Annotated in this window: 198 protein-coding genes, 2 pseudogenes and 1 riboswitch (2 of these 201 cut by a window edge); of the genes and pseudogenes, 67 read left to right on the top strand and 133 right to left on the bottom strand. The window is 58.8% G+C overall.

Features of this window, described 5'->3' with window-relative positions:
- On the top strand, positions 1-25 hold the 3' end of the coding sequence (locus H7C19_RS15410; protein ID WP_185143534.1) for an MFS transporter. It extends 1,256 nt beyond the left edge of the window; the window shows 25 of its 1,281 coding nt (coding positions 1,257-1,281); the start codon falls outside the window, past its left edge; the stop codon is at positions 23-25.
- A gap of 150 nt (positions 26-175) precedes the next feature.
- Here H7C19_RS15410 and rlmN read toward each other — a convergent pair whose 3' ends face one another.
- The 4 genes from rlmN to H7C19_RS15390 form a co-directional block, all read right to left on the bottom strand.
- Positions 176-1,255, bottom strand: coding sequence for a dual-specificity RNA methyltransferase RlmN (gene rlmN / locus H7C19_RS15405; RefSeq protein WP_185143533.1), 1,080 nt, complete (start codon positions 1,253-1,255; stop codon positions 176-178).
- A 181-nt stretch (positions 1,256-1,436) separates the two neighbouring features.
- The gene (locus H7C19_RS15400) at positions 1,437-2,039 is read right to left on the bottom strand and encodes an acyl-CoA-like ligand-binding transcription factor (protein ID WP_313731676.1); all 603 of its coding nucleotides are present in this window, start codon (positions 2,037-2,039) and stop codon (positions 1,437-1,439) included.
- 14 nt (positions 2,040-2,053) lie between these two features.
- Positions 2,054-3,568 carry a DHA2 family efflux MFS transporter permease subunit gene (locus tag H7C19_RS15395; RefSeq protein WP_185143532.1) on the bottom strand — a complete coding sequence of 505 codons (1,515 nt, stop codon included), beginning with the start codon at positions 3,566-3,568 and terminating at the stop codon, positions 2,054-2,056.
- Positions 3,569-3,786: 218 nt separating this feature from the next.
- Positions 3,787-4,674 (bottom strand): LysR family transcriptional regulator, encoded by an 888-nt coding sequence (locus H7C19_RS15390; protein WP_185143531.1) that lies wholly within the window; start codon positions 4,672-4,674, stop codon positions 3,787-3,789.
- Positions 4,675-4,805: 131 nt separating this feature from the next.
- Between H7C19_RS15390 and H7C19_RS15385 the strand changes: the two genes are divergently transcribed.
- From H7C19_RS15385 to H7C19_RS15370, 4 genes are all read left to right on the top strand, one after another.
- The gene (locus H7C19_RS15385; protein ID WP_185143530.1) at positions 4,806-6,206 is read left to right on the top strand and encodes an MFS transporter; all 1,401 of its coding nucleotides are present in this window, start codon (positions 4,806-4,808) and stop codon (positions 6,204-6,206) included.
- Positions 6,203-7,117 (top strand): NADP-dependent oxidoreductase, encoded by a 915-nt coding sequence (locus H7C19_RS15380; RefSeq protein ID WP_185143529.1) that lies wholly within the window; start codon positions 6,203-6,205, stop codon positions 7,115-7,117. Before H7C19_RS15385 ends, H7C19_RS15380 begins: the two co-directional genes overlap by 4 nt.
- Positions 7,118-7,489: 372 nt before the next feature.
- Positions 7,490-8,365, top strand: a complete 876-nt coding sequence (locus H7C19_RS15375) for an AraC family transcriptional regulator (protein WP_185143528.1) — start codon at positions 7,490-7,492, stop codon at positions 8,363-8,365.
- Positions 8,366-8,947: 582 nt separating this feature from the next.
- Positions 8,948-11,704 carry an S-layer homology domain-containing protein gene (locus H7C19_RS15370; protein WP_185143527.1) on the top strand — a complete coding sequence of 919 codons (2,757 nt, stop codon included), beginning with the start codon at positions 8,948-8,950 and terminating at the stop codon, positions 11,702-11,704.
- A 92-nt stretch (positions 11,705-11,796) separates the two neighbouring features.
- Here H7C19_RS15370 and H7C19_RS15365 read toward each other — a convergent pair whose 3' ends face one another.
- The 4 genes from H7C19_RS15365 to H7C19_RS15350 all read right to left on the bottom strand — a co-directional run bounded on the left by H7C19_RS15365 (position 11,797) and on the right by H7C19_RS15350 (position 15,652).
- On the bottom strand, positions 11,797-12,534 hold the full coding sequence (locus H7C19_RS15365; protein WP_185143526.1) for a spermidine synthase: 738 nt from the start codon (positions 12,532-12,534) through the stop codon (positions 11,797-11,799).
- A gap of 133 nt (positions 12,535-12,667) precedes the next feature.
- A complete protein-coding gene (locus H7C19_RS15360; RefSeq protein WP_185143525.1) occupies positions 12,668-13,168 on the bottom strand; it encodes a DUF1854 domain-containing protein in 501 nt (166 codons plus the stop codon).
- A complete protein-coding gene (locus H7C19_RS15355) occupies positions 13,165-15,360 on the bottom strand; it encodes an ABC transporter transmembrane domain-containing protein (protein WP_185143524.1) in 2,196 nt (731 codons plus the stop codon). The genes H7C19_RS15360 and H7C19_RS15355 overlap by 4 nt, the downstream gene beginning before the upstream one ends.
- Complete coding sequence (locus H7C19_RS15350; protein WP_246469518.1) at positions 15,308-15,652, bottom strand: CD3324 family protein; 345 nt, start codon at positions 15,650-15,652, stop codon at positions 15,308-15,310. Before H7C19_RS15350 ends, H7C19_RS15355 begins: the two co-directional genes overlap by 53 nt.
- 691 nt (positions 15,653-16,343) lie before the next feature.
- Between H7C19_RS15350 and H7C19_RS15345 the strand changes: the two genes are divergently transcribed.
- Positions 16,344-17,675: a copper amine oxidase N-terminal domain-containing protein gene (locus tag H7C19_RS15345; RefSeq protein ID WP_185143523.1), complete on the top strand. Its 1,332-nt coding sequence runs from the start codon at positions 16,344-16,346 to the stop codon at positions 17,673-17,675.
- A 140-nt stretch (positions 17,676-17,815) separates the two neighbouring features.
- Here H7C19_RS15345 and H7C19_RS15340 read toward each other — a convergent pair whose 3' ends face one another.
- The 5 genes from H7C19_RS15340 to H7C19_RS15320 form a co-directional block, all read right to left on the bottom strand.
- On the bottom strand, positions 17,816-18,493 hold the full coding sequence (locus tag H7C19_RS15340) for a cupin domain-containing protein (protein ID WP_185143522.1): 678 nt from the start codon (positions 18,491-18,493) through the stop codon (positions 17,816-17,818).
- 132 nt (positions 18,494-18,625) lie between these two features.
- Positions 18,626-20,077 carry a stalk domain-containing protein gene (locus H7C19_RS15335; RefSeq protein WP_185143521.1) on the bottom strand — a complete coding sequence of 484 codons (1,452 nt, stop codon included), beginning with the start codon at positions 20,075-20,077 and terminating at the stop codon, positions 18,626-18,628.
- A gap of 103 nt (positions 20,078-20,180) precedes the next feature.
- On the bottom strand, positions 20,181-20,627 hold the full coding sequence (locus H7C19_RS15330) for a MarR family winged helix-turn-helix transcriptional regulator (protein WP_221469258.1): 447 nt from the start codon (positions 20,625-20,627) through the stop codon (positions 20,181-20,183).
- Complete coding sequence (locus H7C19_RS15325) at positions 20,596-21,072, bottom strand: EVE domain-containing protein (RefSeq protein ID WP_185143519.1); 477 nt, start codon at positions 21,070-21,072, stop codon at positions 20,596-20,598. Before H7C19_RS15325 ends, H7C19_RS15330 begins: the two co-directional genes overlap by 32 nt.
- Positions 21,062-21,502: an SRPBCC family protein gene (locus H7C19_RS15320; RefSeq protein ID WP_185143518.1), complete on the bottom strand. Its 441-nt coding sequence runs from the start codon at positions 21,500-21,502 to the stop codon at positions 21,062-21,064. The genes H7C19_RS15325 and H7C19_RS15320 overlap by 11 nt, the downstream gene beginning before the upstream one ends.
- A gap of 265 nt (positions 21,503-21,767) precedes the next feature.
- Between H7C19_RS15320 and H7C19_RS15315 the strand changes: the two genes are divergently transcribed.
- Positions 21,768-23,663 (top strand): ATP-binding protein, encoded by a 1,896-nt coding sequence (locus H7C19_RS15315; RefSeq protein ID WP_221469257.1) that lies wholly within the window; start codon positions 21,768-21,770, stop codon positions 23,661-23,663.
- On the opposite strand, the gene H7C19_RS15310 is transcribed toward H7C19_RS15315, so the two are convergent.
- Together H7C19_RS15310 and H7C19_RS15305 are read right to left on the bottom strand one after the other, a co-directional pair.
- The gene (locus tag H7C19_RS15310) at positions 23,640-23,876 is read right to left on the bottom strand and encodes an NHLP leader peptide family RiPP precursor (RefSeq protein WP_185143516.1); all 237 of its coding nucleotides are present in this window, start codon (positions 23,874-23,876) and stop codon (positions 23,640-23,642) included. The genes H7C19_RS15315 and H7C19_RS15310 overlap by 24 nt on opposite strands.
- Before the next feature lie 68 nt (positions 23,877-23,944).
- Positions 23,945-24,898, bottom strand: coding sequence for a hypothetical protein (locus H7C19_RS15305; RefSeq protein ID WP_185143515.1), 954 nt, complete (start codon positions 24,896-24,898; stop codon positions 23,945-23,947).
- A gap of 292 nt (positions 24,899-25,190) precedes the next feature.
- Here H7C19_RS15305 and H7C19_RS15300 point away from each other — a divergent pair, with 292 nt between their 5' ends.
- Positions 25,191-26,357: an epoxide hydrolase family protein gene (locus H7C19_RS15300; protein WP_185143514.1), complete on the top strand. Its 1,167-nt coding sequence runs from the start codon at positions 25,191-25,193 to the stop codon at positions 26,355-26,357.
- Between the two features lie 186 nt (positions 26,358-26,543).
- On the opposite strand, the gene H7C19_RS15295 is transcribed toward H7C19_RS15300, so the two are convergent.
- Entirely contained in the window at positions 26,544-27,284 is a 741-nt protein-coding gene (locus H7C19_RS15295) for a Bax inhibitor-1/YccA family protein (protein ID WP_185143513.1), read from the bottom strand.
- 177 nt (positions 27,285-27,461) lie between these two features.
- Between H7C19_RS15295 and H7C19_RS15290 the strand changes: the two genes are divergently transcribed.
- Positions 27,462-28,385 carry a helix-turn-helix transcriptional regulator gene (locus H7C19_RS15290; protein ID WP_185143512.1) on the top strand — a complete coding sequence of 308 codons (924 nt, stop codon included), beginning with the start codon at positions 27,462-27,464 and terminating at the stop codon, positions 28,383-28,385.
- 127 nt (positions 28,386-28,512) lie between these two features.
- On the opposite strand, the gene H7C19_RS15285 is transcribed toward H7C19_RS15290, so the two are convergent.
- Positions 28,513-29,100 carry an NAD(P)H-dependent oxidoreductase gene (locus tag H7C19_RS15285; RefSeq protein ID WP_185143511.1) on the bottom strand — a complete coding sequence of 196 codons (588 nt, stop codon included), beginning with the start codon at positions 29,098-29,100 and terminating at the stop codon, positions 28,513-28,515.
- Between the two features lie 119 nt (positions 29,101-29,219).
- Here H7C19_RS15285 and H7C19_RS15280 point away from each other — a divergent pair, with 119 nt between their 5' ends.
- Positions 29,220-29,675, top strand: coding sequence for a MarR family winged helix-turn-helix transcriptional regulator (locus H7C19_RS15280; protein ID WP_185143510.1), 456 nt, complete (start codon positions 29,220-29,222; stop codon positions 29,673-29,675).
- 26 nt (positions 29,676-29,701) lie between these two features.
- On the opposite strand, the gene H7C19_RS15275 is transcribed toward H7C19_RS15280, so the two are convergent.
- Both H7C19_RS15275 and H7C19_RS15270 read right to left on the bottom strand, forming a co-directional pair.
- Positions 29,702-30,721: a GNAT family N-acetyltransferase gene (locus H7C19_RS15275; RefSeq protein ID WP_185143509.1), complete on the bottom strand. Its 1,020-nt coding sequence runs from the start codon at positions 30,719-30,721 to the stop codon at positions 29,702-29,704.
- Positions 30,722-30,851: 130 nt separating this feature from the next.
- Positions 30,852-31,898: an NAD(P)/FAD-dependent oxidoreductase gene (locus H7C19_RS15270; RefSeq protein WP_185143508.1), complete on the bottom strand. Its 1,047-nt coding sequence runs from the start codon at positions 31,896-31,898 to the stop codon at positions 30,852-30,854.
- 528 nt (positions 31,899-32,426) lie between these two features.
- Here H7C19_RS15270 and H7C19_RS15265 point away from each other — a divergent pair.
- The 4 genes from H7C19_RS15265 to H7C19_RS15250 are packed head-to-tail and all read left to right on the top strand — an operon-like array spanning position 32,427 to position 36,219.
- On the top strand, positions 32,427-33,308 hold the full coding sequence (locus H7C19_RS15265; protein ID WP_185143507.1) for an ABC transporter ATP-binding protein: 882 nt from the start codon (positions 32,427-32,429) through the stop codon (positions 33,306-33,308).
- Complete coding sequence (locus H7C19_RS15260; RefSeq protein WP_185143506.1) at positions 33,226-34,194, top strand: iron-hydroxamate ABC transporter substrate-binding protein; 969 nt, start codon at positions 33,226-33,228, stop codon at positions 34,192-34,194. The genes H7C19_RS15265 and H7C19_RS15260 overlap by 83 nt, the downstream gene beginning before the upstream one ends.
- A gap of 7 nt (positions 34,195-34,201) precedes the next feature.
- A complete protein-coding gene (locus H7C19_RS15255) occupies positions 34,202-35,212 on the top strand; it encodes a FecCD family ABC transporter permease (RefSeq protein WP_185143505.1) in 1,011 nt (336 codons plus the stop codon).
- Complete coding sequence (locus tag H7C19_RS15250; protein WP_185143504.1) at positions 35,209-36,219, top strand: FecCD family ABC transporter permease; 1,011 nt, start codon at positions 35,209-35,211, stop codon at positions 36,217-36,219. The genes H7C19_RS15255 and H7C19_RS15250 overlap by 4 nt, the downstream gene beginning before the upstream one ends.
- Before the next feature lie 82 nt (positions 36,220-36,301).
- Here H7C19_RS15250 and H7C19_RS15245 read toward each other — a convergent pair whose 3' ends face one another.
- From H7C19_RS15245 to H7C19_RS15185, 13 genes are all read right to left on the bottom strand, one after another.
- Positions 36,302-37,045: an SDR family oxidoreductase gene (locus H7C19_RS15245; protein WP_185143563.1), complete on the bottom strand. Its 744-nt coding sequence runs from the start codon at positions 37,043-37,045 to the stop codon at positions 36,302-36,304.
- 168 nt (positions 37,046-37,213) lie between these two features.
- Positions 37,214-37,804, bottom strand: a complete 591-nt coding sequence (locus tag H7C19_RS15240; protein ID WP_185143503.1) for a TetR/AcrR family transcriptional regulator — start codon at positions 37,802-37,804, stop codon at positions 37,214-37,216.
- 137 nt (positions 37,805-37,941) lie between these two features.
- Entirely contained in the window at positions 37,942-39,486 is a 1,545-nt protein-coding gene (locus H7C19_RS15235) for a DEAD/DEAH box helicase (protein ID WP_185143502.1), read from the bottom strand.
- A 779-nt stretch (positions 39,487-40,265) separates the two neighbouring features.
- A complete protein-coding gene (locus H7C19_RS15230; protein WP_185143501.1) occupies positions 40,266-41,012 on the bottom strand; it encodes a hypothetical protein in 747 nt (248 codons plus the stop codon).
- 1 nt (position 41,013) lies between these two features.
- Positions 41,014-42,330, bottom strand: a complete 1,317-nt coding sequence (locus H7C19_RS15225; RefSeq protein ID WP_185143500.1) for an SPFH domain-containing protein — start codon at positions 42,328-42,330, stop codon at positions 41,014-41,016.
- A 45-nt stretch (positions 42,331-42,375) separates the two neighbouring features.
- Complete coding sequence (locus H7C19_RS15220) at positions 42,376-43,098, bottom strand: hypothetical protein (protein ID WP_185143499.1); 723 nt, start codon at positions 43,096-43,098, stop codon at positions 42,376-42,378.
- Between the two features lie 55 nt (positions 43,099-43,153).
- On the bottom strand, positions 43,154-43,849 hold the full coding sequence (locus H7C19_RS15215) for a hypothetical protein (RefSeq protein WP_221469253.1): 696 nt from the start codon (positions 43,847-43,849) through the stop codon (positions 43,154-43,156).
- A 77-nt stretch (positions 43,850-43,926) separates the two neighbouring features.
- On the bottom strand, positions 43,927-44,706 hold the full coding sequence (locus H7C19_RS15210; RefSeq protein WP_185143497.1) for a hypothetical protein: 780 nt from the start codon (positions 44,704-44,706) through the stop codon (positions 43,927-43,929).
- Between the two features lie 409 nt (positions 44,707-45,115).
- On the bottom strand, positions 45,116-45,640 hold the full coding sequence (locus H7C19_RS15205) for a 5' nucleotidase, NT5C type (RefSeq protein ID WP_185143496.1): 525 nt from the start codon (positions 45,638-45,640) through the stop codon (positions 45,116-45,118).
- 136 nt (positions 45,641-45,776) lie between these two features.
- On the bottom strand, positions 45,777-46,436 hold the full coding sequence (locus H7C19_RS15200) for a peroxiredoxin-like family protein (protein WP_185143495.1): 660 nt from the start codon (positions 46,434-46,436) through the stop codon (positions 45,777-45,779).
- A gap of 137 nt (positions 46,437-46,573) precedes the next feature.
- Positions 46,574-47,560 carry a helix-turn-helix transcriptional regulator gene (locus tag H7C19_RS15195; RefSeq protein WP_313731669.1) on the bottom strand — a complete coding sequence of 329 codons (987 nt, stop codon included), beginning with the start codon at positions 47,558-47,560 and terminating at the stop codon, positions 46,574-46,576.
- A 460-nt stretch (positions 47,561-48,020) separates the two neighbouring features.
- Complete coding sequence (locus H7C19_RS15190) at positions 48,021-49,085, bottom strand: DUF4037 domain-containing protein (protein ID WP_185143494.1); 1,065 nt, start codon at positions 49,083-49,085, stop codon at positions 48,021-48,023.
- A 32-nt stretch (positions 49,086-49,117) separates the two neighbouring features.
- The gene (locus tag H7C19_RS15185; protein ID WP_185143493.1) at positions 49,118-50,134 is read right to left on the bottom strand and encodes an SDR family oxidoreductase; all 1,017 of its coding nucleotides are present in this window, start codon (positions 50,132-50,134) and stop codon (positions 49,118-49,120) included.
- A gap of 199 nt (positions 50,135-50,333) precedes the next feature.
- Here H7C19_RS15185 and H7C19_RS15180 point away from each other — a divergent pair, with 199 nt between their 5' ends.
- The 6 genes from H7C19_RS15180 to mraY all read left to right on the top strand — a co-directional run bounded on the left by H7C19_RS15180 (position 50,334) and on the right by mraY (position 56,693).
- On the top strand, positions 50,334-51,302 hold the full coding sequence (locus H7C19_RS15180; protein WP_185143492.1) for a phosphatidylinositol-specific phospholipase C/glycerophosphodiester phosphodiesterase family protein: 969 nt from the start codon (positions 50,334-50,336) through the stop codon (positions 51,300-51,302).
- A gap of 5 nt (positions 51,303-51,307) precedes the next feature.
- Complete coding sequence (locus H7C19_RS15175) at positions 51,308-52,006, top strand: response regulator transcription factor (protein ID WP_185143491.1); 699 nt, start codon at positions 51,308-51,310, stop codon at positions 52,004-52,006.
- Positions 52,007-52,052: 46 nt separating this feature from the next.
- Positions 52,053-53,132, top strand: a complete 1,080-nt coding sequence (locus tag H7C19_RS15170) for a HAMP domain-containing sensor histidine kinase (RefSeq protein ID WP_185143561.1) — start codon at positions 52,053-52,055, stop codon at positions 53,130-53,132.
- A 120-nt stretch (positions 53,133-53,252) separates the two neighbouring features.
- Positions 53,253-54,317, top strand: a complete 1,065-nt coding sequence (locus tag H7C19_RS15165) for an LLM class flavin-dependent oxidoreductase (protein ID WP_185143490.1) — start codon at positions 53,253-53,255, stop codon at positions 54,315-54,317.
- A gap of 297 nt (positions 54,318-54,614) precedes the next feature.
- Positions 54,615-55,595, top strand: a complete 981-nt coding sequence (locus H7C19_RS15160) for a BadF/BadG/BcrA/BcrD ATPase family protein (protein ID WP_185143489.1) — start codon at positions 54,615-54,617, stop codon at positions 55,593-55,595.
- Between the two features lie 144 nt (positions 55,596-55,739).
- On the top strand, positions 55,740-56,693 hold the full coding sequence (gene mraY / locus H7C19_RS15155; RefSeq protein ID WP_185143488.1) for a phospho-N-acetylmuramoyl-pentapeptide-transferase: 954 nt from the start codon (positions 55,740-55,742) through the stop codon (positions 56,691-56,693).
- Here mraY and H7C19_RS35245 read toward each other — a convergent pair.
- Both H7C19_RS35245 and H7C19_RS35240 read right to left on the bottom strand, forming a co-directional pair.
- Positions 56,686-57,378: a His/Gly/Thr/Pro-type tRNA ligase C-terminal domain-containing protein gene (locus H7C19_RS35245; RefSeq protein ID WP_281384878.1), complete on the bottom strand. Its 693-nt coding sequence runs from the start codon at positions 57,376-57,378 to the stop codon at positions 56,686-56,688. The two genes, mraY and H7C19_RS35245, sit on opposite strands and share 8 nt — an antisense overlap.
- Positions 57,357-57,908 (bottom strand): YbaK/EbsC family protein, encoded by a 552-nt coding sequence (locus H7C19_RS35240; protein WP_281384870.1) that lies wholly within the window; start codon positions 57,906-57,908, stop codon positions 57,357-57,359. Before H7C19_RS35240 ends, H7C19_RS35245 begins: the two co-directional genes overlap by 22 nt.
- Before the next feature lie 509 nt (positions 57,909-58,417).
- On the opposite strand from H7C19_RS35240, the gene H7C19_RS34810 reads away from it, so the two are divergent.
- Entirely contained in the window at positions 58,418-64,267 is a 5,850-nt protein-coding gene (locus tag H7C19_RS34810; RefSeq protein WP_281384869.1) for an InlB B-repeat-containing protein, read from the top strand.
- Between the two features lie 683 nt (positions 64,268-64,950).
- Here H7C19_RS34810 and dnaN read toward each other — a convergent pair.
- From dnaN to H7C19_RS15070, 6 genes are all read right to left on the bottom strand, one after another.
- Positions 64,951-66,078, bottom strand: coding sequence for a DNA polymerase III subunit beta (dnaN, locus tag H7C19_RS15095; protein WP_185143487.1), 1,128 nt, complete (start codon positions 66,076-66,078; stop codon positions 64,951-64,953).
- Positions 66,079-66,103: 25 nt separating this feature from the next.
- Positions 66,104-66,349, bottom strand: coding sequence for a ribbon-helix-helix domain-containing protein (locus H7C19_RS15090; RefSeq protein WP_185143486.1), 246 nt, complete (start codon positions 66,347-66,349; stop codon positions 66,104-66,106).
- Between the two features lie 415 nt (positions 66,350-66,764).
- On the bottom strand, positions 66,765-67,106 hold the full coding sequence (locus tag H7C19_RS15085) for a DUF1801 domain-containing protein (RefSeq protein ID WP_185143485.1): 342 nt from the start codon (positions 67,104-67,106) through the stop codon (positions 66,765-66,767).
- Between the two features lie 39 nt (positions 67,107-67,145).
- Positions 67,146-67,544, bottom strand: coding sequence for a VOC family protein (locus tag H7C19_RS15080; protein ID WP_185143484.1), 399 nt, complete (start codon positions 67,542-67,544; stop codon positions 67,146-67,148).
- A gap of 132 nt (positions 67,545-67,676) precedes the next feature.
- The gene (locus tag H7C19_RS15075) at positions 67,677-68,960 is read right to left on the bottom strand and encodes an RNA polymerase sigma factor (protein ID WP_185143483.1); all 1,284 of its coding nucleotides are present in this window, start codon (positions 68,958-68,960) and stop codon (positions 67,677-67,679) included.
- Complete coding sequence (locus H7C19_RS15070) at positions 68,957-69,385, bottom strand: YciI family protein (protein WP_185143482.1); 429 nt, start codon at positions 69,383-69,385, stop codon at positions 68,957-68,959. Before H7C19_RS15070 ends, H7C19_RS15075 begins: the two co-directional genes overlap by 4 nt.
- Before the next feature lie 509 nt (positions 69,386-69,894).
- On the opposite strand from H7C19_RS15070, the gene H7C19_RS15065 reads away from it, so the two are divergent.
- Positions 69,895-70,281, top strand: coding sequence for a VOC family protein (locus tag H7C19_RS15065; protein WP_185143481.1), 387 nt, complete (start codon positions 69,895-69,897; stop codon positions 70,279-70,281).
- A gap of 193 nt (positions 70,282-70,474) precedes the next feature.
- On the opposite strand, the gene H7C19_RS15060 is transcribed toward H7C19_RS15065, so the two are convergent.
- Positions 70,475-71,662, bottom strand: coding sequence for an alpha/beta hydrolase family protein (locus H7C19_RS15060; RefSeq protein WP_313731664.1), 1,188 nt, complete (start codon positions 71,660-71,662; stop codon positions 70,475-70,477).
- On the opposite strand from H7C19_RS15060, the gene H7C19_RS34805 reads away from it, so the two are divergent.
- Complete coding sequence (locus H7C19_RS34805; protein WP_246469517.1) at positions 71,663-71,959, top strand: hypothetical protein; 297 nt, start codon at positions 71,663-71,665, stop codon at positions 71,957-71,959.
- Between the two features lie 128 nt (positions 71,960-72,087).
- Here the strand turns inward: H7C19_RS34805 and H7C19_RS15055 are convergent, their stop codons facing one another.
- On the bottom strand, positions 72,088-72,897 hold the full coding sequence (locus H7C19_RS15055; RefSeq protein ID WP_185143479.1) for a GNAT family N-acetyltransferase: 810 nt from the start codon (positions 72,895-72,897) through the stop codon (positions 72,088-72,090).
- A gap of 274 nt (positions 72,898-73,171) precedes the next feature.
- Between H7C19_RS15055 and H7C19_RS15050 the strand changes: the two genes are divergently transcribed.
- A complete protein-coding gene (locus H7C19_RS15050) occupies positions 73,172-74,077 on the top strand; it encodes an IolE/MocC family protein (protein ID WP_185143478.1) in 906 nt (301 codons plus the stop codon).
- Between the two features lie 78 nt (positions 74,078-74,155).
- On the opposite strand, the gene H7C19_RS15045 is transcribed toward H7C19_RS15050, so the two are convergent.
- The 4 genes from H7C19_RS15045 to H7C19_RS15030 all read right to left on the bottom strand — a co-directional run bounded on the left by H7C19_RS15045 (position 74,156) and on the right by H7C19_RS15030 (position 77,428).
- Positions 74,156-74,845 carry an ABC transporter permease gene (locus H7C19_RS15045; RefSeq protein WP_185143477.1) on the bottom strand — a complete coding sequence of 230 codons (690 nt, stop codon included), beginning with the start codon at positions 74,843-74,845 and terminating at the stop codon, positions 74,156-74,158.
- Positions 74,838-75,761 (bottom strand): ABC transporter ATP-binding protein, encoded by a 924-nt coding sequence (locus tag H7C19_RS15040; RefSeq protein WP_185143476.1) that lies wholly within the window; start codon positions 75,759-75,761, stop codon positions 74,838-74,840. Before H7C19_RS15040 ends, H7C19_RS15045 begins: the two co-directional genes overlap by 8 nt.
- 73 nt (positions 75,762-75,834) lie before the next feature.
- The gene (locus tag H7C19_RS15035) at positions 75,835-76,779 is read right to left on the bottom strand and encodes a sensor histidine kinase (RefSeq protein ID WP_185143475.1); all 945 of its coding nucleotides are present in this window, start codon (positions 76,777-76,779) and stop codon (positions 75,835-75,837) included.
- 1 nt (position 76,780) lies between these two features.
- Positions 76,781-77,428 carry a response regulator transcription factor gene (locus tag H7C19_RS15030; protein ID WP_376775365.1) on the bottom strand — a complete coding sequence of 216 codons (648 nt, stop codon included), beginning with the start codon at positions 77,426-77,428 and terminating at the stop codon, positions 76,781-76,783.
- Between the two features lie 324 nt (positions 77,429-77,752).
- On the opposite strand from H7C19_RS15030, the pseudogene H7C19_RS15025 reads away from it, so the two are divergent.
- Positions 77,753-78,101, top strand: a pseudogene (locus tag H7C19_RS15025) (DUF4260 domain-containing protein).
- Positions 78,102-78,174: 73 nt separating this feature from the next.
- On the opposite strand, the gene H7C19_RS15020 reads toward H7C19_RS15025, so the two are convergent.
- Positions 78,175-78,759 (bottom strand): DUF4062 domain-containing protein, encoded by a 585-nt coding sequence (locus H7C19_RS15020; protein WP_185143473.1) that lies wholly within the window; start codon positions 78,757-78,759, stop codon positions 78,175-78,177.
- 145 nt (positions 78,760-78,904) lie between these two features.
- Here H7C19_RS15020 and H7C19_RS15015 point away from each other — a divergent pair, with 145 nt between their 5' ends.
- On the top strand, positions 78,905-79,075 hold the full coding sequence (locus H7C19_RS15015; RefSeq protein WP_185143472.1) for an ABC transporter permease subunit: 171 nt from the start codon (positions 78,905-78,907) through the stop codon (positions 79,073-79,075).
- 530 nt (positions 79,076-79,605) lie between these two features.
- Here H7C19_RS15015 and H7C19_RS15010 read toward each other — a convergent pair.
- From H7C19_RS15010 to H7C19_RS14935, 16 genes are all read right to left on the bottom strand, one after another.
- Positions 79,606-80,898, bottom strand: a complete 1,293-nt coding sequence (locus H7C19_RS15010) for an alpha-L-fucosidase (protein ID WP_185143471.1) — start codon at positions 80,896-80,898, stop codon at positions 79,606-79,608.
- Complete coding sequence (locus H7C19_RS15005) at positions 80,895-81,878, bottom strand: ROK family protein (RefSeq protein WP_185143470.1); 984 nt, start codon at positions 81,876-81,878, stop codon at positions 80,895-80,897. Before H7C19_RS15005 ends, H7C19_RS15010 begins: the two co-directional genes overlap by 4 nt.
- A gap of 22 nt (positions 81,879-81,900) precedes the next feature.
- Positions 81,901-82,602, bottom strand: a complete 702-nt coding sequence (locus tag H7C19_RS15000) for a copper homeostasis protein CutC (protein WP_185143469.1) — start codon at positions 82,600-82,602, stop codon at positions 81,901-81,903.
- Positions 82,599-84,098: a leucyl aminopeptidase family protein gene (locus tag H7C19_RS14995; protein WP_246469516.1), complete on the bottom strand. Its 1,500-nt coding sequence runs from the start codon at positions 84,096-84,098 to the stop codon at positions 82,599-82,601. Before H7C19_RS14995 ends, H7C19_RS15000 begins: the two co-directional genes overlap by 4 nt.
- A gap of 46 nt (positions 84,099-84,144) precedes the next feature.
- Complete coding sequence (locus H7C19_RS14990) at positions 84,145-85,137, bottom strand: ABC transporter ATP-binding protein (RefSeq protein ID WP_185143468.1); 993 nt, start codon at positions 85,135-85,137, stop codon at positions 84,145-84,147.
- Positions 85,134-86,138 carry an ABC transporter ATP-binding protein gene (locus H7C19_RS14985; protein WP_185143467.1) on the bottom strand — a complete coding sequence of 335 codons (1,005 nt, stop codon included), beginning with the start codon at positions 86,136-86,138 and terminating at the stop codon, positions 85,134-85,136. Before H7C19_RS14985 ends, H7C19_RS14990 begins: the two co-directional genes overlap by 4 nt.
- Before the next feature lie 13 nt (positions 86,139-86,151).
- Positions 86,152-87,066, bottom strand: a complete 915-nt coding sequence (locus tag H7C19_RS14980) for an ABC transporter permease (RefSeq protein WP_185143466.1) — start codon at positions 87,064-87,066, stop codon at positions 86,152-86,154.
- A 40-nt stretch (positions 87,067-87,106) separates the two neighbouring features.
- Entirely contained in the window at positions 87,107-88,027 is a 921-nt protein-coding gene (locus H7C19_RS14975) for an ABC transporter permease subunit (protein ID WP_185143465.1), read from the bottom strand.
- A gap of 105 nt (positions 88,028-88,132) precedes the next feature.
- Positions 88,133-89,719: a glutathione ABC transporter substrate-binding protein gene (locus tag H7C19_RS14970; RefSeq protein ID WP_185143558.1), complete on the bottom strand. Its 1,587-nt coding sequence runs from the start codon at positions 89,717-89,719 to the stop codon at positions 88,133-88,135.
- A gap of 235 nt (positions 89,720-89,954) precedes the next feature.
- Positions 89,955-90,950, bottom strand: a complete 996-nt coding sequence (locus H7C19_RS14965; protein ID WP_185143464.1) for an asparaginase — start codon at positions 90,948-90,950, stop codon at positions 89,955-89,957.
- 27 nt (positions 90,951-90,977) lie between these two features.
- The gene (locus H7C19_RS14960; protein ID WP_221469251.1) at positions 90,978-92,141 is read right to left on the bottom strand and encodes an ROK family transcriptional regulator; all 1,164 of its coding nucleotides are present in this window, start codon (positions 92,139-92,141) and stop codon (positions 90,978-90,980) included.
- 472 nt (positions 92,142-92,613) lie between these two features.
- Positions 92,614-93,345, bottom strand: a complete 732-nt coding sequence (gene queE, locus H7C19_RS14955; RefSeq protein ID WP_185143462.1) for a 7-carboxy-7-deazaguanine synthase QueE — start codon at positions 93,343-93,345, stop codon at positions 92,614-92,616.
- Positions 93,342-93,782: a 6-carboxytetrahydropterin synthase QueD gene (gene queD / locus H7C19_RS14950; protein WP_185143461.1), complete on the bottom strand. Its 441-nt coding sequence runs from the start codon at positions 93,780-93,782 to the stop codon at positions 93,342-93,344. Before queD ends, queE begins: the two co-directional genes overlap by 4 nt.
- On the bottom strand, positions 93,779-94,444 hold the full coding sequence (gene queC, locus H7C19_RS14945; RefSeq protein WP_185143460.1) for a 7-cyano-7-deazaguanine synthase QueC: 666 nt from the start codon (positions 94,442-94,444) through the stop codon (positions 93,779-93,781). The genes queD and queC overlap by 4 nt, the downstream gene beginning before the upstream one ends.
- A 53-nt stretch (positions 94,445-94,497) precedes the next feature.
- A riboswitch (PreQ1 riboswitch) is annotated at positions 94,498-94,541 on the bottom strand.
- A gap of 200 nt (positions 94,542-94,741) precedes the next feature.
- Entirely contained in the window at positions 94,742-95,551 is an 810-nt protein-coding gene (locus H7C19_RS14940) for an ABC transporter permease subunit (RefSeq protein ID WP_185143459.1), read from the bottom strand.
- A complete protein-coding gene (locus tag H7C19_RS14935) occupies positions 95,548-96,435 on the bottom strand; it encodes an ABC transporter ATP-binding protein (RefSeq protein WP_185143458.1) in 888 nt (295 codons plus the stop codon). Before H7C19_RS14935 ends, H7C19_RS14940 begins: the two co-directional genes overlap by 4 nt.
- A 166-nt stretch (positions 96,436-96,601) precedes the next feature.
- Here H7C19_RS14935 and H7C19_RS14930 point away from each other — a divergent pair, with 166 nt between their 5' ends.
- Entirely contained in the window at positions 96,602-97,195 is a 594-nt protein-coding gene (locus tag H7C19_RS14930; protein WP_185143457.1) for a TetR/AcrR family transcriptional regulator, read from the top strand.
- Between the two features lie 127 nt (positions 97,196-97,322).
- On the opposite strand, the gene H7C19_RS14925 is transcribed toward H7C19_RS14930, so the two are convergent.
- From H7C19_RS14925 to H7C19_RS14870, 12 genes are all read right to left on the bottom strand, one after another.
- Positions 97,323-97,949 carry a LysE family translocator gene (locus H7C19_RS14925; RefSeq protein ID WP_185143456.1) on the bottom strand — a complete coding sequence of 209 codons (627 nt, stop codon included), beginning with the start codon at positions 97,947-97,949 and terminating at the stop codon, positions 97,323-97,325.
- Positions 97,950-98,263: 314 nt separating this feature from the next.
- Positions 98,264-99,214, bottom strand: coding sequence for a DUF1861 family protein (locus H7C19_RS14920; protein ID WP_185143455.1), 951 nt, complete (start codon positions 99,212-99,214; stop codon positions 98,264-98,266).
- A gap of 20 nt (positions 99,215-99,234) precedes the next feature.
- Positions 99,235-100,875: a hypothetical protein gene (locus tag H7C19_RS14915; RefSeq protein ID WP_185143454.1), complete on the bottom strand. Its 1,641-nt coding sequence runs from the start codon at positions 100,873-100,875 to the stop codon at positions 99,235-99,237.
- A 103-nt stretch (positions 100,876-100,978) separates the two neighbouring features.
- Positions 100,979-102,691, bottom strand: coding sequence for an extracellular solute-binding protein (locus tag H7C19_RS14910; RefSeq protein WP_185143453.1), 1,713 nt, complete (start codon positions 102,689-102,691; stop codon positions 100,979-100,981).
- Between the two features lie 56 nt (positions 102,692-102,747).
- Positions 102,748-103,629, bottom strand: a complete 882-nt coding sequence (locus H7C19_RS14905; RefSeq protein WP_246469515.1) for a carbohydrate ABC transporter permease — start codon at positions 103,627-103,629, stop codon at positions 102,748-102,750.
- A gap of 15 nt (positions 103,630-103,644) precedes the next feature.
- On the bottom strand, positions 103,645-104,577 hold the full coding sequence (locus H7C19_RS14900) for an ABC transporter permease (protein ID WP_185143452.1): 933 nt from the start codon (positions 104,575-104,577) through the stop codon (positions 103,645-103,647).
- Between the two features lie 211 nt (positions 104,578-104,788).
- Positions 104,789-105,826 carry a response regulator gene (locus H7C19_RS14895; protein ID WP_185143451.1) on the bottom strand — a complete coding sequence of 346 codons (1,038 nt, stop codon included), beginning with the start codon at positions 105,824-105,826 and terminating at the stop codon, positions 104,789-104,791.
- Positions 105,819-107,576, bottom strand: a complete 1,758-nt coding sequence (locus H7C19_RS14890) for a sensor histidine kinase (RefSeq protein WP_185143450.1) — start codon at positions 107,574-107,576, stop codon at positions 105,819-105,821. The genes H7C19_RS14895 and H7C19_RS14890 overlap by 8 nt, the downstream gene beginning before the upstream one ends.
- A gap of 356 nt (positions 107,577-107,932) precedes the next feature.
- Positions 107,933-108,706: a phosphonate ABC transporter, permease protein PhnE gene (gene phnE / locus H7C19_RS14885; protein WP_185143449.1), complete on the bottom strand. Its 774-nt coding sequence runs from the start codon at positions 108,704-108,706 to the stop codon at positions 107,933-107,935.
- Positions 108,703-109,500 carry a phosphonate ABC transporter, permease protein PhnE gene (phnE, locus tag H7C19_RS14880; RefSeq protein ID WP_185143448.1) on the bottom strand — a complete coding sequence of 266 codons (798 nt, stop codon included), beginning with the start codon at positions 109,498-109,500 and terminating at the stop codon, positions 108,703-108,705. The genes phnE (H7C19_RS14885) and phnE (H7C19_RS14880) overlap by 4 nt, the downstream gene beginning before the upstream one ends.
- A complete protein-coding gene (phnC, locus tag H7C19_RS14875) occupies positions 109,497-110,267 on the bottom strand; it encodes a phosphonate ABC transporter ATP-binding protein (RefSeq protein WP_185143447.1) in 771 nt (256 codons plus the stop codon). Before phnC ends, phnE (H7C19_RS14880) begins: the two co-directional genes overlap by 4 nt.
- A 136-nt stretch (positions 110,268-110,403) precedes the next feature.
- On the bottom strand, positions 110,404-111,396 hold the full coding sequence (locus H7C19_RS14870) for a phosphate/phosphite/phosphonate ABC transporter substrate-binding protein (protein WP_185143446.1): 993 nt from the start codon (positions 111,394-111,396) through the stop codon (positions 110,404-110,406).
- A 166-nt stretch (positions 111,397-111,562) separates the two neighbouring features.
- Between H7C19_RS14870 and H7C19_RS14865 the strand changes: the two genes are divergently transcribed.
- On the top strand, positions 111,563-113,152 hold the full coding sequence (locus H7C19_RS14865; protein ID WP_185143445.1) for a bifunctional metallophosphatase/5'-nucleotidase: 1,590 nt from the start codon (positions 111,563-111,565) through the stop codon (positions 113,150-113,152).
- A gap of 90 nt (positions 113,153-113,242) precedes the next feature.
- Here H7C19_RS14865 and H7C19_RS14860 read toward each other — a convergent pair whose 3' ends face one another.
- The 3 genes from H7C19_RS14860 to H7C19_RS14850 all read right to left on the bottom strand — a co-directional run bounded on the left by H7C19_RS14860 (position 113,243) and on the right by H7C19_RS14850 (position 115,562).
- Positions 113,243-113,710 carry a MarR family winged helix-turn-helix transcriptional regulator gene (locus H7C19_RS14860; RefSeq protein WP_185143444.1) on the bottom strand — a complete coding sequence of 156 codons (468 nt, stop codon included), beginning with the start codon at positions 113,708-113,710 and terminating at the stop codon, positions 113,243-113,245.
- A 120-nt stretch (positions 113,711-113,830) separates the two neighbouring features.
- Entirely contained in the window at positions 113,831-114,259 is a 429-nt protein-coding gene (locus tag H7C19_RS14855) for an ester cyclase (protein WP_246469514.1), read from the bottom strand.
- A 544-nt stretch (positions 114,260-114,803) separates the two neighbouring features.
- On the bottom strand, positions 114,804-115,562 hold the full coding sequence (locus H7C19_RS14850; RefSeq protein WP_185143442.1) for a helix-turn-helix transcriptional regulator: 759 nt from the start codon (positions 115,560-115,562) through the stop codon (positions 114,804-114,806).
- Between the two features lie 178 nt (positions 115,563-115,740).
- On the opposite strand from H7C19_RS14850, the gene H7C19_RS14845 reads away from it, so the two are divergent.
- The 8 genes from H7C19_RS14845 (at position 115,741) to H7C19_RS14810 (ending at position 125,330) form a co-directional block, all read left to right on the top strand.
- Positions 115,741-116,862, top strand: a complete 1,122-nt coding sequence (locus H7C19_RS14845) for a BMP family ABC transporter substrate-binding protein (RefSeq protein WP_185143441.1) — start codon at positions 115,741-115,743, stop codon at positions 116,860-116,862.
- A gap of 83 nt (positions 116,863-116,945) precedes the next feature.
- Positions 116,946-118,502, top strand: coding sequence for an ABC transporter ATP-binding protein (locus H7C19_RS14840; RefSeq protein ID WP_185143440.1), 1,557 nt, complete (start codon positions 116,946-116,948; stop codon positions 118,500-118,502).
- The gene (locus H7C19_RS14835) at positions 118,495-119,544 is read left to right on the top strand and encodes an ABC transporter permease (RefSeq protein ID WP_185143439.1); all 1,050 of its coding nucleotides are present in this window, start codon (positions 118,495-118,497) and stop codon (positions 119,542-119,544) included. Before H7C19_RS14840 ends, H7C19_RS14835 begins: the two co-directional genes overlap by 8 nt.
- A complete protein-coding gene (locus tag H7C19_RS14830; protein WP_185143438.1) occupies positions 119,537-120,490 on the top strand; it encodes an ABC transporter permease in 954 nt (317 codons plus the stop codon). Before H7C19_RS14835 ends, H7C19_RS14830 begins: the two co-directional genes overlap by 8 nt.
- 160 nt (positions 120,491-120,650) lie before the next feature.
- Complete coding sequence (locus H7C19_RS14825; RefSeq protein ID WP_185143437.1) at positions 120,651-121,562, top strand: nucleoside hydrolase; 912 nt, start codon at positions 120,651-120,653, stop codon at positions 121,560-121,562.
- A 143-nt stretch (positions 121,563-121,705) separates the two neighbouring features.
- Positions 121,706-122,548 (top strand): nucleoside hydrolase, encoded by an 843-nt coding sequence (locus H7C19_RS14820; RefSeq protein WP_246469513.1) that lies wholly within the window; start codon positions 121,706-121,708, stop codon positions 122,546-122,548.
- Positions 122,549-123,257: 709 nt separating this feature from the next.
- A complete protein-coding gene (locus H7C19_RS14815) occupies positions 123,258-124,628 on the top strand; it encodes an aldehyde dehydrogenase (RefSeq protein ID WP_185143436.1) in 1,371 nt (456 codons plus the stop codon).
- 30 nt (positions 124,629-124,658) lie between these two features.
- Entirely contained in the window at positions 124,659-125,330 is a 672-nt protein-coding gene (locus H7C19_RS14810) for a lysoplasmalogenase (RefSeq protein WP_313731658.1), read from the top strand.
- A gap of 19 nt (positions 125,331-125,349) precedes the next feature.
- Here the strand turns inward: H7C19_RS14810 and H7C19_RS14805 are convergent, their stop codons facing one another.
- Positions 125,350-125,652, bottom strand: coding sequence for a hypothetical protein (locus tag H7C19_RS14805; protein WP_185143435.1), 303 nt, complete (start codon positions 125,650-125,652; stop codon positions 125,350-125,352).
- Between the two features lie 153 nt (positions 125,653-125,805).
- On the opposite strand from H7C19_RS14805, the gene H7C19_RS14800 reads away from it, so the two are divergent.
- The 3 genes from H7C19_RS14800 to H7C19_RS14790 are packed head-to-tail and all read left to right on the top strand — an operon-like array spanning position 125,806 to position 127,233.
- Positions 125,806-126,603, top strand: coding sequence for a MerR family transcriptional regulator (locus tag H7C19_RS14800; RefSeq protein ID WP_185143434.1), 798 nt, complete (start codon positions 125,806-125,808; stop codon positions 126,601-126,603).
- Positions 126,572-126,922: a DMT family transporter gene (locus tag H7C19_RS14795; RefSeq protein WP_185143433.1), complete on the top strand. Its 351-nt coding sequence runs from the start codon at positions 126,572-126,574 to the stop codon at positions 126,920-126,922. Before H7C19_RS14800 ends, H7C19_RS14795 begins: the two co-directional genes overlap by 32 nt.
- Entirely contained in the window at positions 126,919-127,233 is a 315-nt protein-coding gene (locus H7C19_RS14790; protein WP_185143432.1) for a DMT family transporter, read from the top strand. Before H7C19_RS14795 ends, H7C19_RS14790 begins: the two co-directional genes overlap by 4 nt.
- Positions 127,234-127,320: 87 nt before the next feature.
- Here the strand turns inward: H7C19_RS14790 and H7C19_RS14785 are convergent, their stop codons facing one another.
- Positions 127,321-129,774 carry a bifunctional diguanylate cyclase/phosphodiesterase gene (locus H7C19_RS14785; protein ID WP_246469512.1) on the bottom strand — a complete coding sequence of 818 codons (2,454 nt, stop codon included), beginning with the start codon at positions 129,772-129,774 and terminating at the stop codon, positions 127,321-127,323.
- Between the two features lie 169 nt (positions 129,775-129,943).
- Positions 129,944-130,258, bottom strand: a complete 315-nt coding sequence (locus H7C19_RS14780) for a DUF5658 family protein (protein ID WP_246469527.1) — start codon at positions 130,256-130,258, stop codon at positions 129,944-129,946.
- A 450-nt stretch (positions 130,259-130,708) separates the two neighbouring features.
- Between H7C19_RS14780 and H7C19_RS14775 the strand changes: the two genes are divergently transcribed.
- Positions 130,709-132,907, top strand: a complete 2,199-nt coding sequence (locus tag H7C19_RS14775; RefSeq protein WP_185143429.1) for a putative Ig domain-containing protein — start codon at positions 130,709-130,711, stop codon at positions 132,905-132,907.
- A 468-nt stretch (positions 132,908-133,375) separates the two neighbouring features.
- Here H7C19_RS14775 and H7C19_RS14770 read toward each other — a convergent pair whose 3' ends face one another.
- The 10 genes from H7C19_RS14770 to H7C19_RS14725 all read right to left on the bottom strand — a co-directional run bounded on the left by H7C19_RS14770 (position 133,376) and on the right by H7C19_RS14725 (position 145,499).
- Positions 133,376-134,731, bottom strand: coding sequence for a hypothetical protein (locus H7C19_RS14770; protein WP_185143428.1), 1,356 nt, complete (start codon positions 134,729-134,731; stop codon positions 133,376-133,378).
- A gap of 98 nt (positions 134,732-134,829) precedes the next feature.
- Complete coding sequence (locus H7C19_RS14765; protein ID WP_185143427.1) at positions 134,830-135,654, bottom strand: inositol monophosphatase family protein; 825 nt, start codon at positions 135,652-135,654, stop codon at positions 134,830-134,832.
- 15 nt (positions 135,655-135,669) lie between these two features.
- Complete coding sequence (locus tag H7C19_RS14760; RefSeq protein ID WP_185143426.1) at positions 135,670-136,116, bottom strand: DMT family transporter; 447 nt, start codon at positions 136,114-136,116, stop codon at positions 135,670-135,672.
- A gap of 401 nt (positions 136,117-136,517) precedes the next feature.
- On the bottom strand, positions 136,518-137,468 hold the full coding sequence (locus H7C19_RS14755; RefSeq protein WP_185143425.1) for a ComEC/Rec2 family competence protein: 951 nt from the start codon (positions 137,466-137,468) through the stop codon (positions 136,518-136,520).
- Positions 137,465-138,565: an ABC transporter ATP-binding protein gene (locus H7C19_RS14750; protein WP_185143424.1), complete on the bottom strand. Its 1,101-nt coding sequence runs from the start codon at positions 138,563-138,565 to the stop codon at positions 137,465-137,467. Before H7C19_RS14750 ends, H7C19_RS14755 begins: the two co-directional genes overlap by 4 nt.
- Positions 138,562-140,205, bottom strand: a complete 1,644-nt coding sequence (locus tag H7C19_RS14745; protein ID WP_185143423.1) for an ABC transporter permease — start codon at positions 140,203-140,205, stop codon at positions 138,562-138,564. The genes H7C19_RS14750 and H7C19_RS14745 overlap by 4 nt, the downstream gene beginning before the upstream one ends.
- Positions 140,206-140,366: 161 nt before the next feature.
- Complete coding sequence (locus tag H7C19_RS14740; RefSeq protein ID WP_221469249.1) at positions 140,367-141,437, bottom strand: ABC transporter substrate-binding protein; 1,071 nt, start codon at positions 141,435-141,437, stop codon at positions 140,367-140,369.
- Positions 141,438-142,396: 959 nt separating this feature from the next.
- Positions 142,397-143,104: a GntR family transcriptional regulator gene (locus H7C19_RS35235; protein ID WP_185143421.1), complete on the bottom strand. Its 708-nt coding sequence runs from the start codon at positions 143,102-143,104 to the stop codon at positions 142,397-142,399.
- 142 nt (positions 143,105-143,246) lie between these two features.
- Positions 143,247-144,473: an MFS transporter gene (locus H7C19_RS14730; protein ID WP_185143420.1), complete on the bottom strand. Its 1,227-nt coding sequence runs from the start codon at positions 144,471-144,473 to the stop codon at positions 143,247-143,249.
- Between the two features lie 24 nt (positions 144,474-144,497).
- Entirely contained in the window at positions 144,498-145,499 is a 1,002-nt protein-coding gene (locus H7C19_RS14725) for an ROK family transcriptional regulator (protein ID WP_246469511.1), read from the bottom strand.
- A 265-nt stretch (positions 145,500-145,764) separates the two neighbouring features.
- On the opposite strand from H7C19_RS14725, the gene H7C19_RS14720 reads away from it, so the two are divergent.
- From H7C19_RS14720 to H7C19_RS14705, 4 genes are all read left to right on the top strand, one after another.
- Positions 145,765-146,826: a hypothetical protein gene (locus tag H7C19_RS14720; protein ID WP_185143418.1), complete on the top strand. Its 1,062-nt coding sequence runs from the start codon at positions 145,765-145,767 to the stop codon at positions 146,824-146,826.
- A 169-nt stretch (positions 146,827-146,995) separates the two neighbouring features.
- A complete protein-coding gene (locus tag H7C19_RS14715) occupies positions 146,996-151,519 on the top strand; it encodes a DUF2252 family protein (protein ID WP_185143417.1) in 4,524 nt (1,507 codons plus the stop codon).
- Positions 151,520-151,927: 408 nt separating this feature from the next.
- Positions 151,928-152,308 carry a VOC family protein gene (locus H7C19_RS14710; RefSeq protein WP_246469510.1) on the top strand — a complete coding sequence of 127 codons (381 nt, stop codon included), beginning with the start codon at positions 151,928-151,930 and terminating at the stop codon, positions 152,306-152,308.
- A gap of 201 nt (positions 152,309-152,509) precedes the next feature.
- Complete coding sequence (locus H7C19_RS14705; RefSeq protein WP_185143415.1) at positions 152,510-153,427, top strand: aldo/keto reductase; 918 nt, start codon at positions 152,510-152,512, stop codon at positions 153,425-153,427.
- A gap of 243 nt (positions 153,428-153,670) precedes the next feature.
- On the opposite strand, the gene H7C19_RS14700 is transcribed toward H7C19_RS14705, so the two are convergent.
- Positions 153,671-154,645 carry an iron-hydroxamate ABC transporter substrate-binding protein gene (locus H7C19_RS14700; protein WP_185143414.1) on the bottom strand — a complete coding sequence of 325 codons (975 nt, stop codon included), beginning with the start codon at positions 154,643-154,645 and terminating at the stop codon, positions 153,671-153,673.
- A gap of 205 nt (positions 154,646-154,850) precedes the next feature.
- Positions 154,851-155,009 (bottom strand): hypothetical protein, encoded by a 159-nt coding sequence (locus H7C19_RS14695; protein WP_185143413.1) that lies wholly within the window; start codon positions 155,007-155,009, stop codon positions 154,851-154,853.
- Between the two features lie 137 nt (positions 155,010-155,146).
- Between H7C19_RS14695 and H7C19_RS14690 the strand changes: the two genes are divergently transcribed.
- Entirely contained in the window at positions 155,147-155,557 is a 411-nt protein-coding gene (locus H7C19_RS14690; protein ID WP_185143412.1) for a YciI family protein, read from the top strand.
- A gap of 81 nt (positions 155,558-155,638) precedes the next feature.
- On the top strand, positions 155,639-156,208 hold the full coding sequence (locus tag H7C19_RS14685) for a dihydrofolate reductase family protein (RefSeq protein ID WP_185143411.1): 570 nt from the start codon (positions 155,639-155,641) through the stop codon (positions 156,206-156,208).
- Positions 156,209-156,329: 121 nt separating this feature from the next.
- Here the strand turns inward: H7C19_RS14685 and H7C19_RS14680 are convergent, their stop codons facing one another.
- The 3 genes from H7C19_RS14680 to H7C19_RS14670 form a co-directional block, all read right to left on the bottom strand.
- On the bottom strand, positions 156,330-157,742 hold the full coding sequence (locus tag H7C19_RS14680; RefSeq protein WP_185143410.1) for a polysaccharide deacetylase family protein: 1,413 nt from the start codon (positions 157,740-157,742) through the stop codon (positions 156,330-156,332).
- A 38-nt stretch (positions 157,743-157,780) separates the two neighbouring features.
- Positions 157,781-158,503, bottom strand: a complete 723-nt coding sequence (locus tag H7C19_RS14675; protein WP_185143409.1) for a hypothetical protein — start codon at positions 158,501-158,503, stop codon at positions 157,781-157,783.
- A gap of 285 nt (positions 158,504-158,788) precedes the next feature.
- Positions 158,789-159,733 (bottom strand): helix-turn-helix transcriptional regulator, encoded by a 945-nt coding sequence (locus H7C19_RS14670; RefSeq protein ID WP_185143408.1) that lies wholly within the window; start codon positions 159,731-159,733, stop codon positions 158,789-158,791.
- Positions 159,734-159,843: 110 nt separating this feature from the next.
- On the opposite strand from H7C19_RS14670, the gene H7C19_RS14665 reads away from it, so the two are divergent.
- Positions 159,844-161,028 carry an MFS transporter gene (locus H7C19_RS14665; RefSeq protein WP_185143407.1) on the top strand — a complete coding sequence of 395 codons (1,185 nt, stop codon included), beginning with the start codon at positions 159,844-159,846 and terminating at the stop codon, positions 161,026-161,028.
- A 205-nt stretch (positions 161,029-161,233) separates the two neighbouring features.
- Here H7C19_RS14665 and H7C19_RS14660 read toward each other — a convergent pair whose 3' ends face one another.
- From H7C19_RS14660 to H7C19_RS14650, 3 genes are all read right to left on the bottom strand, one after another.
- Positions 161,234-162,124, bottom strand: coding sequence for a DMT family transporter (locus tag H7C19_RS14660; RefSeq protein ID WP_185143406.1), 891 nt, complete (start codon positions 162,122-162,124; stop codon positions 161,234-161,236).
- A gap of 130 nt (positions 162,125-162,254) precedes the next feature.
- Positions 162,255-163,325, bottom strand: coding sequence for a sensor histidine kinase (locus H7C19_RS14655; protein WP_185143405.1), 1,071 nt, complete (start codon positions 163,323-163,325; stop codon positions 162,255-162,257).
- Complete coding sequence (locus tag H7C19_RS14650; RefSeq protein ID WP_185143404.1) at positions 163,322-164,017, bottom strand: response regulator transcription factor; 696 nt, start codon at positions 164,015-164,017, stop codon at positions 163,322-163,324. The genes H7C19_RS14655 and H7C19_RS14650 overlap by 4 nt, the downstream gene beginning before the upstream one ends.
- A gap of 206 nt (positions 164,018-164,223) precedes the next feature.
- On the opposite strand from H7C19_RS14650, the gene H7C19_RS35230 reads away from it, so the two are divergent.
- From H7C19_RS35230 to H7C19_RS14640, 3 genes are all read left to right on the top strand, one after another.
- Positions 164,224-164,355, top strand: coding sequence for a hypothetical protein (locus tag H7C19_RS35230; protein ID WP_281384866.1), 132 nt, complete (start codon positions 164,224-164,226; stop codon positions 164,353-164,355).
- On the top strand, positions 164,345-165,007 hold the full coding sequence (locus H7C19_RS14645) for a DUF2306 domain-containing protein (protein WP_185143403.1): 663 nt from the start codon (positions 164,345-164,347) through the stop codon (positions 165,005-165,007). The genes H7C19_RS35230 and H7C19_RS14645 overlap by 11 nt, the downstream gene beginning before the upstream one ends.
- A gap of 360 nt (positions 165,008-165,367) precedes the next feature.
- On the top strand, positions 165,368-168,076 hold the full coding sequence (locus tag H7C19_RS14640; protein ID WP_185143402.1) for a galactose-binding domain-containing protein: 2,709 nt from the start codon (positions 165,368-165,370) through the stop codon (positions 168,074-168,076).
- Between the two features lie 105 nt (positions 168,077-168,181).
- Here H7C19_RS14640 and H7C19_RS14635 read toward each other — a convergent pair whose 3' ends face one another.
- Positions 168,182-168,757, bottom strand: coding sequence for a GNAT family N-acetyltransferase (locus tag H7C19_RS14635; protein WP_185143401.1), 576 nt, complete (start codon positions 168,755-168,757; stop codon positions 168,182-168,184).
- A gap of 249 nt (positions 168,758-169,006) precedes the next feature.
- Here H7C19_RS14635 and H7C19_RS14630 point away from each other — a divergent pair, with 249 nt between their 5' ends.
- The 6 genes from H7C19_RS14630 (at position 169,007) to H7C19_RS14605 (ending at position 175,469) form a co-directional block, all read left to right on the top strand.
- The gene (locus H7C19_RS14630) at positions 169,007-169,378 is read left to right on the top strand and encodes a DUF6069 family protein (protein WP_185143400.1); all 372 of its coding nucleotides are present in this window, start codon (positions 169,007-169,009) and stop codon (positions 169,376-169,378) included.
- The gene (locus H7C19_RS14625; protein WP_185143399.1) at positions 169,378-171,120 is read left to right on the top strand and encodes a M20/M25/M40 family metallo-hydrolase; all 1,743 of its coding nucleotides are present in this window, start codon (positions 169,378-169,380) and stop codon (positions 171,118-171,120) included. Before H7C19_RS14630 ends, H7C19_RS14625 begins: the two co-directional genes overlap by 1 nt.
- A 70-nt stretch (positions 171,121-171,190) precedes the next feature.
- Entirely contained in the window at positions 171,191-172,288 is a 1,098-nt protein-coding gene (locus H7C19_RS14620) for a sensor histidine kinase (protein ID WP_185143398.1), read from the top strand.
- Positions 172,285-172,887, top strand: a complete 603-nt coding sequence (locus H7C19_RS14615) for a response regulator transcription factor (RefSeq protein WP_185143397.1) — start codon at positions 172,285-172,287, stop codon at positions 172,885-172,887. The genes H7C19_RS14620 and H7C19_RS14615 overlap by 4 nt, the downstream gene beginning before the upstream one ends.
- A 111-nt stretch (positions 172,888-172,998) precedes the next feature.
- On the top strand, positions 172,999-174,159 hold the full coding sequence (locus H7C19_RS14610; protein WP_185143396.1) for a glycosyltransferase family 4 protein: 1,161 nt from the start codon (positions 172,999-173,001) through the stop codon (positions 174,157-174,159).
- 224 nt (positions 174,160-174,383) lie between these two features.
- The gene (locus tag H7C19_RS14605; RefSeq protein WP_185143395.1) at positions 174,384-175,469 is read left to right on the top strand and encodes an acyltransferase; all 1,086 of its coding nucleotides are present in this window, start codon (positions 174,384-174,386) and stop codon (positions 175,467-175,469) included.
- A 122-nt stretch (positions 175,470-175,591) separates the two neighbouring features.
- Here the strand turns inward: H7C19_RS14605 and H7C19_RS14600 are convergent, their stop codons facing one another.
- Entirely contained in the window at positions 175,592-177,076 is a 1,485-nt protein-coding gene (locus tag H7C19_RS14600) for a protein adenylyltransferase SelO (protein ID WP_185143394.1), read from the bottom strand.
- Positions 177,077-177,173: 97 nt separating this feature from the next.
- Here H7C19_RS14600 and H7C19_RS35870 point away from each other — a divergent pair.
- Positions 177,174-177,302: pseudogene (locus tag H7C19_RS35870) on the top strand (L-dopachrome tautomerase-related protein); the annotation flags it as partial.
- Between the two features lie 60 nt (positions 177,303-177,362).
- On the opposite strand, the gene H7C19_RS14595 reads toward H7C19_RS35870, so the two are convergent.
- From H7C19_RS14595 to H7C19_RS14565, 7 genes are all read right to left on the bottom strand, one after another.
- Entirely contained in the window at positions 177,363-177,677 is a 315-nt protein-coding gene (locus H7C19_RS14595; RefSeq protein WP_185143393.1) for an antibiotic biosynthesis monooxygenase family protein, read from the bottom strand.
- Positions 177,678-177,908: 231 nt separating this feature from the next.
- On the bottom strand, positions 177,909-178,169 hold the full coding sequence (locus H7C19_RS14590; RefSeq protein ID WP_185143392.1) for an HPr family phosphocarrier protein: 261 nt from the start codon (positions 178,167-178,169) through the stop codon (positions 177,909-177,911).
- Positions 178,166-179,896, bottom strand: a complete 1,731-nt coding sequence (gene ptsP / locus H7C19_RS14585; protein ID WP_185143391.1) for a phosphoenolpyruvate--protein phosphotransferase — start codon at positions 179,894-179,896, stop codon at positions 178,166-178,168. Before ptsP ends, H7C19_RS14590 begins: the two co-directional genes overlap by 4 nt.
- 13 nt (positions 179,897-179,909) lie before the next feature.
- Positions 179,910-181,133, bottom strand: a complete 1,224-nt coding sequence (locus H7C19_RS14580) for a mannitol-1-phosphate 5-dehydrogenase (protein ID WP_185143390.1) — start codon at positions 181,131-181,133, stop codon at positions 179,910-179,912.
- A complete protein-coding gene (locus H7C19_RS14575) occupies positions 181,130-181,564 on the bottom strand; it encodes a PTS mannitol transporter subunit IIA (protein WP_185143389.1) in 435 nt (144 codons plus the stop codon). Before H7C19_RS14575 ends, H7C19_RS14580 begins: the two co-directional genes overlap by 4 nt.
- Positions 181,512-183,629: a BglG family transcription antiterminator gene (locus H7C19_RS14570; RefSeq protein WP_185143388.1), complete on the bottom strand. Its 2,118-nt coding sequence runs from the start codon at positions 183,627-183,629 to the stop codon at positions 181,512-181,514. The genes H7C19_RS14575 and H7C19_RS14570 overlap by 53 nt, the downstream gene beginning before the upstream one ends.
- Before the next feature lie 279 nt (positions 183,630-183,908).
- On the bottom strand, positions 183,909-185,354 hold the full coding sequence (locus tag H7C19_RS14565) for a PTS mannitol transporter subunit IIBC (protein WP_185143387.1): 1,446 nt from the start codon (positions 185,352-185,354) through the stop codon (positions 183,909-183,911).
- A gap of 328 nt (positions 185,355-185,682) precedes the next feature.
- Here H7C19_RS14565 and H7C19_RS14560 point away from each other — a divergent pair, with 328 nt between their 5' ends.
- The 4 genes from H7C19_RS14560 (at position 185,683) to H7C19_RS14545 (ending at position 190,576) form a co-directional block, all read left to right on the top strand.
- Positions 185,683-189,021: a DUF6359 domain-containing protein gene (locus H7C19_RS14560; protein ID WP_185143386.1), complete on the top strand. Its 3,339-nt coding sequence runs from the start codon at positions 185,683-185,685 to the stop codon at positions 189,019-189,021.
- A 330-nt stretch (positions 189,022-189,351) separates the two neighbouring features.
- Positions 189,352-189,687: a DUF1801 domain-containing protein gene (locus tag H7C19_RS14555; protein ID WP_185143385.1), complete on the top strand. Its 336-nt coding sequence runs from the start codon at positions 189,352-189,354 to the stop codon at positions 189,685-189,687.
- A gap of 30 nt (positions 189,688-189,717) precedes the next feature.
- Positions 189,718-190,038, top strand: coding sequence for an ArsR/SmtB family transcription factor (locus H7C19_RS14550; RefSeq protein WP_185143555.1), 321 nt, complete (start codon positions 189,718-189,720; stop codon positions 190,036-190,038).
- 34 nt (positions 190,039-190,072) lie between these two features.
- Complete coding sequence (locus tag H7C19_RS14545) at positions 190,073-190,576, top strand: SRPBCC family protein (protein WP_185143384.1); 504 nt, start codon at positions 190,073-190,075, stop codon at positions 190,574-190,576.
- A gap of 122 nt (positions 190,577-190,698) precedes the next feature.
- Here the strand turns inward: H7C19_RS14545 and H7C19_RS14540 are convergent, their stop codons facing one another.
- Complete coding sequence (locus H7C19_RS14540; RefSeq protein ID WP_221469247.1) at positions 190,699-192,768, bottom strand: S-layer homology domain-containing protein; 2,070 nt, start codon at positions 192,766-192,768, stop codon at positions 190,699-190,701.
- A gap of 349 nt (positions 192,769-193,117) precedes the next feature.
- The gene (locus tag H7C19_RS14535) at positions 193,118-195,721 is read right to left on the bottom strand and encodes an NB-ARC domain-containing protein (protein WP_185143382.1); all 2,604 of its coding nucleotides are present in this window, start codon (positions 195,719-195,721) and stop codon (positions 193,118-193,120) included.
- Between the two features lie 479 nt (positions 195,722-196,200).
- On the opposite strand from H7C19_RS14535, the gene H7C19_RS14530 reads away from it, so the two are divergent.
- A complete protein-coding gene (locus H7C19_RS14530) occupies positions 196,201-196,743 on the top strand; it encodes a GNAT family N-acetyltransferase (RefSeq protein ID WP_221469246.1) in 543 nt (180 codons plus the stop codon).
- A 19-nt stretch (positions 196,744-196,762) separates the two neighbouring features.
- On the opposite strand, the gene H7C19_RS14525 is transcribed toward H7C19_RS14530, so the two are convergent.
- The 3 genes from H7C19_RS14525 to H7C19_RS14515 all read right to left on the bottom strand — a co-directional run bounded on the left by H7C19_RS14525 (position 196,763) and on the right by H7C19_RS14515 (position 199,138).
- Positions 196,763-196,978 (bottom strand): VOC family protein, encoded by a 216-nt coding sequence (locus tag H7C19_RS14525; RefSeq protein ID WP_313731681.1) that lies wholly within the window; start codon positions 196,976-196,978, stop codon positions 196,763-196,765.
- Positions 196,979-197,078: 100 nt separating this feature from the next.
- Complete coding sequence (locus tag H7C19_RS14520) at positions 197,079-197,978, bottom strand: response regulator (protein ID WP_185143381.1); 900 nt, start codon at positions 197,976-197,978, stop codon at positions 197,079-197,081.
- Between the two features lie 2 nt (positions 197,979-197,980).
- Positions 197,981-199,138: an ATP-binding protein gene (locus tag H7C19_RS14515; RefSeq protein WP_246469509.1), complete on the bottom strand. Its 1,158-nt coding sequence runs from the start codon at positions 199,136-199,138 to the stop codon at positions 197,981-197,983.
- Here H7C19_RS14515 and H7C19_RS34790 point away from each other — a divergent pair.
- The gene (locus H7C19_RS34790) at positions 199,109-199,285 is read left to right on the top strand and encodes a hypothetical protein (RefSeq protein ID WP_246469508.1); all 177 of its coding nucleotides are present in this window, start codon (positions 199,109-199,111) and stop codon (positions 199,283-199,285) included. The two genes, H7C19_RS14515 and H7C19_RS34790, sit on opposite strands and share 30 nt — an antisense overlap.
- 237 nt (positions 199,286-199,522) lie before the next feature.
- Here H7C19_RS34790 and H7C19_RS14510 read toward each other — a convergent pair whose 3' ends face one another.
- From H7C19_RS14510 to H7C19_RS14495, 4 genes are all read right to left on the bottom strand, one after another.
- Positions 199,523-200,173, bottom strand: a complete 651-nt coding sequence (locus H7C19_RS14510) for an amino acid ABC transporter permease (RefSeq protein ID WP_185143379.1) — start codon at positions 200,171-200,173, stop codon at positions 199,523-199,525.
- A 13-nt stretch (positions 200,174-200,186) separates the two neighbouring features.
- Positions 200,187-200,840, bottom strand: coding sequence for an amino acid ABC transporter permease (locus H7C19_RS14505; RefSeq protein WP_185143378.1), 654 nt, complete (start codon positions 200,838-200,840; stop codon positions 200,187-200,189).
- Positions 200,841-200,912: 72 nt separating this feature from the next.
- Positions 200,913-201,788: a transporter substrate-binding domain-containing protein gene (locus tag H7C19_RS14500; protein ID WP_185143377.1), complete on the bottom strand. Its 876-nt coding sequence runs from the start codon at positions 201,786-201,788 to the stop codon at positions 200,913-200,915.
- A 19-nt stretch (positions 201,789-201,807) separates the two neighbouring features.
- Positions 201,808-202,539, bottom strand: coding sequence for an amino acid ABC transporter ATP-binding protein (locus H7C19_RS14495; RefSeq protein ID WP_185143376.1), 732 nt, complete (start codon positions 202,537-202,539; stop codon positions 201,808-201,810).
- Positions 202,540-202,937: 398 nt separating this feature from the next.
- Between H7C19_RS14495 and H7C19_RS14490 the strand changes: the two genes are divergently transcribed.
- Together H7C19_RS14490 and H7C19_RS14485 are read left to right on the top strand one after the other, a co-directional pair.
- Positions 202,938-203,327, top strand: coding sequence for a BlaI/MecI/CopY family transcriptional regulator (locus H7C19_RS14490; protein WP_185143375.1), 390 nt, complete (start codon positions 202,938-202,940; stop codon positions 203,325-203,327).
- The gene (locus H7C19_RS14485; protein WP_185143374.1) at positions 203,324-205,621 is read left to right on the top strand and encodes a M56 family metallopeptidase; all 2,298 of its coding nucleotides are present in this window, start codon (positions 203,324-203,326) and stop codon (positions 205,619-205,621) included. The genes H7C19_RS14490 and H7C19_RS14485 overlap by 4 nt, the downstream gene beginning before the upstream one ends.
- Positions 205,622-205,749: 128 nt before the next feature.
- On the opposite strand, the gene H7C19_RS14480 is transcribed toward H7C19_RS14485, so the two are convergent.
- The 6 genes from H7C19_RS14480 to H7C19_RS14455 form a co-directional block, all read right to left on the bottom strand.
- Positions 205,750-206,298 (bottom strand): hypothetical protein, encoded by a 549-nt coding sequence (locus tag H7C19_RS14480; RefSeq protein ID WP_185143373.1) that lies wholly within the window; start codon positions 206,296-206,298, stop codon positions 205,750-205,752.
- Between the two features lie 232 nt (positions 206,299-206,530).
- Positions 206,531-207,766, bottom strand: coding sequence for an MFS transporter (locus H7C19_RS14475; protein ID WP_185143372.1), 1,236 nt, complete (start codon positions 207,764-207,766; stop codon positions 206,531-206,533).
- A gap of 135 nt (positions 207,767-207,901) precedes the next feature.
- On the bottom strand, positions 207,902-210,064 hold the full coding sequence (locus H7C19_RS14470; protein ID WP_185143371.1) for an alpha-L-rhamnosidase C-terminal domain-containing protein: 2,163 nt from the start codon (positions 210,062-210,064) through the stop codon (positions 207,902-207,904).
- Between the two features lie 39 nt (positions 210,065-210,103).
- On the bottom strand, positions 210,104-210,919 hold the full coding sequence (locus H7C19_RS14465; protein WP_185143370.1) for a carbohydrate ABC transporter permease: 816 nt from the start codon (positions 210,917-210,919) through the stop codon (positions 210,104-210,106).
- 11 nt (positions 210,920-210,930) lie between these two features.
- Entirely contained in the window at positions 210,931-211,809 is an 879-nt protein-coding gene (locus tag H7C19_RS14460; RefSeq protein WP_185143369.1) for a carbohydrate ABC transporter permease, read from the bottom strand.
- An 86-nt stretch (positions 211,810-211,895) separates the two neighbouring features.
- Entirely contained in the window at positions 211,896-213,524 is a 1,629-nt protein-coding gene (locus H7C19_RS14455) for an ABC transporter substrate-binding protein (protein ID WP_185143368.1), read from the bottom strand.
- A gap of 370 nt (positions 213,525-213,894) precedes the next feature.
- On the opposite strand from H7C19_RS14455, the gene H7C19_RS14450 reads away from it, so the two are divergent.
- Positions 213,895-214,938: a LacI family DNA-binding transcriptional regulator gene (locus H7C19_RS14450; protein WP_185143367.1), complete on the top strand. Its 1,044-nt coding sequence runs from the start codon at positions 213,895-213,897 to the stop codon at positions 214,936-214,938.
- A 356-nt stretch (positions 214,939-215,294) separates the two neighbouring features.
- On the opposite strand, the gene H7C19_RS14445 is transcribed toward H7C19_RS14450, so the two are convergent.
- The 5 genes from H7C19_RS14445 to H7C19_RS14425 all read right to left on the bottom strand — a co-directional run bounded on the left by H7C19_RS14445 (position 215,295) and on the right by H7C19_RS14425 (position 223,007).
- A complete protein-coding gene (locus H7C19_RS14445) occupies positions 215,295-215,975 on the bottom strand; it encodes an ABC transporter permease (RefSeq protein WP_185143366.1) in 681 nt (226 codons plus the stop codon).
- 1 nt (position 215,976) lies between these two features.
- Positions 215,977-216,912: an ATP-binding cassette domain-containing protein gene (locus H7C19_RS14440; RefSeq protein WP_185143365.1), complete on the bottom strand. Its 936-nt coding sequence runs from the start codon at positions 216,910-216,912 to the stop codon at positions 215,977-215,979.
- 82 nt (positions 216,913-216,994) lie between these two features.
- The gene (locus H7C19_RS14435) at positions 216,995-217,927 is read right to left on the bottom strand and encodes a sensor histidine kinase (protein ID WP_185143364.1); all 933 of its coding nucleotides are present in this window, start codon (positions 217,925-217,927) and stop codon (positions 216,995-216,997) included.
- Complete coding sequence (locus H7C19_RS14430; RefSeq protein ID WP_281384864.1) at positions 217,924-218,613, bottom strand: response regulator transcription factor; 690 nt, start codon at positions 218,611-218,613, stop codon at positions 217,924-217,926. Before H7C19_RS14430 ends, H7C19_RS14435 begins: the two co-directional genes overlap by 4 nt.
- A gap of 221 nt (positions 218,614-218,834) precedes the next feature.
- Positions 218,835-223,007 (bottom strand): DUF8202 domain-containing protein, encoded by a 4,173-nt coding sequence (locus H7C19_RS14425; protein WP_185143363.1) that lies wholly within the window; start codon positions 223,005-223,007, stop codon positions 218,835-218,837.
- 205 nt (positions 223,008-223,212) lie between these two features.
- Here H7C19_RS14425 and H7C19_RS14420 point away from each other — a divergent pair, with 205 nt between their 5' ends.
- Positions 223,213-224,379 (top strand): response regulator, encoded by a 1,167-nt coding sequence (locus H7C19_RS14420; RefSeq protein WP_185143362.1) that lies wholly within the window; start codon positions 223,213-223,215, stop codon positions 224,377-224,379.
- Here the strand turns inward: H7C19_RS14420 and H7C19_RS14415 are convergent.
- From H7C19_RS14415 to H7C19_RS14395, 5 genes are all read right to left on the bottom strand, one after another.
- Positions 224,343-227,429: an ATP-binding protein gene (locus tag H7C19_RS14415; protein ID WP_185143361.1), complete on the bottom strand. Its 3,087-nt coding sequence runs from the start codon at positions 227,427-227,429 to the stop codon at positions 224,343-224,345. The two genes, H7C19_RS14420 and H7C19_RS14415, sit on opposite strands and share 37 nt — an antisense overlap.
- A gap of 73 nt (positions 227,430-227,502) precedes the next feature.
- Positions 227,503-228,582 (bottom strand): lactonase family protein, encoded by a 1,080-nt coding sequence (locus H7C19_RS14410; RefSeq protein ID WP_185143360.1) that lies wholly within the window; start codon positions 228,580-228,582, stop codon positions 227,503-227,505.
- Positions 228,583-228,805: 223 nt separating this feature from the next.
- Positions 228,806-229,663, bottom strand: a complete 858-nt coding sequence (locus H7C19_RS14405; RefSeq protein ID WP_185143359.1) for a COG4705 family protein — start codon at positions 229,661-229,663, stop codon at positions 228,806-228,808.
- 262 nt (positions 229,664-229,925) lie between these two features.
- A complete protein-coding gene (locus H7C19_RS14400; protein ID WP_185143358.1) occupies positions 229,926-230,378 on the bottom strand; it encodes a helix-turn-helix domain-containing protein in 453 nt (150 codons plus the stop codon).
- A gap of 252 nt (positions 230,379-230,630) precedes the next feature.
- A protein-coding gene (locus tag H7C19_RS14395) for an Ig-like domain-containing protein (RefSeq protein ID WP_185143357.1) crosses the window boundary here: on the bottom strand, positions 230,631-230,686 show its final stretch. It continues 3,424 nt past the right edge of the window; 56 of the gene's 3,480 nt are visible here — the last part of the coding sequence; its start codon lies off the right edge, out of view; its stop codon occupies positions 230,631-230,633.

Below are 230,686 nucleotides of genomic sequence, written 5' to 3'. Positions count from 1 at the left end.
GGCGCGTCAGCAGCTTCAAGCTTAAGCACGCCGCCATACGTGCCGGGGAACCGGATCTCCCCCGCCGTAGACGAACAGCCCGACCGCGCTAAGCGGCCGGGCTGCGTTCGCTTCCGTACGATTCTTCCGCATGCTGCGGCCGGTCGGTCCCCGGAGACGGAAAAGCCCGGCCGCTCTAGGCGGTCGGGCTGGCGGCTTCGGGACGGTTCATCTGCTTGCTGCGGAGCTGTCCGCAGGCGGCGTCGATATCCGCCCCGTGCTCCAAACGGACGCTGACGTTAATGCCTTGCTTTTTCAGCGTATCGTAGAAAGCCATGATCGCAGCCTGCTCGCTGCGCTGATACTGACTGTGCTCGTCTACGGGGTTGTAGGGAATCAAGTTGACCGTAGCGAGCTTGCGGCGGTCGGCGATTAGCTCCGCCAGCTCCATCGCATGTTCTACGCGGTCGTTGACATCCCGGAGCAGAATATACTCGAGCGTAATCCGCCGCTTCGTCTTCTCCAGATAGTAGTCGATCGCCGGCATCAGCTTCTCGATCGGGATCGCGCGATTGATCTTCATGATCCGCGTCCGCAGTTCGTTGTTCGGCGCGTGCAGCGAGACGGCCAGGTTGACCGGCAGCTGCGTATCGGCGAACGCGCGGATCTTGTCTGCCAGGCCGCTCGTCGATACGGTGATGTGTCTGGGACCGATCGCGAGACCCTTGTGATCGGCAATGACCTGCAGGAAATCCATGAGGTTGGCGAAGTTATCGAACGGCTCGCCGATCCCCATCACCACGACGTGACTGACTTTCTCGTCCTGTCCCGCCTGATCCAGATGGCGCTGCACGTTCATGATCTGCTCGGCGATCTCGCCGGCGGACAAGTCGCGGCTCTTGGCGATCAGCCCGCTGGCGCAGAAGCTGCAGCCGATGTTGCAGCCGACCTGGGTCGTGACGCAGACGGACAGCCCGTATTTGTGCCGCATCAGGACCGTCTCGATCAGATTGCCGTCCCGCAGCCTGAACAGGAACTTGATCGTCCCGTCCGCGGATTCCTGCCGGAGGTGCTCGGTCTGCGTCCGAATGACGAAGTGTTCGTCCAGTAGGGCGACGCAATCCGCGTTCACGTCCGTCATCCCGGCAAAGTCCCCGACGCGCTTGCGGTACAGCCATTCCCAGACTTGATGCGCCCGGGACTTCTTGTGCCCGCGTTCGGCGAGCCAAGCGACAAGCTGATCTAAGGTTAATCCGTAGATGGATGGTTGGTTCATGAAGGTACCTCTTCTCGTTCTATGTCAACGGCCCGCGGCCTCGCGAGGCCCGTTCCTCAGACCATTCTAACATGAATCGAAGCGGCTTGCCCGCCACGGCAAAAACGGATGAGCGGGACTTCCCCGCCCATCCGTCCGTATGTTCTCATGCCCAGGGACCTACGCCAAGATTCTCCCTTGCTCACAGCGGCAGACCTGCCTCCAAATGGGACAAGGCCCGGTCGAGGAGATCTCCGAAGTCGGCTTCGGGATCCGTCGCGTGAAGGTTCATGACCGCAAAGATGGCGCCCACGAAGGCTCCGGCGAATGTCTGCACGGCCAGATCGTCCTCTGCGCGGCCGACGCGCCTGGCGACCAGTCTGGCGAGCAAGAGCATCGTGTCCGACAAGTTGCTCATCATAGCGGCCCTAAGCTCCGGTACCGTCAAGATCAACCGGTTCCTCTCGCGGAGGAGCGTAGTCAATTCATCGGGGGCGATCTCGCGCAGCCCCGCCTGCATCGCGTTGCGCAACGCTTGGAAGGGACTCAGATCTGGCGGCTGTCCCTCGAATGCCTCGATGAGCAGAGGGTCGTAGTCGTCCCTGACCACCACGTCTTCCTTGGTCGGAAAGTAACGGAAGAACGTGCTGGGAGAGACCTCCGCCGCTTCGGCGATCTGTTCCACGGTCGTCGCTTGATAGCCTTTTTCCCGAAAAAGCCGCATGGCGTGCCGCTGTATGGCCGCCATCGTCTTCATCTTCTTGCGCTCGCGCAAGCCCTGGGGCGGTTGAACCTCGGATGACAAACGAACTCACTCCCTCATGTGGTCAGCTCCGTCTCCGGCGCCTTCTCCCGCGCCGCATACCGCGGCAGGAAGACGAGCGTGAGGATGATGCCCAGCGCAGCGACGGCTCCGCATATCCACAGCATGGCGCCCATCCCGTGAACGAAGGACGAACGCACCGAAGCGAGCAATGCCGGCGAATCGATCTGATGCGCGACTGCCACGCCCGCGGATACGCTGCGACGCACCGTCTCGGCGAGCTCGCCGGACAGTCCGTCCGTAACCAGTTTATCACGATATCCGCTGCTGAGCACAGTCCCCAGGACCGCGACCCCGATCGTGCCGCCGACTTGACGCAGCGCCATGATCAGCGCGGAGCCGACGCCGCTGCGCTCGGTGGACAGCGCCCCGATCGCCGCATCCATGGCCGTCGGCAGCGTGAATCCGATCCCGAGCCCGACGACGGACAGCCAGACGGAGGCATAGCCGTAGCCGCTCTCCACGCCGGTGACCGCTCCCATGGCCAATCCCGCCGCGAGGAGCAAGAAGCCTGTCGACAGGATGCCCCGCGCGCCCCGGCGGGGAAGGAGAGGCTCGGCTACCTTGGCCCCGATTAGCAGACCGCCCATGATGGGGAGCAGCCGCAGTCCCGTCCCGAAAGCATCCGCCCCTTCGACCGCTTGAAAATATTGCGGCGCGACAAACAGCAAGCCGAACATCGAGAAGGAGACGGCCGTCGCGAGCAGCGACCCCCAGGTGAAGCTCTTGGACCGGAACAGCGACAGATCGACGAGCGGATGGCGGGCACGACGCTCCCAGAGCACGAACGCCCCCAGCAGCGCCATCCCGCCTAGCAGCGTGGACAGGGCCGCCCCGTTGCCCCAGCCTTTCTCCCCCGCTTCGATCACGCCATACGTCACGCAGACCAGCCCCAGACTGGAAGTCAGTACGCCCAAGACGTCTACCCGGGATCGAACGGCGCTACGGGATTCCGACAGCAGCACCGCCACCGCGACGAGCGCGACGGCGATGATCGGCAGATTAATCAGGAACACGGAGCCCCACCAGTAATGGTTCAGCAGCCAGCCGCCGACGATCGGGCCGAGCGGAATGCCGATCGCGTTCGCCATCGTCCAGATGCCGATGGCCTTCGGGCGCTCCTCCTCCGTGAACAGCACGGGAATGATCGACATGGACAAGGGCATCAGGAGCGCGGCGCCGAGTCCGAGCGCGGCGCGTCCCGCGATCAGCCCCGCCGCCGAGTCGGCGTATGCGCAAGCCAAGGAGGCCGCTCCGAACAAGACCAATGCCAGGAGCAGCATCTTCTTGCGGCCGAACCTGTCGCCGAGCAGGCCGGCCGGGAGGAGCGCCGCCGCCAGCACGAGATTGTAGGCGTCGGCGAACCATTGCAGCTCGCCGTTCGTCGCGTGCAGATCTGTGGCGAGAGTAGGCAGTGCCAGATTGAGTACCGTCAGATCAAGACCTACCGTAAGCAGACTGAGCGCAAGCGCCCCAAGCACCCACCATTTGCGGGCTGCCGGATTTCTCATGACCGTTTCCGCCTTCCAATATTTTGATTTACGATTCCATTTGATACTTTATATAATTTGAATGTTACTGTCAATTTAAATACTCTCTCTTTTCGAGAAGGGTTCGATCATTCTGCCGCGACGGGCAAAAGAAAAAGCACGGTCCGCAGGAACCGAGCCTTCGCTTCGCCTCCTCAGAGGCCAATATTCCGTTGACATACGGGATGCAGGGGAGAGGCTTACGCCTCCAACGCCGCACGCCCCTCCGCAAAATAATCGAGGACGAAATCGCGAAACTTCCGCGCCGCCAAGGAGAGGTAGCGTTTGTCATGCCAGATGAGACGATACTGCCGTTGGCAGACGGGACTCTCGATCGATAGGAGTTGCATATCGACGCTCTCTCTGTTCTGGCAGGCATAGAGGGCCAAGCCAAGACCGGCCCGAACAAGACTCGCGACTGCGGGCGGCTCGTCGACTCGGCAGACGAAGTTGGGCGCGAATCCCGCCGCTTCGAAGAACGCATCGTTCATGCGCTGAAAGATAAAGTCTTCTTTGTACCCGATAAAGGGCTCATTCGCCGCTTCGCGCAGATGGATGCGCGCCCGATCCGCGAAGCGATGCCCCTTTGGTACAGCAAGATAGAGCTCCTCGCTCAGGACGATCTCCATCGTCAATCCGGGGCGGTCGATCGGCATCGCCGCGAAGACGAGGTCCACCTCGCCGGATTCGAGCAGCTGCGCCATCTCGTCCGGACGGGCCTGCGAGATGCGGAAGTGGATATCCGGATACCGCGCGACAAACGCGTGCAAAGGCTCGGACAGACGATCGACCGTCGACGTCACCAGATGGATGCTCCCCTGCTCCAACCCTGCGAGCTCGGACACTTCCCGTTGCCCCTCCTCCAGCAGGTTTAACGCCTTCTCCACTTTGTCCAGATACGCCTTGCCGAACCGGTTCAGCCGAATCCGTCCGCCGCCGCGGTCGAACAGCGGAACGCCGACGTCCTCCTCCAGCCGGGCGATCGTCTTGCTCAGCGCGGGCTGAGCGATGCGCAGCTTCTGAGCGGCTTGCGTCATATGCTCAAGGCGAGCCACCGTCCGGAAGTATCGCAATTGAAGCAGCTCCATGCGCTTCCCTCCATATACTCAAGTATATGATCTATATGTCAAACGATATATTTTTGTTTATACCGAATCGACTATAGAATAAGGGAAACCAAGCGGCGGCGTCCAGTCTATAAAGAGAGGAATGGTGCACGATGTCTAGTGAAAGGCAGCGGCAGGCCGGAGATCGGCTCATTCGAATCCTCGCCTTCACCCTCGCCATCTCGGTCATGAGCGGGACGATGTTCAACCTGGCGCTGCCCGAGATCATGCGCGAATACCGGTTGTCCTTCGCCCAAGTGAGCTGGATCGCCTCGGCCTACCTCTTGATCTTCGCCGTCGGGACTGTCCTCTACGGCAAGCTCGCCGATAGCTACAAGCTCAAGACACTGATCACGATCGGCATTATCCTCCTGTCGTTCGGCTGCCTCCTCGGCCTGACCTCGCGGAACTTCGAGACGGTCCTCATCGGCCGTATGATCCAAGCCGCGGGATCCGCCGTCATCCCGGCGACAGCCGCCATTCTGCCCGTGCGCTATTTCCCGCAGGAGAGACGGGGGCGCGCGCTGGGCATCGCGATGACCGGAGGCGCGATCGGCAGCGCGATCGGCCCGGCCGTCGCCGCGCTCCTGATCAGCGCGGTCCATTGGCGCTATCTGTTCTGCGTCCCGCTGCTTACCGTGCTCGTCTTGCCGTATTACCGCAAATATCTGATCGACGAGCCTCTGCGGCGCGGCCGGATCGATTGGCTGGGCGGCGGATTGCTCGCGGGGACGGTGGCGCTGCTGCTGCTCGCGATCACGAACCGGGCATGGCCGCCTGCCGCGGGCAGCTTCGTCTGCTTCCTCCTGTTCGCCGCGCGAATACGGACCGCGAAGGAACCGTTCATGAAGCCGGAGCTGTTCCGGAGCAAGGGGTACGGGACGGGGTTGACGTTGGCCTTCCTGGGGACCGGGGTCGGCTATTCGCTCCCTTTCCTGAGTCCGCAGTTGTTGACGCAGGTTCAGCACCTGTCCGCCGGCTGGGTCGGTCTCGTCATGGTTCCGGCAGCCACGGCGACGGCCGCGCTGGGGAGAACGGGCGGCAAACTGGCGGATCTCCAAGGCAACGGGTTCCTCTTCTATGCGGCGAGCCTGCTGTTCTTCACCTGCTTCGCGCTTCTGTCGTCCTTTGCGGCAGCCGCCCCGCTTGGGATCGCCTTCTTCCTGATCTTCGGGAATATCGGACAGACCTTTTCCTACATCGCGCTGTCCAACGCGATCTCCCGCACGCTCCCCAAGGAGCAGGTCGGCGTGGGCATGGGGCTCCTCTCGATGCTGAACTTCATCGCCGGCGCCGTCTGTTCGAGCCTCTACAGCACGATGGTGGACCGCGGGGCCGGATCTGGCTGGAATCCGGCGCAATCGCACCCCGCGGCGTTCGTCTACAGCAATATTTATCTGCTGCTTGCGCTTGTCGTCCTGTTGATGTCGGGAATCTACTACTTGCAATTCAATAGAAAGGGTCGGAGCGTCGCGACGACGATCGCCGATCTGCCAAGGAGAGATCTCTCATGAGAGCAATGGCTGCTGTATCTTTTGGTTCACCCGAGGTCCTGACGCTTATCGAGCTCCCGGACCCGCAAGCCGGACCCGGCGAAGTACGGGTCCGCGTCATGGCGGCGGGCGTGATGCCCTTCGACTGCGGAATTCGCAGAGGAGAGCCGCCCGCCAGTCTGAAGCCTAGGCTGCCCGTGGTGCCAGGCAACGAATTCGCCGGCGTCATCGATCAGGTCGGCGACGGGGTGACCGATTTCGCCGCTGGAGATGAGGTGCTCGGCTTCACGATGCTGAACGGGTACGCCGAATATGTGACGGTGGGCGCAGACCAGATCGTGCGCAAGCCTCCCGGCATGCCCTGGGCCGTCGCCGGAGGATTCTCCGGCAACACGCAAGGGGCCCATATGGCGCTGCGGGCGCTCGATGTCGGGGCGGGAGACACGGTGCTCATTCACGGCGCCGCCGGGGGTCTTGGCACCGCCGCGATCCAGGTAGCGCTGGCATGGGGAGCGAAGACGGTCATCGGCACCGCCAGCGAGCCCAACCACGACTATCTCCGCTCGCTTGGCGCGATCCCCGTCCGATACGGCGACGGGCTCGCAGAGCGGGTCCGCGAGATAGCCCCTGACGGCGTGGACGCCGTCTTGGACGCCGCCGGACCGGAAGCCCTGCAGGCGTCCGTGGCGCTCGTGAAGGACTTGAACCAGATCCGGACGATGGTGTCTTTCGAGCTTGCGCAAGCGCTCGGCGTCCCGTCGCTGAGCGGCACGCGGACCGCGGAGAGACTGCGGGGGCTTGTCGATCTCTATGCGCTGGGGAAGCTCAAGATTCATCTCCGCCAGGTACTGCCGCTGCATCGAGCCGCGGATGCGCATCGGATGGTCGAGAGCGGACACGGCCGCGGCAAGATCGTTTTGTCCGTCGGCTGAACGAGAAGGCTGGGTTGTAGTTGTACGAGATTCGCCCGGCCCTCTCCGGCTTCCTTCGTATCGACAGGCCCTTTACGAAGCGTTATTCAACTTCCATTGTTCATACCAGCGGATGATGTCGGCACCGATCGGCAGATCCAATTCCCGTTCGATTCGCTCTTATTAGAAGCAAATAAGTCCGCCGCGATCATGGCAGGGAGGATCGCTGAAGGCGGTGGTCAAGACTCTCCCGGCACGCAATCCTCGCGCCGCCCCGCCGGTTACTTCCTCCTTGAAGACACCTCTGATAATCGGTACAATCTGTTCATTGAAAGCACGCAATGACAGGATCGCCCGGCTGTAAGTTGCTAAGATAGGAATCGAAGGGAGCGGATGCGGTTGGATTGGCTCAAACGGATGATGGATGCGTTGGATCTCATGGAGGGAAGCATGGAAGAACGGCTGGATATCGAGGAGATCGCGAAGGCGGCTTATGTGTCCCCGTTCCATTTCCAACGCATGTTCTTCATGCTGACGGGCATGACGATCGCCGAGTACATGCGCAAGCGGAGGCTGACGCTGGCCGCGCAGGAGATCGCGTCGTCGTCCGTCAAGGTGATCGACGCGGCGCTCAAGTACGGCTACGATTCGCCGGAGTCGTTCGCCAAGGCGTTCCGCAAGATCCACGGCGTCTCGCCATCGGAAGCGCGCCAGCCCGGCGTCTCGCTCAAAGCCTACCCCCGCATCTCCTTCCACCTATCGTTGAAGGGAGACAAAGATATGGACTATCGGATCGTGGAGAAAGAAGGCTTCGAGGTCGTCGGCAAATCGATTCGACTGAAGGACGGGGAACAGCCCCGCATCGCGGAGCTTTGGGCCGCCAGCAATCAGGACGGCACCGCCGCCCGACTTAGCGCCTTTGGAGACGGCGATCTCCTGTACGGCGTCTGCCTCGATATGCAGCCTGGCGAGGGAGATTTCACGTATATGGTCGCCGGCCGGATCGACGCCTCCCGCGAGCATGTCGCCGCGGATGCGGCCGACGGCTTGGAGCGGGCTTCGATCCCGGCGGCGACGTGGGCGATCTTCCCGTCCGTCGGCCCGCTCCCCGGCGCGATCCAAAGCGTCTTCAGCCGAATCTACCAGGAGTGGTTCCCGGCAACCGGCTACGAGCACGCAGGCGGACCGGAGATGGAGGTCTATCCGTCGGGAGATACGACGGCCGAGCATTATCGCTGCGAAATCTGGGTTCCGGTCGTGAAGAAGTAAAGGACAGAGGCAACCCCTAAGGTGTCTAAAAGACCGCGGGGACTGCCTCTTTGTCATCTTCGCCGCAGCAGCCCCCAAGAGACGTACCCCATACGTCTCTTTTCCGTCTTCGTCACCTAAACCGCCAAAGTGTCGTACCCAGTACGTCTCTTTTCCGTCTTCGTCACCTAAACCGCCAAAGAGACGTACCCCATACGTCTCTTTTCCGTCTTCGTCACCTAAACCGCCGAAGTGACGTATCCAGTACGTCTCTTTTCCGCCTTCGTCACCTAAACCGCCGAAGTGACGTATCCAGTACGTCTCTTTTCCGTCTTCGTCACCTAAACCGCCAAAGAGACGTATCCAGTACGTCTCTTTCCCGCCTTCGTCACCTAAACCACCAATGTGACGTACCCAGTACGTCTCTTTCCTGCCTTCATCGCCTAAACCGCCAAAGAGACGTATCCAGTACGTCTCTTTTCCGTCTTCGTCACCTAAACCGCCAAAGTGTCGTATCCAGTACGTCTCTTTTCCACCTTCATCAGCTGCTTCGCCCCACTGTTTTCTAAAGATTAATTAAAATCGCCGTTTCCGTTAAATTTCTTGCAGTTCCAGCTAATCCCAAGACCCCCTTCTGCCGATCTAGTACCTATCGGTCTTTTTAACTACCACGCACTGATTCTCAAGACCGAAATTGAATGGAGGTTTGTAGGTTTCATGAAGAGGAGCGCTTGGAAACAGAAGAGTCTTTTCCTGTTTTTCGCCCTCTGTATCGTTCTGTCCTCCTTCGGCACTGCATTCGCAGCTACCGGACAGACAGGCGCGCAGAAACAGGAGACCGGCTATGACGTAGCCGGCCACTGGGCAGAGAAAGTATTGAAAGACTGGCTTGGCCAAGGCCTGATCACCGGGTTCGAGGACGGCTCCGTGAAGCCGAACCGCGATGTGACGCGCGCGGAATTCGTTACCCTCGTCAACAAGTCCCAAAGCCTCACCGAGCAAGCCGCCATTGCGTTCAAAGACGTAAAAGAAGGCAATTGGTTCTACGCGGAAGTAGCCAAAGCCCAAAAGGGCGGCTACATTAGCGGCTACAGCGACCAGACCTTCAAGCCGAACAAGCAGATTACCCGTCAGGAAGCGGCTGTCATCCTGACCAAACTGCTGAAGCTCGCGGAGTCCAATTCGGCAGGTCAACTGTCCGACGTGGCGAACGCTCCGGCTTGGAGCAAAGGCTCCATCGGCGCCGCGATCGACGCGGGCCTGATGATCGGCGACAAAGGCAAATTCCGCCCGTCGGACAACCTGACGCGCGCGGAAGCCGTGACGTTGCTCGATCGCGCCCTGCAATGGCAAACTGCCGTTAAACCGGCCGTCACCTATGACAAAGCGGGCAGCTACGGCGACAAGTCTACGGCTACGACCGTATACGGCTCCGCGCTGATCTCCGTTCCGGGCGTTACGCTCAACAACATCGTCATCGAGGGAGACCTCGTCATCGGCGAAGGCGTCGGCCAAGGCGACGTCTACCTGAACCAAGTGACCGTCAAGGGCAAGACGACGATCCTCGGCGGCGGCAAGAACTCCGTCCATCTGAACGACTCCGTCCTACTGACGGTCATCGTAGATAAGAGAGACGGCAGCATCCGCATCGTAGCGGAGGGCTCGACGACCGTGCAGCAAATTACGCTGCAATCGGGCGCGCGCCTGGAAGAGTCCCAAATGACGGGAAGCGGCTTTGGCGATGTCGTACTGTCTTCGGTTATCCCGCAAGGCGCTGAAGTCAGCATGGCAGGCCGATTCAATTCGGTTGATGTCATCGCCACGTCCATCAAGCTGGACCTCACCCAAGGCTCGATCGAACAGCTGAACGTAACGGCATCTGCCACAGGTACAGACGTGAATATCGCTGCTGGCGCTCGCGTAGCTGCTTTGATTCTGAACGCCGTAACCAATGTAACGGGTCAAGGCGCGATCGGCACGGCCACGATCAATGCTAACGGCAGCTCAATCGCTCAGACGCCTGAGCGCGTCATCGTCGGCAACGGCGTGAGCGCGACCGTTGGCGGTCAGCCTGCGGTTAGCACACCTGTAAGCGGCGGCTCCGGCGGTTCCCCGTCTATTCCGGATACGGTATACGGATTTACGGGCAAAATCGTGGATGCTAACAATCAGCCAGTACCGGACATGCATATTAACTTCCGGCGCGGCGTCGACGCCAAGACGGGGGACATCGCAGCAACTGTAGTCACAGATGCGAATGGAGAATATTTCGCCGATCTTAGACCTGGTGTTTATACTGGAGAACTGGTCAAACCGGGCTTTCTCGTGACTTTTATTATCGGAACCTCTTTAACCGGAGAAGTGTATCGCAACAAAGACGAGAAAGCGGTTCGAATCCCGAACGAAGGCGAAATTCGCATTGTATTGACTTGGGGAGAAAACCCGCGCGATGAAGACTCCCATCTGCTCGGCCCGACAGTAGATGGACTTGAATATTTCCACACGTGGTACGGCAGAAAATCATACTCTGTAAACTCCACCACTTATGCCGACCTAGATATTGACGACACGGATTCCTATGGTCCGGAAACGACAACCATCCGTTATCGCACGGACGGTTTCTATCAATTCTATGTACATCACTATGCCGGCATCAGTACGCTTCGTAAATCCGGAGCGCAAGTGGATATCTATGTAGGCTCGGTAACTACGCCGACTAAGTCCTATTCCATCCCTGAAGGCGACGGCACCGAGATCTATTGGGACGTCTTCGCCATGAACATTCTGAACGGCGAAGTCACCTTTATCGATCGCAACACGATGAGAGACGACGAGCCTCAGTATGAGGGAACTGTAAATCCGGCCCATGCCGAGTTGAGCAAATTCCAATCGGATGAGTATCTGATCGGAACAAGCTCGGTTAACGGAATGACCTACCTCATGCCAAGCATTGCATTAAATGCTGGGACTTCGATCCGTCTGTCCGATCTTGTCCCCGCTTCTACGACCTCGGTCACCTACGCAACTTATGTGGGGATCAATGATACCGGGGACGATCTGATCATCAACCAGCTTAACACGAGCGACAACGATCTGGGCTTCCAAGTGAAACTGACCGTTACCGTTGGCAATGCCTCGGCTAGCAAAGTAGTCGGCGTAAAGCTGCTCACCGTGCGTCATTACTTGCAGTATCAGATCGCGATGGCCCAATTGCTAATCGATAACGAGTCGATCGATCCCGATATTCGGGACCGCCTCCAAGATCTTACGATTGAAGGTGATGCCCTGTTAAACGCCGATGCATCTGTGACGGAAATGGTGCGCGTCATCCAGGAGATCAAATCCAACATCTTCTCTTAGGAATCGTTTTTCATGCAATCGCGAGAGCCTGTTGAACGTTCAACAGGCTCTTCTTTTTTTCCGTAATCCAACATGCGCAACGCGCCATCCCCTCAATCCCCCACGACATACCCCTGCTCCGGCTCCGTCTCCGCAAATCCGGCCATCTGCGCCTCCTGCCACCCGATCTCCCGCTTCGCCCCCGCGAGGATGAAGTTGCCGTCGCTCGGATCGTCGCGTCCGCCGAGATAGAACGCGCGAACGTGCGGGAACGCTTCCCTCAGAGTCGTATAGACCGACGCGATGCGTTTGTCGCCGCGCGCCCGGCCGATCAAATTAAGAAATAGGATACCTCGTGGCCCCAGCTTCTCCGCCGTCATCCGGAAAAAGGGCAGGCTCGCGAGATGGCGAGGCGTTCCCTTGGCGGTAAAGGCGTCCACGAGGATGTAGTCGTAGGCGCCGGGCGCCTCGGCTTCGAGAACCCGGCGGCCGTCCCCGACGGTCACGTTGTCCAACCAATAGCCGAAGTACTGCCTGCTTAGCGACACGATCGCTTCGTCGATTTCCGCCACCTTGAACTGCCGGTCCGCGAAACGGCTCGCGATCGTTCCCGCGCCGTGCCCGATGACGAATGCCCGCTCGAAGGCCGGTTCGTTGTACGACATCAAGTGAATCAGCGCCCGTTGGTAGGCCAATACGACGCGGGACGGGTCCCGCAGATCAATCGCGCCCTGAAGGGCCCCGTCGGCGAATTGCAGGCAGCGGTATTTGCCCATCTCCCCGTACAACTCCGTCCTCTCGTAGACCGCGATTTCCCCGTCCATTCCGGATCGCCGATCCAGCAGATGCATGTCGCCCGCTCCTTCCTTGCCGTTTCCCGGCTGCTTCCGCCGGGCTGTCGGGATCATTCTACCACAATCGCAAAAAGGACACCCCCGGGAGGATGCCCTTCTGCCTATCTGTTTTCCTGTCCGCTTGCCGCCCCTACACGACGTCCGTCAACTGCATCCGGCTGCGGCTGTCGAGCGCCTGCCAATCCGGAATCTCGCAACGCTTGCCGTTGATATCGGTCAGGATGATGCGGCTGCCGCCGGGGAACTGCATGAATTCGTGCAGGTTCCGCATCGCGATCCTCGTCGGGCCCAGGTTCGTCTGGAGCTCCCAGATCCAGAGGTCGGACTTCTGCTTCACGCTGTCCACCCGCGTCACGCGCGGCAGGAAGTATCGGAATTGAAGCTCCCGCTCCAGCTCCTTCGCGCTCTCCTCGTCCAGATCGCGGATATCCCGTACGATGCCGAGCTCCTCGCCCTTGGCATCCCGAATGGAGATATATTGCGTGGTATAAAGGAACGGAAACGCGCGGTAGACGACCAGCTCCGAATAGGTTTTGCCGTCCAGCACGCCTTGGAAGACGCCGCCGGGTCCCCGGCTGAAGTAGACTTCCTCCGGCGCGATCATGCGAATATCGTACAGATCATCGCTCATCCGCCTTCTACCCCCTTGATCTTGGAGAGCTCTTTCTGCGCGTCGACGAGCTTGCGGTAAGCGCCGCCCTCGATGGCCAGCAGCTCTTCGTGCGTACCGACCTCTACGATCTTCCCCTTCTCCAGGACGACCAGCCGGTCCGCATTGCGCAGGGTGGATAGCCGGTGGGCGATGGCGAACGTCGTGCGGCCCTTCACGAGGCGCGAGATCGCCTCCTGAATCTGCCGCTCGGTCTCCGTGTCCACCGAGGCCGTCGCTTCGTCCAGGATCAGGATGCGCGGATCGTGGATGATCGCGCGGGCGATCGACACCCGCTGCTTCTCTCCGCCCGACAGACGGTGGCCGCGCTCCCCGACCCTCGTGTCGTAGCCGTCCGGCAGCCGAACGATGAAGTCGTGCGCGTTCGCAATCTTGGCCGCCCGCATGATCTCCTCCGGCGTCGCGTCCGGCTTGGAGTAGGCGATATTCTCCGCGATCGTGCCGTCGAACAGGAACGTCTCCTGCAGCACGACGCCGATCTGCTTGCGCAGGTCGGTCTGGCTGATGCTCCGCAGATCGATGCCGTCGATGCGGATTCGTCCCTCGTCCGTGTCGTAGAAGCGGCAGATAAGGTTGATGAACGTCGACTTGCCCGCGCCGGAGTGGCCGACCAGCCCGATCATCTCGCCCGCCTTGACCTGCAGGTTCACGTCCTTCAGGACGGGGTGGTGTTTCTCGTAGCCGTAATAGACGCGTTCGAAGGCTACGTCTCCCCGGATGGTGCCGATGGGCGATGGATCCCGCGCGTCGGGCACGTCGGAAGGCGTATCCATGATCTCGAAGACGCGATCCGCCGAAGCCAGCGCGTGGCTCGCCCAGTTGATCATCTGGCTGACCCATTGCAGCGGGCCGAACAGCATGCCCAAGTAGGCGATGAGCGCCATGAGCACCCCGAGCTGCAGATCTCCGCGGATGACGGAAGAGCCCCCGTTGTACCAGATCAGCAGCGTCCCGATGCCCGCCACGAAGGAGAACAGCGGGAACATGCCCTGCCACAAGCCTTCGATCCGGATATTGTTGCGGACGAGCTCGCGGTTGGCCGCCGAGTAGCGGGACATCTCCGTCGTCTCCTGGCCGAACGCCTTGACGACGCGGATCCCCTGCAGCGAGTCGCCGACCAGCACGTTCAGCCGGAAGATCGAGCGCCATTGCTGGTACCATCTGCGGCCGATCTTCGGCCACAGCGTCAGGGAGACGAGCACCATGAACGGCATCGGGATGAGCGCGAACAGCGTCAGCTTCCAATCGAGTCCGAACATGATGACGAAGATGGCGACGACGCGCAGCGTCTCCCCGCTGACCCAGATGACGCCGTCCGTCATGAACTGACGCATCGCCTCCGAGTCGCTATTGACCCGGCCGACGAACTGCGACGTCTGACGCCGGTCGAAGAAGGCGAGCGACAGCCGCATGAGCGCGGTGTAGATGTCGTTGCGGAGATCGCCCATCAGCTTGGAGCCGACCCAGACCCCGATCAGGCCGCGGACCGTCTGCATGACGGACATGACCAGGGAGGTGGCGCCTAGCCCGAGCACGACCCATAGCAGGGCCGAGCCCGTATTCTTGGGCTGCAGCACGTCGTCGATCATGATCTTGGTCAGATACGGCGGGATCAGCTCGACGACCGTGGTCAGCATGAGCAGCACGATGGCGACGGCCATCTGTAGCTTATACGGCTTGGCGTACCCCAGCATGCGGAAGAGCACCTTGCCTTTGCTCTTGCAGATCGGACAAGATTGCGTCTCCTCGGTTAACGGGTTGCCGCAGCTGGGGCAGTATCGGGGAAATTCCTTCTCCGAGACGACCGGCAGCTCCTCTTGCTTGGCCATCGCGGTGAGCAGCTTCGCGGCGAAGCCGAACACGGGGGACAGTGCCGCCGTGTACCGCGCGACGACGACCGGGCCGCTCTTCGTATCGGCCAGCAGCGTGCCGCCGCCGATACCGTTCACCGCCCGGGCTTCGGACAGCTCCCCCACGTCCAGCCGGAACGAAGGCGTGCCATCCGCGCTCCACAGCGCAACCTCCCGTTCGGTGACCGCGAACCACAGCTCCCCGAATCGTCCGTCGGGCATCAGATCCGTCTTAACGCTGAATATCGGCTCACCGGGCAGTTGAACGCGAATAGGTTCCGGGAGCGTATTTTGAATCGACATGGACTCCTCCGCCGACGACCGGCTGTCTCCGTGATTTAATGATAATTTTGCGGATGCTCTCGCTGGACAAGTGGTATATCAGTTCCAGCTCCGCGATGGTCGATCCGTCCGAATGCAATCGGCAGATCTCCTTGTTGCGTTCCGCCAGCAGCTTCCTCGTTCCGCTGACTTCTCCCCAGCGGGCGCGCTGTTCGTCCAGTTTAGGAATATAGACCAGTTCGCCGTTTACGTATTTCTGCAGCTCCTGAAGCAAGCTAGGGGGAAGCACATCTCTCCCATTTTTGTAGTTCAAGTTGGTCCTCCTTCATCTCAAACGCGTTGACGTTGATCTTCATCGGTTCAGCGAATGCCTTAACCATCTTTTTTCCTCCTCTCGAGTAGTGGTTCTTAAGAAAAACAAAAACACGAACGCAAGGCTCGTGCTCCCTAAATACCTATTCCATTAAACGGGCGTCTGGAAATAACGGTATTCAGTTAGCGTTCTCTCCCCTTGTGAACGAGCAGCATGTTGAATATCCCCTTTCCTTGAAATGATGGTGCACGGTTTCAGTATATAGAAAGCCCTTTCATTCTACAACAAAAATACGTAAATTTTCCAAAATGAATCTCAAGTCCGGGGTGCGCATAAAACGGTGCCTCTGCCTCGTAAGCAGTAGAGACTTGCTGTGCGCGGATCATTCAGATAGGAAAAGGCGTGAAACGATCTGAACGATGAAAAAGGAGGCCTTGCGGCCTCCCCCCTTAAGTGGCGACCTCCGACTAAACGGAGATCACCTCAGGATGGTAGATCAACACGATCAACTCCTTTCCTGGAGATTCGTCGGGCCCGACAACTACATTGTACGACCGCGCGGCGCGAGGCGAAAGCGACAGAATGGCTATAACCAATCTTTCCGCGGCGAACGCGAAGGAATCGAAACTAATCTTCCTTCGTTCACGTCTAACTGGAAGAATTTCATTATCTAGGAAGGTGTGTGCGGCGTTTGAGAAAATTCCCGGTCGCGATCGTCCTGCTCCTCGCTGTCGTCGTCGGTTCGTCCGCCTATGCGGCTGCGCCTGTCAAGCTGCTCATTCGAGATAAGCCCGTGAAGACGGAGACTGCACCCCTCGTCACAAATGGACACGTGCTCGTCCCGCTCCGCGCCGCCTCGGAGGCGCTGGGCGCAACGGTTGCCTGGGATGCGAAGAGCAAGACCGCTACGGTTCGCAAGTGGTCCGAGAGCGTCAAGCTCACCGTTGGCAAGAACAAGGCGCTGTTGTCGGGGGCCTACCCGGGCCAATCTGAAGAAGTCTCGTTGGATGCGCCCGCACAGATGGCGAGCGGCCGCGTCTATGTGCCGCTCCGGTTCCTGTCCCAGACCTTCGGCTATCCCGTGGACTGGAGCAACGGCACCGTCTCGATCCGGTCGCCGCTCGGCGCAGCCGATCAAGCAGTTCTCTATAACGGCAGCCTGGAGAGCGCACGCAAGCTGGCCATGAAGCTGGCGCTCGGGCGGCTTCATAGCGAACGCCCCGCGCTCCTGCCGAAGCACGACAGCGAGTATTACAGCAATACTTTTCTATTCCCCGAAGGAGAGGCGCTGCGATTCTACCTGATTCAAGGGGATGTCGTCTCCTGGATAGAGATGACGGAAGACGGGCCCGTCGTGACTTGGCAGGCTCGCGTCGCGAACGATAGCGACGCCTTCTCGCTATTCCTGAAGAAGAAGTGGACAGAGGCGCAGGGGACCGCGCCCGCCCTCAAGACCGCTTTCTACGCTTATTCCTCGGGCATGATGGGAGACAGCAACGACGAGGAGAGCGGTGTCGTCGACCTCCAGGGGCAATACGTCCAATCGGGGTACACGCACTGGGTTGCCGGCGGAGTCACGATGCAGGAAGGTCAAGTCGTCTATCGGCTGGACGGAGAGAAGCGCAAGGAGACCGTGAAGTTGCCGCCTCCCTCGACTTCGAATGCCGACGTCTTCAAGCCGGGAGTGACGATCGACTTCCCGAAGGGAGCGGATGCGGAGGAGGAGACCGTCCTTCAGCTCGTAAAGGGGAGTATCTCAGCCCTCGCAGCGAAAGACAAGGCGGCGTTCCGGGCGACGCTGTCATCCGCGGACAGCGACTACTTCGACTTCCTGCTCGAGCCGGCCCTCCAGTTCAAATTCACGGAGCTCATCCAAATTGCGCCCTATGACGCCGAGACGGGACGCAAGAACATCGTGATCGGATTCGACAAGTCGGAGAACGGCAAAGTGCAGCATTCCAACTACACCTTCACGGCGAGGAAGAACAAGGACGGCAAGTGGGGGATTGCGAACATTGACTGACCGATGAGTTCATGGAATTAACACAAGAGGCAGTCCCATAAGGGTCTAGAACGACCACAGGGACTGCCTCTTTGCGCATCTTCGCTTGAAGTAGGGCTATGAGTCGTACCAGTCGTACCCGGTACGTCTCTTTACGCACCTTATAAGAAACCGAACTCCGGATACGGCATCTGAGGTTGAGTCGGATACGGCTCCGGCTGCATGTGGGGATAATAAGCGGAATACGGCGGTTGGAAGGGGTGCAAGCCTGGATAAGGGGGCATCTGCCGTGCGGCATATTGATCTTCCTCGCGCTGCATGCACCCGGGCGGCGGGCCTAGGATGACCGACTCGCGAATCGGCGCCACCGCTTCGGCATACGCCGCTTCATCCACACAATAGGCGCGGCCCGCAATCTCCTTGGGTAGGAAGCGGAGGAAGTCCGAGCCGTATACGACGTCTGGCGTAGGCTGATCGAAGATCGTCAGGAGTTGCGCCTCGTCCGACAGCGCGACGATCCAGTGGAACCAGCCTTTGGGAAACTGCGCGACTTGACCCGGTCCCAAGCGGTAAGTCATCAGCCGCTGCGTGAACGGGTTGAAGACGGACGTCACCGCTTCGCCGCTGATCACAAAGACGAGCTCGGTCACGTTCGTATGCCAGTGCGGTTGAACGATGATGCCCCTGCTCAAGCGAACGTTGAAGAAGCCGTTCTGAATAGGTGGAAATTGCGCGGCGAACAATTGGGTGATGTAATTATGCGGGTCCCGCTTGTAGTTGACGACTTCATTGGAGTCCGCCATCAGCGTCAGAGACGGGGACATTAAGTCCGGATTCATGATTCTATCCCTCCGATATGGGTGAATGTCTATCCCAATGTATGCAATTGAAGGGTTCGTTGCTCCGCGAATGCCCATACAACAAGAGAAGGACACCTGAATCCCAGGTATCCTTCTCTCTTGCTTTCCACTTCAAGCCTCGTCAAAAATAATGACCATCTTCTGCGCCGGTTCATACTCTACCGACGATTGCAGCTGCTCGGAGACGAAGCGGATCGGTAGGAACGTACTGCCGTTCCTGAGGGTCATCGGCACATCGTAGGCGACCGCTTTGCCGTTGACCAGCGCTTTCTTCTCGCCGGCCGTCCACTGAATCGTCTTGCCGCCCTTGATGATCGTCACCTGCTTCTTGGCGGCGTTCCAGTTGACGGTGGCGCCCAACTGCTCGGACACGAACCGGATCGGCATGAAGGTACGATCGCCCATCGTGAACGGCGCGGTCGGCAGCGTATACGTCTTGTCGCCGACGTAGGCGACGGTCTTGCCCAAGACGAGCCGCTGCGTCAGCTTCTGCGTGGCGGGCAGGTAGTCGGGATTCAGCTTCTGGATCAGCTTCGCCGTCTTCGTCCCCGCGCGGGTGTCCAAGTAGTTGTATGTCACATCCAAGCCGTACCTCGCCGCGCCCGTGTCGAACGAGAAGTCGAACCGGATGTCCTGGATCGGCTCCAGGTTCCAGATCCGGTTTTGCGACACATGCAGATAGGACAGCTTGGCATGCCCCTTCAGCGGCTCCAGGCTGTAGACCTCGTTCTTGTTCACATAGATCATGTACAGCTGGGTCAGATTCCGGAGCGGCGTCAGATCCTTGATCCGGTTGCGGTCCGCCGTCAAGCTCCGCATCCCGGTCAGATCGCGAAGCGGACCGAGATCCGTCACCCGATTGCCGTCGATCGCGAGATGCATGAGACCTTTGAGCGATCGCAGCGGCGCGAGGTCCTCAATGCGGTTCTCGGCGGCCCTGAGGCTCTCCAGCTTCGCCAGCCGGCCGACCGGGTCCAGCCGGGTCAGCTGATTGCCGCTGATACTCAGCGTCGTGAGGTTGGACGCCCCCGCGAGCGCGTCGATATTCGCGAGCTTGTTGTACGAGACGTCCAGCGTATGCAGGCGCGAGAAGCCACGGATGACGTCCAGCGACGCGATCTCGTTCTGCGCGACCTCCAGCTGCCCCATATCCTTCATCGCGGATAGCGCGTCAAGGGATGCGATCCGGTTCCTCGTGAGGTTCAATCCGCGAATCTCCGTCAGCGGAAGCAGCGGAGCGAGGTCCGAGATCTCGTTGTCCGACAGGTTCAGATGGGTCAGGTTGGTCGCGTACTCCAGCCCGCCCAGATCGCGGATGCCGCGGCCCGGCAGATCCACCACGGCGAGGGACTGCAAGTCCGCCGCCGTCAGGGACGTTTCGCCGCTCTTCTGCAGGATTTCTTTTAGCCCCGCCTCCAATGCCGCGTCTTGGAATACCACGTTCGTCTCCGACGAGGAAGCCATATGAGCCGTCTGTGGGAAGCCGGCCAGTCCCACCCCTAGCGTCAACGCCATCCACACGATCATGAACTTTGCTAGCGTCTGATTTCTCTTGCCGTTCAACGTTCCAATCACCTTTCCTCGCCTCAAGTTTGTCTATGACGGACAGGTCTACCCTCTCCCTCTAGACGCGGCTGGCAAGCGGAAGGTTACACGCCTCGCCCTGCTACCTCTTAATCAGCTGCAGCATGGTTCGAATCAATTGCCCCCGGTCTTCCTCCGGGAGACTGGCGAAAAATGCCCGATCGGCCGCTTCGACGGCCTGAACGGCACGTGAGGCTAGCGCATCGCCGGCCGGCGTGGGCATGATGGCCTTCGCCCGCGTGTCGGTAGGATGCGCGCCGCGTACGACATATCCTTTCCTCTCCAGCGTTCGCAGCACTTGCGAGGTGACGTTCACATCCACCTGCGCATGCTGCGCCAGCTGAATCTGCGTCACGCCTGCATGGCCCGCTTTGTCGTTCAGCCACTGGCAGGAGAAGAGGAGCACGAACTGGGGATGCGTCAGATCGAGCGGCTCCAGCGCATGCCGAATCTCCTTCTGCCATACGTTCGTAACCTGCCACAGCAGAAAGCCGGGGCTATCGTTCGCTTCCTTGAATTCCGAATTCATCATGATCCTCCAGCATGGCTCCCGCAATCGTCAGGAAGTCTTCGCGTCCGATCTCGAAATGCCCCGAGCGGAACAAATACCCCCAATGCCGATTCTCGCGCGTGAAGCTAAGTTGTCCTAGCAGGTTGCCGATCTTCACGGCATTGCATCGATTGTAGCGTATATTGCGTCGGAATGGTACAAACGAATCGGACAACCGGTATTCGTAGACGCGATCGTCCTCCACCTGGCCGATTGCGGTGAACGCCTGGAGCGGCTCGCCGTGCGAGAGATCCGTGCGCGGCGAGTAGTAGATGAGCCAGTCGCCGGACCGCATCTTGCGCAGAGGGGCCGCCTTGCCGTGGCAGAGCTGAGCGAATCCGCCCTGCACGCCGCGCTGGACGTGGGAAGCGGAGACGACGCCAATCCAATAGCGGCTATGCGCCCGTCCCTCCTCAGTCCCCATGCTGCCGCTCCCTCTCCAGCGCCATGGCCGCTAGCGATGCGACCGAGAGCGGGATACCGTTCTTCATGCCGGCTCCGATCTCCGCGCCCAGATGATCCGCATTCGGACCGGCGATCGTCACCCGGTGCGTCACGCGCGTCCCCTCGGCAATCGACGCCAGACGGTGATCGAATCGAATGGAGATGCCTGCATCCGGCATCTCGGTCAAGTCCGAGAATCCGCGCTGCGGCTCTACTTCCGTGAGGACGAAGGGCAGCTTCTCCTGCCCCTCCGGCTGCAGCAGTCCCCGGGTGCCCGCGGCGAAGGGCCCCTCCAGCGAGGCATGAACGATGCCCGCATCCCACGCGACCCATGTCGAGATATCGCTATAGAGCGCCCAGATCGTCTCTACTTTGGCCTTGGTTGTTACGGTGTGTTCGAAAGTCCACATCCTGGATCCACCTCATTTCGTATTTGTCTTTATTATACGTGTACATATTATATGTGTAAACAAATTTTTTCGAATTTGCCTTCTCGCTCCCGGGGGGCGATATCCTAGTGCAGGGTCCGATATCAAAAAGAACTTGCACCCGATTAGAGGAGATTGTAAGAAATTGTCGAAACATAACCTTTAACTAGGTGATAACAAGCCTTTTGTACCTGGATAGCCGTATAGTACGAGGTGCACAATGAAATCGCTGCTTGGACGAGCGCTTTTGCGGGCAATTGCCCTTACGATATTATGGTTCCTCTGCCTTCCCCAACCGGCTTCGGCAGCGCGGAACGCGATCGACATCCGAGAATGGCAAGCGCAATGGATTCCGGCCCATGCCGCGTTGGACAACGGTCCCCCTCCGAACGGAACTTGGTTGGACGCGGGCATCGACCGCCCGCTGTCCAGCTTGCCGGTGGGCATGCAGGGCGTCTGGATCCGCATCACGCTGCCTCCGACCGCCGAATGGCTGCGGCCGGGCTTGCTTGTCGAGCGCATGTACGGACTGGACTTGTCCGTATTCCAAGATCGCCGGCAGATCTTCGCGTCGAAGCGCGACTTCGAGTTCGACCTGAACAAACTTCTGGTGCCGATCGAGAGCGCTTCGACGCCGATGGCGTACGATATTCGCATTCTCACCACGAGCGAGCGCGCAGGCGTTCTCAGCGGCTTTCGGATCGACGACTTCGAGCGCTTGTCCCATCGCTACGTGACCAAGGACTTGCCCGATCTGATGCTCGGGACCGCCATCGCTTTCCTGGCGTTAATCATGCTGCTGTGCTCGGGCTATCTGCACCGCAGGCAGCGCAGTTCATGGGTGTCGCTCTGCTTGGTGGCCTTGATGCTGGGCACGCTCATCATCGTCTATTCCCCGCTGCCTTATATCTATCTGCCAACGTACGGCAAGCTCCTGCTGCTGCTGTTCGACGTGGCCTTGATCGTACTGGCTCCCGCGCTGAATCACTATATCGATCAGGTCTTCGAGCGGCAGTACGCCTTCTTCACGAAGTTCACCCGCATCCAGGCCGGCTACGCCGCGTTCTGTCTGGCGGCGCGCTTCGTCTATGAATTCGCGGGCGAGCAGCACTACGCGATCTACTATTTCTTCCTGAACGGCATCATGGGCGTGCTCATCCTGGTTCAGCTGCTGCTCCTGATCGGGCTGTCCGCCCGCCATGCCATCAAGGGGAACCGGGACGCCGTCATCCTGTCGGCCGGGCTCCTCTTGTTCGCCTTGTCCGGGGTGCTCGATCTGACCTTCTACTACTTGAGCAGCAAGACCTACATCCTGTTCCTGTGGAAGTTCGGCGTTATTATGCTGATCTTCTCGCTCGTCGTCATTCTCGCCAGACGCATCTCGACCGACTACGCGATGCTCGTCCGCTATTCCAAAGAGCTCGAGCTCTACAATCATAATCTTCAGCGGACGGAGAAGCTGAAGATCATCAGCGATATGGCCGCCTCGATCGCCCATGAAGTCCGCAACCCCCTGCAAGTCACGCGGGGATTCCTGCAGCTGCTCGCGACCCGGACCGATCCGAAGAGCAAATCTTACTTCGACTTGGCCACCAACGAGCTGGATCGCGCGTCCGATATCATCACCGACTATCTCACGTTCGCCAGGCCGGAGATGGATACCGTCGGCGTATTGAACCTGTCCGAGGAGCTGAAGAAGATCGAAGCGATGATGACGCCCCTCGCGGCGATGCACGGCGGCGTGATCCGATTCCATGCGGAGAACGATCTGTTCGTGATCGGCAATTCCTCCAAGTTCAAGCAAGCGTTTATCAATATGATCAAGAACAGCATCGAAGCCTTGGGCAAGGACGGATGGATCGAGATCAAAGCGATCGCGCAAGCGGGGGAGGTCTTTGTCTGGATCAAAGACAATGGCGAGGGAATGGATGAGGAGCAGCTGGCCAAGCTGGGGGTTCCTTATTTCTCGACGAAGTCCAAAGGGACGGGTCTCGGCATGATGGTCACGATCCGGATCATCGAAGTGATGCAGGGCACGATCGTATTCCGCAGCGAAAAAGGAAAAGGAACCGAAGTGACGATTCGGTTCCCGTTGGCCGATCCGGAACAGGCGGAGCAATTACCAGACGAACTGCACGCCTGAGTTGCCGCCGGCGGCGTCTTCCGGATTCTGAGGCAGGACCAGATAGTAGAGCGACGGTTTTTCTTCTACCACTTTCAGTTCAACTTCCGCGGGAATCTCGATGTCGAATGCTTCTTGGATGGCCTTCTTCGGTTCGCTCAAGAGCGCTGCCTTGAATGCGGGATCTTCCCAGGCCTTCTTAATAATCTGTACCTTCAGAGATTCCAACGACATGCGGACATGACCTCCAAAAAGTGGATGACTTTCCTCCCAATCATATCACGCCTATCAGGTAAAATCTCCTATTTTTTCACTTGATTCGACAAATAATAGGCAAATCCACCCTCCGTCGCCAGACTCATAACCATCTCCTCTGCAGCAGCCGCGTCCCGAAGCAATCCTTGATGCATCGCCTCGTGAAATTCAAGCAGCGGAACGGGCGCGCCGGGCAGGCAGCGCAGACGCTCGCCATACGTCCGAACGATATCGGCAAGCCGATCCAACGCCCGCTCGCGATAGATCGCCTGCCTCACCCGCCGCTCGTCCAGCGGCTCATGCGGCGCCAGCCCCGTCCCCTCCCGCGCCAGCGCGAGGAAGGCATTCGCCTGCGCTCCGGCCAGGTCGTCCCGCCAATCCGCCCAGTCGTCGGACAACTGCAGCGTCGCCAGCACGAGCTCGATCGCCTCCGCGATGACGGGGAGGCGGTCAAGCCGCCCGGCGAGGATCAGCATGCCTGCCGCGCAGAGCTTGATCGGCGCCGACTTGCGGGCGAGCCGTACCGGATCGCGCGGATCGGCCGGCCGCCGCCGCTCTTCGGATACGGCGGCCGCCCACTCCTCGAGATAGCGGCGATCATACGGCCAGAGCGGGGACTCCCTGTCAAAGTATCGGCCGTAATAGTCTCGGAATACGCCGTGGCAGAGCTGCCCCAGCGCCAGCGCGTCCCTCGCTTCCAGGGCCAGCGGACCCGCATCGCCGTCCATGACGTCGTCCAGCAGAAAATAATGCAGCATCGCAAACACGTTGCCCGCGGCCAGATCCCGGCACAACGCCTCCGGGCTCCCCGTCTCCTCCTTCAGCCAGCAGGGCAGCAGGAAGCAGATCATATTAGTGCCCTCTCGGCCGTTCAGCGGATTGCACCCGGCCAGCAGTGCCTGTCCCATCCGGTCGAACGGGGCCGGGAACCGGGCCGCATCGGCTGCCGCATGCGCGAAGACGGCTTCGATCTCGCTGCCGTACGCTTCGATCCAGTTCATCGGTCGGACTCTCCTACTCTCGCTTGATTGTGCAAGGCATGCCGATCTGTTAACCGATTATCGCAACTCAAAAAGGACATCCGGCACCGCGCAAATCCGTTCGTCTTCTCTCATTTCCCCTAGCGTATCGCAGTTCCCGCGGGGTGTAAACGGTATCGCAAAGGTCCGCCGAAAGAAAATCGAGAAAAGTTCCACGCCTCCGGCGACCCTGACATAAGGGTGTCAGGGTCGGTGGTCTAAGATAAGAAGCGTAGAGAAGAGAACGACAAACCCTTTGAGGAGGCCTTCCCCCATGACCAACGTTAACCCGATCGCAAGCGCAGCCGACACCGAGATCCGCCCGTTCCGCATCGCCATCCCGCAAGCCGACCTGGACGATCTGCAAAACCGCCTGTCCCGCACCCGCTGGTTGAACGCGTTGCCGGAGGCCGGCTGGAAGTACGGCGTCCCGCTTGACTACGTGAAGGACCTCGCGGCCTACTGGCAGAACGGCTACGACTGGCGCGAGCAGGAAGCGCGCCTGAACGGATACCCGCAGTTCACGACGACGATCGACGGCGCCAACATCCACTTCATGCACGTCCGCTCGCCCGAGCCGAACGCGGTCCCGCTGATCCTCACGCACGGCTGGCCGAGCTCGATCGTGGAGTTCCTGGAGCTGATCGGGCCGCTGACCGACCCTCGCGCCCACGGCGGCGATCCGGCGGACGCCTTCCACCTCGTGATCCCTTCCGTGCCCGGCTTCGGATTCGCGGGACCGGATCTGGCGGCCGGCTGGGACATCGCCCGCATCGCCCGGGCCTGGGACGTCCTGATGAAGCGGCTCGGCTACGCGCAATACGGCTCGCACGGCAGCGACCTCGGCGCGCTCGTCTCCCGGGAGCTGGGCATCCAGCAGCCCGAAGGCCTCCTCGGCATCCACGTGTTGCAGCTGTTCTCTTTCCCGTCCGGCGATCCGGCGGAGATGGCGGACTTGTCCGAGGACGATCAGCAGCGTCTCGCGTTCCTCGCGAACTTCCATGAGCGGGCCGGCTTCAACGCGATTCAATCGACCCGGCCGCAGACGCTCTCCTACGGCCTCGCCGACTCGCCGGTCGGCCAGATGGCCTGGATCGCGGAGCTGTTCAACGGCTTCGGCGACCATGTCGACTTCATCGGCCGCGACGCGTTCCTGACGAACGTCATGCTCTACTGGCTGACCAACACCGTCGAGTCGTCCACGCGCATCTATTACGAGAACGCGCACAACCAGAATCCCGCCGCGCAAGGGCCGAACGCCGCGCCGACCGGCGTCGCCGTCATGGGCCACGACTTCAAGTCCATGAAGCGGTTCGCCTATCGGGACAACACCAACGTCGTCCACTGGTCGGAGTTCGAACGGGGCACCCACTTCGCCGCCCTGGACGCGCCGGACGTGCTGGCGCCCGACATCCAAGCCTTCTTCCGCCGCTTCCGCTAATCCAGCGAGAGGCAGATCGAAAGGGCACCCGCGCAGGGTGCCCTTTCGGCATGCGTTATTACCGCCAGACGGCGGCGTATTTCTTGCGGTACTTCGGGTCCTCTTCCGTCTCGATGAGATCCAGGGATAGCTGCCGGATGGAAAAGCTCCGTCCCCTGCGGGACGGAGCCTCTTCTGAAAGTGCGATTAATCCCGGCTCATGATCTTGGCGAGCAAGCGGACGATCTCCAGATACAGCCACACCAAGGTGACCATCAATCCGAAGGCGCCGTACCACTCCATGTACTTCGGAGCGCCCTGCGCCGCGCCGTTCTCGATGAAGTCGAAGTCCAACACGAGATTCAGCGCCGCGATGATCACGATGACAACCGAGATGCCGATGCCGATCCAGTTGCTCTCATGCAGATAGGGTACGGTGATGCCGCACAGGCCGAGCACGAAGCTGACCAGATAGAGCAGCGCGACCCCCGCCGTAGCGGCGAACACGCCCAGCTTGAAGTTCTCCGTCGCCTGGATGATCCTCGTCTTGTAAGCCAGGAGCAGGGCGATGAAGACGCACATCGTCAGCAGGGCGGCCTGCAAGGTGATGCCGTCAAACCTCGCTTCGTACTGCGCGGAGAGCGCGCCTAGGAATACGCCTTCCATCAAAGCGTAGATCGGCACCAGATAAGGCGCGGTAGTCGCCTTGAAGCTGATGATCAGCGCCAGGACGAACCCGATGAGCGCCCCCCCGACCGCGTATCCCATCACGTTCTGTCCGTCGAAGTACATCGACCATGTGACGAATGCCGCACCAAGCAGAATCACGAGCGTAATGAACGCTTTGTTGACCGTGCCCTCGATCGTCATTCTGCTCGTGCCGCCGTATTGCCTCGTTCGTTCAAAAGTATTGTCGTTCAATGTCGGATTGCCGCTGCGACCGATCACCTGAGAACCACCTCGTCCGTTATAATATTCCAATTATATCACGGTTTGTACCAAATTTATTCACTTTTTGTTCTAGAGGCTCTTCAAGATCCCCTCCGGTCAAAAGAAGGTCATCGGCCAAGGGATGTAGAAAAGAATACACGCGAATAAGGCGACGATAGCGAAGGAGGATGCAACGTGAAGCTGGATCGTCTGCTCTCCATCACGATGACCCTCATGAATCAGCCCCGCGTCAGCGCGACCGAGCTGGCCGAACGCTTCGAGGTGTCTCTGCGGACAATCTACCGGGATATGGATGCGATCAACCAAGCCGGCATCCCGATCGTCTCCTTCCCCGGCTCGGACGGCGGATACGAGATTATGTCCAGCTTCCGCATCGACAGGCAGGTCCTGTCGCTGGACGACTTCTCCGCCATCTACTCCGCCTTGCGAGGCGCACGATCGGCCACCGAGAGCTTGAATATCGACAAGCTGCTGGAGAAGATCGGCGCTCTGATGCCGCAGCAGGCAGGCGTAGCGGACGCGGCCAACCTCGATCTGGACTTCCAGCCGACGCCGAACGACAAAGAGAAGATCGGCCCGCTGCATGAAGCGATCAAGCAGCTGCGCCTGGTGCGCTTCGAATATCTGGACACCAAGGGAGCGGAGTCGGAGCGCTCGGTCGAGCCGATGGGCCTGTTCCTCAAAGGCTATGTCTGGTATCTGTACGGCTACTGCCTCGCCCGGTCCGATATCCGCATCTTCAGACTCACCCGCATGCTGCGGCTGAAGACGCTGTCCGAGACGTTCGAGCGCCGCGACTTCACGCTTCAGGACGTCGAACGGCAGTTCATGAGCCGCGCCGACTTCGCCAAGGTGAAGGCGAAGCTGTGCTTCAGCCCGGAAGCGAAGACCAGAGTCCGCGACGAGTTCGGCTTCGACCGGATCACGGACCACCCGGACGGGACCTTGTCCGTCGCCGCCGGATATTCCTCGTTGGAACGGGCGGTTCAGAAGATTCTGAGCTACGGCAGCCAGGTGACCGTGCTCGATCCGCCCGAACTCATCGAGGAGCTGAAGCGGCACGTGCGTCAGATGGCGGTCCATTACGGCATCGCTTGATCGTCCGCCGTGTCCCGCAACGGAGGACAACGACAAAGACCAACCGGCATGCACTGGCCGGTTGGTCTTTTTTTCGCTGCCGAATCCTTCTCTTCGATGAGCCTCGCCTGCCGGCCGAACGGGCGCGTTACCCGGCCACGGCGCTGAAGTACCGGCGGATCTTCGCCAGCTTGGCTTCCTGGTTGCCCTTCGGGCTCTCCATGTTCCCGAATTCGAAGAACTTCACCTTCCGGATGCCCACGAAGCCGAAGAGCGCCCGCTTCATCAGCACTTTGTGCGCATTGTGCAGCCAGAGCAGCGGATAACCCGCTGGCCCCTTCATCGTCGATACGCATACCGCCGACTTCCCCTTGAGCAGCCCCTCCGGCAGCAGTCCGCCCTTGTCCCGATAGGCGAAGCCCGAAGCGAACATCTGGTCGATGTATCCCAGCAGCATGGCGGGCGGGCGGCCCCACCAGATCGGATACACGAGGACGATCTTGTCGGCCCAACGGATCTGCTCCCGATACTTCGCGAGGGCCGGATCCGCGTGCATATCCCTTCTGCGCTTCTGCTTGTCGAACACCAAGACCGGATTGAACCCTTCCGCATACAGATCCAGCACCTGAATCTCCGAGATACGGGGATTTTCGCTGCTTCCTTCTACTACCTGCTGAAGGAAAGCGTAGCTTAGGCTGTGATGATTCGGATGCGTAAAAATGACCAGTACGTTCATGGCGCCACCTCGTTACTTATCATTTGATAACAAAATAATAGCACGTCATCAATTTTGTTGTCAAATGATAATTGTATTATGATAACGAAATTGTTATCGTGGAGGTTAGAGGTGATCTTGTGGATACGAATGGTCTGTTCCGGAAGTTCGTGGCCTTCACGGCTTCCGTGCATCAAGTGAAGCACGAGTTCACGAAGGATATCCGATTGGACGAGATTACGCCCCTGCAATACAGCATGCTGGAGTATATCGCGGTCAGCCAGCCCGTCACGTTGAGCGACATCAGCGACTGCCTGTTTATGTCCATGCCGAACACGAGCCGCGAGCTGAAGAAGCTCAGCGACAAGCGGCTGTGCGAGAAGCTCGCCGTCGCGGGCGATCGGCGTAAGCATGCGATCCGGCTCTCCCCGCAGGGGCAGGCCATGATGGATGGCGTGTTCGGGCAGATGGAGGCTCGCTTCATGGCACGGACCCAAGACGCAACCCCTGAATTGCTGGCGGAGATCGAACATGCGCTGGACGTGCTGCAGGCCAGCGTCTTCTACACGGAACGTCCTAAGATGGGAAAAAGCTAGCGGGAAGCGATCCCGCTAGCTTTTTGTTATGGCGTACCCGACGGTGAAGGCGCGACCTCCTTCAGCTTGGCGACGATACGGTACGACCCTCGCAGAGGCTCGTAGCCCAACCGCCGGTTGATCTTCAGGATCGGCTCGTTCGTCGAATCGTTGTCCGTCCGGATATAGGCGGCCCCGCGCCGCGCGGCTAGCCGCACGGCCAGGAGCTTCAATCCCAAGGCGACGCCGCGTCCGCGATAGGCTCTGCCCACACCCGTGTATTCGTGGTACATCCCGTTCGTCGCGGCATGATGGAGCACGTTGGTGACGCCCGCATACCGGTCGCCGTCCGCGGCGATGAGGACTTGATCCGGCGCGTATCCATCCGCCTGCAAGTACCATTTCCGCCACTCGCCGATCTCGGGAACCTCCCCGATATAGCCGGGAATATCCACCAACGTCTCCTTGTACAGCGCGTAGAGCTTCCGCTCGCTCTCCTCGCCCGGCTCCTCCGCGAGCGTCGTGAATCGCAATCCTTCGCGCTCCAGCCTCCGCAGCGTCTCGTCCGCGTTCAGCGCCTTCAGATCGGTTCGATCCATCTGCAGAACCGATTGGTAGCCGTGCCGCTCGATGACGAATCCTCTGCGCTGCGCGAATCGGAGCGAAGCCGGCTGATCGTCCCATACTTCCGTGATCAGCGTCGTCGCTCCGAGTCCGCCGCCCCACCCCAAGACATGGCGCAGTAGCTCGCTCCCAACGCCTTGGCCGCGGTACGCCTCCGCCACGACCAGCGTATTGTTCAGATAGCCCGGTTCCGTCCACGGCGCCCGCCACGACCAGACGTATCCCACGATCTCGTCCGCTTCGGTCACCGCCACCTGCCGCGTCCGGTCATAGCCGCCCAGCAGTCCGTTCTCGTCCAGATAGGTATGACCGACTTCATACAGCTTGGCATCGTCCTCTTCCAGCCGTCGAGCCGTCGTTGGCTCGGACCAGTACGTGTTCAGCAGCGCGGCCATTCCTGCATAGTCGTCCGGCAGCCGCAAAGGCCGCAATCGAATGCGCATTCCGGCATCCCCTTCCCATCGTCGCCGACTGTCTTTTCCCCTATTGTGTCATAGTGCGCAGGTCGCGGCCATGGAAAGGATGGCTATAAATAAAGCGGCCCAGGCGGGCCGCTATAACAAGGACTGGCCGCTAGCCCAGCATTTGCTTCAGGAGCTCCTTGTTGCGCGCCTTGAACGCTTCGTTGTGCGAGGAGACCATCGCGACCTTGTCGGCGTCCGGCTGGATGTACCGCTTCGCCATGTTCACCGCGTTGGCCGCGTCCTGGAAGGCGCCTGCGATGAGGTGCAGCTTGCCTTCGTGCGTGAGAATATCTCCAGCCGCGTACAGTCCCGGCACCGAAGACTCGCTGTTCGGATTGCCCGCGATGAGGCCGTACTCCGCCATCGCCATCTTCAGGTCGCTGTTGTTGAGCAGGCTCGTATCCTGCTCGTAGCCATGGTTGATGATCACTTCATCTATAGGCAGGTGCGTGACTTCGTCGCTCCCCTGATCCGTCAGCTCCACGCGCTCGATGACCGTGTGATCCGCGCTGGCCAGCAGCTTCGTGATCTGGGTCTGGAAGAGGCAGACCGCCGAGCTGTTCATCAGCTGGGAGACTTGCGCTTCATGGCCGGTCAGTGCGTCTCTGCGGCAGGCGAGGAACACCCGGCGCGCCACGGGCTCGAGCTCGTTCGCCCAATCGATGGCCGCGTTGCCGCCGCCCGAGATGATGACCGTCTTGTCCTTGAATTGCTTGAGCGACTTCACCGTATAATGAAGATTCGTCACTTCGTAACGCTCCGCGCCTTCGATCTTCAGCTTCTGCGGCTTCAGGATGCCGCTGCCCACCGCGACGATGACCGTCTTCGAATAGTGCGTACGGCCGGATGACGCATGGAGCTCGAAGATCCCGTCGGCATCGCGGGTGATCGATTCGACTTTCTCGTTCAACACGACCTCGGGGCTGAACGTGAGACCCTGCTGGACAAGCTGCTCGATTAGCTTGGCGCCGGGGATCGGCGTGACGCCTCCGATGTCCCAGATCATTTTCTCCGGATAGACATGGACCTTCCCGCCCAACTGCGGCTGATATTCGATCAGCTTCGTCTTCATCTCGCGAAGTCCGCTATAGAATGCCGAGTACAGCCCCGCAGGGCCTCCCCCGATTATCGTCACGTCGAACAGCTCCCGATCCATGTCGTCTCTCCCTATGCTCATATTAACATTGATTATCATTCTCAATTGACTTGAATATACACCTTTCCGTTCCGCTTTTCAAGTAAAAACGGCTTCGCCGTCTTACAAGGAGCGGCGATATGTTTTATAGAAGATGTACTCCTTTTTCAACCGCTAACGTCCTCCAAACCACAATAAGTTGTAAACGTACCATTTTTTTCGCCGCTAACGTCGTTCAAACCATGATAAGTTGCAATAGTACCACTTATTCGGTCCCTTTTCGCTCATTCGGTGATATTGGTTCAAATAAGTTGTACGATTACAAGTTCTTTCCTTCAAATCGCCATAATGGGCAAAATAAGTTGTACTTTTACAAGTTATTGCTTTCCTAACGCTTGTACGGCCGATGGTCCTTTCCGTGGATCAAGAAAAAACCGATTGACAGCGAATGAAATTCTCTTTATCTTTAGAGGGTGACCGACATTGATAATCATTATCATTTAAAATCCGCCATTGCATGCATACTTATTCCCAGAAGGAGGTTCTATCGTGGTTCGTCTCTATACGGAAGACTTGAACATCGGCTACGGAGATCGTTCGATCGTTAAGGATCTGAGCGTCGTCATCCCGGACCGGCAAGTCACGGCCATCATCGGCTCGAACGGCTGCGGCAAATCCACGCTGCTCAAGGCGGTCACCCGCATCATCCCGCACCAGTCGGGGGCGATCATGCTAGACGGCATGAGCATCGCGAAGGAGAACACCAAGCTGCTCGCCAAGAAGATGGCGATCCTGCCGCAGACGCCGGAGAGCGCCAGCGGATTGACGGTCGGCGAACTGGTCTCGTATGGCCGCTATCCGTATCAGAAAGGCATGGGGCGCCTCACCCCCAAAGATATCGAGGTCATCGACTGGGCGCTCGAGGCGACCGGTACGATCGCGTTCAAGCATCGGTCCGTCGACGCGCTGTCGGGCGGTCAACGCCAACGGGTCTGGATCGCGATGGCGCTCGCCCAGGAGACCGAGATCATCTTCCTCGACGAGCCGACGACGTACCTGGATATGGCGCATCAGCTCGAGGTCTTGGAGCTGCTGAAGAAGCTGAATACCGAACAAGGCCGCACGATCGTCATGGTGCTTCACGACCTGAACCAAGCCGCCCGGTTCGCGGACTATATCATTGCGCTCAAAGACGGCGAGATCGTCAAAGCCGGCACCAATGAAGAAGTCATCCGCCGCGACGTGCTCAAGCAAGTATTCAACATCGACGCGGAGATCGGCCGCGACCCGCGCACCGACAAACCGATGTGCATCACATACAACCTCATTAAGGGAGAATCCGTCGAACATGAAAAAGGTCATTCCGCTGCTGATCTTGGTGCTACTCGTACTGAGCGCATGCAGCAGCAACAGCAGCAATCAGCCGGCTAAGTCTTCCGGCGGAGCTCCGTCTTCGCCTTCCGCATCCGCATCCTCCCCCGCATCGCCCGAGGCTTCCCAGAAGTCCGGAACGATCACTTATCAATCCGAGAGCGGTCCGGTCGAAGTGCCGGCCGACCCGAAGCGGGTCGTCGTTCTCTCCTCCTACACAGGCAATGTCATGTCGCTCGGCGTTCCGTTGGTCGGCGTCGACTCCTGGTCGAAGATGAACCCGGAGTTCCAGGATAAGCTCAAGGACGCGCAAGAAGTGTCCGACGAGAACCTCGAGAAGATCATCGAGCTCGATCCGGATCTGATCATCGGCCTGTCGAATATCAAGAACATCGACAAGCTCAAGGAGATCGCGCCTACGGTTACCTACACATACGGCAAGGTCGATTACTTAACCCAGCATCTGGAGATCGGCAAGCTGCTGAACAAGGAAAAAGAAGCGCAAGCTTGGGTCGACGACTTCAAGCAGCGCGCCCAGCAAGCCGGCGAAGAAATCAAAGCCAAGATCGGCGAGAACGCCACGGTCTCGGTCATCGAGAACTTCGACAAGCAGCTCTACGTCTTCGGCGACAACTGGGGCCGCGGCACTGAGATTCTGTACCGGGAAATGAAGCTGAAAATGCCGCAAAAAGTGAAGGATATGGCGCTGAAGGACGGCTACTACGCCCTCTCGCTCGAAGTCCTGCCCGAATATGCCGGCGACTATCTGATCTTCAGCAAAAACGGAGATGCCGACAACTCGTTCCAAAAAACCGACACGTACAAGAACATTCCGGCCGTCAAGAACAACCATGTCTATGAAGCCGACGCCAAAGCGTTCTACTTCAACGACCCGTTGACGCTCGAGTATCAGCTGGCATTTTTCAAAAAACACTTTTTAGGATAGGCGACCGATGAATAGCGATCAAAGACGTTCCATTCCTTTCGGGTACAAGTTCATAGGCGGCCTCGTCTTCTTCGTGGCAATGTTCGCCGTCGCCATGGCGCTCGGAGCGGCGAATACGAGCCTGAAGGACGTATGGCAGGCGCTCGCCACAGACGCCGTCGGCGAAAAGATCTCCCTCATCCGGGAGATCCGGTTGCCGCGGGAGATCGCGGCCATCTTCGTGGGCGCGGCGCTCGCCGTCTCCGGCGCCATCATGCAAGGCATGACGCGCAATCCGCTGGCCGATCCGGGCCTGCTCGGCTTGACGGCGGGCGCCAACGCGGCGCTCGCCGTCACGATGGCGTTCGTGCCGTCGGCGGGCTACTTCGGCATCATGATCGCCTGCTTCATCGGGGCGGCGGTCGGCACGGGTCTGGTCTTCGGCATCGTCGCGATGAAGAAGGGCGGCTTCTCTCCGCTGCGCCTCGTCTTGGCCGGCGCGGCGGTCTCCGCCTTCCTGTACGCGATCGCCGAAGGCGTCGGCCTCGCGTTCAAGATCTCCAAGGACGTCTCCATGTGGACGGCCGGCGGCATCATCGGCACGTCGTGGGGGCAGCTGCAGGTCATCGTCCCGTTCATCACGGTCGGGCTGATCGTCTCTGTCGCGCTGTCCAGACAGCTCACCATCCTCAGCATGAGCGAAGAGGTCGCCGTCGGCCTGGGCCAGAATACGGCGCGCGTCAAGGCCGTCCTGTTCATCGTCATGATCCTGCTCGCCGGAGCTTCCGTCGCGCTGGTCGGGAACATGACTTTCATCGGGCTCATGATTCCGCACATCGTGCGCGCGATCGTCGGGACGGACTACCGCTACGTCGTGCCGATGTCGGCCGTCACAGGCGGTTCGTTCATGCTGCTCGCAGATACGCTAGGCCGTACGATCAATTCGCCTTACGAGACGCCGGTGGCGGCGATCGTCGCGCTGGTGGGCTTGCCCTTCTTCCTGTTCATCGTGCATAAAGGGGGCAAAGCCTTCACATGATACACCCGGCCGTTATCCGTAAATATCGCATCGCCGTCGGCTTGCTCATCGCTCTGATCCTCGTTACGGTGGTCGCCGGCATGGGCATGGGGTACTCCAAGCTGTCCTATGGCCGGCTGATCCCGACGCTGCTCGGTCACGGCACGTTCAAGGAAGAGTTCGTGCTGTACTCGGTACGTTTGCCGCGCATCGTCATCACCCTGCTGTCCGGAATGGCGCTGGCGGTATCCGGCTCCATCCTGCAGGGCATCACCCGGAACGACCTCGCTGACCCGGGCATCGTCGGCATCAACTCCGGTGCGGGCGTCGCGATTGCCGTGTTCTTTCTGTTCCTGCCGCTCGATCCGGGCACCTTCGTCTATCTGCTCCCGGCGGTCGCGTTCGCAGGCGCGTTCGTCACCGCGGGTCTCATCTACGCGTTCTCGGCCTCCCGGCATTCCGGGTTGCAGCCCGTCAAGCTGGTGCTGACCGGCGTAGGCTTCTCCATGGCGCTGTCCGGGGTGATGATCGTCCTGATCTCGTCCGCCGAACGTTCCAAGGTCGACTTTATCTCGCGCTGGCTGGCGGGCAATATCTGGGGGACGGATTGGCCCTTCATCTGGGCGATCGTCCCATGGCTCGCGATCCTCATCCCGTTCACCCTGTACAAGGCCAATCGGCTGAACCTCCTGGGGCTCAGCGAGCCGACCGCGGTCGGCGTCGGCGTCGCGATCCGCTCCGAGCGGATCGTCCTGCTCGTGGTTGCGGTGGCGCTGGCCGCGGCCGCCGTATCCGTGACCGGCGGAATCGCCTTCATCGGGCTCATGGCGCCGCATATCGCCAAGGCGATCGTCGGACCGCGGCACCAGCTGTCCGTCCCCGTCGCGCTGCTCATCGGGGGCTGGTTCCTGCTGCTGGCCGATACGATCGGCAGGCAGGTCGTCGATCCCGACGGCATTCCCGCGGGCGTCATGGTCGCCTTGATCGGCGCGCCGTACTTTATGTACTTGCTGTTGAAGCGCAGTTAGGCTAGGCATATGGAACGCAAAAGAAACCGCCGGGCGATCGGCGGTTTCTCTGCGTTGTTCTTCGGCGCGAGGATGGGCAAGCTTAGACGTATCCGCCGTTCGCGCGAAGGGTCTGACCGGTGACCCATTGCGACTCCGGTCCGGCCAGAAACAGGACGACCTGCGAGATGTCCTCCGGCTCGCCGAGCCGGCCGAACGCATTCATGCTGGCGATGGACTTGATCTGCTCCTCGGTCTTCCCGACGTTGAAGAGCTCGGTGTTGACCGGACCCGGCGCGACGGCATTGATCGTGATGCCCTTCGGTCCCAGCTCCTTGGCCAATTGACGGGTGAATTGCTCGACCGCGCCCTTCGTGCCTGCATAGACGCTGTAGGTCGGGAACATCTGTCCCGCCACGGACGTGGAGAAGTTGATGATCCTTCCATTCTCGTTCATATGCTGCGCCGCCTGTTGGATGGCGAAGTAGGTCCCCTTGACGTTAATCGCGAAATGGCGGTCGAAGTCCTCTTCCGTCACGCTCGCGATCGGCTTCGTGATCATGATGCCCGCGTTGTTGACCAGGATGTCGATCCGGCCATAGGCCTCGAGCGTCTCCTTGAACAAGCGCTCCACTTCCGCTACGCGGCTAACGTCGGCTTGAATCCCGATCGCCTCCCCGCCTTGCCGGCGGATGGCGGCTACCGCTTCCTCCGCCTTGGCCGGGCTGCTCGCGTAGTTGACGACGACTTTCGCGCCATGTAGCGCCAGATCCTCCGCGATCTTGCGCCCGATGCCGCGCGACGCGCCCGTTACCAATGCGACTTTGCCTGCCAGCTTCTTCTCCATCTGCCATCCCAGCCCTTCATGATCGATTGACTCCATGCGTTGATTATAGTCTCCCTCAAATACAAATGTCAAATAACATATTTTATTTTTTGTCATTCGATAGCGATACGAAAGCCCTCCGCGCTCACGATTCCATGAGGCGAAGGGCTGAATAGGCGGTACGAAGGACTAAGCGGCGAGGCCGGAGAGCAGTAGACGCCATACCGCTTCGAAGTCCGCGTCCATCGTCCCGGACAGCCACTCCTGGGCATGCGCGGGATGGTGAAATCTCGCGGTCGCGGAGAATAACGCCCGCGCGACATCTTCCGGCCGTCCGGCCTTGAACTCGCCCGACCGCATACCGCCTTCGACGATCTGCGCCATCTGGCGGACCAGGTGATCCACGTGGGCGTGAATGACCGCGACCGACTCCACCGTGACCGCCGTATACATGGCGAACATCTCCGCATCCTGCGCCAGATACGTCCGCTTGGCCTGGATGAGCGCCTCCATCCAGGAACGGAGCCGATCGGCGGCGCTGCCGTCCGTCCGGTGGACGATGGCTTCCAGCGGCGCGGAGATGCTCGCATCGAGCCAGCGCTCGGTGACGGCTTCGCGCAGCGCGGCCTTGCTGGCGAAGTGACGGTACAGCGTACCGTGGCTGACATTGAGCGCCTTCGCGATGTCGACGACGGACGTCTTCTCCGGTCCATAACGCCGCAAAACCTGTTCGGCGGCATCCAGAATGGCATCTCTGGTTAAAATTTGGTCATGGGACATGAGGTCCGAAGAGCCGTCGGCGGCTCTTCTCCGTACCCCCTCTCTATGTTCCCCATCATTCCACGGGTAGTAAAGTCATGCTCGATTCTGTCCTATGATTGCGATGGCTCGGCCATCTCGCATGACCGAATCCGTGCCTATCTCCGCCCCGACGATCTGGACGGATCGGGCCATCTCACGTTGGAGCCCGCTCCGCTGCCTGCCGTCGCAGGCCGAGGCTGCCCCGGTTGCCGCTGCTTGGCGTTCGCGTTCGCTGCGCCTCCTGCCTTCTCAGGCCTGGGCTGCTGCCCCTGCGGCCTCACGTTCCCGCCGGAGACATTCCCGCCCTTCGCGGACCTGGACTGGTGCCCGGGCTGCTTCGCATTTGCCCCGACAGCCTGCCCGCCCTGGGCCGGCTTCGACTGCTGCTGTCCCGGCTGCCGCGCATTCGCGCCGCCTGACGCATTGCCGCCTCTGGCCGCCTTCGGCTGCTGCTGCTGCTGCCCTTGCTGCCTGCCGTTTCCGCCGCCCGACGGTCCTGCCGCCTTCGGCGCCGGGCTCGTGTTCAGCATCGGATACGGGTGATTCTCGATCCTCGGGATCGTCTTCTTGATCAATTTCTCGATATCCTTCAGGTAGGGGAGCTCTTCGAATTCGCAGAACGAGATCGCGATCCCGCTGTGCCCCGCCCGCCCCGTCCGGCCGATCCGGTGAACGTAAGTCTCCGGAATGTTCGGCAGGTTGAAGTTGATCACGTGCGACAATTCCTCGATGTCGATGCCCCTCGCCGCGATATCCGTCGCGACCAGCACGCGCGTGGTACCGTTCTTGAAATTGTTCAAGGCGGCCTGGCGGGCGTTCTGGGACTTGTCGCCGTGAATCGCCTGCGCGGTGACCTTCGCCTTGGTCAGCCCGCGCGCGACGCGGTCGGCGCCGTGCTTGGTGCGGGTGAACACCAGCGCCGAAGCGATGGAAGGATCCTGCAGCAGCAGGCTCAGCAGGTTCAGCTTGTTCTCTTTGTCCACGAAGTAGATGGATTGCTCGATGCGGTCCACGGTGGACGATACCGGCGTGATCTCGATCTTGACCGGATTCACCAGGAGCGAATCCACCATGCTGGTGATCTCGGGCGGCATCGTCGCCGAGAAGAACAGCGTCTGGCGCTTGACCGGGAGCTTCGCGATAATCCGCTTCATGTCGTGGATGAAGCCCATGTCCAGCATGCGGTCAGCCTCGTCCAGCACGAGGATCTGCACGTGCCGCAGATCGGCGAACCCTTGATTCATCAGGTCGATGAGTCTCCCCGGGGTCGCGATCAGGACATCCGTGCCGCGGGCCAGCATCTCTTCCTGCGCTTTCTGCGATACGCCGCCCACGATGACGGAGCTCCGCAGATTCGTGAACTGGCCGTAGGCCTTCATGTTGTCGGCGATCTGGATGGCCAGCTCCCGCGTCGGCGTCAGGATCAGGGATCGGATCGGACGCTGCGTATTCGGTCTGGCTTGCTGCGCGCTTAAGAGCTGCAGGATCGGCAGCGCGAACGCGGCCGTCTTGCCCGTGCCCGTCTGCGCGCAGCCGAACAGATCGCGGCCCTCGAGGACGGCGGGGATCGCCTGCTGCTGGATCGGCGTAGGTGTCGTGTAATTTTCTTTGCTTAACGCCTTGAGAATCGGCGGTACGATATTTAAGTCCTTGAAATTCATAAGGTCTCCTTATAGGTGCAAATGGTTGGCTTCAAACGCAATAGCTTAACTTTACCACACTTTGCCCCAATTCCCGCAGTCGAACACGGAATTAACCGAAATCCGTCATGCAAATTCGGTCTCCGTCCACGAAAGAGGGCGAGGCGCAGGGGGATCGGGGATCCATCGAGCCTGGAGACGCAGAGAGAGCGGGGATTCATCGACCCTGAAGGCGCAGAGTGATCGGGGGTTCATCGACCCTGGAGGCGCAGAGAGATCGGGGATTCATCGACCCTGGAGACGCATGTTGCGGAACCATCCAGAATGTTCCTAAAGAAGCCCCGCGCCCAAGGCGTAGGTATTGTCTCGTCGCTTGCGCCGAAGGACCCGCAGCCGCGCCCCTGGTACGAAAAAGCATCCAGCCGGTCCGCCGGCTGAATGCTTTTTTAATACAATTGCTTTTATCATGAACTTTGACCCAAGATACAAGGCACCCTAGTCTGCCAAATCACCTCTGCGGGGGGCATGCACTTTCCGCGATTAAGGCGGAAAATCCGCTCTACTCACTGCGAGGGCACGCACTTTTCGCGTTTAAGGCGGAAAATCCGCTTTAATCGCGGCGGAGGCATGCACTTTTCGCGATTAAGGCGGAAAATCCGCTCTAATCGCGGCGGAGGCACGCACTTTTCGCGTTTAAGGCGGAAAATCCGCTTTAATCGCGGCGGAGGCATGCACTTTTCGCGAATAAGGCGGAAAACCCGCTCTAATCGCTGCGGGTTTCGGCCGCTGCAACGGATCCCTTACTTGAGCTGAATGAGCTGCTGATTGCGCAGGGTGACTTGGTTCGAGAGCTCGCCGACCCGCCGGGCGAGCGGTTCCGACTGCTCGGCGACATTCAAGCCGCCGCCGAGCAGCTGGATATCGTCGGCGAGGAGCTGCACCCGCTGCAGGAGCAATTGGTCCGTGTCCCGCATCGAGGGATGGGTCACGGGATCGCTGTAGCGCACCTTCTCCTCCAGCTCCTCCACGCTCCGCTTCAGCGGAACGGCGCTCGCGTCGCTGACGGCGTTCAGATGCAGCTTGGCCGACAGGAGGGACTGCAGCATCCCGCTTACCCACTGTACCGAAGCCGCCGCCTCGTCTTCCTGCTCCTCCGCGTTTTTCACGGAGAAAGCCATGAAGCCTCCGAGAATGCCGGCGATCGCAAGCGCGATCAGATGGATCAGAGCGTAAGAACCCGTAGACACGTCCAACATAATCGAGAACAGCACGATAATGCCGAGAACGGCAATGAAGTACAAGACGATGACCGTTCCGTAGCCCAAGTAGCTGGGTCCCGTCTTGCCGAAGCTCCGCTTGATGGAGCTCATGTAGCGCGAATAGCCGTAGGCGGCCGTCTCCGCCAGCAGCAGCGAACCGACCGTGAAGATAAAGTGTCCGGGCCGATAGACGGGCAAGCCGGTCAGGAAGACGGCGGCCACCGTGACGATGAGGGCAAGCACATAGATAAACGTATCGATCCGGAAGTACGAACGAGGCTGGCTCATGTTATTCCTCCTGCTTTGTCAGGTTATGACCGCACTCCAGGCAGAACTTCTGTCCGGGCTTCACCTCGTGCTGGCAGTTGCCGCACCGCAGCTCGGCCGTGCTCGTCCCGCAGTTCGGGCAGAACTTCACGTCCCCCTCGAGCTTCTCCCCGCACTTGCCGCAAGCCTTCGGCGGGGCGAGGGAGGTGCCGCACTTGCGGCATTGGGCCGCGTCCACGGCGTTGTCCGCCCCGCACTTGGGGCAAGGGGTGTTCGGGTCGCCGCAGTCCGGGCAGAACTTCGCCGAGGCGGGGAAGGACTTGCCGCACCGGCTGCATTCGACCTCTTGCGGGGCAGCCGGCTGCAGGTCGTTCATCTTCGCGCCGCACGTCATGCAGAAGCCGGCATCGCTCCGGTTGAGACTCTGGCACTTGCCGCACTTCTTGTTGTAGACCGACGTATCCATCTGCTGCGTCAAGCCCGCCATCTGTCCGCCGACGGCGCCCCCGACGCCGAAGCCCATCCCGAGCCCGATGCCCGCGCCCATGACGTTCGCGCTGCCGCTGCCTTCGTTCTTGGCTGCGCCCTCCAGCGTGTTGAACGTCCGTTCCTGCTGATAGGTATAGCCGATAATGTCCATCTCCGCCTTCTTCGCCAGCGCTTCCTTGAGCTTGACGGTCGACGGATCGTTGTCCGGAATATTGATGGAGCCGATGGTGAAGTTGAGCAGCCGGATGCCGTACTCCTCGAAGATCGGCGCGAGACGCTCCCGGGTATGCTCGGCAATCTCGCCCACATAGGCGTTGATCTCCAAGATGCTGACCTTCTTGCGAACCAGATAGGAAGAGATTAGTTCGTTGATGTTCATCATCAGCAAGCCGCGGAAATACGTGATCAGGGCTTCCCTGTCGAAGAGCGGGACCGCTCCGATCAGCTTCAGCAGAAACTTGCGCGAGTCTTCGATCTGCACCCCGAACTGTCCGAACGAACGCACGGCGACGAATAGCTGGTACTTGGGATCCTGAAGCTGCAGCGGCGCTTGCGTCCCCCACTTGACGTCCAGGACATGCGCCTTGTTGACGAACCATACTTCGGCCGCGAAGGGAGACTTGCCCCCGAACGGCAGGTTGACCAGCGATTGCAGCAGCGGAATGTTCGCCGTTTCCAGCGTATGCCTGCCCGGTCCGAACAGGTCGAGGGCGCGTCCGCCCTTGAACAGGATGGCTTCTTGCGTCTCATGAACGATTAATTGCGTCCACGTTCCCAACTCTGAATTGGGGTATTTCCAGGCGAACACGTCCGCCGGGGCTTCGAACTTCAATACGTCTACAACGGCCATGGGATCCGCTCCTTAGGTATGAGATGGGTAACAAGGCTTGGGCAGTCAATTCAGCGGCGTGCTGCAGTACTCGCATGTCGCCGCCTTGTTGCGGTAGATTTGGGCTTTGGAGCCGCAGCCGGTGCATTCGACGGTGATCGGACCGCTGTCTACGGCGATCGGGCCACTGTCGACGGGGGTCTCGGCTCCGGCGGCCGCCTCAGCGCCGTCCCAAGCCTCCATCGTCGACTCCCCCTGGCGATATCGCATGTCGTAGAGGAGCTCGCCTGTCGCCTCGTTCACCAGCACCGGCAATAGCCCGTACTCGTTCATGAACTTCAGCGCCAGCTTGACGGAGGCGACCGGACGGCTCGCATAGGCGGCGATCTGATTCACGTTGGTAAAGGCGTTGTTCATCGCCACCTGATAGTACCACCCGAGCAGCTCGATCTTCCGATTGTTCACGAATTTAGAGATCCCTTGCAGGATCAGCCCGATGGCGACGACAAAGATGGCTATGATTACGTAGCTGCCCACCGCCGCCTGATCGTCCGGATCGGAGGAAAAGACGCGACTGAGGAACCCGAATGCGCAGAAAAAGGTGAGACCGTAAAAGTGAAGCGCGACGATAAAAACTTTCTTTCCTTTCAAGTGCTCGTGTCTCGAAAATCGCGTCCAAAACAAAATCATCTGCAAAATCGACAACGGATACAAGATCACGAGGAAGAGCTGCCAACCCATCCAGGTCCGCACCCGGTTGTTTATGGCTTTTCTCAGCTGCTCCTTCAATCCCGGTTCTCTCCTTCTTCGGCGTGAAATAAGTACGTTTGTCCCAAGCTAGGACCTAAGAGACCTGGGCGGGCCAGCTCAGCGGCGTGGCGCAGTACTCGCATACGGCCGGCCTGTCCCTGTAGATCTGCGCCTTGGAGCCGCAGCCGGCGCACTCGACGGTGAGGGGGCCGTTGTCGGAGACGGTCTGCGCTTCGGCATGCGGCTGTGTATCCTGCCATTCCTCTTCCGGAGGAGCCGCCTCCTGATAGCGTTCGTCGTAGAAGAGCTCGCCGGTCGCTTCATTCGCCAGCACCGGCAATAGGCCGTATTGATTCATGAACTGCAGGGCCAGGACGACGGCGGCCGGCGATCGGCCCGTATAGACGGCGATCTGGTTCACGTTCGTATAGGAAGGATGCATCGCCAGCTGGTAGTACGTATCGAGCAGTTCCAGCTTCCGGTCGTTCACCGCTTTATAGATCCAATGGAAGATGAGGGCGATGACCGCAAAAAAGATACCTAGGAATAGGAAGCCGTCTCTCGCCGGATTGTCGTCCTTGCCGTCGGTTGCCGTCGTGATGATCATCGCTACGATACAGTAAAAAGTAATCACGTAGAAGTGAAGCGCCACGATAAAAACGTTCATGGACCGGAGATACTCGAATCTCGCGAATCGAATCCAGAACAAGACAATCTGCAAGAGCGACAACGGATATGCGATAACGAGGATAAGCTGCCAATTCAGCCAGCTTCCTACTTGTTTGGACATCGCCTTTTTCAGATTCTCCCGCAAGATCGGTCATCTCCTTCTTCTGTATCAAATGATGTGATCAAGCCTGCCAGTGCTTAGGAGACTCGGGCGGGCCAGCTGAGCGGGGTGGCGCAGTATTCGCACGTCGCCGCCTGGCCGCGGTAGATCTGCGCCTTGGAGCCGCAGCCGGCGCATTCGATGGTCAGGGGCCCGTCGTCTACGACATCCACGTCTTCTTCGTCGTCTTCATACTCAACCTCGACCTCAGCCTCGCCCTCCGTCTCCTCCTCGTCCCATTCCTCGTCCTCTTCCTCTTCCTCTTCTTCGTCTTCGTCTTCTTCGGCTAGCTCCTCGTATTCCTCGTCGTGAATCAATTCCCCGGTCGCTTCGTCCACGTAGTAGGGCAGAACGCCGTATTCATTCATGAAATTCAGCGCTAGCGCGGCAGCGGTCACCGATCGGCCCATCTGGGCGGCAATCTCGCCTACGTGCGTATAGTTCTCGTCCATGGCCAGCGCATGATACCGCTCGAGCAGCGCGAGCTTGCGGTTGTTGATGGAGCCGTAGAAGCCTGCGAATACGAGCCCGAGCACCAAGCAAGGCAAGCCCAGAATGACAAAATCGATGACCGTGAAGCCCCAGACGTCGGTAAACGCCGCCACGATGATGCCGATGAGGGATAGAAAGGCAAGCGCTAAAAAGTGGATCATCAGAATGCCGAAATTCTGGCCTCGCAAATATTCATGCCTCGCGAAGCGAATCCAAAACAACGGGATCTGCAGAAGGGCGATCGGGTATAGGATCACATAGAACATCTGCCACCCCAGCCAGTTTCCGACCTTCCTATCTATAGCGGCATCGAGTTGTTCCCGCATCGGCTTTCATCCTTTTTTGATATGTTCGCGTTGTCCGGCATTCTATGTATCGGCAGGCGATGGCGAGGAGACCAGCCAGCCCCGCACAAATGACAATTTTCGAGCTCTAGTAACATTCTACAGGCAAGAAAGTTTTTCCTCCAATAGGGGACATTGTATATTAACGTTATTCCGGTTCAAAAGTCTCGTTTTTTCGGGAGAAAATACCCAAAAGGCCGCCCGGAGCGGGCAGCCTCTCGTAGTTGCGCGAACGTATCCAATGCGGAAAAAACGACGTATCTGAAGTTCTCGACGGCTGTGCGCCGCGGCGGGGCGCACGATGAAGGTGATCGAAGAAGCCGAACGGAAACTTGAACGCCTGTCCAAAGTCCCAGTCCTGACGTCCATCAAGCTTTGTCGAGCCCGACGATCATCTCAGAAAGTAATCCCGTACTTCCAGCCAGCTGTTCACCCGGACGTAGCCGGTCTCGTTGACGTTGTGCGGCGACGTGAACAGGATGCCCTGGCCGGAGAAGCGCTTGAAGTGCCGCGCGTTATCGTCGATGAGATAATCGGCTTGAATGATGCTCTTGTCCCCGCAGAACACGAAGTTCATCTCGTCGAGGAAGCCGAAGTGCTCCTTGAGCCATTCGTACTTGGCGGTGAAGGAAGCTGGAACCTCCATGGCCGCGGTCGTGATGAAGATCTCGTAATGTTCGCTGAGCGCCCGAATGACTTCCTGGCTGTCCTTCATAACGTCCAGGTCGCGGAAGAAGGTCGGATCGTCCAGGTAGCTTCGAATCTCCTGAATCAAGTGGGGACGCAGATCCCGGAGATGGCACCCCATCAGGTCGTCCAACGTGACATTGTCATTGTAATCGCGATTGAACACGTGCAGGTGCTTGAGATTAAAGTCCGCGACAACCTCGTCCATATCGATAGCAATTCTCTTCATGCGGCAACCGCCTTTCGTTAGCAACATCTCGTCCTATTATACACCCTCTCTGTCCATGCGGACGTCAAAAATTCCTTGGGCAAACCGCCCAAGGAATTCGGTCTTCACGTATGACTGCCGATTGCCGATTGCCGATCTACAAGGATTGCAGGACATTCAAGACTTCGCTCGGCTCCAGCCGCGTGCGATAATCCGGGTCCACGCTCGCCAGTTCGGTCCTTCCCTGGCGGCCAATGACATAGGTGGCCGGCACGGGCAGCTCCCAAGTATCGTCTCCGTTGTACGCGTCGAGAGCGAAGCCGAGCGAACGATAAATGTCATGCAGCGCATCCGGGAGCTTGAACTTCAGCTTGTACCGCTCCGCCGTCCGATTCCCGATATCGCTTAGCACGTGGTAGCCCAGCTCGTTCTTCTCTTGCGCGGTCAGCGAGCGATCCGGCGTCTGCGGACTGATTGCGAGGAGCTGGGCGCCCGACACCTGAATACGTCCCAGGATACGTTGATACGCCCTCAGCTCCAGGTTGCAGAACGGACACCACGCCCCCCGGTAAAAGGTGAGAATCACGGGCCCCTTGGCCAACTCCTCGGACAGCGTGACGGCGTTGCCCGCTTGATTCGCCAAGGTAAAGTCGGGAGCCGAATCTCCCACGCCCAACCCCTGCGCGCTCCCCGATTCCCGAAGCGTTTCTATCGATTGCTCAATGGCTGCTTGGGCTATCTTGGGGAGAACCTCCTTGCCATACTTCTCCACGGCTTTCAATTCTTCTTGCAGCGTCGATCCTTGGAGTTCCGTCATGCGCCTCTCTCCTCTCCTTCAGATGCGCCAAGCGTAGCACTTCCTCGCGCAGGCGCTCTACCGGCAGGCGGAGCCTGGAGACGGTTAGCGGGACGAATCTCGCAATTGCGGCGCAAAAAAACCGCTCCGAGGAACGGTTAGCGCGCAGAGCGGGACGTCCGCCGCAGCAATTCTCCGGGGTTGACGCCATATTTGTCCCGGAAGGCTTCCGCAAAATAACTGGGATTCGAATAGCCCACCGCATAGGACACCTCAAGGACGCTGCCTTCCCCCTCCTGGAGCAGACGGTACGCTTTCTCCAGGCGTTGGTCCCTCAAGTATCCGAAGACGGTATGGCCGTATATTTCCTTGAAGCCGATCTTGAGCTTGTAGTCGTTCAAGCCGATCTGCCGGGACAGCTCCAAGAGCGATGGCGGATCCGCCATCTTCGCCAGCACGATCTCTCGCGCGCGTTCGATCTTGGAGCGGTCGGTTCGCGACAGCTTGGCGGAGGAAAGTCTGCTCTCCTGCAGCAAGGAGCTAAAGGCAGCGGACATCAGCTCCAGCATTCGGCTCTCGACCTCCAGATTCCGGATACCTCCGCGATCGATCGCTTGCGTCATCTGCCTCAAGAGGACGGTTGCCGTCGGATCGATGGTCTCCCGGTATAGGCGGTAGGGCTGCGACCCGATGATGCGGTTGAAGTCAGCCTCCCGGCTCCCGTCAGTCGCCTCCATAAACCGGTGGAAGGTGGCCACGGGAATCGCGATGCTCAGCATTCGAATGTGCTGATCCTCGCCGAAATGCATCCGGGCGCTCGCGGGATTGACGAATTGCAGGGCGTAGCTGCCGGCAGCCACCTGATAGCGGGCGCCGGAGACTTGAATCTCCCTCGCGCCGTGCAGGCAATAGCTTAGCTCCACCATAGGCGTCTCCGTGCGAAGATGTACCTCTCGATCCCGGCGCAGCTTGAAGTCGGCGATGGCCATTCCGAGATCGACGCGCGGCACCAAGCGGTGAATGGTCCCCTCGCCAAGGTGCGGGCGGAGCCCCATCCGCTCTGTCCGGTTCTCAGCCTTCCTGCGCATCTGGAGTCCGTCGAACAGCCCATTGAAGTTCTGATGAATATCGGAATTCTCTCGCACCACTCCCCACCTCCTCTCTAGAAAATACCAATTCTTCGTCTTCCGGGCAAATTCCGGTTTGGGCAATGCGCCCTTCGACCACCGGGCACGGGAGGAGACGCAGAACCGGATCGCGTCGGCCTATCCCGGCTTAGCCATTCGCCTCCACCGCGGCAAGGACGAATAACGATTCGCTAGTCGCCCCTTCCTCTTGAAGACGATGCTCGTCGAGCGCGCGCTTGACGGCCTCCAGGCACGGATAGCAGAATTCCCGATCCGGCTCCAGATAGGCACCGTCGGCCCATCGTTCCGCGCGTTCACGCCAGGGCCGCGCCGACGCTCGCGATTCAGAAAGCGTAAGCCACCCGAACGATCGGATCCGGTACGGCGGGCTGCGTTCGACAGGGGCCCAACATCAAAACGGGATGAAGCCGCTTCTCGCCGCTCCATCCCGTTCTGCGTTTCCCCGAACCGATGGCGTCTACCTCAACAGTTCGTCGTATAAGATCCGAATCGCGTTCCGCCTCGACGCTCCTTCGCGCCAAGTCCCCTGGTGGATCGCCCGAAAGTCGGTGTTGTCCGTAATCTGATCGATCCCGCCAATCAAGCGCCGCTCGGACAGCTTGCGCATGACCGGGTCCGCAATGGCGCCCGCGATCGCTCGGGCAAAAGTCTCGCCCCGGATGACCTGGAACGGGCGGTCATAGAATGCGGCGGTCTCCTCCGGCATGGCCGCGGTGATCCCCAGCCGGTTGTGCAGGCGCGCGACGCACGCATACGCCTGGCTTAACGCGGCTTCCCGCGCTCTCCATGCGTGGGCCGACTGAACCTCGGTCAACAGCGGCAGCAGTTCGTCCGCGGCTTCAATTCCCTTGAACGCCGTTCCGAACCATTTCGGATAAGGGGCATACCGGCGCTCCATCAGAAAACAAAGATTCATCATATCGGCGACGATCCTCGAGGCGATGAGGCTGGAGCCGAGTTCATCCCCCACGTAACCCGACCGCAGTGTCAGATGTTCTTCTTGCCCGATTCGCTGCCAGGTGGACGCCATCAGATACAGCCAGACGTCATGCGGATAAGCATGAAGCCGATGCCGCAGCGCCGTCAGCTCGCCCGTATCGTCGCGGAATACCGCTCCCCCCGTCAGCTCCGCCAAGGTCTGGGAAGGGAAGGCGAGCCAGTCGACGAGCTGCAGCTCCTGCCGGATATCGACGGCAAGCCGCTCTCCCGCATACTGCCGAAGCGTCGTCACCACGGATTGATTCGGATCTACCGGGTAGCCGCGGAAGCGGTCGGGCAGGCCCGCCCGCAAGGCCCGTGCGATCTCGTCGGTCAGGCTCTCGTCCCGTTCCTGAACGAACAGGCAGACGCGCGGACCCCAATCGTGATCCGTCGACATCTCGGTATCGAATCCGAGCACTTCGCTGCCTGGGCCGATCAGCGCCGACGCATAGCGAAGCAGCGGCCATCGGCCGAACAGGAGCGGCTCGATCCATTCCGCATGGAATCTACGGCTCAGCTCGATGCCATTCACAAATGCCATTGTCCGTCATCCCCTTGTAACCTTTCCCCGTTTTACGCCAAGATGGACTTCCGCGCCTGATCCAGCGCTTCGATCACCTTGTCGCACCAGCGGTCGAACTCCGGATCCTCCGTCTGATGCTCCGGATGCGCCAGAATATAGGCGATCGTCTCCCGAATCCCTTGATCGAGTCGGGTCGTGGCGACGAAGTCTGGGACGAGCCGCTTCAGCTTCGCGTTGTCGAAGACGACCGTATTGGCCTTGTCCCCGAGCAATCCGCCCCTATAGTCCTCGGTGCTGCACGCGTCCAAGAACTCGGAAGCGACGTGGACGGCCTGGAGCTTCACGCCGAGCGCGGCCGCGATGGCCTCGTAGATCTGATTCCACGTGACGGATTCGTCCGACGTGATGTGGACCGACTCGCCGATCGCATGGATGTTGCCCATGAGGCCGATGAAGCCCTTGGCGAAGTCGCGGTTGTGCGTCATCGTCCACAGGGAGGTGCCGTCCCCATGGATGATCACGGGCTTGTCGGCCAGCATCCGTCTGGCGACCTGCCAAGTCCCTTTGCGGCCGTGGACGCCCAGCGGAATGGTGCGTTCGTCGTACGTATGGCTCGGCCGGACGATCGTGATCGGGAAGCCCTCCTCGCGGTACTGCTTCAGGAGATAGTCTTCGCAGGCGATCTTGTTGCGGGAGTACGCCCAGTAAGGATTCGACAAGGGCGTCCCCTCAGTGATGCGGTAGTCGGACAGCGGCGTCTGGTAGGCAGAGGCGGAGCTTATGAAAATGAATTGTCTCGTCTTGTCCTTGAAGAGCCGATAGTCTCTCTCGAGCTGCGCGGGCTCGAATGCGATGAAGTCGGCGACGACGTCGAACGACAGACCCTCGAGCAGCTCCGCTACGCGCGCCTCGTCCCGGATGTCGGCCTGAATGATCTTCGCGCCCGGCGGCAAAGTCTCGTTGCGGTTGCCTCTGTTCAACAGATAGAGCTCGCAGCCTTGCTCCAGCAGTTGCCTGGTAATCGCCGAGCTGATCGTGCCCGTCCCTCCGATAAATAACGCTTTCATAAATCCACCTCCGTAAAATAATCGCCAAACGCAAATAAATAAGGAATTCCTCTCCAGATTAACACGTGTTCACGGCAATGACAAATGCGGGGCGGCCAGATGAATCTTCATCATTTCTTTCGTTTTTCCGTCGCTTCCCGTTCAAAAACGTGCGCTACGATATCTACGCAGGCAACGAGAAAGGGGACGACGAAAAGAAATGAACAGAAGACGCGGCTTGATCATCTGCCTCATCCTACTCTGCTTAGCCGGTTGCGGATGGAAGACGCGCGCCGTTGCGGCCGAATCGAACGGCGGGGACGACCGTGCATTTATCGCTCATGCGCTTGGAGGCATTGACGGCTTCTCCTATACCAACTCTTATGAGGCATTTATGAATAGCTATCTCATGGGTTACCGCCTGTTCGAAGCCGACTTGATCCTCACTTCGGACGGGGAGCTGGCCGCGCGGCACGATTGGTCCGGACGCATGCAGCCCGGGCTGGCCGACCCGCCCGGCCGACCCCCGACGCTCCCGGAATTCAAGACGGCGCCGATATTGGGCAAGTATCGCCCGCTGGATATGAACGATCTGATCCGACTATTGGCGCGCTATCCGGATATCAGCCTGATCACGGATACGAAGGAAACGGATACGTCGAAGGTGAAGCGGCAATTCGAATATCTCGTAAGCCAAGCGAATGCCGCAGACCCTTCGCTTTTGCAGCGCATTATTCCGGAGATTTATAGCCCGGAGATGTACGATACCGTCATGAAGATCTATCCTTTTCCGAACAAAATCTACTCTCTATATCAGTCCAACGCTTCGGAAGACGACATCCTCGCCTATGTGAAGGAGAAGCCCTTTACCTTCGTGGCCATGCCCGTATCCCGGATACTGCGGAATCCGACGCTCGTTCATCGCCTGAACCGCATCGGTGCCAGGAGCTATGTCCATACCGTGAACAACACGCTATTCATGGGCTTGCTCGGCCGATTGGGGGTCTACGGATTCTATACGGACGCGGAGGCCGCCCCCTCCAGCTTGCTGTCGGAGCTGCGGAAGCCGATAGATCGGGATATGCCGTTTTATATGATCCTTGTTATACTGGGTTGTATAATTGGGCATCGCTACGGAAAAATTAAAAGGCGCTCCGCCTGGGCAACGGAATCACGGATTTGTAGGTGAATAGGATGACCCCGTACAACGTGCTGATCGTCGACGACGAATTAGAGATCAGGGAAGCGCTCACGATCTATTTGAAAAGCGAGAATCTGTCCGTCTTCACGGCCGCGAACGGCGCGGAAGCGCTGGAGATTCTCGACAAGCAAGACATCCATCTGGTCCTCATGGACGTCATGATGCCCGAGATGGATGGCGTACAAGCGACGTTCCGAATTCGCGAGCACTTAAATATTCCGATTATCATGCTGTCGGCCAAATCCGAAGACAACGACAAGATCATGGGATTGAACGTAGGCGCGGACGACTATATCACCAAGCCGTTCAACCCGCTGGAGCTGATCGCCCGCGTCCGGTCCCAGTTGAGGCGGTTCACGAATCTGGGCGGCGCGCAGCAGATCAACGAAGACAAGATCCGGATCAGGGGGCTTGTCCTGAACAAAAGCTCGAAGAGCGTCGAAGTGGACGGCGAAGAAGTCCGGCTCACGCCCAAGGAATACAAGATTCTGGCCTTGCTCATGGAGAATCCGGGACGCGTCTTCTCGATCGAGGAGATCTACGAACGGATCTGGGACGAACAATTTTTCGCTTCGGAGAACACCGTTGCCGTGCACATACGGAACATTCGCGAAAAAATCGAGATCAATCCGAAAGACCCGAAGTACTTAAAGGTGGTATGGGGGATTGGATACAAAATCGAGAAGAAGTAAAGGCGCAAGAAGTACCGGAGCCCGGCTTCGGCATATCCTGACCGGAATGACGCGGCTTCCCCTGCGCAGGCTATGGCTGCAAAGCTGGCCGTACGCCTACCTCCGAATGTGGGCGGGCGGATGGGAGGAGAAAAAAGTCTCTCTTCAAGTTCTCGCCTTCGCGGTCCTGTCGGCTATCGCGGGCATCATCGGCTGGAGATTGTCCTTCTGGTACTACCGATCCGAAGCAAGATGGCTGATTCTCTACGAGGCCGCGTACGCGCTGATCGTCATCCCGATCGTGCTGGGGAAGGTCGGGAAGTTCCATCGGATTAGCAAGGGGACGGAAGAGATCGCCACGGGCAATCTGGAATCCGAGATCCAGGTCGCAGGGAAGGATGCCTTGGGCCGGCTGGCCGCCTCCATCAACAATATGAAGCTGGGTTACCAGAATGCGCTGGCAAGCCGGATCAAGAGCGAACGCATGAAGACGGAATTGATCACCAACGTGTCGCACGATCTCAAAACGCCCTTGACCTCGATCATCAACTACGTGGATTTGTTAAAAAAAGAAGATATTCCTTCCGAAAAGGCCAAGCATTACGTGGAGGTCTTGAATCGGAAATCGCTCCGGCTCAAACTATTGATCGACGATCTATTCGAAGTATCCAAAATGGCCAGCGGTGCGGTTGATCTCGATATTCAACATATCGACGTCGCCGCGTTGCTGACCCAGGCGATGGCGGAGAGTCATAAGGACGACGAGGAATTCTCCAATTCAATCCGCGTGAAAATCGAAAAGCCGCACATCTACGCCCATCTGGACGGCAACAAAACCTGGCGGGTATTCGAGAATTTGATCGGCAACGCGAAGAAATATTCGGTCCCCCATACGAGAATCTATATCTCCCTAGAGGAAGCGAAAGACAGCGTGATCTTCCATATCCAGAATACCTCGTCGTACGAGATCGATTTCGATGCGCAGGATCTCTTCGAGCGCTTCAAGCGGGCGGACGTCTCGCGTCATACCGAAGGGTCCGGACTGGGGCTGTCCATCGTGAAAAGCATCGTCGAGCTGCAGGGAGGCGAGATCGGCATCGAGATCAGCGGCGACCAGTTCAAAGTGCGGATTCGCTTCCCCAAATGAGTAATAACGGCCTTCCATTCGCAGCGACCTGACGAAGCATCTGAACCGCCTTTTACTTACTATATTTGAGAAACGCTATATTTTATAGTACACTACTCTCATACAGAAGGAGGAGATCCAATGGCCGACTCGGCAGTCAACATGGAAATCGGAATCAGCACCTTTCTCGAAGCGACGCCAGACCCGGCGACGGGAAAAGCGATCAGCCACGCCGAACGGCTGCGCCAAGCGGTGGATGAGATCGTCCTGGCCGACCAGGTCGGACTCGACGTCTACGGGGTCGGGGAGCATCATCGGCCCGACTACGCGGGCAGCGCGCCCGCCGTCGTCCTGGCGGCGGCGGCGGCCATGACCAAGCGGATTCGGCTGACGAGCGCCGTCACCGTGCTGTCCTCGGACGATCCGGTCCGCGTCTATCAAGCCTTCTCTACCCTGGACGGCCTCTCCAACGGACGGGCCGAGATCATGGCGGGCCGCGGCTCGTTCATCGAGTCCTTCCCGCTCTTCGGCTACAGCCTGGACGACTACGACGAGCTGTTCGAGGAGAAGCTGAAGCTGCTGCTCGCCATCCGCGAGTCGGAAAAGGTGACCTGGAACGGCGGCCATCGGCCCGCGATCCGCAACCTGGGCGTCTACCCCCGCTCCGTGCAGGATCCGCTGCCGGTATGGATCGCGAGCGGCGGCAACCCGGAGTCGGCCGTCCGCGCGGGCATGCTGGGACTGCCGATCGCCCTCGCGATCATCGGCGGCATGCCGGAGCGCTTCGCGCCGATCGTAGACCTGTACCGCCAGGCGGCCCGCGAGGCCGGGCACGATCCTGACAAGCTGCCGATCGCGACGCACTCGCACGGCTTCATCGGCGATACGACCGAGCAGGCGGCAGACGCGTTCTTCCCCCCCATGCAGGCGCAGATGAACGTCATCGGCCGCGAGCGGGGTTGGCCGCCGTACGACCGCGCGGCCTTCGATGCCGCGCGCAGCCTGCGGGGCGCCCTCTACGTCGGCGACCCCGAATACGTGGCGGAGAAGATCGTGCTGCTGCGCAAGAACCTTGGCGTCACGCGGTTCTTCCTGCACGTGGACGTCAGCAAGATGCCGCACCGAGAGATCCTGCACGCCATCGAGCTGCTCGGCACCAAGGTCGCGCCGCTCGTGCGCAAGGAGCTGGCCCGGATCGAGGGCTAACACGGCATCCCGCTAGCCGGTTCGCCGGCTGCAGGCAGGGCGTCCCCGCTATCGGGGGCGCCCTTGCTGTTGGCTGTGGCCTGCACGGCTTTGGCGGCCAAGTTCATCCCCGCCTCCGCTCCCCCCCTCGTTCCAGCGTACCGTCGGCATCGGTCGATCTTCGGAAATTACGCCGGCAATTCCCGAATCGTAACGCCAAAGAGGAAACAGATGGCTGTGCGGTGTATATATCATTAGAGCCATCCATGAGGAATCGGCCGGAAATATTAAAACCAAATGGCTAACGAGGGATTCAATATGTCCGTTAATGGAATCGTGATTGGCGTCGACGGCGGCGGGACCCATACCCGGGTGATGATCTGCGATGTCGCCGGGAACGTGCTGTCGTATGCGGCCCATGGCGCCGCCTCCGTCTACAAGGACGCGTCCGCCACGCAGAATGTCCGGAACGCCATGCGATCCGCGCTCGAGAAGGCGGGCAAAACGACGCGCGAGGTGCTGGGCGTCGCGGCGGGCATCGCCGGCTATGATTCGGAAGAGGATCTGGCCTGGGTCGAACCGCTGACCGATCTCCCGGGCCTCGCCTGTCCGAAGTGGCACGTCAATGATGCGATCGTCGCCCATTACGGCGCGTTCATGGCGCAGCCCGGCATCATCGTCATCTCGGGGACGGGGTCGATCATCGTCGGCATTGCCGAAGACGGCCGCCCCCTGCGCAACTACGACTTCCGCCACTATGCCGCCAGCGCCGCGCGCTTCATCGCCTATGATGCCGTCTATGAGGTTCTCGCGGGGAATGCGGACTCCACCGACGATGGCCTCGTTCAGTCCATGCTGGCGCATTGGGATGTGCGCTCCATCGCTGAGTTCTACAGCCTCGCCCGCACCGGATTCGAGGAAGACCGGCAGGAACGCGACCTGCGCTTCGGCCGATTCGCCCCGTTCGTCACGGCCGCCGCCGATCGGGGGAGCGCCGTCGCCATTCGCGTCTCGGACCGGGCGATCGCCCAGATCAGGGTCGGCATCGAACTGCTGGCCCCCGCCTTCTCCGATGACACGGTCCCGGTCGCGTTTACGGGCAGCGTCGTCGCCAGCCCCTACTTCTCCCGCTCCCTCAAGGAACGGCTGCAGGCAGGCAAACGCAAGCGCTTCGCCGTGGTTCAGCCCCGATTCTCCCCCGCCGCCGGGGCCGTCCTCCTGGCGATGAGCCGGCTGAATCTGCCGATCGACGAGGCAGTCATCTCCAATCTGCAGAAGATTCAGCCTTCGCAGTGTTAAGTCCGGCGCCGCCGCATACCCGAACATGCCGGCTGCGGACACGCTCGCGAATCGCAACGTGACGCCCAGCGGCTAAAAGGCATATTCGTCCGCCTGCCGAAAGTATAATAGGACAAGAGATCTCGTTAAGGGAGCGTACCTCCGATGAACTTTTCGCTGCTTCGCGCCTTAGGCCTGTCCTTCCTGCTCGTCGCGATGCTGACGCCCCTGCTCATCTGGGGGCTGCGCACTTTGAAGCTCACCCAGCCCATCCGGGTCGAACTGCCGCCCGACCATCAGGCCAAGCGCGGCACGCCGCTGATGGCCGGCCTCATCCTGCTCACGGGCGTCGCTACGTCCGCCTATTTCCACCCGGAGCCGCTGATCGTATTTTTGGGCGGCACTTTCGTGCTGTTCAGCCTGATCGGCTTCATGGACGACTTCAAGAAGGCCGCCTATCAAGATCCGTCCGGGATGTCCGGGCGGACGAAGCTGATCTGCCAATTCGCCGTCACGATCTTGCTGCTGTTCGTCCTGCTCTACCAGTTCGATCTGAGTCCGGATATCGCCCTGTTCGGCGGGTTCAGTCTTCAGCTCCCCTTATACGTTTATCTGATCCTCGTGGTGCTCTTTATCGTCGGGTCGGCCAACGCGATCAACTTTACGGACGGACTGGACGGGCTCCTCATCAACGTCGCCATTCCGACCTACTTTTTCTTCTTCGCGATCTCGGAGCATGCCGAAGTAAAGACGTTCTCCCTCGTCATGATCGGCTGCCTGCTCGGCCTGTTTCTTTACAACATCTACCCGGCCAAGGCGTTCATGGGCGATACCGGATCGCTCGCGATCGGCGGTTCGCTCGCCTTCCTGGCCGTGCTCGAAAAAGTCGAAATCCTCATTCCGCTGCTGTTCTCCGTCTATCTGGCCGAGCAGTTTTCCGTCATGCTGCAGGTTTGGTACTACAAGAAGACGAAGCTTCGCATCTTCCGCATGACGCCGATCCATTTTCACTTCAGCCTCAAGTACGGCTGGAGCGAAAACAAAATCGTCATGATCTTCGGCTTCGTCTCGTGGCTGTCCGCAATCGTTTCCTGGCTGATCTGGCGCTTCCTCATGTAGCCGCAGCGGCCTCGCGGATGCGCGCGATCACATCTTGGACCGTCAGCAGGCGCTTCTCCCCGTCCGCTCGGACCGTATACTCGACGAGGCCCTCCCCGGCCTGCTTGCCGACGACGATGCGGTACGGAATGCCGATCAGGTCCGCATCGTTGAACTTGACGCCGGCCCGCTCGTCCCGGTCGTCCAGCAGCGCTTCGATCCCCAGCCGCGCAAGCTCCTCATAGAGCGCCTCCGCCACGCGTTTCTGCGTCTCGTCGCGTGCGGATACGGGCACGATATGCGCCCGATAAGGCGCGATCGCGGCCGGCCAGACGATGCCTTTGTCGTCATGGCGCTGCTCGACGATCGCCGCCAGCAGCCGCGAGACGCCGATTCCGTAGCATCCCATGAGGAGCGGCCGCTCGCGTCCCTCCGCGTCCAGATACGCGGCTCCGAGCGCTTCGCTGTATTTGGTCCCCAGCTTAAAGACGTGGCCGACCTCGATCCCTCTGCCCAGACGCAGCTCGCCTTGCCCGCAGCGCGGACAGCGGTCGCCTTCCCGCGCGTTGCGGAAATCCCCGGTGCGATGAACGGCGAAGTCCCGGCCCGGAACCGCGCGACGGACATGATAATCCGCCTCGTTCGCCCCGCAGACGCCGGACGGCATCCGCGCGACCGCCTCGTCTACAAGGATCGGGATGCCCAGGCCGATCGGCCCCGCGAAGCCCGGGGGCGCCCCCGTGACCGACGCGACGGTGTCGGGGCATCGGCCAGCTCCGCCTGCTCGGCATTCAAAGCGCGGAGCAGCTTGGCTTCGTTCGCTTCGTGGTCCCCTCGCACCAGCACGGCTACCGGCTGCCCGTCCGCGAAGTAGATCAGCGTCTTGATAACGTGCCGCGGCTCGATCCCGAGAGAGGACGTCAGCTGCTCGATCGTCCGAATGCCGGGCGTATAGATGCGCTCTGCTTCTTCGACATCCGCCTCCGCAATCGCTCCTCGCCTCTCTTCGGCCTCCGCCATCCCCTCGGCGTCCTCCTCCGGCAAGCCCGTTTCCGCTTGCTCCAAGTTCGCGCTGTAGCCGCACCGCGTGCATGACGCGATCGTATCTTCGCCCGCTTCGGCGATCGCCATGAACTCGTGGGTCCCGCCTTCGCCGCCGATGGCGCCGGGATCGGCTTCGACCGCCCGGAAGACCAGGCCGCAACGCTCGAAAATCCGAGTGTAGGCCTCGTACATGCGCCTATAGGAGCGGTCTACGCCCTCCCAGCTCGCAGCTGAACGACACCGGCGCCGCGCGTTACCTGACTTTTCGCGTTCCCGGACTTCAACCCCACCAGGCCCCGTGCGCGAACCCGACTTTCGCGTTATCCCGGACTTCAACCCACCCAGCCCCGTGCGCGAACCCGACTTTTTCTCGTGGTCTCAAACCGATTTGCGGGAACGCCGCGCGGTTCTGCGGTCGGGAACGATCATCCTTGTTCCTTATCGGCATCGTTTCCGCCGTCTCTTTCTAGAAATCCCGTCATTTCTATGCATCCTTCGACTTTTTTTGTCCCAAACCTGACATGAAGCGCTTTCTTTTCAGTTTTGGTGCACATGCGAACGGTATGCTGATCATGGACAAAAAGGATCTTGCCGATCCGATGAAAACGAGGTGAAACCATGCATACTCCTATGAACCGCGTCGATATCGAGAATCCAAGGAGGAAAGAGGAGCGACCGCCAGAAGAACGGGAGGATCGAACATGAGCTGGAAAAGAATCAGAATGCTGCTGCTCGCGCTGCTGGTAGCCTTCGGGGGGATCCCGGGATGGCTGGCGCTCGAGGGCAAGCCTGCCTACGCCGCCGAACTCAAGAAGTGGAGCCCGGTTGGCGGCGCCGGATTTTCGCCCGGACAGGTCGGCTATACCTCGCTGGCGTTCTCCGACGGGACGCCTTATGTCGCGTTCGCCGATTGGAGCAACGGCAACAAGGCGACGGTGATGAAATACGACGGCAGCGGATGGACGCTCGTCGGCAATGGCGGATTTTCCGCCGGCGCCGCGACGTACATCGCATTGAAATTTTGGAACGGAACGCCCTATGTCGCCTTTGCGGATGCCGGAAACGGCGCCAAGACCACCTTGATGACGCTAAGCGGCAATACCTGGACGGGCGTCGGCGGGGGCAGCGTGTCTTCGGGCTCATCCGATTATTCCTCGCTGTACATCGACAACGGTTCGTTGTATGTCGGCTATCAGGATAAAACCAATAGCTATAAAGGCGTGGTAAAAAAGTTCAACGGGAGCGGCTGGGATACCGTCGGAGGCGGCCCCTTCTCGGGAAATCAGGCAAACTACGTCTCGATCGCCGTCAACAACGGTATCGTCTATGCCGGTTACCGGGATACGATAGACGCCGCGTCCAGAGGCTCGGTGTCGATGTTTAACGGAAGCAACTGGTCGCCGCTAGGCAGCAAAGGATTCACGCCGGGCCAGGCTAGCGATATCTCCGTGACTTTCTATAACGGCAAGCCGTATATGGCTTTCTCGGATAGCGCGAACGGCAGCCGCACTTCGGTGATGGTCTACGACGGAGGCTGGCAAATGGTTGGCAACGCCGGCTTTTCGTCGGAGCAGTCCACGTTTAACAACCTCGCCTTCGAGAGCGGCACGCCTTATGTCGCTTGCCAGACCTTTTCCGGCAAAGCCGAAATCCGAAAGTTCAACGGCAGCGGCTGGGAGCTCGTCGGAGGCGATGCCTACTTCGCCGATGGCGCGTGGTACACGTCCTTGGCTTTTCAAGACGGCGTTCCGTACGTCGCCTTCCAAGATCGGGGCAAGGGCTGGAAAGCGACCGTCATCGCGCTCAAGAACACCGTCGCCTACGACGGCAACGGCAGCACGAGCGGAGCCGTTCCGGTCGACGGCGCCGGCTACGACAACAACGCCAGCGTGAAAGTGCTCGCCAATACCGGCAATCTGCAAAAAACGGGCTACGTGCTGGACGGTTGGACGCTCGCGTCGGACGGCAGCGGGACGGTCTACCGGGCAGGGGAGACGTTCGCGCTCGGATCGTCCGGCGCGATCTTGTACGCGAAATGGGTCCTCGCAAGCTTTACGGTCTCCTACAATGCCAACGGCAGCACCGGCGGCAGCGTACCCGCCAACGGAAGCTATGCCTACGATACTAACGTCAACGTAGCGGGGAACACCGGCAATCTCGCCAATACCGGCTATGTATGGAACGGGTGGAATACCGCGGCGAACGGCAGCGGCACCGGCTATGCGGCGGGAGCCTCGTTCAAGATGGGCGAGGGAGACGTGACGCTCTACGCGCAGTGGAAGCTGGGCACTTTCCCCCTGCACTATGACGGCAACGGAAGCACCGGCGGCACTCCGCCCGTGGATGCCAGCTACGACTATCAATCGAGCGTGACCGTCGCCGGCAATTCCGGCAATCTCGTCAAAACCGGCCACGCCTTCGACGGGTGGAATACCGCGGCGAACGGCGGCGGCACAAGCTACGCGCCCGGCAACACCTTCGTCATGGGCGCGGCAGGCGTGACGCTGTACGCGAAGTGGAAGGCCAACAGCTACACGGTCAGCTTCGACAGCAACGGCGGATCGGCGGTGAGCAGCCAGACGAGAACTTACGGCAGCACGGCATCCGAGCCGGCGGCGCCGACGAAGACGGGCTACACCTTCGACGGCTGGTATGCGGATAGCGGCCTGTCGGCGCCGTTCTCGTTCGCGACGGCGATCGCGGGCGACACGCAGCTGTATGCCAAGTGGAAGGCCAACAGTTACGCCGTCGCCTACGACGGCAACGGCAGCACGGGCGGCAATGCGCCTGCAGGCGGCAGCTACGACTACAATACGAGCGTCCCCGTGGCGGGCAACACCGGCAACCTGATCAAGACCGGCCATTCGTTCGCGGGCTGGAATACGAAAGCGGATGGCAGCGGCACGAATTACGGCCCGGGCGACACCTTCGCCATGGGCGCGGCAGGCGTGACGCTGTATGCGAAGTGGTCGCCGAACAGCTACACGGTCGCTTATGCCGGCAACGGCGGCACGGGCGGCAGCGCGCCTGCCAGCGGCAGCCATCTCTACGGCACGAGCGTCACGGTACCGGGCAATACCGACCTGCTGGTTCGGACAGGCTATACGTTCGCCGGTTGGAATACGGCGGCTGACGGCAGCGGGACGAGCTACAACCCCGGCGATACGCTCACCGTCGGCGCGGCCGACGTGACGTTGTATCCGAAGTGGGCGATCAACAGCTACTCGGTGACCTATGCGGGCAACGGCAGCACGGGCGGCAGCGCCCCGGCGACTAGCTATCAGGACTACGGCAAAAGCGTAACGGTGCCGAGCCAAGGCAGCCTGGAAAAGACGGGCCATACGTTCAAGTCCTGGAATACGGCGGCGGACGGCAGCGGCGCGCGATACGGCGCCGGGGACACGTTCGCCATCGGCGCGGCGAACGTGACGCTGTACGCGCAGTGGTCGATCAACAGCTACGCGGTCGCCTACGACGCCAACGGCAGCACGGGCGGCATCGTTCCCGAGAGCAGCAGCCACGTCTACGATACGAACGTGCAAGTGGCGGGCAACACCGGCCAGTTGGTTCGGACGGGCTATACGTTCGCTGGCTGGAACACGAAAGCGGACGGCAGCGGTGCGAGCTACGGCGCGGGTGACGCATTTGCGATCGGCGCGGAAGACGTGACGCTGTACGCGAAGTGGAGCGTTAATAGCTACGCGGTCGCCTACGACGGCAATGGCAGCACCGGCGGCAGCGCGCCTGCGGTCGAAAGCCATGACTACAATACCGGCGTGACCGTACCGGGCAATCCCGGCCAACTGATCAAGACGGGATATACGTTCGCGGGCTGGAACACGAAGGCGGACGGCAGCGGCACGGCATATGCCGCGGCAGCAACCTTCACAATGCCCGCGGAGGACGTGACGCTGTTCGCGACATGGTCGATCAACAGCTACAAGGTCGCCTACGACGGCAACGGCAGCACGGGCGGCAGCGTACCGGCAGACATGAGACATGATTACGACACGACGGTCGCGGTACTAGGCAACAACGGAAGCTTGGTCAAGACCGGATATACCTTTGCAGGGTGGAATACGAAGGCTGACGAGAGCGGCACGAGCTACGCCGAGGCGGATACATTCACGATCGGCGCGGAGGATGTCACGCTCTATGCCAAGTGGACTATCAACAGCTACGCGGTCGTCTATGACGGCAACGGCAGCACCGGCGGCAGCGTACCGGCCAGCGGCAGCCACGTCTACGACACGAGCGTCGTCGTGCAAGGCAACGCCGGCGGGCTGGAGAAGACGGGCTACACGTTCGATGGCTGGAATACGGCCGCGGACGGCAGCGGCACGACCTACGCGGAGGCGGACGCCTTCACGATCGGCGCGGCAGATGTCACGCTCTATGCCAAGTGGGCGATCAACAGCTACACCGTCGTCTATGACGGCAACGGCCAGACCGGCGGAGATGCGCCGGAGGACGGCAGCTACGACTTCGAGACGACCGTCACGGTGCTCGGCAACGTCGGCGGGCTGGAGAAGATCGGGCATACGTTCGCGGGCTGGAATACGAAGGCCGATGGCAGCGGTACGAGCTACGGCGCGGGCGACACATTTGCGATCGGCGCGGCTGGCGTGACGTTGTACGCGGTATGGACGGTCAATCGTTACCCCGTCTCCTACGTAGGCAACGGCAGCACCGGCGGCAGCGTACCGGCTACCGACGATCACGCCTACAACAGCAGCGTGATCGTCCAGGGCAATACTGAAGGCCTGACGAAGACCGGCTATACGTTCGCGGGCTGGAATACGGCCGCGGACGGCAGCGGGACGGGCTACGGCGCGGGAGATGCGTTCGTCATGGGTACGGAAGGCTGGGTCTTGTATGCCCAATGGCTTAGCAACAATGCGCTGCTGTCCGATTTAAGCGTGGATCAGGCGACGTTGTCTCCGGCATTCGCGCCGCAAGTCCTGAACTACGAAGTAAGCTTGGACTACGAGACGACCAGCCTGGATCTGTCTCTCGCCTACGCGGATCCGACCCAGACCGTGTCGGTGACGGGCGCCGTATACCGGTCGGTGACGGGTTCGGTATACAGCTATCAGGCGACCGGCTTGCAGGTGGGCCCGAACCCGATCCGCATCGGCGTGACGGCCGAGGACGGCACAGTGAACGTCTACACGGTCAACGTGAACCGCATCTCCGGCAGCAACGCGGACTTGAGCGGATTGGCGCTCTCTAGCGGCGCGCTAAGCCCGGCCTTCGTGCCGGGAACGTCGACGTACGGAGCCAGCGTGGCGAACAGCGTGGCGAGCGTGACCGTCACGGCTGCCGCCGCCGATCCGCAGGCCGCGATCCGCGTCAACGGCCAGACGGTCGCGGGCGGAGCCGCCAGCGAGGCGATCAGTCTCGCGGCAGGCCAGAACGAGATCGTCATCGAAGTGACGGCAAGGGACGGCACGAAGAAAACGTACACGGTCAACGTGTATCGCGCATCCGCCAGCAGCGGCGGTGGCGGTAACGGGAATGGCGGTGGCGGCAGCGGCGGTAACGGCGATGGGGCGACCTCGCCTCCGGGCGGTCCGGCGGCCTCCGCCAACGGCCAGCTGACGCTGCCCGCCGGTCAAGCGGGAGAAGTCAGTCTGGGGAGCCGGGTAAGCCTCTCCATCCCGGCAGGCGCGACGGATCGAGAGATCAAGCTGACGATCGAGGAAGCGACGAATCCTCAATCGCTGATCCAACATGGCGAGATTCTCGTCAGCCCGATCTACGTCATCGCGAAGAGCGGCTCCGAGAACCTCTCGAAGCCGGCGACGTTGACCCTGGTCTTCCAACCGGCAAGCTTGAAGAGCAGCCAAGAGCCGGCCATATTCTACTATGACGAAGCCGGCAAGAAATGGCTGTCCGTCGCGAACGGCAAGGTGAACGGCAATCGCATCTCCGTGGAGACCAAGCAAGCGGGCACATTCGCCGTATTCGCGGTAGACAAGGCGGACGTGCCTCAGACCGGTCCGGCGCCGAAGTTCGGTGACGTCTCCGGCCACTGGGCCGAAGCGAAGATCCTGCAAGCCGTCGGCGCCGGGATCGTCTCCGGCTACGCGAACGGCACCTTCAAGCCGAACCAGACCGTGACGCGCGCGGAATTCGCCGTCATGCTGGCGAAGGCGCTGAAGCTTCAAGGAGCCGGCGGCGAGCTGGCGTTCTCGGACCAGGAGAAGATCGGCACCTGGGCGCGGGAGGCGATCGCGCAAGCGGTGCAAGCCGGCATCCTCAAGGGCTTCGGCGACGGCAGCTTCCGTCCGAACGCCGCGGTCACGCGGGCCGAGATGGCGGCGATGATCGCGAACGCGCTCGGGCAGCCGCTCGAGGCAAACGCGGAGACCGGCTTCGCGGACGACAAGGACATTCCGGCGTGGGCGAAAGGCGCGGTAAGCGCCATCCGGAAGCTGGGCTTAACCGAAGGCAAAGGCGCGAACCGGTTCGATCCGTCCGGCAAGATGACGCGGGCGGAAGCGGTCACGGTGCTGCTGAACCTAATCGGCCAAGCTGCCAAGAAATAGAGAGAACAATGAAGTATTCAGAGGCTGTCCCAGTAGGTCTACACAGACCGGGGGCAGCCTCTTTTGCGTGTCTTCTCGCCCTGTACGGCCAAAGAGACGTACCCAATACGTCTCTTTGCATGCCTTCGCCTCTGCAAGGCCAAAGTATCGTACCCAGTACGTCTCTTTGCAGGTCTTCGCCTCTGCAAGGCCAAAGTATCGTACCCAGTACGTCTCTTTGCAGGTCTTCGCCTCTGCAAGGCCAATGTGACGTATCCAGTACGTCTCTTTGCATGCCTTCGCCTCTGCAGGGGCTATGTGACGTACCTAGTACGTCTCTTTACAGATCTTCGCCGCCGCATGGCCAATGTGACGTACCTAGTACGTCTCTTTGCATGTCTTCGCCGCTGCATGGCCAAAGTATCGTACCCAGTACGTCTCTTTGCATGCCTTCGCCTCTGCAGGGGCTATGTGACGTACCTAGTACGTCTCTTTACAGATCTTCGCCGCCGCATGGCCAATGTGACGTACCTAGTACGTCTCTTTGCATGTCTTCGCCTCTGCAAGGTCTATGTGACGTACCCAGTACGTCTCTTTGCAGGTCTTCGCCTCTGCAAGGCCAATGTGACGTACCCAGTACGTCTCTTTACAGGTCTTCGCCACACCATGGCCCCATTTGTCCGCAAGACGCTTTGACGAACGCGTCAATTCGCCGTCCGGACGGGCGTGATCAGGTACAAGGCTGACGATGGATCGGCGGCGGGCAAAATGACCAGGGGACTCCTCTGTCCCGAATACCTTAATGTGACGCGCTCGCCTTCCAGACAGCGCAAGATCTCTACGAGATACTTGCCATTCAGCGATAGCGTGAACGGCTCGCCATTCGACTCCCGAACCGGGACTTCATCCTGGACTTCTCCGATCTCCGCCGTCCGTGAAGTGAAGACCAGCCGTTCTCCGATAGCTTCCAGCCTGACAATGCTCTCGCTCGTGAATACCGCGACGCGCTCCGCAGCCTGCACTAATCTTGCAGTCTCAACGGTAACCTCGGATAAGTAGGAACGCGGGATGAGATGGTGAACGGAAGGATACGCGCCCTCGAGCAGCGCGGACTGAATCCTTAACTCGCCTGTGCTGATCCTCATCTGGCGGCCGTTCACTTCGATCTCCACAGTCCCCTCTTCATCGTTTAACATTTTCGAGATCTCGTACAGATTCCTGCTGGGGACCGTCACGGGCGATCGGGGCACCGCTCGGCGGGCGGACGGCAGCGTCCGGGAAGCGAGTCGTATGCCGTCCGTAGCTACGAATTGAAGCGAAGCCTCGCCCTGCGCGAACCACACCCCGGTTAGCACCGGTCTGGACTCGGACGCGGAGGCGGCAACGGCTACCTGCTTAATAATGGACTTTAGAACGCCATTGTTCATCCGCAGCTTGTCGTCCGCGGCTTCATCCAACCGATTCATGGACGGAAAGTCTGCCGCATCCATCCCGCATAATCGGCATTGCGAGGCGCCCGACCGGATCGAGAGGATGAACGGCTCCGCTGTTTCTAATGTCATCATTCCCGGTTGGAGTTTCCGAATCATCTCGTTAAAGTATCGTGCGGGCACGACAATACTGCCCGTTCTGCGCACGTTCATGCCGGTGCTATGAAGCGGAATCCGATACTCGACGGACAGACTGGTATTGTTGGACCGCAGAATGAAGCCATCGGCAGCGACCTGGAGATGGATACCCGATAAGAGGGGGATAGGATGATTCGCCGATGCAGCTCTCGATACGTACTGCAGCGCGTTCAGGAGGGATTCTTTGGTTATCTCCGCTAACATAGCCTCACCGTACTCTCCGGGGATATTAACTCGAATAATAGGATTCCAGAATTTGACGAAGCACCTCGGAACGGGACATACGATGCTCTATGCCCTGCTTTTCGAGCTTCTCCCAGATGTCGTCCGGCAGCGTCAAAGATATCTTCTTCGTGGCGCCGATGCTTTTGCGGCCGGCTCCTTCCCGAAGACCGCCTCTCGAATACAGAAATCCGAGCTGGCCGTCTTTGTTGGAGACCCCGACTTTGAAGCCGTTCTCGTTCAATTCGATCATCTCTCTTTTTTTGATTTTGGTAACCTTTTTCAAATGGGGTTGTGTTATTAGTATAGTTGCTGGAAGCGGGAATGGCAATATATCCAATATCGAAGGCGACCACGCAAAAAGCAGAAAAACATGGCCGAAGACCTTGTTTTCCTGCTTATTGACGCGCCCTTTGACCCTAGTATCTCATCGCTCGGCGCAATTATAGACAATGCCTATCAAAGAAGCTATTTTTATATATTTCATAGAGAAGAAAGAATGAGCGAAAATCAAAACAAAATAAAGGGGCCGCTGGATGAGGAGACGAAACGAAAGGTATTGAAGAGATTCCGTAGCTGCCCGTGAAGAAAACTTTTTCCAAGCTGCTGGCATTCAAAGAGGCTCCCCTATGATCGGGAAGCCTCCTTTGTAGCGTACCTATGCAGATTTACAGCGCTGCGCTCGCCTGGCTCACCCACGCGGAGAGCTGCGCCTGATCGACCGCCTGGCCTGGGCGAAGCTTGATCGTCTTGCGCTCGGGCGGGCCGTCGAACAGACCTTCCGGGAGCTCGAGACCCGCGGCGTTGAAGATCGTGAAGCTGATCGCGTCCTTCGACGTGGAGATGACTGCGGCATATTTGCCGTTCTTGAGGAAATGCGGCTTTTTGTACTGCAGACGCTCCTGAACTTCCGGGATCGACCGATGAACGACGTCCCTGAGCTGCGTGCAGAGCTCGGCCTGCCACGGCTCCTTGACTTCCTTGATAAAATCGACGACATCCTGGCTCATGTTTATCTTTGCTCCTTTGATTGTCGATAGTCTCGTAGATTAGTCTTGCTGGACGATCTGCCACCGGATCCCGAACCGGTCCACGACTTCGCCGTAATACGCGCCCCAGGTCTGCCGTTCGAACGGATGCTTCTGCGTGCCGCCTTCCCCGAGGTTGGCATAAGCTTGGCGCGCCGCTTCGACGTCGCCGAAGGCCAGTCCGAAGGCGACGCTGCCCTCCGCGCCGGTCGGCCCGAAGGCGTCGGACAGGAACAGCACGTTGCCTCCCGCGACCGACAGCACCATGTGCATCACCTTGTCCGACAACTCGGCCGGGGAACCGGGGTTCTGGCCGTGCGTCATCAGAGATTGAATTTCGCCGCCCAATGCTTGAATATAGAAGTCTGCTTGGGCTCTGGCGTCTTGCGATGCGATGTACGGAGTCAACTTGGCGTTCATGTTCAAATCATCCTCTCAGGTCTATTGTTCCGGATTTCCAGGTGATACGTCACTCCAAAACCCGGCCTCTATATGGACGACGAACGCAGAACGCGAGAATCGACACGCGCGAAAAACTTTTTTGAAAAAGTTTTATGGACGGGGGAGATCCGCTTCCGGAGCCGACGAACAGTCCGCCGCGCGCTTCAGCAGCAGCGTTTTCTCCTGTGCGTTGCCGGTCAGCGACGCGGCCCGCTTGAACTCCTCGCACGCCTCCGCCGTCCTGCCGAGCTTCGCGAGCAGGTCTCCGCGGACGCTTGGCAGGAGGTGATACGCCTTCAAGGAGGGCTCCGCGCTGATCGCGTCGACGATCTCAAGGCCTACCGCAGGACCGAACGCCATCGACAGCGACACCGCCCGATTCAGCTCTACCACGGGCGACGGCGCGACCATCGCCAGCGCCTCGTACAGCGCCGCGATCCGCACCCAGTCGGTCTCTTCCGGCGTACGGGCCCTGGCGTGACACGCGGTGATGGACGCCTGCAGCGCATAGGGGCCCAGCATGCCGCCGACCTCTTCCGCGCGCCGCAAGGCCGCGAGCCCGCGGCGGATGAGAAGCTGATCCCACAGCCCCCGGTTCTGATCCATCAGCAGGATCGGCTCGCCCGTCGGAGTCACCCGCGTCGCCAATCGCGAGGCCTGGATCTCCATCAAGGCGACCAAGCCATGCACCTCGGACTCCTGCGGCGCGATCTCTGCGAGGATCCGCCCCAGCCGGAGCGCCTCCATGCAGAGCACGGGGCGGATCCAATGATCCCCGCCCGTCGCCGAGTAGCCTTCGTTGAACATGAGATAAAGGACTTCGAGGACCGATGCGAGACGGGGCTTCAGCTCGGCCCCCTCGGGCACCTCGAAGGGCACGCGCGCCGCCGACAGCGTCTTCTTGGCCCGAACGATCCGCTGCGCCACGGTCGGCTCCGGCACGAGGTACGCATGCGCGATCTCCTCGGTAGTAAGCCCGCCGAGCAGCCGCAGCGTCAGCGCCACCCGCGCCTCTGCCGACAGGACCGGATGGCAGGTCGTGAAGATCAGGCGCAGCAGATCGTCGGCGACTTCCCCGTCCAGACCGGCGCCGAATTCCTCTTCGTGCCAGTCGTTCGTCACCCGCCCCAGCTCTTCATACTTGCGCCCGAGCGTCTGGTTCCGGCGCAGCAGATCGAGCGCGCGGCGCTTGGCCGTCGCCATGAGCCACGCTCCGGGGTTGTCCGGAATGCCGGTCTCCGGCCACTTCTCCAGCGCGATGACGAGCGCGTCATGCGCCAGATCCTCGGCCACCCCGATATCCCGCACCATCCGCGCGAGCGCGGCGATGATCTTGGCCGATTCGATCCGCCAGATGGCATCGATCGTCCGATGGGCAGAGGACGCCTCCCTCATATCTTCTGCTGTCCTAGATCTCGCACCAGGACGTGCATCGCCTGCGACTCCGGATCCTGCGTCAGCTCCGGCGGCTCAATGACCTGACGGAGCTCGATGACGCCTTCGCCGAAGCCGTGGGGATCCGGCATCCGCTTGGCCCACTCGATCGCTTCTTCCCTCGACTTGACCTCGATGAGGGTGAAGCCGGCGATCAATTCCTTCGTCTCCGTGAAGGGGCCGTCGATGATCTTGGGCTTGCCTCCGGCTTCCGGATAGGAGATGCGGATCGCGCCCGCGCTCGAATGCAGGCCTTCGGCCGCCAGCAGCACGCCGGCCTTCATCAACTCCTCGTTATACTTCATCATCGCGTCGACGAGCTCTTGGCTCGGCATGACGCCGGCCTCGGAGTCTTGCGTGGCTTTTACGATCATCATGAATCTCATCGGGGATCTCCTCCTTGAATTTAGCGGCAACTTCGCTTCTACTAGGACAACGAACGGCGTGGCGCGGAATCGACAGATTCCGGCTGGCGGAGCTGCTCATTTTGCGCTTTCCTTCCATGATAAGGGGATTCGTCCTTTTTCTCCACTCCAAGTTGGATAGACTTGCCCCCGCATGAACAAGGGACTGTCTCAGAAGGCCGATTGGGCCCGGAGGGACAGTCCCTTGGTGGGTGCGTTTTCGCCAGCATCACGTCCAAATATGGATCATCGCCGCTCCAGCTCGCCGACCGCCCATGTAGGCAGTTTACATACGCCGCAGTTAGGCTAAAGGGACTGTCTCGAGGTCCGAATTTACGACCATTTGAGGCATCCATACGGAAGAGATAGCTCCCAACGTTTGTTGTTTAATATTCGCTGGGAAAACGTTACAATTGCGAATAGGAACGAAGGAAGGCAGCTTGCCCAGCCTTAATTAGGCGCCTTCCGAATCGAATGGAGGTGCGTTGCGCATGGAGAAGCCTATCGTCGGACAAATCGATTGCGTCTACTTGCCCGCGAAGGATCGGGAGGCCACGATTAAGTGGTACCAAGAGAAGCTCGGCTTGCGCTGGACGGGCTTCAGCTTCGACTTGGGCGGCGGACCGGAGATCATGCTGGTCACCGCGAAGCATGAAGAAGAGGCGAGCCTGATCTACAAGACCGACGATTGGGAGGGCGAAGATTACGACATGCACCTGCTCACCTTCAAATCGGACGATATCGAGCGGACCTACGAACATCTGAAGGCGCAGGGCGTCAGCGTCTCCGAGATCAAGCTGTACGACGGCAACCGCAAAAACTTCCGGTTCTACGATCTGAACGGGAACCGGCTCGACGTCTGGTCCGGCTGGCTCTAGCCGGCCGTCCCGCGGCGCGGCGCATCCCTGATCCGGGTTGCCGACGCCACACGCCCGCTTGGCCGCACATCGCGGGCACGAGGAGACTCGACCTCGACCTCCTCCTCCGCTCGCGGAGCCGTACCCGACCAAGAAGCCCCCGGCCAACGCGCCCAAGGCGCTAAACGATTCTCCCATTTTCTCAATTCCATCTTCATCTGTTCACTTTGTAGTTCAATTCCGGATATCGGGCAGCCAGATCTTGGAGCGCGGAGTCGTCCTTTCCTTTTAAATACCGGTCGAAAAAGGCAACGCTGAATTCGTTCACGATACGGTGGTCCCGGCGCGGGTCTGCGCTGCCCAAGCCTAGCAATGGAGAGAACAAGGCAAGATCGGAGTAGCTTGCATGCTTTGAACCCGGAATAAGGATGGAGAGCCCTCCGCCTGCAAGAGCATGGGCCGATCTTTGAATATATTCTTTCCTGGGCGCTTCGAACGCCTCGCGGCTTCCCACGCCTGTCTTGCCCGCGACATCGTCAAAAGCGGTCATCACCTTCTTGTATGTCTCCTCTGAATACATCATCAAGAACGGTTTGCCGAGCCCTTCGTCGGAGACCGGCTGGCCGTAAAACCCGCCGTCCATGCTTAGGGCTGCCTTAACGCGGGGATCTTTTCTCAACATTTGAACCGTAACGGCTCCCCCGAACGAATGCCCGAACATGCCGACGCGATTCATATCGATTTTGCCGGTAAACCGGCCTGTCGAATCGTTCAGATTGAGCTTCTCCACTTGATCGAGCACAAAGGTCGCATCGTCGGTCCAAAGCGGTATATGCTCATCGTATTTGGCATTAGAGGTAAGGTCGGCGCCGATCTTGCTCATGGCTGCGCGTCCGTCGGGATAGACGGAGGCAGCGGCTTCATAGGCATAATCGATGCCTACCACGATATAACCATGGCTCGCAAGTTCCTCTACCTGGAACGTATTTTGATTGCGGTACCCGTTCATCCCATGGGAAAAAATCAGTACGGGATAAGGGCTTTCCGAATCCGAAAGCTTGGCTTCCAGCAAGGAGTGCGTCTTCGCAAGCCTTAGATGGCTGAACGCGAAAGCCGGGAGACCCAGCATTTTGGATGAGATCGCTGCCGTCATTTTCGACGCGTTTTGGACATACGGGCTTTGCTTTTTCCCCCCGCCTTCGGCTGCAGGATACCAAATTTGGACCATCAACTCGCGTTTGTCATCCGGATTCTCCGTATAAGATTCTCCCCGCCGCTCATCCACCCAGTGAAAAACCGTCGTTCCGACTGGATAGGGCCCCGTCGGTTTCGCAAATGAGATAACCGGCAGCAGCGCGGGCAGCGCAACCGAGACCGCCAAAAATAACGTCAATAGCGCCACTTGAACCGTGACGGCCGTTCTGCTTCGGCTCCCTTCCTTCTGCTTGCCCAAGAAAGCGATCAGGACGATCGGCGTCAAATACGCCGGAATCATCTGCCATCGTCCGCCTTCTACGACGACCTGTGCGATCACCAGACCAACGGCGATGACCAAAGGAATGATGGATCCCTTGCTCCCTTTCCTATTCGCGATAACCGCCCGGAACAGCAGGCCAAAATTGATCGCGATCAAGCCTATCTCCAACAGCCTCATGCGGATCCTCCCCCTAGCTGGCTCCATCTTATCCTGAAATTCTAAAGGCGAAGCCGGGGAAATATTGAATTTATTCTGAAGATGCCGGAGAACGCGGATCGGCACCATTTTCGAAATCAAAAAAAGCCGCCCCCGGCTTGCGAGGGCGGTCCGCTGCTGTTAGCATAAGTTGCTTATTTAAACTTCATATCGACAACGGTTCCGCACGCGACGAAGCCGATCCGGCGATAGACCTGGTTGGCGTCGGGGTTCTTCATGTCCGCGTACAGCATCGGCGCCAAGCCCTCCGACTTCACGATCTCGCACAGCGCGGCCACGATGGCGCTGGCGTATCCCCGCTTGCGGTAGGCTGCCGGCGTATAGACCGCGTTGATCCTCGCATGCCGGGGCGAGCGGTGCCCGATGTTCGCCATGGAGACGGAGCGGCCGTCGACCGTCCAGAGATACAGCGTCCGCGCGCCGATCATCCGCTCCGCAGCCGGTATCTGGCTTGCCGGTTCTACCGTCACCCCATGCGCGCCCTGCGAGAAGCCCGCCAGGAGGTCCGCGACGATCTCCGCGTCCGATGCTTGCGCTTGGCGCAGCGTTCCCGCGACCTCCAGCGGCGGCCGGACCGCCGGGCAGACATACGCCGCCAAGGTCATCGCCGTCTCGGCGGTCAGTCCGTGCGCCTCAGCGTACATCTGCGCGAAGCGTTCGGCCGTCGCCGGCTCCCCCGTGATCCCGGGGAGCGAAGCATCTCCGAGCCGCGAGAGCAGCTCGCCCAGGAGCGCGTCCCTCCGCTTCTCCGGCACGCCCTTCGCGATCCACAGCCACGGATTATTCCCTATGGACTGGGCGAAGATCAAGGTGTCGTCCTCGGACTTGAGACAGGCGGCCTGCTCGGATTCGCAGATCCGGTGGATCAGATTGTACGGTACCTCATCCGCCATGAACTCATTCCGGCTCCGTACGCCATCGCGCGCATCGAAACTTTGCAGCATATCGCTCCTCCTCGCTTGGGTTTAAATACAAAAACGCCCCGTCCCCAAAGGGACGGAGCCGTTTCGCACCTGCCAGCAGCTCTCTGTACGGCTCGCCCGGATCTACTTGTTCTCGTCATCGCGTTTTATATTTTCATCATTCTACTGCCGGGCATGGCTCCCGTCAAGACAAAGAGTCCGGTTTTAGCCGGACCATCGCAACTTCGCAGGGAAGGCAATCGTTTACAGTTAAGATGCATATCCAGAGCGAGACGAGAGGAGCATATCCATCCCTATGAACCGATTTATCATTGGACAATACGGCGGCTTCGACGACGCGAAGTACCGTCGCGACTTTCGGCCGGGCTTCTACGGCATCGAAGCCTGCATGTTCGGGCAGGAGCGCGACGAGGTCCGCTTGCGGGAGGAATCGCAGGCGGCCGGATTCCGGATCGGCGTCCACTTTCCGTTCAGGTCCGAGACGGCCGGCGTGCAAGGGCGGGATGCGCTCTTCCTCGCCGGCGAGGATGCCGTTCGCCTGCAAGCTTACGATCTCGTCGAACGGGAGCTGGCTTATGTGTCCGAGCTCCGGCCCAGCTACGTCTTGTTCCACTATCCGAAGCCCGTCATCTTGGACGATCGGGTGGATTGGAGCCCTTGGCGGTTCGACGACCGGAGCGAATACGCGCTCGAGAGCGCCTATCCGCCCGAGTCGTTCCGGGAGCGGAGCGAGCGTCTCTTCGCATGGCTCTCGCGCAAAGGCGAGGAGTACCGCTTCACCCCAGTGCTGGAGCTCGATGCGCTGAACCGATACGTCTATGAAGCGGACTGGCTCACCGGCCTGTTGGACAACCATCCCCGGATCCGACTCTGCCTGGATACCATCAGACTCTACCTGCAGGATCGGATCGATCCCCGCTTCGATGCGAAGGCGATCTTGAATCGCTATGCCAAATATGCGGAGACGGTTCACCTTTCCAATATGCAGATGGACATGGGGGGCCAAGTCGTCACGAAACGCTATCCTGTACTGCCTTGGCAGGATCCTCGCGACGGCTGGGCGCCGATCGGGGACTATCTGCGGATCATCCGGCAGGAGAACCCGGGCGTGAAGATCATGTTCGAGCACCGGTCGGACTTCGTGAGCGACGAGGAGCTGTCGGCTTGCTACGAATGGGTCGACGCGTTGATGAATGCGTAGCGGTTGGGGTAGTCGCGATGTCACTCGCCAGGCTATGACCTGGTGCACAACCCCATCGTAGGCCCTCGTTTTTTTCGGTTACGGATTAATATCCTTGCGCTCGATATTGCGGAACGAAGCATAAGCGATAATTGCTCCAATCCACGACAAGGCGATGGGGATGACGACAATTGAATTGAGCGAGAAGCCATCCGAAACGTTGTAGATCGCGATGACGATCAGAACGGAAGTTATGATTGTTGCCGCTGTCGAATACTTCCTCATGCCAAAAAACAGCGGGATCAGACTTATAAAGCTTGCTGCCAGCGCGTTCATGATAATGGCAAGCGCTTGCCGCCCAACTTGTCCCACCGTTAATGTCTCATTCATAAATTCGTAAAAGTGGTTGAGCAACAACATCAGGGAGCCGACGATCAGATTGCAAAGCACGATGGAAATGAACGTGAACGAGAACACAATGAATAGCTTCGCTATCATCAGTTTCTTGCGATTGATCGGGTACATAAATAAAACGGTAATCGATTTCGTCCTGTATTCGTCGATAATGAAGCGTGAGAGAAGAACCGATGCGAATACGATGAATGTCCCCTTTGTAAACGTGTCGATTGCAAAGAACAGCGTCTCGCTATCCTGGAAGGCCTGACCTTCCGATCGGTTAAAGGCGATTAGGCATATCAAGCCGAAGATGCAAGCCATAGCGATCAAGGCTACCCGAACATAGCCATTGATCTTGTATTTTATTAATTCAAGCTGGATCAGCTTAAGCACTTTGTTCACCCCCGTTCAGTAACCCGATGAAGTACTCTTCGAGAGAGCTGTTCTTCTGATGGATCGACTCTAACGCCACGTCGTTCATAATAAGAGCTTTATTCATTTGGGCAAGCGGGATCGAGAGATCGTACACCCGAATCGACCGGTTGCCGATGACGCGAATATTCGAAATGTTTAGATGTTGCGTGAGCACGTAAGCCGCTTTCTGACAGTCGTTCGTCTGGAATTCGATGTACTCGGCGTTCGTCTCGCGGATCTGTTCGAGAGAGACTTCCTGAATCAGCCGGCCATGGTTGATGACCCCGATCGTATCCGCCAGCTGCTCGATCTCCGCGAGGAGGTGACTGGAGACCAGAATGGAGATTCCGTATTCTTGGGACAAAATACGCAGCAGGTTTCTTATCTCCTTAATGCCGACCGGATCTAGCCCGTTAATTGGTTCGTCTAGAATAAGCAACTCCGGCTTCGTCGCAATTGCCCTCGCGATGCCTAACCGTTGCTTCATCCCGAGCGAGAAGTCTTTGACGGGCTTGCCGTCGATGCCTCGCAACTGAACCAATTCCAGCGCTTCGCCGATGGCTTTCTTGTTGTAATAACCCATGTATTCGCAATGAAGCTTCAGGTTGGCTTGGGCCGTCAGCTTGTCGTAGAAAATGGGGTATTCGATAATCGAGCCTATCCTGCCCAGCATTGTGTAAGAGGCAGGGGTCAGCTTCTCGCCAAATAGCTCAATCTCCCCGGACGTTGGTTTGATGAGATTGGTCAACATCTTCATAATCGTGGTTTTGCCCGCTCCGTTAGGCCCAAGGAAACCGTAAATTTCCCCTTGTTTGACCTTCATATTCACTTCGGATACGGACTCTTTGCCCTTAAACGACTTGGATAATCGATGCGTTTGCAGTACGTAGGTCATTGGCATGCTTCCCTTCCTTCCGTTCTTACGATGAGCATAACGGATGAAATGGCGTTTTTTCCTTACTCGTTCCTTACGAGTTTCTTAAGTTGAATTTCCTTAACCGAACGATGAAGATGTTCCGTTCGTAAGGCTTGCTGATTAATTCGATCGATCCCCCCATGGATTCGGCAAGCCTTCGAGCAATCGTAAGTCCGAGGCCGCTTCCCTGCATCTTTGTATTCCTGGAGTCATCCAGTACATACAATCGCTCGAATACGAGTTCCTGATGTGCTTTTTCGATTCCTTTCCCCCGATCCCACACATCAACCCGAACGGAAGCGCCTTCGTCCCTCAGCGTCAGGCCGATCGTTCTGCCGTCCGATCCGTAACGCAGTGCGTTAGAGATCAGATTGTCCAGGATTCGTCTGAGTGCATCTTCATTGCCAAGCGCGTACATCGGACCTTGAGGAATATCAAGCAACACCTCGAACCCGAGGCTTTCGATCTTCTCGTGGAACTGAAGAATACTCTGCCTGCAGGTCTCGCTGACGTTGATGCGGCTCAAAGGAATATCCGCATCCCCGGATTCGAGCTTTGCCAAGTCAAAGAAAGTATCGATCAAACGCACGGCCTCTTTCGTCTTGCCAAACAGCCTGGCTAACAGCTCGTTCCGCTCGTCTTCTTCGATGTGTGGCCGTAGATGAAGTGCCTCCGCGTATCCGAGAACGACCGTCAGTGGCGTTCTGAGATCGTGTGAGACATTCGCAAGCATCTTGCGAGACGCGATTCGGGTCCTTGCATACTCGGCCGACGCTTTCAGGTTGCTGTCGAGCAGCCGATTGATATCGGTCATGAGCACTTGAAGCTCAGAATCCCGGGTCATGTAGAGGAGCTTCTCGCCTGAACGGCTCTCCAGAATCTGCTCCAGCTTGCCGCGAATCTGCCGCAATTCGGAGGTTCTTCGGGCATTCGATCGGGAACGCGCGATGAGGAAGCCGGCTAGAATGACGATAACAGCAACAAGGAGGACGTTCACCTCATCCGCCCTCCCATTTGTAGCCGATTCCCCATAAGGTTTTGATGTAAGCCGGACGAGAAGGATCATCTTCGATCTTCTCCCTTAACCTCCTGATATGAACGTTGATGACGTTCTCGTCTCCCATATAGTCGTCGTTCCAGATGAGCCCGTAGAGCTGGGATTTGGTGAAAACCCGGTTTTTGTTCGTCACGAAAAGCTTCAGAATATCGAACTCCTTGGCAGTTAGCCGTACTTCTTTACCGCTTTTCTTCACGGAATACGTTTCAAAGTCTAGTTCCAGGTTCCCGATGTGCACGGAAGGTTCTCTCTGCCGTTCCGAATTGGAGTAAATCGTGGCTCTTCGAATGGCTGCCTTCATCCTCGCGGACAGCTCAATCGTCGAGAAAGGCTTCTGAATATAATCGTCCGCCCCGAATCCGAGACCTAGCGCCTTGTCGACATCTCCGTCCCTAGCAGACATAATGAGTATCGGCACCTTGCTTCTCTCTCTGATCCTGCGAATGACTTCCATACCGTCAAGCCCCGGCAACATCAGATCTACAAGCACAAGGTCGTAGTCCTTGCTCGAGAATAGCGCTAAGCCTTCGATGCCATCCGCTGCCTCGTTGATCAGAAAGCCTTCGCGGCTAAAGGCGTTGTGCAGCATCTCAACAATGGAATGGTCATCTTCTATGATTAAGATGCGATGTACCCCGGACATCATTCTCCCACCATTTCCCATATTCTTTTGTTCCATTTTATCAGAAAATGAGGCTTAGCTGCTTACCCATGACTCGAAGGTCGTGTTGGCAGTGGATAGGGTGAGGCCGCTGCCCGAAGCTGTCGAAGACGGTTTGGAGAAAATACTATTATTTTACATTCATATGTCATTGTAGAGTTGGGCACTGCGTGTCGGAATTGATTTGCTTGGAATGGGCCTGGATGCTTGACGGAATGCGATCTGCAGCCCAGGCAAATGGGGAATAAAACCATGATTAAGAAATTGATTCGAATCGAAGGACTAGTCGTTCTGGTCTTAGGCACCTATTTGTACTTTTCCGACGGGTACAATTGGGCCGTCTTCCTGCTGCTGCTAATGCTGCCCGACGTGTCCATGATCGGATATGCGGTCAGCAAAAAGACAGGAGCGTATACGTATAATTTTGCCCATACGTTCGTCACGCCTTTGCTGTTGTTACTGGCGGGACTGGCTTTCTCGATCGACTTCCTCATGATGAATCGGCTTCATCTGGATGGTTCATATCGGTATGGATCGAATGATAGGTTATGGATTGAAATACGAAACGGATTTTAAAGACACGCATATCCAAAGATTATAATATTCGCATATCGAATGCCCTGCGCTTCAGCATTACCAGTTATAGTGTCTTTTGTTGTTCATTTATTTGCTCTTTAATGTTTCTCTAACTCAGCAATTAATTTAGCATTCTCTCTCAACAAACTTGCATTCTCTTCCAATAACTTTGGTATATCCGGGACATCCTTGCCGGAAACCCAGCCATACAAATCGTCTCTTGCCGCATACTCCGGCAATTGATCACGAAGTACCATTTTAATGTGCCGTACATCTTCAACATAATAGGTAGGGATTTGTTCCATGACCGATTGCTTAAACTCTTGAAACTTCTGATAGTATTCAATTGCTGCGAAGTCGTATGGCTTTTGTCTTAATGCTTCATCTGTGACAACAAAAGCAAATCTAGGTTTGCCCGTTTCTCCGGCATACTCATATTCCCAATGTGTATAGCTCTTGGATTCATCAGGAAGCGTTAAACCATAGAATCCTCCGAGAATCAGGATAAATACATCGGACTCATCGATCCATCTCTTCCTCATTTTCATTGGACTTTCCTTGAAAAATTGCTCGATTCCAGCAGGGATATGACCGGCTTGAAGTACGGCTTCAACAGCGGTATGTCTTTCCTCAATAAGATCGTTGAAAGTAGACGATATGTAAATTTGTAATTTTTTTCTCATAGGCCACCTATATGAAATGAAATAATATAAATCGTACCATCGGCTCACTTTGTTTGTAAATATAGAACCTTTATTCAACAGTTGCCAGCTCATTGAAGCCGGAAAGCGAAATTTTCGTTCATGCTTCTAGTCTTATGCCTTCCTCATGATTCAATTTATTCGGGGAATTCCTCGTGAGTTGGATCAAGCGTCTGTTATCGATGGGTGCGGGCCTTGGGGGACATTCTGGTATATCATACTTCCATTAACCAAATCCTCGTTGGCCACCGTATCCATTTTTTGCTTCTATTGGACTTGGAGCGATTTTATGGTTTGAATAAAATCGGAATCAGGTCAGAAGCCATTTACGCACCTGCACAGTTGGCTTTTGGACAGATGAGGCCAGTTAAAAGATGTATTTGGCGGTCCGAGTCCTGTAACGATAAAAAGTATCGTTACAGCAGCGATCGGCGGTCGTCCGAGTCCTGCAACGATAAAAAGTATCGTTACAGCGGCGATCGGCGGCTGTCCGAGTCCTGTAACGATAAAAAGTATCGTTACAGCGGCAATTGGCGGTCGTCCGAGTCCTGTAACGATAAAAAGTATCGTTACAGCGGCGATCGGCGGCTGTCCGAGTCCTGTAACGATAAAAAGTATCGTTACAGCGGCGATCGGCGGCTGTCCGAGTCCTGTAACGATAAAATGTATCGTTACAGCGGCAATTGGCGGTCGTCCGAGTCCTGTAACGATAAAAAGTATCGTTACAGCAGCAATCGTCAGTAATCGGAAGCGGCGTCTTCCTCCCGCAACGCCATTTCACCAAAAAACAGCCTTCGTCCGGTCGCGGCCGAACGAAGGCCTAGTGTGCTAACCGTGTAAAGGCTGCCCTTCCAGCTCCAGCTCGATGACCGTATCCATGTCGTCCGGCAGCTCGGCGCCCTTCAAGGTGATGAAGTCGCCGCCCGCGACGTCCGAGTACTCCTCCGCCATCCACGGCGCCTCGACCTTCAGCTCCGTGCCGTCCCGCAGCAGCCGGGCTTTCTTGATCTTCCCCTTCAAGCCTTGGAAGTAGATCGGCCCGATCCCCCGGTCGTACACGTGCGCGTACAGCAGGTTGCCCTTCTGGGTGTAACGGCCCCACTCCGGCTTCGCCAGCTCCGAGATGCCGCAGCCATAGATGCTGTCGCCGTTCAGCCGCAGCCACTCTCCGACTTCGCCGAGCACCGAGAGCGACTCGCGCGTCATCTCGCCCTTGGCGTCCGGTCCCACGTTGAGGAGCAGATTGCCGTTCTTGCTGACGCACTCGACCATCGTGCGGACGACTTGCTTCGCGGACTTGTAGTTCCGGTCCTCGGAGTGGTACCCCCAGTTGTCGTTGAGGGTGATGCACGCTTCCCAAGGGATGGACCGGCCGTTCACGTCGACGATGCCGCCCGGCGGGATGATCTGCTCGGGGGAGAAAAAGTCTCCCGCGTACTCCTCGGGCTCCGCCGCCCGAATGTGGCCGCCCAGCCGGTTGTCGATGAGGATGTCCGGCTGAATGGAGCGGATCTTGCGGACGAGTTCGGTCGCACGCCACTTTTCCCCTGTCATGTTGTCGTACGAGAAGTCGAACCACATGATGTCGATCTTGCCGTATTGGGTGAGCAGCTCCTCGACCTGGCCATGCATATAGTCCAGGTAGCGATCGAACTGGATCGGCTTGTCCTTGGCCGCTTCGTTGTCGCGGTCCGGATGGGCTTTGTCCCCGTAGCCGGGATAGTCGTCGTGATGCCAGTCGATGAGCGAATAGTACAAGCCGACGGCGATCCCTTCCGCGCGGAAGGCGTCGACGTATTCGCGGACCAGGTCGCGGCCGGCCGGCGTGTTCGTCGCCTTGAAGTCCGTCAGCTTGCTATCGAACAGGCAGAAGCCGTCGTGATGCTTCGTCGTCAGCACCGCATACTTCTGTCCCGCCTGCTTGGCGGCTCTCGCCCATGCCTTCGGATCGTACCGGGAGGCGTCGAATTCATGGAAATACCGCAAATAATGCTCGCGGCTCATCCGCTCGTTGCCGCGCACCCACTCGCCTCTGGCCGGGATCGCATACAGTCCCCAGTGGATAAACAGACCGAAGCGGTCTCTTAAGAACCATCTCGTTCGCTCTTCTCTCGTGCTCATCCCGCAATTCCCTCCTTGCCCGTATGGAATAGCGCCGCGGCGCCTAGCAGGCCGACATCGTCCTTCAGGCCTGCGGGAACAATCGTGTACGTGCCTCTGTACGGCTTCATCACCAGCTCCTCCGTCTTCTCCCGGAGCGCCGGGAACAGCAGATCGCCCGCCTTGCTCACGCCCCCGCCGACCACGATGCGGTCCGGATTGAAGATATGAACGACGTTGGCCATCCCCAGCGCCATATGATCGATCGTCCGCCCGATGACTTCGGTCGCGACCGGATCGCCCAGCTTCATCGCCTCGAAGACGTGCCGGGACGACACCTCTTCCCCGCTTGCGGCGGCCAGCTCCGCGATCGCGGAATCCCGCTCCCGCATCGCCCGCAGCGCCGTATCCCGGATGGCCGTGCCCGAGGCGAACACTTCCCAGCAGCCGCGCCGCCCGCAGCTGCAGACCGGTCCGTCCGGATCGATGATCGCGTGGCCGAGCTCGCCCGCGAAGGAGTGGGTGCCTAGCAGCAGCTGGCCTTCTATGACGATGCCCGCCCCGATGCCGGTGCTGAGCGTCACGTAGACCATGTTGCTCGCGCCTTGGCCCGCTCCTCTCACGTATTCGCCCCAAGCCGCCGCATTCGCGTCGTTCACGACCTGCACCGGGACGCCGAGCTTCCCTTCCATCCATTTCTTCAACGGGACGTTGTCCCATTCCGGCAAGTTGGTCCCGTTGATGACGATGCCGTCGCGACTGTTGACCGCCCCCGGAGAAGCCAATCCGACGCCGGTCAGCGTCCGCCCCTGGGAGACGGAACGGACCATGCCGGCCATCCGCTCGACCACTTCATCCGCGGTGCGCGCGCCCGCCGTTTCCATCTGCTCTCTATTTAACAGCAAACCATTCCCATCGAATAGCGCCGCCGCGATCTTCGTTCCGCCCAGGTCGATACCGACGACATATTCTTCCGCTGCATTCTGTGCTGCAATTCGCATAGCCATTCACCTTTTCGCTTGTTTATTTCAAGGTCCCCGCGGACCGGAGGCTGCCGGCTAACGCCCGAAGCGCCGCAGGGTCGATCGGCGCCAGGGCGTCGCGGCCCTGCCGGACCGCCGTGCCGAAGTGCACTTCCCGGACGCCGGACGTCTCGATGAAGTCCCGGATGCCCTCCAGCTTCATTCCGCCGCCCGCGAGGATCTGGGGCGATCCGTGCCCGGCCTCCTCGACCAGCCGGCGGATCGCCCCGGCCGCTTCCGACGCCGGACCCGGACCGGCGGAGGTGAGCACCCGCGTGATCTCCGGGTATTGGCGGAGCGTCCGCAATCCGGCGATCTGGTCGTCCAGCTCGTCGAACGCTTTGTGGAAAGTGACCTGCAGCCCGTTCGTCAGCGGCAGCAGCACCTCGAGCGCTTGCTCGTCGATGCGGCCTTCCGCCGTCAGGGCGCCGACCACGATGCCCGCTGCCCCGCTGGCCGCGATCGCCTTCGTCTCCGCCGCCATCGTCAACAGATCCAGCTTGGAGTAGACGAAGGAGCGGCTATGCGGCCGCACGATCACATGGACCGGGATGCGCACCGTCTTCGCCACCTGTTCGACCAAGCCGATCCCCGGCGTCAAGCCGCCTTCGGTGATGGCCGTGATCAGCTCCAGGCGATCGGCGCCGTTCTCCTCCGCGATTAACGCATCCTCTATACAAGTCGCTATGACTTCCAGCTTCATGATTCCGTCTCCTTAAGCGCGTCCCGGGCATCGCCCGCCCGCTCCGCCGCATAGTCGGCGAGCAAGCGCGCGCCGTAACCCGTCGCGCCCATCTCCGAATAGCTCTCGTCCTGCTTGTACTGCACCGTTCCGGCCATGTCGATATGCACCCAGCGCATGCCGGGCGCCACGAAGCGCCGGATGAACAGCGCCGCCAGGATGGCGCCGCCGTACGGCGACCGGCCGACATTGCGCAGATCGGCATAGGGGCTGCGCAGCTCGGACTCGTACTCGTCCATGAGCGGCATCGGCCACAGCCGCTCGCCGTTGCGCTCGCCGATCTCGACGAGACGGCCGCTCATGCCCTCGTCGCCCCAGATGCCGGCGAGCCCGAGTCCGAGCGCCGCGCCGACGTTGCCCGTCAGCGTGGCGATATCGACGGCTTCGGCCGCGCCGAGGTTCGCCGCGTGGAGGAGCGCATCCGCCAGGATGAGCCGGCCCTCGCCGTCCGTGTTGGCGACCTCTACGGTGAGCCCGTTCGGGTAGCGGATGATCGTGGACGGCAGGATCGCCGCCGCGTCGGGCACATTGTCGACCACCGGAATCAAGGCGACGACGTTGACCTGCGCCCGGCTGCGCACCAGGATATCCATGGCTCCGACGACGGCGGCCGCGCCGCCCATGTCCATGCGGGCGTCGGTGATGTCGCCGGCGGTCTTCGCGTTCATGCCGCCCATATCGAAGGTGACGCCCTTGCCGACCAGCGCCAGCATCGGCAGCCGGGGATCGCCTTCATACCGGATCTCGACGAGCGCGGGCCGATGCTTGCTCCCCGCGCCTACGGCGAGCAGCCCGTTCATTTCGCGGTCCGCCAGATCCTGCCCCCGGTAGACGCGCACCTTCACGGGCACATCCTCGCGATCGAAGTACTCGGCCATCCATTCCGCGAACCGGTCCGGATGCAGCGTGACGGGCGACTCGTTCACCAGGTCGCGCGCGAGCATGGCGCCGTCGGCGCGCACGCGGCCCGTCCCGACCGCGGCTTCGAGCGCCTCCCGGGACAGTTCGGGCCAGTCGGCCGAACGCAGCGCGAGCTCCACGGAGCCGCGGTCCTTCGTCGCCTCCCGATAGGTCTCGTAACGGTAAAGGCCGAGCAGCCAGCCTTCCGTCCACGCCTGCGCCCAATCGGCTGCCGCGATGCTGCCCTCGGCGCCGCCTGCGGCGCGCATGAGGACGGCGCTTCGCCGGCCTTCGCGCCGCAGGGCGCGGGCGGCGGAGCCGGCTGCCCGACGCACCCGCTCCAGCGTCGACGCGCCGCGCTCGCCCATGCCGACCGCGAGCACGTCGCGTTCTTCCTCCGTACGTCCGAGCAGCCAAGTGACGGTACCGGCGGACCTGCGGTCATCCCGCAGCTTGTAAGGGAAAGTCTCTTCAACATATGCGGGATATACGAGAATATCCGTCTCGCCCGCGGAATCGAATACGATCTTCATCGCTTCGCCTTCTTTTCTATTCATTTCTCTTCTACTTCTTACTTCTACTTCGCTTCGTCCCTGCCAACCGTTAACGCGCCAACTTCATCATCTCTTCGTCGTACAGATGGCAAGCCACCTCGTGGCCCGGCTCCACTTCACGGAAGGCGGGCACGTGCTGCTTGCAGATCTCCATGCACGAAGGGCATCTCGTATGGAACCGGCAGCCGCTCGGCGGGTTGACCGGGCTCGGCAGGTCGCCCTTCAGGATGATGCGCTCCTTCGGCAGCGTCGGGTCCGGCACGGGAACGGACGAGAGCAGTGCCTGGGTGTACGGATGCAGCGGACGGTCGTACAGCGCGTCCTTGTCGGCCGTCTCCACGAGGGCGCCCAGGTACATGACGCCGATCCGGTCGCTGATATGCTCGACGACGCTCAGGTCGTGGGAGATGAACAGATAGGTCAGGCCGTACTCTTCCTGCAGATCCTGCAGCAGGTTCAGCACCTGCGACTGGATCGACACGTCGAGCGCGGACACCGGCTCGTCCGCGACGATCAGGCTCGGGCGCACGGACAGCGCGCGTGCGATCCCGATCCGCTGCCGCTGCCCGCCGCTGAACTCGTGCGCGAAGCGCTCGGCATGCTGGCTGTTCAGACCGACGGTCTCAAGCAGCTCACAAGCCAACTTGTCCCTCTCCTTCGCGGTCAGCTTCGTATGGATGAGCACCGGTTCGGCGACCAGATCCTTCACCTTCATCCGCGGATTCAGCGAGGCGTACGGATCCTGGAACACCATCTGCATATTTTTGCGGAGCGGCCGCATCTGATTGTAGGACATATGGCTGATGTCCTGGCCGTCGAACCACACCTCGCCGGCGTTCGGCTCCAGCAGACGCGTCACCAGCCGGCCGGTCGTCGACTTGCCGCAGCCGCTCTCGCCGACGAGGCTGAACGTCTCTCCCTTGCGGATGGCGAAGGAGATGCCGTCTACCGCGTTCAAATATTTCGTTCGGCCGAGGAAGCCTTTTTTGATCGAAAACGACTTCTTCAACCCTCGCACTTCAATGAGCGGAGTGCCGTTCATGCGCGCTCTCCTCCTTCCGCGTTCTCCTCTTGCGTCAGCCAGCAGCGGCTCTTGCGCTCCGAGGCGCCCGCGACCGGGATCAAGTCCGGCTCCCGCGCCAAGCACTTGTCCATGACGAACTGGCAGCGCGGCGCGAACTTGCAGCCGGACGGCATCTGCGACAGGTCGGGCACGTTGCCCTTGATCGAATCGAGTCGGCGCACCTTCTGCCGGAGCTTCGGAACGGACTGGATCAGGCCCTTCGTATAGGGGTGCTGCGGATTCGCGAACAGCTCCCGGACGGAGGCTTCCTCGACGACGCGGCCGGCGTACATGACGACGACCCGGTCGCACAGCTCCGCCACGACGCCCAGGTCGTGCGTGATGAGCAGCATGCCCATGTCCTGCTCCTCTTTGAGCCGCTTCATCAGGTCGAGGATCTGCGCCTGGATGGTCACATCGAGCGCCGTCGTCGGCTCATCCGCGATGAGCAGCTTCGGGTGGCAGGACATCGCCATGGCGATCATCACCCGCTGCCGCATGCCGCCGGACAGCTGATGCGGATAGTCGTCCACGACCTCCTCGGCGCGCGGGATGCCGACCAGCTTCAGCATATGAACGGCGTGCGCGCGCGCCTGCTTGCGGTCATAGCCCAAGTGCAGCCGAATCGGCTCCATCAGCTGCAGGCCGATGCGCAGCACCGGATTGAGCGAGGTCATCGGCTCCTGGAAGATCATCGCCAGGTCGTTGCCCCGCGTCCTACGCATGTCTCTCTCCGAGAGCTTCGTCAGATCGGTCCCTTCGAACCGGACGGCGCCGCCGGTGATCTTGCCGGGCGTATCCTTGAGCAGCCGCATGATGGACAGCGACGTTACGCTCTTGCCGCAGCCGGATTCGCCGACGAGCCCCAGCACTTCGCCCTTCTCGATATGGAAGCTCACGCCCGCGACCGCGGTGATGCTGCCGTCGCCGCGTTTGAACTCCGTCTTCAAACCCTCGACTTCCAATAGATGTGCAGTCACGTCCGATCCCTCCTTAGTTTTTGATCTTGGGATCCAGCGCGTCGCGCAGCCCGTCCCCGAAGATGTTGAACGCGAGCACCGCCAGGAAGATGGTCAAGCCCGGGAAGTACACGATGTGCGGCGCGATGCTGAGATAGTCGCGTCCCATGCTCAGCATGGCGCCCCAGTCGGGCTCCGTCGTCTTCGCGCCCATGCCGAGGAAGCTGAGCGACGCGGCGGCCAGGATGGCCCCGCCGATCCGCATCGAGACGTTCACGATGATGCTCGATACCGTCTCGGGGAAAATATGGCGCCAGATGATGCGGCTGTCCTTGGCCCCCATGGACCGCGTCGCCTCCACGAACAGCGTCTCCTTGACGGACAACGTCACGCTGCGGATGATGCGGGCGAAGGACGGGGTGCCGAATACGGCCACCGCGATGACGACGTTGGACAAGCCCGGGCCGAGGATGGCCACGATCCCGATCGCCAGCAGCAGGTCGGGGAACGAGAACAGCACGTCGCTGCCGCGCATGATCAGGCGATCGAGCCAGCCGCCGTAGTAGCCGCTCAGCAGGCCGAGGATCGTGCCGAGCACCGCCGCGATGAATACGGCGCTGAGGCTGACGGCGAGCGACAGGCGGGTGCCGTCGATGAGCCGGCTCATGATGTCGCGCCCGTATTCGTCCGTCCCCGCCCAATGGTGCGCCGACGGACCTTGCATGAGCGCATCGTAGTTCGGCGTATCCGGATTGTACGGCGTTAGGAACGGACCGAGAATCGCCACGAGCAGTAGCAATATAATGAAGCAGGCCGCCGCGAAGGCCAACCGTTGTTTGCGAAACTTGCGATAGAACGCCTTGAACCGTCCCGCCGTTCTTGCCGGGGCCGCCTCCAGAGGCAGCGAAGATCCGGAACCGGCGCCCATTCCAATCGAATTGTCAGGCATGATGCCCCTCCTCATCCTCCACGTTACTTAAGCCCATCCGTCAGGAATACCGGATCTTCGGATTGAGCACGCCGTACAGCAAATCCACGATTAAGTTGATCAGTATGAATTGGGTGGCGAAAATGAGCAGCAGCGCTTGAATCACCGTGTAATCCCGATAAAGAATCGAGTCGACCAGCAGCCGCCCGATTCCCGGGATGCTGAATACCGACTCCACCATGACGGAGCCGCCGAGCAGGAAGCCGAATTGGAGTCCGGCCACGGTCACGACCTGGATGAGCGAATTGCGGAGCGCGTGCCGCCCGACGACGACCGTCTCGCGCAACCCTTTCGCGCGGCCGGTGCGGATATAGTCCTCCCGCATCGTCTCCAGCATGGACGACCGCGAGTAGCGCGCCAGCATGGACATGATGCCCGCTCCCAGCGTCAGCGAAGGCATAATGTAGGACTTCCAGGAATCGACGCCGCCCGTCGGCACCCAACCGAGCTGCACGGAGAACACTTGAATGAGCACGAGGCCGAGCCAGAACCCGGGAATGGACATGCCCGAGATCGCGACCAGCGTCCCCACGTAGTCCGGCCATCGATTGCGGTACACCGCGGAGACGACGCCGATGAAGAGGCCGATCACCAGCGCCCAGGCCATGCTAAGGAGCGTCAGCCACAAGGTCGGCATGACCCGGCTCGCCAGCATGTCGGTCACCGGCAACCCCGAGCGGATCGACTGGCCGAGGTTCCCGCTCAGCAGGTCGCCCATATAGTTGAAGTACTGCTTCCACAGCGGCAAGTCCAGGCCAAGCTGATGCTGAATGCCCTGGATCTCTTCGAGCGTGGCTTCCTTGCCGGCGATGAGGCGGGCCGGATCCCCAGGGATCAAGTGGATGAATAGGAAGACCAGCACGGACACGATGAACAGCAACGGAATGACGCCGATCAGTCTTTGCAACGCATATCTGCCCAACGCCTAAACCTCCTTCCGTATCGACAAAGATAAAGGGAGCCGCTTCTCGGATGAATGATAGAAGCGGCTCCGTTCAATGAATATGAGACTTCGCCTTGCGTGCGACTATTTGACTTGCGCGTTCAGCACGTTAATGGAGCCGTCCGGGAATACCTTGACGCCTTCCAGCGTCGAGCGGCTGCCGGAGATGATCTGATCTACGCCCATGAAAGCCCACGGCGCGTCGTTCCAGATCGTCTTCTGAATATCGGCGTAGATGGCCTTCGCCTTCTCCGCGTCGGTCGCTTTGTTCGCGTCGGCGATCCATTGGTCGACGCTGGCGTTCTTGTAGTACGCGGTGTTGGAGCCAGCAGGCGGGAACATCTCGCTGCTGAACAGCCCGCGCGTCGCGCCGTCCGCATCGCCGGAAGACGGCGACCAGCTCACGTACCACATTTGAATCTTGGCTTCTTCAGGCGTCTTCGCGGCATTGATCTGGTCGGACAGCGTGCCGCCCTCCATCGACTTCACGTCCAGCTTGATGCCGACCAGCGCCAATTGCTGCTGAATGAACTGCATGCCCTTGATCGTCTCGGAGTCGTTCTCGCCCCAGATCTCGGCGCTGAAGCCGTTCGGGTAGCCGGCATCGGCGAGCAGCTGCTTCGCTTTTTCCAGGTCGTAGTCATAGCCCGTTTGCTGCGAATAATACTGCGTCTTCGAGGACATCGTCGAATCCAGCTTGACGCCGAGGCCCGACTTGACGACTTTGATATACGCTTCTTTGTTGATCGCGTAGTTGATGGCTTGACGGACCTTCACGTCGTCGAACGGCTTCTTCATCGTGTTGAGCGTCACATAGCGAACGATCGTCGAATCGGTCTTGATGACGGAGATGCCGTCTTTGCCTTCGACTTCGGATGCTTGCTCGGTCGGCAGCGGATAGATGAAGTCGGCTTCGCCGGTCTTCAGCATGGCGATCCGCGAGCCGTTCTCAGGCACGGAGCGGAACGTGACGCTCTCGACCTTCGGGAATCCTTGCTGCCAGTAGTCGGCATTCTTCTCGACGACGAGGCTGTCGCCTTGCGTCCAGTCCTTGAGCTTGAACGGGCCCGTGCCGACCGGCTTCTTCGCGATATCGGCGCCGCTCTCGGTCAACGCTTTGGGGCTGATCATGCCTGCCATCGCGACTTTGTTCAAGAAGGCGTTGTACGGCTCGCTAAGCGTGAATACGACGGTCTTGGCGTCCGGCGCTTCCACTTTGGCGACTTTGGCGAAGCTCCTGCGCAATCTCAGGTTGTTCTTCTCGTCTTGGATACGGGCGATGTTGGCCTTCACGGCTTCGGCGTTGAAGTCGGTGCCATCCTGGAACTTCACGTTGTCCCGCAGCGTGAACGTGTAGACTAGGCCGTCGTCGCTGATCTTGTATTCGGTAGCCAGTACGGGTACGAGGTTCATGTTCTCGTCGAAGCCCAGCAGGCCTTCGTACATCGTTCTGGCCGCGCTGATCGAGTGCGTATCGCTCGCGTTGTGCGGGTCCAGCGTGATGATGTTCGTGTTGATGGCGATGGTGATGCCTTTGCCGTCCTTGGCGCCCGCCCCTGCGCTTGCACTCGCGCCCGCCGACGGGCTCGGCGACGCCGATCCGCTATTCTTCGCTTCATTGTTGGAGTTCCCGCATCCCGCGGCGACGACCGCGACGATGACGAGCAGCATGAATGCCAACCAAGATTTTCTCTTTGCCTTCAACCTCAACACTCCCTATCCATTATTGTTGTATTAGAATAGCTCCCTGTCAGACCGCGATCGGGACATGGAGATTACTCCCGCACTTGAATCCGATCAATGTTCCCAAGTAAAAACGGCTTCGCCGTCCCTGAAAGAGGGCGAGACGTTTTTATCGGAGACCATTTAGAAATGGATAATCGTGAAACTTATCCATTCTAAATGGTCAATGAAATACGGCCCGGCGTTCTCCGACCGGCGTGCCGCCGTCGTTCACAATCTCGTTCGGGACGAGCGCGTATAGCCGGTCGATCGTCGCTTGGTTGCCGTATCCGAGCCGCTCCAGGATGGAGGCGATGATGCACGGCCACACCTGCTCCGAGCCGTCGGATACTTTGAGCGAGATGCCGATCCGCTCCTTGCGCAGCCCGATGCCGTAGACGCCCTTCGCCCCGCCTTTGGCCGACAGATTGTCGTCCCGCAGCAGCGCCGAGCAGACGAACTTCCGATCCGCGATCATATCCGGATTGTCGTTCATCAACTTGGCGATCGCGGCGGCGGCTTGGCGGTTGCCGGGATCCCCGATCAGGTCGGGACAGGCCAGCTTCAGATAGGCGTACGCGATCTTGTGAAGCGGGAGCGCGAAGATCGGCAGTCCGCAGCCGTCGACGCCGAGCGGGATCGCATCCTTCGGCACCTCGGCGATATCCGCCGCGACGTCCAGAATCTCCTGCTGAACGGGATGCGAGAGGTCGTAGTAGGTCCGCTCGTCCCAGCCCATATGCTTGCTGAGTCCCATTAATCCGGCATGCTTGCCCGAGCAGTTGTGGAAGATCCGGCGCTTCGGCTCATGGGCGCGCAGGCGCTCCGCCTTGGCCTCCTCGTTGAGCGGATAACTGGCGCAGCAGTGGAGGTCGTCTTCGCGAAGTCCCATCTTGCGGAACAGCGACTCCAGCGACGCGACGTGATACGCTTCGCCCCGGTGCGAGGCGGCGAACAACGCGGCTTCCTGCCCCGTGAGGCCGTACGCTTCGTCAATGCGGCGCTTCATGACGGGCATCGCCTGGAAGGGCTTGGCCGCCGATCGCAGGAACGTCATATGCGCCGGATCGCCGGCCTTGTACAGGATGCGTCCGTGCTCGTCCACGACGCTAATCGCGCCGTAGTGCACGTTCTCGAGGACACCGCCCCGATATTCTTCAACCAATGGCTTGAATCCCATGATGCCGGCCCCCCAGTTCTCCGAAGCTTATTCCAATGCAAAAAACCGATTCTGCGACAGCAGGCCCGAACCGATCATGACGCCTCTCTCGTCCAGCATCGAACGGTGAAAGGCGAACGATCCGACTAAGGGCATCCAGACGTAGCGGGAGAGATACAGCTTCTCAACCTCTTCATAGATCTCGGGGAACTTGTCCACCAGCTCTCCGCTCAAGATGACGCTGTCGGGGTTGTACATGCAGACGACGTTGTTGATCGTGATGGCCATATACATGAGCGCGCGCTCGATCAGATGAACCGCCCAATGCTCCCCCGCGCGCCTCGCGTCGAACAGCTCTTCGATCGTGCTCATCGGACGAATCCGATTGGCTTCGGACAGCAGCGAGCCGATATTGATATACGTCTGCAAGCAACCGGATTTGCCGCACTCGCACATCATGCCGCTGGGATCGACCGTCGTATGCCCGATCTCGCCCGCGCTGTTCATGTGGCCCCGGTAGATATCGCCCTCGAGGATGATGGCAGAGCCGACGCCATGACCGAAGCCCAGCAGCGCGGTCCGCCTCGATCCGACCGCCGCCCCCTTCAGATGCTCGGCTAGCGCCCGCACCTTGAGTTCGTTGTCGACCGCGATCTCGTAGCCGGTCAGCTCCTTCAATCGCGCGGCGAGCGGCACGTTCTTCCAGCCGAGCTGGACGGAGAAGACGACGATCCCCTCCTCGTTGTTCACGATGCCGGGCAGTCCGACGCCGATGCCGACGATGCGGGTCTTGTCGATGGATTGCAGCTGCGTCAGCTGCTCGATCGCTTCGCCGATCCGATCGATCGTCCGATCGGGACTCTCGTCCGGGGCCCGCGAATACTTACCGCTGCACACCAGCTTGCCTTGGATGTCGACGATGCCGACGCTCATGACCGTACGGTCCAGCTCGACGCCCACCGACAGCACGGCCGCGTTCACCATGCTGAGGAGCGTCGACTTCCGGCCGAGACCGGCGGAGATCTGCTCCGAGTTCAGCAAGTATCCCTGCTCCGTCAACTCCCCGACGATCCGACTCACCGTCGTCGGGCTCATGCCCGTTCGCTTGGCGATCGAGGCGCGCGAGATCGGATGGTGATTCTTGATGATCTCGAAGACCGTCAGCTTGTTCTGCTTCTTCATGAATCCTTGATCGTGCTTCTCCACGGGCATTCTCCTAATTAATTTCACCATGAGAGTAATTAAGGCTGGAAAAGTGTGTATTAAGGGGTTTTACGATGTATTTACCGCCATTTTCATTCTTTCAAGGAGTTATTTTCTCCATTGATGATAATTATAATAATTTCTATCCGCCGAGGTGTCAATATAGATGACATTCTTATTTTGATTTCCGCCAACACGATGAATGCGTTTACCCCCTTGTTGGGCATGAAAATTCATGAAAATGACAACCTATCAATCTAACATATATATGACATGTATGGGTAGATCTATTTTTTTCAGAGTTGGAGATACGGCCTTTGCCCTGCGGGGTCATAGCCGATTCGCTCTGTCCATTCCGCCTCGCGGCGCCCTTCGCGGTATCCAAAGAAAAAAACCGGATTCTCCTTTGCGGTCGGCAAAGGGATCCGGTTTCCCAAACCATCTCGTATTTATCGGTCCGGCGTCGTTCGACCTTCCGCGGCTAGACGCCGCGTTTGTTGCCCCACAGCCAGGCATGAAGCTGCGGCAGCACCCGCACGGACTTGAGCGAAGTCGAATCCATGACGCGCTGGACCAGCCACTCGTAGCGCCGCAGCAGGCGATTCAGCAGCACCGCCGGATCGCGTTCCGCGAGATCGTCGTTGCCCGACTGCAGATACAGGGAGGCGTGCGGATACCGGCGATGGACCTCTCCGGCGTAGGCCAGATCCGTCTCGTCGAACACGACGACCTTCAGGCTATAATTGCGGTTGAGCTCCGTCAGCTTGGCGACCAGCTGATCGAGCACGGCCCAATCGGCGTTCATCCCCGAGCTGGGCGGCTTGGGGGATAGCGTCAGATCGTCGATCGCCAGGAACCAATCCCGCCACAGGCTGCCCTGCGTCTCCAGCGCCACCTCGATTCCCCGATCGTGCAGCAGAGCGATCAGTTCGTCCAGGCGCGCCAGGAGCGCCGGATTGCCGCCCGATAGGGTGACATGGGAGAACGACTCGCCGCCTAGCCGGAACAACTCCGAGACGATCTCCGCCGCGGTCAGCATGCGGATGTCCCGCTTGCCCGTGCCGTCCCAGGTGAAGGCCGAATCGCACCAGGAGCAGGCATAGTCGCAGCCCGCCGTGCGCACGAACATCGTTTTCCGCCCGATGACCATCCCTTCTCCCTGCACCGTGGGACCGAAGATCTCCATGACGGGGAAGCGGCCAGCGGCGGTCATCGGGTCCTCCCGGCCTGCGGCCGGTATACGACATAGCTGGTCGGCGTCTCTCTCAAGAAGACTTGTACGCACCGCGGCTTGTTGTCCGAACGGTCGAGCCCGTCCTGCACGATCTCCGCGATCGTGCGGGCGACGATCTCCGTCGTCGGGTAGCGATCCGGATCGTCGTCTTGGAAGTAAGCCTCGTGCTCGTTCAGTACCGAATGGTCGAAACGGTCGTGGATCAGCTGTTTGATCTCCGCGAAGTTGACCAGGAAGCCTTCCGCGTTCAATTCGTCCCCCGCGATCGTCACGTTGACGAAGTAGGTGTGCCCGTGCATCCGGCTGCACTTGCCCGCGGCATCGGCCGGTACGTAGTGCGCAGCTGCGAATTGCAGGTCCTTGTTCAGTTCATAGCGGTAGGGGTGAGCCACCGAAGGGTAGATTTGTTGGATCATAACGCGACCCCCTCATTCTTCGCCTGGACATATTCCTCCCACCCTTTCTTGCGAAGGCGGCAGGACGGGCAGTCGCCGCAGCCGTCGGCTACGATGCCGTTGTAGCAAGTGAGCGTCCGTTCCCGCACGTAGTCCAGCACGCCGAGCTCGCCGGCCATCTGCCATGTCTGCGCCTTGGTCAGCCACATCAGCGGCGTGTCGATGACGAAGGGATAGTCCATCGACAGGTTCAGCGTCACGTTCAGCGATTTGATAAAGACGTCCCGGCAATCCGGATAGCCGCTGAAGTCCGTCTCGCACACGCCGGTCACGATATGCTTCGCCCCGATCTGCTTGGCCAATACCGCCGCGAACGTCAAGAACAGCAGGTTGCGCCCGTCGACGAAGGTCGTCGGCAGCTCGCCCTCCTTGTCCTCGATCGCGATCTCCTGCCTCGTCAGCGCATTGGGCGCCAGCTGGTTCAGCAGAGACATATCCAGCACGTGGTGCCTCACCTGCTGCTCCTTCGCAATCCGCGCCGCGCAGTCCAGCTCCAGTTGATGACGCTGCCCATAGTTGAAGGTGACGGCTTCCACCTCGCCGAAGCGCTGCATCGCCCAGAACAGGCAGGTTGTGCTATCTTGGCCGCCGCTAAAGACGACGACTGCTTTTTCTCGATTCATCTTGTCGCGCTCCTCTCTTAGAACGACAAAAAAACGATATCTAAGGAGATACCGTTTCCTTAGTTTTTTATAGAGGGTGTTCTAGAACCTCTCCCGACGCCACCGGGGTGTCGTCGGCATTTATGCGGTTACTTTGCATTATACTACATTTTGAAGCCGTCATGCTCGTTCGATCGCAAGCTTCAGCCATAGTTATGGAGCGGATTGGCAGGCGCCTGAGACGCTCCTCCTGTCTCCAAACTGCCGGAATATCCCTACCCCAATGCAGCCTTTCTGGAACGCCCATCGCCCTTTCGTTTATAGAGGCAGGTCGCGCTTGCGGAACAGCGCGATGGCGAGGCCGAACGCGACGAGCCCGATCGCGGCAAGGACGATGAAGGCGGCGACCATGTCTCCCTCTCCGTTAACCACCTCGCCCGGGCGATACAGCGAGAAGAGGGAGATATTCCGCATCCAGTCGATCTTGTCGCTGAACTTGCCGATCAAGTCCAGGCTGAAGAACCCGAACGTGATCAGTCCGGAGATGCCGCGCGCCTTCTTCTCGTCATTGGAGAGCGCCGATACCAGGAAGGCGATGCCCGCGACGGCGAAGAAGAGCAGGAACGCGGCCGTATTCAGCCGGATGAAGCCGGCGGTGTCGAACGCGTAGTCTCTCCGCAGGAACCAGGCGTCCCCCGCGAACCCGGCGAGGGTCGTGACCGCCAGGATCAGGAACAGTCCGGTCGTCAGGACGGCCGCTTGCGTGAAGGCGACCTTGCCTCTGGTCGTCGGAGCGGACAGCAGATAGGCCATCGCGCCTTGATCGACCAGTTTGGCCATGAGCTGCGTCGACAGCTGCACGCAGACGACCGCGAGGATGAGCACCAGGATCAACCCGTAATATTCGCCCGAGATGAACGCCTCGGCCGTGCCGAATCCGTTGAGGCCGAAGGCGCTGCCGACGCCCTTGGGCATGGACGCCACCAGATCGTCGATGGCCTTCGCGTTCTGGGCGATGCCGGGATAGAGCCAGAACATCAGCAGAATATAGAACGCCGATCCGATGGCGTAGTTCATGAAGCCCTTCATATTGACCTTCAGCATTCTCCTGTACAAGGCGGCGTTCATTGGGCGATCCCCTTCCGGTCATAGTAATTCATGAAGATGTCCTCCAGGTTCTGCGTGAAGATATCGATATTGCGCACCCTGTATTTGGCCGTCTCCGCGACGAACCGGTCGTAGTCGCCCTGAACGGCGACCCGCATCCGATTGCCTTCGCGCGATTCGACGGGCAAGCCCGAATGCAGGAACGCCTCCGCCTCGGCCGCATCCTCGAAGGTGACCTCGAACAGCTTGCGCTGCATGGACTGCAGCTCGTGAATGTCCTTCACGGCGATGAGGACGCCGTCCTTGATGATCGCCGCCCGGTCGCAGGTACGCTCGATCTCGGGGAAGCTGTGGGAGGACATCAGGAACGTCTTGCCCCGGACCTTCTCCTCCAGCACGATCTCGATGAACACCTTCTGCATCAATGGATCGAGACCCGACGTCGGCTCATCCAGGATGATCACCTTGGGATCGTGCATGAAGGCGGCCACGATGCCGACCTTTTGCTTCATGCCTTTGGACATCTTCCGGATGGGCGTGTTCACGTCGAATTGCAGCCGTTCGATCAATTGGCGGCGCCGGGACAGATCCCGGATTCCCTGCATATCGGCCATGAAGTCGAGGAAAGTCTTCCCGGTCATCCCTTCGACGAAGGCGATCTCTCCCGGCAGGTACCCGACGTCGGCCTGGAACTTCCCCTGCTCCTTCCAAGTATCCCGGCCGTTCACCTTCACGGATCCTTGGTCCGGCTTCATGAAGCCCATGATATGGCGGATCGTCGTCGACTTCCCCGCGCCGTTCGGTCCCAGGAAGCCGAAGACTTCGCCCTTGGCTACCGAGAACGAGACATCGAATATTCCTTTGCCATTTGAAAAGGTCTTCGTTAAATGCTGAACGGTTAACATGCCGCACCTCCAAGAGGAATGAAGAAATGAAATATTCCAGTCCTCATATTTCATATGTTATAATATACCTCGTCGATACCTCCGTCAACGATTTTGTGAAATATTTTAACTGTGATATTTCACGAATTAGATCATAAACTATTTCTTCACGTTAGGGTGAACGGCAATGAACGGATTTGAGAAACGCGCCAGCCAGATCAAAGAAAAGATCACGAAGGCCACCATGGACCTGCTTCGGACCTCGGAGCCCAAGAAGATCCGGATCGCCGACATCTCCAGCGCGGCCCAGGTCTCGCAGGTCACGATCTACAACTATTTCGGGAACAAGGACGAGCTGATCCGAGCGGTATTCCGCGACTTCTTCGACAACGTCATTCAAGATTTCGAAGCGTACATGAACGAAGGACATTCCTTAAAAGAACAGATCCAGCACATCATCGGACTGGAGAAAACGATCTACCACGACTTCCCGCCCGGATTAATCAGGGAGCTGCTCGCGGAGGATCAGGAGCTGAGCCGGTATCTCGAGGAGCGATACCGGGAAAGAGCCATCCCGCTGACGATCCGGATGCTCCAGGAAGGGAAGGACAGCGGGGAGATCTCGGAGGCCGTCTCCATCGACCACGTCCTGGCGTTCATTCAACTCTACATGAACCAGTACGAGTTCATGCTGTCCATGGCCCAGCAGAGCGAGGATATGGACGGCTTCCTGGAGGGCATGGTGCACATCTTCTTCTACGGCATTTGCGGGAAGCCTTGATCTGCGTCGAAGGCGCAGGGAAGCGAACGCAAAAACGGGATGAAGCAGGTTGATCTGCTTCATCCCTTTTTTTGCCATTGGACGCTCGATCCGCCGGCGCCCGTGTGTCCTGGGCCGCATCGCCCGCCTAGCGCTGCTGGAGCGCGACCCTCACGCCAAGGCCGATATAGATCGTCCCGACGATCTTGCCGCTCAGGCGTCCGATCCACGATACGCGCTTGACCACCCGGCCCAAGGCTCGGACGCTGACCGCGATGACGGTGGTATAGATCGCGCTTAACAGCACGAAGATCAAGCCAAGAACCAGAAACTGCACGATCGACGACCCGCGATCCGGATGCACGAACTGCGGCAAGAACGCCAGAAAGAACAGCGAGGTCTTCGGGTTGAGCACTTCGATCATGATGGCTTGCCCGTACGCCTTCCGCGGCGAGACCGGCGGGATCTTCGGAAGTTCGGGGTCTGCGGGCTTCTCCAGGATCGCCTTGATGCCCAGGTACAGCAGATAGGCGACGCCGGCGTATTTCACAAAATTAAACGCGAGCGAGGACGTCATCAAAATCGCGGAAAGCCCCACTGCCGCAAACAAGGTGTGAATCAGATCGCCGGTGGCGATGCCAAGGCCGGTCATGATCCCGCCTTTGCGGCCTCCTTGGACGGTACGGGTGATCGTAAGGAGTACGGCCGGTCCCGGAATCAAGAATAGCCCCAGTACGACGACCACAAATGCGGCTAGGGCCGAAAACGCAAACATAACGGTTTCCCTCCTGCGAACGTGTAGTTGAACGAAGCAACAACCAAATCAATGGTGACTATACCATACACTACCATCCAGAAACGTGTAAATATCGCTCCCCTATTATTTCCGCACATTCGCCGCTCCAGCTCGCCGACCGCCCATGTAGGCAGTTTACATATGCCGCAGTAAGGCTAAAGGGACTGTCCCTAGGTCCGTTTATGACCTGTTGGGACAGCCCCTGCTGCGATTTACCATTGCCCGTTTACAGCCGTTCCCATTTCAGAATTGCATCCGTTCGCACACGGGCTACGCCCGTTCGTACTGCAGGATTACAGCCGTTCGTACTCCAGGAACGGATCTTCGATCTCGATCCGGTACGCTTCGGCGTCGCTCGCCCCGACGTAGAGGTCCGCCAGGCCGCCCGGCTTGCGCACCAAGCCGCCGCTGAAGATGACGTCCGTCAGATCCGGGCGCTTGGCCGCTCCCGGCGGGAAGCTGCCGCGCCGCGCGATGATCTTCATGGCCGTCCGCTCGGACGTGTCCGGGCGGATGGCGAACGTCATCGCATAGTAGTGCCGGTCTCCCAACGCGTCATAGCAGGCGATATGGCCGAGTACGCCAATCAAGCCGTTGGCGAGCAGGCGCGGCTCATTGGCTCCGCCCCACTCCTCCCGGACGAACTGGTCCTCGTAGACGGGCGCGTCCAGCACCGCCTGCACGGTCAGATGCTCGAGCGCGTCGACCGTGAAAAATCCGATCTGCCCCCGTCCGCCTTTCGCGGCTCCCTGCGGCCGCGTCAGCACCCCGATCCTGCCGTCCGTAAGCTCGACGACGCGCAGGTCCTTCATATGGTCGGGCCCCGTGAAAACGAGACGCAGATCTGCGAGCGACGTCCCCCGGTACAGGCGCGTCACCCAGGAGACGATCTCGCTCGGATCGTGCGGATCGGCGATCACGTCGACGCCGCCGAAGATCAGCTCGTCCCGGATGCGGGTGAAAAACGGATCCTGCAGCCCATAGGACGGCAGATCCGGATGCGGGACCCACGCCTCCCCTTCCTGGCGGAAGAAGACGACCTCGGAAAATTCGGTGTCTCGGCCTTCCACGCGCCCCGCGAGGATGGGGATGCCTTGGTCCTCGAATATCGCGGTGATGTTGTAGACGTCTCGCCCGTCTACGCCTTCGAAGCGAAGCTTCTCGCCCGCCCCGTTCGGCGGTTGGCGCTCGAAGGCCTCGATCAATTGCGCGCAGGTTTGGGTTTGGGTTAGTTCAAGCAGCATAAGCCCCATGTCCTCCGATGCTAGAATTGCGGAATCTGATAGTCAATGATAACGCCGTCCGCGAATCGCCGGCCTCCCGCGTCGGCCGCCAGACTGCGCGCGGGGACGTGAACCGCCAGCACGGCGGCGGAAGGCGGCAGCGTCAAGACGGCCGTTCCCGACGCGCTTGCCGTCACGAACGCGTGCGACACCGCATCGTATAGGCGGATGGGCGCCTCGCCGACGTCGACGCGGATCTCCCGCGCCTCCGGATACGGATTGTAATAAAGATAGGTAGGATAGGCCTGGGCATGATAGTAATCGGTGCGCAGGCAATCGAGGCGCAGAATGCCTTCGACCTCGGTCTGCGCGATGATGCCGCCGAAGATCCCCGCATGCGAGGAACCGTACAGTCCGAGGTCGATCGAGCCCCAGCTGTAGCGGATCGCGTCTCCCGTGGCGTAAGGGCTCTGGTGATCCCACCATTTGCGCAGCCCTTCGTAGGCGATGACGTCCTCCTCGTCCCCCCGATAGAAGGCGCAGGACTGCTTCTTACCCGGCAGCGCGCGCGGATAGAAGAGTCTGGCCGCGTTCGCGGCGTTCAGCATCCATTTGCCGATGTCTCTCGCGAATCGTGCATCGTAGCGGACGAGCGGCACGAGTCCCGCCGCGACGGAGAACGTGTTGGCCGCGAAGGCGTACCCGCTCCGCTGCGGATCGAGCTCGAAGGACGCGTTGTTCCGCTTCCGATCCCAGCGCTGGCCCCAGTCCGTCAGGCTGCCGACGAGGCCGTGGCAGTCGTACCCGCCCCAGCGCTCCGCCACGACGCCCCAGCCCGGCCGGCACTCGCTGTCGCCGTCGAATACCCAGTTGACGAGCTTCGCGACATCGTGCGAGGCGCCGTGCTCGGCGTTCATCCGCGCCGCCGCGTACGCCCCGTAGGGCAGCAGAATCTCGTAGAACGGATTGCGATCTCGCCGTTCCAGGAAGGCGAGGCAGCCTTCCGCGGCGGCGAGCCGCTCGCGGCCGCCCCATCTCGCATACGCCATCAGCTGCAGCCAGGCGACGCCCGCCGCCGCCTCCGGCTCGCGCCAGCGGCCGTTGTCTACCGGCCGCATCGTCTTGAAGTTAAAGGCCAGATGGTCGAAGTCCGGCAGACCCGACGCGTCGATCAGCGCCTCGTAGGCGAGCAGCCACCGGTCCGCCGTCAGACGCATCAGCTCTTCCAGCCGTTCGGCGGCCGGATAATAGGAGGATAGCGAATAGAGCAGCACATGGGGATAGATCTCGTACCAGAACGTCCGCCCCGCCTTGACGTTCGTCCGGTTCAGGAACAGCGCTTCGCCGTTGTCTACGTTGTAGTAGGCCGAGAGCATCGATACCCAGTCATGCCCGTCTTGATCTTGCTTGTCGATCCCGACTAACGTGGCGCCGAGCACGGCCGCCGCGGTGTTGATCGCTTCGTGGCGTCCGCCCTTGCGGGGAGCGCCCAGGTAGGACGGCAGCCCGAACGCCCGACGCACGCCGTTGCGCCGCGACTGATCCCACCAGATGAGGGGGCGGAACTCCCCTTGCGTCTCAAAGTCGAACGCGAGCTTGTCGTACTGCGCGGCGACGCGCCGCCAGTCCCGCATGAAGTACGGCGCGGGCTTATCCGGCATGAGCTGGACTCTCCGAATCATGAGGCAACAGCCTTTCTAAGCGAAGGGTTGGACGAAGGGAAAACGTCGGGAAGCGGCGGATCGCGGCAGATTGCGCCTGCTCGCAATGCCGCCTCTCCATCGGTTACTGGGCAGGCTGCTGGTCGAGGAACGCTTGAAGCTGCTTGGTCAGCTCGGCCTTGATGTCCGCGATGTCCTTCTGCAGACGCTTGTTGCCGTCCCACTTCTTCTGCAGCTTCGCCAGTCCTTCCGCCGGATCGGCTACCATGCCGAGCTTGAACGACAGCTGCTCGTTCGTGAGCGTCGTGAAGTCCGGATTCGCCAGCTGGTTCTTCACCGCGTCCTGATTGAAGGCAAAGCCCGCGAGCGCCGACTTGACGTACGTCTTCTCATCCGCCAGATAACGGTAGGAGGAGACCAGCTCATCCGGTACGTTCGCCGACAAACGGATATAGGTCGGATTCCAGGTCAGCATGTAGCCCGGGAAGTTGTAGTTCTGCGTCAGATCGACGCCGTCCGGATACTTGAACTTGTCGTCGCCGACCGGCTCCCAGTTCTTGCCCTTGATGCCGAGTTCGAACAAGTCGTGGTTATCCTGGCTCTGGAAGATCCAATCGAGGAAGGCCATCGCCCGGTCCGCGTTGGCCGACGTCTTCGGGATCGCGAGGAAGTTCCACACCCGGAAGTCCGAGATCAGGTACGGGTTCGGCTGCACCTGCTCGCGCGCCGTCTTCTGCGTCACGAAGACGCCGAGCTCCGCCGTCGGCACGCCCGACTTCAGCTGCGCGTTGATCGTATCGAAGTTGGACAGCCCCTCCATCATGGACGCCCCCTTGCCGGCCGTGAACGTGCCGCGCGCATCCTTGCGGACGATGGGCTCCTTCTCGATGTAGCCTTTGTCGTGCCATTCGCGAATGGCGACGTCGGTGCTGTAGTCCGGCTTGTCGAACGGCGCGGGGAGCTTCGCGATGTTGTCCGTGCTGTCGCCCGTAATCGTGACGTTCACGACCTTGCGGTTCTCGATCTGGGCGGTTGCGATCACGTTCGGACCCAGGTTCACGTCCCACAGGTTGGACCGGAACTTGAACGGCTGGTCCGTGTTGCCCTGGATCGCCGTCACCGCGCCGTACTGACCGTCGTTCTTCACGACGAACGGGATCGTGTTCTTGTCGTTCGCCAGCACCTTGTCATAGTAGGCTTGCAGATCTTCGTACGTCTTGAGGTCGGCCATGCCGTACTTCGCCGCCAGATCCTTGCGGTAGTAGATGACCGACAAGTCGCCCAGGTATTGGCCGAGCGGCACGCCGTACGTGTGGAGCTGGCCGTCCGGACCGGCGAACTTGTTGTTGCCCAGGAAGCCGTCGCCGAACGCCTTTTTGAGGCCCGGATACTTGTCGTTCTTGAAGTACGGGTCGAGATTCGTATAGTTGTCCTGCGCGATGAACGTGTTCATGTTCATCCAGGGCGCGTCGAAGGCGATGTCGACCTGTTCGCCCGCCGACAGCTTGAGCTTCAGCTTATTGATATAGTCCGCTTGCGGGGTGAACGTGACGTTGAGCTTGACGTTCAGCGAATCTTTGGTCTGTCTCTCGAATTCGGCGACCACGTCGTCGAACTGCTTCGGCTTGTCGCCCCACAGCATGACGTTCAGCGTGACCGGATCGAGCTTGGCGCCGGAGGCTTCTCCGGACGCGGTCGCGGATGCGGTTGGCGATGCGGAGCCGGACGCGGATGAATCGGCGCCGTTCTCCTTGTTGCCGGAGCAGGCAGCCAGCGACAGCGCAACCAGACTGACCGCGAATACGCCGGATACGGTTTGGACTCTTTTCTTTTTCAAGCGAAACCCTCCCCTAAAGGTATCAATCGATATGCCAACCGGCCTCCCGGCCGTGTTCAGCCTTTGATGGCCCCTACCCGCAAGCCCCCGACGAAGTATCGCTGCAGGAACGGATAGAGGAAAATGATCGGGCCGATCGTGACGACGGCCGTCGCGAGCCGGACCGTGTAGGCCGGCGCGACCTGCGAGGCGGATGGAGACCCCGATACCGCGATCGTCTGCGCCATGTCGACGTTGCGGATGATCTGCATGATGATGTACTGCAGCGAGAAGAGATTCGGATTGTCGATGTACAGCATGGCGGGCGTCCAAGAGGACCAGTACCCGAGCGCATAGAACAAGCCGATCGTCGCGATCGCCGGCAGCGACAGCGGCAGCACGATCGAGCGCAGGATCCGCATCTCGCCCGCGCCGTCGATCTTGACCGACTCGAACAGCTCCTTCGGCAGGTCATTGAAGAAGTTGCGCATCAGGAACAAGTTCCAGGGCGACAGCAGCGCAGGCAGGATATAGACCCAGATCGAGTTCTGCAGGTGCAGATACTTCGTCGTGAGGATGTAGTTCGACACCATGCCGCCGCTGAACAGCATCGTGAAGTAGAAGAACAAGGAGAGATGCCCCGCGTAGTGCAATCTGCGTCCGGACAGCGCATACGCAGCCATGCTCGTCACGAGAATGCTGAGCGCCGTCCCGACGACCGTGACGAAGATGGTGACCAGGTACGCCTTCGGAATCGTGCTCGTCGTGAAGATCGCCCGGTAGGCGGCGCCCGACCATTGCTGCGGGAGCAGCTTGTAGCCATCCCGCAGCAGCGCGGATTCCTGCGTCAGGGAGCTCGCGATGACGAGCAGGAACGGATACAGGCACGCGATGGCGAACAAGCCGATCAGCACGTAGAAGACGGCGGACATCCATTTATCGCTTATCGAATTTTTCAAAGCCGGCTTCCCCCCTTAGAACAGCGCCGAGTCCTTATCCAATTTGCCCGCGATCTTGTTCGCCGCGACGACCAGGACGAACCCGACGAGCGACTGGTACAGCGCGATCGCCTGGGTCATGCCGAGCGAGCCGGCCGTGCGCAGCGCCCGGAACACGTAGGTGTCGATCGTGTCCGTCGTCCCGAACAGGAACGAATTGTCCCCGACGAGCGAGTAGATCATCTCCAGATTGCCTCCGAAAATGTTGCCCAGGCTGAGCAGGAACAGCATGACGATCGTGCTCTTCAGCATCGGCAGCGTGATCCGGAAGATGCTCTGGAACCGGGAGGCTCCGTCGATCCTCGCCGCCTCGTACAGCCCCTTGTCGATGCCCACGATCGCGGCCATGTAGACGATCGCGCCGAAGCCCGCCGTCTTCCAGATGTTCAGGAGCACGAGGATGAACGGCCACGCCTTGTCGTCCGAGTAGAACGCGATGTCGCGCGCGCCGATCGCGCTCAGGAATCGGTTGACGACGCCCGTGTCCGCCGTGAAGAACGCGACCGAGAACAGGCCGATGATGGGCCAGGAGATGAAGTTCGGCAGGATCATGACCGACTGCATCACCCGCACGATGACGCTCTTCCCTAGCTCCGTCAGCATGATCGCGAACGCGAGCGACAGGATCGTGCCCGTGACGATGAAGAGCAGATTGTACATCACGGTATTGCCCGTGATGATGAGCCAGTCTTGGCCTCTGAAGAAGAACCTGAAGTTGTCGAGTCCGATCCACTTGCTCCCGAACAGTCCCTTCAGCGGGTTGAAGTCCTGGAACGCGAGGACGACGCCGAGCATGGGCAGATAGGCGAAGACGATGCTGAATACGATGGCCGGAACGGCGAGCGCGTACAAGTACCGGTTGCGCGCCAGATCCCGAAGCCCTTTGTGTTTGATGCCGGTCTTGCTCATCCCTCAACCTCCACCCCGTCGCCGGGTCCGCGCGGCGGCCCCCGGCGATCGATCCGTATCCCTATTGTAAGCGCATCGCATCCGCGACAAGTACACAGCGATTTCTCGGATTCCGCGTGTTTTCTTGCAAGAAGCGACGGGAAAAACAAAAAAACCGACCGTGCCGGCGAAGTATTTCCTCGTCCGGACGATCGGCTCTCTCGCCGCGCGCCTATTGCTCTCTGAACCGCAGCCTGTACTCGCTGGGCGTCAGCCCCGTCTTCTGCCGGAAGATCTTGCCGAAGTACTTCTCGTCGTGGAATCCGGCCTGCTCCGACACCTGGTAGATCGGGGCGTTGGTCGTCTGCAGCAGCCGCTGCGCCGATCGGATGTTGATCTCCTGCACGTAGACCACGAACGACAGCCCGACGATCTCCTTGAAGCTTTTGCTGAAGTAGCTGATGCTCATATTGATCGCCCGGCAGATGTCGGGTTGGCTGATCTTGCCTCCCGTGTGCTCGTTCAGCAGGTCGACCGCCCGAAGAATGGCGTGAATGACTTCTTCGGAGTACATCGTGTTGCGCAGGAGCTTCTGAACTTCGGCGCGGACGGCCCTCGCCCACACGCCCAGATCGTGCATGGCGCGCTTGCCGTCCAGCTCCGCCAGCAGCGGCTTCAGCTTCTCCAGGGACGGGCACTTCGCGAGCCACGCTTCGCAAGCCTCCGCCAGGACGGCCCGCCACTCCGCCGCCTGGCAGGACTGCAGCACGAAGCCCGAGATGGCGTTGTACTCCGCGTCGTCCATGAACCAGATCATGCGGCGCCAGCCGTCAAGCAATTCCTCCCGATCGTCGCCGCGACGCGCGTCCGCCTGCCGCTCGCTCAGCGGCGCCTGCTCGAACTGCTTCGCGAGACGCTCGAGAAGCTCCACGACGGAGTCGTCGTCCAGCTGCGTCTTGACCATATAGTCGATCGCGCCGAGACGGAGCGCCTGCTGCAGGTAGTCGAACTCCTGGTGGCAGGTCAGCACGACCGAGCGCACGCGGGGGTGCTTCGACTTGATCGTCCGCACCAGCTCCAGCCCGTCCATCCCCGGCATCGAGATGTCGGTGAAGAGCAGGTCGATGTCGCTCCGCTCTAGCGCTTCCAGCGCTTCCTCCGCGCTGGACGCCTCCCCGACCCACTCCATGCCGTAGTCGCCGAGCGGCAGCATGCTGCGGATGCCTCTGCGGACGAGCGGCTCGTCCTCTACGATGAATGCTTTAATCATGGTCTTCACCGCCTAATATCCGATCCGGGATCGTGATCGTGATCGTCGTGCCTTCGTCGATCGCGCTGACGATCTCCATGACGGCCTCGTGATCGTAGTAGACTTCGAGCATCTTCTTGACGTAATTCAGGCCGATGCCGAGTCCCGACTTGGTCCGTTCGCCCCCTTCGAGCAGCTGCGCCACCTTGTCCGGGGGGATGCCCTTGCCGTTGTCGGAGACGACGATGCCGATCCGGTAAGCCTCGCAGCGCTTGATCGTTACGAAGATGCAGCCCTGCTCGCTCATCAGGCCGTGGTAGAGCGCGTTCTCGACGAGCGGCTGCAGGATGAATCGGGGGATCGGCACGTCCAGCATCTCCGGTTCGCAATCGACATGGACGCCGAACCGCTGATCGTACCGGACGTTCTGCAGCTCGATGTAGTCCTGCAGAGCCCCGAGCTCCTCGCGGATCGTCACGATCATGCTGCTCTTAGCTAGATTATAATGGAGCACCCGGGAAAAGACTTTGACCAGATTGAAAATCTCCGTCTGGCCGTTCGCACGGGCCAGCCACTGGATCGTGTTGAGCGAGTTGTGCAGGAAGTGCGGGTTGATCTGCGACATCAGCTTCTCCACCTCCAGCTCGGCCTTCCGCTTCTCCTTCTGTTCCACCTCGTAGATGAGCTCGACGATGTTCTCCCTCATCTTCCGGAAGCTCGTGAACAGCATGTCGAATTCCTGCAGCGGCGTCCGCAGCGACGGGCCTTCGGTCTGATTGTAGCTGAACCGCGCGATCTCGTGGTTGATCTGGCGGAGCGGACGGTTCACCATCCGCAGGATGTAGGCCGCCGCGGCGACGGTGACGAAGAACGACAGCGCCGCCATCAGGAAGAATTGGTTCTGCCAGAGATTCACTTCCTTCTTGTATTCAGAGGTCGGCACGAGCAGATGCAGCTTCCACCCCGCCGACCCCGCGGCGACGAAGGGCTCGTAGCCCTTGAAGCTGCCGCCCTGGTCATCGATCGGCTCGCCCGCCCGATAATCGGGCAGATCGCTGTACAGGATCGTCCCGTCCGCGCGCGACAGAATCTGCTTGCGCTGCGAGCCTTGGGCATTGTCCGACGGGGAATGGACGAGATCGTTAAACTTCGTCTCCAGATAGACGTAATAGTGCTTGCCCACCCCGTATTCGATCTTGCGCAGCAAGGAGACGACCAGGTCGTCGTGTGCGTACAGGACCGACGGGTGCGGGCCGTAATAGGACAGCTGATTGGCTTGATAGAATCGTTCGAAGGGCATCTCCTCGAGCCGGGTCCCGATCCATTCCGGCTTCAGCGGAGCCGTCTCGAACTGAATGCGGCTCTCGTACGCCGGGATATAGAAGAACACGGCGTTAATGATCGGATTGGAATACCCGATGTTGGTCAGCGACTTGTCGATCGAGAGGAAACGTCTGGTTTTCTCCAGCGGGTCCTCCGTCTCCAGGTAATCCATCACGTCGTCCCCGAGGCCGCCGTTGATGACCAGGAGCTGCGATACGCTGGCCAGGTTCGTGAACGCTTTGTCCAACGCGTCCCTCTCGTAGTTGACGATCGACTGATCGCTCAGGCTGCTCTTCTCGATCTGCACCTGGTACATCCAATGGTAGGAAGTGACGCCGATCAGCAGGATCGGCGTGATGGTCACGACGACGAGCAGGAGGATGAGTCTTTCTCGGAGCGTCTTGGGCCATAGCGACCGCAGCCGGCGCCGTCCTTGCGCGAATGTCATCTCTCTCCCCCCCGGTCTAGCGTACCGCAAAAAAACGGCAAAAGCACGAGCAAGTCGCGCCTGCCCGTGCCGGTGAGAGCTAAGAATCGAGGCCCTCCCCGGGCTTCAGGATCGGATTGGATTCGGTACGGAGAACGGTCATATCGGTCATCCCCTACTCAGTCTTTGTGGACCATTGTACGGGTTGAACGCCGCTTCCCGGAACCGACTCGTATGTTCACATGCGCTTATTTTCTTCGAGCGGCGGCGCGCGGAACAAAAAATTCCCCGGGGCGGGACAAAAAGCTCGCCCGTGGGGGCGGGACATCAAACAACGCCAAGCGGCCTGCGCTTGGCGTTGTCTGTGAATGCTGGAATTAGGCCAGCTTGCGGCGGAAGTAACCGGACGCGAGATCGATCAGCGTCACGGTGACGATGATGCCGAGCAGAATGATGCCGACCCGGTCCCAGTGCCGCGTGTTGAGCGCGAAGATCAGGGGCGTCCCGATCCCACCCGCGCCGATGATGCCCAGGATCGTAGCGGATCGGACGTTGAGCTCGAAGCGGTACAGCGTATAGGACAGGAAGCCCGGCAGCACCTGCGGGAGGATCGCGAACCATAGAATCTGCATTCGGCTCGCGCCGGTGGCGATGAGCGCCTCCGTCGGTCCGGCGTCCATGTTCTCGATCTCCTCGGCGAACAGCTTGCCGAGCATGCCGATCGAGTGCAGGCCCAGCGCCAGCGCGCCGGCGAAGGAGCCGGGGCCGACCGCCTTGATGAACAAGAGCGCCAGGATGATCTCCGGGAACGTCCGGACGACGCTCAGGATGACCTTGCCCGTCCCGGAGTGCACCCTGGACTTGCCCCGGTTGGCCGACGCCCAGAAGGCGAACGGGACGCACAGGATCGCGGAGATGAACGTGCCGAGCACCGCGATGGCGAGCGTGTCCAGCAGGCCGCGCAGCAGGTCCTCGCCGTCCGGCAAATAGACGTAACCCCAGTCGGGGTGGAACAGGCCGCGGAAGATGGAGCGCGTAATCTGGCCGGCCGTCTCCTTGATGCCCGACAAGGGGAGGCCCCAGAAGGTCCAAACATAGATCAGGACAATGACCGCAAAGATCAGCCAGCGAACCCAACGTTTACGATTCATAGCAATTTCTCCCGCAGCTTCGTGCTTAGATAGTCTACCGCCAGTACGATAGCCAGCGTGAACAGAATGATGGCGTTGGTCTTGTCATACTCCAGGAAGCCCAGCGTCTTCTCGTAGTAGAGGCCGATGCCGCCGGCCCCGACCAGTCCCAGCACGGCGGCCGCGCGCACGTTGATCTCCAGGGTATACAGCACGTAAGAGATAAAATACGGGATCATCTGCGGCACGACGCTGAACAGGATGAGCTGCAGCTTGTTCGCGCCGACGGAGGTCATCGCCTCCATCGGTCCGCGGTCGATCGTCTCCAGCGACTCGTAGGTCAGCTTGGCGATCAGGCCGACCGAGAACACCGCCAGCGCGAGAATGCCGGGAATCATCCCGAGACCGAAGATCGCCACGAAGAGCGCCGCCAGCAGCAGGTCCGGAACCGTCCGGAGCAGATTGAGGACGATCCGGAAAAACTGGTAGATCCATGGCGAGCGGACCATGTTGCTGGCCGCCAGCACGGCGATGGGCACCGCGACGATCGCGCCCAGCGTCGTCCCGGCGATCGCCATGCGTATCGTGTCCAGCATCGGCTGGACCACGTTGTCGAAGTAGGTCCACTTCGGCGGGAACATCTCGGCGATGAGATCCCACATGTTGGGCAAGCCCTTGAACAGCCTTCCGAAGGAAGCCTCGATCCGGTGGGCGCTGCCCCACAGCAGGAGGATGACCAGCACGAGCGTGAGCAGGTGCTTAAGCTTGCGAGGCGGCTTCGGCAGCGCGGCGGACGGCGTCGGGGTGCCGTTCATGGCTGCGCGACCTCGAGCAGCTCGTCCCGCTGAATCGGGCGGCCGTAGATCTCGGCGAACCGCTCGTCCGTCGCTTCGGAGACCGGCCCGTCGAAGACCACTTCGCCGGCGCGCAGGCCGACGATGCGCGTCGCATACTCGCGTGCAAGGTCGATGTAATGCAGGTTGACGATGGTCGTGATGCCCAGCTCCTGATTGATCCGCTGCAGGTCGTCCATCACCTGCTTGGTCGTCAGCGGGTCCAGCGAGGCCACGGGCTCGTCGGCCAGGATGATCTGGGCCTCCTGCGCCAGCACGCGGGCGATCGCGACCCGCTGCTGCTGGCCGCCGGACAGCTGATCGGCGCGGGTATACGCCTTCTCCGCGATGTTCACCCGGCCGAGCGCCTGCAGCGCCAGCTCGACGTCATGCTTCGGGAAGCCGAACAGCGTCCTCAGCGTCGAGTGATAGCCGACCCGTCCGGCGAGCACGTTGCGCAGCACCGACGAACGCTTCACCAGGTTGAAGCTCTGGAAGACCATGCCGATCCCGCGGCGGATGCGGCGCAGCTGAACGCCCTTGGCCGCGGTGATCGACTGGCCCTGGATCCGGATATCGCCTTCCGAGATCTCGTGCAGCCGGTTGATGGATCGGAGCAGCGTGGACTTGCCCGCGCCGGACAGACCGACGACGACGACGAACTCGCCTTTGCCGAAGGTCAAATTGATGTTGTTCAAGCCCTTGGTGCCGTTCGGATAGATCTTGGACACGTTGCGAAGTTCGATCATGGATCCATCAGTCCTTTGCGCATTCGGTGTGGGATCGGGAAGGCCGAAAATAAAAGATCAGCCAGCGAATAGACATTCGGCTGGCTGTCGGAAAAGCGATCGGGCCAAGCGGCGGAGACGGGAAGCTTAAGGCCGATTACTCGGTCTTCACCTTCGCGTTGTATTGCCGGACGATGTCGAAGATGCCGTCGTTGGACTCGACGTAGCCTTCGTGGGTGTAGATATCCTTGATGATGGCGTGTCCTTCTTCGCTCTTGCCGATGTCGATGAAGGCTTGCTTCAGCTTGGCGATGAAATCTGCGTCCATATCGGAACGGACGGAGATCGTGTCGTTCGGGATCGGCTCCGTGAAGGACAGCACGCGGGTATCTTCGAAGACGGTCGGGTAGTCCTTCTTCACGGTGTTGCGCGCGTCTTGGAAGATCGCCGCGGCATCCACGTCGCCGTTCAGCACGGCGATGACGCCTTGGTCGTGACCCTTGACCGTGACCGGAGTCACGTCATGCAGCGGGTCCAGCTTGTGATCCATCAGCAGCGCGGCCGGCCATACATAACCTGCGGAAGACGTTACGTTCTGATAAGCGATCTTCTTGCCCTTCAGGTCTTCGATCGTCTTGATCGGGGAATCCTTCTTCACGATGATCATGGACTTGTAAGAGTCGGCGAGCTGATCCGTAGGCGCGCCAGTCTCGTCGTTCACGCCGAAACGCTGGGCTTGCAGGATGACTTCGGCCGCGCCTTTGTCCTTCGCCAGCACGTAAGCGGTCGGAGGCAGGAAGCCGACGTCGACTTGCTTGGACGCCATCGCTTCGATGATGGTGTTATAGTCGGTGGACACGCTGACTTTGACGTCGATGCCCAGCTTGTCGCTCAGCAGCTTCTCGAGCGGCTTCGCCTTGGCTTCCAGCGTATCCGCGTTTTGCGAAGGCACGAATTGAACGGTGAGAGTCTTCGGCACGTAGCCGGCCGGAGCCGACGCTTCGGGAGACGGCGATGCGCTGGCGCTAGGCGACGCGCTGTCGCTCGGAGATGCGCTGTTTCCAGCGTTATTGTTTTTGCTGCCGCAACCGGCCAGCAGCAACGCGACTACTGCCATAATGCTTACGAGAACGGTAAATCTCTTTAACATAGTAACCCTCCACACCAAGCTTTATTTGTGTATTTTCGTTACGAATGCAATGGTAACATAGGTATATAGGCCCGTCTCGCGATTATTGTAAACCCCATGTTAATTTTCTGTTATCTATAAGGAATCTATGCAGGAAGGCGCTATACTCGGGAGGGAGGGGATTGGGATGCACCCGCAAGAGGAAACCATCGTAACGATATTAAGCACTAGCGACGTCCACGGCCATCTCTATCCGACGGACTATCGGGGTCCCGGGGACAAGCCGCTCGGCATGGCGAAGCTGTCAACGCTCATCCAGCAGGAACGCCGCGAGGATCCGGCGCTGCTGCTCCTGGACAACGGCGATCTCTTGCAGGGAACGCCGTTCATGTACCACTATGCCAAGTACGATCGGAGCGGCACGCACCCGGCCGCCCAGGCGCTCAATGCGCTGCGCTACGATGCCGCCGTGTTCGGCAATCACGAGTTCAACTACGGCCTGGAGCTGCTGGGCCATGCGGTCGCAGATTCCGACTGTCCGTGGCTGTCGGCCAACATCTTGCGCGCGGCCGACGGCGAGCCGGCGTTCGGCCAGCCTTACCGGATCTTCACGATACCGGAGGGGATCCGGATCGCCGTGCTCGGGGCGACGACCTCCTATATCCCGAATTGGGAGGAGCCGGCCCATGTCGAAGGCCTGGCTTTCGAAGACGCGGCGGCCTCCATCCGGCGCTGGGTCGCGCAGATCCGCGAGACGGAGCGGCCGGACGCGGTCGTCGTCGCCTACCATGGCGGATTCGAGCGGGACCCGGCCACGGGCGAACCGACCGAACCGCTCACGGGGGAGAATCAAGGCTACGAGATCTGCTCGCGAATCCCGGGCATCGATGTTCTCCTGACCGGACATCAGCACCGGCTGCTGGCCGGCGAGATGAACGGCGTGGCGATCGCGCAGCCCGGCAGCGCCGGCCAAGCGCTCGCGAAGGTGCAGTTGGCCTTCGAGCGCGGAGAAGACGGCCGTTGGACGCTGCGGCGCAAGACCGCCAGGCTGCTGCAAGTGGACGAATCGGTCGCGGCGGACGAGGAGCTGCTCGCCATGTTCGCGGCGGATGAACGGAAGACGCAGGAATGGCTGGATCAGCCGATCGGCACGGCCGAGGGCGAGCTCTCGATCGCGGACCCGTTCGCGGCCCGGCAAGCGGATCATGCGTTCACGGAGTTCGTCAATCGGGTGCAGATGGAAGTGACGGGGGCGGAGATCTCCTGTGCGGCCATCTTTACGAATGAGGCCCGAGGATTCGACGGACAAATCACGATGCGCGACGTCGTGTCCAATTATATTTATCCCAATACGCTCAAAGTCATACGGCTGTCCGGCCGAGACATCAAGGAAGCGCTCGAGAAAAACGCCGGCTACTTCGTCTTGGATGAACGGACGGGCGGCCTCGCGGTGTCTCCCGCCTACCTGGAGCCGAAGCCGCAGCACTTCAACTACGATATGTGGGAAGGGATCGAATACGAGTTGAACATCGCGATGCCGGAGGGTCAGCGGGTCGCCAAGCTGCTATATGGCGGCATCCCCATGGATCTGGAAGCTGCCTTTGACGTCGCCATGAACAGCTATCGCGCGGGCGGCGGCGGCAACTTCGACATGCTGAAGGACAAGCCGGTCGTCCGCGACATCCCGACGGACATGACGGAGATTCTGGCCGACTATATCCTGGCGCGCAAGACCATAGTCGCTACCTGCGATCATAATTGGAAGGTCGTCTATTAGACATTGGATGCGGTATTGATGCATTGCGAAAAGCCTGCCGGGGCGGCAGGCTTTTTGTCATGAGACTCGGACTATCCTATTCAGTCGGCACTACCAGACGGGGCGGAACGCGCCCGGCTTGCCATTCGGGAAGGTGCCGACCAATTCGCGCATATTCAACCGGAGGGCTTGTACTTTGTCTTGGCCGAGCGACTGTTCCCAACGGCTCTCGATCGCCGAGAAGATGCGCTCCGTCTCGCGGATGCATGCCCATCCCCGCTCCGTCAGCACGACGAGCTTGCCTCTCCGGTCCGAAGGATGAGGCTGCCGGCTCACGTAGCCTTGCCGCTCCAGATAATCGATCGTCAGACTCGCCGCCTGCTTGGTAATGCCCAGATGGTCGGCCAACTCGTTGCCGGTCGCGCCGCCATGGGAGATTCTCTGAAAGATAAAGCCATGGGAAGGCCGCACGTCGTCGAATCCGATCTTCGCCAGTTCATCATGCAGCTCTTCAACGGCCATGCGAAATGCATTCGCGAAGAGAATCGTCAGTTCGTAGCCCCAAGCCTGTTCCGTCATTGCCGCGTCCCTCCAGCCGGATCCATCCTAACGCCGATGGCTTTGTACCATTTTACCACGGATCGGGGAAAAGAACGGAGGCCGCCCCCATTCGGGACGGCCTCCTACTCCTTTGAACGATCATTTGATCCGGCAGGCTGGCTGCTCGTTCAATTCCGCGCCGATCTGGCGAAGCAGCGAGGCGGTGTCGAGCAGCGCCCAGTGCTCCGCGATCTTGCCGTCCGCGATCCGGTATTCCCGGTACAGCTTCACGTCCACCGGGTTGAATGTCGCTTCCGTCCCTCTGAAGTTCCCTTCATGCGTCCCCGTCAGCCTCAGTCTGACGACCACGCGATCATCCTGCGCAACCATGCTCTCCACGGCGGATGCTTGATCCGGAAACGCCGCACGCAAGATGCCGGCCATCTGCGCGAGCCCTTCCCGATTGCCCGGGACATAGGCGTGGTCGATATAGTCCGCCGACAGATACCGTTCCAGGCAGTATAGGTTCCCTTCGTTCCAGAACTCCCGAACAAACGCGCTTACCAATTCCTTATTCTTCTCCATCATCGTGTTTCCTCCAGTGTCCATATAGTCAAGCTAATTGACTTATATCCATCATAGCACGATCGTCATTTTAGTCAAGTTAATTGACTACATGGCAGAGCCGCATGATTTAGCCGATTGGCCGCCCCCCCGCTCGCGTCCTTGGCCGAGGCGGCGTGGAGATAAGCGCAGAATGAGGTTATCTCGGTCCTTTTGCGACCCCGAAACGCTAAGATAACCGCACAATGGGGTTATCTCGGTCCTTTGCGGCCAAGTAGGTTTCGGCCACCCTCTTCCTATGGGCGTCCCTCCGGGACATTGCAGGAACCGACGCAGCAACGGCAAAAAAGCACCCTCCACTCGAAGGTGCTTTTGCATTTTGGTATTTATCGCAGCTCGCGGCAGCCAATGGCGCCCTGCTGCTCGCGTTGGAGGTTGGCCCGAACGGCGAATGTATTGCGCGAACGAGGCCCATAATGCCAGTAGGGGCGTCCCGTTGCCGCCACTGCTGCAGTTCCTGCAGCCTCAGTCGCCGCCGATGCCGATGCCGATGCCGTTTCTGTCGCAGCTATCCTTGCCGTTCGGTACGTTTCCTGAAGGCCTTGGCCGTCAAACCCGTCTCGCGCTTGAACATGCTGCAGAACTGCACCTCGCTGGAGAAGCCGGCCGACAGCGCGATCTCGGACACTTGCAGATTCGTCTCGTACAGCATGAGCTTGGCGTACTCCATCCGTTTCTTGAACAAATATTGCAGCGGCGCGATGCCGTACGTCTCCCGGAACAGATGGCGGAAGCGATCGTAGCTGTATCCCGACATCTTCGCGAGCGACTCGATCGCGATCTTCTGCCGGTAGTTCTCCTCCATATAGTTGCGTACATATTGCAGCTGGCTCAAGGACGACTCCTCGGACCGCCGCCTGTCCGTCAGCCGCTGGATCTGAATGACGAGCTCGCCGGTCATGTAGTTCAGCATGTCGGAGTAGCCGTGCTTTTTCCCCGTGAACTCTTCGTTCATCCGAAGGATCAGCTGCTTCAGATAGCTGTCCTCGTCGTCCTGAATGACCGCGTCGATCTTCCGCAGCGCGGCGCTGTCGCTGTGGAAGCCGATGAACAGCACGTCGCCCTCGAGGTCGTGCCGTTCATCGTGGATCGTGCCGGGCGAGATGACGGCGAACATGTTGTCGGCGAAGGCGAAGAACCGCGAACCGATCCGGGACTCCCCCGAACCGCCAAAATAATAAACCAGCTCGTAGCACTCATGGCTGTGCAGCGGGATATATCGGCTGGATTCCCGCTTGGAATAGAATAGAAAGTCGAGCGAATTCACCCGCGCTCATCTCCATATTAGCCGAATCGTATAAGAATTCTGACCGAATGCGGATAAATAACCGCTCTGATTTTTGCTACGATTATACCACATGGATAGCCGAATCATTAAATCCTGGCAAGCTTTAATCAGACGGCCGTCGATGAACGCACAAATACGCGAAAAGAGGGATCGGTCGATGAAAAAAGCGCTGCCTTTGCTCTTGCTGATGGTTATGATTCTTGTAACCGCTTGCTCTAAAAATACGACGACGCCCGGCAATGCCGGATCCAACGACGGTGCCGACAAGCCGGACAAGGGCGGGTTCAAGGTCGTGCTGCTCATCCCGGGCACGCTCGGGGACAAGTCGTTCTTCGACGCCGCGAACGCAGGCCTGAACCAAGTCAAAGAGAAGCTCGGCGCCTCCACCAAGGTCATCGAGATGGGCGCGGACCAGACGAAGTGGGAGCCGACCTTCGACGATGTGGCCGCCCAAGACTGGGACGTCATCATCTCCGGCGGATCGCAGATCACGGAGCTGCTGAACGCGACGGCCGAGAAGCACCCCGATAAGACTTTCATCAACTACGACACGGACATCGCCGAAGTCGCTTCGAACGTCTACGCCGTCTCCTACGCCACCAACGAGGTCTCCTTCCTCGCCGGCGCCGCGGCCGCGCTCGCTTCGACCTCCGACCTGCCGAACGCGAATCCGGACAAGAAGATCGGCTTCCTGGGCGGCATGGACATCCCGGGCATCAACGCCTTCCTGGTCGGCTACATCGAGGGCGCCAAGTACGTCGTGCCGGATATCAAGGTCGCCATCTCCTATGCGGGAGACTTCGCGAATCCGGGCAAAGGCAAAGAGATGTCCCTGCTCCAGTACAAATCCGGCGTGGACGTCATCTTCAACGTCGCGGGCGGAACGGGGCTCGGCGTCTTCGATGCCGCCAAGGAGCAGAAGAAGTACGCGATCGGCGTCGACTCCGACCAATCGGCCATGATGCAAGGCACCGACGACGAGAAAGCGAGCCTCATCTTCACCTCCGCCATCAAGAAGATCGACTCCGTCATCCTGAACGCGGTGAAGCAAGCCAAAGAAGGCACGCTCGCGAAGGGCAAGCTGGAAGTCGCCGGTCTTCAGCAAGACGGCGTAGGCCTGGCCGAGAACGGCGTGTACGGCAGCGTCCTGCCGGAATCGATCCGTACCCGGATCGAAGACCTCAAGAAGAAGCTCGCCTTGGGCGAGATCAAGGTCAGCAACGCGATGGGGATGGATACGAGCAAGATCGAAGAGATTCGCCAGTCCGTCAAACCATAACTCGCTCGTCGAAGGGGATTCTGCCAGCGCGGGAATCCCCTTCGCTCTTCTGGACCGACTGATACGAAAGGAGCCATACGGTCATGGATCAATCTCCCCTGCTGGAGATGAGAAAAATATCAAAGGTCTATCCGAACGGCGTCGTCGCGAACGCGAACGTGAACTTCTCGCTCGACAAGGGCGAGATCCATGCGATCGTCGGCGAGAACGGCGCGGGCAAGTCCACGCTGATGAAGATGATCTTCGGCATGGAGGAGCCCAGCGAAGGCGAGATGGTGCTGGACGGCCGCAAGGTGCGGTTCCGCTCGCCCCAGGATGCCATCGACAACGGCATCGGCATGGTGCATCAGCACTTCATGCTCGTCCCCTCGCTCACCGTCGTCGACAATATGATCCTCGGCATGGAGCCGACCAAGGGCTTCAACATTCACTACAAAGAAGCGATCCGCATGACGCGGGAGCTGTCCGCCCGGTACAACCTCGCGATCGATCCGTTGGCAAAGGTGGAGGACCTCTCCGTCGGCATGAAGCAGAAGGTCGAGATCCTCAAGGTGCTGATCCGCGGCGCCCATATTCTCATCCTGGACGAGCCGACGGCCGTGCTGACGCCCCAGGAGACCGAAGAGCTGTTCCGGCAGCTCCTGGCGCTGAAGCGCGAAGGCCACACGATCGTCTTCATCTCCCACAAGCTGAAGGAAGTCAAAGTGATCTGCGACCGGATCACCATCATGCGCGGCGGCAGGACGGAAGGCGTGTTCGAGACGTCGGCGGTGTCCGAGCAGGAGATCTCCCGGCTGATGGTAGGCCGGAACGTCGTGCTGAAGTATGACAAAGGCGATCGCCCGCCCGGCCCCTCCGTCCTTCAGGTGCGGAATCTCTCGTATATCAATCCCGAACGGAAGCCGGTCCTGCAGGACATCGGATTCACGATCCGCGAAGGCGAGATCGTGGGCATCGCGGGCGTCGAGGGCAACGGGCAAGCCGAGCTGGTCAAGGCGCTGACCGGCAGCCTCTCCGGTGCCGAAGGCGAAGTCGCGGTCGGCGGAGAGACGATCCTGGGACGTACGATCAAGGAGATTCGGCAGCTGGGCGTCTCCTACATTCCCGAAGACCGGATGCGCCAAGGGGCGGCCAAGGACGCCAGCATCTCGGACAACCTCATCTCGATGTTCTACCGAATGAAGGAATGGAACAAGGGACTGCTGCTGAACCGCAAGAAAATCGCCGGTTTCTCCGAGGCGCAGATCGACCGGTACAAGATCCGCGCGAAAGGTCCGGAGCAGCCGATCGGCATGCTGTCCGGCGGAAATATGCAGAAGGTCGTCGTCGCCCGGGAGTGCGAAGCCGGTCCGAAGCTGCTGATCGCCGAGCAGCCCACCCGTGGCGTGGACGTGGGCGCGGCCCAGCTGATCCATCAACGGCTGCTGGAGATGCGGGCGGACGGCTGCGCCATCCTGCTTCTGTCCGCGGACCTGAACGAGATCCTGGAAGTGAGCGACAGCCTCCTCGTCATGTACAACGGGCAATTCGTCGCGTACTACCCCGACGTCAAGCAAGTGACGGAAGAGCGTCTAGGTTTCGCCATGCTCGGCATCGAGCGGCAGAGCGATGCGGAAGTCAGGAGGGCTATCCATGATTAAATCGGCACACTTCGAGAAGATCCGGACGCTGGCGGTTATCCTCATCGCCCTCCTCTTGACCTTCCTAATCATCGCGATCATCAGCGACGATCCGCTGCGGACGATCCTGATCTTCCTGGTCGAACCGGTCTCGTCGGTCTCCCATCTCGGCAATGTGGTGGAAATGGCGATCCCGCTGATGTTCACCGGGCTGTCCGTCGTCCTGCTGTTCCGGACGAACCTGTTCAACCTGGGCGCCGAAGGCCTGTTCTACTTCGCGGGCATCGTCGCTTCGACGATCGCCATCCACTGGACGCTGAGCGGCTGGCTGCACCCGATCGTCTCCATCCTGGCCGGGGCGCTCACCGGCGCGCTGCTGTCGGCCATCCCCGGCATTTTGAAGGCCAAATGGAACGTCAACGAGCTCGTCACGTCGCTGATGTTCAACAGCATCCTGTTCGGGGTCGGCCTGTACTTCCTGAACTACAAGCTGCGGGACCCCCAGGCGTTCAGCAATTCTTCGTACAAGCTGCAGCCGACGGCGCTGCTTCCGAATCTCATCCCGGGCACGCGCATCCACTTGGGCTTGATTCTCGCGCTGCTGTGCATCGTCGCCGTGCACTACTACATGTATCGAACCAAGTGGGGCTACGAGCTGCGCATGACAGGCTCGAACCGGTCCTTCGCCGAATACTCCGGCATCAACACGACGAAGGTCATCATCACGGTGCATCTCATCGCGGGCTTCCTGGCAGGCATGGGCGGATCCGTCGAGGTGCTCGGCATGTATACCCGGTTCCAGTGGACGTCCCTGCCCGGGTACGGGCTCGACGGGGCGCTGGTCGCGCTGCTCGCCAAGAACAATCCGCTGTCCGTCATCGGCGCCGCGCTGTTCCTGGCCTACATCCGCATCGGCGCCGACCAGATGGCCCGCATGTCCGACGTCCCGGCCGAGATGATCTCCATCGTCCAGGCCGTCATCATCCTGCTCATCTCCGCCGAGCAGTTCCTGAAGTTCTGGAAGACCCGGATGCTGCTGAAGGAGGCGGGAATCCGTGAGTAACTTCTTCGATATTCTGTTCTCGACGGACTTCGCCTTCTCCGTGCTGCGCGTCATGACGCCGATCCTGTTCGCGGCGCTCGGCGCTCTGATCTCGAACAAGGCCGGCATCGTCAACATCGGCCTTGAGGGGACGATGCTCGTCTCGGCTTTGACCGGCGTCATCGTGAGCGCCTATACGGGCAGCGCCTGGGTCGGCTTGTTGGCCGGGATTCTCGCGGGCGTCGCCATCGCCGCGCTGCTCGGATTTTTCACGCTGAAGTTCAAGACGCACATCATCCTGGGCGGGATCGCGGTCAACATGTTCGCCTCCGGCGGCACGGTGTTCATCCTGTACCTGGTCAGCGGAGACAAGGGCGCCTCGACGTCGCTGAAGAGCGCGACGCTCCCTTCCCTGCACATCCCGCTGCTGCAGGACATTCCCGTGCTGGGCCCGATCTTGTCGGGACACAACGTGCTCACGTACGTCTCGCTCGTCTCCGTCGCCGGCCTCTACTACCTGCTGGCGAAGACGCCGCTCGGCCTGCGCATCCGGTCCGTCGGGGAGAACCCCCAGGCCGCCCAATCGGTCGGCGTCCGGGTCAACCGCGTCCAGTTCGTCTCGCTGCTGATCAGCGGCTTCTTCGCGGCCCTCGGCGGCGCCTACATGTCGATGGGCTACCTGTCGCTCTTCACGCGGGACATGACCGCGGGGCGCGGCTGGATCGGGATCGCGGCGGAGGCCGTGGGACGCAGCACGACGATCGGCACCTTCCTGTCCTCCCTGCTCTTCGGGGCGGCGGACGCGCTCGCGAATGCGCTCCAGATCTTGAAGATCCCCGCCGAGCTCGTCGGCACGACCCCCTATGTCGTCACGGTGATCGGACTGGTCGTCTACGCGGTGGCCGAGACCAAGATGAAGAAACGGAAGATGACGAAGAAAGAATTGAAAAAGGCCAAGCAGGTTTGACGTCCGAGATGGCCCTAAGGCGCACGAACGCTAGCTGTTTATGCGCAAGCGGCGTCATTCTCGGATGTTGAGGTCAGAACCCGGCTGCGGTATGAATTTCTCAACATTAGACTTATAGCCGGATGTCCCAGCCCGGGCGTCCACGGAAAGGACTGGAACGATGAACCGTGTAATCATAGATACCGATATCGGCAGCGACATCGACGACGCGATGGCGATCGCCCTCGCCCTGCGTTCTCCCGAACTGAAGCTCGAAGGGGTCACGACCGTATACGGCGACGCCCGTCTCCGCGCGAGGATGGTCAGCAAGATGCTGATGCTCTCGGGCCGCACGGGAATCCCCGTATTGGCCGGCCTGGACGAGTCGCTGCTGCGCAACCGCCCCGTCTGGATGGCGGGCCACGAAGGCGACGGCCTGCTGGAGCCAGGTGAAGAGCTGACTTACGACAGCCGTCATGCCGTGGACTTCATCATCGATACCGTCATGCGCAACCCCGGCGAGATCACGCTGATCCCGATCGGGCCGCTCACCAATATCGCCGCATCCCTCATCCGCGAGCCGCAGGTGGCGCGCAACGTCAAAGAAATCGTGCTGATGGGCGGCGTGACCCGGCTCGGCGACAACGGGGCGGACATGCGAATCGTGGAGCATAACATCTCCTGCGATCCCGAAGCCGCCTCCGTCGTCTTCGGCAGCGGCGCGCCGATCGTCATGGTCGGACTCGACGTGACCTTGAAGGTCCAGATCACGGAACAGGAGCGGCAGCGGCTGATTCAGTCGAACGACCCTCTCAATCTGAAGCTCGCGGATATGATGGCGCGGTGGTTCGCCTTCGTGAAGGAAGACCACACGTTCATGCACGACCCGCTCACGGTCTCCCTACTCATCGACCGCAGCCTCGTGAAGACGCAGAAGATGAGCGTGCAGATTGAATACGATCATCGGCCGAAGACCGGACAGACGGTGGCGACGAAGGCCGACAACGCCAATGTAGAGGTGTGTCTCGACGTGGATGCGGAGCGGCTGGTCCGGCTGTTGATGGCCCGCTTGCTGCAGGAAGACGCCCGATGAAGCCGAATTCGGCTGTCGCGGCCGCCGCCGGGAGATGAAAGACGGCGCCTGGGACGGGATGCCGATGAAGCAAGAGCTGAAAGTTTCCTGCAAATCAACCCGCTGGCAGACTTCCTGCCCATCAACCCCTAAAGGAGCATGAGATGACCCTACCGAAGATCCTCATCGACGCCGACACCGGCATCGACGACGCGCTGGCCATCCTTTACGGCTTGAAGTGCGGCAAAGCCGATATCGTCGGCATCACGACCGTATTCGGCAACATCCCCGTCGAGCAGGCGACCGAGAATACGCTTCGAATCGTGAAGCTGGCCGGACGCGAGGGCAAGATCCCCGTCAGCCAGGGCGCTTCCCGCCCGCTTGCTCGCGAGCTCGCAGGGTTCTCCACGAACGTGCACGGCGAGAACGGCATTGGAGACGTAGAGCTGCCGCCGTCCGGACAACGGGCGATCGCGGAACCCGCCGAAGACTTCATCGTCCGAGCGGCTGAGGAGCGTCGGGACGAGCTGGTTATCGTGGCGCTGGGCAGACTGACCAATCTTGCGCACGCGCTGCGCAAGGACCCGAGCCTCCCGTCCAAGGTCAAGCACGTCTATATCATGGGAGGCGCGATTCGCGTCCCAGGGAACGTCACCCCCGTATCCGAAGCGAATATATGGGGAGATCCGGAAGCAGCGGACCTCGTCATCCAATCCGGGCTGCCGGTCACGCTGGTCGGCCTGGACGTCACGATGCGCACGCTGCTGCATCAATCCCATCTGGACGCGCTGGAGCGGACGTGCAGCCCGCACAACCGCGAAGCGGCCAGCTTCGTGAACCGCTCGATGCAGTACTACTTCGACTTCTACCGCCAATCCAACGCATTCCGCCAGTGCGCGCCTTTGCACGACCGCTCACAATGTTGGCCGCCGTGGAGCCGGGCATCGTGCGTAGCCAGACGATGCACCTGTCGGTCGAGTGCGAGGGCAAGAAGAGCGCCGGCATGACGATCGCGGACCTGCGCCGCATGCCTGCCGTCGGCGCCCCGATCCAAGTTTGCGTCGACGTGGACGCGGAGCTGGCGATCGACCTGCTGTTGGATGCTTTCTCCTGATTGCGTAAGGAGATTCGGATGCGAGGCCAAGCGGCCGCATTCGAATCTCTTTTCATTTGCGTCCGATTGATAGCCTCAGCCCGCTGTAACGATAAAAAAATATCGCTACAGACCCGAACATGGCGCCTCAGCCCGCTGCAACGATAAAAAGTATCGTTACAGCGCCGATCACGGCGCCTCAGCCCGCTGCAACGATAAAATGTATCGTTACAGACCCCAACACGGCGCCTCAGCCCGCTGTAACGATAAAAAGTATCGCTACAGCGCCGATCACGGCGCCTCAGCCCGCTGCAACGATAAAATGTATCGTTACAGACCCCAACACGGCGCCTCAGCCCGCTGTAACGATAAAAAGTATCGCTACAGACCCCAACACGGCACCTCAGCCCGCTGCAACGATAAAAAGTATCGTTACAGCGCCGATCACGGCGCCTCAGCCCGCTGCAACGATAAAATGTATCGTTACAGCGCCGGACCAGGCCTCCCGCTCCGCATGACGGTCAGCAAACGCAGCCGAATGTATGCGCTATCTTGACAGCGGACCCCCGAACCAACAAGATAAGCGTATACGAACATGGAATCGGAACTCGCGAGGTGAACGCGTGGATAGCTGCACGGCATTGATCCGCAAGCAACAAGCCTTCTTCGAGACCGGCCAGACCAAGCCGCTCGCCTACCGGCAGGAGGCGCTCCGCCAGCTGGGGAACGCCATTCGCAAGCATGAGCGCGGGATCCTGCAGGCGCTGCGGCAGGATCTGAACAAATCCGAATTCGAGGCTTACGCCTCCGAAGTCGGCATCGTGCTGAAGGAGATCCGCTTCGTCATGAAGCATCTACGTTCCTGGGCCCGCCCCCGGAAGGTCAAGACGCCCCTCACGCACATCGGCTCGCGCAGCTCGATCTATCCGGAGCCTTACGGCGTCGTCCTCATCATCGCCCCCTGGAACTTCCCGTTCCAGCTCGCGATCGCGCCGCTCATCGGGGCGATCGCCGCCGGCAACTGCGCCGTCGTGAAGCCGTCCGAGCTCACGCCCCGCACCTCCGAGGTGCTGGCTCTGCTCATTCGGGAGACATTCGGAGCGGAATATATCGCCGTCGTCCAAGGCGACGCCGAGACGAGCCAGGCGCTGCTGGCCGAACCGGTGGACTACATCTTCTTCACGGGCGGAACCGCGGTCGGGAAGGTCGTCATGGAGGCCGCCGCCAAGCGGCTGACCCCGGTCACGCTGGAGCTCGGGGGCAAAAGCCCCTGCATCGTGCACGAAGACGCGAATCTGAAGCTGGCCGCCAAGCGGATCGCCTGGGGCAAGTTCATGAATGCCGGCCAGACGTGCGTCGCGCCGGATTACGTATATGTGCATCAATCCGTGAAGACCGCGTTTCTCGATCACCTGAAGCGCGCCATCGACGAGCTGTACGGCGCGAACCCGCTCGCGAACGCGTCCTACACGCGCATCGTGAGCGACAAGCATTTCCGCCGGCTGCAGGCCTTCCTGGCGGACGGCGTCGCCGCCGCGGGCGGGCAGAGCGACCCGAACGCGCTGCTGATCGAGCCGACGGTGCTGACCGAGGTCTCCCCCGACGCCCCCGTCATGCAGGACGAGATCTTCGGTCCGATCCTGCCCGTGTTGGCGTACCAAGATATCGGGCAGGTCATCGAAGCCATCAATCGCCGGCCCAAGCCGCTCGCGCTGTATATTTTCTCGGAGAGCAAGCCGATTCAGCGGCAGGTGCTGAACGACGCCTCCTTCGGAGGCGGCTGCGTGAACGATACCGTCTATCACTTTACCTCGCCCTACCTGCCTTTCGGCGGGGTTGGCGGCAGCGGGATGGGCGCCTATCACGGCCGGAGCAGCTTCGAACTGTTCTCGCACCGCAAGGGCGTGCTCAAGCAGACGACCTTGTTCGATATTCCCTTTCGGTATCCGAACGCGAAGCATGCGCTGAGATGGATCAAACGGTTCCTGAAGTAGCTTCTATCTCCCGACAAAGGAGCAATCCCTGTGAAAAAGTACGGGTTGCCGCTGCTGATTCTGTTGATGAGCGCGTTGTACATTTTCGTGATCCCGTCGGATCCGCACGCGGTCAAGCTGCTGTTCAAGCTGATCCCGATGTGGCTCGTCATCGCGTACGCCTACCTGCATTTCCCGACCCCTCGGAGGGGTTGCCATTGGATGCTATTGATCGGCTTGTTCTTCTGCATGCTGGGAGACGGTCTGCTGGGGTGGTTCATCGTCGGGTTGTCCGCCTTCCTCATCGGACACCTGTTCTATATGGCGAGCTTCTTCCGCCAATGGCGATCCTCGCGGATTCGGTCCGCTGCGATCGTCCCGATCGGCCTCTATGCCGTATTCATGGGCTGGGAGCTCGTCCACGCGCTCGTCCGAGACGGCAAGGACGGCCTGATCATCCCCGTGATTCTCTACATCGCCGTGATCTCTCTCATGGTCTGGTCCGCCATCATGACCGGCAAAGCTTGGGCGATCGTCGGCAGCCTCCTGTTCATGATCTCCGACTCCATCCTCTCCTGGAATCTCTTCGTCTCCGACGTGGCGCACGCCAACGTCCTCATCATGACCACTTATTACGCCGCGCAATTCTGCATCGCCTACAGCATTCGGACGGTCGCGGCCCCTGCGCGTACCTACCCCGCCGATCTCCCCCACGCCCGTTGAACGCCAGCTTAGGGTAGGCTCACGCCTCCAGGCTTAACGTCTCGATAAGGAGATCGCCATCCTCGATTTTCATCGCGCTATTTTCCCGATGGCAGTCCCAGCCTTGCGCTATCGCATAACGCACGAGACTTGCGAGCGTTTTGGGCTTGTGCAGGTTGATCCGCCAATTCCCCTTCCAGGTGAACAGCACCTCGCAACAAGCGGTTTTGGAAGCATAGATCCTCAAGCTAACCCGCTCATGATGCGGGATCTCGTCGATGACGCAATGATAGGGATGACCGTCGACCACAATCCTTTTTTCTTCCTTCCCGAATGGCTTCACGGGGGTCTCCTTTCCACGCCTGCGGCGCATCGGAAGCGATCTTAGCTCCATTATAAGCCGCTATCCCGTGACGCCATCAACCTTTTCTCGCGAAAAGCCTTGACTCTCACGCATACTGGAGACTTTATACTGGTAGCAGAGAGGAGGGACCGTATGTTCACCATCGGACAGCTGTCCAAAAGGACCCATATATCGATTCGAACGCTGCGATACTATGACGAGCTCGGGCTGCTCAAGCCTGCCAAGGTAGCCGAATCGGGCTATCGCTATTATTCGAATGAGGAATTGCGATTGCTGCAGCATATTACCGCTCTGAAGGAATTAGGCTTTACGCTTGCTTCCATCAAGGAGCTGCTGTTGACAACGGGGAAGGGCGCCCAGGAGTCCCGTTGGAAGTCGTTTCTCGACTTCGAGCTCGCCGCGATCGCGGAAGAGAGGACCCGCCTCGACGAGATGGAGAAGTTGCTGCAGACGGCGCGGCATGCGCTAGAGATGAAGGGCGAGATCGAAGCGGAGGACATCTTTCTGTTCATCCGGGCGCTGCAGACGCCGCCGAACGTGCGAGAGTCGTTCTTCGCCCGGCATTTTACGGAACGCGAGATTCGCATCCTGAAGAACCTGCCGGATCTGAGCTCGGAGGATCCCCGCGCCATGAAGTGGGCGAAGCTAATCCGCGCGGCCATGGAGCATCTACACGAACCCCCGTCCTCGGACGTCTCCCAAGATCTCGCCCGGCAGTTTGTAGAGATCTCTATGGATTGGTTCGAACAAGACGAGCAGTTGATCGAGAAATACTGGACGATGATTCGCCCCGAGGCGAACGAGGAGACCAAAGTCTATGGATTGGATGCCGACGTGATGGGCTACATCGACCGCATCGTCGATGCTTACTTGCAACAGGATCAGGAGGGGACGCCCCATGGCGAAGCAGATAGAACGGCCCATTCCTGAATCCCGTGCCTGGAGCTATGTCGTGATGGGCGGGCTGCTGGAGATCGTATGGGCCAGCGGATTCAAATACGCGTACGTTCCGAGTATCGTCATCTTGGTCGCGCTGCTGACCAGCTTCGACCTCCTGATCCGCGCGACCAAAGCGCTGCCGGTCGGCACGGTATACGCCGTCTTCGCCGGGATGGGCACGCTCGGAACCACGTTGGTGGAGATCGTGTCCAGCGGGGGCGTGAGCGCGATACGCATCGCGTTCATCCTGCTGCTGCTGGCTTGCATTATCGGCTTGAAACTGTCGGGTAAAGGAAGTGAGACCGCATGAATTGGCTCCTGCTCGTCGCCGCGGGGCTGCTTGAGATCATCGGGGTCATCGGCATCAAGCGGGTGGCGGAGAAGAACAATTGGACCAACAACCTCATCCTGATCGTCGGATTCCTCCTGAGCTTCCAGCTGCTGATCCGGGCGATGGAGACGATCCAACTAGCGACGGCTTACGCGGTGTGGACCGGCATCGGCACCGTCGGCGCCGCCATCGTCGGGATGATCTTCTTCAAGGAACCGAAGAGCTGGGCGCGCATCGGCTGCATGCTCGGCGTCATTCTCTCCGTCGTCGGCTTGAAGATCGCCGGTTGAGCCGAGAGAGGAACCAGGCCGCGAGGGCTTCGCCGCAGATCCTAACAATAAGGGCTGCCCGGTTTCGATGTCGGCGTAGCCCTTATTCTAACTCTGAGGCAGCAGCGGCGTCGGCGCGGTCAGCCGCCCCCGCAGGATCGCCGACAGATCCTCGGGAGCGATCGGACGGCTGAAGTAGTAGCCCTGCGCCTCGTTGCAATGGCGCTGGGTGAGGAAGTGAAGCTGCTCCTGCGTCTCGACGCCCTCCGCGATGACCTTGAGCTCCAGATTGTGCGCCATGTTGATGATCGTCTGAACGAGCGCCGCATCCTTGGCGTCGGCCAGTATATTTCTCGTGAAGGATTGGTCGATCTTCAAGGTGTCGATAGGGAACAGCTTCAGATAGCTTAGGGATGAATAGCCCGTCCCAAAGTCGTCGATGGACAAGCTGGTGCCCATCTCCTTCAGCTTCTGCATGGTGCCGATCGCGTACTTAGAGTCCTGGATAATGCTCTCCGTCAGCTCCAGCTCCAGATACTGCGGCTCCAGCCCTGTGTCATGCAGCACTCGGCTGACCGCCTCCAGCAGATTGCTCTGCTGGAATTGCCGCGACGAGATATTGACGGCCACGCGCATCGGGGGTAGTCCCTCGTCCTGCCACGATTTCGCTTGCCTGCATGCCTCGTAGAGCACCCACTCGCCGATCGGGATGATTAATCCCGTCTCTTCGGCCAAGGGGATGAATTCGGCCGGAGACACGTTGCCGAGCTCCGGGTGGTGCCAGCGGAGCAGCGCTTCTACGCCCGTGATCTTGCCGGTGCCGACGTCCATCTGCGGCTGGTAGTGGACTTTGAATTCCCGGCGCTCCAAGCCTTTACGCAATCCGATCTCAAGCTTCATCTTCTTCGTGACGGCTTCGTTCATATCCGGCGTGTAGAACTGGAAGTTGTTCTTTCCTTGCTCTTTGACGCGGTACATCGCCGTATCCGCATTCTTGATCAGCGTCTCGATGTCTCTGCCGTCGGACGGATACAGGCTGATCCCGATCGAGGGCGTCACGAACATCTCGGCATCGTTCAGCACGAACGGCTGCGCGAACAGCTGCAGGAGACGCTGCGCCTTTCTCGTCACTTCGTCGGCCGTGGTGTTCGGCAGCAGAACCAGGAACTCGTCGCCGCCCTGGCGCGAGACGGTGTCCCCTTTGCTCGTGCAGGACTGGATGCGGCTGGCGGCCTCAATCAGCAGAAGGTCGCCCATGGCGTGTCCGAGCGTGTCGTTGATGTATTTGAACCGATCGAGATCGATAAACATGATGCCGATCGTCATCTTGTTCTTGCTCGCCTGATCCAGCGCCTGCGCCAGGCGATCGTTCAGCAGATGCCGGTTCGGGAGATCCGTCAGCGGGTCCCGATAGACCATCCGGTTCATCTTCTCCTCGGCCTTCTTACGTTCGGTAATATCCCGGATAATGCTGCTGTAGAAGCTGCTGCCTTCTTCCTGCCAGGTCGCCATCGAGAGCTCGAGCGGGAACTCCGTCCCGTCCTTGCGCAGCCCGTGCATTTCGACCGTCTTGCCGATAATATAGGGGTCTCCCGTGTCCTTGTAGCGCGCCATCCCGAGCCGGTGCGCCTCTTTGTATCGATCGGGAATGATGACCTCGAGCCGCCGGTTCAGCACTTCTTGCTCCGCGTAGCCGAAAATGTGCTGGGCGCTTTGGTTCCAGGAGATAATGACGCCCCTGTAGTCGGACAAAATAATCGCATCGTTCGCGGATTCGATAACCGAACGGAACTTGCGCTCCGAAGCCGCCGTCCGCGATTCGAACCGGTCGTCTACGATTGCGCTGATAAGCACGAGCACGAGCAGAATGAACATGGCGATGCCGATGGAATAGGCGAGAAGGGTGCTGTCGATCGCGGAGGATGACGCGCCCATGGCTTGATGGTCGTGCTCGAACGTAGCCGCGGACATGCCCGTATAGTGCATGCCGGAGATGGCGATCGCCATGATGAGGGCGCCGAAGGCTTTTCTCCGCCAGCCCCCGAAGGAGCCCGCATGGCGCCGCGCATCGCGCAGCAAGAGCAGCGCCGCATAAGACGTCGCAAGCGCGATCGCGGCGGAGAGCGCCCATAGGAACGGATTGTAGCGGATGGCGGCTTCCATGACCATCGCTGCCATTCCGATATAGTGCATGGATACGATCCCCGCCCCGATGAACAGCGCGCTAACGATGTAATGAGAGGTGCGCGCTTCGGGCCGGTTGACGATATGCAGCGCCAGACCCGAGGCCAGAATCGCCGGCAGGATCGACAAGAGGACCGTCGCGAGATTGTACGAGACGGGTACGGCGGACAGGTGGAACGCAAGCATCGCGATGAAGTGCATCGCCCAGATGCCCATCCCCATGGCAAATGCGCCGCCGCACAGCCAGATGTAGCGCGCGGGGGCTTTGGCTTTGTGAATGCGGACGCCGAGATCCAAGGCGGCGTAGGAAGCCAGAATCGCGATCAGGAATGAGAGAAGAACGAGGGGGACGTTGTAAGTGCTGGACAGCACGGGCATTGAGGACATTTTCTCCTTTGTATGTGAACATCTCGCGGTCGATCGGCGTATATGCGCACGGTCATTTGCGTATATTTGACAAGATTCGGCGAATTTCTGTTTATAATTTAACATAATAAGGGACATGCGGGTAGAAAATAATTCCGGCCGCAAGGAACGGATGCGGCACCTATTCGGCTATGACGAACAGGAGCCAGCCGACATGATAGAGCGCGATCAAGCCGTACAGGATGGTCGCGATCACCCCCGCCTTCTGAATGTACGAGCGCCCTTCCACATGCCGATGCAACGCGAGCAGGATCAACGGCAAGAGGAGCTTGTAGCCGTAGAAGAGCGCTACGTTCGTCTCGTACAAGGCTCGAGCCAGGGGATTCGCTTCCTGAACGACCTGCAGGCGAAGGCCCGTATCCGTCGCGAAGGCATCGAAGAAGGAGAGCCATACCAACCACTGCCACTTCCTTATGCCGCTTAGCGCCGTCCGCATGAACACGCACAATCACCTCCAATATATGATACATATTGTATCATATTGGGAGACGAATGGGTTTAGCTTTCACGCGGAGCTTGGGGCAGGCAAGTTCGCCTTCCCTCCTTCTATCCAAAATCGATCTCCTATTCTACGATCATCGAACGCGGTGTTCCTTGGTATTCCTTAGTGTTACTTTTTATAGCAAGACCACGATTCTCGTGCTTACGTTCAGCGCCGCCAGCTTGGCGATGCTCATCGCCCTCTACTGCCTTCGACAGGTTCCTCCGCGCCGCCCTCTCCAAATCTGACAACGCCGTGCTACGTTCAGTTGCCGTAGCGGATACCCACCAATCGGGAATGTTGGTGACGAATCGGCAAAACCGGCGGATCTCGTTCGACAGCCACCGCGGAATGGATCTCGTACAATCGGGATTAGAAATCCATTTTGAGGGAGAGTCGATGCTTATGGCCAGATGGGGGAGCCGGCTGTCGTTCCTTCTCGCATGCAGCGTACTGACGTTTACCCTGACCGGATTTGCCCCGCCGCAGAAAGCTTACGAAGAAGCGGGCCGCTCCTGGGCTTCGTCTACGTTAAAAGATTGGCTGGACAAAGGTTGGCTGCAAGGTTACGCTGACGGGACCCTCCTGCCGGATCGGATCGTCTCGCGGGCGGAGTTCCTGACGTTGGTGAACCGTGCTTTCGAACTCACGGATGCCGCCGGCGTCTCCGTCGGGAATCTCGCGGCGGGTCGCTGGTATGAAGCGGAGATCGCCAAGGCGCTAAAAGCGGGCTACGTCAGCGGCATCGACGCAGGACCGGCGTGGCCCGGACAGCCGGTAACCCGTCAGGAAGCCGCGCTCCTGCTTGCGACGCTGCTGAATTTGGACGTCGGGATGGCGAAAGCTTCTTCCTTCGCGGACGCGAGCGAGATCGCCGTGGAGAGCTCGGGGGCTGTCGCGCTGTTGGTGGATAAGGGGATCTTGCAAGGCTACGCTGACGGAACGTTCCGGCCTACGGCCCCGGTCACCCGCGCGAGCGCCGTGGTCATGATCGATGCCGCGCGGAAGGCGGGGCGCGTCGGCGGAGAGCCAACGCCCGCACCTACGGGAGGCTTAGCTACGCCTACGCCTGCCCCAACAGCTGCGCCGCCAGTATCCACACCTACACCTACGCCTATAGCTACGTCCACGCCGACAGTTACGCCCGCACCTACAGATACGCCTGCGCCTACAGTTACGCCCACACCTACAGAATCGCCTGCGCCTACAGTTACGCCCACACCTACAGAATCGCCTGCGCCTACGCCATCTCCTACGCCAGCCCCGACACCGGATGTAGACGCGCCCATCGTGCTGCCGGAAGCGATCGGACCCTTGAGGGTAGGCGTAGCCTTCGTCAGCTCGCTCGAGAAATTGTCCGGCGGATTCGGCACGATTAACTACGCGCTCACGGCGGGCGGGCTGCCGCCAGGCACCGCGTTCACCTCGGCCGGCGGCTTCAGCGGCACTCCGACGACGGAGGGGAGCTATACCTTCACCGTAAAGGCGACCGATTCGATCGGTCATACCGCTACCCAGGTTTATACGGTCACGGTGAATCCCCCCGCCCCCATCGTGCTGCCGGCGGCGATCGGCCCGTTGAAGGTGGGCGAAGCATTCCACGGCTCGCTCGAGAAGCTGTCCGGCGGTTACGGCACCATGACCTATACGCTCACGGCGGGCAGTCTGCCGCCTGGCATCGCGCTCACCTCGACCGGACTCTTCAGCGGCACCCCGACGACGGAAGGGAGCTATACCTTCACCGTGAAGGCGACCGATTCGCTCGGCTATGCCGCAACGCAGAGCTATACGGTTACGGTCAATCCTCCCGCCCCCATCGTGCTGCCGGCGACATTCGGCCCCCTGAAGGCAGGCGAAGCATTCAACGGCTCGCTGCAGAAACTGTCCGGCGGTTACGGCACGATGACCTATACGCTCGTGGCGGGCGCGCTGCCGCCGGGAACCGCGTTCTCTTCGACCGGACTCTTCAGCGGCGCCCCGACGACGGAGGGGAGCTACACCTTTACCATCAAAGCGACGGATACGCTTGGCTATTCCGCTACCCAGATCTATACGATCGTGGTGGACCCTCCCGCCCCCATCGTGCTGCCGGCGGCAATCGGTCCCCTGAAGGTAGGCGAAGCCTTCGTCGGCTCGCTGCAAAAACTGTCCGGCGGTTACGGCACGATGACCTATACGTTCGTCGCGGGCGCGCTGCCGCCGGGAACCGCGTTCTCTTCGACCGGACTCTTCAGCGGCAGTCCGACGACGGAGGGGAGCTACACTTTCACTATCAAAGCGACGGATTCGCTTGGCTATTCCGCTACCCAGATCTATACGATCGTGGTGGACCCTCCCGCCCCCATCGTGCTTCCGGCGGCAATCGGTCCCCTGAAGGTAGGCGAAGCCTTCGTCGGCTCGCTGCAGAAACTGTCCGGCGGTTACGGCACGATGACCTATACGTTCGTCGCGGGCGCGCTGCCGCCGGGAACCGCGTTCTCTTCGACCGGACTTTTCAGCGGCAGTCCGACGACGGAGGGGAGCTACACTTTCACCGTGAAGGCAACCGACTCGCTCGGCTATGCCGCGACGCAGACCTACACGGTGACGGTAACGGCGCCCTAACCGCCTTTCTCCATCCCGGGAATCGCCCGTGAACACTGAAAAGCGCCCCCTCCATTCGTACCGGCAGCCAACGGCTGACCGATTCGTCTGGTCGGGGCGCTTTTGGGTTTTTTTCAGTACTTCAAATAATTTGCTCGCCAGCGACGAGGTCAATGTGACGTATCCAGTACGTCACATCACGCGCGTTCGCCGCTGCGATGCCAATGTGACGTATCCAGTACGTCACATCACGCGCGTTCGCCGCTGCGAGGCCAATGTGACGTACCCAGTACGTCACATCACGCGCGTTCGCCGCTGCGAGGCCAATGTGACGTACCCAGTACGTCACATCACGCATCTTCGACGCAGCGACGCCAATGTGACGTATCCAGTACGCCACATCACGCGCGTTCGCCGCTGCGACGTCAAAGGGGCTGTCTCTCAGGTCAATTGCATGACCTTCTGAGACAGCCCCCGCCAGCCGTCGCTTTAGTTGTTCGACGCCTGGATCGTGGCGGTCACTCTCGCTTCGCCGTTCGAAGTGGCGGCATCGGTCCAGGTCACGGTCTGGCCCGGCGCCGGAGAGGCGTTCAGCGTCCCCATGCCGTCGTCGCCGCTAGTGCCGTCCGAGTCGTAGATCTCGATCGCGATCGGGCTGCCTGCCGGAACGTTGACATAGCGATCGTTGTAAGATGAGCTGTATTGTCCCGGGAAGGTGGCGTCCATCGTCCCCCAGGCCACGGCGTAGGGGGTCCCGATCGGCGCGTCGTTCTTCTTCCACAGCCGGTCGTCGGATACGCCGCTGCCGTTCGCGCGGATCTTGACGTAGAGGTCGCTCTTGCCGCCGAAGGGATCCCGGTTGGCCAGGCTGGTCACGCTGCTGACCTGGATCCGATGAGAGTAGTAGGGATGGTTCACGTAGACGTGGGAAAAGGTGCCGAGCCCGTTCAGGTGCGTATCTACCATGTGGGCCGGGTCGCTAAGGAAGTCTCCCGCGAAGGTCGGGCCGTCGTCGGCGTCGTCCCATACCCAAGGCATGGCCGCGGAGTCAGGCTGATAGTTGTCGCCGTCGAGCTTGCCCCAGCTGCCGAACGTATGCCCGTCCCCGATGTCGTAGCGGCGGCTCCAGAAGTCGTCGAAGGACAATAGATCGTAGCTGTAGCGATGGGTGTAGCTGCCGGAGCCGTCGGTGACGACGTCCGCCTTGCCGCCGTAATAGTAGACGATGCCGTCGCCGCCCGGCGCGCCGGAGCCGTCATACGCATAGTTGCCATGGCCGCCGAACGGGCTCTGTCCGTTGGACTGGATGAACACCTTGGCGTGGGAGCCGTTGAACAGCACGCCTCCGTCCACGTTATCGGAGCCGTTCGTGAGCGGCAGATTGCTGTATTGGTACATCTGATTGTGGGCGACCGTCTCCATCAGTTGGAACGAACCGTAGGCGCTGCCGTCCTTGCGAATGACCAGCAGCACGCCTTCCAGATCGTTCTCGTGGCGGTCCAAAGTCAGCGGGCCGTCGTCCCGGGCATGGTAATCATAGTAGCCGATAAAGTAATGGGTCTCCGTCTCGACCAGCGAATAGTAGATATACGACTTCAGCGGATGCGCGTCGATGTTCTCCCAGTTGTTGTTGCCTACCCAATCCCCGTCATAGTTGAAGTTCGTGACGTAGTCGGCGCGGTAGCCGTAGGTATCGTTCAGATCCTGGTAGAACTCCGGCGCCCAGTAAGCCGCGATCTCCTTGCTCGTAGCCGCATGCGCCTCGGCGGGAGCGATCGAACCGATCCAAGCCAACAGCAGCGTAGCCGCCAACCCATAGCCCATCCACTTGCGAAGCCGTCTCATCAAACATCCCTCCAGTTCGGATTATGCTGTCAGACATCAAGATGTCAGACAGCATATTTATCGTAAAGAACATTTGTATGAGCCGTATCAGCGGGCCGTTAAGCTTCTGTAAATAGTAGCGACAGCAAATCGCCGTGCAGATACGCATTGGAAGCGACCAGCGTCTTGTCGCTCATGGAGAACGGCTCTCCCTCGGCGTTCGTCACGGCTCCGCCCGCCTCCCGGACGATGAGCAGTCCGGCGGCGACGTCCCACGGGTAGAGACCGTCGTGCCAGAAGCCGCTCAGCCGGCCGCAGGCGATCATGCACAGATCCAGGCTGGCCGCGCCTAAGATGCGGACGCTGCGGGAGATGCCGGCGACGCGGCTCACCTGCGCGGCGGCCACGGAGTCCTGCCGCCAGTCCGAAGCCTGGAAGCCGGTCGCGAGCAGCGCGCGGCCGATGTCCGTCTCCGCGCCGGCCCGGATGCGTTTACCGTTGAGGAAGGCTCCGTCTCCGCGGGAGGCGTGATAGAGCTCCCGGGTCGCCGGGTTGAATACGACGCCGTGCAGGAGGCTCCCGTCCTGTACGATGCCGATGGAGACGGCGAAGTGGGGAATCCCGTGCACGAAGTTGATCGTCCCGTCGATCGGATCGATAATCCATCCGAAGCCGGGAACCGGAAGCTCCATGAAGCCGAAGGCATCCCGGGCGCCGTCCGTCTCTTCGGACAGGATCCAGTGGTCCGGATAGTCGCGCCCGATTGCCGCGCGAATGAACTGCTCGCTGTGCAAGTCGACATCCGTGACCAGGTCGGCGCGATTGACCTTGTCGCCGACGCGGTAAGGCGCGCTCATGCGCTGCAGAATCTGTTCCCCCGCTTCCTTCGCATAGCGGATGGCGGATGCCAGCAGGGGATTCTCGTAGATCTGGTCTTCGTTCATGGCGACTCCTTTGGATTAGTTAGGTTGGGATTTCAATAGCCAGTAGATGCCTGCCGCGATGACCAGCACGCTGCCCAGCTTCTGCAGGGTGAAGGGAGATCGGGGCAAGCCCATGAGCCCCCAATGGTCCATCGCGGCGGAGGCGGCGATCTGGCCAGCGACGGCGGTGACGAAGACGGGCAGCGCGCCCGCCGTCCCCGTCGCCTTGGAGACGCCGAACATGATGCCGACGCCGAGCAAGCCGGAGACGATCATCCCCGGATGGAACCAGGCCGTCAGCTGCTGCGGCGATCCGGAGATTCGCAGCAGCAGCGACGCCGCCAGGATCTGGATGAGGGAGACGCCGATGATCATGACGTACTGCCCTTGACCCCGGCCGATGGACGCGTTGATCGCGCCTTGCGCAACGGACAGCAAGCCCGTCAAGAAAGCGATGAGCAAGCTGAAGCCGTACCCGTTCATGATTCCATTCCTCCGATGCCGATGGGAAATGACGCTTAAGGTGCTGATACCGATTCTGGTGCTGACTCTGGTTCTAATTCTGGTTCTAATTCCGGTTCTGTTTCTGTTCCTGTTTCTGGTTCTAATTCTGGTTCTAATTCTGGTTCTAATTCTGGTTCTAATTCCGGTTCTGTTTCTGTTTCTGTTTCTGGTTCTAATTCTGGTTCTAATTCTGGTTCTAGTTCTGGTTCTGGTCCGGTTCTGGTCCAGTTCTGGTCCGGTTCTAGTCCGGTTCTAGTCCGGTTCTAGTCCGATTCTAGTCCGGTTCTAGTCCGGTTCTGGTCCGGTTCTGGTCCGATTCTGGTCTGATTCTGGTCTGGTACCGATACCGATACCGAAGCCGATTCGCTCCCGCTTCAGCCTCAGCCGCCGATCCAGACTTCGATCGGTCCGTCCGCCAAGCGGACGCTATCTCCCGGCGCGCAGCTGCCGGTCAGGTGCAGGACCGCGTCCGATGAAGCTTGAATCCGGTCCCAATTCTCCCTCAGAGGCAAGGAGCGATCGAGACAAATCGGGATGACGCCATGTTCGGGCGCGATCGCGGACAGGATTCCCGCCTGAAAGGCGTCCTCCAAGCCATGATGGGGCACCTTCCATACCTTGCTCCGCAGGTCTGCGCGCCGCAGGAGCCGCTCCCATCCCGCTATCACTTGATCGCCGCCGAACAAGACGCCCCCGGCGGGATCCGCCGCGGACGCCAGGCGATAGACGGAGCTGTCGTCGTTCGACAAGCTGAAGAAAGCCTCCAAGGCCGCAAGCCGCGACTCGAAGGACTGCCCGTCTTCGCGGACCGCCTCCCGCAGCGCGTCGAGACCGGGCTGCGGATCGCCCGCCCAGGGATACAAGTGCGCGAGCGCGCAGTCCTCCTCTTCCCAGAGGACCGCATGGCCGGCCGAGCCGTAGGCGGAGCGCCAGCGAATGTCCGTCCCCTGCTCCCTCAGCAGACGGACGAGCTCTTCGTACGCGGCCAGCATGCGGAGCACCCGCGCCGCGCCGGCAGTCAGCCCGTCCGCCGCATCCGGCAACGCGAACGGCAGCGGAGGCAGCTCGTAGGGAAGGACCGCCCTAGCCACCTGGCGCCTGCGGGCAACGTCGAGCAACCCGTTCAAGTGATCCTCGTGGATGTGCGTCAGGATCATCCAATCCAGACGGCTCACGCCCTCTCGGTCCATCCAGGACAGCGGATGGTCGCGGTCCGGCCCGGCGATCCCGTCTCCTCCGTCGATGAGCGTCACCGCTCCCGAAGGCAGCCGGATGAGATGGGCGTCTCCCCAGCCGACGTTGAGGAATCGGACTTGCGCAGGCCGCCTCATCCTCCCCCCTCCCCCGGCAGCACGTGAATCTTGCCGGGATCGAGCCGCAGACGGACGGCTCCCCGGAGGAATCCTCTGACGCTCGGGTCGGCATCGTCCACGATGCACGCCAGCGGTCCGCAGCGGACGCGATAGCGGATCAGCCGCCCCAGGAAGGTGCTGTTCACGATCTCGCCGCTCCAGCTGTTCGCGGCGTCGACGCCGCCGTCGGCCTCCTCGGCGGAGATGGAGATGCACTCCGGCCGGACGACCAGCGTCACCCGGTCGCCCGGGCGGAAGGCACGTCCGCCCGCGTCGACGCGCAGCAGCGAAGGCGCGCAGCGGACGACGACGTCCGTCCCTTCTACGCCCGCGACTTCGCCGGGAATGAAGTTGGCGGTCCCGACGAAGTCGGCGACGAACGCGTTGTCCGGCTTGAAGTACACCTCCCAAGGCGTGCCCGCCTGGCGGATGCGGCCCTTGTCGAAGACGGCGATCCGGTCCGAGAGGGACAACGCCTCGTCCTGATCGTGGGTCACGAAGATGGCGGTGATGCCGGCCCGCTGCTGCAGCTCTCGCAGCTCGCTGCGCACCTCCACCCGCATCTTGGCGTCGAGATTGCTAAGCGGCTCGTCCATCAGCAGCACGCGCTGCCCCATGACGAGCGCCCGCGCGAACGCAACGCGCTGCTGCTGTCCGCCGCTTAATTGCTTGGGCAGCCGGTTGTCGAGCCCCGTCAGGCCGAACATCTCCAGCATCTCGCCCATCTTCCGCCCGATCTGTTCCCGAGGCGTTTTTTGCAGCTTCAAGCCGTAAGCGATATTCTCATAGACGGTCATATGCGGAAACAGTGCATACTCTTGGAACACGAGCGGCGTCTGGCGCCGGAACGCCGGGACCCCGTTCACTTTGACTCCGTCGATCCGGATCTCGCCGCCGTCCGGTTCGTCGAAGCCCGCGATCAGCCGCATCAAGGTCGTCTTGCCGCAGCCGCTCGGGCCGAGCAGCGTCGTGAAGCTCCCTTGCGGGATGTCCAGCGTGATGCCCTGGAGGGCGGCGAAGGAGCCAAAGGTCTTGGAGACGTTGTCGATGGCAATGTGCGGCATGGCTGCGTTCATAAGGACCTCCGATCTTGGGTCGCCGGGATCAGCCGCGTCGCGGCAAGCACCGCGAAGGCGATGGAGATCAGCACGACGGTGAACGCGGACGCGCCCCCCCAGGCTCCGTTCTGAACGAGGCTCAGGATGGAGACCGTGCCGACGGACGTATGGGCGGAATAGATGAAGATAATGACGCTAAGACAAGTCACCGAACGGAGGAAGGATACGGCCAGCCCGGACAGGAACGGCCCCTTCAGCAGCGGCAGCAGGATGCTGCGGAACGTTCGGAAGCTGCCCGCGCCCAGATTGAGCGAGGCTTCCTCCAGCGATCGGCCGATCTGCTGGAAGCCGGCCAGACAGGCGCTGTAGCAGGTCGGCAGATTCCAGAACGTCAGAGCGAGAATCATGATCGCGGAGGTGCCCGTCAGCTCGAACGGCGCCCGGTTGAACGCCATCGCGAACCCGAGTCCGAGGAACACGCCGGGGACCGCGCCGGGCAGAATCGCCAGCAAGTCGAGCAGCCGGTTCACGCCGATACGCTTGCGCTCCGCGAGATAGGCGAGAATCATCGCGAGGACGGCCGCGGCCAGCGAGGAGAAGAGCGCATAGCGGATGCTGTTGTAGAGCTCCGTTCCTTTGGCCGAGACGTACTTCAGATTCCGCAGCGTGAAGCTCCAATCGTAGCCCCACGTCTTCGTGAACGCGCCGTAGAACAGCACCCCGTACACCGCCAGCACGAACAGCGCGACGAAGAGGCAGCAGGCGAACAAGCCCCATTTGACGTAAGAGGGAACCGGATAGGCCCGGAGACTCGACTCCTTGCCGGTTACGACCACGTAGGAGCGCCTCCCTACCCAGACCCGATTCGCCAGGAATAGCCCTAGGGCGGGCAGCAGCAGCGCGGTCGACAGCACCGAGGCCGAGGACAAGTCGAACCAGCCGGACATTTGCATATAAGCTTCGGTCGGAAGCAGGGTAAAGTTGCCCGCGATGATCATCGGATTGCCGAAGTCGGCCAAGACGTTCATCGCAGCGATCAAGGCTCCCCCGGCGATACCCGGCCGGCAGAGCGGCAGGAAGACGTGCCGGAACACTTGCCAGCGCGTGGCGCCGAGATTGTGAGCCGCATATTCCAGGTGGACGGCGGAGGTCTTCAGCACGCCGTAGATAACCGCATAGGCGTACGGGAAAAAGGTGACCGTCTGTACGAGCCACAGGCCGTGCCAGCCATAGATATCGAAGTTCGCTTGAAGCAGCTGCTTTGAGACGATGCCTTGCCTGCCGAACAATAGAATATAAGACAACGCCACGATGAACGGCGGCGAGACGATCGGCAGCAGCGTGACGAAGCGGAACAAGCCTTTGAGCGGAATATCGAGCCTGGTGATCGCATAAGCGAACAGAAAAGCGACGGCCGTGCAGGACAGCGTGGAGATCGCCGTCATGAACAAGCTGTTCAGCGCGGCCTGGAACCATCTTGCATTCGTGAACAGCTGAAGATAATCGGCCGGACGGGGAAAACTGACGACCTTGACGATCGGCCACAGCACGAAGAAACCGGTCGTGACAAGGACGGCCGCGATCACGACCGCCAGCGCGGGTTCATGCTTGAGCTTCTTGATGTCCATCCACGTTTTGCGGAGAGCGGATGAGATCACTTGCGGTCCACCTCTTCTCTGAACGTCTGTCTAGCAATGTGGGAACACTTCCTTCAGCGGGGAAGGAAGTGTTCCGTTCGTGGAAGGCAAATGGGCCGTCGGCGCCGTTCCCTGATCAGGCGGGCGTTGACGCGATTCGGCGTGCCGTTCCTTGCTCGCCGTTACTTGGTGCCGATCATATCGGTAAATTTCTTCACGACGTCCGCCTTCATCCCGGCCGCTTTGGCACGATCGTAATCGACGAGATTGACGTTCTCGATCGGCGTCATCCCTTCCGGCGGAGCGACGTCCTTGCGTACGGAGTACCGGTTGGACATCTTCGTATTCATTTCGCCGATCTCCTTGGTCAGCAGCCAGTCGACGAACTTCTTCGCGTTCTCCGCGTTCGCGCCGCCCTTGACGATGCCGACGCCGCCGATCTCATACGCGGTCTGCTGCGGCACGATCACCTTGATCGGATAGCCCTGCTTGGCCGACTTGACGATGTCGTGGGCCCAGGACATGCCGGCCACGAACTCGCCCGTGGCGGTCAGGTTGATGCCGTCGCCTGCCTTCGGCGTATAGTGATGGACGTTGGCGTTCAACTGCTTCAGATAGTCCCAGCCCTTGTCCTCGCCGAGGCGGAACAGTTGATCCGCTACGAAGATGTAGCCGCCGCCCGCGGTCGCGGGGTTGGAGGTAATGAACAGCCCTTTGTAGGCGGGATCGAGCAGATCGTCCCAGGTCGCAGGCTCCTTGACGCCTTTGGGCGCCAGCTCCTTGTCGAACCGTTCTTTGTTCAGCACGATGCCGAGCACGCCCATGTACCAGCCTTGCCAGAACCCGTTCGGATCGTTGAACTTCGCGTCAAGCTCGCCTGCGTTAGGCGACGTATACTTCTCCAGGATGCCCTGCTCGGCCAGCGGCTGGTAGAATTCCACCGATCCGCCCACGAGGATGTCCGCTTTCGGCGAATCCTTCTCCGCTTGGACGCGGGTGCTGGCTTCTCCTGCGCTGCCCAGGTTCAAGTATTCGATCTCGATGCCGGTGTCTTCCTTGAACTTCTGCTTCAGCTGGATGACGTCGTCCTCGTTCAAAGCGGAATACAAGACCAGCTTGTTCGATCCCGAGGCGCTTGAAGCTTCCGGGCTGGCCGACGCGCCGGATGACGCGCTCTCCGTGCCGCCGGCGGAAGGGCTGGCCGCCGAGCCGCCGCCGTCGTTGCTCTGGCCGCATGCGCCCAATACCGTCATGCTTGCCAGCAATGCCAATGCCAGTACGTTTCCTGTTCTCTTTCCCCATCTCCTGAACATGGATGATCCTCCTTATTCTCTCGCGAAGCTGTCTGACATCTATACTGTAGAAAACGAGTGTTAACGCCGCATCAATCGCGAGTAAAACTTTTATTAACGCGAAATGGCAAGTAAAACCGGCATTGCCTTCCTCCTGGGGAGGGCGACACGTTTTTATCGGAGGTCATACGGACAGGAGTAGGCGCGAGACTTATGAATGCTGTATGACCAAGTAAAAACGGCATTGCCGTCCTCCCGGAGGAGGGTGACACGTTTTTATCGGAGGTTATACAATGATGGATAGGCGTTAAACTTATACATGCTGTAGAACAAAAAAAACGGCCTGCAGCAGCCACTAGAATGAAAAAGTTGTAAAAGTACCACTTTTCTCGCCGCTTACGTCGTCCAAACAAGAATAAGTTGCAAAAGTACCACTTATTCAGCCCATTTTCGCTCGTTCGGTGATTTTGGCTCAAATAAGTTGTATGCTTGCAAGTTTTCTCCTTTTTTACGCCAAAACAGGCAAAAAAAGTTGTATGTTTGCAAGTTATTGTTTTCCCGACCCAAGTACGGCCGACGTGAAGCCGCTCCCACCAGTAAAAACGCGGCTTAAGCGTCCTCTCAGACGGCGATACGTTTTGATCGGAGGTCATACGTGATGGATCGACGTATCGCTTCATACATTCTGGTGTACGACCAAGTCAAAACGGCTTTGCCGTCTTCCGAAGAGGGCGACACGCGTTTATCGGAGGTTATACGGATAGGAATAGACGCACGGAGGAGGGCGGCACGTATGGAGCGGAGAAAAAAAAACCGCATCGCCGACGGGGGGCGATGCGGGTACGGATAAACTGAAGCAGACGATCAGCCGGGTGGCCGAAAGCGTCCGGGAGTGCCGGGCGGAGCCGTATGAACGACGGTCAGTCGCGTTTGACGAACAGCTTGAAGGCGCTGCTCTTGAGGTAGTCCAGCGAGTAGAACACGGGGCGGTCGTCCGCGTCGAAGTGCAGCTGCTTCAGCAGGAGCAGCTCGCCGCCGAGCACTTCGGCCGCTTTGCGGTCCCGCTCGCCTGTGCTGCCGACCGCGCAGATCTCGGTCATCGCGTAAGCGATGCGGATGCCCAGCGCGCTCCGGAGGAAGTCGAAGATGGCGCCTGAGAAACCGGCCTCGAAATGATCGGCGGCGATCTCCCGGGGGAAAATATTGTAGTAGAACGCTACCTTCTGATCGTCCGCGGTCCGGATGCGCTCCAGCACGACGACCGGATCGGCCGTGCCGAGCTTCTCCAGCCATTCGGGCTCCGCCTCGCGCGTGTAGATCTTCACGTCCGTCTCGCTCTCCTGGTAGCCTACGCTCTTGATCATCTCGCCGAGGCTGCGTAGCTTGTTCAAAGGATTGAGAATGGAAGAGGGCCGTTCGTTCACATAGGTGCCGACGCCGTTCTTGCTGATCAGCGTCCCTTCCCTTTGCAGCATCTTGAGGGATTCTCTCAGGGTGGGACGGCTGACCTCGAACGCCTTGGCCAGCTCGGGCTCGGAAGGCAGCTTCTCTCCCGGCTTGATCTCTCCCGCGTTGATTCTACGCTCGATCTCTTCCTTGATGTGAATGTACAGCAGCTTTTTTTCCATTCCGCCGATCCTCTCGGTTAGGGGATGTCGCCGAAGGCATGCCCTTTTTTCTCCAGACTACCAAAATTGCGCCCCTTCTGCCAACCGGACGTTCCGCGGCATGAGATTCTCGGCCTCCCGCGGCTCCTGCACGCCGGGCCTCTTACCCCTCGATCGCGCCCGGTTCCCGGGGAGCCGCCGCGCCCTGCAAGAAGGCGTTCAAGCGCTCCGACAGCAGCCACATCGCCGCGGCGGAGAGGACGACGAAGAACGGGAAGATGCCGACGGTCGAATGGGAAGCGGCGTAGCCGAGCAGCGGCGGCAGGCACGTGCTGCCCGTGTAGGCGAGCGCCATCTGGTAGCCCATGATGGACTGGGCGTGCTTCTTCCCGAAACGTACGGGCGTCTCATGCAGCATGCACGGGAAGATCGGCGCCAATCCCAGGCCGACGGTCATGAAGCCCGCCAGCGCGAACCCGGACGGCAAGGGCAGGAGCAGCAGCGCCGCGCCGGCCAGCGCGGTGATCTGCCCGCCTCGGATGAGCATGCGGTTGCTCGCTTTGAACGTAATGAATCCCGTCATGAACCGGCCGACGGTGATGCCCGCATAGTAGAGGGACACCCATTGCGCGGCGACCGCCGGGGACAACCCCTTCTGATCGACCAGGAAGCTGCTGCCCCACAGGCCCAGCGTCGCCTCGACGCCGGAGTAGAACAGGAAGGCGCCCAGCGCCAGCTTCACGCCCTTGATCCGCAAGGGCTTGGTCGGCTGCGCCGTCCCGTCCTCCGCGCGGCCGCCGGACTCCGCCTGCGCCTCGCCCGCAGCGGCGCCGTGGGCCCTGGCGACACGATCCCAGAGCGGCAGCGCGAAGAAGAGGATGATCACCAGCGCGAACTGGATGCAGGCTACCGTCATGTAGCCCTCTCTCCAGGCGCTCCGCCCCGAGATGAACTGCGCCATGATCAAGGGCCCCGCCGTCGCGCCGACGCCCCAGAAGCAGTGGAGCCAGCTCATGTGGTGCGCTTTGTAATGCGCGGCGACGTAGTTGTTCAATCCGGCGTCGACGGAACCGGCGCCCAGTCCGAGCGGAATGGCGCAGACGACGAGCCAGCCCAGCGACGGCGCGAAGGAGAAGCCCAGCAGCGCGCCGGCCGTCATGATGCAGCTGACGAGCGTGACCTTGCCGGTGCCGAACCGGTTCAATACGGCGCCGCTTGCTAGGCTGGACACAATGGTGCCGGCTGCGATGACCATATACAGCATGCCGGCCGTCTCGAGCGGCGCATGAAAGTCCGGCTGCATCACGGGCCACGCCGACCCGAGCAGCGAATCCGGCAGCCCCAAGCTGATGAAGGCCAAGTAGATAATCAACAAAAAGAAGGTAGCCATAAGGGCCTCCTGTTCCTCTGATGCTTAAGCTCTGTACGGCGCGGAGATCATGAGACTCCGTCCGAGATGCTGCAAGCCGAATAAGTAGTCCTGTCGCCAATCGCTCGCGTCGAGCGCCGGCAGATGCGCCTCAGGAATATAGGCCGCGCTCCTCGAAGCGATCCGGTCGATGACGTCGTCGCTCACCTCGTCCCGGTTGAAGATGACCGCGTGCGGATTCAGGATCGCCGCAAACGATGCGACCAGCCGGCTCACGGCATCGATCTCCTCGCCGCCCAGCCGCCCTTTCTCCGATACGCCGCCCTGGTTCAACGCATCCCCGAAGCTGCGGTCGTCGTACTGCGGGACGAACGACACTTCCCCCGAGAAGAACGTGCTGCCCCGCACGATGTTCCCGTTGATCAGGATCCCGGCGCCCGGGCCGTTCTGGCCGAAGTACAAGTAGACCAGGGAGGGATTGTCCCGGTCGCTCTTCCGGGCGTGATAGCCGAGGACGGCCGCGTTCATATCGTTCTCGACGACGACCGGAATGGCGAGCCGGTCTTCGAAGTATCCCTTCAGATCGAAGTCGCGGAACGCCTCGTAGTCGGGGATATGAATGATCCGGCCTTGGTTGACCGAGCCGGGCACCCCGATGGCCAATGCGCGGATCTTCGGATAGCGGGCGGCGATCTCCTCCACGTGCTCGGCGAAGCGCTGGACGCCGTCCAAGAGGAAGCTCGGCGCTTGGCCCTGTTCCTTCACTTCGCCCAAGCCGTTGAAGACCGCGTAATGCGTCTCCGTCCTCTCCAGGAAGACCGCCAGGCCGAGGACGTGTTCGGGGTTGTAGGCGTATCTCTTCGCTCTCCTGCCGCCGCTGGAGTCGTCCATGCCGACCGCGATCAGCTCCCCATCCCGCTCCATCTGAGCCAGGAACTTGCTCACGGTCGGAAAGCTGATCTGCAGCCGGCGGCTCAGCTCCGCCTTCGTCGCGCTTCCTTGCGACAGCAGCGTGGCCCGGATCCCGCCCAGGATCACCCTGCTCATATCTCTCGGCGTTGCAGGCAGCTCGTTCACGATGCTCATCCCCTCGTCCACACTTATTTAAGATATTTAATAAGTGCAATTACGAAGAATGATATCAGCTATTTCGCCAATTGAAAAGCGGATTTTGCGTCCAGCCATGCGGAATCGCGACTCGGAATCGGTTCCTCCGCGCCGTGCGGGTCGGACAGCGGTGATGATCGGGCGCCATCTAACGCTTATAATAGGAGCACGCCCAATGATCGGATCACAAAGGAGGCTGGTACATATGAACGTCGGTCTTGCGCGGGCAACGGCTTCCGAGTGGGTCTTGACGCATGCCGGCATAGAAGCCGGATTCAAGGGGGCTTACTTCAGCGGCTCGATCGTCGGATTGCCTCATGACGTCCCGTTGGCGGCGACCTCCGACATCGATGTCGTGGTCGTCACCGAAGGAGACGAACCCCCGAAGAAGCTTGGGAAGTTCGTCTACCGCGGCGCTTTGCTAGAGATCACGTACCTGTCATGGAACCAGCTCGCCTCTATGGAGGAAGTTCTCGCCTCCTATCATCTAGCGGGCAGCTTCCGCATGAACACGATCATCGCCGACCCAACCGGCCATCTGGGAAAGCTTCAAGCCGAAGTATCTCGCCGGTTCGCCGAGCTGCCTTGGGTGCGCCGCCGATGCGAGAACGCGCGGCAGCGGATCGAAGACGGGCTGCGGGCGATCGATACCGCAGCCCCGCTGCACGACAAGGTGACCGCTTGGTTGTTCCCGACGGGCGTGACGACGCACGTGCTGCTCGTGGCCGCGCTTCGCAACCCGACCGTGCGGCGCCGCTATCTGGCGGCGCGCGACGTCCTTCGCGAATACGGACACGCCGAGTTCTATGAAGATCTGCTGCAGCTGCTAGGCTGCGCGCGTCTGACGGCCCCACGCGTCCAGCGGCATCTCGATGAGCTTGCGCGTACGTTCGACGCAGCCGCTGCCGTGGCGAAGACCCCGTTCTTCTTCAGGACGGACATCACAGCGGCAGCCCGTCCGATCGCGATCGACGGCAGCCGCGAGCTCATCCGGTCCGGCTGCCATCGCGAAGCGATGTTCTGGATCGTCGCCACCTTCGCGCGCTGCCATCAGATTCTCAGCGCGGACGCACCGCCTGCCGTACGGCAGGCGCACGTTCCGGCCTTTGAAGCCGTCATCGCCGACCTCTGCATCGCCTCTAACGACGACCTGCTCCGGCGGGCCGACGACGTGATGCGATTCCTGCCCCGGCTCTGGGAGAAGGCCGAAGCGATCATGTCCGCCAACCCGGACATCGCGGCCAAGCCTCCGATCGATCCGGCATAAGCCGGGCCTGCCGCCGAATCCCGGCTTCAGATGACGGCTTCCTTCCTGATTTATCCGTCCGTTAACCCCCCTCTTACATTCCGCTAACGGTGCCGTGACACTCCGCTAATATAATGGCAAGGAAGACGGCATCGTTCGACTTTCGTACATACCTAAGGGGGCTCTTATCTTGTTAAGAAAAAGAACATGGAGAAGACAAGCCATCGCGGCCGTTCTAGGCGTCCTGCTCGTGCTCAACCCGCTGCTCGGCGAACTGCTGCCCGGCACGGGCACAAAGGCGGCGGCTGCGGCAACCGGCGCCCAGAATGCCGATCATATCGTCATCAGCCAGATCTATGCGGGAGGAACGGACAACTTCAGCAAAGGTCCGTCCATCTACTCCCATGACTATGTCGAGCTGTACAATCCGACGGACGCGGATGTCACTCTGACGAATTGGTCGGTACAGTACGCCGTGTACGATTCGGCGGACGGTACGGATTGGAATGTAGCGCCGCTCGGGACGGATCCGTCCAAGAGCACGATCAAAGCGCACGGCTTCTATCTGGTCAAGCTGGGAACCAAAAAAGCCGCGGAAGCCGCGGATCCGACCAAATTCGTCAAAGCGCTGACGGACAGCTTCGCCGATGCGGTCGCGCCGGCCGGCTTTCCCCATCTCAACAAGGACGGCGGCAAAATCGCGCTGGTTCAGACGACGGGCAAGCTGACGGCTCAAAAGCCGGCGGCCATCGACTTCGTCGGCTACGGCGCGAGCAATGCCGCCAACGCCTATGAAGGGACCGGCGTAGCGCCCGACGGCTCTTATCAGAAAGGTCTTGTCCGCAAAGGGGTGGACGCCGGCGGAGCGGTCGTAGGCGCCACCGATACCTTCGTGCCCGGAAACGGGAACGGCTACGATACGGATGACAACATGAATGACTTCGTACAGGTCAAGAGCGTGTTCGTCGCGCGCAACAGCACCATGCGCGAGCCCGCGATTCAGGGCGCTGCCGATGCGGGCGCGAACACGGTGATCATGGCCTCGGATACGGGAGTCAGCCCTGGACAATCGTTCAAGATCAACCTGTCCGTCGGCCATGTGCGTACGGGCGAGTTAACGTCAGGCGCCGACTACGTCCTCAGCGGCCTGCCTGCAGGTCTGAACGCGACCGCAACGGGCGCGGACGACGGCAAGTCGATCACCTTCGCGGTCGGCGGGACGGCCGAATCGCCGGTAACGGCGGACGCCGCGCTTCAGGCGGTCGTCAAAGGCGCCGCGCTGTCGCCGGCGAACGCGTATCCCGATTCCGGCACCATCGGCGGCATTCAGCTGATTCATGCTTCCGCGCATCCCCAGGTGACGGGCATTGCGGTGCCAGGTGCCACCCAAGCAGCCATGAAGAACGCGTTGGAGATCGATCCGGCACAGGCCGTCTTTGCCGTTCAATTGACGGGTTCCAGCATCGTCCGCAGCGTATCCGAAGCCGACCCGCTGACAGCGGGAACGGATTATACGGTCGCGGGCTTGCCGGCAGGGCTCGCCCTTCAAGCGTCGGCCGATGCCGGCGCGAATCGGATCGTGTTCGCTATCGCCGGTCGAGCCGATTCTCCCGTTCTGAACGATCTGGGCTTGACCGTGATCATCAAGGGAGCCGCCGTTCAGGCGGTCGGCGCGACGGATTCCGAAGTCATTGCCGGCTTCACGCTTCTGAGAGCCCATGCGCCCGTAGATGCCAGCCAAACGCGCAAAGCTTATGTGGAGCAGCAGATCGTCCAGGACAATCGGTTCTTCAACGATCCGGTCACGAAGGCTTACAAGTACGGCGCGGACGGCTTGGCGGGCAACGTCTTCACCTTCTTCCGGGGGACGAACGCCCTGTATGAAGCCGATCTGCAGACGGGCGTGCTGCCGCTGCCGCAGGCGCTCCGAGCCTACGACGGCATTCAATCTTATGTGCAAGGCGACGCCCATATCCAGAATGTCGGGTTCTTCAACGACAGCAAAGGCGAAGCGGTATTCGATCTGAACGATCCGGACAGTTCGGGCGTCGGCCATTTCTACGACGATCTGCTTCGCTTTGCAACGAGCATCTATCTGGCGAAGTACGACAGCTCCGGCACCGCCCTTGCGAACGCGCCGGATGGGGACTTCAGGTGGGCCGCTAAACAGTTTATGGAGGCCTACAAGAATACGGTTCTCGGCATCCATAGCGGCGCCATCGACGAGACGGCGTACAAGCTGACCAGCGATCGGTTGTCCGCCTATACGAAGTCGGCGATGAACAAGGTCACGAGCAAAGCGGGCCCCACGCTGGCTGCCGCGCGTACCGCGCAAGTCACGAAGTGGAACAGCGATATTAACAAAGCGGGATCGACCAAGTATCAAGCGGCTACGGCTGCCGAGCTTGTGGAGCTCTCCTCCCATTGGAACAGCTATCTGCAAAATATCCGAGCCGATTCGACGCTGAACGATGCCGACTTCGACCGCTTTTTCACCGTCAAGAAAACCGTCCGCCGCATCAATCAAGGCATCGGCAGCATGGGGGTCCTTCGCTATAACGTCTTGATCGAAGGACCTACCTCCTCCGATGCGGACGACATCCTGCTGGACGTAAAGGAGCAGCGGCAGGACGCCAACAAGTCCAAACAGGCCTATCAAGCGCTGTCGATCGATACCGACCCCTACTTGGGCGTATTGACCGGCTCCGATCGCACTTATCTGATTCGGGAGATCTCTCCTTACAAAGGCGATTATACCGATAGTACGTTTACGGGATCGGGCAACCTCGGGGAGTATGCCGCCGATGCCGGCACCGCTTATGCCCTTGCCCACGCCCGTTCCGACAACGATGCGCCGGAAGGCGGCCTGCAATCGAGCTTCGAAGACGCGTTCGCGACGGACGTGGCGCCGAATTGGGACACGCTCTCGACGCTCATGCTGAATGCGGCCGAAGACTACGCGCATCAGGCCGTGCAGGATTATGCCCTGGTCGTAGCCGACATGAAGGCCGGCAAGCTGATCGATGTCGCGACCTTGGACCGGCTGTCCGTCAGTCAAGGCAAGCTGAGCCCGGACTTCTCGCCATCGCAGTTGAACTATACGGTTAACGTCGAACATGACGTCGATACGCTCGAGATCCAGGCTGCGGCTACGGATTCGTTGTCCCCGGTTACCGTAAACGGTGACAGCTACACCTCCGGGCAACCGAAGTCCATGGCGCTAAAAGCAGGGGATAACGCCATCACGGTGATCGTAACCGCGCAGGACGGCACGACTACGAAGAACTACAACGTCACGGCGACTCGGGCAGCAGCTAGCGATCCGACGCCTTCGCCATCGTCGACACCGACGCCGACACCAACGCCGTCACCGTCGCCATCGCCGTCGACTTCGCCATCACAGCCGTCTACGCCGCAGCCGACACCTGCCGCTACGCCAACTCCTGCGCCTGATGCGGGGACTATCGTACAGATACCGGGCGGCGTAGCGTTGACTGCCAAAGCGATCGCAACTAAGGAACAACAGGATGCGGACGGTCAGCCGGTTCGGATCTCTACGATCGCCGCCGAGGCCTTGAAGGATGCGCTGACCCGCCTGTCCGGCTCCGGACTGGCCAACCCGATCCTTCAGGTGACGCTGCAGCCCGACCAAGCGAAGCCATTGGAGCTTCAGCTGCCCGCCTCTTCGCTGACGGGCTCCGCAGCTCCGGCCGGCACGGTGCTGCAAGTGGGTTCCGGCTTCGCGGGATATCGTCTGCCGCTGTCGTCGATTCCATATGCCGAGCTCGCGGCCAACCTGGGCACTTCGCTTAGCGACATGACGGTCTCGATCCGTCTCGTTCAAGCCGCCTATCCGGAAGCTCCCGCGGCGAAGAACGCGCTGCAGCAAGCCGGTTACGCGCCGATCGGCGATCCCGTCACCTTCGCGGTCATGGCGACGGCGAAGAGCGGCAAGCGCGTCGAGGTGAGCGACTTCGGCGGCGCCTATGTCCCTCGTACGATCGCTTATACGGGAACCATCGAGCCCAGCCGCATGTTGGCCGTACGCATCGAGAAGGACGGCACGGTCACCATCGTTCCGGCTACGTTTAATCAGGGACAAGCCGTGATCTTCAGCCCGGGCAACAGCACTTTTGCGCTTGTTCAAGCCAAATCCAAGACCTTCTCCGACTTGACCGCCTACTGGGCAAAGCCGGAGATCGAGCTGCTTGCCACCAAGGGCATCATGAACGGGACGTCCGCTACCGCCTTCTCGCCGCGCGCATCGACCACCAGAGCGGAATTCGCCGCCCTGCTGTCGCGCGCCATGGCATTGCGGGCGCCGGCATCCCCGGCTGCATTTACGGATGTCACCGCAACAGCCTGGTATGCGGATGTCATCGGCGCCGCCCATCAGGCCGGATTGATCGACGGCTTTACCGACGACACCTACCAGCCGAACGCGCCGATTACCCGCGAGCAGATCGCGGTCCTGATCGGCCGCGCCGCGAAGCTGGCAGGCAAGCCGCTGACAGCGGGACAGTCCGCCCAGCCGTTCAAGGATCAGGCTCTCATCGGCGCCTGGGCGCGCGAAGCCGTCATGGCTGCCCAAGCCGCGGGCATCGTCCAGGGCCATACCGACAACACCTTTGCCCCGGCCCAAGCGGTCACCCGCGCGGAAGCGGCCGTGATGCTGAGCCGCCTGTTGAAGGCAGTCGGATTTATGAACGGCTGATCGTTCCGGGCGTGAAGCTTATTCATCCTGCAGGATCAAAAAAGCAGTTCCTCGGCGGTCGCTTACCGCCGAGGAACTGCTTTTGCTTTGGCCGTATGTTGCGGATCAGGCCGGACTCCGCAGCTCGCCCAGCCGTTCCTCGTACTGCGCAAGCAGCTTGTAGAGCGCCACGCTGCTGGCCGCGAGGCCGCCTTCGCGGTTGCGCGCCAGGCGCAGCCTCCGGAATTCGGATTTGAAGACCCAACCATAGCGGTTTTAAGACTTTTCGGCGTTGTACGGCCTCCCGCTCCCGTCCTCAGAGGGTCCGGGAACCTGGCCCGGTTCGACCGCCTGTCGCCGACAGGAGAATGGAGCCTGCAAGGCGAACTTCCCATATAGGAAAAAGTCAAAGATCAGGGAGGAATCGCCATGAACGCCGTTCCCTCAAGTCGCATTACGCATTTTTCGGCGGTCTTTTTCGTGTCCGATCGCAAAGCTGTGCTGGATTACTATCGCCAACTTGGATTTTGGTGCGACGAAGAGATGGGGTTCGCCGAGCGCGACGGTCTGCAAATGATCTTCCATGAGAGCGATCCTGCCCGGGAGATCGTGCCTCATGCGCCCGCGCACGGTCGTGAGGCTCTCCATGTGTTCGCCATGGTCGAAGGCGTCGACCGGCTTTACGAGGAGTTCAAGTCGAAGGGCGCGGTCTTCCAGTACGAGCTTCGCACCAATGAATACCGGATACGAGAATTCGCCATACGGGATCCCCAAGGCTACACGATCGGATTCGGCGAGTCGGTGGCGTGAACTTGCGGACAAGGACGACAAGACCGGGCAGTTTGCCCGGTCCTTGTCTGCCCGCCGCCGCGCCGGCGCATGCCGCTTCGGCGAATCGAAGCCCGTGTCGCCCGTTCGTATTGAAATTCCGTGCCGGTCTGTGCCACAATAAAATAGCATTCGTTCCGTCTTTTCGCATCTCCATCCTATTCGAATCGGAGGTACATAATCATGAAAACGATTAAACTCGGCACCAGCACGCTGGAGGTTCCTGTCGTCGCAGTCGGCTGCATGCGCATCAACTCGCTGGACAAGCCCCAGGCCGAACGCTTCGTCCGGACGGCGCTGGAGGAAGGCGCGAACTTCTTCGAGCATGCAGATATCTATGGCGGGGGGACGTGCGAGGAGATCTTCGCCGATGCCATCCAGATGAGCCCGAGCGTCCGTGAACAGGTCATCCTCCAATCGAAGTGCGGTATTCGCCAAGGCTTGTTCGACTTCTCCAAGGAGCACATTCTGAATGCGGTGGACGGCATCCTGAAGCGGCTCAGAACCGACTATCTGGACGTGCTGCTGCTGCACCGCCCGGATACGCTCGTCGAGCCGGAAGAAGTGGCGGAAGCGTTCGATCAGCTGGAGCGTGCAGGCAAGGTGCGCCACTTCGGCGTCTCCAACCAGAACCCGATGCAGATCCAGCTGCTGAAGAAGTTCGTGAAGCAGCCGATCGTGGCCAACCAGCTCCAGCTCAGCATCACGAATACGACGATGATCTCCCAAGGCTTCAACGTCAACATGGAGAACGACGCGGCCGTGAACCGCGACGGCAGCATCCTCGACTTCTGCAGGCTGCATGACATCACGATCCAGCCTTGGTCGCCGTTCCAATACGGATTCTTCAAGGGCGTATTCCTCGACAATGAGCTGTTCCCCGAGCTGAACAAGAAGATCGACGAAGTCGCAGCCAAATACGAGGTCAGCAACACGACGATCGCCATCGCTTGGCTGCTCCGCCACCCGGCGAACATGCAGCCGGTCATCGGGACGATGAACATCGAGCGCCTGAAGGACTGCTGTAAAGCAGCCGACATTCGCCTGACGCGCGAAGAGTGGTACGAGATCTACCGTTCGGCGGGGAATGTGCTGCCTTAAACGTACTGAAGGGTACCCTTTGATAGGGTACCCTTCCAGTAATCACGTTGTTGTTCAAACCTTTCCGGGGGGAGCCGCCTCCTCCCCGAATCCGATTCAGAGAATCCCCTCGTCAGACCCTATTGTATCTCAATATTCATCTCGGGCCCCGTATACCCGCCCACTTTTCACGCAGTTGCAAATTCTCCCTGTAAAAGGGTTGATTGGAGTCGCGGATCGGGATCGAGGCGCCATAATCGAAGCTTACGCCTCGCCCAGGAAGCCTTCCTTAAAGATCTTCAGCAAGTATTCGAGCGTCGTCGGATCGCTGTACGAGGACGCTTCCGTATCGATCTCGATGACATGCTTGTTCTTGACGGCCGGAATGTCGCTCCACGTTCTGCTCTTCATAAAAGCATTGTCGGCCGAGGCGCTCCTGCTGAGCACGATATAGTCGCCGGCATACTCGGGCAGAACCTCTTGGGATAATGTATAGTAACCCGGCCCAAGCGCATCCTTTTTTACCTTCTCCGGCATGCCCAGACCCATGGCCTGATACAGGATTTCCGTGCCGCGCGCCCAGTTGCTGCCGAGGACGTAGAAGCTTTTCGCATCCGTCTCGAACACCGACACGGTAACGTTCTCGCCGTTCTTAGCTTTGATCTCTTTGCCGATCGCTTCCGCGCGCTGCTTGAAGTCATCGATCCAAGCCTGCGCTTCCTTCTCTTTGTTCAGCAGCTTGCCAATCTCCAACTGCTGCGCCAGGTAGTCCAGCTTGCCCCACGTGTACGCGACCGTCGGCGCGATCTTGCTCAGCTTGTCGAAGTTCTTCATGTCCGCGCCGCCGACGATCAGGTCCGGCTTCAGCTCGATGATCTTTTCCAAGTCGTTCTCCGACACCACTTGAACGCCATTCAGCTTGTCCGCAAAAAGGGGATTCTTCCCCGTCCACTCGTCTACGCCGACCAGTGTTCCGCCCAGCGAGAGCACGTTCGGCGCATTCGTGAGCGCGACGATCCGCTGCGGATTCGTCGGCACCTTGATGGCTCCGTTCTCGGAGGCGTAGCTGATCGTGCCGGTCGCCGCTTCGCTCGAAGCCGACGCGCTGGCGCTCTGCGATGGGGATGCGCCGGCGCTTGGGGAAGGCGAGGTCTCGCCGTTGTTCGCGGCATTTTTGCCGCAGGCGCTTAGCGCAATGAGCAGCAGCAACAGCATAGGGATGAGCAGCTTGTTCTTCATGTTCGAATCTCCTTGTATGGGGGAATGAATGACAATTTAATCGATAATGATTATCAATATCACTAGTTTATAACTATAATTTCCTGCCTCCAGGTTGTCAATAGGAATCCTTTCGTTCCTTGCCATTGCTGCATGAGATTACGCGCAAAAGGCCTCCATCCTCTCTTGCGAGAGGGAGGTCCTCGATAGGGACCATCTTGTGGATTTAAGCCAGCTCCGACAACAACTGCTCATAGACCGCCTTCACTACGAGCGAGGGACCGACCCCCAGCTCCCGATCCAGCATCTCCGTGAATTGCGCATAACGGTTGGCGAGCGCTTCTGAGGGGTCGATCCTTGACGGATCGGCCTCTTCAGGCTGCATCACCGAAGCTCCGCTGCAAAATATCTCTCAAAATGAACGGGCGGGGTGTCGATCAGGACACGTCCCGTTCGTCGTCTTCATAGCGGCCGAATTCAACGTTGCGCGCCGTCCTAATCATGGAGAGGAGGTGAACACGCATGCGATTTCTCCTGATTGTCAGACCGTCTGCGGGTGCCCTGCGTTCGGCCAGACTCCGTCAGGATCAGCTGGACGCGAGGATGAAGTACAACGGGGCATTGGTGCAGGCCGGCGCGCTGCTCGCCGCCGAGGATCTCCTGCCGGGCTCGAACGGGATCCGCATCGCCTATCCGAACCCCGGAGGCAGGCCCGTCGTGACGGAAGGACCTTTCGAGGAGGCGAGGGATTCCATCTCCGGGTTCACGCTCATTGAGGCGGGATCGAGAGAGGAAGCTGTCGACTGGGCCAAGCGCATGCCGGAGCCGCACGGGCCGGGAGCGAGCGAGATCGAGATTCGCCAAGTCCGCGAGGCGGCCGAGCTGTCTCAGGACCCGGAGACCGTAGCGATGTTGAAGAGGCTGAGAGGCTGAAGATGCTCTGACTGTCTCGTACAGGCGACGCGCAAGGATGAGCAACGAACCAAAACAATCCATAAAGGAGCAGGATCAACCATGAGAAAAGTGATCGTACAGCAATTTGTGACGTTGGATGGGGTTATGCAAGCGCCCGGCGATCCGAATGAATTTGAATACGGGGGTTGGCAGAAGCCATATACTTGCGAGGATCATTTGTCTGCGATTGTTGAGCAGGCTTACGAGGCGGAGGCACTGCTCCTGGGGCGCAAAACCTATGAGGGCTTCGCGGCCGCATGGCCCTCAATGACCGGCATGCAAGGACTGGCAGATCGGATGAACAGCATGCCGAAGTACGTGGCGTCGAAAACCTTGGCGCAGGCGGAGTGGAACGCCACGCTGATCCGCGGTGACCTGGCCCAAGAGGTCGCGAAGCTCAAAGAACAGCCCGGCCGCGACCTGCTGGTCGTAGGCAGCGGCGATCTCGTACAGACGCTGATGAAGCACCGTCTCGTCGACGAATACCGGCTCTGGGTCTATCCGGTCGTCCTGGGCCGCGGCGAGCGTCTGTTCAGAGAGGGTAGCGAGCGATTCGACCTGCGCTTCGTCGACGCCAAGACGCTCAGCACCGGCGGCGCGATCCTCACCTACCGGCCGGCGTACGATTAAGGACACCGCTAGCAGGCATCCCGATGCGGAAGGGATAAGTCAAAAAGCGCCGGCCTTCCATCCTTGTCTGGATGGAGGTCGGCGCTTCTTCATTCCTGAAGGTGTCTCTGCTCGCCGCGAATTACTTGAATGTGGCGAATTTCAGCTTGTTCTTCTTCAAATACGCGATAATATCCGGCAGCGCTTCTACCGTCTTCTTGTCTTCGTGGAGCACGTACACGCCGCCGGGGGCTTTGACCTCATGGAAGTACTTGAGGATATCCTCCGGCTTCTTGGCATGCCAATCTTCGGGGTCGCGGTTCCACAGCAATACCTTCAACCGCTCCTCCTTCGCGCTGGCGATCAAGACGTCGTCGATGGCGCCGTAAGGGGGGCGGAACAGGGTAACGGGCGTATGCGTGAGCGATTCGAGAATCTCGGAAGTCTTGGCTAGATTCTTGCGCTGTTCCTCGCGGTCGGCCTTCGTCATCACGCTGTGATCCCAAGAGTGGTTCCCGATCGACATCCCCTGCTCGCTCGCGTAAGTAACCGCATCCGAATGGCGGCTTACGTTCTGCCCTATGAATAGAAACGTCGCGGCTACCTTCTGCTCGATCAAGATGTCTACGATCTTCTTCGTATAGGCGGACGGGCCGTCATCGAACGTCAATGCCACATAGGCCTTCGGCAGCCCGTAGAAGCTCTGATCGCCGTCGATCTCAAAGACCTCGTAGTTCCCGTGAACCGCTGCGGAAGACGACGAGGCCGCGTTCTGCGCAGGCGCCGTCTGAACCGGCTCAGCCTCCGCCTGGGCGGCTGTATCCTTCTCATACTTGGCAACCTGGACGACGGCGCCCTCTTGATCCGCTGCCGTAGAGAGATCTCCGATCGGCAAGTCCGCGGTCCCTGCCGCGACCGTCGTCGCCGCCTTCGCCGTGCCGGCATGCCCGCTCAGGATGTCGGCGTCATCTGTCAACCGGTAGCCCGCGTACCAGATGCACAAGTAGACCAACAATCCGCCGGCGACCAGGTACCGTATGGTCTTCCATCCGGTCGGGGCAGAGGTTCGGCGTACTCTGCGAGAGCGGTGAGGTGCGGGAGTCCGACGGGCATGGTGCGGCCCGGAAGGTATCGAAGCCTGCTCGGCCGGATGCGGCCCGGCACCTTCAGAGGCTATGGCTGCCGGTCTGCCCGTAGCGACCTCGTCATGAGGCGGCGCGGAGAGGCTCTCCCTCTCCCGGACCCGCTGCAGCTGCGTTTTGAACGCCTCGCTGCAGGCAAAATACAACGTTTCCCGCGAGACGCCATTCATTCGGATCAATGCGCCATAGTAGGTGTTGCGATAGGGGTCCCATTTGGGGTAGGGAGAGAGCCGAACCCGCCCCCCGTTCAACGGCTGCAGCGCATCCAGATGAAGATAAGTGAACTCATCGATCTCCAGCGCGTGCGAAGTTCGTTGGTCCTGAAAAGTGACAGCGATCTTGATCTGGAAGCGGTCATCCTGCAGTCTCCCAAGCGACAGCAATTCGATCACTTGCGTGCTATACGTCTCCATGCCAATCCTCGACCTTCTCGTCCGTTAAACTCGTAACCTCACTCCGTCGCGATCCCGTCATTCGCGCTTGCAGTCGGCGAGAAAGGAGATGTCATCCGAGCGGTAAAGTCGTTGACCATGTTCACCAGATACGCCTTCTCCTGGCGGAGCGTCTCGAACTTCTGCTTCATATGCGTATGTTCCACTTCGAGCTTGCCGATCTTCTCTTCCAGCTCGCCGATCCGCTTGTTTTTCTCGGCCTGGGTCTCGTTGTTTTTTTGCAGCAAAGACGCGTACTTTTGACGCTCGACCTCATTGGCCCCCTTCAGCTCTTCGATTTCGTCCGACAGGACCGATTGGAGCTCTCGGTAGTCGTCCATCATCTGATCGACTTTCAGGTTTTTCTCGGTCAGCTTCTGCTCCAGCTCCATGATGCTCTTCTCGCGATCCTCGATGACCTTGTTCAGATTCTTCAGGTCTTTGTTCAACCGATCGATGTGGCCATTCGCATAGTTCAATCGGTCTTGCATCTCATAGTTGCTGGCCTCGATGCCCTGCTTGGCCTGAATCATCTGCTCGACGGCGAATACCAGATCGAGCGATTTCTTATCCATAGGAGACTTCTTCGCAAAAATGGAGCTAGAGCTCTCTTCCCCGCTATCGGGCGTATCCAACAGCGTCAACGCGTCCTCGGGCAGATCATAAGACGCCGACTGTTCGCTTAGGTCCTGCTCCGGCAGCCGTTCGGATGACTTCTTTTTCTTGAGGAAAGGAGAAAGCATAAGGGTTTACCTCGCCTTTTCTGTGAAAAATGTCGTACGTTGTCGTATCTGATGAATCAATTATAGAATAATTATCCTTTCGTGAAGCGGGACCAAAGGATCATTTTACCAGTAGCAGCGGCCTACAAAGCGCGCCGCGCAAGGCTTGTGCGCCGCCTCCTCCCTCTTGACTCCCCCGTTTTGTCCGCTGGAACAAGCCGAAGACCCCTCGCCGGAGGGGTCTTCGGTCTTCCCATATTACACGTACAGCTTAGATAGGGAGTGCCGGAGCGTCCGCGGCGAGGTTCATTGATATCGGACCAACAATTCGGAGAGCTTCTGCCGGATCGCCTCCTTCAACTCCGCCGGCTCCTCCAGGACCGCCTCGCTCCCTAGTCCGATGAAGAACTCCGCGTAAAAAGGAATGTCGCCGCGGGACACGTCCTTGTCGATCGCGCCGCTCCCGTCTTCTCGCACTTGCAGCATCGGAGTGAGCCACAGCTCGGCCTCGCAACGCTGAACGCCGGACCGGGTCAGTTCTGCACGAAGGCGTATAGGCTCCCTCGGCTCCGCGGCATCCCGCCGGCTGAGGCGAACGTCGCCCAGGTCGAGCGGCTCCGTGCCGGACGCGTCGTACGCCGCCTCGCGTATCCGGTCGCACCGGAACACGCGAAAGCCCTTGCGCAGGAAGCAGTAGGCCGTGCAATACCAGAATCCGTTGTTCGCATAAATGCAGACCGGCTGAATTCGGCGGCTGGTCGCGCCCTCCTCCTTCGACGCATATTCGACAACGAGTATCTTCCGTTGAACGGCCGCGTCTAGAAGAATGGCGAGGCAGGGGGCATCGCCCCGCCTGGTCGGCGTAATGAAGTCGACCCTGTCCTTCATGCCGTCGATCCGGTCCCGGACGTCCCCGGGCATATGAAGGTAGAACTTGCTCAGCGCCGAAGCGGATTCCGCTTCGAACGGCAGCGAGGAGTAATGGCGCAAGGCGTGAACCGCAAAGAACATCGCCACGGCCTCTTCCTCCGTGAATGCGATCGGAGGCAGCACCCTCTCCCGGACCACCTGATAGCCCCCGTGTGGACCGACTTCCGAGTACAGCGGCACGCCCAGCTCGCTCAGCTCCTGCAGATCCCTGAGCATGGTGCGCTTGGAGACCCCGAATTCGTCGGCGAGCTCCTGCACCTTGAACCGCCGCTTCCGGTTGACGGTCATCATCAGTTCCATCAGCCTCTTGGACTTGGGCATTCCAACCGCCTCCTTTTTTCATCCGCGAACGGGTCGATGACAGTTTCTGTCACCATTATGACTTAGGATAGATACGGCAGGCAACACTAAACCCTAAGGAGTGATCGACCATGCGTAAATATACCGCGTTATTCTTCCTCATCATGTTCATGATCGGAACCGACACGTTCCTCATCTCTCCCTTGCTTCCGACGCTGCAGGCTGAGTTCGGCGTCTCGACGGGGGCCGCCGGATGGATGCTCGGCGCCTACACGCTCGGATCGGCCGTCTTCGCCCTGATCGCGGGTCCCCTGTCCGACGGCTGGAACCGGCGGATCGTGCTCCTCGGCGGCTTGCTCGGCTTCTCGATCTCGACGATCTTGTGCGGCTTCGCGGACAGCTTCTGGACGATGTGCCTGTTCCGCTTCCTGGCCGGCGTGAGCGCGGCGTTCACGGCGCCCCAGGTATGGGCCTCCATCCCCGCCGTCGTGCCGGCGTCCCGCATCCCGAAGACGATGGGCATCGCCTTTGCGGGGCTTGCCGCCTCCCAGGCGCTCGGCGTGCCGATCGGGAGCTGGCTCGCGGTCACCCATTGGTCCGTTCCGTTCTGGACGGTCGGGATCGCTTCGCTGCTGCTCATGGCCGTCGCCTTCTTCTTGCTGCCCGACATGAGACCCGGCACGCGCGAACGGACGTCCATCCTACGCCGGTATGTCCCGCTGCTCACGAGCGGCAAAGCTAGAAGCGGCTTCCTCGCCTACCTGCTCCTTCACTTGGGGAGCGGCACCGCCTTCGCCTTCGTCGGCAAATGGATGGCCGACCGCTTCGCGCTTCCGATCGGGCAGATCGGGACCGTGATGATGTTCCTCGGGTTCGGCACGCTGCTGGGCAGCATCGTGAGCGCTTATGCGACCCGCAAGCTCGGCTCTACGCGCGCGGTGGCCGCGGGCATGTCGTTGCTTATCGTGCTCTATGCGGTGATCCCGCGGCTGACGGTTCTCCCCGTCGTGACGGTCGGGTACTTGATCATTTTCGCGACGCTCGGCATCATCTTCCCGATCGCCATGGGGGCGCTCACTTCGCTGAACGCCTCCATCCGGGGGACGATATCGAGCCTCGCCAACTCGACCATGAACGGCGCGAACACGCTGGGTGCCTGGATCGCCGGCTTGCTCTATGTCCATCTCGGCGGATACGCGTCGATCGGCCTCTTCGCGGCGGTCTGCCTCGGACTCTCGCTCGCGATGTTCGTGTTCGGCGGCGTCCTGGGGAGAAGCGCGGCGCGTACAGGCCGGGAATCGGCATCCGCCTCCTAAGCCGGGCACGTTAGCGGACAAGAACGCGAAGGATCCTGACTTTACCTACATGGGAGGTCGGCGAGCTGGAGTGGCGAAAACGCGCCAAGGGACTGTCCCTCCGGGCCCAATCGGCCTTCTGAGACAGTCCCTTCTGCCGTGCTGCCGAAATGAGAAATGACGCAGGCGGGATCAGACGGGCGATGATGCCGCATCGCTTGCTGCTTTACTTTCGGGCAGCCTCGGTTCGGGCCCGTTTTCTGCCGGTGACGAATACGCCGCCCAGTATGCAGACCAGCCCGGCCAACAAGCTCCAATGGATGGGCTCGTTCAGCAGCGCGCCTCCCCAGATAATCGCGGTTCCCGGCACCAGGTAGGTCACCATCGTCGCGAATTCGGGGCTGCCTTTTTGAATCAGGAAATAGAACAGAATGTAGGCGACGCCCGACCCGAAGACGCCTAATCCGATCAGCATCGAGAGGTTCGTCAACGAGGCCAGGCGCGGCAGCGAGACCGGCTCCGCCAGGAAGGCGACGGTCCCGCTGCCCAGCATGGCGCACAGCAGCGTGCCGAACGTAATCTGATACATGGATACGCCCTTCAGCCGTTTGGATAGCTGAGAGCCGACCGCATAGCACAACGTTGCCGCGATCATGCTCACAAACCCGACGACATCGACCGACACGACGGAATGCGGATTGATATCCAGCAAGACGAGCAGTCCGATAAATGCGATGCCCATGCCGATCCACTGCATCCGGTTCGTAGCCGCCTTGAATATCGCCGCGCCCACCACGATCGTCCACAACGGCGTTGTCGCATTTAAGATGGATGCCATGCTGCTGGTCAATCTCGTCTCGCTGAAGGCGATGATCGCCCATGGAATGGCCGTATTGAACAGAGCCATGACCGCCATGGGGAACCACTGAATCTGTCTGAGCGCGAACGGCTTCCGCAAGACGAGCATGATCGCCGAGATGGTGATCAGACCGAAGCTGGACCGAAGGAACGCGATCGTCCAAGGGCCGAAATCGTGCAGCAGCTGCTTGATAAAGAAAAACGAACCGCCCCAAATGAGGCTCAAGACGATCAAGACGAAGAAGAGTAAACGAGGCACATCGGTTCCTTCTCTCTATTATTCTGTCCGCGAATCCGGAGAGGCCCCGTTAATAGACTAGGCTCAGCCTTATCATAATCTCTAATGCCGGCCGGCGCTACCTCAGGGGTGCAATCCCCCGATCTTGCGATCAGCGCGCGATCGGGACCCAGCCCGTTAGCTCCGCCCCGCCGTCCGGACGATTGGCTGCGGTCAAGTCTCCGCCATGCGCCTTGAAGATGCGATAGGCGATGGCGAGGCCCAGGCCCGCCCCGCCCGTCTCCCGATTGCGCGAGGCCTCTCCCCGGTACAGCGGCTCGAAGACGCGGGGAAGATCGGACGGGGAGAATCCGGGACCCGTGTCCCGAATGGCGACCACCGCCCGTTGCCCCTCCGTCCGGCATCGCACCTGAATCTCGCCGTGAGGCGGAGTATGCCTCGCCGCGTTATCCAGCAGATTGCCGATCGCCCGCTCCAACTGATGGGCGTCTCCTCTGATCAAGCAAGCCTCGCCGGAAGATTCGGCCACGATCGATATCCCCTTGGCCTGCGCCGATCGGCGGATCCCTTCGACGGACCGAGCCAGCTCCGCGTTCAAGTCCACGACGTCTTCCGCGTGCGCCATCTCCAGATATTCCGTCTTGGCGAACGCGAACAGGTCCGACACGAGGCGATCCAGTTGATTCGACTTCTCTTTGCAGACGGCTACATATTTCTTCATCTGTTCCGGCGAAGCGGCGATGCCTTGGTCGAGGCCATCCAAGTATCCTCTTAAGGCGAACAAGGGCGTACGGAGATCGTGGGCGATGGCGCCGATGAAGAAGCGCCTCTCCTCCTCCAGCTCAGCCTGATGCGCCATGGACCGCCGAAGTCCCTCGACCATCGTCTCGAACCCGTCGCGCACTTCGGAGATCTCCCGGATCCGGGAGTCGGGCAGGGCGATATCCAGATCGCCTTCGGCAATCCGTCTGGCCCCTCTGCCCATGGCCTCCAGCGGTTGAACGATCCACCTGCGCATGCCATACCCGATGAGGATGACGGCCAGGAGCAGCCCCGCTAGCGCGGCCACCCATAGACCTGCAGCACTCCGCTGCCCTTCTCCCAGATGAAGGCGCAGCGACTGCGTCTCCACGAGACGGACGATGACATAGGTGAACCAAGGCAGATGGCAGATCAACAGAAGCGCGAGCACCAGAAAGCTGCGGATTCGAAGCCTCTTCATACCGGCTTGCCCTCGAAACGATAGCCAATGCCCCACACGTTCGCCAGATAGCGGGGTTGATCGGGGTCGAGTTCGATCTTCTCGCGCAAGCGGGCCATATGAACCCGCACCGTATGCTTGTCGCCCACGCCCTCCCAGAATCGTCCGAGCAGCTGCTCGTAGGTGAACACTTGGTTGGGATGCTCGCTCAGCAAGCGCAGCAGATCGTATTCCTTCGGTGTCAAGGACACCTGCTCTCCATCGACGAGCACGTCGCGCGTAGAGAAGTCCAGCTTCAGGCGCCCGTAATTCAGCATGCGCGGGGCCGCATTCATCGAAGGAGCGGCCGCCCTTCGCAATACCGCCTTCACGCGGGCGACGATCTCGCTCGGGGAAGCAGTCTTGACGATGTAGTCGTCTCCTCCGATGCCCAAGCCGCGGATCTTGTGGACGTCATCGTCGCGGGCGCTTAGGAACAGGATCGGCACCTCGCTGGTCGCCCGGATCCGGCGGCAGAGCTCGAACCCGTCCTGCCCCGGCATCATGATGTCGAGAATCAGGCAATGCACGGAAGCTTCTTGGAATTTGGCCAGCGCTTCCGCGGCGCCGTTCGCCGTCAGGACGCGGAATCCGTCGTTCTCCAGGAAATCCCTCATCAGATCTACGATGCTCTTGTCGTCGTCCACGACAAGGACGGTTTGCTGTCGACTCACCGCTATCTCCGCCTTTACTGGTATCGCTCTAAATGTCCAAGTTTCATTAAGGCCAGTATACCATTCCTTTCTCGCCGGACGTTTCACTGTTGCGTTCTGTGACGGTTCGTTGATGGTTTTGTGATTCTTTTATCCCTCGTTTCGGTATTTTTGCCGGTTATTCTTAGGCGTAGAAGCTTGATTCAGCTAGGAAAGGAGCGGTACCTATGGAACTTGGACGTCAAATCCTAATCTCGGCTAACGTCTGGCTGGGCATCTCGTTGTTCCTCTTTGTCGCCTTCCGGTTCGCCCGTCTGCGCGGCGGCCGCGGCTTCGGGCGGCGGAGACATGAGCGGTAGAGGGCTTTACCGCATCGTCGCCGCGCTCGCGGCGGGCTTTGTCGTCTGGACGCTCTTGAACCGCCTGGTCTTCGACCCGCAGGCCGCCTCGTTCCTCAGCCACAAGACGGCGCTTGCGCACCCGCTGCGTCTCCCGGTATGGCTCCGTGTCTTGGACATCCATATCGTCGCCGCCTGCTTGGCCCTGCTGGCAGGCGCCTTGAACTTCTCGGATCGGCTGCTGCGGAATCACCGGTTGCTTCACCGGGTCACGGGGTATGTCTACATCGTTAGCGTGCTCGCGGTCTGCGTAACGTCCGGATACATGGCCCCTTATGCGACCGGAGGAAGAGCCGTCAGCATGGCGTTCAACCTTATGAACATGGCCTGGATCGCCATGACGGTTACGGCCCTTGTTCAGATCAGACGGAGACGGGTCGACAAGCACCGCCGCTGGATGGTCCGCAGCTATGCGTTCTGCTTCACGAACCTCTCCATCCACGCGCTGACGTGGACGCTCACCCGTCTCCTCGGCTTGTCCTATGAGGCCGGCTACGCCTCGAGCGTGTTCGGAACGATAGTTCTGCTCGGCTTGGCAGCCGAGCTGGTCATCCGGTTGTTCTTCCGGACGCCGTTTCGGCTGCCGCCCGCGAAGGTCGACGCTGGCGCATAGCGAACAGCCTCCATCCCCACTCGGTGGGCGCTCCAGTGGCGCGGTTCGATCGGCTGACCGTCACCCAGGCGCTGGTCCGGCAGATCGTCGATTTGTTCCTTCATGGATCGGCCTAACGAAGAAGACTCCTGAAATATTCGGGAGTCTTCTTCGTCCTGTCGCCTTCCCCGCCAGCTCATGGTCACAATTCTAGCCGAAAATGTCATCAGCTTAGTAGTTACCGCGGAGGCGCTATTCCTACAATGGATACACGGAAGGCACTCCCGATCTCCCTGCGTTCAGAGAGGAGGCTCCCGCTAACGCGCAGAAGGATTCAGCCATTGGCGATTCGGTATTTAAACCATCCATGGAGGTCATCGCATGTTCAAAAAAGCAAGAATGAACCGGTTGTTCGCTTATGTGCTGGCGCTGTCCCTATTATCTCTGCAAGTCCCTTGGGCCCCTGTCGCCTCCGCGGCGGCGCAGACCTATGAAGCGGAATCGGCCGCGCGGGCGGGCGGCGCCGCAGTCGCCTCCGATCACGCCGGATACACCGGCACGGGCTTCGTAGGCGGGTATACGGATACCAACAAAGGCAGTGCTTCGACCGCCTTTACTGTAAGCGCTCCCTCTACCGGCAGCTATACGGCTTCGCTCCGCTATGCGAACGGCACCGGGTCGACGCAGACTCTGAGTCTCTACGTGAACGGCGCCAAGCTGAAGCAGATCGCCCTGGCCGCGACGGCCAACTGGGATTCCTGGGCGACCCAGACGGAGACGGTCTCGCTCAACGCGGGCAGCAATACGATCGCATACAAGTTCGATACGACCGACACGGGCAACGTCAATCTGGACAATCTAACGATTGACGCCTCCCTGGGAACCAACCTGGCTTTGAACAAATCGATCGCCGCCAACAATAGCTATTCCGGGTTCCCTGCATCCAATGCCGTTGACGGCAATTCATCGAGCTATTATGAAGGGGCGGCCAACGCCTATCCGAATACGCTGACCGTCGATCTGGGCAGCGCGCAGACCGTCGGCACCGTCGTCTTGAAGCTGCCGGCTTCCTGGGGCGCCAGGACGCAGACGCTCTCCGTGCTTGGCAGCACCAACAATACGACCTTCAGCACGCTCGCGGCTTCGGCGGCCTATATCTTCAACCCGACCACGGGCAATACGGTGACGATCGCGTTCGCGGCAAGCTCCGTCCGATATGTTCGGCTGAGCTTCACGGCGAATACGGGAGCGACGGGAGGCCAAGCGGCCGAGTTCGAGGTCTACGGGTCGGGAGGAATGCCCACGCCGACACCGACACCGACACCAACCCCGACTCCTACCCCAACACCAACACCAACACCGACACCGACGCCGACGCCAAGTCCGACACCGACGCCGCCTCCGGGAACGTATGGCGCTACGATGCCTTACGACACTTATGAAGCAGAGGATGCGGCTTATTCCGGCACTCTGATCGGCCCCTCTACGACTTTCGGCAACCTCGCTTCCGAAGCTTCGGGGAGGAAGGCGGTACAGCTCACGGCTGCCGGTCAATACGTTCAGATTACGCTCGCCAAAGCTGCACAGGGCGTGACGATCCGCTATGCCATCCCGGACAACGCGGCCGGGACCGGCATCGATTCGGCCATCAGCCTGTATATCGGCGGGACGCTGAACCGGGATATTCCGCTCACTTCCAAGTACAGCTGGAACTATGGCGCTTGGGACACCGAAGGCGGGCAGGTCCGCTGGTCCAACAACCCGAACGCGACGCCGACCACGCCGCACCATATGTACGACGAAGTGTCCGTCGTCCTGGATAAGTCCTATCCGGCGGGAACGGTCCTCAAGCTGCAGCGGACCGCTTCGAACCTCAACTTCGGCTCGACCGCCTATGTCGCGGTCGACTTGATCGAGACCGAAGCGATCCCCGCCCCCCTCGCGATGCCGGCGAACTACGTGTCCATCGCCAGCTACGGAGCGGTCCCCAACGACGGTCTGGACGACACGGCGGCCATCAACAACGCGATCAACGCGGTGAAGAGCTCCGGTGGGACGTACAAAGGCGTCTGGATTCCGGCGGGCGCCTTTACGTTGAACAATGGGAACAAAGGCGCCGGCTACGACGGAACCGGAACAAGGCTGTATCTGGATAGCGGCGTATCGATCAAAGGGGCCGGCGTCTGGTATTCCACGCTCTCCGGCAACTACGCGGGCATCTATCTGAGAGGCGGCAACGTGACGCTCTCCGACTTCAAGATCAGCGCGAACGACGTCATCCGGGACGACTACAACGGCGTATCCGGCGTGGAAGGCAACGGAACCAACTCCACCCTGACCAACCTGTGGATCGAGCACGCCAAGGTCGGGTTCTGGCTCACCAACCAGACGATTAACGCCACCATCTCGGGTTCCAGGGTCAGGGACGTCTGGGCAGACGCCGTCAATCTCCACTACGGCACTTCCAATACAACCGTCACGAACAATTCAATCCGGAACAGCGGCGACGACGGTCTGGCGATGTGGTCGGACACGTACCTGGATACCAACAATACGTTCAGCTACAACACGGTGCAGATTCCTACGCTGGCCAACAACATCGCGATCTACGGCGGGAAGGACAACAAGGTCATCGGCAATCTGGTCGCCGATACGGTGGTCAACGGCTCCGGGATCTCCTACGGCACGAACTTCAATCCGCCGTCGATGACCGGCACGTTGACGGTTCAGAACAACAAGCTCGTCCGAAGCGGCTCGATGCACAAGGACTACGGCTATCAGATCGGCGCGATCTGGGCGTATTGGGTGGGCAACGCCGGCAAGGCGCAGAACCTGACTGTCACGGTGTCCGGCAATACGATTCAAGACAGCACGTATGCCGGCATCTTCATCGAAGAACCGGCGCCGAACATCTCCGTCACCTATGCGTCCAATACGATCACAAATGCCGGTACCTACGGCGTCTACGTCCGAGGCTCGGCGACCGGCAGCTCGACCTTCACGGGCAATACCGTGAACGGCGCGCCGTCCGGCAAGTTCTTGAATGCCTCGTCGAGCTTCACCGTCTCGGGTTCGGGCAACAACTGGTAAGCGGAACAACAGGCACGCCAAAGGAGCTGCCCGCGGGCAGCTCCTTTGCTGTCAAAGACGGTAAATCCCCATCCTCCAGAACCCGCCTTGCGCAGCGGGCTTCTCTCATCTCCCGTCCCGCGCGTCGAACCCGCCCTTCGCGAGCACGTACAGCAGCTCGCCGTTGCAGTCTGCGTCTTCGCCAGTCAATCCCTCCAGCACGCGGTCGAATCCGAACCCCAGCTTCTCGAAGACCCTGAGCGACGCTTTGTTCCGCGGATCGGCCTTGGCGTACAGCCGATTCAGCCCGATCGTCCTGAACGCGTACGCCGCCAGAGCGGCAGCCGCTTCGGTCGCATAGCCGCTGCCCCATTGGTCGCGACGGATCAAGTAATATAGCTCTTTGTCCGGCGCGCAGCAATCCAGGACGCCTACCCCGCACCAGCCGATCATCTCGCCCGTCGCTCTGCGCTCGATGACGAACGAATACTTGAACGGCCCGTCGAACGGCGTACGGTAGCTGTCCATCAGCCATGCGAACAGTCCTTTGTACGCTTCAAACGGCATGACGTCTATATGCATATAAGCGAGCAACGTCGGATCCTGCATCAGTTCGAACGATGGCATCAGGTCGCTTGCTCGATAGGGACGAATGATTAAGCGCTCGGTCTCCAAGCGCATCGATGATAAAGCCTCATGCATATCGTGTTCCTCCTAGTCTGGAATAGCCGGCAAAGTTCAGACTAGCGTACGAAATTCGGCATCGCTATACCTCGCTCTCCGCTTGCTCTACAGATGAGCATAATACGATCCGCCTGCCGGACGATAGGTACAATTTGATTTTAATCCATCTCGCTCAGGCCCGCTCCGGATGGCATGTTATGATATTCATCACTTCAGCCCCCCATGCCCTTCAGGTATTCTGTTGAAAAATAGAAAGAAGGGCTCCTCATGAAAAGAACCTGGTCGGTCGGCTTGCTCGCAGGTCTTATCTCAGGCGTTGTCAGTATTGGCTTGTATTACCTGCTCATCGCAGTGACCGGATTCCACTTCAAGCAGCTGAATCCGGTGTCCATTCTGATCGCCTCCGTCGTATCCAATCTGGTAGGCGCGTTCATCTATGTCAAGCTGCGCGAGAAGACGGCGAGGCCCCGCCTGCATTATACCTGGATCGCTATCGGATTTGCGCTGCTGCTGACTTTGATGGACTGGGCCTATCCGCCCGAGCCGCATATCGGCGATATCTCGGCGCCGATTCACGCGATCGTTGTGTCGATCTCGATTATCCTGATTCCGAATCGGCTGCGCCGGAGTAATCGATGATGCCGAGGAATCTTGCGACTCCCCCACCTCCTAATCAAGTCAGACCGGAATCCGGACTGGTAGTCGGATTCAGGGCCGCCAGATGGCTGAAGCGAATAGGCATTCTCGCTCTGCTGCTCGGCGCGATGCTCGTCGGACTGCTGCAGATCCGGGCGCCGCACCCCGACGGTCCCGATGCCCCTCCCAACGAATTCTCTGCCGCTCGCGCGATGGAGAAGCTCAGTATCATAGCAAAGGAACCGCATCCGGTCGGGTCGGCCGCGCATGACCGGGTGCGGGCTGAGCTGCTGGCGGAGCTCGAAGACCTGGGCTTGAAGCCTGAGGTGCAGCGAGCCGAAGCGCAGCGAGTCGTCGTGGAGCAGCCGAAGGCGAAGCGGCCGGAAGACCCATCGAACGGGGATCCCGGGTTGCCCGTCGTCGTCGAGAACATCGTGGCGCGAATTCCGGGTTTGGACAATAGCAAGGCCCTCATGATCGCGGCGCATTACGACTCCGTTCCGGGCGGGCCGGGGGCTGCCGACGACGGGGCTTCTATCGCAGCCATGCTGGAGACCGTACGCGCGATTCAAGCGTCGGGTCCGCTTCAGAACGATCTGCTGCTGCTCATGACGGACGGCGAAGAGTTAGGCCTGCTGGGCGCGGAAGCGTTCATGAGAGAGCATCCCTGGGCCAAGGATGTCGGATTGGTCCTCAACTTTGAAGCGAGAGGGAATAAAGGGCCTTCCTTCCTGTTCGAGACGAGCGAACGGAACGGATGGCTGATCCGAGAGTTCATGAAGGCGGCGAAGCAGCCGCTGGCTTACTCCCTCATCTACAATTTTTATAAGTTAATGCCCAACGATACCGATCTCACGGTATTCCGCGAGGGCGGGCTGCCCGGCCTGAACTTTGCCTTCGGCGTGGGGCTCGATGCGTACCATACGGCGTTGGATACGCCGGACAACCTCGACCGTTCCAGCCTGCAGCACCAAGGAGACTACATGCTAAGTCTGGCACGGCATTTCGGCCAGTTGGATCTGTCCGACGTGGAGCAGGAAGACCGGATCTACTTCAACGCCTTCGGCTGGAGCATGATCAGCTATCCGGAATCATGGGCGCTCGGGTTCACGGTGCTCATCGTGCTGCTGTTCGCCGTTACCGTATGGCACGGCACGTATCGGCACCGGCTGAGCCTGAAGGGAATGGCGGGAGGATTCCTCGTGTCCCTGCTTCATATGGCGGCGGTGCTCGGGGTAGTCGCCTTCGCATGGATGATCCTGCGGGCGAGCGTGCCGAGGCCCTATTATATATCCATCATGAAGGACCTCGGCGTCGGGACGTACTATCTCATCGGCCTCCTGCTGCTCGTGCTGCTGATCACGACCGTACTGATCCGGCGGTGCTCGCGCTACGTGCGAACGGAGAACCTGTGGATCGGCGCGCTGCTGCTGTGGGTGCTCCTCTGCGCGGCGACGACGCTGTATCTGCCGGGCGGGAGCTACCTGTTCGCGTGGCCGCTGCTGTTCAGCCTGACCGGACTGAACGTATCTTACGTCCTGCGGAAGGGGGCATGGATCTGGGCGTCCGCGCTGTCCGCGATGCCGGGCATCTTGCTGTTTGCGCCGATTCTATATCTCGCGTTCGTGTTGATGACGCTGGATATGGCGGGCGCGCTGATGACGGTCGCCGCGCTGGTGTGCACGCTGATCTATCCGCTGTTCTGCCGTGTGCCGAAGCAGGGACAAGATGATCGAACGATCTGATCAGAAGGATGTAGATAAATCGTTCCCGTGTTACGATGAATACAAATCCTGAAGTCGGGAAGCGATCGAAATGCGAAAATGGTTGATGCTGGCGCCCTTGCTCCTCCCGTTTTTCTATTTGCTCTGGCCGAAGCGTCTAATAGGGTTTGAATTGATCCTTTTCCTAATCTTTGCTGCAGGGTACAGGCAAAGCTACGTCGATGCGAAGCGCCGCGAGATGTACATTATCGTACAGATTATAGCGATCTCGATCATGGCGGCCGTTGCGAACCCTTGGCTGGTGGGTCTCGGCTTGCACCCGGCGATAAGCATGAGCTGGCTGAGCTCCTACCGCCGCATTTCCGGGATGGCCGGGTTCATGCTGGCTTCCTTCTGCGGTACGCTTTTTCTGTTTGACGGGGGGCTTCTTTCCGTGGCGTGGCGGCACGAATGGCTGCCCTTGATCCTGGCGTTAGCCGCGGTACCCTATATATTGAAGCTGTACCAGATGTCCTGCGAGGTCAAATCCAAGCTTCGGGACGCCAACGACGAGATCGCCCGGCTGATCAAGAACGAGGAGCGCCAGCGGATTGCCAGGGATCTGCACGACACGCTCGGCCATCAATTATCGCTGATCACGCTGAAAAGCGAGCTGGTGGAGAGGCTCATCGCCGGTCACCCGAATCAAGCCCTCGAAGAAGCGCGCGACGTGCAGCAGATCTCGAGATCGACGCTGCTGCAGGTTCGGGAGTTGATCAGCGATATGCAGTCTATCGATATCGGTGAAGAATTCCGGCAGGCCGAAGAGATCTTCCAGTCGGCAGGCATTGCCTTCGAAGGCGTCAATCGCAGTTCCCTAGCCGCAGTACCGATCATTCAGAATATACTGGGCATGTGCCTGCGCGAGTGCGTGACGAACGTGATCAAGCATAGCGGCGCCGACCGCTGCAAGGCGACCCTCTGCGAGGAGCCCGGCCAATACATGCTGCACGTGCAGGACAACGGCACCGGCATGGCAAGGGACAGCTCCCGGCTCGAACAATTCGGCAACGGGCTGCTCGGGATGAAGGAACGACTGCTGCTCATCGAGGGCAAGCTTGAGCTGGTCTCCGATCAAGCCTGGGGAACGCGGGTGTCGATCACCGTGCCGAAGATCGCCAAACCGAACATCGCGGAGGTCGTAGGATGAAGATCGTAATCGCAGAGGATCAGGGTATGCTCCGGGGCGCGATCAGCCGGCTGCTATCGCTGGAAGACGATATCGAGGTCGTCGGCGAGGCGGACAACGGCGAGCAGGCGCTAGCGCTGATCCGCAAGCAGGAAGCCGACATCGCCGTACTCGATATCGAGATGCCCCTGCTGAGCGGGCTGGAGGTGGCGGAGACGCTGCAGGCGGAAGGCCATCCCTGCCGGATCGTCATCGTCACCACGTTTGCCAGAAGCGGGTATTATCAGCGCGCGGTCCATGCGGGCGTGCGGGGTTATCTCTTGAAGGAAGCGCCCGTCTCGGAATTGGCCGAGGCTTTGCGCAAGATCCATGAAGGACGCCGGGTATTCAGTCCTCATCTGACGTTCTCGATGATGGAGGAGACGAATCCGCTCACGGCGCGCGAATGCGAAGTGCTGATTCACCTGAAGGAAGGGCACACCGTCGCGGAGATTAGCAAGCTGATCTTCTTGTCGCCGGCGACGATCCGCAATTATATCTCCGAGATCCTGCAGAAGCTGGAGGCCAAGAATCGCATCGATGCCGTGGCGATTGCGCAGAACAAGGGCTGGTTAAAGTGAGAAAGTCTAATCGTCTCTTGCGAAAAGCAAGTTCTGCGCAGAAAGCCCACTCCGCATACGACCGTATGACATATTCTGTTGGCACCATTTGAATTTCATGGAGTTGAAACGATGGCGCCCCCCTATCGCGTGCATTGGCGCGGCCCAATCCAACGTAAAGGCGGTCTCGGCAACTCCAGCCGAGAGTATGTAAAGGCGTTGCGCAGACAAGGCGTCCCCGTTACGACAGCATCGTTCAGGGAAGCCGCGCGCAATCCGTCCGGAAAGCGCGAACCGAAGCGAGTGCTCATCTACCACTACCCTCCCCATACGCTTCAGGTCATAAGAGAAAGAAGACGCTATGATCGCATTATCCTGAATACGGTATGGGAGACCACGCAGATCCCCCGGAGTTGGAAGACGGCGATTAACCAATATAACGGGGTATTCGTTCCAACCCGGCATAACTATAGAGCCTTGCGGAAGAGCGGGGTCCGAGTCCCTATCCATATCGTTCCGCACGGGGTCGACACGAAGGCCTTTTCCCCGTCCAATCCGCCATATCGGCTGCCGAGCGCTGCCGGGAAATTCGTGTTTGTCTCCGTTTTCGGATTTCAGCACCGCAAAAACCCCGAGGCGCTGCTGCGCGCCTACTGGGAGGCGTTCTCGCACAAGGATCGCGTCTTGCTGGTCATCAAGACGAACGGGTATAGCGCTCGGGAGAATGGAGCCTGGATTCGCCGGCGGATCGAGCGCTATCGGGCATCGCTCCGCATTCCCCACCGACCGGCTCCGTATGTCGTTCTGACCGGATACATGGGCAGCAAGGCGCTCAAAGGGCTCTATACTTTGGGCGATGTCTTCGTCTTGCCTACACGCGGCGAAGGGGTAGGAATGCCCTATATGGAGGCGATGGCGAGCGGAATACCGGTGATCGCTACCTCTTGGGGAGGTCAGATGGACTTCTTGACATCCGCCAATTCGTTCCTTGTTCCTTACCGGCTGCAGAGCCCCTCTTCCAGCATGAAGAAGAGATCCGCCATCTCCAAGTCCTTCCGTTCTCTATTCGCCGGGCCCGGACAGCAATGGGCGGAAGTCGATCTTGCCGGGCTTAAGGCGCAACTGCGCAAGGCCTATCTTCACCCCGGGCTATGCAGGAGCAAGGGAAAGCGTGCCCGACAGGATGCGCTCCGACTGAGCTGGGGACATGCGGGACGAGAGATGAGGAAAGCGTTGGAGAAAGTGATGGCGGAAGGTAGGGCAAGCGGCTTCCGTAAAAAGGATGGATCGTGACGATGCGTCCGCCACGCCCATCTCGCGTTCCTGAACGGCATGCCGCTGGCCGGATGTCGCGTTGCGATAGAGACCCTTCATGGACCGGGCTGCTCTGCCCGGTCTTTTCTTTTGCCTTTATTTATCTTAAGGAGTCTTAAGTCTAATTTAAAAATGAATTATAAGAGTCTTTATGACTGAGGATTACAGTTAATAGACAACGAGACGGCGCAGGGGGATACACGGTGAAGGCAAACGAGATGGATAGGGTAGATTCACCAGGCAAGAGAGCGAATTACGGCGGCCTGGACTGGTTGAAGCTGATCGCGGCGCTGTTGGTGGTCGCCAACCATACGAGTCCGCTGACTTCCGTCAGCCCCGATGCCGACTTTCTGCTGAGCGGTATCCTGAGCCGGATTGCCGTTCCGATCTTCTTCATGACATCCGGATTCTTCTATTTCCGCAAGCTGAATGGCGATCCTCGCGTGGATCGGGAGGCGATGTACGGCTATCTGCGAAAAATCGGGAAGCTGTACGCCGTCGCCCTGCTGCTGTACGTTCCGCTTAACCTCTATACAGGTTACTTTACCGAAGATTTCAGCGCATATTCGCTGATGAAGGATCTCGTGTTCGACGGCACTTTCTATCACTTGTGGTATCTGCCCGCACTGCTGATCGGGATCCTGCTGACGACATGGCTGTATCGGACCCTGCCTCTGCCGGCGATGCTGGCCGCGGCGGGTCTCCTGTACGTCGTAGGCCTGCTAGGCGATAGCTACTATGGCCTGTTCAAGGCCAACGAAGCCTTCTCGCAATTGTACGCAGGCCTGTTCAAGGCGTTCGATTACACGCGCAACGGGTTGTTCTACGCGCCGATCTATCTGGCATTGGGGGCTTGGGCCGCCAAGCGGCCGCAGCCGGAGCGAAGACCGCTCGCGAATGCCGGCTTGTTCTTGGTCTCGCTCGCCCTGATGCTGACCGAAGGCATGCTCCTGAACCTAGCAGGGATGCCCAGGCATGACAGCATGTACATATTCGCGCTGCCGGCTGCTTACTTCCTGTTCCGATGGGCGCTGCAGTGGAAGGGACGATCGGGCAGGACTTTCCGGGAATGGCGCGTCTGGATCTATATCCTGCATCCGATCGCCATCGTGCTGGTTCGGGGAGCGGCAGAGACCGTACATCTGGAGGCTCTGTTGATCACGAATAGCCTCCTGCATTACGTCGCCGTTTGTCTCGTATCGATCGTCTTAGCCGTGGTCGCGGTGCGGTTGTGCGGGATCTCCCTACGGATAAGTCCCGCTAAGATAAAGCCTCGCGAAGGCGCTTGATATCGCTCAGTGGCGGCGACAGCGATAAGCCTCGGCGATCCCTGAGGACGCCGAGGCGCCGATCCGGCTCCGGTCGGCAAAGGCGGGCGAGGTTATCCTGGCTAGTTGGAGCCCTTCCTGGATCAGGTGCCGCAGAACGTTCGATAAGGGCGGCCGGATCGCGCAGGCGGCGCGGCGTAAGGATCCTGTTCGGGAGCGTACGCGTAGGGACGCGACAGCGCCTCGAGCAGTCTCTCCATCACGCTGTAGTCGCCTTCGTTCACCGCGGCTTCCAGCGCCTCTTCGACCCGGTGGTTGCGCGGGATGACCGCGGGGTTGCGGCTGCGCATCAACTGAAGCGAGGCGGATGGGGTCTCCTCCTGCCTGCCCAGTCTGGCCTGCCACAGCTCGTGCCACCGGGCAAATTCGGCGGTGCCCTGCAGGACCGTATCCTCCGGCTTCTCCAGGGTAAGCGCGCGGAACGTATTGGTGTAGTCCGCCCCATGCTTCTGCATCATCTGGAGAAGGTCCTCGATGAGGGATTCGTCCTGCGGCTCTTCGTTAAAGATACCCAGCTTATGCCTCATCCCCGCGAGCCAATGGCGGCGATACTGCTCGGCGAACCCCGACAGCGCGTCCTCGGCCTGCCGGACGGCAACTTCTTCGTCGTCATGCAGCAGCGGCAGGAGGCTCTCGGCGAATCTCGCGAGATTCCATGCGGCGATAGGCGGCTGATTGCCATAGGCATAGCGGCCCTGCCTGTCGATGGAGCTGAATACCGTCGCGGGGTCATAGGTATCCATGAAGGCGCAAGGACCGTAATCGATCGTCTCTCCGCTCAGCGCCATGTTGTCGGTGTTCATCACGCCGTGAATGAAGCCGACGAGCTGCCACTGGGCGATCAGCGCGGCCTGACGCTGGATCGCTTCCCTAAGGAGGAGCAGATAGCGGTTCCCGCCGGCCTCCGTGGCCGCCGCTTCCGGATAATGTCTCTCCAAGGTGTAATCGGCCAGGGCGCGAAGATCCTGGACCGTGCCCCAGTTGGCCGCGTATTGAAAGGTGCCGACGCGAAGATGGCTGGCCGCCACGCGGGTCAGAACGGCGCCCGGGAGCTCGGTCTCGCGGTAGATGGACTCCCCTGTCGTCACGACCGCCAGGCTGCGGGTGGTCGGGATCCCCAGCGCATGCATGGCTTCGCTGATGATGTATTCGCGCAGCATCGGTCCAAGCGCCGCCCGCCCGTCGCCTTGGCGGGAGTACGGCGTGACGCCCGAACCCTTCAGCTGAATATCGACCCGCTCCCCTTGGAGAGCGATGTGCTCGCCGAGCAGCACCGCCCGGCCATCCCCGAGCAGGTTGAGATACCCGAATTGATGCCCGGCATAAGCTTGGGCCAGCGGCTCGGCTCCCTCGGGAATCCGGTTGCCGGCGAGCGCCTCTACGCCTTCGTCGCGCCGCAGCGCTTGGACGTTCAACCCGAGGGAGGCGGCCAACGCCTCATTCAGAACGCCGAGCTCCGGCGAACGCACGGGGGTCGGTTCGAGCCTAGTGTACAAGATCGCCGGCAGACGGGCGTAGCTGTTATCGAAATGCCATCCGGCCTCTACGCTTGCTTCCTTCTCTGTCATCTTATCCTCCTCCACCACCCAGCAGCCTCTTTAGGGTTGGCTTATATCCGTCTATTATACCCTTTCTTGGCATTGGAGAGGCGAATCCCGGACGGATGTACGGGCTATCGGCAGCAAACGCACGACCACCGACGGGATGCATGCGGACAATCGGGGGAATGTCTTCTACACAATGCTGGAAGGCAAGGGCGTCGGCTTCTATCCCCCCTCCACCAACACGTTCCATGACGACGCCGATTGACGATCATGTGCTGCCTTTGACGCGGAAAGCAAATAGGACTATTTGTCAGTAGGCGTACTCTCGCTCGACCTTGCAGATCCGGACCTTGTAGCTCTCGTACCAGACCTGCTTGCCCTTGTCTTGCGCCGCTAGATGGGCTTGATTCTGCTTCCAGTTGGTGATCGCCTCGAGGCTATCCCAGTAGGAGACGGTGATGCCGGCGCCCGAAGCGTCCCTGACGCTCTCCACGCCCAGGAAGCCCGGCTGCTCGCCCGCCAACTGCTCCATCCGGTCGGCCATGCTGCCGTAGCCTTGATCTCCCTCCGTGCGTTGGCTCGTGAAGATTACCGCGTAATACGATCCGTTCGTCCCCAGTTCCATGACAGCCCCGCTCCTCTCATACAAGAACGCTTCTCCGGCGGCGAAGAAGGTGCTCGAATTCGTCGCGGCCATGAAAGCAAAGCAGTCTTAGTCCGCAAAGTGCCGGATATTATCTGTCAATCTCGTTCGAGAAACTGCGCTTGCCCGCTCTATCCGCGCGGGTCCAACGCCAAGAGCCCGGCATACGCTGCCGGGCTCTTGATCTTCTTACACTAAGAGATGAAGGTGCCTTTATTCGTGAATCCGAAGGAGAATCTCGCCCAGCGTCTTCATCGCTTCCTGCTCCCCTTCGCCGTCGATCTCCAGCGTCACTTCATCGTGAGCGGCGACGCCGAGGGTGAGCATGCTGAGCGAGCTCTTGCCGTTGACCTTCTTGCCCTTGCTCAGCACGCTGATCTTGCAGGGGAACTTGCCCGCCGCCTCGACGAATGTCTTGATCGGGCGGACGTGGAGGCCCGTCGGGCTCGTGACCGTGAAAGATTGCGTAATCATGCGTGAATTCCCCCTTCCAACTGTTGCTGTACGAAGCTCTGAACTTCCCGGTGGCCGCGCAGCGACAGCGCCTGCCGGGACAGCGACTGCCAGTCGCCATGCGACAGCGAGCCGATGCGCTCGCGCGCCGGGAGGATCGAGCCCGCGCTCATGCTGAATTCGTGCAAGCCGAGACCGAGCAGCAGCGGGATCGCCGTCAGGTCGCCCGCCATCTCGCCGCACACGCCGACCCACTTGCCCTCCGCGCGCGCCGCGTCGATGACGTGGCGGATGAGGCGCAGAATGGACGGGTGGCATGGCTGATACAGATAGGACACCGTCTCGTTCATCCGGTCGGCGGCCATCGTATATTGAATCAGATCGTTCGTGCCGATGCTGAAAAAGTCCGCTTCCTTCGCGAACAGATCCGCCGACACGGCCGCCGATGGCACTTCGATCATCATGCCGACTTCGATGGTCTCCGATACTTCGACGCCGGAAGCGACGAGCTGCGTCTTCTCTTCTTCGAGAATCCGCTTGGCCTCCAGCAGCTCCTCCAGCACGGCGATCATCGGGAACATGATCTTCAGGTTCCCGTAACGGCTAGCCCGCAGCAGCGCGCGAAGCTGGGCGCGGAAGACGTCCTGCCGCTCCAGGCAGAGGCGCAGCGCCCGCTGGCCGAGGAACGGATTGCTCTCCTTCGGCAGATCCAGGTAAGGAAGCTCCTTGTCCCCACCGATGTCGAGCGTCCGGATGACGACCGGCTTGCCCGCCATTTTCTCCAGGACGTACTTGTAGCTCTGGAACTGCTCCTCTTCGGTCGGCAGCTCGCTGCGTCCCATGTAGAGGAACTCCGTGCGGAACAGCCCGATCGCTTCGGCGCCGTTGTCGAGCGCTTTCTGGACGTCCTCCAGCTTGCCGATGTTGGCCGCGATCTCGACCCGGTGCCCGTCGGACGATACCGAAGCCCGCTTCGCCCACTGCCTTAGCTCGGCTTGGCGCCGGTCGTACTGGGCCTTCTTCTCCGTATACGCAGCCAGCTCTTCCGGGCTCGGATCGACCAGCAGCACCCCTTCGGTCGCATCCATCACGAGGATGGCGCCGGCAGGAATGCCGCGGACGCCGGCCCCGGCGCCCACGATCGCGGGAACGTCCAGGGAACGGGCCATAATCGCCGAATGGGACGTGCGGCTACCGATCTCGGTGACGAAGCCCCGCACGACTGCCAGATTCAATTGCGCCGTATCGGACGGCGTCAGGTCGGACGCCACGACGACGCATTCTTCGGCGAGCTGCGACAGATCGCCGCCTTGAACGCCCCGCAGCGCGTTTAGAATACGCCCGCTAACGTCGCGCACGTCGGCGGCGCGTTCCCGCAGCGCCTCGTCTTCGAGCTGGCCGAGCGCCTCGATGAACGTCTGCGCCACCTCGTGCAGCGCGTATTCGGCGTTCACCGCCTCCTCCCGAATCTGCCCCTCGACCGTCTCGATCAGATCGGGGTCCTCCAGGATGAGCAGATGCCCTTCGAAGATCGCGGCTTTCTCAGCGCCCAGCTTCTCCTCCACGGATGCCCGGATGCGCTCGATCTCGCCCTGCGCTTGACGAACCGCAGCGCGGAACCGCTCGACTTCCCGCTCCGGCTCCTCCGCCGGGCTCCTGACCGGCACATACGTCTCCGCGTTCAGGACGACCGCGCGGGCGATCGCGATTCCCGAAGAAGCGGCAATTCCTTCAATCTTCCGAGTCATGCGTTCTCCCTCCTTACGCATCGTGACGTTCCGGCTTGTGCGGCAGCGCAGAGGCGCCCGTCTCGGGGTGCAGCCGACCGAGCGCCTCATAGGCGAGGGTCACGGCGTCGTGCAGCGGATGGCCGGCCGGGATGCCCGTATAGCGAACCAGCGTCTCGCTGAGCCCTTGCTCCCGCAGCGACCGCTGAAGCTCGGCCGCCTCCGGGTCGTCCGCATAGTCGAACCGCAGCGCGGCGGCCATCGCGCCGGTCAAGCCGGCCGTGCCGATGCCGAGCTCCTGCGCCAGCATCGCCGGCCGGACGAGCCGGTCGTTCGCCGCCAGCTTGCGGATCGGAGACCGGCCGACGCGCACGACTTCGTCGGTCAGATAAGGGTTGCGGAAGCGTTCGATGATTTGATCGATATAATGGCCGTGCTCCGTCTCGTCGAAGCCGTATTGGCGGACAAGTACCGCACCCGTCTCTCCCAGTACCCCGCGAACTAGTGCGACGATCTCCTCGTCCCGCATCGCCTCCTGAATGGTGGCGTATCCTTTCAAATATCCGTGATAGGCGGCGCTGCAATGCCCCGTATTGACCGTGAATAGCTTGCGCTCGATATAAGGCCCGAGCCGGTCGACATAATGAACGCCGTCCAGGAGCGGATAACCTTCCGGCAGGGCAGAGCGGTCGACCACCCATTCATAGAACGGCTCGACCGTCACCTGCAGCGGGTCTTCGTGCTGCTGAAGCGGCACGATCCGGTCCACCGCCGCGTCGGGGAACGCGATCCGCCCGGCCGCCCGCTCTTGAAGCGCCGGGGACAGATAACCGTACACGTGCTGCTTCAGCGCCGTGCTGCCGCCGATCGCATTCTCGCAGGCGATGACCGCCAGCGGGGCGACCCCGGCCGCTCCCGCGCCCGATGCTCCCCCCAGCCGCAGCTCGATCCCCTTCGCGATGCTCTCGGCGATATAGGGCAGCGCCGTCAGGCCGACCGCCGTCGTCACCAGATCGGCTTCGGCGATCGCCCGCGCGACGCGCTCCGTCTCCCGGCCGTGGATCGCCGATACGCCGCTGACGGTCGTCGTCTCCGCTTCCTCGTTCGCCAGCGTCACCCGATAAGCTCCGCGCTCGTTCAGCAGGGACACCCGCTCCTCGCTCACGTCGACGAATCGGAGCTCATAGCCCGCCCGGGACAGCAGCAGGCCAATAAAGCCGAGACCGATGTTGCCGGCGCCGAAATGGACCGCCTTCATAGTTCCATCCCTTCTTCGAAGATCGCGATAAGCTCCTCTTCGGAAGAGGCCTGAAGGATGCGCTGCATGTCGTCTTCCTCCGCTACGAGAACGGCGACGCTGGACAGCACGTCCAGATGCTCCTCGCCCACCGCTGCGAGTCCGATGACGAGGTTTGCCCGCTCCTCGCCGAAGTCGACGCCTTCGGGCACGACCAGCACGGACATCCCGGTGGAGCGGATCAGCGGCTTGGCGTCGTTCGTGCCGTGCGGCATCGCCAATCCCCCGCCGATGTAGGTGGAGGAGACGCCCTCCCGCTCGATCATTTTGTCGACATAAGCTTCGGGCACGTGCCCCGCGTCGACAAGCAGCTGGCCGGCCAGCCGGATCGCTTCGTATTTATCCTTTACTTGGACGTTCAGCTTCACTTTTTCTCTGGACAAGATGCTCATATTCATTCTCTCCATTCTCTAATGTCCTCATAAAACTCTCCAGCTCCCGCGAGATAAAGGCTTTGATCGCATCCGCGTCGGCCTCCTCCAACAGCCGGATCATCTCCGGCTGCAGCAGCATGGCGCTGATCTCGCTCAGCACCTCCAGACCGGGACGGTCCAGCTGCCGGGGCGCCAGCATCAACAGAATCTGCCGTACCTCGTCCTTGCCTTCCGCCCCCAGGAAGAGCGGCGGATCCAGACGAAACAAGGACAAGACAGGCTTGCGTACCCATTCGCTCCTCGTATGAAACAGCACCAGCTTCGTATCCGTTATGAGCTGACTGCCGTGACGCTCCCGCTCGATCAGCTGCTCGACCAGCCGTTCCTCGTTCTCCAGGTTCCCCTTCGGCGACACCTCCGCCAGCACGGCCGTCAGGACGGCCCGCAGATCCCGGCTTCGGTCGCCGAGCTCCAAGGGATACACCTCGAACGGATCGAGCACCTGCACGATCTCCGACGTGTACGCGCTCATCCGCCGCAGCCGCTCGAGCGGCCCCGCCTCGTCCTTCGGCCCGGCCGCGGGCGGCGGCGGGGCGGCGGCGAGCTTGCGGATGTAGGCCCGCAGCTTCTCCGCCTCTTCGCTCGTCAGCAGCGGACTGAGCTTGATGTAGCGGCCCGGCTCCACCGGTAGATCAACCGTCGAGACGATCAGATCGTAACGGTCTTGCGGAATCCGCGCGGCCTCGTACCAAGAATAGTTCCCGATCAGGTCGATCTGCGGAATCTCCTTGTTGATGCGGACCGCGAGCAGCTTGGAGGAGCCGATGCCGCTCGTGCATACGAGCAGGGCGCGCACGCTTCTCGGGAACATCTTCCACCGTTCCATGGCGGCGCCGAAGTGCATCACCAAGTAGCCGATCTCCTCGTCGGGGACTTCGATGTCCCGCAGCGCCTCGTCCGTGCCGGACCGGACCGCGGCGAACAGCGGCGCGTAATCTTTGCGAATCTGCGGAAGCAGCGGATTGCGGATCGCTTCCCCTTCGCGCAGCCGCTCCAGCGCCGGTCCCAGATGCCGGACGAGTCCGTCCAGCAGCGAACGGTCCTTGTCGAAGGAAACGTCGATCCGCTTCCCCACCGCCCGAATCAGATCGACCGCCGACTCCGCCAGCGTCACTCCATACATCTCCAGAGGCGTAGCGGAAGGCGGCGGCGCGGCCTCCTTCACTTCGTCGATCAGCCGCTGCACATAGGCCTTCTCGGCATCCGGCCAATCGATGCCGAACGCCTGCGCGAACCGTTCGAGCTTCGGCGACGGCGACCCCGCTTGGACGCCCGTCTCTTCGGAGGGCGCGATCCAATGCTGCGCCCGCATCCGCGCGAACGCCACGGAGAGACGGATCAACAGCCGGGTGTAGGCGGTGTCCGACAGGCGGTTCGGCCAGCCCTCCTCGATCTTCCACAGCAGCTGCTCGATGTCCAAAATATGTTTTTTGCCGGCCATACGGAGCAGTTGGGCGGTGACGGGGCCCGCAGACGGCGCTTCCGGCGAAGCTCCGAACAGATCCGATTCGTCTAGATACGTCTGGGCCATCATGGCGATCAGACTGCGCTTCGCGGACTCCTCGCCGGCGATCTCCACCCCGTACCCTCTTCTGCGGACCAACTCCAGCCCGTTCTTGCGCAGCTGCGGCTCCATCTCGTCCAGATCCCGGGCGATCGTCGGGATCGCCGCATGCAGCGTATGCGCGAGCGCGTAGAGCTTGACCGGCTCGGCTTCCTCCAGCAGCCGGCAGAGGATGAGCGTCTTGCGCTCCTCCGACGAGTAGTTGGCGGAGACGGAGGCGCCGAGCAGCCGCTTGAACCGCGCCACATCCTCTTCCTTGCCATGGATGGAGATGCCGATGCCGGACTTCTTGACGAGAGACAGCCGGTTCTCGTGCAGGATGGGCTCCAGCTCCTGAATCTCCCGATGAACGGTTCTCGTGCTGATCTGGAGCTCTTCCGCGATCTCTCCGGCGGTCACTTCCCCTTGCCGCTTGAGCAGCACTTCCAATAGGCGGCGCTGCCGATTGGAGACGATCATGGCCGACATTTCCCCTTCCAAGTAAAGACGGCTTTGCCGCCTTTCTAGCGGCGACACGTTTTTATCGGAGGTCATACAGAGATGAATAGGCATAAAATCTATACATTCTGTATGACCAAGTAAAGACGGCTTTGCCGCCTTTCCAGCGGCGACACGTTTTTATCGGAGACGGACCGGCAAAGGATAGGAGAAGCTTATCCTTACGGATACGCCGAGAAATGGACACAACGCCGACGTCGAATCCGTCAGCGCTGCGCCCTCCAGCTCCTCTATTCCGTATCAATCGCGACTCAGCCGTTCGACGAGCTCGTCGTACTCCCTCGCTTTGAGGAAGTCGTCGATGGAGATGTGCTCGGCGTCCGGCGCTTTTAATTTTGCGCGATCCGTTAACGTTTTATGGGTGACGATAATGTCCGCATCGGACGGGATGTCGCTGATGGCCGTATTCGTGACGGTGACCGGAATCTGCGCTTTGTTCAGCTTCTTCCTCAAGATGGAGGCGCCCATCGCGCTCGACCCCATTCCGGCGTCGCAGGCGAATACGATCTTGTTCACGTCGGCGTTGGCCTTCACGACGGTCGCTGCCGCCGCGCTTGCCGCCGGAACGGGTTGGCCTTTGGACTGCGCCTTCATCTCCTTCATCTTCTCGGACGCCGCCTCGAGGTCGCCTTCTTGCGTTTGCTTGCCCGTCTTCAGCAGGACCGAAGCCACGAGGAAGGAAGCTATCGCCGCCGTGAGCACGCCGCTCAGGACGGGAAGCAGGCCGCCCTTGGGCGCCATGGCCATAAAGGCGAAGATGCTGCCCGGCGAAGGCGTGGCCACCAGTCCCGCTCCGAACGTCGAGAACGTGAGCGTACCGACGATGCCCCCCGAGATCGCGGCCAGAATGAGGCGCGGATTCATCAGGATATACGGGAAGTAGATCTCATGAATACCGCCCAGGAAATGAATGATGACGGCGCCCGGCGCGGATTGCTTGACCATGCCCCGGCCGAACACCCAGTAGGCGAGCAGGATACCAAGGCCCGGACCGGGGTTCGACTCCAGCATGAACAACAGCGACTTGCCGGTCTGGGACGCCTGTTCGAGGGCGATCGGGCCGAGCACGCCGTGGTTGATGGCGTTGTTCAGGAACAGCACCTTGCCCGGTTCGATCAGGATGTTCGCGAGTGGGATCAGGTGGTTGTTCACGAGGAACTCGACGCCGTTCGCCAGCCCTCGGCTGATCGCTTCGACGACCGGGCCGATGCCCTTGAACGCCGCGATCGCTAGCAATCCGCCGATGATGCCGGACGAGAAGTTGTTCACCAGCATCTCGAAGCCGGAGCGGATCTTGCCGTCGATGAGCCGGTCGAACCGCTTCAGAATGACGGCAGCCAATGGACCCATGATCATGGCGCCGAGGAACATCGGGATGTCGCTGCCGACGATGACGCCCATCGTGGCGGTGGCGCCGATGACCCCGCCCCTCGTGCCGTGCACCATCTGCCCGCCGGTGTAGCCGATCAGCAGCGGCAGCAGATACGTGATCATCGGGCCGACCAGTTTGGCCAGCGTCTCGTTCGGGATCCACCCCGTAGGAATAAACAGAGCCGTAATCAGCCCCCATGCGATAAACGCTCCGATGTTCGGCATGACCATGCCGCTCAGAAACCGGCCGAAGCGTTGAATCGCGACTTTGATGCGGCCCTCTGGAGCCGGAAGCGCTTGCTCCGCTTGACTCATGTGCAACCTCCTCCTCTATCGTGTTCACACTGCGGTGTGAGTAAGATTGTGATCTGGATCTATCATACCGAGAAAGCGCTTGCAGGATCAACGAAAGGAAAACCAGCTTTCGTCATCAAAGCTGTTGACAGGATTTATTGTTGTGATATTCATGGAAAAATAAACAGGCATTTTTTATGCTGGAACGGCAATAGGCCATACTCTAATTTTCCCGACGGATCGTTTAATCATACCTGCAACTTTTATACCCGCTTAACAACATTTGCGTTCATATCAAATCTTAGCGAGTTATTCTAAGCTAAACTTCAATAGAGGAGGAAAGTAGAATATGAGATCAAGTTTCGTTCAGAAGCTCACATGGACAGCACTAGCCGCGCTCTTGGTGTTATCGAACTTTTTCGGTTATTCGCCAAGCAAGGCGTCGGCTGCTAATGCCGACGGTTCGCTGACCGTCGCAGAGGCTATTGCCAATAACAGCGGGACCGGCACGGTGGAAGGGTATATCGTCGGGCATGCAACCGGTTCTTTAACGGCCAACTTTCAAGCCCCATTCTCCAATGATCTAAACCTCTTAATCGGGGATGCTTCGGGTGAACGCGACAAAGCAAAATTACTGGACGTCCAACTTTCAACGGCTTATCGCTCGCAATTCGGACTTCAAACCAATCCTAGTATCATCGGGAAAAAAGTAAAAGTAACAGGTGCTTTAGCCGCTTACAATAATTTTCCGGGATTAAAGTCGCCTACCGCCCTTGCTATTGTTGATGACTCTACTCCTCCAGATCCAACAGATCCAACAAACCCAACAGATCCAACAGATCCAACAGTTCCAGTCCCTCCGCTGCCGAATGGAACTGGCAAGAAGGTCCTCTTCGACAACACGCATGCCCAAACGGCCGGCGCGGCCGACTGGGTCATTGACGGCGGATTCTCCGATTTCGCCGACGGACTAAAAGCTGACGGCTTTACCGTAGAGTCGCTTGACCGCCCGATCCCGTATACGTTTGGCGAGCAAGCCGTCACCTACGACAAACTAAAAAATTACGACGTTTTCATTATCGGAGAAGCAAATATTCCCTTTAAGAAATCCGAACAAGATGCGATGCTTCAATACACGAAAGAAGGCGGAAGCATCTTCTTTATCTCCGATCATTACAACGCGGACCGCAATAAAAACCGTTGGGATGCTTCGGAGGTATTTAACGGTTACCGTCGCGGCGCATGGGACAATCCGGCCAAAGGAATGTCGGCCGAAGAAGCGGCATCCCCGGCGATGCAAGGCTTGCAAAGCTCGGATTGGTTGGGTCAAAACTTCGGCGTCCGCTTCCGCTACAACGCGCTTGGCGATGTCGATAACTTGACTGACGTAGTAAAGCCGGACCAATCGTTCGGAATTACCGCAGGGGTCGGCTCCGTAGCGATGCATGCAGGTTCCACGCTTGCGATCATGGATCCGACCAAAGCAAAAGGACTCGTCTATGTTCCAACGAACGTTCCTGCCTGGGCGAATGCCGTAGACAGCGGCATTTACAGCGGCGGAGGCCGTGCGGAGGGTCCGTTCGCGGCCGTATCCAAACTGGGTGCGGGGAAAGCAGCCTTTATCGGCGACTCCTCTCCGGTAGAAGACGCAACGCCGAAATATTTGCGAGAAGATACGGGTGCGAAGAAGACAACCTATGACGGGTTCAAAGGCGAAGCCGATGATGCCACTTTCCTGGTGCATACCGTCGAATGGTTAGCGAATCATGAAAGCTACACCAGCCTGAATCAAGTAGCAGGGCTTCAATTGGATCAACCGACCCAACTGCTCGCCAGCGAAACGCCTGCTCTGTCGACGGAGCCTCAGCCGGAACCTTGGGCCCCGCCGAATGCCGGTTACAAGTGGTACGACCCTTCTACTTTTAGATCGGGTTCTTATGGATCCACGCAGCAGCCCCCGGTTCAAGGGCAATATAAATTCGTCCGCCAGAGCACGCTGCCGAACGCGGAGCAGTTCCAAATTCGCGTAACGGCGGACAACCTCTTGCCTGGACAAACCGTCTCGAATCTGTCCGTAGGTATATACCTGGCTGGAGGAACCCAGGTAGCCAAATTCCAAAATGCGGACGGCACCTGGCCTACCGGCTACGGATATAGCGCAAGCTTCTCCGCTACGGCCGACGCCGCGGGTCACGCCTATAAAGACTTAACCGTTCAGATCAACCCGTCTGCAGTTGGCCAAGCTAGCTTAAGACTGAAGGTCAACGGCAACAACGAAATTACGGAAACCGTATCGATTGCCAACGTGCCTGCTGAACCGTTGCCGACGGATCAACCGCCGGTTCCGGGGAAAATCTCCATCGCGGACGCTCGTCATGCGGCGGAAGGCAATCTCGTAACGGTTGAAGGCATCATCACTTCGGAGCCGGGAGCATTCGGCGGTCAAGGATTCTATGTACAGGACGATACGGCCGGAATCTACGTGTTCCAAAGCGCAACGGGTTATCATGCCGGCGATAAGATCTCGATCAGCGCGAAGATAACGGCCTTTAACACCGAGCTGGAATTAACAGACCCTGTTGTCCTTAAGAAAATCGGGACAGCCAGCCTGCCGGCAGCCATCGTTCAACCGGCGCTTAACGAGGATAATCAAGGCCGTCTGGTGAAGCTGGAGAATGTCACGATTCAAAACTATATCACGGCAACGCCTGCCGGTTCCTTTGAATTCGACGTCGTGAACGGCGCAAGCGCCACTCACGTGCGCGTGGACGGTCGAACCGGAATCAACTTCGACGGATTTAAATCCGCGTTTCCGGCGGGAAGCCAAGTCGGCATCTCAGGCATCTCCTCCATCTTTAAGGGCGTCTACCAGCTTAAACCGCTTGCGATCGGCGCCGTAGAGCTCGCGGATGCCATCGCTCCGACGACATCCGTTCAAGTGGAAGGCGTCTCCGGAGAGAACCACTACAATCGCCAAGCGGTTACGCTCACTTTTACCGCAACGGATAACGTAAATGGCGTCGGCGTAGCGAGAACCGAATATCGATTAAACGAAGGAGAATGGCTCGTCGTTCAAGGTCCGGTGTCCATCTCCAATGAAGGAAAGAACGTCATCGCGTATCGCTCCATCGATAAAGCCAACAATGTCGAAGATGCCCAAACCGTCCAAATCTGGATCGATCAAACGGCGCCGGCGGTTTCCTCTGCTGGATCCACGTCATTCTATCAAACGGATTCCAATGTGAAATTGGTCGTCACGGCATCGGATAACTTGAGCGGCGTGAAAGCCATTGCTTACGCCTTAGACGGCGTAAACATCGGATCCATCGATAAGATTTCACCGCTTGCGTTATCCGCCGGGAACCATGCGCTTATCATTACGGCTGAAGACTTTGCGGGGAACAAGTCGGACACGACCCTAACGTTAACATCCGTTATGGATATGAATCACTTAGGTGCCCTCCTCTCCATCGGGGAGAGCAACAAGTGGATTGCCAATCATAGCACGGCTCAAAGCCTGCAATCCAAAGTGAAGAACATCCAGAAAGCAAATAAAGATAAAAATCAGATGAAAATGTTCGAAGATCTTATTCAAGCCATAACCAAAGACAGCGGAAAGTCGATCGATGCGAAATTCGCTGAATTCCTGTTAAATGATCTGAAATATATAAAAGCAAACGGATTGTAAGGCGAGGGGCTGTCTCCACAGCCAAATCTGAGCAATGGCGGGGCAGAGCGTTATTTCTGCCCCGCCGTTTTTTTGGAGAAATTCTTGAGGGAATGGTTCATGCTGCGATTCCGGCAGATAAATATGTCGTATCCAATTTCGCGCTCGAACCCTTCATGCAGGAAAGCGCTATGCTATTTGCTAGGGCATTAACCCCCTAGACTTTTTTAGAGATAGCGACAGTAAGTACAGACAGACATATTCCCTAAATTCCTTGACAGGAATATTCTTATTGAGGTATATTGAATCCAGAACCAGTACCAATCAAATCCAAAAAAGGAGAGCGATATCATGAACCAAGAAGTGACCTCGTTTATTGAAAACCTTAATCCCTGGCAGGTGGAGGTATGCGGCAAGCTTCGCCGGATGGTCCATGAAGTAATTCCGGAAGTCGAAGAGAAGATTCAGTACAAGAAACCGCATTTTCTGAAGAACGGACAGTTTGCAGCAGTCATTTCCCCGGCCAAGGATGCCATTGCATTTATGATCATGAACGCGAATGGCCTTGACGTTCCTAAAGGTTTCGAGGGTCCGGCTGAACGTAAGTGGCTTAAGATCCGCGAAAGCGATAACCCCGACTACGATTTGCTATCAAAACTACTGACGAAAGCATCTAGTTCATTGTGATCCATCGCATCGGGAGGGGAGGGGGAGCGAATAAAAGCTGCAACCCTGAGTGCGCTGGCTGAACCCAACCGATTGCAGATCGTGGAGCTGTTGCGAGAGGGTCCTCATACGGTCGGAGAGATTGCGGACGGACTTCGGATTCATCAGCCGCAAGCGTCCAAGCATCTAAAGGTCCTTAGCGAAGCCGGCATTGTGGAAGTGCGTCCCGAGGCTAATAGACGTTACTATCGTTTGAGGCCGGAACCACTAAAGGAAATCGACGAATGGCTGGCATCGTTCCGAGGGATGGAAGACCGGGTTGACCGACTAGTCGACTATTTGAACGAACTGAACAACGGAGGAAGGGGATAAGATCCCTTTACCTAATAGAGGAGGAATCATATTTATGGAAAAGTTAAATCAAGGATTGCTGCTTACTCGTGAATTCAATGCGCCGCGAAAACTGGTCTTTCAGGTTTGGACGGATCCCGCGCATTTTGGGAAATGGTGGGGACCGCAAGGCTTTTCGCTCGAGATAGCCAAAATGGATGTCCGGCCCGGCGGGGAGTTCTTTGGCTGCCAGAAGTCTCCGGACGGCAACCACGTGATGTGGGGCAAATTCGTCTATCGAGAAGTAAACGAGCCGGAAAAGCTAGTGTTCGTTCAATCCTTCTCCGACGAACAGGGGAATACGATCCGGGCGCCATTCAACCCGAACTGGCCGCTTGAAATTCTGAATATTTTAACGCTCGAAGAGAAAGACAACAAGACGACGCTGACGTTGCAAGGCGGGCCGCTAAACGCTTCCGACGAGGAGCAAGCCGCATTCGACGAGATGGCGCCAATGGTCAAACAAGGCTTCGGCGGTACGTTCGATCAACTGGCCGACTACCTGGCAAGCCAACTGTAAAAGTAAATTTGGGAGAGGATGAGTCGGCGCTAAAGCCGACTCATCCTCTCCCAAATGCTAGGGGCTAAACCCTAGCATTTTAAACCTCGGGACGATTCCTCTTGGTTGGAATCGACTGTCGCTTACTGCGATGCAGGCGTATAAGTGACCGTGTGCGTGACTTCAGTCGTCTTGCCGAGGTTGTTGCTCGCTACAATCTTGAACGTGTTGGCGCCAGGATTCAACGTGACATTCAAGCTGGTGGAATAATTGATTAGTTGATCGTTCACGTACACCTTCGGAGCGCTGTCATTGTCGTCGGTGACCGTCCAGGTGAGCGTGATCGTCTGCGAAGTCGTCGTCTCCGGCGCGTAGCCCAGGACGAGCTTCGGTCCGGTCGGCTCGAACACGATCGTGCGCGAATCTTCGGTCGTCGCGCCGGCGCTGTTCACGGCTCTGAACTTGATCGTGTTGGACCCCGGCGTCAGCGTGATGGTCGCGCTGCTGCCATAGACCTGCTGATCATTCACGTACACTTTCGGGTAGTTGTCGTTGCTGTCGCTTACCGTCCAGCTCACCGTTACGGTCTTCTTGTCCGTCGTGGACGGGACGGATTGGATGACCAGCGCAGGTCCGCTGTTCGAAAACGTGATCTCCGCCGTCTTCTCCGTCGACTTGCCTTGCTTGTTGACCGCGCGAACGGTGATCTTGTTCAACCCCGGCTGCAGGGAGACGGTCGCGCTGCTGCCGTAGGCTTGCTCTCCGTTCACGTACACCTTCGGAGAGGTGTCGTTCTTGTCCTGGACCGTCCAGCTGACGCGGACGGAATTCTTGTTCGTCGTGGCCGGCAGTGGATCGACCGTCAGCGTCGGCGCCGCTCCGTTCAGGACGACCGTCTTCGTCACTTCGGTCGTCTTGCCCAGGCTGTTCACGGCCTTGAACGAGAGCGTGTTGGCGCCTTCGCGCAGGCTGACCGTCGTGGACGTGCCGTACAGTTGCTGCCCGTTCAGATAGACCTTGGGCGAGGAATCGTTCTTGTCCTGCACGGTCCAGGTCACGTTCAAAGTATCCTTGTCCGTGGATTCCGGCACGTTCATTACGTTCAGCGTCGGACCGTTGCCTTGGAAGACGACGTGCTTGACCACCTTGGCCGACTTGCCGGCGCTGTTCTCCGCGATGACGGTGATCTCGTTGTCGCCGTCATTCAGGCTGACCGTGGTGGAGCCGGAGGAGCTGTACTGCTTTTCCCCGTTCACATAGACGACTGGAGAAGGGTCGTTGCTGTCCTTGACGGTCCAGGTGACCGTGATCGTCTTCTTGTCGGTTGTCTCCGGCACGCCGTTCACGGTGAGCGTAGGCGCACCCTTCTCGTACTTCACCGTCTTCGTCACGTTCTCCGTCTTGCCCCCGGCCAGTCGCGCGGAGATCGTGTACGTGTAGGTTCCTTCTTCGTTCAGGCGGAAGCCCTCACGGAACTGCCCTTGCGTGACTTGAACTTCCTTGTTGTTAATGAAGACCTTGGCGCCCTTGGTCACGTCGCCGGTGATGTAGAAGGTCGGCGTCTGCGTCGTCTCCGGGACGGAGACGTTCAGCGCGAGCCCTTGCTGGCTGTCGCCCGCGGCTCCCTTGATGACCCGGTACAGCAGCGCGGCGGCTTCGGCGCGGGTCACCCCTTGGTTCGGCCGGAAGGTGCCGTCCTCGTAGCCGGTCACAAGCTTGTTCTCCACGGCGAGCGCCACATAGGTTTGCATGTTCGGCGACACCTTGTCACCGTCGTAGAAGCGATCCAGCACGCTATCGTCCTGCAGATCGTCCGGCTGGTAGCCGAGCGTCTTCACGAGCGCGACCGCCACATCCTCCCGCGTCGCGCTGGCGGTCGGATCGAAGAATGCCTTGCCTGACGGCGGATAATACCCCGTCAGGAAGTCCTTCGAAGCTTCGATGTCCGAGTACGACCATCTCGACTTCGCCACGTCCGCGAACGTCGGCGTCGTACCCTCCTCCGGCAAGTCCAGGTAGAACGCGCGCGTGATCAGCGCCGCGAATTCCTCCCGCGTCACCGCCTTCTTCGGCTTAAACGAATTGTCCGAGTACCCCTTGATCAGCCCCACCTCAGACATGCTGATGATCTGAGGATACGCCCAGTAGGACACGCCTACGTCATAGAATACGATAGCCGCACTTGCGCGATACGGCACAACTAGCGTCACCATCAGTAGCAATGCCGAAAATAAGAGCCCTGCCTTTTTCTTCATGTCACGACACTCCCTGCCCCCAAAGTTCTACATAGGTTGATAGAATGATGTAGATAGGACTACTATAGCAGAGAAATTTTGGGAGCGTTGTCGAATGGTGTCGTTTAATTTACCTTGGTTCAAACGCTTACTTTTCTGAAAAGCAAAAGAGGCTCGACTCCACTCTTCACAAAACTTTTCCATCGGAATTTTTGTTTCTCATTTTTAGAAGCCTATTTGTTTAATGGAAAGTAAGTTATGAGTCCATTAAAAAAATCGAAGCCATTGAATATGGCTTCGATGCAGCATCCCTTACAACGCTCAGGATTTATGACCAAACAAAATTAATATGACCAAATCTGCTTTTTAAACTAAGACAGTATTCGTTTTCACTATCTTTTGATAATCCTAATTCTGTATAATAGCTTGCTTTCTCTTCATCCTGCAAATGCAAACATAACCATGCTATTCTTGAGCAGTCTGTTGCAGAAGCTTCAACAATTCTACTCTCTAACAGATCCAATAATTTTTTTGCCAGAACTCGTTTTTCTTCCGAATCAATATCCAACAATCTTTCTCTAAGAAAACCATTAAATTTATTTGCAACATTACTTATTTCGTAATACGGTCTGTTACCAATCATACATTTTTCGATTAACGCATGTATTACACCTTGCATGTCATCTATGCCTTCATTTAATTCTGCAATTCTACTCCAAACTCTAACTGTTTCTTCACTTTCAGGTGCATACTCTAAATATTTCTGCAAATAATGTTTTACAAGCTCTACTTTATTTTCATTTTCGAATTCTTCGACCAAATTTGCAATATTAATCCATGCCGCGGAATAGTGGCGTGCAATAAATTCAAGCATCGGTAAATAATCTTTCAACCTGCTAGGTGTACCGTCGAGTGTCCTTTTTAGATTAGAAAATAGCCGATGAATTCTAGGTTTAAGCCCGTGACGTATATCGGTATTTTGGGTCGCACCAAAGTATTGCAAAAACTCTGTTGCTGATTCAATTAATGCTTTTGATTGATCAACAGATAGCTTTCTTTTTCCAAATATCGAAGCTGCAATCGGTACATTAATAAACAATTCATTATCATTATCAGATGTAGCTATTTCTATAAAAGAAACCCTACTTAATTCTTCAATAGCTTCTTGGGGATCAAAACGATCATCTTCCGTCCTCGTTCTTAACATAACTGCTTCTACTGCAAGGTATGGCAGAGTGGATCTCCAATTACATAATGTGAGAAAAACTCTTTTAGCACCGGGAGACAACATCATATATGTTCTCTCAAATAGAGCATCTAAAATATCATCTCTACTTGCTATCACTTGATCTAACGGCCTTCTAATTCCAGGTTTGGACATCTCCCCTAATGCAATTTTAACAACATAGGGATGTCCTTCGGATTTTCTAAATAACTCTTGTAAATCCTTTTCCTCCAAAATTGACATGTTAAGTCTTTTGGTAGTTGCAGTTACAAGTTCACGAAATTCAGGTTCTAACATACCTTTTACTTCAATGGGATAATCTCCTTTAAACTCACGGTGTCTTGTAGTTATCAAGATTTTATTAGGGCTTCTAATAAACGTATCGAGTTGTCTAAATAGTTCAACCGGATTAGCCACAGTCTCAAAATTATCAAAAACAAATAGAGTTGGACCTACATCAGTTTTTGTCAATTGGGCCAAGAAATCATCAACTTGAATTTGAGTCTTTTCCTCAAGTTTAGATTTATCAACAAGTTTCCAATATTCTCGTGCCATTTCTTGTAACGTCAACACTTGAGGTTTTACTTGTTTTGCTCCCGTTTCCTTCAAGTCAATATCTCTAGAACTAAACCACAATATTGATTGATAACGAGATTCTAACATAATCTCATTAAGCACTTTTAAGGCGGCAGAAGTTTTACCAACTCCTCCTCGGCCAAGTAATGTAACAACCGGATGTCTATCATTAATTAGTATGGGATATATTTCTTCCTCAATTTTACGTTTAACATACCCATCAACAACAGGAGGAAGATTAGTAAAACATTTCCCACGAACGTCTAGCTCATCTAGTCCGTCAGTTTCACTATTAGGTAAAGGTGTTAATATTCGCTTATAAATATCCGAATTACCTAACTGTACTCTACCAGTAAAGTAAGACAAGAGTTCATATTTTTTCTCTGTAAAGCCACCATTTGCAATAAATAAATCATCTGATTCAGATTCAAATTCAATCAACTCTATATGTTTAGGCTTACCAAAATAGATATATACTCCATTAGTAAAATCATATTCTTTTGCCGATTTCAAATAATTAAAAGACTCGATATTCTTACTCAACGGTTGGACATTATACTTGCCAGATAAGTTTTGTTTTAAAAAAACCCACTGTCGTTTAAAAATTAATAATTCTTCAAGAAATGGAGCCATTGATTCTTCTAAATATTTAATTATTAGTGATGCCGTTTCTGAAGTTAAAGCACCATGACCTCTTGTTTTATTCCGTAAACGTGCAAATAATTCAAACCAACTCATTCCATCCCAATTGGTTTGGATTGTTGGAATAAGTATTTTTAACGATTCATAAAGTTGCTTAGCTGAATCATTATGCCAACTTGTTTTGCGAATCTCACTTAATTGTCTTTTTTCCTCGAATGCCTCATCAATAATGTAGGCGGCTCCTGGCCCATGCAAAATATTAAAAAGAATTTGCACCCAATCGCCTATTCCACTTACTCTAACAAGATTATGTAGAGATCTATACCTATGTTCCTCCCGTTCTTCCTCAACAGCCGACAAAATTCCTAGTGTTGTAAGCTTGATAAACATTTCACCTAAGTTAAGCAAGTCATTAAAGTGAGTAAAAGGAGATTCTTTTTTTCCATTTTCAACACGTTCTTTCATTCTATTAAACGGAATAAAATCCATAAGACAACTCCTATTCACGACAAAATATTACAAAAATAGTAACAAACAATATTTGAACTGTAAAGTTCTATGATATCCAATTCACTTATCTAGTTTACTTATATGAGACTCCAATTTGTTCCCTTCAATAAAATAGCATCATTAGTTATGATAAGTGAAAGGTTAAACGGGTTTTACGATTATAAAAAGAACTAACAACAGAAGAGTCCCTCGTTGTCGTGTTGTATTATTCAAGAATTACATGGGTAATTTGATAATTGAATTATTAACTCTCGGACGTTCTTGTAGGTCACCTCCTGGAACAGAACCTGAAGCCGTTCCTGCAGAATCTGTAGTGGGAGGACGTTTATTGAGACCAATACGATTCTTGGAACGAACTAGCCGTTGATATGGAAATATACGGAATACGCAAGCATAGAAGATGAATTATAAAATGATCCGAAAATAATCAAGGTCGTATCAATGAATGTGAGGCAATCATGGAAATGTCCAACCCTTTAGAGCAACTGGATTTCTTTGAAGTCGATCAAGACCGTTGGTCGGATTTCGAGAAGCTTTTTGAGAGCAGAGGAGGGCCCAAGAACTGCTGGTGTATGGTGTGGCGCGGGAAACCTGAGGATCGAGAGAACAAGGAGAGCAAAAAATCTGCCATTCGTAAAATGGTGCAAGAGGCTACTCCTGTCGGTATATTGGGCTACGTAGGCGATGAGCCGATAGCATGGTGCTCGATCGCTCCGCGCTCGACCTATCGGGAGCTCGGAGGCGTATATGAACCGGATGAGAATCCGGACAAGGTCTGGTCTCTGGTCTGTTTCTTCGTGTCTCGGAAATACCGTGGACATGGCGTTATGAATCAACTGATTCAAGCCGCCGTCGAGCACTCGCGTCAGCGGGGGCAACCGTTGTTGAAGCCTACCCTGTCGCCCCCGATTCTCCAAGCTATCGGTTCATGGGGTTTGTTCCGCAATTTAGCGAGTTCGGATTCGTCGAAGTGGGTACAGCGGGAAGTCGGCGTCATGTGATGCGTTTGTCTTTGGATTCCTAGTAGGCGAACTTTCCCTCATACGCCTCCATTAATGTCTTGATGTCGATTTTACTTTTCGTTTGGAGCAATGCCTTCATTACTCTTTCCGATTTCTCGGGATCGGGATCGCTTACCATTTCGGTTAGCGCGGCAGGAACAACTTGCCACGATACCCCGTACTTATCTTTCAGCCAGCCGCACACTTGGGCCTTTACATCCCCACCCTCGGAGATTCTTCCGATACTCGAATTGGCAGCAATTTCTTCCCGATTGCGATGTGTTTAGAATCCGCTTTTCGATAGACTACGGCGACAACTCCATGACCGCCGTTCTTCAACCGTTCAGCTTGTTCAACGTCTCCATATAGAGCACCTGCAAAAACTTTTTGACATTCACCTTCCCTTTGCCGGGCGAGACGTCCTCCTCGATCTCCCGCATCTTCAGCCGAATGTCCTGGAAGTCGAAGTAGAGCGGCGCGTAATACTCGAACTTGGGATGGCTGTAGTCCGTCAGTCCGATGGACGCCATATTGGCGAGGGCAGCGATGACGGTTCTGCGGATTCGCTGTTCGACCGCTTTGCTTCCCTTCTCCAGATCCTGCGTCTGTGGGTTGGCCGCCAATACCGAGGATGCGTACAGCTCCCGGAGCTGCGGGAAATCGCGCCCCCGGTTGTTCTCCGCGAGCCATTCCATGATCGACAGAATGTCCTTGCTGCCGGTCTCTCCGACGATCCCGAGGTCCGTCATGATTTGCCCGACGACGTCGCGAACGTTTTTCTCCTTGCGCGCAGGCGCCGAACCCGGCTGAAGCGGATCGAGCTGCGCGAGCGACCGCTTGATCTCGAGCAGGTACCGGTCGAGCATCCACCGTTCGCTTACTTTCTGCAACACCGATTCCACTTCCACCCAATTGATCGGCTTGCGGATGAAAAATTCGATTCCGTTCCGGTAAGCCTGGCCGACCATCTCTTTGTTCTCCACCTGCGAGATCATGACGAACCGCCCGGGATATCCTCTCCCCTTGAGCTGAATGATCGTCTCGATGCCGTCCTGATCGGCCATGAGCAAGTCGATGAGCACGATGTCCGGATTCGTGTCCAGAATGAGGCTGGCGCCCGTCACCCCTCCCCCCGCCGTCCCGAGAACGCTTCCGAAGCTGCTATCCTCAATAATATTTTGCAGCATCCGGGTGCTGACGGCATCATCGTCAACGATACAAAAGCTTGGCAGCATCTTTACGCCCCTTTCCGCAACGTTATTGTGGGAAGTGCGACGATAAAGCGGGCCCCCTTGCCGCTCTCGGGGGTGGCGACCCGAATCTCGCCGCCGAACGACCCTACGATGTCCCGCACGTGCGAGAGCCCGATCCCGGTAGCCGCGACGCCGTCCTGATTGAACTTCGTCGTGAAGCCGGGCTCGAATATCATTTGTCGGTCCCGCTCGGGAATGCCCTTGCCGGAATCGACGACCTCGAATACCGTCCGGTCTCCCCGATCGAAGGCGCAAATCCGGATGAACCCGTAACGGTTCATCGCCTCGACGGCGTTGGCCACCAGATTGTTGAGCACGGTGAGCAGGACGATATAATGGGACGTCGAGAAGTCGACCTTCAGATCCCCTTCGATCGTCAGCTCTTTCTTCAGCATTTCGCTGTAAGTTTGATTCGCCTTGATGACGTATCGGAAAATCTCCTCCAGATTCATCTCCTGGGCGATTTCCCGGTCATACAGCTTCGTCAGCCCCGCCAGGATCCGCTGGGAATCCTTCTTCACTTCGTGGATCTGCTGGGCGATGCCCAGCGCCTGCCGGCTGTGCTCGGTCAGCGACGCCGACTTCAGCTTGCTGTACAGCTCGAAGCTGCTCGCCGTGATCCGCTCGATCGTATCCATCGATTTCCGCAGATAGAACGTTTCCCCGTACAGTCCCGAGCCGATATGCAGCATCTGTTCGATCCGCTTCTGCTGCTCGGCCTGGATCAGCCGCATCTGGCGAATCGTGATGCTGCTGAACAACCCGATGATGAAGTAGCTGCGCAGCACGGCGATCGCCCCCAGCAGCACGATCCCGTTGTTGTGGAACGGCGACATCCCTTCCATAAGCCTGCGGGTGAAAAGCTCGGTCTCGTTCGCCAGCAGATCGATGGCGGAGACGATGACGCCTAGCATCAAGGGCTGCAGCGCCGCGATCCTCATCTGGATGAAGCTCATGCCCAGCGCGAACGCGACGTAGAAAACGCCGCCGGCCAAGTGGTTTAGGAAGCTGGAGGCGGCGGAGAAGGCGCCCGGGAAGAAGATCGCATCTTCCGTCATCCGGAACAGCACGACGACGAGTCCCGTGACCGCTCCGGTTCTGACGAACGGCAAATGCTGCATCAGCAGAAGAAAGAGCAGCAAGGTGCTGGCTCCGAGGCCAAGGCGAAAAATCTCGCCGTGGAAAGGATTGATTTTGAACTCCCCGGCGAACGCAGTCATGATCGCGATGATGAAAATTTGCAACGTTTCGTTCTTGAACAAGGTCTGCATTCTCAGTCCAATCTTTGATGGAGAGGGAGAGTCGGTCATCCGGATTCCTCCATCCCATGGCCTGTCAAGGATTTTTTACTATCGTACCATGGTCCGGAGCGATTTCAACCTTGGAATTCGGGGCAGCCCGACTCGGTCAGACAAGCAAATCCCAAAAGGATAGTCCGCTAAAGGCGGATTGATGGCCCCAGTTTTTTCAACCCATGTATACGCCGTCTCAAGCAGAAGCATGACCACAACGAGACCGGCGCGTTGTTAGGCCATGCGGTTCTCCAGTCTTCGGGAGGCGAGCGACAGGGCGTAATTGACGACGAAATAGAGGAAGGCCGCGAACATCAGAATCGGAACCGCGGTCTGGAAATTGTGGGCGATGACGATATTGGCGTTGTGCATCAGCTCGGGCAGCGCGATGATGACAGCCAGCGAAGTATCCTTCAGCAGCGAGATGAACTGGCTGACCAACGGCGGGACCATGCGGCGCAAGCCTTGCGGCAGCACGATGTGCCAGAGCGTCTGGAACGAAGTCAAGCCCGAAGAGCGGCTCGCTTCGACCTGGCCCTTCGGAATGGAGTTCAAGCCGCTGCGTACGATCTCCGAAATCATCGCCGCCTCGAACACGGTGAGCGCAATGATCGCGGATTGGACGATGCCGAATTTGATGCCGACTTCCGGCAGCGCGAACATCGTAAAGAAGATGATCAGCAGCAGCGGCAAGTTGCGGACCAATTCCACCAGGAAAGCCGCAAGCTGCGAGAGGACGGGAATCTTCATATACCGGACCGTGCCGGCGATGCAGCCGATCAGAAAGCTGAGCGCAATGGCGGCGGCGGCCACCTCGAGCGTCACGAGGAAGCCTTCCAGTATGAATTCGAGGTTGACCCACTTGTAAGCGTCTTTGAAGTCCATCGGATCCACCTCCTCAATCGTGTCTGGCCAACCGGCGCTCCAGCCATCCGGTCGCGTAGCTTAAAGGAAGGGTAAGCAGCAGGTAGAACAGGCCGGCAAATATATAAGTGCTGAAAACGACGTACGTATCGGAAGCGATCCGGTCGGCGTAGAACATCAGGTCGAATCCGGAGATGACGCTCAAAATGGAAGAGTTCTTGATCAAATTGATAAATTGGTTGTTCAGCGGCGGTATGACGATCTTCACCGCTTGCGGAAGAATGACGAGCCGCATCGTCATCCCGTAAGACAGCCCGGACGACCGAGCGGCTTCCATCTGCCCCTTCGGAACGGAGAGGATGCCTGCTCGGACCGCTTCCGCGATGAACGCGGCGGTATAGACGGCCAGACCGAGCGTACCGCAGGCGAACGGGCTCAGAACGACGCCGATCGACGGAAGGCCGAGGAAGAACAAATACACGACCAGAAGCAACGGAATGTTCCGAACAAACTCGACGTAAGCCGTGCCGATCCATTGCAGCGGCTTCACGGGCGTGATGCGGAACACGGCGAGCAGCGTGCCGAGAAGGAAGCTTCCGGCCAAGGCGAGAACGCTGGCGTAAGCGGTGTTGCCGAAGCCTCTCAAATAGGTCCCGAAGTTGTCCGTCAGGATCGTAAAATCAAGCATCCCGCGCGATCCCTCCCTGTATGCCCCAAACGGAAGACGAGGGAGAAGCTCCCCCGTCCGCCTTCAGCGGGTTCATTCTTTCATCGGCGTCTCCCCGATCCATTTCTCATAGAGCTTGTCGTACTCGCCGCTGTCCTGCAGCTTCTTCAAATAGTCGTTGACGAAGGCGACCAGATCGGCGTTGCCCTTCTTCGCCGCGATGCCGTACGGTTCGTCGGTGAAGGTGCCGCCTACGACCTCGTAATTCGAATCCTGGCTGGCCATCCCGTACAGAATCGCGTTATCCGTCGTCAGCACGTTGCCCTGGCCCGCTTTGAGCGCGGTGAAAGCGTCCTGATAGTTATCGAATTCGAGCACCGTCGCGTCCGGCGCCTTCTCCGCGATGTTCTTGACCGAGGTGGAGCCTTTGACGCCGATCACTTTCGTTCCCTTCTTGATATCGGCGATGGACTTGATCGGGCTGCCCTTCTTCACCAGCAGCGACTGGCCGGCTTTGAAGTAGACGTCGGAAAAGTCGACTTGCTTCTTGCGCTCCTCCGAGATCGTCATCGTCGCGACGATCAGATCGATGTCGCCGTTGTCCAGCATCGGGATGCGCGTTTTCGAAGTGACTTCCTTCAGTTCGAGCTTGCTCTCGTCTCCCAGCAGCTCCTTGGCCAATCCTTTGGCGACGTCGATGTCGAAGCCTTCCACTTTGCCGCTGGCAGGATCCTTCAGGCCGAAGAGACGCGTATCGTACTTGACGCCGACGATGAGCTTGCCCCTGCTCTTGATCGCATCGAGCGCCGACGTACCGCCTGCGGACGCGGCCGAAGACGAAGCCGATGCGGAGGAGGAAGGCGACGCGCCGCCGGCGCCATTCCCCTCCTTCTTGCCGCACCCGGCAAGCGTCAGAACCGTCAATACCAGCATGGCGAGACCCAGGACGAACCATTTTCTTTGTCTCATCTGTCGTGCTCCTCTCCCGTTATCCATGTCTTATTAAACGGCTGAGAAACGCGCGCGCCCGCTCCTCGCGCGGATTCGCGAAAAACTCCGCCGGCGTTGCCTCCTCCAGAATCCTCCCCTGGTCCATGAACACGACCCGGTCGGCCACTTCCCGCGCGAAGCCCATCTCGTGGGTGACGACGACCATCGTCATGCCTTCGCGGGCGAGCGTCTTCATGACGTCGAGCACTTCCCCGACCATCTCCGGGTCCAGCGCGGACGTCGGCTCGTCGAATAGCATAATCTTCGGCTTCATCGCCAGGCCCCGGGCGATCGCCACCCGCTGCTGCTGGCCGCCGGACAATTGGGCCGGATACGCCCCCGCCTTGTCCCGGATGCCGACCTTCTCCAGGTAGAACAACGCGGTCTCCTCGGCCTCCTGCTTGGATAAGCCGAGCACTTTGATCGGGGCCAGCGTAATATTTTCAATCACTTTCTTGTGCGGATACAGGTTGAAATGCTGAAAGACCATGCCGATGTCGCGCCTCAGCTTGTTGATGTCGGTTTTCTTGTCATTCACGCGGACTTCGTTCACGGTCAGTTCCCCGCTCGCGATCGTCTCCAGCCGGTTGATGCAGCGGAGCAGCGTGCTCTTGCCGGAGCCGGACGGGCCGACGACGACGACGACTTCGCCCTGATGGACGGCGAGATGAATGTCCTTGAGCACGTGAAACGACCCATAATGCTTGTCGACGGCTTGAAATCGGATCAATGGAGTCCCTCCTTTGTCGTGCCCGGACGGCCGATCCGCCGAGCGCGGGCGGCTTCCCGGAGGCGGTATCGATCTTCTTCCTATGCTAATGTCCAACCTACAGTAAATAACGCCATCCGACATGTTATCTAACATTAAATTTAATATATAATTCATAAAACACGAGTCATGTTATCTTACATAACATGTAAGCGCTTGCGAAAAGCGGCGGTTGTTTGCCGAAAACAAAGCATGGTTCGGCACGATAGATTCCTTCCGCTGACACCATTAATAAAGGGACAGCCTTCCTGACGTTCCACGATCCGTTTGCCGCATTTTCCCGCTTGACTTTTATCGTTTACACGTGTAATTTCTAATTAACGTTTACGCGCGTAAACGAAAGTGGGAAGGTGACGACGATGAACAATCCCCCTCGCATCTCGGAGGCCGAGAGCGAAGTCATGAAGCTGCTCTGGCAAAAGGAGCCTCTGTCGGCGAACGAGATCATCGAGCAGCTGAAGCAGCAGATGGACTGGTCGGATCAGACGATCAAGACGTTCCTGAATCGGCTGCTCAAGAAGGAAGCGATCCGGTTCGAGAAAGCCGGCCGGAACTACCTGTACTATCCGCTCGTCTCGCATGACGAGTATCTGAAGTCGGAGAACAAGACCTTCCTGAATCGGGTCTACAACGGCGCCGTCGGGCTGATGTGCGCGAAGTTCCTGGAGGAGGAGAAGCTCTCCGACGCGGATATCGAGCAGCTCCAGCAGCTGCTCGAGAAGATGAAGAAGGACGAGCCGGGCGTATGAGGCTTCTCGAAGCGGCGTTCGCCTTCGTATTGGCCGCCTCCCTCGCCTCCGCGGTCATCCTCCTGCCGCTGCTCCTGATCCGCCGGCTGTTCGGCAAACGGCTCGGCCCGCGGGTGGTTCATGGGCTATGGTTCCTGTTGCTGATCAAGCTGCTCGTGCCGATCGGGCCGTACAGCTCGCTCAGCTTGTACCATCTGCTGCCGCAGGTCGTACATGAAGTCTGGCAGTCGCAGACCCAGCCTGCACCGCAGGATGGATCGACCGGAAGTCATTCTTCCGATGCAGGCGCCTCGACGGGACACCGTGCAGGCACGGAGACCGCCTCGGGTTCGGCCCCGCAGGCGACGGCGGCACCGGCTTCTTCGCCGGCCGAGTCGGCTCGGACAAGCTCTCCGACGGCAGCGGCCGGCTCGGATCGGGACTGGCTGCATAACGGCCTCCGGATCGGCGCGGTCGTCTGGCTGGGCGGGCTGGCGGCGCTGCTGGCTTACTACCTGCTCGCGACGCGGAGATTCGCGCGGAGCGTGAGCGGCGCCCGCAGGATCGACGACGAAGCGGTGCTCTCCGTGCTGGAGGCATGCAAGGAGCGGCTCGGCATCAAGCGCCGGATCGCCGCGTATGAGACCGGCAGCCTGAGCAGCCCCTGCCTCTATGGCTTGGCCAAGCCCGGCATCTATGTGCCCGAGGATCTCGTCGCGATCGCCGACGAGCGGCAGCTCGCGCATATCCTGCTGCACGAGCTGACCCACTACAAGCGCCGGGATCTGTGGCTCAATCTCCTCTGGACGCTGACGGTATTCGTCCATTGGTTCAATCCCGTCGCGTGGCTGGCGATGCGCAAGATGAAGGCCGACCGGGAAGTCGCCTGCGACGCGGGCGTGCTCGAGGTGCTGGGCGAGAGGGAATCGTCCTCGTACGGGATGACGCTCCTGATGCTGTCGCGGCTGCTCGCCCGAAGCGCCGTTCCCCGCGTCAATTTATCGCACTTTCTGGAAGACCGCCATGAGATGAAACGGAGGATTACGATGATTGCCAAGTTCAAGAAAGGCTCTTACAGACTGTCCGCAGCCGCGATCGTTCTGGTGCTCGCCGTAGGCGTAGTCCTGATCACGATCGCCTCGGCGCCCGCGAAGAGCGTCGTCCCTAGCGGAGCCCCCGCCGCGAACGCCGGGAAGGAGAACGCCTCCTCCCGCCTTCCGATCGAGCGGCTGAACGATTGGGCCAAGTGGTTCCACAGCCTGCCGAGAGCGGCCGCCTTCACCGACGTCGCCTTCCAGGTGCCGGACCACCTCCCGGTCGGCTACGAATTGGAGAGCATCGACATCCTGGAGAAGTACGTGCAGCGCGCCGAGGATTTGGTCACCCTGCGGTTCAAGTCCGGCTACGGGACGGATAACGTCCGGACCTTCGAGGTGAACGCCTCCAAAGGCAACTTGCTGAAGAAGTACAGCCGGCAAGAAGGCGGAGACGCTCGCAGCATCGCGCCCGCGATGTGGGGTCCCGCGCAGCCGCGCACCTTCCGTTATGAAGAGGCGACGTACGCGAATATGCCGGGCACGCTGGTCACCGAGATTCAAAGCTACGACTGGCACCTCCCGGAAGTCGCCAAGAGCTTCGTCTGGCAAGTCGGAGACGTCTGGTACTCGATCGACTTCTACAGCGAGAACCATACGTTAAAAGAAGGCCTTCCGCAGCATTGGCGCAATCTCACGCAGAAGGAGCTGGAGCCGATCTTGACCTCCTTCGTCCCCGTGCAGCAAGCCCGGAACGCCACCTACGAAGGGCTCGGCAACTCGTTCCCGCTCTACGACGAGCAGGACCTGACGGCGGCCGAGAAAATTCTCGGCTTCGACGTCAAGCTCCCCGCCGCGCTCTCGAACGGCGAAGTGAAGCTGTCGGACGTCATGCTGCTCCAGACGGGGGACCGGAATACGGGCTTCTCCTTCCGGCCGGACGCCGACGCCCTCTGGAGCACCTATCGCGCGTCCTCCGACTCCAAGGTCTACAAGCTCAACGACGAGATCTCGCTTTATCAGAGCAATGTCCCGCTCGTCGATGCCGCCAAGCTGTCGGACGTGCGGACGCTCGACATGAACGGCGTAGCCGTCACCGTCGGCAAGGACGATGACAATGCCATCAATCTCCGCGGGGTCCGTCCGAACGACCCGGACATCCGCAGCCAAACCTACTATCTGTGGCAGCAGGACGGCGTTTGCTATTTGGCCTACTTCTGGGGCTTGGACCCCAACCAGGAAGAGATGGTCAAGGAACTGATCACGGCAGCTCGCCGATAATCGGTATTCCGCCGAACGAAGAAGCCCCTCTGCGTTTCCGAACGCAGCAGGGGCTTTCCCTTTTGGAAGTCGAGTTCTCTTGTCAGGGTCAGTTGGACAACCAGGAGACCCGCCTCCGGGGAGACGGGTCAGTGGAAATTTAATGCGGTGCCGTCACTTTGATATCCTCCGTCGCCGGCCTTTTTTGCTTTAAGGTTACAAAGGCGACTAGGATTCCCAGCAGCGTCACGGCAGCCGCTATGATAAAAGAGGTGTGAATCGCCCGGTTCAGATCTGCGGGCACCATCGTTTCCAACGTGGCGTTCGAACCAAGCGTCGCCGTAATGACAGCCATCACCGTTCCAACGTGAGACGTGGATCGATGGCATTCTGCACAGACCCTTATCGGTATATATCGATAGTCTACCTAATATTTCGACTTGCGGGTTCTCACTATGTACCAATAGCTTATACGCGGTGCCAAAAGGGAAATTCCCGCTTGTGGTTTCTACTACTTCGTAGTTCTGCAAAGCATTCAAAACACGATCCTTAGGTGCCTCAGTCATAACGTCCCAGTCACGCACCGAGTTTGTTATCCCCAAGCTATGCAACAAACCGCTTCCACCTAACGAGTAACTGATGCCAGATTGTTCGAATTGTTCAATTACGGCGGTCAGGTTCTCAATATATGGCTTCATTCTTGGTGTCCTCCCTGTAATTCGATGACTTTGGACACTACCCAATGGTTCTTGCCATTGTAAAGAAATGATCCTGAGACCGATCGACCTTCAACGTCCTCGGCTCCTGAATAAATTTTCATTTATTATATCAGAATGCGGAAAATCGCGGATCGTTGATGAGCTGTCCCTTAACGGTGGTTCACAGTATCATCTATAGCGCGAACAGGCATTTGAACATTTTTCGAGCTGCCTATGAACGTTCATGCCGTGCCGCGCCGTCTCGCGACCGCGAGGCGGGGAGCAGCAGCAAGAACGGCACGAGCGCCGCCCAGCCGGCAAAAAAGGAGAGGGCGAAAACGGCGGGCAATCCCGTCCATTCGGCCATCGCGGCGCCGCAGAGGGGAGCGGCGATGCCGCGAAAGCCGACGAGGGACAGATAGATGCCGCTGAAGGAGGACAAATACCGTCCCGAGGAACGGGACAGGTGGTTCATCCAGGCCAGATCCATGCCCGAAGAAGCGATCCCCGCCGCGAAGGCGCCTGCCGCGGCGGGAACGAAGCCGGGCAGCAGCCAGTAAGCCAGCGGCAGCAGCGTGCCCGATACCGCGCACCAGGACAGTACGGGAATCGCCGTCCGCTTGTCGATGACCCGGCCCCAGAGCGGGTTGAAGAGCAGGGCAGCGCCCGTGGTCGCCATGCTCAGCAGGCCGATCTGTCCGTTCGTAAGCGCCATCCTGTCCACTTGATAGACCGGATAGACGGAAGCCGGCAGCAGCATGAAAAACTCGTAGATGAAAACGCCTGCCAACAGCAGCTGAAAGCCGCGGTCCGAGCGTACGGCGGCGAACGTCTCCGACCAGCGCGTTCTGCCCTCGACGGCCGTCTCCGGCCGATCCGAAGGCTCGCGGATAAGCGCGAACAGGCAGATGCCGGCGACGCCCAGGGCGAAGCCGATCAGTGCCGCCGTCTTGAAGTCGTCGGCCAGCCACGTCCCCGACACGTACGTGCCCGCCAGCATGGCGAGCCCCGCAGATACCCGGACGATGGCCATGTAGGTCGCCCGCCTGCCCTCCGGATAGATAGACCGCATCAGCCCGATATAGGCGGGCGTCGCTACCCCCTGGAGCGCAAAAAACAGCAGCGTCAACACGGCGAGGGAAGCGGGGTCGCGGACGAAAGCCATCGGCAGCAGCGCGAGACGCGCCGCACCGTGAAACAAAAAAACGAGCCGCACCCTGCCGTACCCCGCCGTAAGCCTCCCCCAGAAAATCGCGAGCAAATTCGCGGCGGCCGCCGCGGACGCGATAGCGGCCGTATGCCAGGCGCCGCCGCCGAAGCGCAGCGCCATGACCGCGATATACGGGACGATCATGCCCAGGCAGAGGCTGTTCACGACCGCGGCCGCGATATCGATCCGCCAGTTCCGCCGCAAGAGGGAGTGCTCCGCCCCGGGCCGAAGCCCGCCTGCCGTTCGCTCGCCGTCCATGTCCTCTCCTCCTCCCCGGCTATGCCCCGCCATGCGCGCGCGCCGATACCGGGGCCTCGTAAGGGTGCCGGACCGCGGTATGCGACGCTCCGCCCGAGACGCGGCAGCCGCGGGGACCACGGTCTGACGGCGGCATCAGGATACGACGGCGGCGATGCCGTCCACGACGACCTCGATGCCTTCAGGAGCGCGGATCGTGCCCGTCAGCTCCCCGCCCTCGTCCTTCCGCCAGGAGACGGCGATCGGACCGCGCGGGGTGTGTACGGTACCGGAGCAGCTGGCGATGCCGCCGACCGCCGTCGGCTTGAACCGGACGGCGGCGAAGCCCGGCGATAGGCATTCGAGGCCGAGCACCGTCTCGGCGATCCACTTGACCGGCGTGCTCGACCAGGAATGGCAGAGGCTGATCCGGTACGAGCCGTACGCCTCGTAGGTCGTGAGGACGTCATGATAGTCGTCCCCCGCGTACGCGTCGGTATAGCTCTCCCAGAAGGTCGTCGCACCGCGATCGAGCATGCCTCCCCACACCCGCTCGATAATCCCGTAGGCGCGATCGTGCATGCCGTACCGCGAACAGCATTCGGCGAGCTGGTAGGCGGACAGCGGCGTCACGGGGTCTTTCAACTCGTAAACCGCCAGGAACGCCCGCGCCCGCGTCTCGCTCACCAGGCCGGCCAGCATGCCGAGCGCCTTGATCGCCAGCCGGTTGTCCTCCCGCATGTACTCGCTCTCGTCCGTCCGCGGCCTTGCCGGCAGCCGGCCCAGGCCAAGCTCGGGCATATCGGAAGACAGCCGCTCCAGCGCGCCGAGCGTCATGCCGTAGATCGCCTGCAGTCCCGCCTCGCGCTCCGCCGGGGTCAGCGGTACCCATTCGATCAGGATGCTGCCTTCCGGCGCCAGTCTGCCCGTGAGGGGGTCGGCATGCTCGTACACCCATCCGGCGTGGCGCAGCAGCGGCTCCCGCAGCTCCAGCGCGAACATGCGGTCCCCCGTGTAGAAGACGTATTCGGCCACCGCCTGCAGCCACCACAGCGTGTATTCGCAAATGCCGTTCATCCATTTGCCGCGCGGCGTGCCCTCTCCGAGCTCGCGGAGCGCGCGCCGGATGACGGCCGTGTCGTCCCATAGGAAGTAGCAGGACCTCGCGGCCATGTACAGATCGAACGTCCAGTTCAGCCGGTCCCGCTTGATGCCGTCCCAGAGACCGATCTGATGGCAGATCCGGCTCGTGTGCGCGGACACGTCATAGATGAGAGGCAAGCGGGTGACGTCCGACGCGAACGAGCCCGTCTGCTCCAACGCGACCTGGACGGCCTCGAACCGGACCTCCGCGGCGAACGCGGCATTCTCCGCGCCCAGAAAATAGAGGCGCACGTAGCGCATGCCCTGCGGCAGCGTAAGCCGCGTCTCTCCGGGCGCGGCCCGGAACCACTCGGTGATGCAGCCGTCATAGCGCGCCAGCTCCTGCAGCGACTCGGCGCCGTTCCAGAGCACGGTCAGCTCCGCCTCGGCCTCGTTGACGACCCGCAGCCGCGCGTTGTACTCGCGGCCGAGATCGACGGTCGCCTGCGGCAAGGCGGCCAGGTTCAGCCGCAGCTGCGCTTCCCGGCGCAGCTTCCATTCGTTCTGCTTGCGCAGATGGTAGAACAGCTCCAGGCGCTCCGCGCGCGGCTCCTCTAGCGGCGGACCGCCGGTCCCGGCCAGCGTCCCCCGAATGCGCCACGCGCCGTCTTCGGCGGGCGACGCCGCAAGCCCCGAGCGCTCCAGCAGGACCGGATCGGCGAGCGGCGCCGCGACGATATCGCCAAATCCGCCGCGCACGAACCAGGCCGGCGAAGCCGCAAGGTCGCCGAACGGCTCCTCGCCCAGCAGGGCGACGACCGCGGCGTTCTCCCCGTCGGCCAGCCAGTTCGTACCGCTCGGCAGCCACAGTCCGTCTCCTTCGACGTATCCGATAAATCCGACTCTCCGTTCGTGCAGATAGGCATTGACGTCGGCGATGGGATAGATCTCCCGGACCTCGATCTCAATGGCCAGCGCGTGCTCGCCGGCCGGGATCGTCGCCGGGAACCCTTCGACGTCGACGAACGCCGCCGTCGCGGCGGGTGATTCGGCGACTCGGGCGACGGTCTCCCCGTTCCACCGGACGACGGCTCCGCCCGTCAGCGCCATGCGGAATGCCGCCCCCTCGATCGGACGGTCCGCCCTCACGGTCGCCGTCAGCGTCAAGCTTCGTTTCTCATGGCGTTCCCGATGCCAGATCCATGCCGGCAGCGCGCAGTCGTTTACGATATCCAAGATGTGTCAGCCTCTTTTCCCGGCAATTCGGTTCCTCGCTTACGCCTTGACGGCGCCGGTGACCATGCCTTCGATGTAGTACTTCATGCCGAACAAAATGAGCAGAATCGTCGGCACGCTGCCGATGATATAAGCCGCGAACGACAGGCCGACGTCGGTCCGTCCCGCGCGGTTCAGGCCGACCGCGGCCATCGTGAACGTCATCTGTTCCTGGCCCAGCACGATGAACGGCCACAGGTAATCGCTGTATACCGCCAGGAAGGTGACGATGGCCACGGTGACGAGGATCGGCAGGCTCAGCGGCAGCGCGATCCGGGCGTAGACGTAGAACTCGCCGCCGCCGTCGATCCGGGCCGCCTCGAACAGCTCCTGGGGCAGCGATTCGTAGAAGGTGCGGCACAGCATGATGCCGAGCAGCTGCGTGCCGGCGATATAGGGCAGGATCAGACCCAGGTAGCTGTTCGTAAAGCCGAGATTGTTGATAATCGCGTACAATGGCACGATATTGAGCAGCGAAGGGATCATCATGACCCCGATCAGCATCAGATACAGCAGCCCCCGCAGCGGGAAGCGGTGCCTCGCGAATACGAAGCCGGACAGCGAGCCGAGCAGGACGGCGCCCAGCACGGTTACGAAGCAGACGTATAACGAATGGCCGATGCTGGATTTGACGGCGTCCCAGGCGGCCGAATAATTTTCCCATTTAAGAGCGGACGGCAGGCCCCAGAAGTCGACGAGAATCTCGATCTGGTCCTTGAACGAAAAATAAACGAGCAGGAAAAACGGCACGAGCGTAGCGACGAGCAGCAGGACAAGCACGGCGGAGCCCGCCCATCTCGGTATGCGCGCAGTCATGGCAGGACCTCCTAATAGTCGGACTTGAGAAACCTCATATTGAACAGCGTCAGCACGAGGATGACAAGGAACAACGATACGCCGATAGCGGAGCCGTAGCCGTACTGCGAGCTGCCGAAAGCGGCGTTGTACATGATCATGGCCGGATTGGTCGTCGCCACGCCGGGACCGCCGCCGGTCATGACCATAATCTTCACGAAGTCCTGGAGGCTGCCGATGATCGTCAGGATGATGACCACCTTGAACTGCGGCACGAGGAACGGCAGATGGATGCGGGCGAACACCTGCCAGCCGCTCGCGCCGTCGATCCGGGCCGCCTCGATCTGCTCCTGGCTCATATTGCCGATCGCCGCATAGAAGATAAGGAACGGCAGTCCGGCGATAAACGGGAAGTTGTAAAAGACGATCGCCCACAGGGCGGTTGCGTCTTCGCCGAGCCACGCGTGGCTCCAGCTCTCCAGACCGAGCAGCATCAGCAGTTGGTTGATCAGCCCGTTGTTCGGGTCGTAGATGTTCTGCCACAGCAGGATGGTCACGATGCCGGGCAGCAGCATCGGCAGAATGAAGCCGGTGCGGAACGTATATTTAAGCTTCGGTCCGCCGATCAGGAAGATCAGCTCCGCGGCCAGCAGCGGGAATACGATCGCCTTGAACACGTCCGTCAGTGTATAGACGATCTGGTTGACGGCGCCGGTCCGGAAGCTCGAATCGCCGAACATCGTCCGGAAGTTGCGCAGTCCCGTCCACTTGGTCTGGACGAGATTCCAGTCGGTGAAGGAATGGAAGAAGGCCAGAATGACGGGATAGTAGAGGAAGACGACGATAAACAAGAAGGAAGGCAGCAGAAACAAATAGGAAAGTCCGTATCTTCTCCATCGCGCCGTATTCACAGGATCAGCTCCTTTGGGGCGGACTCGCACGACAGAAGCGGCCGGGAGCGCCTGACGGCGCCCTCCGGACCGCTCGTGCGCGTCGGTTAGGGATTGGTCTTGGGATCGAGGTCGAATTGATTGTCCGCGATATATTTCTCATTGGTCTTCTTGACGAAATCGGCCTTCTTCTGCAGGAACTGCTCAAGCGTGAGCTTATTATTGTAATATTGCAATTCGAGCCCCTTCAGTTCGGCGGTCGCGTTCGGCTCGGCGGCCGGATTGCCCGTCGCGATCTGGCCGATCTGGCCGTTCATGTTGCCCGCGACCTTGAAGCCGTCCAGGTAGGCATTGACCTCGTCCGGCAGCGTGACGCCCTTCACCAGGCTCGGCCCCTGCACGAACTGGCCGGCGTCGATCGTCGTCGTGAACACCTTCTGCGCTTCTTCGGGCGAGTACAGGAAGAGCAGGAAGTCCTTGGCGCGGGCGACCGTGTCCGCGTCCTTCTTGTTCGTCACGGACAACTGGTGGCCCGGCACGAGGATGCCGCGGGGGGCGCCCGGGAAGTTCGGATCGGCTTGCTTGAAGCCCGGGAATTTGAAGGTTCCCCATTCGAAGCCCTTGCCGCCGAGCGCTTGCTGGTCCTTCAGCAGCTGCCCGACCTGCCAGCTGCCGTTCCAATAGGCCGCCGCCTTGCCGGAGATGAACAGCTGGTACGCGTCGGCGTCCTTCATCGTCGCGTATCCCGGCTGCAGATATCCGGACAGCTGCTTCAGCGTGGACCAGATTTTCTGCTCGGCCGGCCCCTGAAGGTCGTACTTGCCGGACTTCCACAGCGCCATCGTCCGCTCGGCGTCGACGACCGCGCCGATATCGAAGAACGGATCGTCCGCCTTGTATTGAATCTTTCCGTTGATCGCCTCGACCTCCGGCGTGCTGCGGGCGTCGCCCGGCTGGACGATGATCTCCGGAATGCGCGAACGGTTGGCCCAGTCCTCGAACGCTCCTACCATCCAGCCTTCGTAGTCGGATCCGGTCGCCTGCGACATGGAGAGCGGGATGATCTTCTGATCCTTCAGCTTCTGAAGGTCGGCGAACAGGTCCTCCCAGGTCGTCGGCGTCTCGGCGATGCCGGCCTTGGCGAACAGATCCTTGTTGTAGTAGAACCCGGTGCCGACCAGGTCGAACGGCAGCATGAAGATGTCGCCGTCGGACGTGTACGCGTAAGGCCAGTAGTCGCCGTTGATGCCGTCGCGCAGCGATACGCCGTTATTGTACGGATTGGGCTCCGATATGAAGTCGTTCAGCTTGAGGATGTACCCCTTCTTGACGTTGCCGGCCGGCGTGTCGCCCAGCAGGTTGGCGTGCACGATATCGGGCGCGTCGTCGCCGCCGGCCGCCATCTTCGCCTGGAAGGACGTCATGTAGGTCGTATTGTCCGAGACGATATCGATCTTGACCGTCGTCTCCGGGTGGAGCTTCTGGTAATCCTCGGCCGCCTGCTTCAGGCCCGCCGTGTAGTAATTCGTGATCGTGGAGAAAACGATCGTTTTCTTGGCCTTAGCCGCTCCGGCGGAGGCGGAGGCGGTGGCGGTGGCGGAAGGCGAAGCGGACGCGCCCCCCGAGGAGGCGGACGGCGATGCGTCTCCCTTCCCGCCCGATCCGGCGCAGGCGGACAGCGAGGCGACGGACAGCGAAGCGGCCATCAGCAGGGCCAATCGTTGGTTTCGTTTCATTCGTTCAGTTCCCCTTTCTGCGATTTTTTAATAAAACGTTTTTACTCATTACGCTCGGCAGGCTTGGAAAATGGCGTTCGAGATGCGATTTCGTCCGATTCCCGATTTTCTTTCATGTCCGCCATGATTGGAAAGGACTATTGTAAGCCCTTTCTTTTTCCTTGCCTTTTCATCATAGCACCTCTTTCAAGCGTTTCTCAATCCTAAAATAAAACGTTTTTATTATCGAAAAAACCCCGTCATATCAACCTTTTTCGAGATTCATTTTATTAAAACGCACATCTGCGAGTCATAATCCCCTTCGATTTTTGCCACAGTTTACGGGTTGTATGTTATATTAATAAAAACGTTTTAAGCGAGGTTTCTTCCCATGGTTACGATCAAAGATATCGCGAGAGAAGCAGGCGTCTCCATCTCGACCGTCTCCTTCGCCTTCAACGGCACGGCACCCGTGGCCCCCGAGACCAAGGCCCGCATCATGGAGATCATCAAGCGCCTCAATTACCAGCCCAACTCGGCTGCGCGCGGACTCGTGACCCGCAAGACGAATACCGTCTGCCTCTTCACGCCCCATCCGGCCACCGATTTCTTCTCCTTTTCGGGCAACAACAACTTCAATCATCTGCTCCAGGGCATCGGCGAGGTGCTCGATCAGAAGGACTACAATCTGCTGCTGTCGTGGGACAGCTTTGGCCACAAGGCCAAGACGCCCAAGCTGGTCAAGCTCATGCGCGAACGCGCCATGGACGGCGTGCTGATCTGCCTGCCGGAGCACGACTCGCATATCATCGAAGAGCTGACCGAGCAGAACTTCCCCGTCGTCATCGTCGGCAGCAACAGTCTGACGAACAGGGTCAACTCCGTGGACGTCGACAATTACGAGATTGCTTATAAAAACACCCGGCATCTCCTCGCTCTCGGCCATAGCCGTATCGCGTTCATCAGCCCGGGGCCGCTCAAGTACCTGGTATGCGAGGACCGGCACGAAGGGTTCAAGGACGCGATGAAGGAAGCCGGCATGCGGGTGCGGGACGACTACCTGTTCATCGGCGACGAGAAGGAGCAGAGCGGCTACAAGGCGGCCGAGGCGTTCCTCGCGCTGAAGGAACCCCCGACGGCCGTCGTCGCGGGCCGCGATGCCCAGGCCGTCGGCGTCGTCGACTTCGCGCGGGAGCGCGGCATCGGCCTGCCGGGCGATCTTGCGCTCGTCAGCTTCGAGAACAGCGCCGCCGCGGCCAAGTACGGCATCTCCTCCGCGACGACCGATCTCTACGAGATCGGCAAGGAAGGCGCCAAGCTGATGCTCAAGCTGCTCGGCCGCAAGAAGGACCGCGCGCCCCAGAACGTCGTCATTCCTTCGGAGCTGGTCGTGCGCGACAGCTGCGGGGCGGCGCAGGCGACTCGGGATCGATAACGGATTCAGCTTGATCCGAAAAAATGGCGAATGGGCGCGAGAGACGCGGATGCCCCTCCGGGAAAATCCCGGAAGGGCATCGTTTTTTTCGCTGCGAGCGTTACGGGTTCGCCGTCTTGATCTCCATCACGCGGTCTTCGTCAGGCAACGGAACGCCGTCGGCGTACGGGCCCGCCGAATACCGCTCGAATCTGGGACTGCCCGATCGGTGAGGTGTCTCTACCACCAAGATACAGTCAATGACAATGTTATATTGATAATAATTATAATAGCTACAATGGCGATTAAAAAAACTGTTCTGTTCTTGTTGCTGTTCCCCATAACGCTTTGATACACCTCCAATTATAGAAAATTTCCTATCCAACGTCCTCAGATTTAAATGTCTTCAAAGTTGGGATGAGAAATAAGAGAGACAGCACCGTCATGATACCGACCGAGATCAAACGGAAAAAGACGTTTTCTCCCGTCTCGCCTCCTCCAAACGGAGAAATAAGCAGGATACATGCAAGCACCTTAAGCAACGTGGAGCGACGCACAATGGAAAAGTAACTGTAAACGATCGATCCTACGGTATGAGTCACGCTAAAGACGACCAATAAAAAAGCAAAGGTTAACCAATGGCCGAGGGTGAACGGCTCGGTCACGCTGACATGGAACACATTTACAACCGATATGGATATCAAAGGAAGCAAGGAAGACAATACGGTTGCAAGTAAACCATACATGAACATGACCGCCATCTTCCCATAGTAGAGTCGAGAACGATCGATCGGATACATGAGCATGGGTTGGATCGTCTTCTGTTCATATTCCTGCGTGAAAATTTCTCCAGAAAGGACACACAGGAAAATTTGCGTGATGAACGCTGATATAATAAAGCAGATCACAAAGATGGAGTTCCAATCATTCATGCCTGTCTCCAACAACAAAAAGATGGGAACCATCAGACCGGCCGATACCAACGAGGCTCCAATAATGCCGAATATTCGCCCTCGATGTTTAAGCTTCATGAGTTCGCATTGAATGATTACTCCCATGCTATTTCGACTCCCCTGCATGATTGTTGCTTCTGTCCACTAATGACAAGAAATAATCCTCCAGCGTATCTTGCTTCAACACCATGGACCGTACCTCTACCCCTTCGCTTGAGAGCAATCCATTGATTTTCCCGCCTTCATTCAAACGTTCATAGAGGCGAATCGTATGAGCATCAACGACTGTGAATTTGGACAAGCCAAGCCTCTCGTGTAGTAGAAAAGCGGCTTTTTGTCCGTCGTCCACCATGAATTCGATGCTTTGTCGGTTCATTTCGGAAATCGCTTGATAAGAAAGTTCGGTCAACATTCTCCCTCGATGAATAATCCCCACTGTCGCCGCCATCTCCTCTAATTCGCTTAGGATATGGCTGGAAATGACGATCGCAAGCCCTCTTTGTTTGGATAAATCGATGAGTAAACTGCGTATTTCTTTGATGCCCGCCGGATCAAGGCTATTAATCGGTTCGTCCAGCAGCAACAGAGAGGGGCGCGTCAGGATTGCCCGAGCCAAACCCAGCCGTTGCTTCATGCCCAAGGAGAACGTAGAGACCGGACTTTCACTGCTAAGAGACAAATCGACCTGCTTCAATACCTGATCAATACAACCTTTTTCCTCATAACCGCTGAGTTTTTGATGAATTTCCAAATTTTTGCGAGCAGAGAGTCTTTCATAGAAACGTGGATATTCGATAATGCTGCCAACATTCTGTAAATATTCGTAAGATTGAGGCTTGATTGTTTTCCCAAACACTTCAATACTGCCCGCTGTTGGTTTCCACAGATTGGCGATCATCTTGAGCGTACTTGTTTTGCCTGAACCGTTGCCGCCCAAAAAAGCGTATATTTCTCCGGCTTTTACATTCATATTGAGATTGTCCACAATCGTATGTCCGCCGATGCGCTTACTCAGGCCGTGAGTTTGTATGGCGTATGTCATACCTTAGCTCCTTTCGTGTTTCTCACCTCTAGATTATAAAAGACAGATCTGTAAAAGATCTGTCTTCAATCATACATATTTCTTACATTCGCAAGTAAAAGCGGAAACTGGTCTTCTCATAAGGAAGACTGCACGCCTCTATTTCTCCCCCCATTTTTTCCACCAGAACCTTTACGATAGCGAGGCCCAATCCACTTCCCCCCAAATCTTTGCTGCGCGATTCTTCCAAGGTATACAAGCGTTCGAAGATCCGCTGGATTTGTGAATGCGGGATCCCTTTGCCGTTATCCCAGATCTCGATGTACACCTTATCATTTTGATCGTTAACGTTAAAACCAATGGTATCTCCGTCTGCGCCATATTTGATGGCATTGTTAATCAGATTGCCGAGAATGCGATTGAGAGCTTCCCGATTCGTTAGAGCATAACAGTCTTCTTCGGGAAGGCTGATGTCAACATTGCGCTTCATTCCGGTGATGATATCGTGGTAGGCCAATATGTTCTCTCGTAAAATCTCCGATACATTGTGCCTTGAAAGTTGTATTTGCACATCCCCAGATTCCAGCTTCGATAGGGAGAAAAAATCATTCATCATGTCGATGATTTCTTTCGTTTTGTTTTCTACTTTGTACAGATAGGCTTTTGCCTGGTCGCTGTTCATATCGGGGTTGGCATTCAACGCATGAACATATCCAAGTATGATCGTCATAGGTGTACGTAGATCATGCGACACGTTGGATAACATTTTGCCCATCTCATCGCGTGTTTGCGCATCACGAATACGGTAATTTTCATGTTCCTTCAGAAGTTGATTCATATTTTCAATCAATCGACGGCTGCTCGGATCGGCTGTCAACAATCGGACCCTTGAATTCACCGCATCTTGCGAGTAATTTTCAAGCGATATTGCGATTTCGCAAATGTGCTTGTTCTTGATCCTTAACTGAATAAGGGCATAGATGAGAATGAGCAGCAAGACAACGCATAACGCAGAAAGAAGAAGCACATACCTCATGCCTGATCTCCCAACTTATAGCCGATTCCCCAGACAGTCTTAATGATTCTCGGCTCGGCAGGGTTATCTTCAATCTTGTCGCGAAGGCGGCTGATATGCACCATTACCGTGTTGACGTCCCCGACAAAATCCTCCTGCCATACGCTCGAATAAATTTGCGCTTTCGTAAATACTTTTTTGGGATGGGTGAAAAATAGCTTGAGGATCTCGAATTCCTTGGCTGTAAGATTGATCTTCCGATCCGGCTTGACCAGTGAGTAGTCCTCCATGTTTAATTCCAGTTGACCGAGACGTATCATCGTTTCTTCGGACGTTGAACGAGAGTAACCAGCCCTTCGAAGCAGAGCGTGTATTCGTGCGTTCAACTCGCCCATCGAGAACGGTTTTGTTATGTAGTCGTCCGCCCCTAATTCGAGTCCGAGAATTTTATCTGTCTCTGTATCCTTAGCTGATATGATGAGCAATGGCACCAAGCAACGCTCTCTAATATGGGCCATCACTTTCTTACCGCTCAACTTGGGCAGCATCAAATCTAATAAAATGAGATCAAATTTATGCTTGCTGATGATGAACAAGGCTTCTTCGCCATCGGCTGCTTCGACAATATCAAAGCTATCCGCCTTTAAATGATTAACGATCATCTCACGTATCTCTTTTTCATCTTCTACTACCAATATCGTAGGCAAATCTTCATCTCCTCATTTACCTAGGCAATTAGCATCTCAGAGTGTGCGGTTCCATAAGTATAAGTTTACCATTAAGCCCCCAAGCCCCCAATAACATTTATCGCCGTCACTTCTGATAGGTTTCAGCTTAACGGGTCTAGTGGCGAATAATAACCTGCCGGGCCAAAAAAACAACCACCGACGACTGTTTAAGTCGGCAGTGGTTGTTGGGTAAACGTAGTTTACTTGTCAATCAGAGTGGTCGTTTTGAGTAATCTTGCGATCAACGCAGTCACTTCGGCGCGCGTCATGTTCGACTGCGGGGTCAGAAGCTGCGGTCCGTTGCCTTGCACGATCCCCGCCTCAATCATCCGAGCGACGTCCTCTCTCGCCCAAGCCGATACGTTTTTCGCGTCCTCATACTTCGCCAACAGAGAATCGATTTGATCCTGACCAAGCGCGGCTTTCGGTTCGATCAGTTGGTAGGCCCGGGCGATCATCGCGATCCCCTGTTCTCTCGTAATCTGCCGATTGCCGTAGAACTGGCCGTCGTTGAACCCGCGAACGATATCGAATTCATTGGCGATCGATACCGTTTTCCGGTACCAAGCGGAATCCGGAACATCGGAGAATTTATTCTGCGGAGCGTTCTGACGCAACAAGCCCAGACCGTTAACCACGATCTCCGAGAACTCGGAACGCGTTACGTTGCGGTTAGGCGAGAACGTATTGTTCCCTGTCCCCGCAAGATCAAGCCTTGCGGCGATATTGTTCACATCCGCCTTGCCCCAATGGTTCTTCACATCGTCGAAATCCTGCGGATTCCAGATGACGGAGTACGTACCATGGCTGCGCAGATCGTTAATCAATGCATAGTAACGGTTGTTGACTTTCGTTACGACCGTCGGTACATGGTACACACTGCCGTCCTCATTGATAATGACACCCGTCGTGATGCGATTCGGATCAATGCCGTCCGGCAGAGCGATGTATTTCGCTGCGTAGCCGTTCAGCTGTTCCGATCTTACCGTCTTGCCGTCATGCGAGAAGCTCAGGTCGAGATCGACCGGCGTCACGAGCAACTCGTAGCCTTCCGCAGCCGCTTGGTTCTTGGCGTTAGAAATGACGGCATCCGAAGAGCGAGCGATGTCGATGTGGACCGCGATGTCGCCCAGCCCCGCGTCATTCAGTTGCTTGGACACCCCGTTCAAGTCCATCTTGCCGCCAGGAACCGGATAGATGGCCAGCGGGTTGCTGATTTCCAGGCTTGCGCCCTTGTCGGCGATTTGTTTGACGGTTCCAGCCGTTAATCCGTCAACTTTCACATCGCCGTCCTTCGGAGAACGAATCCCAAGCTTCTGTCCGTTTCCTTTGGCCAATTCCCCGGCAAGCTTGTCTAGGTCGACTTGAACCGACGTAACCGTGCGGTCTCCCGAGGTTGACGTCGTGCCGGTGGCAAACGTTCCGTTATTGCCGTTCACCGAGGTTTCGATTCCCGATTCACCCGGTTTTGGCGTCACAGTCGGCGTAGGCGTGGGGGTCGTGGTGGGTCCACCAGGTCCGCCGGGATTTTCGCCGCTGCCAGATGCTCTAGTGACGGTCAGCTTATACTCCGTTACATTGCCTTTGCTATCCGTAACCTTCACTACGATCGTATTCGGGCCTACATTCAGATTCAGATCTCCGCTTGCCGCACCGTTCGGAACTTCCTGCCAAGTGCCGTTATTCACGGAGACTTCGATCTTCGCGTTCGGATCAAGTGCCGTTGGCAGAGCCGTTACGGCATAGACGCTATTGGATACGGAAGCCGTATACTGGTTCTCGACTCCCCCAGCGACTGGCGCCAGTTCGATTGGCGTTCCGTTCCAGCCCTTGAGTTCCAGTCCGGTCAGGGAAGAACGGTTTGCAGTATCAACCGTAATCGGTTTCGTTTGCGTAGATGTTTTTCCATCTTTTGTCGCGGTCGCTTCAACGGTGTAGTCGCCGTCGGCCAGGTCGGTTTTGGCCTGGAAGCTCCAAGTTCCGTCCGGATTGACCGTTGCGGCTTGCGTATCGACGACTTGGTCGTTCTTGTCTTTAATCGTAACCGTGACGGCTGCGCCCGGATCGGCGGTCCCCTTCACTACAGGCTTAGGCACGGAAACGGTATTGCCGCTCGGTTCGGTGATGGTTAACGCCGGCAGGGAAGTGTTGATGGCGACATTTTTTGTTTGTTTTGACGTCTTTCCGTCTTTCGTCGCTGTCACTTCAACGGTGTAGTCCCCATCGACCAAGTCGTTACCGGGTTGGAAGCTCCAAGTACCGTCAGGATTGACAGTTACGGCCTGCGAATCTACTACATGGCCGTCTTTGTCTTTAATCGTAACCGTGACGGCTGCGTCCTTATCGGCGGTTCCCTTCACTTCAGGCTTAGGTACGTAAACCGTATCGCCGCTTGGTTCAGTGACGGTTAACGTTGGTTCTGGTATCGCAACCTGGATCCCGCTGGACTTGGTTGCCGTCCGGTTGTTTTTAACCGCGGTTGCCTCAATCTTGTAGTTGCCGTCTGTCAAGCTCACATTGGGAACAAACGTCCAGTTGCCGTTGCCGTCAACAGTTGCAGCGCCGCCTGCGCCTGTTACCGGATTGCCATTCGAATCCTTGATTACGATGTTCACCGTAGAGCCCGGTTCGACAGTGCCTTCAATTGTTGGCTTGCCGACGGCTACCGGGTCCGCGCCGGGCTTCGTGATCGACAGAGCATCGGCATACGAGTCGATCGCATTCATCGTAAACGGATGAGCGGTTCTACCATTCGTGCCTTTCAAAGTGCCCGTTCCATCATAGGATACGCTCACCGTTTTACCGGTAACGTCGGTTCCATTGGGCAAAGTGAGAATCAACTTCTTAGGGTCGGTGGGATCCAATTGATAATCCCCTGCATTAAGTGTTACCGTAGCGGTGCCAACTTTAATTACAAATCCATTCAGGTCCGTCAAGCTGCGCAAATCTTGGTCAAAGCTAAGGGTGATTTGTTTCTGGCCCGCTACGACTTGCTCAAGCGTGGCACGATCTAATCCGGGCACCGGAATCGCATAAGTGAAAAATTGATCGTTCGCTAGCGCCACTTTTGTTGTGGTCGTATAGTAAGCAACGCTACTCAACGAAGTTTCAGTTAGTGTATACTCCTTAGCGTCTTTAAAATCCGCGCTGTCGCTTACGACCAAGATTGCGTCTGCAGGGACGGCGCTTTTTAAAATCGATATTTGCACATCGCCAACGCCGTTGGTGTTTTGGACCTTCCAAATCCGGTCGGCATAGTTTTTATTGGCGGAATCCATGGGCGTATTGAAGGTTAAGTTCTTGCCATTGTCGCCCCAGACCAAGGACTGTTTGTCTTGCAGCTCCTCTGTGATGGCTTCATTTTTTTCCGACAGCGCGCCGATCCCGATCGTCAACTTGGAAGCATCGTTGGCGGAACGGCTTTGTTTCTGCTGCAAGCCTTGTCCATCGTCACGGGCGATGCCTGCAATGTTATTGTTATAGTCGGCATCCGCTTGCCAAATGACGTTAGCCTTTGAATCCACATAATTGACGTTGCTTAACGATACGCCATATTTAATCGCTAAATAGGAATTGATCTTCTGTCTGTCTTCTACCGTTAATGGGCCTGAATAGAAGATGAATTCGCCTACTTGGCCTTTATAATAACCTTGGTCAGCAATCTCTCTGCCAAGAACCATAGGGTTGCCAATCCCCTTGATGGGAGGATCGGCCGGCTGGCCGGCCTTAAATTTAAGACTTTCCCCATTGCGATAAATGGATTGACCGGCGTCTGTGGTACTGCCTAAGCCATAATTAAAGTTCCAAATATAATATTTCCCTACTTCTGCGGATACTCCCGGAGTGGATATTCGCTGTCCACCTTGATTCCCTGCATCCCAATAAACGACTCCGCCATAAGGAAGATGGACCTGGAATCTGCCACCGCCAGCCGTATTTTCCCAAAAAACGGAGTTGCTCGTATTCCCAGTTCCCGAAATGATAAACACATTGAAATTATCGTAGGAGGTATTATTCCCCAGAATACCATTCGCATTTTGCAGAAATTTGGTTCCATCAAAATTGATGGCCTTGTTAAAGTTAAGCCGGTTGCTGTCATCATTATAAGCGGGTTGTTTGGCAGGGTCAGCTTGGGAAAAATCACGGCCATGACCGCTCTGATCCTTCCATTCCGAAACGGTACCGTTCGCTGCCGTCACGCCGTCTTCGGCACGAAGCCATAGGTGCAGGTTGTTGGATACCCCGCCCGGATAGACGGGATCAGGCGCCGCTTTGGCTGTCTGAGGGGCCCATGCAGCAGACAATAAGCCTGTTGTCAGGGCGCTGGCCAATAGCAGGTTGAGCGGCTTCTTCCATTTCATCTTCGCAAACATCATTTGATCCTCCTTTGAATTCACTTACTTATAGCGAATATTCCGCACCAAACGACAAAAAGTACGGTTTTCTATGCACAACATTATAGACAAAACCTCTAACCAAACTCTAACCACAGAATAAATTTGAAGTCCCGTCTTGCCGATATAGATATATCAGGAGAAATAGGGATTCAAGGTCCGACGGTTGGGAGGCTGCATCCAAATGAAAGTCATGCTGGTAGACGATGAGCGGCTTGCGTTATTAAGGTTAGAAAAAATGCTGGGGGAGTTTCACGATTGCAAAGTCGCTGGCTCCTTCTCGAAGGCAGAGTTGGCGATCAAGCAGATTGGCGAATCCCAACCCGACGCCGTCTTTCTGGATATTCAAATGCCGGGATTGAATGGTTTAAAGGCGACAGAGCGAATACGTTCGATCTCGCCGGACACGAAGATCGTCTATGTGACAGCCTATGATGAATACGCGGTTGAGGCATTCAAACTGGATGCTACCGATTACTTAATGAAGCCGTTAAGACGTGAACGGTTGAGCCAAACCATACAGCGTCTGCGTGAACGCGTTGCCCAGCATCATCCGGAACCGCCGAAAGAGGAAGGATTGTTGTACCGTTGCTTGGGCGACATGCAAATCCGGAAGCCGAATGGGGAATTGGAATTCCTGAAGTGGAGAACGACGAAGGCGAAAGAGTTGTTCGCCTACTTGCTCTATCATCGGGGGAAAGTAATTAGCAAAAATACTTTGCTGGAATTGCTTTGGCCGGAATTGGACGAACGCAAAGGGCTCGCCAACCTGCAGACGAGTATGAATCGGATTCGCAGCGTATGGAAGAATACGGTCGGGGATGGCTATATCTCGATCCGATACGCTCAGTACGGATATATCCTGGAGTCGAAAGGGCTGCGAATCGACGCGGAAGAATGGGAACAAGAGCTTCGCCGCTTAAACCCGGTTTCCATCGAGCAAGCCCCCGATCATCAGCGACTGCTCGATAAGTATCGCGGCGATTTTTACGAAGAGGATCATTATGCATGGGCGGAGAGCGAACGCCAAAGGCTAAAGGCGCTATGGCTGCAGCATGCCCAGCAGTTGGGGCAATTCTATTGTTCTTGCGACATGAATAGGGAAGCGCTTGGCGTTTACCATCAAATCCAAAAGCAGGAACCTCTGCATGAAGATGGTTATCTCGCGCTTATGAAGATCTATGCCCGGCTGAACGACGCGGATTCCGTTCAAAAACAGTATGAATTTCTGACCCGCCTATTGAAACAGGAAGCGGAGACCGATCCCAGTCCCGGCATATTGGAATGGTTTGCGCGATGGAAAAAATCCTCCCCTCATGTCGGCACGACAAAGCTGACGATCGTGCCTTGATTCGGAACACTCCGGATTTGCAATCCTTTTCCGTACAGCTGTTTCAATCGTCGATCCGTATTGGACAAGCCGATTCCCGCCTTTACGTCCTGACGGCTGTCCAGGACGCGCCTTGCCTCTTCCTCATCCATCCCCACGCCGTTATCTGCGACCGAAATTTCCGCCTCATGTTCATTTGCGGAAATCCGGATATGAATTTCTCCGCCTTCCTCGCGGCTTAGCAGGCCGTGTCGTACGGCGTTTTCAACAAGAGGTTGGATGCTGAGCGGGGGAACTTGCAATTGAATCCCTTCGTCCACCTCCCAGCGAATGCTTAGTCTGTCGTCAAAACGTTCCTTTTCGATATACAGATACGAGCGGACCAGACCAAGCTCATGCTCAAGCGGAACGAGCCGTTCCAAATTCCGAAAGTCGAAACTTGCCCGCAAGTAATGGCCGAATGCTTCAAGCAACGCGCTCATTTTCTCATTATCGATCTCGCTGAGCGCGGCTATCGAATTGAGCGTGTTGTACAGAAAATGCGGTTGAATTTGCGCCTGAAGCCAAGCCGCTTCCATGCGCAGCCTGTCGCGCACCGATTGCTTCAATTCAGTCAACGCCCTTACTCTGGACTTCAGTTCCATCGCATCAACGGGTTTCGTTACGTAATCGTTGGCCCCCGACAGGAATCCGGTACCGATATCTTCCGGCCTGCCGCGAGCGGTCAGGAGCAGAATGGGAAGCTCCGAGACGGAGAAGCGCTCGCGAACGAAGCGGGACAATTCGTATCCGGACATATGCGGCATCATGATGTCGGTAATGATCAAGTCCCATTCTCTGGTATCCAGAATGGCAAGCGCGTCACGTCCGCTTGCAGCGGTGACGACGTTATACTTTTCCGAAGCAAGAAGGCTGCTCAATATATTTAAATTGACGGCATCGTCGTCTATGACCAGAAGGTTGGGCCGGTCCGAACCGATCGCCGATTCCAGTCCGGAAATGTCGCCGCGAGGTTCAGGGGAAGCGGAAACCGCCGCTTCTGCAGAAACCGCCGTTTCCGCATAAACGGGCGGTAACGGAGCGAGCATGGCCGCCTCGCCCTGTCGGGTGGATGAATCGGATAACCGCAAGGCAAAGCTGAAGACCGAACCTTGGCCCGGAATGGAGTTCACCTCCAACGCGCTTCCATGCAGCTCTACCAGCTGCTTGCATATACTTAATCCGAGCCCGAGCCCGCCTCCGATTGCCGTTATGCCAGAGTCCCCCTGCTCGTAGGGCGCAAACATCCTTTGCCGTGTTTCTAGATCGATCCCGATGCCGGTGTCTGCGACGATGATGTTCGCCTTACCGTCCTTGACCTCGGCCTTTATGGCGATCTGTCCTTGGTCCGTGTATTTCACCGCATTGTGAAGCAGGTTGAACAAAATTTGCGTAAGCCGGTTTTCATCGGCCATGACAGGAGGGAAGTTGGCCGGAATGTCGTTGACGATGCGAATCGGCTTGCCTTCCGTCATGAAACGAAGCATATCGGTTACGCCGGATGCGACTCCCTGAACGCGGACACTCCCTATGTGCAAGCGGATGCCGTTCTCCTGAAGCCGCGTCATGTCCAGCAGATCGTTAAGCATGTAGGACATTCGCTTGCCTACGGAAATAAGCAGCTTCATGTTCTCTTTGTTTTTGTCGTCTTGATCTTTCATTCCGGTATCCAGAACGGTCTGGGCGATGTTAAGGATGCCATGCAGCGGATTCCGCAATTCATGGGAGGTGTTGGCTAGGAAATCGTCCTTCAGCTTGTCCGCCTTCCGAAGCTTCTCGGCGAGCTTGGCCGTTTGGTCGGATTGACGGAAATAACGTTTGAACCAGAAAGACGCAAAAGCGAGGAACGCAACGATCAGGTCGATCGGGTAGTATCCCATATCGAGCAGACCCTTGAGATAGCCTCCCATGATATTCGTCAAAATACCAGTTAGGCCAACGACCAAATAAATGGCGTCCTTATCGTTCTTCAGGACCGTACGCAGCGAGAACGTCAGAAAGTACACGCAAGCGAGCAAATCCAAGGCGTAGTAGACGATCAATCCGCCCCGCGCCAACCCGGCCGGCAAAAGTACGATCGAGATCGCGGCCATCGCGCAGAGCACGGGGAACCAGCGGAACACGCTGTTTTTCGCATGCTCCGGCAAGAGGCTTTTGGCAAACTGCAGCAGGAAAGCTGCGACTCCAATAAAGGACAGAAGAACGAGTTTCATGGACCACTCGTAGTCGATGGCCGGCAGCCAAACGAGCAAAAGCTTGTCATCGTCGAGCAGTGTCATGAGAACGGTACTAACAACGAGCATAAAGAAGTAGATCAAAGCCTTTTGTCGGGTGCCGATCGCATACAGAATAAGCGCGTACAAGGCATGAATCATCAGAACGACACATACGACTAACTGCATGTTGACGGAAAACCCTACTTCTTTGTCCACCGCACGTTCGCTACCGAACCTGATCGATTCTACCAAACCGCCTTGGGTGCTGTTGTCATAATTCGCAGCTTGTACGACAATATCGATCTCGCCTGTATCGGCCTTGAAAGCAGCGGTGTAAGGCATGCTTCGGGCTGTATACTGCTGTTTGTTCTCTGCAGGCTGCCCCTCTCCCGCCACAAGACGATCGTTCACATAGAGTTCGGCCGAAGTACGCACGTTCGAAACGCGGATGCCATAGGTTAGCTCGTTATCCGGGTTGACCTTGACGCGCAGACGATAGGAGCCATAGCCGTATGGCGAGTTGTGCGCGGATATAGACGAGTTCCACTTGCCGGGAACTTGAATGAACATCCTGCCCTCTTCGGATGAGATTGCGTTCGACCCGCTTCGCATCACAAACTTGCCGGGATAGAACTCCCAATCTCCGTCTAATGCAACCGTGCGATCCTTGGTGAAGTCGAAGCCGCGCAAATCTAACTCGCCCCGAACCGCACAAGGGTGATCCGGCGACGACTGAAGAAAAGCCCAGATGATTCGAATCAGGAATAAGGCGAAAAAGAATGACCCTGTAATAAGGATCGTTTTTCGTTTTGTCATCATAATCTAACCTATTTCGACAAAAACAAGGAAATTCCTTTGATGAAGCCTGCATGTCCATACGAATACCGCCTCAGAGAACAGCTAAACCTTGTGATCCAAAATACGGAATGTTGGCCGATGCGGCAACCTGCAATCTGACTAGACTGCCATCATCCTTGATATGAAATACGGATACGGTACCTTGATTCCCGTTAAGGGTGTAAAAATGGCGTCCATCTCTGCTTACCCCGGCATCTATTGGCAGGCCAGTAGGTGCTCCTAACGGCGTACTTGTAATATGCCCCATCACCGTCAGCGCCCCGTTGCCATCTATACGGTAGGTGGATATTGTGCCGCTTAAGGTATTGGTGGTAAATGCAAAACGTTCATCCCTCGTAGTCGTAACCCAACATGCTGTCTTCTGGCCGTTCAGTACAGAGCCGCTGATCACTTGAAGCAGCCCATTGTCACTCATTGAATAGGATGACAGCGCGCTAGAAGCCACCTCCGTAACTAAAAGAAGTCCTGAGGATAGGAAACGAGCGCCGAACGGTCCCATCCCATTAGAATCATTAATGATGGGTCCTGTAACCGTACCCTTTTTATTAACATGGAATACGCTGAGATGGCCTGTAGTAAGCTCGGATACAACGATTTTACTGCCGTCCGGAGTGAATAAGACCTGCGCCGGCTGAGCATTGATCGTACTTAGAGAATGGGCGGATCCCGGAATAGGAGTAAGACGTCCGTTATCTTCTATTCGAAAGCCAGCGATGTTGGATGCAAAATGATTGGCGGCATTACCCACATTTGAAACATAAAGAAGATTACCGAATACATCTAAGCTATTTGGCTGAGCCCCTTCCGATGGCTTCACATCAGCGATAACTAGTCCTCCGCTGTCGGTAATGATGAAACTGCTGATGCTATTGCTGCCCGCATTAACTGCAAATAATAAACGGCCATCGCGGGACAAAGATAGTGAGCCTTGTGACGCAAGAGGATCGATGCCATCGTTTGCTGTCGCAGGCGAGACTTCCCTGGTACCCGTACCTCTTCCATATGTCGGGTATGATCCTGCAAAGGTGAGTATGCCGTTCATATCCCGGTAAAAAGCAATGACTTCATTCATTACTTCCCTATTACTCATCATGTAGACCATGCTTGGCATTTTATGACTTTCCTCCTTCGGGCAGTTCCTTGGTCCTTCCGGTAATTCGTTTAATAATATTCATCTGCATCTATTTTGAAGCCTAAAAAATGCCCCTAAAGCGTGGCAAGCCTGAACGCGATGCGGTTTGAAAAAGGGCGGTCGAGCGTTGTATAAACGAATCAAACATTAAAGCGGAGAAATCAAAAGGCACCCGAATGGGTGCCTTCGTTGTCCGGATCATTCACTTGATCGCGATAAGCGCCGAATCAGATGGATCATCCGCTCTTTTAGGTTTTGCGTACTCAATGATAATACAGATTACAAGAATACCCAATAAAATGCCAGAAGCAATTTGTGTGCCATTTTCAAGTCCTAGTCCGCCTTTTTCGTGAGGCTTGATCAAGTAATCCCCAAACGTCGCTCCAAAAGGACGAGTCAAAATGAATGCTAACCAGAATAAAATGACTCGATTCATTTTCGTAAACCAATACGCGAATAGGACGAGTAAAATGAGGCCCCCTGTGAGCAGTGCGCCTTGCGCAATTGTAAGTCCCAACCCTTGTTCCAGGAAGCTTCCTCCACCGGCTAACTTCCCGACTCCTTCAGCCTTGTGCGATAAAAAATCTCCTGCCGCGGTTCCTAATGTGTTCGAAACCAGAATGGCAACCCAATAAAGAACTTCAACTCGTTTTGTTGCAATACTTTTTACGTTTAATGTAGGTTCAGTGATATACCAAAATAAAAAAATAATAACCAGCAAACTGACTAATAAAAGAGAACCTTTCATATACCCTAATCCTAATGAACGATCCATGTAGTCAGAAAATGCAGTGCCCGCAAGACTAGTTGACGTAATAACAACCCAATACACAGGAGGTACATATTTCTTAACAAACAATTGAATGGTTAGGAAGACAACAAAAACGCCTATAAAAAATAAAAAAGGAATCAGATAATTATCATCCGCTCCAGGAACCGTAACTAAATCGCTGCCTGTTTCTCCCAACGTTGTCGCAGCGATCTTCATAATCCAGAACAAAAGCGTTAATTGAGGAATCTTATTAATCGACGAACTTGCTAATTTGTTAGCAGTTTCCATTCTAATCTATTCTCCTTTCGCGACAGTATTCTTAAATGCTAGCAAGGAGAAATAAACTAGCTCTTAAATACATATTAAAAAACTTATTTTTTCGCATGAAAATATTCCTACGGTAATCCTGTTTTGACCAAAAGAAAACCGCCTGATCTTAAAGGCGGTAAATTGAACTATGGTACTGTATCGGTAGGACGACCCCGCTTGTGGCGATACCGGTCCATGGCGATGTATTCTTTGTGGCGTCCCTGATCATGTCCGAGTCGGATCAGTCTTGTTTGTACATCTCCTTAAGGATATTGGAGCCGATTCCCCCGATCACCATCAGAATGAGCGAACCAAAATTCCAAAAGAACTTTCCGCCGTACAACGTAATGTCGAATCCCGCTACTTTGTTCAGACCAAGTATGCCGAGTTTGATCGCCAACAGCAACAGGCCCGCTAAAAAGAGGACATCAAAAAGAAATTTAATTCTCGGATGAGCCAATTGTTTGCTTTCTTTGATCACATTTTTTGTCAACTCCTCATCGCTCCTTAGTAACTCGTCGATGGTTAAACCGAATAGATCGCTAACTTTGATAAGAATTTCAATGCTGGGGTAGTTCTGACCATTCTCCCATTTCGAAACGGATTGCCGGGTTACGAACAATTTCGCGGCCAGTTCTTCTTGCGACCAACCTTTCTTCGATCTTTCCGTTTTTAACTTCTCCCCGAAAATCATAGCAACAGCTGCCTTTCTTTCCCATGTATAAGCCCATATTGGCGTAATCGTATGCTCAAGTAAAGAACGCATTCGTTGCGGGGGGGGCCGCAACTTCAGGTTGCGTAACCAAATTTCCGCATAGTTTTCGTGCAGTTGACTACAATATCAACACCTAACGAACCGAAGAGATGCCGATTTAGCAATTATATACTGATATCGCATCCCCTTCAGAGTGAAAAAAGGCACCCGATTGGGTGCCCAGTGAGATATCTAGGGAACGGCGAACTGCGAAGATGTCAAATAGTCCAGCAGCTTCATCAGGATCG

Origin of the sequence: Cohnella nanjingensis (assembly GCF_014212125.1) — a bacterium.
In the GTDB taxonomy this organism is placed as follows: domain Bacteria; phylum Bacillota; class Bacilli; order Paenibacillales; family Paenibacillaceae; genus Cohnella; species Cohnella nanjingensis.
Note: the sequence above shows the minus strand (reverse complement) of the source record. Positions and strands in the feature narration are given on the sequence as shown.

Excerpts from the sequence above, each read along its gene's own strand:
- rlmN (WP_185143533.1), bottom strand. The coding sequence starts at position 1,255 with ATGAACCAACCATCCATCTACGGATTAACCTTAGATCAGCTTGTCGCT.
- H7C19_RS15395 (WP_185143532.1), bottom strand. The coding sequence starts at position 3,568 with ATGAGAAATCCGGCAGCCCGCAAATGGTGGGTGCTTGGGGCGCTTGCG.
- H7C19_RS15390 (WP_185143531.1), bottom strand. The coding sequence starts at position 4,674 with ATGGAGCTGCTTCAATTGCGATACTTCCGGACGGTGGCTCGCCTTGAG.
- H7C19_RS15385 (WP_185143530.1), top strand. The coding sequence starts at position 4,806 with ATGTCTAGTGAAAGGCAGCGGCAGGCCGGAGATCGGCTCATTCGAATC.
- H7C19_RS15380 (WP_185143529.1), top strand. The coding sequence starts at position 6,203 with ATGAGAGCAATGGCTGCTGTATCTTTTGGTTCACCCGAGGTCCTGACG.
- H7C19_RS15375 (WP_185143528.1), top strand. The coding sequence starts at position 7,490 with ATGCGGTTGGATTGGCTCAAACGGATGATGGATGCGTTGGATCTCATG.
- H7C19_RS15365 (WP_185143526.1), bottom strand. The coding sequence starts at position 12,534 with ATGCATCTGCTGGATCGGCGATCCGGAATGGACGGGGAAATCGCGGTC.
- H7C19_RS15360 (WP_185143525.1), bottom strand. The coding sequence starts at position 13,168 with ATGAGCGATGATCTGTACGATATTCGCATGATCGCGCCGGAGGAAGTC.
- H7C19_RS15355 (WP_185143524.1), bottom strand. The coding sequence starts at position 15,360 with ATGTCGATTCAAAATACGCTCCCGGAACCTATTCGCGTTCAACTGCCC.
- H7C19_RS15340 (WP_185143522.1), bottom strand. The coding sequence starts at position 18,493 with ATGAATCCGGACTTAATGTCCCCGTCTCTGACGCTGATGGCGGACTCC.
- H7C19_RS15330 (WP_221469258.1), bottom strand. The coding sequence starts at position 20,627 with ATGAATTCGGAATTCAAGGAAGCGAACGATAGCCCCGGCTTTCTGCTG.
- H7C19_RS15325 (WP_185143519.1), bottom strand. The coding sequence starts at position 21,072 with ATGGGGACTGAGGAGGGACGGGCGCATAGCCGCTATTGGATTGGCGTC.
- H7C19_RS15320 (WP_185143518.1), bottom strand. The coding sequence starts at position 21,502 with ATGTGGACTTTCGAACACACCGTAACAACCAAGGCCAAAGTAGAGACG.
- H7C19_RS15310 (WP_185143516.1), bottom strand. The coding sequence starts at position 23,876 with ATGTCGTTGGAATCTCTGAAGGTACAGATTATTAAGAAGGCCTGGGAA.
- H7C19_RS15305 (WP_185143515.1), bottom strand. The coding sequence starts at position 24,898 with ATGAACTGGATCGAAGCGTACGGCAGCGAGATCGAAGCCGTCTTCGCG.
- H7C19_RS15300 (WP_185143514.1), top strand. The coding sequence starts at position 25,191 with ATGACCAACGTTAACCCGATCGCAAGCGCAGCCGACACCGAGATCCGC.
- H7C19_RS15285 (WP_185143511.1), bottom strand. The coding sequence starts at position 29,100 with ATGAACGTACTGGTCATTTTTACGCATCCGAATCATCACAGCCTAAGC.
- H7C19_RS15275 (WP_185143509.1), bottom strand. The coding sequence starts at position 30,721 with ATGCGCATTCGATTGCGGCCTTTGCGGCTGCCGGACGACTATGCAGGA.
- H7C19_RS15270 (WP_185143508.1), bottom strand. The coding sequence starts at position 31,898 with ATGGATCGGGAGCTGTTCGACGTGACGATAATCGGGGGAGGCCCTGCG.
- H7C19_RS15260 (WP_185143506.1), top strand. The coding sequence starts at position 33,226 with ATGAAAAAGGTCATTCCGCTGCTGATCTTGGTGCTACTCGTACTGAGC.
- H7C19_RS15255 (WP_185143505.1), top strand. The coding sequence starts at position 34,202 with ATGAATAGCGATCAAAGACGTTCCATTCCTTTCGGGTACAAGTTCATA.
- H7C19_RS15250 (WP_185143504.1), top strand. The coding sequence starts at position 35,209 with ATGATACACCCGGCCGTTATCCGTAAATATCGCATCGCCGTCGGCTTG.
- H7C19_RS15245 (WP_185143563.1), bottom strand. The coding sequence starts at position 37,045 with ATGGAGAAGAAGCTGGCAGGCAAAGTCGCATTGGTAACGGGCGCGTCG.
- H7C19_RS15240 (WP_185143503.1), bottom strand. The coding sequence starts at position 37,804 with ATGTCCCATGACCAAATTTTAACCAGAGATGCCATTCTGGATGCCGCC.
- H7C19_RS15235 (WP_185143502.1), bottom strand. The coding sequence starts at position 39,486 with ATGAATTTCAAGGACTTAAATATCGTACCGCCGATTCTCAAGGCGTTA.
- H7C19_RS15230 (WP_185143501.1), bottom strand. The coding sequence starts at position 41,012 with ATGAGCCAGCCTCGTTCGTACTTCCGGATCGATACGTTTATCTATGTG.
- H7C19_RS15225 (WP_185143500.1), bottom strand. The coding sequence starts at position 42,330 with ATGGCCGTTGTAGACGTATTGAAGTTCGAAGCCCCGGCGGACGTGTTC.
- H7C19_RS15215 (WP_221469253.1), bottom strand. The coding sequence starts at position 43,849 with ATGTCCAAACAAGTAGGAAGCTGGCTGAATTGGCAGCTTATCCTCGTT.
- H7C19_RS15210 (WP_185143497.1), bottom strand. The coding sequence starts at position 44,706 with ATGCGGGAACAACTCGATGCCGCTATAGATAGGAAGGTCGGAAACTGG.
- H7C19_RS15205 (WP_185143496.1), bottom strand. The coding sequence starts at position 45,640 with ATGAAGAGAATTGCTATCGATATGGACGAGGTTGTCGCGGACTTTAAT.
- H7C19_RS15200 (WP_185143495.1), bottom strand. The coding sequence starts at position 46,436 with ATGACGGAACTCCAAGGATCGACGCTGCAAGAAGAATTGAAAGCCGTG.
- H7C19_RS15190 (WP_185143494.1), bottom strand. The coding sequence starts at position 49,085 with ATGGCATTTGTGAATGGCATCGAGCTGAGCCGTAGATTCCATGCGGAA.
- H7C19_RS15185 (WP_185143493.1), bottom strand. The coding sequence starts at position 50,134 with ATGAAAGCGTTATTTATCGGAGGGACGGGCACGATCAGCTCGGCGATT.
- H7C19_RS15180 (WP_185143492.1), top strand. The coding sequence starts at position 50,334 with ATGAACAGAAGACGCGGCTTGATCATCTGCCTCATCCTACTCTGCTTA.
- H7C19_RS15175 (WP_185143491.1), top strand. The coding sequence starts at position 51,308 with ATGACCCCGTACAACGTGCTGATCGTCGACGACGAATTAGAGATCAGG.
- H7C19_RS15170 (WP_185143561.1), top strand. The coding sequence starts at position 52,053 with ATGACGCGGCTTCCCCTGCGCAGGCTATGGCTGCAAAGCTGGCCGTAC.
- H7C19_RS15165 (WP_185143490.1), top strand. The coding sequence starts at position 53,253 with ATGGCCGACTCGGCAGTCAACATGGAAATCGGAATCAGCACCTTTCTC.
- H7C19_RS15160 (WP_185143489.1), top strand. The coding sequence starts at position 54,615 with ATGTCCGTTAATGGAATCGTGATTGGCGTCGACGGCGGCGGGACCCAT.
- mraY (WP_185143488.1), top strand. The coding sequence starts at position 55,740 with ATGAACTTTTCGCTGCTTCGCGCCTTAGGCCTGTCCTTCCTGCTCGTC.
- H7C19_RS35240 (WP_281384870.1), bottom strand. The coding sequence starts at position 57,908 with ATGTACGAGGCCTACACTCGGATTTTCGAGCGTTGCGGCCTGGTCTTC.
- H7C19_RS34810 (WP_281384869.1), top strand. The coding sequence starts at position 58,418 with ATGAGCTGGAAAAGAATCAGAATGCTGCTGCTCGCGCTGCTGGTAGCC.
- dnaN (WP_185143487.1), bottom strand. The coding sequence starts at position 66,078 with ATGTTAGCGGAGATAACCAAAGAATCCCTCCTGAACGCGCTGCAGTAC.
- H7C19_RS15090 (WP_185143486.1), bottom strand. The coding sequence starts at position 66,349 with ATGATCGAATTGAACGAGAACGGCTTCAAAGTCGGGGTCTCCAACAAA.
- H7C19_RS15085 (WP_185143485.1), bottom strand. The coding sequence starts at position 67,106 with ATGAGCCAGGATGTCGTCGATTTTATCAAGGAAGTCAAGGAGCCGTGG.
- H7C19_RS15080 (WP_185143484.1), bottom strand. The coding sequence starts at position 67,544 with ATGAACGCCAAGTTGACTCCGTACATCGCATCGCAAGACGCCAGAGCC.
- H7C19_RS15075 (WP_185143483.1), bottom strand. The coding sequence starts at position 68,960 with ATGAGGGAGGCGTCCTCTGCCCATCGGACGATCGATGCCATCTGGCGG.
- H7C19_RS15070 (WP_185143482.1), bottom strand. The coding sequence starts at position 69,385 with ATGAGATTCATGATGATCGTAAAAGCCACGCAAGACTCCGAGGCCGGC.
- H7C19_RS15065 (WP_185143481.1), top strand. The coding sequence starts at position 69,895 with ATGGAGAAGCCTATCGTCGGACAAATCGATTGCGTCTACTTGCCCGCG.
- H7C19_RS15055 (WP_185143479.1), bottom strand. The coding sequence starts at position 72,897 with ATGCTGCAAAGTTTCGATGCGCGCGATGGCGTACGGAGCCGGAATGAG.
- H7C19_RS15050 (WP_185143478.1), top strand. The coding sequence starts at position 73,172 with ATGAACCGATTTATCATTGGACAATACGGCGGCTTCGACGACGCGAAG.
- H7C19_RS15040 (WP_185143476.1), bottom strand. The coding sequence starts at position 75,761 with ATGACCTACGTACTGCAAACGCATCGATTATCCAAGTCGTTTAAGGGC.
- H7C19_RS15030 (WP_376775365.1), bottom strand. The coding sequence starts at position 77,428 with ATGCTGCACAACGCCTTTAGCCGCGAAGGCTTTCTGATCAACGAGGCA.
- H7C19_RS15020 (WP_185143473.1), bottom strand. The coding sequence starts at position 78,759 with ATGAGAAAAAAATTACAAATTTACATATCGTCTACTTTCAACGATCTT.
- H7C19_RS15015 (WP_185143472.1), top strand. The coding sequence starts at position 78,905 with ATGATTCAATTTATTCGGGGAATTCCTCGTGAGTTGGATCAAGCGTCT.
- H7C19_RS15010 (WP_185143471.1), bottom strand. The coding sequence starts at position 80,898 with ATGAGCACGAGAGAAGAGCGAACGAGATGGTTCTTAAGAGACCGCTTC.
- H7C19_RS15005 (WP_185143470.1), bottom strand. The coding sequence starts at position 81,878 with ATGCGAATTGCAGCACAGAATGCAGCGGAAGAATATGTCGTCGGTATC.
- H7C19_RS15000 (WP_185143469.1), bottom strand. The coding sequence starts at position 82,602 with ATGAAGCTGGAAGTCATAGCGACTTGTATAGAGGATGCGTTAATCGCG.
- H7C19_RS14995 (WP_246469516.1), bottom strand. The coding sequence starts at position 84,098 with ATGAATAGAAAAGAAGGCGAAGCGATGAAGATCGTATTCGATTCCGCG.
- H7C19_RS14990 (WP_185143468.1), bottom strand. The coding sequence starts at position 85,137 with ATGAACGGCACTCCGCTCATTGAAGTGCGAGGGTTGAAGAAGTCGTTT.
- H7C19_RS14980 (WP_185143466.1), bottom strand. The coding sequence starts at position 87,066 with ATGCCTGACAATTCGATTGGAATGGGCGCCGGTTCCGGATCTTCGCTG.
- H7C19_RS14970 (WP_185143558.1), bottom strand. The coding sequence starts at position 89,719 with ATGCTGCTCGTCATCGTCGCGGTCGTCGCCGCGGGATGCGGGAACTCC.
- H7C19_RS14965 (WP_185143464.1), bottom strand. The coding sequence starts at position 90,950 with ATGGGATTCAAGCCATTGGTTGAAGAATATCGGGGCGGTGTCCTCGAG.
- H7C19_RS14960 (WP_221469251.1), bottom strand. The coding sequence starts at position 92,141 with ATGCCCGTGGAGAAGCACGATCAAGGATTCATGAAGAAGCAGAACAAG.
- queE (WP_185143462.1), bottom strand. The coding sequence starts at position 93,345 with ATGACCGCCGCTGGCCGCTTCCCCGTCATGGAGATCTTCGGTCCCACG.
- queD (WP_185143461.1), bottom strand. The coding sequence starts at position 93,782 with ATGATCCAACAAATCTACCCTTCGGTGGCTCACCCCTACCGCTATGAA.
- queC (WP_185143460.1), bottom strand. The coding sequence starts at position 94,444 with ATGAATCGAGAAAAAGCAGTCGTCGTCTTTAGCGGCGGCCAAGATAGC.
- H7C19_RS14940 (WP_185143459.1), bottom strand. The coding sequence starts at position 95,551 with ATGAACGCCGCCTTGTACAGGAGAATGCTGAAGGTCAATATGAAGGGC.
- H7C19_RS14935 (WP_185143458.1), bottom strand. The coding sequence starts at position 96,435 with ATGTTAACCGTTCAGCATTTAACGAAGACCTTTTCAAATGGCAAAGGA.
- H7C19_RS14930 (WP_185143457.1), top strand. The coding sequence starts at position 96,602 with ATGAACGGATTTGAGAAACGCGCCAGCCAGATCAAAGAAAAGATCACG.
- H7C19_RS14925 (WP_185143456.1), bottom strand. The coding sequence starts at position 97,949 with ATGTTTGCGTTTTCGGCCCTAGCCGCATTTGTGGTCGTCGTACTGGGG.
- H7C19_RS14920 (WP_185143455.1), bottom strand. The coding sequence starts at position 99,214 with ATGCTGCTTGAACTAACCCAAACCCAAACCTGCGCGCAATTGATCGAG.
- H7C19_RS14915 (WP_185143454.1), bottom strand. The coding sequence starts at position 100,875 with ATGATTCGGAGAGTCCAGCTCATGCCGGATAAGCCCGCGCCGTACTTC.
- H7C19_RS14900 (WP_185143452.1), bottom strand. The coding sequence starts at position 104,577 with ATGAGCAAGACCGGCATCAAACACAAAGGGCTTCGGGATCTGGCGCGC.
- H7C19_RS14895 (WP_185143451.1), bottom strand. The coding sequence starts at position 105,826 with ATGATTAAAGCATTCATCGTAGAGGACGAGCCGCTCGTCCGCAGAGGC.
- H7C19_RS14890 (WP_185143450.1), bottom strand. The coding sequence starts at position 107,576 with ATGACATTCGCGCAAGGACGGCGCCGGCTGCGGTCGCTATGGCCCAAG.
- phnE (WP_185143449.1), bottom strand. The coding sequence starts at position 108,706 with ATGAATCGTAAACGTTGGGTTCGCTGGCTGATCTTTGCGGTCATTGTC.
- phnE (WP_185143448.1), bottom strand. The coding sequence starts at position 109,500 with ATGAACGGCACCCCGACGCCGTCCGCCGCGCTGCCGAAGCCGCCTCGC.
- phnC (WP_185143447.1), bottom strand. The coding sequence starts at position 110,267 with ATGATCGAACTTCGCAACGTGTCCAAGATCTATCCGAACGGCACCAAG.
- H7C19_RS14870 (WP_185143446.1), bottom strand. The coding sequence starts at position 111,396 with ATGTTAAAGAGATTTACCGTTCTCGTAAGCATTATGGCAGTAGTCGCG.
- H7C19_RS14865 (WP_185143445.1), top strand. The coding sequence starts at position 111,563 with ATGCACCCGCAAGAGGAAACCATCGTAACGATATTAAGCACTAGCGAC.
- H7C19_RS14860 (WP_185143444.1), bottom strand. The coding sequence starts at position 113,710 with ATGACGGAACAGGCTTGGGGCTACGAACTGACGATTCTCTTCGCGAAT.
- H7C19_RS14855 (WP_246469514.1), bottom strand. The coding sequence starts at position 114,259 with ATGATGGAGAAGAATAAGGAATTGGTAAGCGCGTTTGTTCGGGAGTTC.
- H7C19_RS14845 (WP_185143441.1), top strand. The coding sequence starts at position 115,741 with ATGAAAAAAGCGCTGCCTTTGCTCTTGCTGATGGTTATGATTCTTGTA.
- H7C19_RS14840 (WP_185143440.1), top strand. The coding sequence starts at position 116,946 with ATGGATCAATCTCCCCTGCTGGAGATGAGAAAAATATCAAAGGTCTAT.
- H7C19_RS14835 (WP_185143439.1), top strand. The coding sequence starts at position 118,495 with ATGATTAAATCGGCACACTTCGAGAAGATCCGGACGCTGGCGGTTATC.
- H7C19_RS14825 (WP_185143437.1), top strand. The coding sequence starts at position 120,651 with ATGAACCGTGTAATCATAGATACCGATATCGGCAGCGACATCGACGAC.
- H7C19_RS14820 (WP_246469513.1), top strand. The coding sequence starts at position 121,706 with ATGACCCTACCGAAGATCCTCATCGACGCCGACACCGGCATCGACGAC.
- H7C19_RS14800 (WP_185143434.1), top strand. The coding sequence starts at position 125,806 with ATGTTCACCATCGGACAGCTGTCCAAAAGGACCCATATATCGATTCGA.
- H7C19_RS14795 (WP_185143433.1), top strand. The coding sequence starts at position 126,572 with ATGGCGAAGCAGATAGAACGGCCCATTCCTGAATCCCGTGCCTGGAGC.
- H7C19_RS14790 (WP_185143432.1), top strand. The coding sequence starts at position 126,919 with ATGAATTGGCTCCTGCTCGTCGCCGCGGGGCTGCTTGAGATCATCGGG.
- H7C19_RS14785 (WP_246469512.1), bottom strand. The coding sequence starts at position 129,774 with ATGCCCGTGCTGTCCAGCACTTACAACGTCCCCCTCGTTCTTCTCTCA.
- H7C19_RS14780 (WP_246469527.1), bottom strand. The coding sequence starts at position 130,258 with ATGCGGACGGCGCTAAGCGGCATAAGGAAGTGGCAGTGGTTGGTATGG.
- H7C19_RS14775 (WP_185143429.1), top strand. The coding sequence starts at position 130,709 with ATGGCCAGATGGGGGAGCCGGCTGTCGTTCCTTCTCGCATGCAGCGTA.
- H7C19_RS14770 (WP_185143428.1), bottom strand. The coding sequence starts at position 134,731 with ATGAGACGGCTTCGCAAGTGGATGGGCTATGGGTTGGCGGCTACGCTG.
- H7C19_RS14765 (WP_185143427.1), bottom strand. The coding sequence starts at position 135,654 with ATGAACGAAGACCAGATCTACGAGAATCCCCTGCTGGCATCCGCCATC.
- H7C19_RS14760 (WP_185143426.1), bottom strand. The coding sequence starts at position 136,116 with ATGAACGGGTACGGCTTCAGCTTGCTCATCGCTTTCTTGACGGGCTTG.
- H7C19_RS14755 (WP_185143425.1), bottom strand. The coding sequence starts at position 137,468 with ATGAGGCGGCCTGCGCAAGTCCGATTCCTCAACGTCGGCTGGGGAGAC.
- H7C19_RS14750 (WP_185143424.1), bottom strand. The coding sequence starts at position 138,565 with ATGAACGCAGCCATGCCGCACATTGCCATCGACAACGTCTCCAAGACC.
- H7C19_RS14740 (WP_221469249.1), bottom strand. The coding sequence starts at position 141,437 with ATGACGGTATTGGGCGCATGCGGCCAGAGCAACGACGGCGGCGGCTCG.
- H7C19_RS35235 (WP_185143421.1), bottom strand. The coding sequence starts at position 143,104 with ATGGAAAAAAAGCTGCTGTACATTCACATCAAGGAAGAGATCGAGCGT.
- H7C19_RS14730 (WP_185143420.1), bottom strand. The coding sequence starts at position 144,473 with ATGGCTACCTTCTTTTTGTTGATTATCTACTTGGCCTTCATCAGCTTG.
- H7C19_RS14725 (WP_246469511.1), bottom strand. The coding sequence starts at position 145,499 with ATGAGCAGGGTGATCCTGGGCGGGATCCGGGCCACGCTGCTGTCGCAA.
- H7C19_RS14720 (WP_185143418.1), top strand. The coding sequence starts at position 145,765 with ATGAACGTCGGTCTTGCGCGGGCAACGGCTTCCGAGTGGGTCTTGACG.
- H7C19_RS14710 (WP_246469510.1), top strand. The coding sequence starts at position 151,928 with ATGAACGCCGTTCCCTCAAGTCGCATTACGCATTTTTCGGCGGTCTTT.
- H7C19_RS14705 (WP_185143415.1), top strand. The coding sequence starts at position 152,510 with ATGAAAACGATTAAACTCGGCACCAGCACGCTGGAGGTTCCTGTCGTC.
- H7C19_RS14700 (WP_185143414.1), bottom strand. The coding sequence starts at position 154,645 with ATGAAGAACAAGCTGCTCATCCCTATGCTGTTGCTGCTGCTCATTGCG.
- H7C19_RS14695 (WP_185143413.1), bottom strand. The coding sequence starts at position 155,009 with ATGCAGCCTGAAGAGGCCGATCCGTCAAGGATCGACCCCTCAGAAGCG.
- H7C19_RS14690 (WP_185143412.1), top strand. The coding sequence starts at position 155,147 with ATGCGATTTCTCCTGATTGTCAGACCGTCTGCGGGTGCCCTGCGTTCG.
- H7C19_RS14685 (WP_185143411.1), top strand. The coding sequence starts at position 155,639 with ATGAGAAAAGTGATCGTACAGCAATTTGTGACGTTGGATGGGGTTATG.
- H7C19_RS14680 (WP_185143410.1), bottom strand. The coding sequence starts at position 157,742 with ATGGAGACGTATAGCACGCAAGTGATCGAATTGCTGTCGCTTGGGAGA.
- H7C19_RS14675 (WP_185143409.1), bottom strand. The coding sequence starts at position 158,503 with ATGCTTTCTCCTTTCCTCAAGAAAAAGAAGTCATCCGAACGGCTGCCG.
- H7C19_RS14670 (WP_185143408.1), bottom strand. The coding sequence starts at position 159,733 with ATGCCCAAGTCCAAGAGGCTGATGGAACTGATGATGACCGTCAACCGG.
- H7C19_RS14665 (WP_185143407.1), top strand. The coding sequence starts at position 159,844 with ATGCGTAAATATACCGCGTTATTCTTCCTCATCATGTTCATGATCGGA.
- H7C19_RS14655 (WP_185143405.1), bottom strand. The coding sequence starts at position 163,325 with ATGAAGAGGCTTCGAATCCGCAGCTTTCTGGTGCTCGCGCTTCTGTTG.
- H7C19_RS35230 (WP_281384866.1), top strand. The coding sequence starts at position 164,224 with ATGGAACTTGGACGTCAAATCCTAATCTCGGCTAACGTCTGGCTGGGC.
- H7C19_RS14645 (WP_185143403.1), top strand. The coding sequence starts at position 164,345 with ATGAGCGGTAGAGGGCTTTACCGCATCGTCGCCGCGCTCGCGGCGGGC.
- H7C19_RS14640 (WP_185143402.1), top strand. The coding sequence starts at position 165,368 with ATGTTCAAAAAAGCAAGAATGAACCGGTTGTTCGCTTATGTGCTGGCG.
- H7C19_RS14635 (WP_185143401.1), bottom strand. The coding sequence starts at position 168,757 with ATGCATGAGGCTTTATCATCGATGCGCTTGGAGACCGAGCGCTTAATC.
- H7C19_RS14630 (WP_185143400.1), top strand. The coding sequence starts at position 169,007 with ATGAAAAGAACCTGGTCGGTCGGCTTGCTCGCAGGTCTTATCTCAGGC.
- H7C19_RS14625 (WP_185143399.1), top strand. The coding sequence starts at position 169,378 with ATGCCGAGGAATCTTGCGACTCCCCCACCTCCTAATCAAGTCAGACCG.
- H7C19_RS14620 (WP_185143398.1), top strand. The coding sequence starts at position 171,191 with ATGCGAAAATGGTTGATGCTGGCGCCCTTGCTCCTCCCGTTTTTCTAT.
- H7C19_RS14615 (WP_185143397.1), top strand. The coding sequence starts at position 172,285 with ATGAAGATCGTAATCGCAGAGGATCAGGGTATGCTCCGGGGCGCGATC.
- H7C19_RS14610 (WP_185143396.1), top strand. The coding sequence starts at position 172,999 with ATGGCGCCCCCCTATCGCGTGCATTGGCGCGGCCCAATCCAACGTAAA.
- H7C19_RS14600 (WP_185143394.1), bottom strand. The coding sequence starts at position 177,076 with ATGACAGAGAAGGAAGCAAGCGTAGAGGCCGGATGGCATTTCGATAAC.
- H7C19_RS14595 (WP_185143393.1), bottom strand. The coding sequence starts at position 177,677 with ATGGAACTGGGGACGAACGGATCGTATTACGCGGTAATCTTCACGAGC.
- H7C19_RS14590 (WP_185143392.1), bottom strand. The coding sequence starts at position 178,169 with ATGATTACGCAATCTTTCACGGTCACGAGCCCGACGGGCCTCCACGTC.
- ptsP (WP_185143391.1), bottom strand. The coding sequence starts at position 179,896 with ATGACTCGGAAGATTGAAGGAATTGCCGCTTCTTCGGGAATCGCGATC.
- H7C19_RS14580 (WP_185143390.1), bottom strand. The coding sequence starts at position 181,133 with ATGAAGGCGGTCCATTTCGGCGCCGGCAACATCGGTCTCGGCTTTATT.
- H7C19_RS14575 (WP_185143389.1), bottom strand. The coding sequence starts at position 181,564 with ATGAGCATCTTGTCCAGAGAAAAAGTGAAGCTGAACGTCCAAGTAAAG.
- H7C19_RS14570 (WP_185143388.1), bottom strand. The coding sequence starts at position 183,629 with ATGATCGTCTCCAATCGGCAGCGCCGCCTATTGGAAGTGCTGCTCAAG.
- H7C19_RS14565 (WP_185143387.1), bottom strand. The coding sequence starts at position 185,354 with ATGAGTCAAGCGGAGCAAGCGCTTCCGGCTCCAGAGGGCCGCATCAAA.
- H7C19_RS14560 (WP_185143386.1), top strand. The coding sequence starts at position 185,683 with ATGAGATCAAGTTTCGTTCAGAAGCTCACATGGACAGCACTAGCCGCG.
- H7C19_RS14555 (WP_185143385.1), top strand. The coding sequence starts at position 189,352 with ATGAACCAAGAAGTGACCTCGTTTATTGAAAACCTTAATCCCTGGCAG.
- H7C19_RS14545 (WP_185143384.1), top strand. The coding sequence starts at position 190,073 with ATGGAAAAGTTAAATCAAGGATTGCTGCTTACTCGTGAATTCAATGCG.
- H7C19_RS14540 (WP_221469247.1), bottom strand. The coding sequence starts at position 192,768 with ATGGTGACGCTAGTTGTGCCGTATCGCGCAAGTGCGGCTATCGTATTC.
- H7C19_RS14535 (WP_185143382.1), bottom strand. The coding sequence starts at position 195,721 with ATGGATTTTATTCCGTTTAATAGAATGAAAGAACGTGTTGAAAATGGA.
- H7C19_RS14530 (WP_221469246.1), top strand. The coding sequence starts at position 196,201 with ATGGAAATGTCCAACCCTTTAGAGCAACTGGATTTCTTTGAAGTCGAT.
- H7C19_RS14520 (WP_185143381.1), bottom strand. The coding sequence starts at position 197,978 with ATGCTGCCAAGCTTTTGTATCGTTGACGATGATGCCGTCAGCACCCGG.
- H7C19_RS34790 (WP_246469508.1), top strand. The coding sequence starts at position 199,109 with ATGCTGCATCAGCAGAAGAAAGAGCAGCAAGGTGCTGGCTCCGAGGCC.
- H7C19_RS14510 (WP_185143379.1), bottom strand. The coding sequence starts at position 200,173 with ATGGACTTCAAAGACGCTTACAAGTGGGTCAACCTCGAATTCATACTG.
- H7C19_RS14505 (WP_185143378.1), bottom strand. The coding sequence starts at position 200,840 with ATGCTTGATTTTACGATCCTGACGGACAACTTCGGGACCTATTTGAGA.
- H7C19_RS14500 (WP_185143377.1), bottom strand. The coding sequence starts at position 201,788 with ATGAGACAAAGAAAATGGTTCGTCCTGGGTCTCGCCATGCTGGTATTG.
- H7C19_RS14490 (WP_185143375.1), top strand. The coding sequence starts at position 202,938 with ATGAACAATCCCCCTCGCATCTCGGAGGCCGAGAGCGAAGTCATGAAG.
- H7C19_RS14485 (WP_185143374.1), top strand. The coding sequence starts at position 203,324 with ATGAGGCTTCTCGAAGCGGCGTTCGCCTTCGTATTGGCCGCCTCCCTC.
- H7C19_RS14480 (WP_185143373.1), bottom strand. The coding sequence starts at position 206,298 with ATGAAGCCATATATTGAGAACCTGACCGCCGTAATTGAACAATTCGAA.
- H7C19_RS14475 (WP_185143372.1), bottom strand. The coding sequence starts at position 207,766 with ATGGACGGCGAGCGAACGGCAGGCGGGCTTCGGCCCGGGGCGGAGCAC.
- H7C19_RS14465 (WP_185143370.1), bottom strand. The coding sequence starts at position 210,919 with ATGACTGCGCGCATACCGAGATGGGCGGGCTCCGCCGTGCTTGTCCTG.
- H7C19_RS14455 (WP_185143368.1), bottom strand. The coding sequence starts at position 213,524 with ATGAAACGAAACCAACGATTGGCCCTGCTGATGGCCGCTTCGCTGTCC.
- H7C19_RS14450 (WP_185143367.1), top strand. The coding sequence starts at position 213,895 with ATGGTTACGATCAAAGATATCGCGAGAGAAGCAGGCGTCTCCATCTCG.
- H7C19_RS14445 (WP_185143366.1), bottom strand. The coding sequence starts at position 215,975 with ATGGGAGTAATCATTCAATGCGAACTCATGAAGCTTAAACATCGAGGG.
- H7C19_RS14440 (WP_185143365.1), bottom strand. The coding sequence starts at position 216,912 with ATGACATACGCCATACAAACTCACGGCCTGAGTAAGCGCATCGGCGGA.
- H7C19_RS14435 (WP_185143364.1), bottom strand. The coding sequence starts at position 217,927 with ATGAGGTATGTGCTTCTTCTTTCTGCGTTATGCGTTGTCTTGCTGCTC.
- H7C19_RS14425 (WP_185143363.1), bottom strand. The coding sequence starts at position 223,007 with ATGTTTGCGAAGATGAAATGGAAGAAGCCGCTCAACCTGCTATTGGCC.
- H7C19_RS14420 (WP_185143362.1), top strand. The coding sequence starts at position 223,213 with ATGAAAGTCATGCTGGTAGACGATGAGCGGCTTGCGTTATTAAGGTTA.
- H7C19_RS14415 (WP_185143361.1), bottom strand. The coding sequence starts at position 227,429 with ATGACAAAACGAAAAACGATCCTTATTACAGGGTCATTCTTTTTCGCC.
- H7C19_RS14410 (WP_185143360.1), bottom strand. The coding sequence starts at position 228,582 with ATGCCAAGCATGGTCTACATGATGAGTAATAGGGAAGTAATGAATGAA.
- H7C19_RS14405 (WP_185143359.1), bottom strand. The coding sequence starts at position 229,663 with ATGGAAACTGCTAACAAATTAGCAAGTTCGTCGATTAATAAGATTCCT.
- H7C19_RS14400 (WP_185143358.1), bottom strand. The coding sequence starts at position 230,378 with ATGATTTTCGGGGAGAAGTTAAAAACGGAAAGATCGAAGAAAGGTTGG.